185 protein-coding genes (2 of these 185 only partly in view) are annotated in these 230,686 nt (G+C 53.0%); 83 read left to right on the top strand and 102 right to left on the bottom strand.

Features of this window, described 5'->3' with window-relative positions; genetic code table 11:
* The 27 genes from QEH53_RS10255 to QEH53_RS10125 all read right to left on the bottom strand — a co-directional run.
* Positions 1 to 419 carry the 5' portion of a flagellar motor protein MotB gene (locus QEH53_RS10255; RefSeq protein WP_309023092.1) on the bottom strand. The gene continues 361 nt to the left of window position 1, outside the view, so the window shows 419 of its 780 coding nt (coding positions 1-419); its start codon is at positions 417 to 419; the stop codon falls past the left edge of the window.
* Between the two features lie 9 nt (positions 420 to 428).
* Positions 429 to 1,289 (bottom strand): motility-associated protein, encoded by an 861-nt coding sequence (locus tag QEH53_RS10250; protein WP_309023091.1) that lies wholly within the window; start codon positions 1,287 to 1,289, stop codon positions 429 to 431.
* A 62-nt stretch (positions 1,290 to 1,351) separates the two neighbouring features.
* Positions 1,352 to 2,161, bottom strand: a complete 810-nt coding sequence (locus QEH53_RS10245) for a FliA/WhiG family RNA polymerase sigma factor (RefSeq protein ID WP_309023090.1) — start codon at positions 2,159 to 2,161, stop codon at positions 1,352 to 1,354.
* Positions 2,162 to 2,175: 14 nt separating this feature from the next.
* Positions 2,176 to 2,448: a hypothetical protein gene (locus tag QEH53_RS10240; RefSeq protein WP_309023089.1), complete on the bottom strand. Its 273-nt coding sequence runs from the start codon at positions 2,446 to 2,448 to the stop codon at positions 2,176 to 2,178.
* Positions 2,445 to 3,767: a hypothetical protein gene (locus QEH53_RS10235; RefSeq protein ID WP_309023088.1), complete on the bottom strand. Its 1,323-nt coding sequence runs from the start codon at positions 3,765 to 3,767 to the stop codon at positions 2,445 to 2,447. Before QEH53_RS10235 ends, QEH53_RS10240 begins: the two co-directional genes overlap by 4 nt.
* A 30-nt stretch (positions 3,768 to 3,797) precedes the next feature.
* A complete protein-coding gene (gene flhA, locus QEH53_RS10230; protein ID WP_309023087.1) occupies positions 3,798 to 6,035 on the bottom strand; it encodes a flagellar biosynthesis protein FlhA in 2,238 nt (745 codons plus the stop codon).
* On the bottom strand, positions 6,035 to 7,144 hold the full coding sequence (locus QEH53_RS10225) for an EscU/YscU/HrcU family type III secretion system export apparatus switch protein (RefSeq protein ID WP_309023086.1): 1,110 nt from the start codon (positions 7,142 to 7,144) through the stop codon (positions 6,035 to 6,037). Before QEH53_RS10225 ends, flhA begins: the two co-directional genes overlap by 1 nt.
* Before the next feature lie 4 nt (positions 7,145 to 7,148).
* Positions 7,149 to 7,913 carry a flagellar biosynthetic protein FliR gene (locus QEH53_RS10220; RefSeq protein WP_309023085.1) on the bottom strand — a complete coding sequence of 255 codons (765 nt, stop codon included), beginning with the start codon at positions 7,911 to 7,913 and terminating at the stop codon, positions 7,149 to 7,151.
* A 31-nt stretch (positions 7,914 to 7,944) separates the two neighbouring features.
* Complete coding sequence (gene fliQ, locus QEH53_RS10215) at positions 7,945 to 8,214, bottom strand: flagellar biosynthesis protein FliQ (RefSeq protein WP_309023084.1); 270 nt, start codon at positions 8,212 to 8,214, stop codon at positions 7,945 to 7,947.
* Positions 8,211 to 8,987 carry a flagellar type III secretion system pore protein FliP gene (fliP, locus tag QEH53_RS10210; protein ID WP_309023083.1) on the bottom strand — a complete coding sequence of 259 codons (777 nt, stop codon included), beginning with the start codon at positions 8,985 to 8,987 and terminating at the stop codon, positions 8,211 to 8,213. Before fliP ends, fliQ begins: the two co-directional genes overlap by 4 nt.
* Positions 8,984 to 9,472, bottom strand: coding sequence for a flagellar biosynthetic protein FliO (locus QEH53_RS10205; RefSeq protein ID WP_309023082.1), 489 nt, complete (start codon positions 9,470 to 9,472; stop codon positions 8,984 to 8,986). The genes fliP and QEH53_RS10205 overlap by 4 nt, the downstream gene beginning before the upstream one ends.
* A gap of 370 nt (positions 9,473 to 9,842) precedes the next feature.
* Entirely contained in the window at positions 9,843 to 10,091 is a 249-nt protein-coding gene (gene fliN, locus QEH53_RS10200) for a flagellar motor switch protein FliN (RefSeq protein WP_309023081.1), read from the bottom strand.
* Between the two features lie 2 nt (positions 10,092 to 10,093).
* Positions 10,094 to 11,116, bottom strand: coding sequence for a flagellar motor switch protein FliM (locus tag QEH53_RS10195; protein WP_309023080.1), 1,023 nt, complete (start codon positions 11,114 to 11,116; stop codon positions 10,094 to 10,096).
* A 21-nt stretch (positions 11,117 to 11,137) separates the two neighbouring features.
* Positions 11,138 to 11,665 carry a flagellar basal body-associated FliL family protein gene (gene fliL / locus QEH53_RS10190; RefSeq protein WP_309023079.1) on the bottom strand — a complete coding sequence of 176 codons (528 nt, stop codon included), beginning with the start codon at positions 11,663 to 11,665 and terminating at the stop codon, positions 11,138 to 11,140.
* Positions 11,666 to 11,721: 56 nt separating this feature from the next.
* Positions 11,722 to 13,245 (bottom strand): flagellar hook-basal body complex protein, encoded by a 1,524-nt coding sequence (locus QEH53_RS10185; RefSeq protein ID WP_309023078.1) that lies wholly within the window; start codon positions 13,243 to 13,245, stop codon positions 11,722 to 11,724.
* A gap of 79 nt (positions 13,246 to 13,324) precedes the next feature.
* The gene (locus tag QEH53_RS10180; RefSeq protein WP_309023077.1) at positions 13,325 to 13,846 is read right to left on the bottom strand and encodes a flagellar hook capping FlgD N-terminal domain-containing protein; all 522 of its coding nucleotides are present in this window, start codon (positions 13,844 to 13,846) and stop codon (positions 13,325 to 13,327) included.
* A gap of 322 nt (positions 13,847 to 14,168) precedes the next feature.
* Positions 14,169 to 16,541, bottom strand: coding sequence for a hypothetical protein (locus tag QEH53_RS10175; RefSeq protein WP_309023076.1), 2,373 nt, complete (start codon positions 16,539 to 16,541; stop codon positions 14,169 to 14,171).
* Positions 16,542 to 16,543: 2 nt separating this feature from the next.
* Complete coding sequence (locus tag QEH53_RS10170; RefSeq protein ID WP_309023075.1) at positions 16,544 to 17,158, bottom strand: hypothetical protein; 615 nt, start codon at positions 17,156 to 17,158, stop codon at positions 16,544 to 16,546.
* An 11-nt stretch (positions 17,159 to 17,169) separates the two neighbouring features.
* The gene (fliJ, locus tag QEH53_RS10165; protein ID WP_309023074.1) at positions 17,170 to 17,610 is read right to left on the bottom strand and encodes a flagellar export protein FliJ; all 441 of its coding nucleotides are present in this window, start codon (positions 17,608 to 17,610) and stop codon (positions 17,170 to 17,172) included.
* A complete protein-coding gene (locus tag QEH53_RS10160) occupies positions 17,607 to 18,929 on the bottom strand; it encodes a FliI/YscN family ATPase (protein WP_309023073.1) in 1,323 nt (440 codons plus the stop codon). Before QEH53_RS10160 ends, fliJ begins: the two co-directional genes overlap by 4 nt.
* Positions 18,926 to 19,522, bottom strand: a complete 597-nt coding sequence (locus QEH53_RS10155; RefSeq protein ID WP_309023072.1) for a FliH/SctL family protein — start codon at positions 19,520 to 19,522, stop codon at positions 18,926 to 18,928. Before QEH53_RS10155 ends, QEH53_RS10160 begins: the two co-directional genes overlap by 4 nt.
* On the bottom strand, positions 19,500 to 20,507 hold the full coding sequence (gene fliG, locus QEH53_RS10150) for a flagellar motor switch protein FliG (RefSeq protein ID WP_309023071.1): 1,008 nt from the start codon (positions 20,505 to 20,507) through the stop codon (positions 19,500 to 19,502). The genes QEH53_RS10155 and fliG overlap by 23 nt, the downstream gene beginning before the upstream one ends.
* 5 nt (positions 20,508 to 20,512) lie before the next feature.
* Positions 20,513 to 22,090, bottom strand: a complete 1,578-nt coding sequence (gene fliF / locus QEH53_RS10145; protein ID WP_309023070.1) for a flagellar basal-body MS-ring/collar protein FliF — start codon at positions 22,088 to 22,090, stop codon at positions 20,513 to 20,515.
* 32 nt (positions 22,091 to 22,122) lie between these two features.
* Positions 22,123 to 22,470, bottom strand: coding sequence for a flagellar hook-basal body complex protein FliE (fliE, locus tag QEH53_RS10140; RefSeq protein ID WP_309023069.1), 348 nt, complete (start codon positions 22,468 to 22,470; stop codon positions 22,123 to 22,125).
* Positions 22,471 to 22,522: 52 nt separating this feature from the next.
* A complete protein-coding gene (gene flgC, locus QEH53_RS10135; protein WP_309023068.1) occupies positions 22,523 to 22,951 on the bottom strand; it encodes a flagellar basal body rod protein FlgC in 429 nt (142 codons plus the stop codon).
* A 30-nt stretch (positions 22,952 to 22,981) separates the two neighbouring features.
* Entirely contained in the window at positions 22,982 to 23,362 is a 381-nt protein-coding gene (flgB, locus tag QEH53_RS10130; protein ID WP_309023067.1) for a flagellar basal body rod protein FlgB, read from the bottom strand.
* A 125-nt stretch (positions 23,363 to 23,487) separates the two neighbouring features.
* A complete protein-coding gene (locus tag QEH53_RS10125; protein ID WP_309023066.1) occupies positions 23,488 to 24,699 on the bottom strand; it encodes a sulfatase-like hydrolase/transferase in 1,212 nt (403 codons plus the stop codon).
* Between the two features lie 121 nt (positions 24,700 to 24,820).
* On the opposite strand from QEH53_RS10125, the gene QEH53_RS10120 reads away from it, so the two are divergent.
* Positions 24,821 to 25,582: a hypothetical protein gene (locus tag QEH53_RS10120; protein WP_309023065.1), complete on the top strand. Its 762-nt coding sequence runs from the start codon at positions 24,821 to 24,823 to the stop codon at positions 25,580 to 25,582.
* Positions 25,582 to 26,226 carry a class I SAM-dependent methyltransferase gene (locus QEH53_RS10115; RefSeq protein WP_309023064.1) on the top strand — a complete coding sequence of 215 codons (645 nt, stop codon included), beginning with the start codon at positions 25,582 to 25,584 and terminating at the stop codon, positions 26,224 to 26,226. Before QEH53_RS10120 ends, QEH53_RS10115 begins: the two co-directional genes overlap by 1 nt.
* Here QEH53_RS10115 and QEH53_RS10110 read toward each other — a convergent pair.
* The gene (locus tag QEH53_RS10110) at positions 26,198 to 27,679 is read right to left on the bottom strand and encodes a hypothetical protein (RefSeq protein WP_309023063.1); all 1,482 of its coding nucleotides are present in this window, start codon (positions 27,677 to 27,679) and stop codon (positions 26,198 to 26,200) included. The genes QEH53_RS10115 and QEH53_RS10110 overlap by 29 nt on opposite strands.
* Before the next feature lie 21 nt (positions 27,680 to 27,700).
* Positions 27,701 to 29,395: a hypothetical protein gene (locus tag QEH53_RS10105; RefSeq protein ID WP_309023062.1), complete on the bottom strand. Its 1,695-nt coding sequence runs from the start codon at positions 29,393 to 29,395 to the stop codon at positions 27,701 to 27,703.
* A 73-nt stretch (positions 29,396 to 29,468) separates the two neighbouring features.
* Between QEH53_RS10105 and def the strand changes: the two genes are divergently transcribed.
* Positions 29,469 to 30,044: a peptide deformylase gene (gene def / locus QEH53_RS10100; RefSeq protein ID WP_309023061.1), complete on the top strand. Its 576-nt coding sequence runs from the start codon at positions 29,469 to 29,471 to the stop codon at positions 30,042 to 30,044.
* Positions 30,045 to 30,147: 103 nt separating this feature from the next.
* Here def and QEH53_RS10095 read toward each other — a convergent pair whose 3' ends face one another.
* Positions 30,148 to 31,608: a PhoH family protein gene (locus QEH53_RS10095; protein WP_309023060.1), complete on the bottom strand. Its 1,461-nt coding sequence runs from the start codon at positions 31,606 to 31,608 to the stop codon at positions 30,148 to 30,150.
* A gap of 57 nt (positions 31,609 to 31,665) precedes the next feature.
* Between QEH53_RS10095 and QEH53_RS10090 the strand changes: the two genes are divergently transcribed.
* Positions 31,666 to 31,998, top strand: a complete 333-nt coding sequence (locus QEH53_RS10090; RefSeq protein WP_309023059.1) for a hypothetical protein — start codon at positions 31,666 to 31,668, stop codon at positions 31,996 to 31,998.
* Positions 31,999 to 32,531: 533 nt separating this feature from the next.
* On the opposite strand, the gene QEH53_RS10085 is transcribed toward QEH53_RS10090, so the two are convergent.
* Positions 32,532 to 33,017 (bottom strand): hypothetical protein, encoded by a 486-nt coding sequence (locus QEH53_RS10085; protein WP_309023058.1) that lies wholly within the window; start codon positions 33,015 to 33,017, stop codon positions 32,532 to 32,534.
* Positions 33,018 to 33,089: 72 nt separating this feature from the next.
* Positions 33,090 to 36,938 carry a hypothetical protein gene (locus QEH53_RS10080; protein WP_309023057.1) on the bottom strand — a complete coding sequence of 1,283 codons (3,849 nt, stop codon included), beginning with the start codon at positions 36,936 to 36,938 and terminating at the stop codon, positions 33,090 to 33,092.
* Positions 36,939 to 37,070: 132 nt separating this feature from the next.
* On the opposite strand from QEH53_RS10080, the gene QEH53_RS10075 reads away from it, so the two are divergent.
* Together QEH53_RS10075 and QEH53_RS10070 are read left to right on the top strand one after the other, a co-directional pair.
* Positions 37,071 to 37,271, top strand: a complete 201-nt coding sequence (locus tag QEH53_RS10075; protein ID WP_309023056.1) for a SlyX family protein — start codon at positions 37,071 to 37,073, stop codon at positions 37,269 to 37,271.
* A 56-nt stretch (positions 37,272 to 37,327) separates the two neighbouring features.
* A complete protein-coding gene (locus QEH53_RS10070; protein WP_309023055.1) occupies positions 37,328 to 39,946 on the top strand; it encodes a glycosyltransferase in 2,619 nt (872 codons plus the stop codon).
* Positions 39,947 to 39,956: 10 nt separating this feature from the next.
* Here QEH53_RS10070 and QEH53_RS10065 read toward each other — a convergent pair whose 3' ends face one another.
* Positions 39,957 to 40,646 carry a glycosyltransferase family 2 protein gene (locus QEH53_RS10065; RefSeq protein WP_309023054.1) on the bottom strand — a complete coding sequence of 230 codons (690 nt, stop codon included), beginning with the start codon at positions 40,644 to 40,646 and terminating at the stop codon, positions 39,957 to 39,959.
* A gap of 72 nt (positions 40,647 to 40,718) precedes the next feature.
* On the opposite strand from QEH53_RS10065, the gene QEH53_RS10060 reads away from it, so the two are divergent.
* From QEH53_RS10060 to QEH53_RS10040, 5 genes are read left to right on the top strand one after another with little or no spacing between them, the layout of a single operon-like run.
* The gene (locus QEH53_RS10060) at positions 40,719 to 44,099 is read left to right on the top strand and encodes a glycosyltransferase (protein WP_309023053.1); all 3,381 of its coding nucleotides are present in this window, start codon (positions 40,719 to 40,721) and stop codon (positions 44,097 to 44,099) included.
* Positions 44,081 to 46,618 (top strand): right-handed parallel beta-helix repeat-containing protein, encoded by a 2,538-nt coding sequence (locus tag QEH53_RS10055; protein WP_309023052.1) that lies wholly within the window; start codon positions 44,081 to 44,083, stop codon positions 46,616 to 46,618. Before QEH53_RS10060 ends, QEH53_RS10055 begins: the two co-directional genes overlap by 19 nt.
* A 7-nt stretch (positions 46,619 to 46,625) precedes the next feature.
* Positions 46,626 to 47,396, top strand: a complete 771-nt coding sequence (locus QEH53_RS10050) for a class I SAM-dependent methyltransferase (RefSeq protein WP_309023051.1) — start codon at positions 46,626 to 46,628, stop codon at positions 47,394 to 47,396.
* A gap of 12 nt (positions 47,397 to 47,408) precedes the next feature.
* Positions 47,409 to 48,728, top strand: coding sequence for a radical SAM protein (locus QEH53_RS10045; protein WP_309023050.1), 1,320 nt, complete (start codon positions 47,409 to 47,411; stop codon positions 48,726 to 48,728).
* On the top strand, positions 48,725 to 49,528 hold the full coding sequence (locus tag QEH53_RS10040; protein ID WP_309023049.1) for a methyltransferase domain-containing protein: 804 nt from the start codon (positions 48,725 to 48,727) through the stop codon (positions 49,526 to 49,528). The genes QEH53_RS10045 and QEH53_RS10040 overlap by 4 nt, the downstream gene beginning before the upstream one ends.
* 218 nt (positions 49,529 to 49,746) lie before the next feature.
* On the opposite strand, the gene QEH53_RS10035 is transcribed toward QEH53_RS10040, so the two are convergent.
* The 8 genes from QEH53_RS10035 to tgt all read right to left on the bottom strand — a co-directional run bounded on the left by QEH53_RS10035 (position 49,747) and on the right by tgt (position 61,201).
* Complete coding sequence (locus QEH53_RS10035; RefSeq protein WP_309023048.1) at positions 49,747 to 51,576, bottom strand: fibronectin type III domain-containing protein; 1,830 nt, start codon at positions 51,574 to 51,576, stop codon at positions 49,747 to 49,749.
* A gap of 17 nt (positions 51,577 to 51,593) precedes the next feature.
* On the bottom strand, positions 51,594 to 52,700 hold the full coding sequence (locus tag QEH53_RS10030; RefSeq protein WP_309023047.1) for a TIGR02597 family protein: 1,107 nt from the start codon (positions 52,698 to 52,700) through the stop codon (positions 51,594 to 51,596).
* 305 nt (positions 52,701 to 53,005) lie between these two features.
* Positions 53,006 to 53,713, bottom strand: coding sequence for a methyltransferase domain-containing protein (locus tag QEH53_RS10025; protein ID WP_309023046.1), 708 nt, complete (start codon positions 53,711 to 53,713; stop codon positions 53,006 to 53,008).
* 34 nt (positions 53,714 to 53,747) lie between these two features.
* Positions 53,748 to 56,669 (bottom strand): preprotein translocase subunit SecA, encoded by a 2,922-nt coding sequence (gene secA, locus QEH53_RS10020; RefSeq protein WP_309023045.1) that lies wholly within the window; start codon positions 56,667 to 56,669, stop codon positions 53,748 to 53,750.
* 123 nt (positions 56,670 to 56,792) lie between these two features.
* Positions 56,793 to 57,566, bottom strand: a complete 774-nt coding sequence (locus QEH53_RS10015) for a DUF1698 domain-containing protein (RefSeq protein WP_309023044.1) — start codon at positions 57,564 to 57,566, stop codon at positions 56,793 to 56,795.
* 43 nt (positions 57,567 to 57,609) lie between these two features.
* Positions 57,610 to 58,542, bottom strand: a complete 933-nt coding sequence (locus QEH53_RS10010; protein WP_309023043.1) for an SDR family oxidoreductase — start codon at positions 58,540 to 58,542, stop codon at positions 57,610 to 57,612.
* A gap of 75 nt (positions 58,543 to 58,617) precedes the next feature.
* Positions 58,618 to 60,024: an MFS transporter gene (locus QEH53_RS10005; RefSeq protein WP_309023042.1), complete on the bottom strand. Its 1,407-nt coding sequence runs from the start codon at positions 60,022 to 60,024 to the stop codon at positions 58,618 to 58,620.
* 31 nt (positions 60,025 to 60,055) lie between these two features.
* A complete protein-coding gene (gene tgt, locus QEH53_RS10000; protein ID WP_309023041.1) occupies positions 60,056 to 61,201 on the bottom strand; it encodes a tRNA guanosine(34) transglycosylase Tgt in 1,146 nt (381 codons plus the stop codon).
* 176 nt (positions 61,202 to 61,377) lie between these two features.
* Between tgt and QEH53_RS09995 the strand changes: the two genes are divergently transcribed.
* From QEH53_RS09995 to QEH53_RS09960, 8 genes are all read left to right on the top strand, one after another.
* The gene (locus QEH53_RS09995) at positions 61,378 to 61,941 is read left to right on the top strand and encodes an aminodeoxychorismate/anthranilate synthase component II (RefSeq protein WP_309023040.1); all 564 of its coding nucleotides are present in this window, start codon (positions 61,378 to 61,380) and stop codon (positions 61,939 to 61,941) included.
* 6 nt (positions 61,942 to 61,947) lie between these two features.
* A complete protein-coding gene (nrdR, locus tag QEH53_RS09990; protein WP_309023039.1) occupies positions 61,948 to 62,409 on the top strand; it encodes a transcriptional regulator NrdR in 462 nt (153 codons plus the stop codon).
* A 29-nt stretch (positions 62,410 to 62,438) separates the two neighbouring features.
* Positions 62,439 to 62,912: a hypothetical protein gene (locus QEH53_RS09985; RefSeq protein WP_309023038.1), complete on the top strand. Its 474-nt coding sequence runs from the start codon at positions 62,439 to 62,441 to the stop codon at positions 62,910 to 62,912.
* Positions 62,913 to 62,959: 47 nt separating this feature from the next.
* A complete protein-coding gene (locus tag QEH53_RS09980; protein WP_309023037.1) occupies positions 62,960 to 63,307 on the top strand; it encodes a histidine triad nucleotide-binding protein in 348 nt (115 codons plus the stop codon).
* 151 nt (positions 63,308 to 63,458) lie between these two features.
* On the top strand, positions 63,459 to 64,337 hold the full coding sequence (locus tag QEH53_RS09975; protein WP_309023036.1) for a 2-dehydropantoate 2-reductase: 879 nt from the start codon (positions 63,459 to 63,461) through the stop codon (positions 64,335 to 64,337).
* 159 nt (positions 64,338 to 64,496) lie between these two features.
* Positions 64,497 to 65,789, top strand: a complete 1,293-nt coding sequence (locus tag QEH53_RS09970) for a peptidase U32 family protein (protein ID WP_309023035.1) — start codon at positions 64,497 to 64,499, stop codon at positions 65,787 to 65,789.
* Between the two features lie 28 nt (positions 65,790 to 65,817).
* Complete coding sequence (locus tag QEH53_RS09965) at positions 65,818 to 66,042, top strand: ferredoxin (protein ID WP_309023034.1); 225 nt, start codon at positions 65,818 to 65,820, stop codon at positions 66,040 to 66,042.
* Between the two features lie 88 nt (positions 66,043 to 66,130).
* The gene (locus QEH53_RS09960) at positions 66,131 to 66,967 is read left to right on the top strand and encodes a glycerophosphodiester phosphodiesterase family protein (protein WP_309023033.1); all 837 of its coding nucleotides are present in this window, start codon (positions 66,131 to 66,133) and stop codon (positions 66,965 to 66,967) included.
* A 16-nt stretch (positions 66,968 to 66,983) separates the two neighbouring features.
* Here the strand turns inward: QEH53_RS09960 and QEH53_RS09955 are convergent, their stop codons facing one another.
* Complete coding sequence (locus QEH53_RS09955; RefSeq protein WP_309023032.1) at positions 66,984 to 67,586, bottom strand: VPDSG-CTERM sorting domain-containing protein; 603 nt, start codon at positions 67,584 to 67,586, stop codon at positions 66,984 to 66,986.
* 541 nt (positions 67,587 to 68,127) lie between these two features.
* Here QEH53_RS09955 and gpmI point away from each other — a divergent pair.
* On the top strand, positions 68,128 to 69,705 hold the full coding sequence (gene gpmI, locus QEH53_RS09950) for a 2,3-bisphosphoglycerate-independent phosphoglycerate mutase (protein ID WP_309023031.1): 1,578 nt from the start codon (positions 68,128 to 68,130) through the stop codon (positions 69,703 to 69,705).
* A gap of 96 nt (positions 69,706 to 69,801) precedes the next feature.
* On the opposite strand, the gene QEH53_RS09945 is transcribed toward gpmI, so the two are convergent.
* The 10 genes from QEH53_RS09945 to QEH53_RS09900 form a co-directional block, all read right to left on the bottom strand.
* Positions 69,802 to 70,773: a hypothetical protein gene (locus QEH53_RS09945; RefSeq protein ID WP_309023030.1), complete on the bottom strand. Its 972-nt coding sequence runs from the start codon at positions 70,771 to 70,773 to the stop codon at positions 69,802 to 69,804.
* 207 nt (positions 70,774 to 70,980) lie between these two features.
* Entirely contained in the window at positions 70,981 to 71,766 is a 786-nt protein-coding gene (locus tag QEH53_RS09940) for a hypothetical protein (RefSeq protein ID WP_309023029.1), read from the bottom strand.
* Positions 71,767 to 72,095: 329 nt separating this feature from the next.
* Positions 72,096 to 73,235 carry a histidinol-phosphate transaminase gene (locus tag QEH53_RS09935; RefSeq protein ID WP_309023028.1) on the bottom strand — a complete coding sequence of 380 codons (1,140 nt, stop codon included), beginning with the start codon at positions 73,233 to 73,235 and terminating at the stop codon, positions 72,096 to 72,098.
* A gap of 66 nt (positions 73,236 to 73,301) precedes the next feature.
* Positions 73,302 to 74,663 (bottom strand): tetratricopeptide repeat protein, encoded by a 1,362-nt coding sequence (locus QEH53_RS09930; RefSeq protein WP_309023027.1) that lies wholly within the window; start codon positions 74,661 to 74,663, stop codon positions 73,302 to 73,304.
* Between the two features lie 21 nt (positions 74,664 to 74,684).
* On the bottom strand, positions 74,685 to 75,359 hold the full coding sequence (locus QEH53_RS09925; RefSeq protein ID WP_309023026.1) for a hypothetical protein: 675 nt from the start codon (positions 75,357 to 75,359) through the stop codon (positions 74,685 to 74,687).
* A 27-nt stretch (positions 75,360 to 75,386) separates the two neighbouring features.
* Positions 75,387 to 75,791, bottom strand: coding sequence for a biopolymer transporter ExbD (locus QEH53_RS09920; RefSeq protein ID WP_309023025.1), 405 nt, complete (start codon positions 75,789 to 75,791; stop codon positions 75,387 to 75,389).
* Between the two features lie 6 nt (positions 75,792 to 75,797).
* Positions 75,798 to 76,403 (bottom strand): MotA/TolQ/ExbB proton channel family protein, encoded by a 606-nt coding sequence (locus QEH53_RS09915; RefSeq protein WP_309023024.1) that lies wholly within the window; start codon positions 76,401 to 76,403, stop codon positions 75,798 to 75,800.
* Between the two features lies 1 nt (position 76,404).
* A complete protein-coding gene (locus tag QEH53_RS09910; protein WP_309023023.1) occupies positions 76,405 to 77,787 on the bottom strand; it encodes a MotA/TolQ/ExbB proton channel family protein in 1,383 nt (460 codons plus the stop codon).
* Between the two features lie 26 nt (positions 77,788 to 77,813).
* Entirely contained in the window at positions 77,814 to 78,596 is a 783-nt protein-coding gene (locus tag QEH53_RS09905) for a DUF3450 family protein (RefSeq protein ID WP_309023022.1), read from the bottom strand.
* Positions 78,597 to 78,718: 122 nt separating this feature from the next.
* Complete coding sequence (locus tag QEH53_RS09900) at positions 78,719 to 81,343, bottom strand: TonB-dependent receptor (RefSeq protein ID WP_309023021.1); 2,625 nt, start codon at positions 81,341 to 81,343, stop codon at positions 78,719 to 78,721.
* 455 nt (positions 81,344 to 81,798) lie between these two features.
* On the opposite strand from QEH53_RS09900, the gene QEH53_RS09895 reads away from it, so the two are divergent.
* The gene (locus QEH53_RS09895) at positions 81,799 to 84,234 is read left to right on the top strand and encodes a TonB-dependent receptor (RefSeq protein WP_309023020.1); all 2,436 of its coding nucleotides are present in this window, start codon (positions 81,799 to 81,801) and stop codon (positions 84,232 to 84,234) included.
* Between the two features lie 12 nt (positions 84,235 to 84,246).
* Positions 84,247 to 85,551: an MFS transporter gene (locus QEH53_RS09890; RefSeq protein ID WP_309023019.1), complete on the top strand. Its 1,305-nt coding sequence runs from the start codon at positions 84,247 to 84,249 to the stop codon at positions 85,549 to 85,551.
* A gap of 278 nt (positions 85,552 to 85,829) precedes the next feature.
* Here the strand turns inward: QEH53_RS09890 and QEH53_RS09885 are convergent, their stop codons facing one another.
* Positions 85,830 to 86,987 (bottom strand): histidinol-phosphate transaminase, encoded by a 1,158-nt coding sequence (locus QEH53_RS09885; RefSeq protein WP_309023018.1) that lies wholly within the window; start codon positions 86,985 to 86,987, stop codon positions 85,830 to 85,832.
* 148 nt (positions 86,988 to 87,135) lie between these two features.
* Entirely contained in the window at positions 87,136 to 88,287 is a 1,152-nt protein-coding gene (locus tag QEH53_RS09880; RefSeq protein WP_309023017.1) for a histidinol-phosphate transaminase, read from the bottom strand.
* A 254-nt stretch (positions 88,288 to 88,541) separates the two neighbouring features.
* Between QEH53_RS09880 and QEH53_RS09875 the strand changes: the two genes are divergently transcribed.
* The 8 genes from QEH53_RS09875 (at position 88,542) to QEH53_RS09840 (ending at position 99,075) form a co-directional block, all read left to right on the top strand.
* Positions 88,542 to 90,119 (top strand): flavin monoamine oxidase family protein, encoded by a 1,578-nt coding sequence (locus QEH53_RS09875; protein WP_309023016.1) that lies wholly within the window; start codon positions 88,542 to 88,544, stop codon positions 90,117 to 90,119.
* Complete coding sequence (locus tag QEH53_RS09870; protein ID WP_309023015.1) at positions 90,116 to 90,493, top strand: c-type cytochrome; 378 nt, start codon at positions 90,116 to 90,118, stop codon at positions 90,491 to 90,493. The genes QEH53_RS09875 and QEH53_RS09870 overlap by 4 nt, the downstream gene beginning before the upstream one ends.
* Positions 90,486 to 91,841, top strand: a complete 1,356-nt coding sequence (locus QEH53_RS09865; RefSeq protein WP_309023014.1) for an ammonium transporter — start codon at positions 90,486 to 90,488, stop codon at positions 91,839 to 91,841. The genes QEH53_RS09870 and QEH53_RS09865 overlap by 8 nt, the downstream gene beginning before the upstream one ends.
* Before the next feature lie 21 nt (positions 91,842 to 91,862).
* Positions 91,863 to 93,293, top strand: a complete 1,431-nt coding sequence (locus tag QEH53_RS09860) for a Rid family hydrolase (RefSeq protein ID WP_309023013.1) — start codon at positions 91,863 to 91,865, stop codon at positions 93,291 to 93,293.
* A 1-nt stretch (position 93,294) separates the two neighbouring features.
* Positions 93,295 to 94,755 (top strand): aldehyde dehydrogenase family protein, encoded by a 1,461-nt coding sequence (locus QEH53_RS09855; protein ID WP_309023012.1) that lies wholly within the window; start codon positions 93,295 to 93,297, stop codon positions 94,753 to 94,755.
* Positions 94,756 to 94,811: 56 nt separating this feature from the next.
* Complete coding sequence (gene ggt, locus QEH53_RS09850; protein WP_309023011.1) at positions 94,812 to 96,533, top strand: gamma-glutamyltransferase; 1,722 nt, start codon at positions 94,812 to 94,814, stop codon at positions 96,531 to 96,533.
* Between the two features lie 18 nt (positions 96,534 to 96,551).
* Positions 96,552 to 97,832 carry a dipeptidase gene (locus tag QEH53_RS09845; protein ID WP_309023010.1) on the top strand — a complete coding sequence of 427 codons (1,281 nt, stop codon included), beginning with the start codon at positions 96,552 to 96,554 and terminating at the stop codon, positions 97,830 to 97,832.
* A 106-nt stretch (positions 97,833 to 97,938) separates the two neighbouring features.
* Positions 97,939 to 99,075: a glycosyltransferase family 1 protein gene (locus QEH53_RS09840; protein ID WP_309023009.1), complete on the top strand. Its 1,137-nt coding sequence runs from the start codon at positions 97,939 to 97,941 to the stop codon at positions 99,073 to 99,075.
* Here QEH53_RS09840 and QEH53_RS09835 read toward each other — a convergent pair.
* From QEH53_RS09835 to QEH53_RS09825, 3 genes are all read right to left on the bottom strand, one after another.
* Positions 99,072 to 102,527: an ATP-binding protein gene (locus tag QEH53_RS09835; RefSeq protein ID WP_309023008.1), complete on the bottom strand. Its 3,456-nt coding sequence runs from the start codon at positions 102,525 to 102,527 to the stop codon at positions 99,072 to 99,074. The two genes, QEH53_RS09840 and QEH53_RS09835, sit on opposite strands and share 4 nt — an antisense overlap.
* Positions 102,528 to 102,768: 241 nt before the next feature.
* The gene (locus tag QEH53_RS09830) at positions 102,769 to 104,112 is read right to left on the bottom strand and encodes an MATE family efflux transporter (RefSeq protein ID WP_309023007.1); all 1,344 of its coding nucleotides are present in this window, start codon (positions 104,110 to 104,112) and stop codon (positions 102,769 to 102,771) included.
* 119 nt (positions 104,113 to 104,231) lie between these two features.
* Positions 104,232 to 104,546, bottom strand: a complete 315-nt coding sequence (locus QEH53_RS09825; protein WP_309023006.1) for an STAS domain-containing protein — start codon at positions 104,544 to 104,546, stop codon at positions 104,232 to 104,234.
* 123 nt (positions 104,547 to 104,669) lie between these two features.
* Between QEH53_RS09825 and udk the strand changes: the two genes are divergently transcribed.
* Genes udk through QEH53_RS09805 form a run of 4 tightly spaced genes read left to right on the top strand, consistent with a single transcriptional unit; the run spans position 104,670 to position 108,953 of the window.
* Entirely contained in the window at positions 104,670 to 105,308 is a 639-nt protein-coding gene (gene udk, locus QEH53_RS09820; RefSeq protein ID WP_309023005.1) for a uridine kinase, read from the top strand.
* Positions 105,286 to 106,023: a sugar transferase gene (locus tag QEH53_RS09815; protein ID WP_309023004.1), complete on the top strand. Its 738-nt coding sequence runs from the start codon at positions 105,286 to 105,288 to the stop codon at positions 106,021 to 106,023. The genes udk and QEH53_RS09815 overlap by 23 nt, the downstream gene beginning before the upstream one ends.
* Before the next feature lie 18 nt (positions 106,024 to 106,041).
* Positions 106,042 to 107,223 carry a hypothetical protein gene (locus tag QEH53_RS09810; protein WP_309023003.1) on the top strand — a complete coding sequence of 394 codons (1,182 nt, stop codon included), beginning with the start codon at positions 106,042 to 106,044 and terminating at the stop codon, positions 107,221 to 107,223.
* On the top strand, positions 107,220 to 108,953 hold the full coding sequence (locus QEH53_RS09805) for a SpoIIE family protein phosphatase (RefSeq protein WP_309023002.1): 1,734 nt from the start codon (positions 107,220 to 107,222) through the stop codon (positions 108,951 to 108,953). The genes QEH53_RS09810 and QEH53_RS09805 overlap by 4 nt, the downstream gene beginning before the upstream one ends.
* 11 nt (positions 108,954 to 108,964) lie before the next feature.
* Here the strand turns inward: QEH53_RS09805 and QEH53_RS09800 are convergent, their stop codons facing one another.
* The 7 genes from QEH53_RS09800 to QEH53_RS09770 all read right to left on the bottom strand — a co-directional run bounded on the left by QEH53_RS09800 (position 108,965) and on the right by QEH53_RS09770 (position 116,349).
* Positions 108,965 to 109,600 carry a hypothetical protein gene (locus QEH53_RS09800; protein ID WP_309023001.1) on the bottom strand — a complete coding sequence of 212 codons (636 nt, stop codon included), beginning with the start codon at positions 109,598 to 109,600 and terminating at the stop codon, positions 108,965 to 108,967.
* A gap of 81 nt (positions 109,601 to 109,681) precedes the next feature.
* Entirely contained in the window at positions 109,682 to 109,969 is a 288-nt protein-coding gene (locus QEH53_RS09795; protein WP_309023000.1) for a YhbY family RNA-binding protein, read from the bottom strand.
* A 31-nt stretch (positions 109,970 to 110,000) separates the two neighbouring features.
* Positions 110,001 to 111,689 (bottom strand): ATP-binding protein, encoded by a 1,689-nt coding sequence (locus QEH53_RS09790; protein WP_309022999.1) that lies wholly within the window; start codon positions 111,687 to 111,689, stop codon positions 110,001 to 110,003.
* Between the two features lie 139 nt (positions 111,690 to 111,828).
* Positions 111,829 to 112,119: a hypothetical protein gene (locus QEH53_RS09785; RefSeq protein WP_309022998.1), complete on the bottom strand. Its 291-nt coding sequence runs from the start codon at positions 112,117 to 112,119 to the stop codon at positions 111,829 to 111,831.
* Between the two features lie 76 nt (positions 112,120 to 112,195).
* Positions 112,196 to 113,068 (bottom strand): hypothetical protein, encoded by an 873-nt coding sequence (locus tag QEH53_RS09780; RefSeq protein ID WP_309022997.1) that lies wholly within the window; start codon positions 113,066 to 113,068, stop codon positions 112,196 to 112,198.
* Between the two features lie 546 nt (positions 113,069 to 113,614).
* Positions 113,615 to 114,523: a thiamine pyrophosphate-dependent enzyme gene (locus QEH53_RS09775; protein ID WP_309022996.1), complete on the bottom strand. Its 909-nt coding sequence runs from the start codon at positions 114,521 to 114,523 to the stop codon at positions 113,615 to 113,617.
* Between the two features lie 17 nt (positions 114,524 to 114,540).
* Complete coding sequence (locus QEH53_RS09770) at positions 114,541 to 116,349, bottom strand: 2-oxoacid:acceptor oxidoreductase subunit alpha (RefSeq protein ID WP_309022995.1); 1,809 nt, start codon at positions 116,347 to 116,349, stop codon at positions 114,541 to 114,543.
* Between the two features lie 468 nt (positions 116,350 to 116,817).
* Between QEH53_RS09770 and QEH53_RS09765 the strand changes: the two genes are divergently transcribed.
* Complete coding sequence (locus QEH53_RS09765) at positions 116,818 to 118,581, top strand: ATP-binding protein (protein ID WP_309022994.1); 1,764 nt, start codon at positions 116,818 to 116,820, stop codon at positions 118,579 to 118,581.
* A gap of 25 nt (positions 118,582 to 118,606) precedes the next feature.
* Here QEH53_RS09765 and QEH53_RS09760 read toward each other — a convergent pair whose 3' ends face one another.
* Positions 118,607 to 120,007, bottom strand: coding sequence for an MFS transporter (locus QEH53_RS09760; RefSeq protein ID WP_309022993.1), 1,401 nt, complete (start codon positions 120,005 to 120,007; stop codon positions 118,607 to 118,609).
* A 47-nt stretch (positions 120,008 to 120,054) separates the two neighbouring features.
* Between QEH53_RS09760 and QEH53_RS09755 the strand changes: the two genes are divergently transcribed.
* The 4 genes from QEH53_RS09755 to QEH53_RS09740 all read left to right on the top strand — a co-directional run bounded on the left by QEH53_RS09755 (position 120,055) and on the right by QEH53_RS09740 (position 127,120).
* Positions 120,055 to 121,326, top strand: coding sequence for a permease (locus QEH53_RS09755; RefSeq protein WP_309022992.1), 1,272 nt, complete (start codon positions 120,055 to 120,057; stop codon positions 121,324 to 121,326).
* A gap of 25 nt (positions 121,327 to 121,351) precedes the next feature.
* Positions 121,352 to 121,780 carry a hypothetical protein gene (locus QEH53_RS09750; RefSeq protein ID WP_309022991.1) on the top strand — a complete coding sequence of 143 codons (429 nt, stop codon included), beginning with the start codon at positions 121,352 to 121,354 and terminating at the stop codon, positions 121,778 to 121,780.
* Positions 121,781 to 121,834: 54 nt separating this feature from the next.
* Positions 121,835 to 125,863, top strand: a complete 4,029-nt coding sequence (gene hrpA, locus QEH53_RS09745; RefSeq protein WP_309023128.1) for an ATP-dependent RNA helicase HrpA — start codon at positions 121,835 to 121,837, stop codon at positions 125,861 to 125,863.
* 72 nt (positions 125,864 to 125,935) lie between these two features.
* Positions 125,936 to 127,120: an AI-2E family transporter gene (locus tag QEH53_RS09740; RefSeq protein WP_309022990.1), complete on the top strand. Its 1,185-nt coding sequence runs from the start codon at positions 125,936 to 125,938 to the stop codon at positions 127,118 to 127,120.
* Between the two features lie 136 nt (positions 127,121 to 127,256).
* Here QEH53_RS09740 and QEH53_RS09735 read toward each other — a convergent pair whose 3' ends face one another.
* Positions 127,257 to 127,799: a hypothetical protein gene (locus QEH53_RS09735; protein WP_309022989.1), complete on the bottom strand. Its 543-nt coding sequence runs from the start codon at positions 127,797 to 127,799 to the stop codon at positions 127,257 to 127,259.
* A 244-nt stretch (positions 127,800 to 128,043) separates the two neighbouring features.
* On the opposite strand from QEH53_RS09735, the gene QEH53_RS09730 reads away from it, so the two are divergent.
* Complete coding sequence (locus QEH53_RS09730; protein ID WP_309022988.1) at positions 128,044 to 128,973, top strand: paraquat-inducible protein A; 930 nt, start codon at positions 128,044 to 128,046, stop codon at positions 128,971 to 128,973.
* Positions 128,970 to 129,830 (top strand): MlaD family protein, encoded by an 861-nt coding sequence (locus QEH53_RS09725; protein ID WP_309022987.1) that lies wholly within the window; start codon positions 128,970 to 128,972, stop codon positions 129,828 to 129,830. The genes QEH53_RS09730 and QEH53_RS09725 overlap by 4 nt, the downstream gene beginning before the upstream one ends.
* A 68-nt stretch (positions 129,831 to 129,898) precedes the next feature.
* On the opposite strand, the gene QEH53_RS09720 is transcribed toward QEH53_RS09725, so the two are convergent.
* From QEH53_RS09720 to QEH53_RS09695, 6 genes are all read right to left on the bottom strand, one after another.
* Positions 129,899 to 131,314, bottom strand: coding sequence for an NAD(P)(+) transhydrogenase (Re/Si-specific) subunit beta (locus tag QEH53_RS09720; RefSeq protein ID WP_309022986.1), 1,416 nt, complete (start codon positions 131,312 to 131,314; stop codon positions 129,899 to 129,901).
* Between the two features lie 6 nt (positions 131,315 to 131,320).
* On the bottom strand, positions 131,321 to 131,605 hold the full coding sequence (locus QEH53_RS09715) for an NAD(P) transhydrogenase subunit alpha (RefSeq protein ID WP_309022985.1): 285 nt from the start codon (positions 131,603 to 131,605) through the stop codon (positions 131,321 to 131,323).
* Positions 131,606 to 131,640: 35 nt separating this feature from the next.
* Positions 131,641 to 132,768, bottom strand: coding sequence for an NAD(P) transhydrogenase subunit alpha (locus QEH53_RS09710; RefSeq protein WP_309022984.1), 1,128 nt, complete (start codon positions 132,766 to 132,768; stop codon positions 131,641 to 131,643).
* A 506-nt stretch (positions 132,769 to 133,274) separates the two neighbouring features.
* Positions 133,275 to 135,077: a sodium:solute symporter family protein gene (locus QEH53_RS09705; RefSeq protein ID WP_309022983.1), complete on the bottom strand. Its 1,803-nt coding sequence runs from the start codon at positions 135,075 to 135,077 to the stop codon at positions 133,275 to 133,277.
* Between the two features lie 154 nt (positions 135,078 to 135,231).
* The gene (locus QEH53_RS09700) at positions 135,232 to 135,651 is read right to left on the bottom strand and encodes a hypothetical protein (RefSeq protein WP_309022982.1); all 420 of its coding nucleotides are present in this window, start codon (positions 135,649 to 135,651) and stop codon (positions 135,232 to 135,234) included.
* A gap of 17 nt (positions 135,652 to 135,668) precedes the next feature.
* Positions 135,669 to 136,190, bottom strand: a complete 522-nt coding sequence (locus QEH53_RS09695; RefSeq protein WP_309022981.1) for an ACT domain-containing protein — start codon at positions 136,188 to 136,190, stop codon at positions 135,669 to 135,671.
* A 229-nt stretch (positions 136,191 to 136,419) separates the two neighbouring features.
* Between QEH53_RS09695 and QEH53_RS09690 the strand changes: the two genes are divergently transcribed.
* The 11 genes from QEH53_RS09690 (at position 136,420) to QEH53_RS09640 (ending at position 152,075) form a co-directional block, all read left to right on the top strand.
* The gene (locus tag QEH53_RS09690) at positions 136,420 to 137,517 is read left to right on the top strand and encodes an ABC transporter ATP-binding protein (protein ID WP_309022980.1); all 1,098 of its coding nucleotides are present in this window, start codon (positions 136,420 to 136,422) and stop codon (positions 137,515 to 137,517) included.
* Positions 137,517 to 138,278: an ABC transporter permease subunit gene (locus QEH53_RS09685; protein WP_309022979.1), complete on the top strand. Its 762-nt coding sequence runs from the start codon at positions 137,517 to 137,519 to the stop codon at positions 138,276 to 138,278. The genes QEH53_RS09690 and QEH53_RS09685 overlap by 1 nt, the downstream gene beginning before the upstream one ends.
* A 59-nt stretch (positions 138,279 to 138,337) precedes the next feature.
* Positions 138,338 to 139,798 (top strand): GldG family protein, encoded by a 1,461-nt coding sequence (locus QEH53_RS09680; protein WP_309022978.1) that lies wholly within the window; start codon positions 138,338 to 138,340, stop codon positions 139,796 to 139,798.
* 51 nt (positions 139,799 to 139,849) lie between these two features.
* Positions 139,850 to 141,823 (top strand): DUF4340 domain-containing protein, encoded by a 1,974-nt coding sequence (locus QEH53_RS09675; RefSeq protein WP_309022977.1) that lies wholly within the window; start codon positions 139,850 to 139,852, stop codon positions 141,821 to 141,823.
* A gap of 6 nt (positions 141,824 to 141,829) precedes the next feature.
* Entirely contained in the window at positions 141,830 to 144,613 is a 2,784-nt protein-coding gene (locus QEH53_RS09670; RefSeq protein WP_309022976.1) for an AsmA-like C-terminal region-containing protein, read from the top strand.
* Positions 144,614 to 145,136: 523 nt separating this feature from the next.
* A complete protein-coding gene (locus tag QEH53_RS09665; RefSeq protein ID WP_309022975.1) occupies positions 145,137 to 146,222 on the top strand; it encodes a ribonucleotide-diphosphate reductase subunit beta in 1,086 nt (361 codons plus the stop codon).
* 220 nt (positions 146,223 to 146,442) lie between these two features.
* On the top strand, positions 146,443 to 149,631 hold the full coding sequence (locus tag QEH53_RS09660) for a ribonucleoside-diphosphate reductase subunit alpha (RefSeq protein WP_309022974.1): 3,189 nt from the start codon (positions 146,443 to 146,445) through the stop codon (positions 149,629 to 149,631).
* Positions 149,632 to 149,768: 137 nt separating this feature from the next.
* Positions 149,769 to 150,011, top strand: coding sequence for a DUF4160 domain-containing protein (locus QEH53_RS09655; protein ID WP_309022973.1), 243 nt, complete (start codon positions 149,769 to 149,771; stop codon positions 150,009 to 150,011).
* Positions 149,986 to 150,261 carry a DUF2442 domain-containing protein gene (locus QEH53_RS09650; RefSeq protein ID WP_309022972.1) on the top strand — a complete coding sequence of 92 codons (276 nt, stop codon included), beginning with the start codon at positions 149,986 to 149,988 and terminating at the stop codon, positions 150,259 to 150,261. Before QEH53_RS09655 ends, QEH53_RS09650 begins: the two co-directional genes overlap by 26 nt.
* A gap of 383 nt (positions 150,262 to 150,644) precedes the next feature.
* Positions 150,645 to 151,241 carry a TetR/AcrR family transcriptional regulator gene (locus QEH53_RS09645; RefSeq protein ID WP_309022971.1) on the top strand — a complete coding sequence of 199 codons (597 nt, stop codon included), beginning with the start codon at positions 150,645 to 150,647 and terminating at the stop codon, positions 151,239 to 151,241.
* 63 nt (positions 151,242 to 151,304) lie between these two features.
* On the top strand, positions 151,305 to 152,075 hold the full coding sequence (locus QEH53_RS09640) for an MBL fold metallo-hydrolase (protein WP_309022970.1): 771 nt from the start codon (positions 151,305 to 151,307) through the stop codon (positions 152,073 to 152,075).
* Positions 152,076 to 152,445: 370 nt separating this feature from the next.
* Here the strand turns inward: QEH53_RS09640 and QEH53_RS09635 are convergent, their stop codons facing one another.
* Positions 152,446 to 152,637, bottom strand: coding sequence for a hypothetical protein (locus tag QEH53_RS09635; RefSeq protein WP_309022969.1), 192 nt, complete (start codon positions 152,635 to 152,637; stop codon positions 152,446 to 152,448).
* 553 nt (positions 152,638 to 153,190) lie between these two features.
* Here QEH53_RS09635 and QEH53_RS09630 point away from each other — a divergent pair.
* A complete protein-coding gene (locus tag QEH53_RS09630) occupies positions 153,191 to 154,033 on the top strand; it encodes a hypothetical protein (RefSeq protein ID WP_309022968.1) in 843 nt (280 codons plus the stop codon).
* A gap of 361 nt (positions 154,034 to 154,394) precedes the next feature.
* On the opposite strand, the gene QEH53_RS09625 is transcribed toward QEH53_RS09630, so the two are convergent.
* Together QEH53_RS09625 and QEH53_RS09620 are read right to left on the bottom strand one after the other, a co-directional pair.
* Positions 154,395 to 154,949, bottom strand: a complete 555-nt coding sequence (locus QEH53_RS09625) for a hypothetical protein (RefSeq protein WP_309022967.1) — start codon at positions 154,947 to 154,949, stop codon at positions 154,395 to 154,397.
* A gap of 570 nt (positions 154,950 to 155,519) precedes the next feature.
* Positions 155,520 to 156,101, bottom strand: a complete 582-nt coding sequence (locus tag QEH53_RS09620; RefSeq protein ID WP_309022966.1) for a YceI family protein — start codon at positions 156,099 to 156,101, stop codon at positions 155,520 to 155,522.
* Here QEH53_RS09620 and QEH53_RS09615 point away from each other — a divergent pair.
* Positions 156,100 to 156,543, top strand: coding sequence for a hypothetical protein (locus QEH53_RS09615; protein ID WP_309022965.1), 444 nt, complete (start codon positions 156,100 to 156,102; stop codon positions 156,541 to 156,543). The two genes, QEH53_RS09620 and QEH53_RS09615, sit on opposite strands and share 2 nt — an antisense overlap.
* Positions 156,544 to 156,595: 52 nt before the next feature.
* On the opposite strand, the gene QEH53_RS09610 is transcribed toward QEH53_RS09615, so the two are convergent.
* Together QEH53_RS09610 and QEH53_RS09605 are read right to left on the bottom strand one after the other, a co-directional pair.
* The gene (locus tag QEH53_RS09610; RefSeq protein ID WP_309022964.1) at positions 156,596 to 157,849 is read right to left on the bottom strand and encodes a BON domain-containing protein; all 1,254 of its coding nucleotides are present in this window, start codon (positions 157,847 to 157,849) and stop codon (positions 156,596 to 156,598) included.
* Between the two features lie 378 nt (positions 157,850 to 158,227).
* Positions 158,228 to 158,950 (bottom strand): hypothetical protein, encoded by a 723-nt coding sequence (locus QEH53_RS09605; RefSeq protein ID WP_309022963.1) that lies wholly within the window; start codon positions 158,948 to 158,950, stop codon positions 158,228 to 158,230.
* 602 nt (positions 158,951 to 159,552) lie between these two features.
* On the opposite strand from QEH53_RS09605, the gene QEH53_RS09600 reads away from it, so the two are divergent.
* Complete coding sequence (locus QEH53_RS09600) at positions 159,553 to 161,190, top strand: AMP-binding protein (protein WP_309022962.1); 1,638 nt, start codon at positions 159,553 to 159,555, stop codon at positions 161,188 to 161,190.
* A gap of 223 nt (positions 161,191 to 161,413) precedes the next feature.
* Here QEH53_RS09600 and QEH53_RS09595 read toward each other — a convergent pair whose 3' ends face one another.
* Together QEH53_RS09595 and QEH53_RS09590 are read right to left on the bottom strand one after the other, a co-directional pair.
* On the bottom strand, positions 161,414 to 162,241 hold the full coding sequence (locus QEH53_RS09595; RefSeq protein WP_309022961.1) for a histidinol-phosphatase: 828 nt from the start codon (positions 162,239 to 162,241) through the stop codon (positions 161,414 to 161,416).
* Positions 162,242 to 162,428: 187 nt separating this feature from the next.
* Positions 162,429 to 163,175 carry an SDR family oxidoreductase gene (locus QEH53_RS09590; protein ID WP_309022960.1) on the bottom strand — a complete coding sequence of 249 codons (747 nt, stop codon included), beginning with the start codon at positions 163,173 to 163,175 and terminating at the stop codon, positions 162,429 to 162,431.
* A gap of 132 nt (positions 163,176 to 163,307) precedes the next feature.
* On the opposite strand from QEH53_RS09590, the gene QEH53_RS09585 reads away from it, so the two are divergent.
* Both QEH53_RS09585 and QEH53_RS09580 read left to right on the top strand, forming a co-directional pair.
* Positions 163,308 to 163,922 (top strand): TetR/AcrR family transcriptional regulator, encoded by a 615-nt coding sequence (locus QEH53_RS09585; RefSeq protein ID WP_309022959.1) that lies wholly within the window; start codon positions 163,308 to 163,310, stop codon positions 163,920 to 163,922.
* Positions 163,923 to 164,235: 313 nt separating this feature from the next.
* Positions 164,236 to 165,126: an alpha/beta hydrolase gene (locus QEH53_RS09580; protein WP_309022958.1), complete on the top strand. Its 891-nt coding sequence runs from the start codon at positions 164,236 to 164,238 to the stop codon at positions 165,124 to 165,126.
* A gap of 807 nt (positions 165,127 to 165,933) precedes the next feature.
* Here QEH53_RS09580 and QEH53_RS09575 read toward each other — a convergent pair.
* Positions 165,934 to 166,347, bottom strand: coding sequence for a hypothetical protein (locus QEH53_RS09575; protein WP_309022957.1), 414 nt, complete (start codon positions 166,345 to 166,347; stop codon positions 165,934 to 165,936).
* Positions 166,348 to 167,105: 758 nt separating this feature from the next.
* Here QEH53_RS09575 and QEH53_RS09570 point away from each other — a divergent pair.
* Together QEH53_RS09570 and QEH53_RS09565 are read left to right on the top strand one after the other, a co-directional pair.
* A complete protein-coding gene (locus tag QEH53_RS09570; RefSeq protein WP_309022956.1) occupies positions 167,106 to 168,542 on the top strand; it encodes a sodium:solute symporter family protein in 1,437 nt (478 codons plus the stop codon).
* Positions 168,539 to 171,379 carry an AMP-binding protein gene (locus QEH53_RS09565; RefSeq protein WP_309022955.1) on the top strand — a complete coding sequence of 947 codons (2,841 nt, stop codon included), beginning with the start codon at positions 168,539 to 168,541 and terminating at the stop codon, positions 171,377 to 171,379. The genes QEH53_RS09570 and QEH53_RS09565 overlap by 4 nt, the downstream gene beginning before the upstream one ends.
* Positions 171,380 to 171,926: 547 nt before the next feature.
* Here the strand turns inward: QEH53_RS09565 and QEH53_RS09560 are convergent.
* From QEH53_RS09560 to QEH53_RS09535, 7 genes are all read right to left on the bottom strand, one after another.
* On the bottom strand, positions 171,927 to 172,517 hold the full coding sequence (locus tag QEH53_RS09560; RefSeq protein WP_309022954.1) for a phosphatase PAP2 family protein: 591 nt from the start codon (positions 172,515 to 172,517) through the stop codon (positions 171,927 to 171,929).
* Positions 172,518 to 172,692: 175 nt separating this feature from the next.
* Positions 172,693 to 173,013 carry a hypothetical protein gene (locus QEH53_RS09555; RefSeq protein WP_309022953.1) on the bottom strand — a complete coding sequence of 107 codons (321 nt, stop codon included), beginning with the start codon at positions 173,011 to 173,013 and terminating at the stop codon, positions 172,693 to 172,695.
* 64 nt (positions 173,014 to 173,077) lie between these two features.
* Positions 173,078 to 174,577: a hypothetical protein gene (locus QEH53_RS09550; protein ID WP_309022952.1), complete on the bottom strand. Its 1,500-nt coding sequence runs from the start codon at positions 174,575 to 174,577 to the stop codon at positions 173,078 to 173,080.
* A 540-nt stretch (positions 174,578 to 175,117) separates the two neighbouring features.
* Positions 175,118 to 178,555: a right-handed parallel beta-helix repeat-containing protein gene (locus QEH53_RS09545; protein WP_309022951.1), complete on the bottom strand. Its 3,438-nt coding sequence runs from the start codon at positions 178,553 to 178,555 to the stop codon at positions 175,118 to 175,120.
* A 677-nt stretch (positions 178,556 to 179,232) separates the two neighbouring features.
* Positions 179,233 to 179,475 carry a histidine kinase dimerization/phospho-acceptor domain-containing protein gene (locus tag QEH53_RS24440; RefSeq protein WP_369426437.1) on the bottom strand — a complete coding sequence of 81 codons (243 nt, stop codon included), beginning with the start codon at positions 179,473 to 179,475 and terminating at the stop codon, positions 179,233 to 179,235.
* Positions 179,426 to 179,701: a hypothetical protein gene (locus QEH53_RS09540; protein ID WP_309022950.1), complete on the bottom strand. Its 276-nt coding sequence runs from the start codon at positions 179,699 to 179,701 to the stop codon at positions 179,426 to 179,428. Before QEH53_RS09540 ends, QEH53_RS24440 begins: the two co-directional genes overlap by 50 nt.
* Positions 179,702 to 180,121: 420 nt before the next feature.
* Positions 180,122 to 180,529 (bottom strand): Dabb family protein, encoded by a 408-nt coding sequence (locus tag QEH53_RS09535; RefSeq protein ID WP_309022949.1) that lies wholly within the window; start codon positions 180,527 to 180,529, stop codon positions 180,122 to 180,124.
* A 436-nt stretch (positions 180,530 to 180,965) separates the two neighbouring features.
* On the opposite strand from QEH53_RS09535, the gene QEH53_RS09530 reads away from it, so the two are divergent.
* The 8 genes from QEH53_RS09530 to QEH53_RS09495 all read left to right on the top strand — a co-directional run bounded on the left by QEH53_RS09530 (position 180,966) and on the right by QEH53_RS09495 (position 195,239).
* The gene (locus QEH53_RS09530; RefSeq protein WP_309022948.1) at positions 180,966 to 182,909 is read left to right on the top strand and encodes a CocE/NonD family hydrolase; all 1,944 of its coding nucleotides are present in this window, start codon (positions 180,966 to 180,968) and stop codon (positions 182,907 to 182,909) included.
* Between the two features lie 250 nt (positions 182,910 to 183,159).
* Positions 183,160 to 183,732 (top strand): hypothetical protein, encoded by a 573-nt coding sequence (locus QEH53_RS09525; RefSeq protein WP_309022947.1) that lies wholly within the window; start codon positions 183,160 to 183,162, stop codon positions 183,730 to 183,732.
* A gap of 423 nt (positions 183,733 to 184,155) precedes the next feature.
* Positions 184,156 to 185,505 (top strand): hypothetical protein, encoded by a 1,350-nt coding sequence (locus QEH53_RS09520; protein WP_309022946.1) that lies wholly within the window; start codon positions 184,156 to 184,158, stop codon positions 185,503 to 185,505.
* A gap of 378 nt (positions 185,506 to 185,883) precedes the next feature.
* Positions 185,884 to 189,516, top strand: coding sequence for a right-handed parallel beta-helix repeat-containing protein (locus QEH53_RS09515; protein WP_309022945.1), 3,633 nt, complete (start codon positions 185,884 to 185,886; stop codon positions 189,514 to 189,516).
* 332 nt (positions 189,517 to 189,848) lie between these two features.
* On the top strand, positions 189,849 to 191,021 hold the full coding sequence (locus QEH53_RS09510; protein ID WP_309022944.1) for a hypothetical protein: 1,173 nt from the start codon (positions 189,849 to 189,851) through the stop codon (positions 191,019 to 191,021).
* Between the two features lie 260 nt (positions 191,022 to 191,281).
* The gene (locus tag QEH53_RS09505; protein ID WP_309022943.1) at positions 191,282 to 191,677 is read left to right on the top strand and encodes a hypothetical protein; all 396 of its coding nucleotides are present in this window, start codon (positions 191,282 to 191,284) and stop codon (positions 191,675 to 191,677) included.
* A gap of 120 nt (positions 191,678 to 191,797) precedes the next feature.
* On the top strand, positions 191,798 to 192,757 hold the full coding sequence (locus QEH53_RS09500) for an ATP-binding protein (protein ID WP_309022942.1): 960 nt from the start codon (positions 191,798 to 191,800) through the stop codon (positions 192,755 to 192,757).
* Between the two features lie 7 nt (positions 192,758 to 192,764).
* The gene (locus QEH53_RS09495; RefSeq protein WP_309022941.1) at positions 192,765 to 195,239 is read left to right on the top strand and encodes a S8 family peptidase; all 2,475 of its coding nucleotides are present in this window, start codon (positions 192,765 to 192,767) and stop codon (positions 195,237 to 195,239) included.
* Between the two features lie 494 nt (positions 195,240 to 195,733).
* On the opposite strand, the gene QEH53_RS09490 is transcribed toward QEH53_RS09495, so the two are convergent.
* The 5 genes from QEH53_RS09490 to QEH53_RS09470 all read right to left on the bottom strand — a co-directional run bounded on the left by QEH53_RS09490 (position 195,734) and on the right by QEH53_RS09470 (position 201,623).
* Positions 195,734 to 196,477: a carboxypeptidase-like regulatory domain-containing protein gene (locus QEH53_RS09490; RefSeq protein WP_309022940.1), complete on the bottom strand. Its 744-nt coding sequence runs from the start codon at positions 196,475 to 196,477 to the stop codon at positions 195,734 to 195,736.
* Positions 196,478 to 196,481: 4 nt separating this feature from the next.
* A complete protein-coding gene (locus QEH53_RS09485; RefSeq protein ID WP_309022939.1) occupies positions 196,482 to 197,381 on the bottom strand; it encodes a hypothetical protein in 900 nt (299 codons plus the stop codon).
* A 796-nt stretch (positions 197,382 to 198,177) separates the two neighbouring features.
* Positions 198,178 to 199,266, bottom strand: coding sequence for a hypothetical protein (locus QEH53_RS09480; protein ID WP_309022938.1), 1,089 nt, complete (start codon positions 199,264 to 199,266; stop codon positions 198,178 to 198,180).
* A gap of 10 nt (positions 199,267 to 199,276) precedes the next feature.
* Positions 199,277 to 199,654, bottom strand: a complete 378-nt coding sequence (locus tag QEH53_RS09475) for a hypothetical protein (protein WP_309022937.1) — start codon at positions 199,652 to 199,654, stop codon at positions 199,277 to 199,279.
* Positions 199,655 to 200,519: 865 nt separating this feature from the next.
* A complete protein-coding gene (locus QEH53_RS09470; protein ID WP_309022936.1) occupies positions 200,520 to 201,623 on the bottom strand; it encodes an alpha/beta hydrolase in 1,104 nt (367 codons plus the stop codon).
* 280 nt (positions 201,624 to 201,903) lie between these two features.
* Between QEH53_RS09470 and QEH53_RS09465 the strand changes: the two genes are divergently transcribed.
* Positions 201,904 to 202,710 carry a hypothetical protein gene (locus QEH53_RS09465; protein ID WP_309022935.1) on the top strand — a complete coding sequence of 269 codons (807 nt, stop codon included), beginning with the start codon at positions 201,904 to 201,906 and terminating at the stop codon, positions 202,708 to 202,710.
* Between the two features lie 14 nt (positions 202,711 to 202,724).
* Positions 202,725 to 203,234, top strand: a complete 510-nt coding sequence (locus tag QEH53_RS09460) for a helix-turn-helix transcriptional regulator (protein ID WP_309022934.1) — start codon at positions 202,725 to 202,727, stop codon at positions 203,232 to 203,234.
* A gap of 115 nt (positions 203,235 to 203,349) precedes the next feature.
* Here the strand turns inward: QEH53_RS09460 and QEH53_RS09455 are convergent, their stop codons facing one another.
* Positions 203,350 to 203,766 (bottom strand): hypothetical protein, encoded by a 417-nt coding sequence (locus tag QEH53_RS09455; protein WP_309022933.1) that lies wholly within the window; start codon positions 203,764 to 203,766, stop codon positions 203,350 to 203,352.
* A 648-nt stretch (positions 203,767 to 204,414) separates the two neighbouring features.
* Here QEH53_RS09455 and QEH53_RS09450 point away from each other — a divergent pair.
* The 9 genes from QEH53_RS09450 to QEH53_RS09410 all read left to right on the top strand — a co-directional run bounded on the left by QEH53_RS09450 (position 204,415) and on the right by QEH53_RS09410 (position 215,249).
* Positions 204,415 to 205,644, top strand: a complete 1,230-nt coding sequence (locus QEH53_RS09450) for a sensor histidine kinase (RefSeq protein WP_309022932.1) — start codon at positions 204,415 to 204,417, stop codon at positions 205,642 to 205,644.
* 353 nt (positions 205,645 to 205,997) lie between these two features.
* Positions 205,998 to 206,177: a hypothetical protein gene (locus QEH53_RS09445; RefSeq protein WP_309022931.1), complete on the top strand. Its 180-nt coding sequence runs from the start codon at positions 205,998 to 206,000 to the stop codon at positions 206,175 to 206,177.
* 27 nt (positions 206,178 to 206,204) lie between these two features.
* A complete protein-coding gene (locus QEH53_RS09440) occupies positions 206,205 to 206,636 on the top strand; it encodes a hypothetical protein (protein ID WP_309022930.1) in 432 nt (143 codons plus the stop codon).
* 348 nt (positions 206,637 to 206,984) lie between these two features.
* Complete coding sequence (locus QEH53_RS09435) at positions 206,985 to 207,527, top strand: YetF domain-containing protein (protein ID WP_309022929.1); 543 nt, start codon at positions 206,985 to 206,987, stop codon at positions 207,525 to 207,527.
* 135 nt (positions 207,528 to 207,662) lie between these two features.
* Positions 207,663 to 208,784 (top strand): lytic transglycosylase domain-containing protein, encoded by a 1,122-nt coding sequence (locus QEH53_RS09430; RefSeq protein WP_309022928.1) that lies wholly within the window; start codon positions 207,663 to 207,665, stop codon positions 208,782 to 208,784.
* Between the two features lie 222 nt (positions 208,785 to 209,006).
* Positions 209,007 to 211,436 (top strand): WD40 repeat domain-containing protein, encoded by a 2,430-nt coding sequence (locus tag QEH53_RS09425; RefSeq protein ID WP_309022927.1) that lies wholly within the window; start codon positions 209,007 to 209,009, stop codon positions 211,434 to 211,436.
* Between the two features lie 426 nt (positions 211,437 to 211,862).
* Positions 211,863 to 212,831: a DUF892 family protein gene (locus QEH53_RS09420; protein ID WP_309022926.1), complete on the top strand. Its 969-nt coding sequence runs from the start codon at positions 211,863 to 211,865 to the stop codon at positions 212,829 to 212,831.
* Positions 212,832 to 213,057: 226 nt separating this feature from the next.
* A complete protein-coding gene (locus tag QEH53_RS09415) occupies positions 213,058 to 214,461 on the top strand; it encodes a hypothetical protein (protein WP_309022925.1) in 1,404 nt (467 codons plus the stop codon).
* A gap of 218 nt (positions 214,462 to 214,679) precedes the next feature.
* Positions 214,680 to 215,249 carry a gluconate 2-dehydrogenase subunit 3 family protein gene (locus QEH53_RS09410; protein WP_309022924.1) on the top strand — a complete coding sequence of 190 codons (570 nt, stop codon included), beginning with the start codon at positions 214,680 to 214,682 and terminating at the stop codon, positions 215,247 to 215,249.
* Between the two features lie 39 nt (positions 215,250 to 215,288).
* Here the strand turns inward: QEH53_RS09410 and QEH53_RS09405 are convergent, their stop codons facing one another.
* From QEH53_RS09405 to QEH53_RS09390, 4 genes are all read right to left on the bottom strand, one after another.
* Positions 215,289 to 215,483 carry a DUF5989 family protein gene (locus QEH53_RS09405; RefSeq protein WP_309022923.1) on the bottom strand — a complete coding sequence of 65 codons (195 nt, stop codon included), beginning with the start codon at positions 215,481 to 215,483 and terminating at the stop codon, positions 215,289 to 215,291.
* Positions 215,484 to 215,553: 70 nt separating this feature from the next.
* On the bottom strand, positions 215,554 to 215,967 hold the full coding sequence (locus QEH53_RS09400) for an SxtJ family membrane protein (protein ID WP_309022922.1): 414 nt from the start codon (positions 215,965 to 215,967) through the stop codon (positions 215,554 to 215,556).
* A 48-nt stretch (positions 215,968 to 216,015) separates the two neighbouring features.
* Complete coding sequence (locus QEH53_RS09395) at positions 216,016 to 217,851, bottom strand: carbamoyltransferase (protein ID WP_309022921.1); 1,836 nt, start codon at positions 217,849 to 217,851, stop codon at positions 216,016 to 216,018.
* Positions 217,848 to 219,926, bottom strand: a complete 2,079-nt coding sequence (locus QEH53_RS09390; protein WP_309022920.1) for a tetratricopeptide repeat protein — start codon at positions 219,924 to 219,926, stop codon at positions 217,848 to 217,850. The genes QEH53_RS09395 and QEH53_RS09390 overlap by 4 nt, the downstream gene beginning before the upstream one ends.
* A 514-nt stretch (positions 219,927 to 220,440) precedes the next feature.
* On the opposite strand from QEH53_RS09390, the gene QEH53_RS09385 reads away from it, so the two are divergent.
* Complete coding sequence (locus QEH53_RS09385) at positions 220,441 to 221,136, top strand: hypothetical protein (protein ID WP_309022919.1); 696 nt, start codon at positions 220,441 to 220,443, stop codon at positions 221,134 to 221,136.
* Positions 221,137 to 221,316: 180 nt separating this feature from the next.
* Here QEH53_RS09385 and QEH53_RS09380 read toward each other — a convergent pair whose 3' ends face one another.
* Together QEH53_RS09380 and QEH53_RS09375 are read right to left on the bottom strand one after the other, a co-directional pair.
* Complete coding sequence (locus QEH53_RS09380; RefSeq protein ID WP_309022918.1) at positions 221,317 to 222,168, bottom strand: DUF2911 domain-containing protein; 852 nt, start codon at positions 222,166 to 222,168, stop codon at positions 221,317 to 221,319.
* Positions 222,169 to 222,307: 139 nt separating this feature from the next.
* Positions 222,308 to 222,667, bottom strand: a complete 360-nt coding sequence (locus QEH53_RS09375) for a hypothetical protein (RefSeq protein ID WP_309022917.1) — start codon at positions 222,665 to 222,667, stop codon at positions 222,308 to 222,310.
* Positions 222,668 to 223,307: 640 nt separating this feature from the next.
* Here QEH53_RS09375 and QEH53_RS09370 point away from each other — a divergent pair.
* The 3 genes from QEH53_RS09370 to QEH53_RS09360 all read left to right on the top strand — a co-directional run bounded on the left by QEH53_RS09370 (position 223,308) and on the right by QEH53_RS09360 (position 226,555).
* Complete coding sequence (locus tag QEH53_RS09370; RefSeq protein WP_309022916.1) at positions 223,308 to 224,183, top strand: aminotransferase class I/II-fold pyridoxal phosphate-dependent enzyme; 876 nt, start codon at positions 223,308 to 223,310, stop codon at positions 224,181 to 224,183.
* A gap of 122 nt (positions 224,184 to 224,305) precedes the next feature.
* A complete protein-coding gene (locus tag QEH53_RS09365; RefSeq protein WP_309022915.1) occupies positions 224,306 to 224,581 on the top strand; it encodes a TIGR03643 family protein in 276 nt (91 codons plus the stop codon).
* Positions 224,582 to 224,908: 327 nt separating this feature from the next.
* A complete protein-coding gene (locus QEH53_RS09360; RefSeq protein WP_309022914.1) occupies positions 224,909 to 226,555 on the top strand; it encodes a hypothetical protein in 1,647 nt (548 codons plus the stop codon).
* An 8-nt stretch (positions 226,556 to 226,563) separates the two neighbouring features.
* Here QEH53_RS09360 and QEH53_RS24435 read toward each other — a convergent pair whose 3' ends face one another.
* The 3 genes from QEH53_RS24435 to QEH53_RS09350 all read right to left on the bottom strand — a co-directional run bounded on the left by QEH53_RS24435 (position 226,564) and on the right by QEH53_RS09350 (position 228,604).
* A complete protein-coding gene (locus QEH53_RS24435) occupies positions 226,564 to 226,893 on the bottom strand; it encodes a YkgJ family cysteine cluster protein (RefSeq protein ID WP_369426433.1) in 330 nt (109 codons plus the stop codon).
* 178 nt (positions 226,894 to 227,071) lie between these two features.
* A complete protein-coding gene (locus QEH53_RS09355; protein WP_309022913.1) occupies positions 227,072 to 228,130 on the bottom strand; it encodes a PQQ-dependent sugar dehydrogenase in 1,059 nt (352 codons plus the stop codon).
* A gap of 297 nt (positions 228,131 to 228,427) precedes the next feature.
* Entirely contained in the window at positions 228,428 to 228,604 is a 177-nt protein-coding gene (locus tag QEH53_RS09350) for a hypothetical protein (RefSeq protein WP_309022912.1), read from the bottom strand.
* Positions 228,605 to 228,987: 383 nt separating this feature from the next.
* Here QEH53_RS09350 and QEH53_RS09345 point away from each other — a divergent pair, with 383 nt between their 5' ends.
* On the top strand, positions 228,988 to 230,686 hold the 5' portion of the coding sequence (locus QEH53_RS09345; protein WP_309022911.1) for a hypothetical protein. The gene runs 464 nt beyond the window's last position; the window shows 1,699 of its 2,163 coding nt (coding positions 1-1,699); the start codon lies at positions 228,988 to 228,990; its stop codon lies beyond the right edge, outside the window.

The following is a 230,686-nucleotide window of genomic DNA, read 5'->3' as shown; positions in this document are numbered from 1 at the left end:
TCTGCGGAGTTTTCCACGAAGAATGGGTGGGCGTCTCGGTCGTAGAGCGTCACCCGGAGACCATCGCTGGTAACATCTAGGTCGATCGGTTTTTGGTCCGGGTTGGCGCTCTCAATGTTGAGAAGGCGCATGAATTCCTGAGCCATATCGTAGAGCACCTTGAAATCCGAGATCTCCGCCTTGCCCTTGGACTGCCCGTCCAGGTTCGAAACCTGCCCTTTGCTTTTGCTCTCGATCACCCCCATGGAATTGTCCATCGGAGTGTTGTAAGGGTCCTGGAAATACTTGGCCAAGTCGCGCTTTAGCGCCTCGTCCTGCGAAGTCAGCCAAAGAACCATAAAAAGCGCCATCATCGCGGTAACAAAATCCGCATAAGCCACTTTCCAAGCGCCACCGTGGTGTGTTCCCAATTGCTTCATAGACACGTCCTAGCCTCCAGTAGAGGACTTCAGGATGTTCTCCAGATCGTCCGCGCTCGGTACCATGCTGGCTTCCAGACTGCGACGAGCGAGTTCGACTGCCATGATGGGAGCCAACCCGCGAGCGAAGGCGCCAATCGAGCGGGACATGCAAATGTAGTACGTTTCCTCCGCCTCGTTGCCGAACTCGATGACGTTGCAAAGCGGATTGATAAAGCCGTAGGCCACGAAGATACCGAGAAAGGTACCGGAAAGCGCTGCGGAGATTTTACCTCCGATCACCATAACACCTTGGTCCAAGACGCTCATGGTCAAAATGATACCCATTACCGCCGCCACGATGCCGATACCAGGTAGCGAGTCGCCTAGCAAGTGGAGCACGTTGATCGGGCCGTGGGCCGCGTGTTTCTTGGCGTCGATCTCAGCCTTGAGCAATGGTTCGAGCTGGTCGGGCTTGATCTTGCCATCGATGATCGGACGCAAGGCAGAGCAGAGAAACGATACCTTGTCCTTGTCCGCCAGGAAATTGGGGTAGTTGGAGAAGATGGAACTCGATTCCGGGGAACTCACGTGCTCGTCAAGAGCGAGCAAGCCATTGCGGCGGCCTAGCATGAAAAGCTCGTACATAACCTTCATCAAGTCGAGATAGTCATCCTTGTTAGGGCCAGATCCCTTGAGGGCGCCGATGATCGAATGGATTGTATGTATCAATACGTCCTTGGGCGCGCAGATGACCGCCACTCCGGCCGTGATTCCGAAAATCGCGAGAAATTCCGGCGGGTGCCAGAGCAACAGGAGGCTACCGCCAGACCAGAGAAAAGCTCCGACTGTCGCGCCTAGTACTATGATAGCTCCGATTATTACAAACATGACTCGTGTGGTCTCTCCTATCGGCCGCCCGACGGAGAACTTTACTCACGCAGTGAATTACACTACTTATGCATCACAGTTGTGATGTAGCTCCTCAAACTGATGATCGCTTGGGAGTGGATCTGGCAAATGCGCGACTCCGTCAGCCCAAACACTTCCGCGATTTCCGCGAGGCGCATGTCCTGAAAATAGTACATCGCCAATACCTTGCGCGGTGTCTCAGGTAGCTGATTGATTCGCTCAGCAACCAGACGCGTGACCTCGTCCTTCTCCATCTTGGAGGTGACAGGCACGACATTGTCGTCGGGGATGACTTCGTACAGGTCAGCACCTTCTCCGTCGTCTCCGCCAGCAGCGGCGTTGTCGAGCGGCAGGAAGCTAACCGGACGCGTTTCCGCCATCAATTGGTCGTACTCCTTGCGACTGATCCCGAGCTCAGCTCGAATCTCCTCCTCTGTCGCCGGACGACCGAGGCGTTGCTCGACCTCTTCGATCGTAGCTCGGAGCTTCTTGAAATTGGTTCTGGCGTTGCGAGGCATCCAGTCCATGCGACGTAGCTCGTCGAGGATGGAACCACGTATACGCATCGCGGCGTACGAGCCAAACGACTTCTTCTGAGCCGGGTCGTACTTCTTGAGCGCTGCGATCAGGCCGGTGATGCCGACGCTGTGCAGATCTTGCTCATCGATGTGGGGTGGCAGGTTGATTTTGATACGAGCCACGATCGAACGCACGAGAGGCATGTACGTCTCAAAAAGCTCTGGATTCTGGACAGCCGGCTTCGAAGAATCGCTGGCTCCGTAAGCCTTCGCCGCCTGTGCCTTTTTCCCCTTTGAACTGTCTTTGCTCTCCTTCACGTTAATATCATTCATAGTTGGTTGAGTAGTTATACGGGTTTTGAACCGCGCTCTTTAGCGTCTTGCTTCTTTCTTTCTTCAGCTTCCGCCATCGCAGCGACAGCGGCTTGACGCTTCTCCATGAGCATTTGCCTGACATTCTTTATCCAAATTTGTCCGACCCAAAGGAACAACAGGCCGCAAAGGAAGCTTCCCATGCTGGCTTGTCCAAGGGCGCTGAGCGGGTCCTTCCCCACTCCTAATGCGACGAGAAAGATCGACACAAAGCCGAGCATTCCTCCCATAAGCATAGTGTACATCATGACCTAAAGTCGCCCTCCCTTGATTGCGCGGCGCCCACCGGCTTACCTCGCTTCGTTGCGGCAGCGAGCTGTCGTCCGTTCGGGAAAGAACGCTCCAACAAATAGCTGTAGGTTTCCATGGTGTATTCGCCAGCTGGATTCGGGCCCTCGCTAAAGAAGAGCGGTTCCATACGGCGGTTTAACAAAAACTTCCACAGCTTGCCCGCTTTGCGGGTCTCTTCGAGATGGGTGAAAATCACTTTCGTCGCTCCGATCGATTCGCCAGTGCCGAGCATGTCGGCGATGAGTTCCGCTTCGTAGGCAGCGTTCACGACCACGATGCGCTCGTCGATCTGCATCTCGTCCAAGGTGTCACGGCAAGCTTGCACGGAATTCGCGTCTGCCAAGGAATAGCCTGGCATATCCACCAGCAGCGGACGCTCGGCGTCGGTTTCTCCCACTTCGCTCGCAGAGCGGGCAAGACCCACTCCCATGATTTCGCAAAAGACCTCCAAGCCGTCGCTCGGGTTGGGCAACTCAGAATCGATCTTCAAAACCGTGGGCGCCAAGCCGTTCACAAAAACGTCTGCAGAAAGCATTTTGCACAAAGCTGAGGTCTTCCCCACTCCGCTGCAGCCGATAAAAGCACGACGAGAGCCTAGCTCCGGCTTGGAAGTATGAGGAAAACGACTACGCAACCAATCGCAGATTTTCGCGTAGAGATCCATAGTCGGTAGCGAGCCGATATCTTTGAAATCCACCTCGGACCGGATTCGCTCGATCAAGGAGCGATCAAAGCCGACCGACTCCAGCATAGAAATTGCCCGCTGCACGGCCTCAAGAGTGCCGCGCTTAACAGGATTAGCCGCAGATCCCAAGGGAGCTTCTTTTTCCCGCTCACTAGGCGGTGCTTCCTCGTCAGGTTCATCCTCTTCGAACTGCGAGAAATAGCTATCCGAGCCTTCTTCTGATTTGCTTTTTGAATACAGATCTCCGATCGGACTCTTATTAAGAGAGGCCTCTTTCGGCTTTTCCGCTTTAGGCTTCGCTTCCAGCGTATCCTTTTTCTGAATATCAGATTTATGCGAAGAAGGCGCAGGTGAATCTGTAGCGGAAGGCTTCGCATTCGCTGGAGCTTGCGGAATCTGGCCCAAGACCTCGACGATCACTTCCAAGCGAGGCTTGCTCACCAATCGCTTCAAACCACCCGCTTCCACTTGCTTGACCGAAAGGACACGTGCCTGCTCGCCATACTTTTCGCGTATGACGTTCACCGCCTCGCTCGCGGTATTCACGAGAAGCTTTATCTGGGTGCCGGCTGGTGTAGGTTTCTGGCTCATTGAAATAAGTTACCTAAAAGTTCTGGTTTATCAATTAGGTTGAAAGCTAGCTGCCATCGGTCCCTCGGCGGCCGCTGCCGTCGATCCGTTTGCACGCGCTTGGGATTGCATCTCCTGCTGGGCGAAGTCCGGAAATAATATGATAGCATGGTTCATAATCTCGGTGCTCGACGGGAGTTCCTGGTAGCTCAAGATGTTAAGCTTGGGCAGGGAAGGTTCGAAGAATCTCTTGAAGGGCAAGCGTATTTCCGCCGCCGTTACGAGAATAGGTAATAGACCGTTCTCGATCTGGTCGTTAGCCTTTATGGCAAGCTCTCGGAGTAGGTACTGCGCCAGCTGAGGATCTAGGGAAAGTGTATAATCCGTATTTGTGCGTTGCACCTTAGAGGCCAATACTTGCTCGAGCCGCGGATCCATAGTAATCGCTTTCAGAACCCCCTTCTCGGACTCATACTCAGCTACGAAAAACTCACCCGTGCGACGGCGAACATACTCGGACAAGTCGTCAGGATTCTTGGAAATGGGAGCGAAATCCCCTATCCCTTCTAGGATCAAGGTAAGGTTCCTGATCGCCACCCCTTCTTTAAGTAAATTTTGGAAAACGCGATGTATCGTACCGATGGATACGAGATCAGGCATGAGTTCTTGTACTAAGGCTGGATGCGTCTCTTCGACATGGTCCACCAGCTTCTGCGTATCCTGACGACTGAGCAAATGATGGGCGTGAGTCTTCAAGCATTCTGATAGGTGAGTGATCAGGACAGACGCGCAATCGACCACGGAGAAGCCGTTGATCTCGGCGTTCTTCTTTTCGTCGTCGTCCACCCAAACCGCATCGATGCCGAAAACCGGTTCCTTGGTAGGGATGCCTTTCAAGTCCGCCTCGCTGCCGGTGACGTTCATCGCCATCCAACGATTCGGCATGACTTCGCCACGAGCGACTTCCTTATCATGCAACAAGAAACGGTACTCTTGCCCTTCGAGCTCCATGTTGTCACGCACCGCGATCGGTGGCACCACGATACCCAACTCGCGGGCTAAGGTTTTGCGAACTCCGGTCACGCGCTCCAGCAAATCGCCGCCTTGAGCCTTATCCGCGAGAGTGAGTAGGTTAAATCCAATTTCTAGAGCAAACACATCTACTTCGATTAATTTTTCAAACTCAGCCGGCAGGTGCTTCGATCCATTGGGGTCGTCGCCATGGCCTCCCGGCGCCGCTCCGTTTTGGCGCGACTTAGCCTCTTCTTCTACTTCCTTCAGCTTTTCTTCCGCCTTCTTTTTGTCTTGAGTTCGACTAAGAGCGATCGCCCCGATTCCGACACCGGCTGACATAATAAAGAAGGGGATGAAAGGCATTCCCGGTATGATTCCGAAGAGACCCAGCATGCCAGAGAGCACGCCTAGGGCCTTCGGATAAGCGGCAACTTGGCCACCGATTTGCGAGCCGAGATCCTCATCCTCCCCCGAATTACGGGTGACTAGAAGACCGGCTGCGAGAGAGATTACGAGCGCTGGGATCTGGGAAACCAAACCGTCACCGATCGAGAGAAGGGTGAAGCGCTGCAGCGCTTCCTGGAAGCTCATGTCCTGCTGCCACATGCCTATGGCGATTCCACCAAGCACGTTGATCACGGTAATCAAGATACCCGCAGTTGCGTCACCTCGCACGAACTTGCTGGCACCATCCATCGAGCCGTAGAAGTCGGCTTCCTTCTGCACCTTTTCGCGACGCTTAGTCGCCTTAACTTCGTCGATAATCCCAGCGTTGAGCTCGGCGTCGATCGCCATCTGCTTACCTGGCATCGCGTCCAAGGTAAAACGCGCTGCAACTTCCGCGATACGTCCCGCACCCTTGGTGATAACGATAAAGTTGATCGCTACCAAGATGAGGAAAATGACGGTTCCCACCAAGTAGTTGTTTCTCACTACAAAGGAACCGAAAGAGTCGATCACGCTGCCCGCGTATCCATCGAGCAGGATCAAGCGGGTCGACGCCACGTTTAGACCCAGTCGGAATAGCGTCACACCAAGCAAGACCGTTGGAAATCCGGAGAACTCGGATGGCTCCTTTACGTACACGATGATCAGAAGGATCAGCAAGGAAGCGCCCACGCTAGCTGCCAACAGTATGTCCAGCATCAACGGCGGGAGCGGCAATACGAGCAGGAGAACCGTGCCGAACAAACAGGCGACCAATGCGGTATCGCCACGCTTCAGGAACGCGAAGACCTTCGATAGGGAAAATGACTGTGCTGCAGAGTCGTTCATTATTTAGTCTTCTTGAGGGCGGAACGACGAGCCTTGAGCTTGTGGAAGTAGTAGCGGTGCGTCTTGTAGACAAACGCGAGAATTTCGGCCACCGACTGGAACATCTCCATCGGGATGGGTAAGCCAACTTGTGAAACTTTGTAGAGCATGCGAGCGACCATCTTGTTTTCCACGACCGGTACGCCATGTTCGGCGGCGACCGCCTTGATTCGCTGCGCGAAAGCGTTCTCTCCCTTAGCCAATACCATAGGCGCGGAATCAACGCCGCGCTCGTACTTGAGGGCTACCGCGTAGTGTGTTGGGTTTGTCACTACGACGTCAGCGGTGGCCACATCATCCAGCATTTGTCCTTGCATCAAGCGCATCGCCATTTGCATGCGCGCCTTGCGGACCTCAGGACTCATGTCCTGGTCCTTACGCTCTTGCTTGACCTCTTCCTTCGTCATCTTGAGGCCGTCCATGGTCTTTTTGTGCTGCCAAACATAGGAGATAATAGCGATAATGCCGACCGCCACCGTGAGACGGATGAATACATAGACCATCGTATCCGTGATGAAGAGGCCGACGTGCGTGATATCGATTTCAGCATAAAAGATTGGGTCCTTGATGATCTTGCGCATGGCCACCCAAAGGATCAGCCCCATCGCCATCATCTTCAAAAGGTCGAGTCCGAACCGAACGAGAACATCCTTAGACATGACATTCTTCATGCCCTTCATTGGGTTGATCTTGGAGAACTTAACCCCCAAGGCTTTGGGCGTAAGGCGAAACTTTGTCTGAAGGCCGCCCGCTATCACACCCGCTACCATCGCAGTGATTAGAAATGGAGCTGAGAGCCGTCCCAACATCAAGATGATCTCGTTTAAGAAGTAGCTGATATTGTTCACGGACAAATCAACCGATGAGAGATTTCCGAAAAGCGACGCAGATATGCTGAACACTTGGTTCGCAATCGAGCGACCGGCGAACATCACAACTAGCAAACCTGCCAGCAATGTGAAAGTTACTCCAATCTCCTGTGCCTGAGGCATATTACCCTCCTGCCTCGCCTGATCCAACCGTTTCCCAGTTGGCTTTTCAGTCTTCGAATCTTTATCAGTATCAGCCATCTGGTTACGCTTCTGGTCTGAACAAAATGAAGCGAAGCATCATTTCTGGGGTTCCGGATATGTAGTTGACCGCATAGTGCGCGATCAAACCTACTGTGAGGGCTAGCACCGTAGTGCCGAGGAAGATTCGAGCCGAGAAACTCAGGATAAAAACGTTCAGCTTTGGCACGACCTTTCCAAGTACGGCAAACACGAGATTAACCAAGAAGTTCACTGCGATGATAGGTGCTCCCATCAAAATCCCGATCTTGAAAATATCTGCGGTCTTCAATATCACGTAGTCCGCAGCGTAGGAGTTGAGCTCGAAAAAGCCCAAAGGAGCAATCTCGAAGCTCCGCATGAATGCGATCAAGATATCGTACTCGCTTCCCGAAAGCAGAATAGCCAAGCCGAGAAAGTAGATAATGGTGCCCAAAGGATTGCCTTGGCTAGCGGATCCTGGATCGAACGCTTGGCCCGGTTGCAGTCCGATCTCCACGGTGATGACGTGGGACGCGAAATCGAGCACGAAGAAGATCATGCGTATTCCGATGCCCATCATTGCCCCAACAACAAGCTCTTTGGCAAACCACAGCGTTAGACTCCAGACCTCCGTCGGCATCACGATATTCACATCGACCATCGGTAAAGCCATGATCGCAAACGCGGACGCAAGCGTGATTTTGGCTACGACAGGTATCGACCGATGAGAGAAGACGGGCGCCGCCAAGAAGAGCCCGAGCACGCGCGTCAGGATCAACAGGAACAGAGCTATATCGTCTATCGTCATTATTCAGTGAATACGTTTTCGAGGTGAAGTTCTAAAATGCAACCTCAGGGATCTTCTGGTAGATTTCGATGGTAAATCCCATCAGGGTCCTGAGCAGCCAAGACGAACCGATGATCAAAACGCCACCAACCGCGAAGAGCTTCGGGGCAAAGGATAGAGTCTGCTCCTGGATACTGGTGACCGACTGGATCAAGCTGATGACCAAGCCCACGACGATGGTCGTTATGAGGATCGGGCTGACCAACATGAGAGCGTTAGTCACTGCCTGACGGAACAGTTCAATAGCGGTTTCGAGATTCATATGTTAAAGCTTTGTACCAAAGATTTAATTACAAGTGCCCAACCGTCGACTAGGACGAAAAGGAGGAGCTTGAATGGAAGAGAAATTACAACAGGCGGCATCATCATCATACCCATCGCCATCAGCGTGGTGCCCACCAAAAAATCGACCATGATGAAAGGAAGGAAGATCAGGAAACCCATCTTGAACGCGGTGCGAATCTCGCTCATCACAAAGGCGGGTACGACCACACGCATGGGCAGTTCCGAGGCTGGCGTCGGACCGTAATTCGCCAAATCCAAGAAAAACTCGATGTCAGTCACCTGGGTCTGGTCCAACATGAAATCACGCAATGGACCCGACCCCGCTTCGAACGCTTCCATCGTGGTAATCTCTTTCGCCATCAATGGCTGCAGGGCATTGTCGTTCACGTTGTTGAGGACCGGCTGCATGATGAAGAAGGTGATGATCAAAGAAAGGCCCACGATGATTTGGTTCGAAGGAGCCTGGTGAACGCCTATCGCGGTGCGTACGAATCCGAGAACGATAATGATACGCGTAAAGCTCGTCATCAACACGACCATGGACGGACCCAAGGTGAGCAAGGTCATGAGAAGCAGTACCTGAATAGCTGCACCCACGTCCTGGGTTCCACCATCGCCACCCATATTCACGCTCAGCTGGACTCCCGTACCACCCGCCAAGCCCGTATCCTGAGCATCCTGGGCGGACGCAACGCTCGCGAAAGCGAAAGCGACCAAAAGTATCCAGAATATGGATGAACGAATCTTCACGCCTGCCCTCCGAGCTGAGCGTCATCTTCGGGGACTTCCATTTCAGGGAAGTCTCCAGCGCTATTTTGCAAAGTCGTAAGGTAGTCGATCTTGCCGGGACCCACGCCTATAAGGATCTTTTGGCTACCATACTCCACGACGGAGAGAAACTGACGATTACCCAACATCCGAGTCTCCGCGATTTTGAGCTTTCCCTCGGATTTGGAGAATTTCTTGCGGATAATGCCACTTCGGAAGAGAAACCATACGACCACCGCTAAGGCCCCTATGATGACAGCGTAGCCCAGAAGCGTTATCAAGGCGCCGGAGGACGCTGAGTCTCCAGAAAAGAGCCCCTGCATGGCCGAGGAAGACGGTTCAATGCCGTCCTCTCCCGCAACGCGAGGCCCGCCAATGACTTCGTCTCTATCGACGGCAAGGGCAAATTGGCAAAAGCTTAAAGCCGCTGTGGTGGTAAGCGCGGCAAAGGTGGTGCGAAACGACATAGGAAATAGGTGGTTGGTGCGTTACTGACTAAGCAACGCAGGTGCCAACCAACCCAAAACGAACATAAGCCTCTAAAAACCAATGAGATAAAAACCGAAAAAAGATTTAAGTTATCACTCAAGTTGTCGTCTAGGCACATTTTTCCTAGCCCTGCGAGGGACCTCTACGTGGACTCCCTCGGCTGTTTTTTGCCACCCTTCCCAGCCCTACGAATCGCACTCTCGCAGGCACAGCGGCAGCTCTGCAGCGACAGTTCCTCCCGCTCCCAGAGAACGGGGCACAAAGAAGCCGCGCCCTTCTTCACAAGGGCACGGCTTCTTAAACATATCTGTTATCAATCAAATCCTATTCCGCCTTAGCGGGGCTATCCTAGCCATTGGTCATTTCTGTAATCTTGATCCCAAAATTGTCTTCCACGACCACGACCTCACCGTAGGCGATCAATTTGTCGTTAACGTAGAGCCCAACTGGATCCTTGGCCTCCTGGTTGAGTTGGATAACCGATCCTGGCACAAGCTCCATGACCTCTCGCATTGGCATGCGGCACGATCCGAGCTGGACCGTGAGCTTTACGCGCACGTCCATCAATAAGCCCAAGTCCTTCGTTTCTTCTAACATGTTCATAATTCGGGCGATTCCTCTTCTACTTTTCTATTAAGTTTCACGCCGACTCGATTGTTCTCTAAGCCGATCTCTCCGGTAAATTTTATTGAATTCGAAAGTCTAACCCGCGTGTTCTTCAGCACGCTCTTTGGGAAACGGATCACATCGCCCGGCCGTAGGGCGAGCACTTCCTTGGCGGTGAGGCTGTCGCCGTCCCACTCCGCCTGTACAGGTATGTCGATCTGGTTAAAGCTCGACTGCCAGGCGCTTTCCGACTGAGCCGAGTCCAGCCCCAAGTCCTTTTCCTTGGCCTCGTGCATGCGCTTGATAATAGGCTCAAGCGTATAATACGGCAACCCAATCTGGATTGTCTCGGAGCAGTCACCTACTCCCGCTTCCATCGACAATACGAGCATGATAGCATCCGCCGGAGAGGTCTCCAGGAAGCGACCATTGCTTTCGTGACCGATAATAGTGGTATCGAGCTCCTGCTCGGCCTTCCACTGACGGCACCACTCTTCGAGAACGATACTGACGACGTCGTCTACGAGGTTAGTTTCGATCTCGGTGAGGTAGCGTTCGCCCTGAACCGAGTGTCCCTTACCCCCCAGCATCCGGTCCACCATGGTGAGCGCGAGTCGCGGGTTGATATCGATGACCCCCACCCCAAAGAGCTGCTCGATCTTGAAGAGCACCACATGAGCGGGATTGGGAATCGTCTCGGTGAACTTGCTGTAGGTCAGCGTCGAAAGACGCGACATCTTGAGCGAGTACTCAAGACGTAGGAAAATCGAGAGTCGAGCTGCCAGATAGCGGATAAACTCTTCATGGCGGATACGGACGCGGCGCAGCTCGACTTCCGTAAGGAAGATTGGGTTGCGGAAGTCATAGGGCTCGATGCGTGTCCCTTTCGGGGTCTTAACCTTGTTGCCTTCGGGATCGTATATGATCTCCTCTGGCTCCTCCATCGCCTCTTGGATAAGAGCGTCGATGTCAGTTTGGTTTAGCAGCTCGCCTTCTGTCTGATCGTCGTTAGCCATGTTTCTCAATGAGCGGTTCCCCTACTGGGTTACGAACGAGTCGAAATAGATTTCTTCCACAAGCGGCTTGCCGATGTGGTGATTGAAGCCCTCGCGGAGCTGATTGCGTACGATATTCTTGATCTCGCGCTTTTCCAGGTCAGCCAATGTAAGGCTCCCCAAGACACTATCCGCGTGGTCGCGAAGACGCACCTTTTTTGCTTCGATCAACGAAACGAAATCCGGGTGACGTCCGTAAACAGTGAATACAGCCTGCACGAAACGAGTCTGGCTGGTGCCCAACACGTTGGCCACGACTGGCTCGAAAGCGTATGAAATCTGCTCGGTAGAGTCTTCGTAATTGATTTCCAGATCCTCCGCAGTGATCGGAGCGGGCTCCCCTTGGGCGGGAAGTTCTGCCTTAATCATTGGGATGATCATGAACTTAAACATCGCGAAGGAGATAACCGGCATGAGCACGATAACGAGGAGGGCGGGAATCATCCCGCTACCTCCTCCACCTTTCGCGGACTGTTTAGGAGCTTCTGAAGCTGCTTGTTCTTCTGCCATTCTATTCAGCCTTTGAGGTTATTACTACTATTTAGGTTAGGTTACCTAGTTGTTGGTTATCGCTTCAGGTTTACGACTTCCTGAAGAATGTCATCGGATACCGTGATGATACGGGATCCCGCTTGGAACCCACGCTGGGTGGTGATCATGTTGGCGAATTCATTGGTGAGGTCCACGTTGGACAGCTCAAGGGCGCCTTGCTTTACGATGCCAAGGCCATTGGTACCCGCAACCTGAAGTCCTCCGGATGTAGCATCATATGGATTCTCTCTTAGGCCCGCTGCTCCAAATGCTGAGTAAAGGTTTTGCCCCTCTCGAATCAGAGCAGTTTTATCATTAAAGTCTACGAGCTGTATTTGCCCACGGCTAAAACTATCCCCGTTATTGAGGAAGTATACGATACCTCCTTCATCATCGACAGAGAAACGACTCAACTCTGGTGTCTCTTCTCGAGTGACTGACGATACCAATGCTGCCGCTTCCTGAGGAGACTTGGGAAAGGTCGCCATGACCGAATCTATCGTCGCATCCGAATCGACGTTCTCCCACGTCAATTCGCCGCTTCCAAACAAGTCGCGAACCGCATTTCCGTCGATAGTCACAGCAGCCTCTCCGTCAAGAGCGACTCCATACATAGAATGAAAAAAGTCACTACTAACAGCTTGTTCGATTTCAGCGTCAGTCACGACTCCTGACAGCGAGCCCTGATCGCTCACGTTTCTCAGCGTTTTCAAATTCGAAACAGCTTCTTCCATAAAAGCATGCCAACCAGTCACTCCCACAATCTCCGTAGGGCTCTCTAAATCGTTATATATAAGTCCACCAACACGGTGTGGATTATCCGCATCGGCTCCATATATCGTACTATCAACATCAATTACACCTGTGTTTCCATCAACAACAATACTACCCCAACCAGTAGCGCCATTTGCAGTTTCTCCAATCAGATGATTGGTGTACATAACAGTGTTACGCTTTTGCCCACCACTGATAAACTCCGCATCATAAACTTCAGCGTCCCCTACATTATAATCAAGTTGAATATCGCCGTATTCGTATGGAGCAATCGTCCCTGTCTGCGTATCTTCATTGACGACAAACTTCATTTTTCCATCCGCATCAACTTCCACATCGAAGCCGACGGAACCGCCTGTCTTGCCTTGCACACGCATGCCACCGCTCGTCACCAAAAATCCTTGGTCGTCGATTCTGAAGTCACCCCCTCTAGTGGCGAACTGGCTATTCGTTTTAGGATCCTCTACCAAAAAGAATCCTTCACCCTGGATAGCCAAGTCCGTCAACTGGCTGGTTGACGATACTCCGCCTTGCGTAAACTGACCAACGATGCCTTCTACCTGTACGCCAAGACCGACCTGGGACGCTTGCACGTTTGAACGGTCTCCGCTCGATGGCGATGGGGCAGATTGCTTGAGTACTTGGTTAAATGTCTCCGAATACTTGATACGGGAAGACTTGAAAGAGACGGTGTTAACATTCGCGATGTTGTTACCGATGACCTCCATTCCTTTCGAGAAACTATTGAGGGCGCTGATTCCGCTGCTGAGTGCTCCAAATGCCATGATATTTAGTGAGTTTTAAATTGTTACTTGTTGGAAATTGTAGGGATTGAAATCCGTGATGCTGCTTTCTAAGGCTCGCTTAGCCTTCGACTGCCTCATCGCTTCGAGTGGTGTCAGTCGCTGTCGCTGTTGCCTGTCTCGATGAGGTGACTGGAGCGGTTTCGCCGCTTCCCGGGGAGACTCGGAAGATATTCTCGACGCTGCGTCCGTTGGTATTGCTGCCGTCCAAGAAGACGATGGTATCACCATTCTGACGCTCGACCGAAGTCACCATCCCCTCCTCGCCGCTTGAGAGGCTAACCGTTTTGCCAATGTAGCCATGGGCCGACGCGAACTGCTGCACTTGGCTCATCTTGTCGAAGCTCTTGGTCATCTCCGAGGTCATCTCGAGTTGGCTAAAACTGGCCATCTGGGCGATGAAGGCAGTATCCTCCATTGGCTCTAGAGGGTCTTGCGAAGCGAGCTGGGTGGTGAGCAATTTAAAGAATTCGTCTTGGCCTAAGGCCTTCTGCTCGACGCGGTCCTGTCCTGAGCCGCCCGAAGAGGTTGTTGATACTCCCTCGAGGTTCTGGGTTGTACTGCCTACTGCATCTACTGGCATTGCGTTTCTGGTCGGTATGGAGGTTCTTGTTGTTCGCGTACGTTCTTGACTGACCTCTTCTAAGCAACGGCAATGCCAACTCTTAAACAGTCAACATAAGACACTCTGCAACAGGGATTTAAAATATTATATTTATTCCTGATGAGTGCATTAAAACCTTACGGCAAGAACTGCCCATCCCTGTGGAAAAGCGTGCCTCTAAAGCGGGATCGAGAGCTGCCGCAGAGCCATCCGGAAACGAAGAAACGGGGACCCCTGATGGGATCCCCGTTCCAGTCTCGAACAGTGTACGCGTGTTCGAAAAGTTTAATGCGTGAAGCGACTAAGCGTAAGTTTTGAGCTCTTTGTCAGTTACGACCTCTTCACGTCGTTCGACTACAGATTCACGGGTTTCAGCTTGGTCTGAACCGCCACTAGAGAATCCGCGAGTACGGGTTCCCTGGCGGCCACGTCCTTCACCCATTCTCCCGTCTGACTGTCGATCTTGCTTGGAGGCAAATTCGCTAAGATTCTCGAATGAGGAATCTTTACCCGACTCGGAGTTCTGGAATTGAGGCGTCACAAGCTTTACACCCTTCTGGTTCCAATCATTGGCCAACTCTCCCCAGTTCGCTTTGATCGCTCCCTCGAGTCCAACCACATCAGTCTGCATCGAAGTAGCAACCTTTCCGCCTTCCATGGAGATGCTGAGCTTCAAACTGCCGCCTCCTTCGAAGTTAAGCTTAAGATTCATAGCGCCACTTTTATCAGTGACGAGGCGATCGATGCTTTTGGTCAATGCCGCTACGACCTCCTTAACCTCAGCAGCCGTCTTGCTTACGTAGGACGTTTGGCGAGCCTTGCCGGCCGCTTCGGAACGACGATTTTCAGCCGCCTCTACCTTGGCATCGAAAGATTGACCTCCATCGAGAGGCTTCTCGCTGCCTTTAGAAGTAGACGCTTGCTTCATGGTCGCTGCGAAATCCTGCTTCGCCGCTGGATCGCCATCGGAATTCTGAGATTGACCCTGTTGAGCTCCTCGAGCGGTCACTCCATTAGCCATGGTCTGAGCACCGGTCGCCACACCATTCACACCCGTCGCGGAGTTAGATTGCATCGCAGTTCCGGCAACTTTCCCTTGTGGCGCTGACGTTGAGACCCGACTTGCAGCAGCTACCGCGGATTCGCGGGCAAACTGATTTGCGGTGGTTTTAGCAGAGCCGGTCGCTTGCCCCATTTTGGCATCGAAGCCGACGCCCTCTTGACCTGAAGAACGAGCGTTCGCAGCTGCTTCGCTAGAAGCCTTAGCATTGGCCGCACGCTGTTGGTTAGCATTGGCAGATAAATCGCGCTTGGTCGTATCAGCAGCTGCAAGATCTTTACTCTCGCTCGAAACGCTCTCAACCAATCGCGCCGTTCCTATCTCACCATGAGTCGGTTTCGCCGCCGTGTCCGCCGGACCTTGATTCGATTGAGCCGATTGTTGAGCTACCGGAGCTTGAGATTGAGTTGGCTGAGAAGCGGGCTTGCTAGCCGCTCCCTTAGCAAGAACTTCGGAAACAGCCTCTTTTGCTTTGGCTACGTCGAAACCGAGGGTCTCCTTCGTCGCGGTCGCGTCCTTAACCAATCCCGCATTCTCGTTCGCTGAGGCTGCATCCGCAGTAGCCTGGGTCACGGCCTGAGTTTTGGGAGTGGTAATCTCAGGTTTCGCGGAAACTTCGCTGACAGGAGTCTGCGTTTTCACTGCTTCAGTATTGGCAACCTGCGATGGCTTACCCGACTGGGCAGGATTTGCCGGTACCTCCGAGACTTTTTGACTGGAAGGGACATTTGCCACTGAGGCCTGAGCTTGAGCTGGCAATTGATCCTTGCCGGAACTTTGCGTATTCGCGTTTCCAGTACCAGTCTTCGAGTTAGCTGAGGCTTGTGCAGCTGCGTCCTGAGTCGATTGACCGCTACTGAGAGGGGCCTGCGGAGCCACTTGGGACGGCGTGGCAGACGCGACGGCACCTGCCTGACGCGCCATCGGCGTGGTTGATTCTGGGTTAAAGACGTTTGTTGCCACTTGAGCTTGAGCTTGCGAAACAGACGCTTGCGCTACAACTGCAGCGGCAGCCCCTGGCGGTTGAGACACCAAACCTTTCTGAGCAGGCCTGGCGGGGACGAGATCGCCACGCCTATTTTTAGATTCAGCCTCGTCTTCGGAACCGTCTTCCGCTACCACCCTTGGCTTCTGCGTCGATTCTTCAGCTACTAGTCTCGACTTTTCAACAGGTTGCTCTTTCTGGGTAAATTCTACTTCCGACCTCGCCTTCGGAGCCTCAAACTCATTCATCCTAGGTTCCGGCGCCGCTCTCGAAGTAGCCACCGAACCAAAAGTATTTCCACCGAAGGCCGCACCACCAAAGCTGCCGAAACGTCGCCCTACAAAAGCAGGTCTCGCCTCAAAGCCTTGGTCACTATTGGAGCTTCGCGTATCTGTAGAATCACTACGGTCTTCCTTCTCACCCTTTTCTTCAAGGTTTGCAGATTCGTACTGTTCCGAACCAAAAAGCTTTTGGGCACCGTTGATGGCTTTTTCCCAAAGGCTGTTGAGGGGGCGATCCTTGCCTCCGGTAGAGCTTCCTTGCATGGACGTCCATGACCCAAAATTGGTAGACGTCGATTCGATTTCACGTACCGCTGGTTTGGATACGTTGGTTGGCTCTATTGGCATAATTATCTTTGTGCTAAGTTGTCCTTCGTGTTGTCCGTAAAGAGACGGAGCATATCGGAGATCTTGGCGGCTCGGCGAACTTGCTCCGCGATACCACCATTCGCAGTCGCCATCTCTTGGAGAACAGCACCCACGGTGTCGGATTTCATAAAAAACAGGATTTTGACGACCGTCGCATCGTCCAGGTCCGTAAAGATATTGACGGTCGCGTCCGGCGTAAGCGTGGCGTACACTTTCGCAAGGCGCTTCAGGTTCTCAACCTCGTCCGCCTCTAGCTTTACTACCCCTTCGAGCAAGTGCTCGCGCATCTGCTCAACCTCGTCTTTGATTTCTTCAATCTCGGCGCGATCTGCTCCTAGACGAGCTTCATAAGCATTAAGCTCCTCCTCGCGAGCATCCAACATGAGGATACGCTTATGCAGCTCGCGTTCGAGCTGCGATATGTATTCGGAGGCAAAGCCCCACTCGAAAGGTTTTGGCTCCTCGCTCTTTATCACCAACGCAGTCGTTTGCGGGTCGGGGAAGAGTTCAGTCCAATACATTTTCAAGGCGACAAACTGCGTCCCGACCATGAGTACGAGGGCAATGAGCGCGATGACCAGTGGTTTAGATAGCATTTGCATGACGATTAGATGGTTCTCCTCCGTGCATTAAAAATGTCTTCGATTTCGATCGCTTCCTGCTTTTGAACTTCAGCTGTGTATTCCTTGAAACGTTTCTCCTTCAAGTTCGTCACGACCTTGCGGCTCCGGGAGGCATCCTGCAGTGCCTTCATTGCTTTGGTTCTGCGTTCCTGAGCTTTCTGCATTAACTTGCGGGCCTCGTCGGCCTGACGTTGCAGCTCTGCGACTTGGCCAGCGAGGCCAATCCTATCCGTCGGAGCAAAACGGCGCCCGCTCTCGCCGTTCCAAGATGCGAAAGTCCCGGTGACAGAAGCTTCCAATTTGGCGATATGTTGGTTGATGCGTTCTACTTGGGCATTGACTTCCGACAACGCCATACGGGCGTTTTGCTCGTCGCGTTCCCGCAATACAAGCAGCGGATCTAAGTTGAAATTAAATTTCTTCATCGGATCAGAGCGGAGAGTTTCTGGTAGCTTTCATTCCGAGGCACGCTCTCGGTGTACCCTTGCTTCAAGTAATTCATCACTCGCTCGTTGGCGATAATCGCAGCGTCGATTTTCTGGTTCGCTCCACGCACGTACGCACCGAGATTGACGATGTCCTCATTCTTTCGATACAAAGCGAGGTAGTCGCGGGCGAGTCCCGCAGTAGCGAGCTCCTCTTCGTTGGAAATATCGTTCCTCAGTCGGCTAATGCTCTCCAAAACGTCAATGGCTGGAAAATGGTTAGCAGTGGCTAGCTGACGCGAAAGCACGATGTGACCGTCGAGAATACCGCGTACCGCATCCGCGATCGGTTCGTTTAGGTCGTCCCCTTCCACCAGGACGGTGTAGAACGCGGTGATTGACCCCTTGTCAGAATTGCCCGTGCGCTCGAGCAATCTCGGGAGCGTGGAAAAAACAGATGGCGTATAACCGCGACTCGCCGGCGGTTCGCCCACAGCCAAACCAACCTCGCGCTGGGCCATGGCAAAACGTGTTACAGAATCCATCAAAAAGAGAACCTTCTTGCCGGAATCTCTGAAATTCTCGGCGATGCAAGTAGCCATATTGGCCGCACGCAAGCGCATGGGTGCAGACTGGTCAGAAGTCGCGACTACAACCACGGTGCGGGCCATGCCTTCCGGGCCTAGATCTTTCTCAATAAACTCACGTAGTTCACGACCACGTTCACCTACTAGAGCGATTACATTGACGTCAGCTTTAGAACCTCGAGCAAGCATGCCGAGCAAGGTCGACTTACCCACACCGGATCCTGCGAAGACTCCCATGCGCTGCCCCTCTCCAACCGGAGAAAATAGATCGATAGCTTTCACCCCAGTGTTGAACGGCTCGGTGATCCGGCGTCGCAAGAGAGGGTTAGGCACCTTACCCGTTTCCGAGCTTGGCGTTTGAAAGTGCATGCTGCCCAAACCATCAATGGGACGGCCCATGCCATCAACCACTCGGCCGAGCACTTCATTACCAGCAGGGATCTTGTTGAAGCCGGAGCTCAATTTGACGTCACATCCGGGATGCACGCCAGCCACGTCGCCCAAGGGCATCAGTAAGATCCGTTGTTCGCGGAAGCCTACGACCTCTGCGTATACCTTGACGGTCGTTCCCGGGGAAGTGATTTCGCAAACGTCCCCCAGACTCGCCTGCGGTCCTTCTGACTCGACGATCAAGCCAGTTACCTGGGCCACCTTTCCGAGGTGGCTGAGCGTATCCAAAGCGCCAACACGAGCTCCAATGTCTGAAGCCCAATCTGGAAGCATGCGGTTCATGAAGGACGCAAGCTCTCCCCTAGCTTATGAAGCTTGTTCGACAGCGTACCGTCGATCTTGCCAAAGCGGCTTGAGAGAACGCAATCTCCCCTGCGAAGCATATCGTCCGCAACAAATTCTAGTCCTGGATGCTTAGCTCGGAGATCGGTATCGAGCTCGTCGAGCATAGCGATATCCGCAGAGTGTAAGCGAACTTCCATGCGTTCGTCTTCCAAGCCCGCTTCCTTGACCACGGCTTCCACGACGGACTCGATGGCTTCCGCTGTCATTTCGAAACCGCCAAGGGTTTGCTTCACGCATTCGTAAGTGAGCGTCATGAGAGCTTCACGCGCCTCGCTCACAATCGTGGTAAACTTGTTCTCGAGTTGCGAGAAAGTGCCTTCACGCAAGGAGTTGATCTCAGAACGGAAATCGATGATCTGCTGATTATACTGGGAACTAGCGTCTTCGTATCCAGACTTGTATGACGCGTCCACTTCTTGCTTATGCAAGAGGCTATCGACGCGAGGCATACCGTCGTAGGCAACTGCCAACGAAACGAGGTTATCCTCGAGCACGAGGCGATGTTTCTTAGACTGTTTGGCCGCCACCATCTAGTGAAATCTCCTCTTGTTCTTCTAGTCGACGTACCACTTGGATAACGCGTTCCTGAGCTGCTTCGACCTCTGTCAACTTGACTGGTCCCATCATCTCGAGCTCTTCCTTCAGAGTTTCCGCAGCACGTTTCGATACCGCGTCCATGACTGCATCGCGAAGCGATTCGGTAGCGGACTTGAGCGCAATAATGAGATCGCCAGAATCGACTTCGCGCATGATGCGCTGCAAGTCGGGGAGCTCCAAACGAGATAGATCGTCGAAGCTGAACATCTTCTTGCGAATCTCCGCTCCGAGAGCGGGGTTGCGCTCTTCGATGTTGGTGAGGATAGATTTGCTGTCTTCCTTCTCCAGTGTGTTGAGCAAATCCGCAACCATGCGGATGCCGCCACTCTTGTTGAGTGTGGTCTTTTGCTTCGTATCCAAATTCTTAGAGAGAGCGTTCGCGACCTTGTTGATAAGCTCTAGCGAAGTCGGCTCCATGATGCCGAGACGCTCGATCACTTCCTCACGGACCTCGTGGTTAAACATGCCAAGGATAGGTCCAGCCTTGTCGCGTTCGAGATATGAGAGCACGAATGCGATCGTCTGAGCCTGCTCAGTCTTGATCATGTTGAAAATCTGACGCGGCTCCATCTGCTCGATTTCCTTAATGACTTCGGCAGAGTTACTGGTCGGAGCGATACGCTCCAAAATGCTAGTAGCCTTGAAGTCGCCCTTGGCAATTTCAAGGGCGCGGCGCGTGTAAAGGGGTCCACCGAGCAAGGAACCATAGCTCGAAAGAATGAAGCTCGAAAACTCTTCTACCGCGGCCTTCTGCAAGTCCGTCTCGATAGCGGATATGTTCGTCATCTCCTTACAGATGATCTCGATCGATTCGTCGTCGAATTCCTTTAGGACGTGAGCTGCGGCTTCAGGACCGATTACCACCAAGAAAGTGGCAAGGCGTTGTACGCGAGAAAGGCTTTTGTAATCAGCAGGCATGATAACTACTTCTTCTTGACTTCCTCACCTATCCATTCGCGGAGCGAGACCCCGATGTTGGCGGGCTTTTGGCGAATGAGTTCGTTCAGCATTTCTGGCGTCACCACGCTGGTGTCCTCCATCTTGCGAGTTTCCAGCATCTGGTCAGGCTGGAGCACTTCGATCGAAATTTTCTCTGGTTTGTAGCGCTTGAGCATTTGCATGAAGAAGAGGATCACGCCGATTCCGAGGATCGCGCCGACTCCGTTCTTACCCATTTCGAAGTAACGCTGGAAGTTCGCTTCTTCCTCGAGAAGCTCGCCGTGGTTTTCGAACGGATCAGCTGCGAAAGCCATTTCTTTAACCGTTACAAAGTCGGTGGCTTGCTGACCAGGTTCCAACTGGATGCCGAGGGCTGTGAGAACGATATCGGTCAATTCTTCCATTTCCTCAGGCGTGCGCTCTACCAAGTCCATCGTACCACCCACGTCCTTCATCCGCTTCGCTACCACGAGGGAAGCGGACAGGCGTTTGATCGATCCGGGGTTCTGCACGCTGCTTACTACCCGCTCATTGATCTCGAAGTTTTCGGTGCGGGTCTTGTTCTTGTCCTCGCGCTCCTTGATCGTGGAAAAGGTACCGGCTGCGGCACCGTTGCCCGGGTTATTAGCAGTGATTCCTGCTGCGGAGTTAGAACCGTCACCCGAAGTTTCGCGCTCGATTTGCGAGTCTTCGTCCGACTGGGTGGAGCGAGCTACCTGGCTTTCCGGATCGTAAATTTTTTCTGTGGTTTGAACCGATGCGGTATCGATATCTACCGCGACTCGTACCTCCGACTGGTTTGGACCGAGAACGCGATCGAGCATGGACTGTACCTTGGTCGTGAAGTAACTCTCCATTGACTTGCGGTACTTCATGACGTCGCTGCTCATGCCACCGCCGAGTCCATCGCTGCGTAGTTCTTCGCTCAATACAGTACCCATACTGTCAACGACAACTACGTCGTTCACGTTGAGGCGTTGGATAGCGTTGGCTACCAAGTGGCGAATGGAGTTAACAGTGCTAGCGGTAAGTCCTCCCCCGTCGACAAATACAGATGCGGTCGGGCGATCCTGGCCTTCGCTACGCGAAAGCAATCGGTTTTCCGGCATGACCACCATCACGCGAGCGGACTCGATGCCGTCGAACTGGGAGATGGTACGGGAGAGTTCACCCTGCACCGCACGGAGGAAGTTGGTGCGCTGTACAAAGTCGCTGATACCGAAGCTACCTTCGTCGAAGAGCTCGAAACCTGGACCGCTGCCGCCAGCAGGAATTCCTTCGGTCGCGAGCTCCATGCGGAGACGGTGGACCTGCTTCGATTCCACGTAAATTGAGTTTCCGCCGGCACCCGTTTCGAACTTGATACCCTTTTGCTCGAGCTTCGCCACGATCTTGCCCGCTTCCTCCGGAGAGAGCTTCCCGTAGAGCAACTGCATGTCAGGCTGAGCTGCCCAGATCATCATGCCGATCATGGCTAAGACGACGAGGCCCGAGGCGAGGATAAGCGAGATACGCTGGTTTGCTCCCAACGACTGCCAAATTTCCTTAAATTGTTTTCCCATAGTAGCTAGTCTCAATTGTATTTGCAGCTTAACTACACTGGCATTTTCATCAGCTCCTGGTAGGACTGAACGAGCTTGTTACGAACTTCGACCATCATGTTGAAGGCGACTCCTGCCTCCTGGCTAGCGATCATGGCTTGGTGGACGTTGTCCGCTTCTCCTAGCAGTACCTTGTTCGACTCTGCGGCAGCGACCTTATGCTTAGCATCTACTTCGCCGATGAACTTGCCGACGATCCCTTCGAAGGATTTGGCATCAGAGGTTCTGTTGAGAGATTCGGTGGGATTAGGAAACTCGACGCTTTGCAGCTTTTTGGCGTGCTCTAGCTGGTTGGTCTTGAAGAGCTGCTGCGCTGCTAAATTGGATACGGAGTCAATCATGAGAAGTGTGGCGCTATCGGTGTAGGAAATTCAGGGTCAAGAGGTGGCTTTATTACTTGCCTATCTTGAGGGCTTGTTGGGCCATTTGCTTGGAAGTGCGGACCACCTGGAGATTCGCTTCGTAGGAACGTGAAGCGGAGATGAGGTCGACCATCTCATGGGTGAGGCTGACGTTGGGCAGACGAACCATGCCTTTGTCGTCCGCGTCCGGGTGACCGGGGTTGAACACGAGAGAACCTGGAGTATCGTCAGTCTGGATGCTACGGACGTTTACGCCTTGGGCCGTCTGCATCTGCCCGTTTTGATCGCGTCCCAGCTCCAGGAGCTTCGCTTCGAACTGGACCATCTGGCGCTGGTATGGCTTCCCGTCTGGACCGCTTGTCGTATGAGCATTGGCGATGTTCTGCCCAATGATGTCCATGCGAAGCTTCTCTGCCTGCAGAGCAGAAGAAGTTGAGTCGATTCCTGGCATTAAGTTCATAGCGCGTATCTATCTATTAGAGGTGATCGTTTAGATTCGGCCGGAGATGGCGGTCGTCAGACGGTTGAGAGAGTTCGAGGTATAGTTCGCTAGGAATTCGTACTGGATGGCGTTCTTCTGCATCGCTAGCAGCTCCTGGTCGATCTGCACGTTGTTGCCGTCTGCACGTTGATTAGGAGAGTTCAGATCCTGCACCGTGCGGAACTGAAGGTTGCGGATCCCCTGCACGTCATTGGAAGCGGCGGCCCGTTTGAGCTGGGCATCAAAGCTGGTCTCAATGTCGATGCGCTTATAGCCAGGTGTTTCCACGTTCGCCAAGTTCGAGGCGATCGCGTTCTGCTTTGCGTGGGATACATCCAACAGCTTCTTGGCCAGGACGTAATTTTCGCGCTGCATCAGATCATCTATCATGCCTCGCACTAAGCAAAGCCTATGCCTGTAACTCTACAGAACCTCTTTAACCTTTCCTGTTCAGCTACTTAAAAAATTAAAAAAGATCTAAAGCTAGGCTCATTTACGCCGAGGGAAGAATTTGCCTACGGCTCAAAATCCCACTTCTCATCGTGATCGATGGTGAAACTTTCACCCAATTCGGGGAACACCTCCGTGCGTCCCACGACTCGATTTGCGGTCCAAACATAAGGACATTGTTTGGCGAAAGGAGGTACGCTAGGCATCGATATTTCCTGCTGGGTCGGCCCGGGATCGGACCCCCGCAAACAATCCGAAAGGTCTAATCCGTCCCTGCCGAGCTCGCTTTCGACGCATGCCAAGCCAAGCAAAGTCGGCCCCAAATCCGTCAGACTCATCAAGAGATCGGTATTCTCTCCTTGCTCGCCTGCGCCCGAGACGAGCATCGGCACCCGGACCGCCTCCTCATCCGGCCAACCTTTCCTGAATTTTCCGTCGACTCCGTGCATATCACCGTGGACCGAGCTAAATGCAAAAATGCCACCGTTTTCGCCCAAGGCCTCGATCAAAGAACCAATCGCTCGATCCGTCGCTTCAATGTGGGCGTAGTATCCCGAGAGCTCGCGACGGGCGAGTGCTCGATCTTCCTCGCTCTTAGACGTACCTCTATGAAGCCGCACCAGTCCCGGACTCATCGCCGCAAGACCCGATGCATCAGCGGCATACGGTGGATGAGGGGCATCAAAGCTTAGCACTGCGAAAAGCGGGCGTTCAGCCACTCGATTTTCTCGAAAACGCAAAAACCGCTGCACGAGAACATCGCTTTGATACCCCTCGAAGTGCGTCGGCTTCGGCAGCTCACTTCCATGAAGCAAAGGATCGTTTAACAAAAATCCCGACTCGAAGCCTTCCCAATGCCCGAAACCGCCTCGGCGCTCCTCGGGCACTACTACTCGAGCATGCGCCTCGCCAACAACAGGGGCGTTCGGGTCGCGCTCGAAAAGCTGCCATTTACCGAAAAATGCTGTGTCATAACCACCCTCGCTGAAGGCGTGCGCTACCGTTCGGGCATCAGCGGGCAAGGTATCGTAGTAGTCCTTCAAGCCGTTAGTCGGGGAACGTGTTCCTGTCAAAAACGCTGCCCTCGCGAAAACGCCAAAGGGGTGCGGCGTCACAGCCTGCTTAATCCATATCGAGCGATCCGCCAAACGATCCAGATTGGGAGTTCGCGCATTCGGGTCTCCCGCAAACCCGAAAGCGGACGCTCGCCATTGGGTGGTCAAGACCACCACAACATCGGGGCTCTTCGATCTCGAATCCATCTGGTCAGCCGACATGGCCCCATTTCTGATAGCCCATCGAATTTTTCCAAACGCAAAAGACAGACTTCTCAATTTCCCGCACCACAGGAAACTCCCTCGCCTGCGACCCTCAATTCACTTTCATAGGCCCAAATCGATGCTCGCACGACTTAAATGGCTCACTTTCCTATCGCTCGACGCACCGCTGGTCGCGGTGACATGGCAAGTCCTCTTCGCAAAGGAACAAGGCATCCGCCTGGCCTGGTACCATTCGGCAATCGTTTTCCTGTCAGTGTGGCTTGGATACGCCGCCGACCGTTGGTGCGACAACCTTAAAGGGCACCAGCCCCTCAGCCAGCAACACGCGTTTTACGCGAAACACAGCAGTCGCATTCTAGCGGTTTGGATATCAGTCCTCGTTTTGGCGAGTTCATTGGCCTTCTTGAAGCTCAACAGACCGCAGCTCATTCACGGATTCGTCCTCATGGGCATTGCCCTCGCCTACTCGGTTTTCGCCCAAAAAGGGAGACAACTCCCTTTCTACGCTCTTGCTAAGTCCTCTTTGACCGCCCTGCTGGTTCTCGCCAGCTCCCTGCTCTTTCTACCGTTCACAGCTAGTTCCTACCTAACAGCCATCTACGTCTGGATGCTCTTCACTAGCAACTGCCTCTATATCCGATCTTGGACTCACAGCGGCGAACAGAAAGCCGCACGGCGGGCAGGCATCCTCGCTATTCTCGTGGGACTGACAACCGTACTGGCTTTCTGGGCACGTGATTCCCAAGTCGCTGCTGCCACCTTCCTAGCTCAAAGCGGGATAGTGGCCCTGCACCTTTTCCAACATCGATTCGAGATCCCCACCCTTCGTATATCAGCCGACCTCTGCCTGCTTAGCCCTTTGCTTTTTGTTGCGTTCTAATGTCTAGCTTCGATCAACTCGCTGAGCTTTACGAGCCGCTCGAACGTCTCACTTTCGCTAGTCGCTTGCAGGATATTCGACGCTTCTGTCTTCCTTTTGCGAGGGCCCGACAACGCGGGCTTCTCATAGGCGACGGAGATGGTCGTTTCTCAGCGGAGCTTCTGGCGAGCAATCCTGACATTCTTATCGACAGTATCGACCTCAGCCCTCGCATGCAGGAATTTGCCAGACGACGAGCGGGCGATAACTCCGAGCGGCTCGAGTCGTACGTTGCGGAGGCTTTAGAATTCTCGTACCCAACGAACGCCTACGACTTCATTGGACTGCACTTCGTGCTCGACTGCTTCGATCAGGATTCGATCTGTAGACTGCTGCCGCAGCTTGAGGCTAGCCTAAAAGATGGAGGCCTGATTGCTTACAGCGACTTCCAAGCAAACAAAGCTTGGCAACGCTTCTTGGTAAAGTGCCTCTACTTTTGCTTCCGTGTGGGAGCAGGCCTTAAGACGCAAAGTCTACCGACAGTCAATTGGAGCGCTAACATTCAAATAGTTGCTGCAAAAGAGACCCTCGGGGGACTCGTTTTCAGCCAAGTACTAGAGAAAAAACAGCCGGCTACTATTGCAGCGGGTTCGGAAAACCGTTGAGGCGATTATTCAGCAAACGAAGCGTCGTTTGCAGTTCTCCCGTGTCGAGTCGTACGCTCAGATCGAGGGTCGATGCAGGGACGAAATTATTTACGAGAGCACAGTAGCGCCGATTCACCATCACCCCGAGGAGTTCTCCTGTCTTAGACAAAACCAAGTCTCCTGTTGACGGCGAAAACTCGCCGAAAATCGAACTGAATATTCTGTTCTGCATCTTAACAAAGCCCGGCGTATCCGCATCGAGCTTGAACTCGACCTCGCCGTAGTAGTCCCCTTGTCGGTTCACCAAAACAGCTTCGGCGAACTTGAAGGGTTCAATCGCGGTGAGGTACGGCTTGCCTCCCAGAAGCTCGGCCTCTTCCGGCGTCAACGGGATCACTGTAATGCGAGGATCGAGCATGAGAAATTGCATCGTGTCGGACGCAACTGTTTCGCCTCTTCGGCTTAAGTTCAGCTTCATCTGACGAACAGTGTCAGGCACAGTCTTCAAACCAAACGGCAGGCTATCCATGTGGGCTATCGCGTACACATTCGTCCCATCGCTAACGAGCACCGTAGATGTCGTTTCCTCCGTATTCACGAAGCGATTACGCATAAGCTCGATCGCGGAAAAATTCGCCCGTATCTGATTGTTCTTAAAATCGCTGAAGAGCTGATTCGCGTTGATTTCAAAATTCGAGCGTAGCTCTTGCCTCAGGTCCTGCGAACTAGCGGCGAGATCGCTCACCCCTTGTGCGAGTACGGTGGATTGTTCTTGTAGGCGTAGGCGCTCCTCACGTTCGGCAACGACTTCTCCCTTCAATGAACTGACTGAATTTTTCAGAAAAGAATTTTCCTGATCCTTCATCTTAAACTGAACATCGAGCTCCTGCATCTGGCGCTGTGTAGCGGCGAGAGCTTTGTCTCTCTCTTCTAACGCTGCTTCCTTGGCTTCGATATCAGCGAGCTTCTTTTCCAACTCTTGCTGTAGGAGACGCGACTGGGCTTGGTTCTCCAAGGCTTCCTTTTGCGTTTCTGCTAGCTTCTGGCTAACGCTGGTGTAGTCGGTGCGCACTGCCGTGACTTGATTCTCCAGCTCTTCCGCTTCGCGAGCGAGCGCCTCTCTCTCGGCCGCAAGCTCCCGTTCGCGTTGCTCAGCTTCAGTAAGAGTATTCTCCAGATTTTGGATACGCTGTTGACGCTGCGAAAGCTCTTCCTCCCGCTTGGCGATCTCAGCCGCCTTGGCTTCCAGGTCCTCCGTCAGCTCATTGCGCTCGGCCTGCTCTTCCTCCAATGAGAACTTCAAGGTGTCGAGAAGGTCCTGCTCCATCATGGCCATAGTGGATACGTTAACGCTATCTGACTCGGAGCTCGGAGCCTCTGACGGCGGCGGAGGTTCTTCCTCCGTCTTCCACATGGAGATAATGGTGAGCAACAAGAAGTCGCAGAGAATGAGTAGTAAGGTCTTGTTCATCGCGTTCGCCGTGTGGCGCGTTTACGACTCTTCCGAGAGACTGGCGATTTGCGCCTGGCCCTCCATAATGAGCTTGGTTTTGTAAGGTCGCACCAGACGGATCTTCACGATCGCCACACAGAGGATACCGAAGAGATTCGAGGAGTATGCGGCGAGCAGGTTGTGGTCGACGAGGTTGATCACCTGCATCACCAATGCGATACAAGTACCCGCGATACCAACATAAAGTCCGCTGTCGAAAAGGTTCTCTTCGTTCTCCATGAGCTTTAGCTTCACAAGCGAATTGAGTGAGCGCTTTTCAATCTCTCGCACCTTGAGCATGCAGATGAGAAAGACCAATGCCTGGAGCAGGAAGAAGAAGGCGATGGTGATTAAGGTTGCTGGTTGCATAGATGTGGTTGAGGTGGTTTCGACAATTTGGATTTCCCCATCGACCTGAGTGAGGACGGGCATGACAAAGTTAAAATCGTAGCCTTCGAACGAGCCGGCGGCAGAGAGATAAGGTTCGCTCAATACCGCAAATATTAACACGGACGCAGCGGCTCCGAATATGCGCTGAGTGAAAGCAAGAACCGGCGAAATGGTTTCTCGGTAGAAACGACCAAAAAGACTTATACCCCATAAAGCGACGAAAGAGCCGAGGAAGAAAGAACCGTACTTGATCGCCAACGAAAGCTGCGGGTTCTTTAAACTGTAGGGAGACATAGCTGCTTGGACGATCGACGCAAGCGAACCGGATCTCTCGACCGCTTGGATCTCGATCGGGAGCAGCTCGCGCAGCGCCAGCTGGTATCCATCGACCCCAGCTGCGAGGGAGGACTCCAGCCGCTCGAAGCCTAAATCGCCAAATTCTTCCAGGTAGGAAAACAGGTCATCCAGAACCTCGGCGTTGAGGCTCATGGCAAATACCAGGGCTTGCCGATCGCTTTTGCGATGTAGCAGAAAACGCAGCCGCTTCAACTCGTCGCCCGTCTGAACCTTGAAGAAAACTTCTTTGAGTTGCCCCCAATCGAAAACTCGCAACAGAGACAATGTATCGAGGTAAAAGTCCTCCAGCGTGCCGATGTTGCCGGTCGCCTTGGCATCGAGTATCAAACCTCTCAGCTCGGCTCGAAGAGAGTCGCTGAAATGGTCACCTTGAGCCAAAAGCCCAAGCCCAAGTAATGTGACCTCCAGCGGACGGCCTGAGGTGCTCGTGACGGGGAAGAGGCGGCGATAGGTCGTGAACTCCCCGGTTGCGAGCAGATCCTTGACTAGCGGGTTACGAGAGTTCTCCAAGAGCCCCGAAACCGCGGCGAGACAGGGTTTCGCGAGCAGAATCCCTAGGGTTCCCGGCTCGGAGGAATAGTCCTCGAGCGGTACCGACTTGAGAGCCGCCTCCAAAAAGGGGTCCCAAGCCCCCCAACGCGCCAACTGAGGATTCGACTCCAGCTCCATGCTGACTTGGGAAACCAGCAAGGCAGCCTTGGCTTCCTCGAGCTCCATCGCCGCATCCCCTATCAAGCGAGCTGCTCCGTAGTTACCATCCAGCAATAAAGCACGCCCCTGCTCCGAAACGCTCGGGCCTGAGAGCCCGGCTTCGCGAATAACCTGAAAGGGTACAGACTTGAATCGCGATGGAACCATCCACCCGAACGCGATAATCAATACACCCAAGAACAGCAGAAAACTGCCTGCAATGTTGTGCGATCGGTTGGTTTTAGGGTCCGTTGACATGCGCTAAAGGGAGCGAAGAAAGAATTTGATCTAGATTTGGCCTAAGTGTTGGTTAGGTCAAAAACGAAGACCAATGGTACTACAAATAGTTCAATACGGGGATAAAGTGCTGCAAAAAGCCGGCGAGCCAATCACGGAGTTCGACGATGAGCTGCGCACCCTCTTCGACAATATGGTGGACACGATGTACGAAGCAGAGGGCATCGGATTGGCCGCTCAACAGGTAGGATTGACCAAACAATTCTGTGTTGTCGATCTGACTGGCTGCGATCCGGATTTCGAATACACTCTCGACGGGGCAAAACCGCCTCTCGACCTCTTCATGCCAATCGGAATGTGCAACCCACAGGTCGAAGTCATTGGCTCCGAACCCCTGGCCTACGAGGAAGGTTGCCTATCATTCCCTAACATTCGTGGCGACGTGGAACGCGTCGAAAAGATTCGCTGTGAGTACCAAGATATCCATGGAAATCCCCATGTGATCGAGGCTGACGGCCTCTTCGGCCGCTGTATCCAGCATGAGGTCGACCACCTGCACGGCATCCTCTTCACCGATCGAATGCGGAAAAAGGTGCTGAAGAAAATCCAGCTACCCGTCAACGCACTCAAGACCAAGACGCTACAGCGATTAAAGCGACGCGGAGCATAGGCACTCAGCCTGCTCCGAAAGCGTCCTCACGATAAATGGACAAAAGAAAAGGCAGGTCCCCGCAATTCGGACCTGCCCTGTAAAGGTGTGCTGCCTCCTCTAATTAAAGGAGATCCGCTGCCAGTTCCGCGAGCAACGAACGCTCGCCCTTCGTGAGCTGCACGTGCGCGGCGATTCCTTGATCCTTCATTCGGTTCGAACAATAGACCAGTCCGTTGCTTCGCGAGTCGACGTAGGGATTGTCGATTTGAGCGGGATCGCCAATGAGTACAATCTTCGATCCCTCGGAAATACGAGTGATCACCGTTTTGACTTCGTGTGGCGTGAGCTGCTGAGCTTCATCGAGAATAAAGAATCGATTAGAAATAGAGCGGCCGCGAATGAAGCAAAGCGCTTCGATTTCTACGAGGCCGCTATCCAAGAGTTTTTCGTAAGGCTTTTGCGGACCTTTCCCAGGAACCGTAGATTCCTTGTCCTTCATCTTGTTTCTCTGACGCTTGTTTTCGAACTGCGGCTCCTTTGGCTCGTTGCTCGGGATCAAAACCTCCAGAGCGTCGTAGTAAGGTTGCAGCCAAGGGTTCATCTTTTCTTCCAAGGTGCCCGGAAGAAATCCGATCTCCTTGCCAACTCCAATCACCGGACGAGATATTGAAACTCCGTCGTATTTGCAATCCGAGGACGAAACTGCCTGATGGATCGCACACACTGTGGAAAGCAAAGTCTTTCCCGTGCCAGCTTTTCCATAACAGGTGATGAGCGAAATGGTATCGTCCAAAAGCGCATCCATGAAAAAGCGTTGCTCTAAATTCCGTGGGCGGATCGGCACGCCTCCCGGAGCTTTAACGTATTCCGGGATAATGAGCTTTCGCAATACTCCGTCTCCGTAGTGCCTGGCCGGCATCGTTTTACCTTCATCGGAAACAAGCAGTACGTATTCGTTTACGAATAGTTTGTTCTCTTCGTAATCCACGAGCTCGAATGCGCCTTCAGACGCGAAACGCTGTAGTTCGTATTTCGATACCTCTAACTTTCGATACGATCGAAACTCCGGCTCTTCAGGAGCTTTGTCGTTCAGGTAATCCTGCGACTCCAACCCGACTGCCCTTGCCTTGAGCTGAACGTTTATATCCTTGGATACCAGGATGGTCGGAGGGGGAAGATTTTCCTGCACGAACAACGCCGCGGCAATAATTCGGTTATCCTTCTTCTCGAAGTCCAGCAGAGACTTAAACTGCTTGAATCGTTCTGGAACCTGCTGCCCCGAGTCGTGTATGTATTTGTTAATTACAACTGACAAGGTCCCTCCCGTATCAAGAGTGACGCCTTCGGCCATCGACCGCGAATCCGGCAGAAGCTCCCTCAGCATCCGATGGACTCGACGGGCATTCCTACCCCGCTCAGAGCTTTGCTCCATCTTGATAGAATCCAATTCTTCCAATACTTCGATCGGAATAACGAGATTGTTGTCGTCGAATTTGAAGATGCAGTGCGGATCATGAATCAAAACGTTTGTATCCAGAACATACGTTTTTACGCGATTCACGGCAGACTTGCGTGACTTCAATTTGGAAGAACCGGCAGGTGATCCCATGTACCAACAAACCTAATACAGATCATTCGAATGTCCACTAAGAAATTCGTTACATTCGTTTTTCATCTAAAACGAAAGCGTCACGCGGACACACAAAACTCCTTGCAGGAAACAATCCCTCCAAGGAGCTATGGCGTGACTTTCAACCGTCACAAAAGCAGTTCGCGTGCCCAACTTGTGAAACGCCACGACTCTGCTCTAAAAATTCAGAGAGAACAAAATCTAGTGAATCCCACCCGCGACATAGGAGGCATAATCCAAGCCGCCCCCGGCGAATGCATGGCCTTGTATATCAATAAGAACCACCTGCTCGCGAGTCGCACCCTCAACCGTCCTGAGAACAACGAACTCGTGGAAGCCTGAACGTTGCGGTACGCCTTCCAAAGTTCCGTCCGCCGAATTGAATACGAACCCGGCCGGCAAACGGCTTTTCTCCCCGTTGGCGTGTTTCCCCACTGCACAGCGTTCAGCAGATTTCGAGTCAGATGAAGCCAGGTCATAGCTGAAGCGCTCCCCAACCCTAGTGAAAACGATAATGCAACTGCTACTCCCACAATCGCTTTCGCTCAAGGTCACCGCAGGGCAAGGTTCCGCGGTGCCGCTGGCCTGCGCAAAGCTCAAAGGTGAACTTGCAGCAGCAAGGGCAGCGATAGAGAGGGCGGCGCGCGAAAAGGGGTGTTTTTTCATCGTTAGACGGGTCAGAGGCTACTAAGCGAAACGACTTTTCGAGCCCTCGAGCTGACGCTTCGCTTGATTGATACCTTATTTATCGGTGCCTCGCTGCCTGATTCAAAAGCCCTATTTCATTCCAGCACTATTCGCACCGATTTCAGGGAATACGTGGCCTCAACCACCTAGAGAACCATGAGCCCTCACCGAATTGCCCCTATTACTAGCTACGCAACCGGGCCGGTGCCGCACCCTTCCTGCCCTTCGAAACCGTACTTCTCGAGCATATCCCCAATGATTCCAGGCAACGAATCACGGTTTTCAGCACTACCTCCAAACTCCGCGCTACATTGCACGTAACCTACGATCGAGGAAGGACTGGCCGAGCGTCCAGCTGCTGACAAATGGGTTTGCACGCACTCGTAGGCACCGAGCCAAGCAGCAAGGTCGAAATCTGATTCGTCCACGAGAGTCCGCAGTTGCCTCATAAAACCGTCAACTCCATCCGGCTCCCTCACCAATCCCTCCGCTAAGGTGTCGAGGGTGCGGGAGCTCTTGAACCCCTCGGCCAAAAGCAGAAGCGACCGCTCCGACGCACCGGAGGCTAGAGCTTTAACCAGCGAACGCTCCCAAGCCATAGATTGGGAACGTATGGTTCCGCATTTCGCGGTGACAGCATCAAGCAAGGTTTTAGGTAGTGCAGATTGACTCATGGGGGCCTTAGCTTCGAGCGATGAGGCGGTCTTTGGCGAGTCCGAAAAAGAGATGGACTGAGCGTGGGAACCCTAGAGGTTTCTGGTCAAGCGGAACGACAAGTCTCGAGAATCACCCTCGAGCCGAAACCCATCGGCTCTGAGGCGCATGCGCGAAACGCTGCGGGCATCGAAGAACTCCGACTCAGCCGTTTCAGCGGAACCTGGTGAATCTATAGATACGGTCCTCAAGCTCAAGTAACCTTGCTCCCGCCCACTCATGCTTTTCTCGAATTCCAGCGAACCTACGAAGTGCTTGGAGGTTTTCTGCTCCATACCGGATAGTTTAAGGACTCCTTTGACGAAACCGCCTTCATTGCGAACTTCAGTGATCACAAGCTGCACGTCTCGCGAGTCCGCAGCATCTTCGCCCATGATCGCGAGTCCATCGAAGAATGAACCCTCGGCCAAAGCCATCTTGACGCGTTCTCGCTGACGCTCGTTTTCTCGCCTCAAAGCGAACAACTCGTCCTCCTCGCGGGCCCTCATCCGATCAATTCGTGCCACATAGTTTTGCGCCTCTGAAGAGTGGGCGTCGTAGACCTTAGCAAATTCCGGAGAGTGGATGTCATAAGCGTTCTCGCCGAAGGCGTACCTCGGCTCGCCTTCCGGCCATTCAAGGTCGCCCTTGTAGCCACTCACCCGTATACGAGCTAAATCCCACTCTAACTCTTCGTCTTCCCGCTTCAAAGCGTACGTCACGCGCAGAGGAAGCACCTCCTCCTTGCGGGCGGAAATCTCGTAAAGTCGATCCCAAGGGCGATCTGGATAGTTGCCTATCTCCTCCGGAAAGTGGTCACGAGCATACCTTAGCGATTCGAGAAGCGAACCTTCATCGTAGCCCTTGTCCCCCTGCAATCGGGATTCCAATACGGGTCGGTACAAGTTTTCGCGGAGGCGGGCCCCCACCACGGCATGCAGCCGAATCTCATTCTCCGAAACGCGCCTTACCTCGCTGTCTACCCACTGCATTTGATAGAGCCCCTCTTCGTCGAAATCGCGAAGCGCATGGATGCCAATTTTCTCGATCTCTAGCAACAGGGCCGAGCCATCGATATCTCGACCGTCGTAGTACTCAATAATTTGCTGTTTCCATACCGCGAGAACACCGGCAAGACCTACCAAGACTAGCCCCGCAGCGACCGCCATAGAGTGAGTAACCCGCCAGAGTAAACTGGGCTTCGGCATCTCCACTACCTTTTCGACGACCTCCTTCTTGGCCGCTACCTGTTCTCCTTCGCCAGTTTCCTCGCCAATGAGCTCGTCCCCGGCTTCCTCCTCGGAACTTTCACCATCCTCGCCGCCTAGCTCAGAGAGGCTATCATCGAAATCGTCGAGTGAAATTTCGTTCTCAAATGGATCCTGAAGGGCTGTTTCCCCTAACCGATCTTCAGATTCTTCCTCAGTTGCAGCCTGCAAATCCTCATCGGGCGGCTCTTCATCCAAGATTTCGATAGGAGCTGGCGGTGGAGGAGGCAAATCTCCCGCTCGATCTGCTACATTTCCTGGAGCTGGGATGTCCTCCTCTTCGTCTTCGATCACCGCGATGGCCTCCCCATCAGCAGTGATTAGGGAAGACGGATCGGGCAACGAGACAACTTCGTCGTCATCGTCGTCCGTCGCCTCCGCCATCATCGCATCTGGCGATGGCATGGAAACGATTTCATCGTCGTCATCATCGATGACGTCAAGCAAAGCGCTCGCCCCTTCAGCTGGCTTTTGTGAATCTCCGTTTAAGAGACTGCCGGCCTGCATCAGCAATTCTTCCGCGGACGGAACGGCGGGAGCAGCTGACGACTCCGCCACGCTCTCCTGCGCTTCATCCTCTTCCTCATCGACTTCGACAAGCCCAGGAACTTCAGGAACCGGCATCGCCACCACTTCCTCTTCGTCATCTTCGACGACATCCGCGGAGGGCGAGTCCGGCTCCAATGCTACAGAGCCCTCATCCCCTTGAGCTTCAAGGAGGCTCGAAATATCTTCTTCGTCCAAGTCTTCGTCTACTTCGACTAGGCTGGGCACCCCGGCCGCTTGGGATGCGTCTTCGGACTCGGCATCCTCCTCACCGAGATTGTCTGCCATGAGATCCTCCGGAGAAGGAAGTTCGATCAAATCCTCTTCCTCCTCTGCTGACGTTTCCGCTGCTTCTACATCCGTTGCCTCAGGCTCATCGGACACTTCTTCATCGTCAGGGATTTCCTCAAGCCCTTGAATCGCTTCTTCGTCGGAAGCATCTTCTTCTGCTTCCTCGAGGACAGATGCCAAAAGCTCCGAAACATCCTCACCTCCAGCATCTCCGTCGATTGCTGCGGGATCCGAATCAGGCTCTGCTTCCGCAAGGGTTACACTCTCGCCGAAGGATTCCGAATCAGAGACAGTTTCTTCCGAATTCTCCGACACGTCGAGGGATTCCTCCGAAGTCACATCAGATGACGAATCATCCTCTTCTTCAATCGCTTCCAACAAAGCGGAGAGGTCTTCATTCTCCTCCTCGGCTTCTGAGACGGCTACTTCTGGCTGAGGCGCTTCGTCCGCATCCTCGAGCGTAGCGGTTGATTCATCAGAAAGATCATCGATAGCCGATTCCAATGCAGGTTCTGCTTCGTCTTCCTCTTCTAGAACCGAGTCCAGCAATTCAGACAAATCTTCTTCGTCTTCAAGCGATACCTCCTCGACTGCTTCTTCCTGATCCGAGGAGAAGAGCACCTGTTCATGTCCCTCTGCCGATGACGTAGGTTCTTCCGAGCCAAGGTCCGACTCGTCCTCGCTCGGAAGGCTTTCAGTTTCCGCCTCAGCTTCGATTGCCTTCGACGGAGCTTCCGATTCCTTAACTGACGAAACCTCTGGTTCGGAGACCGAAGCCGCCTGAGCAGCAGGCTCCGTGTTTGGTTCCAAAGGCTCCGAATCGGGTTCTTCCGCTTTTGCGGTCGTGGTTGGCTTGACCTCCGAAGGTGAAGGGGCCTTGGCAGGAATCGCCGATTCGGCCTGCGACGGAACCGGGTCTGCCGGAATTTCGAAGTCGGAAGAGCTCAGAGCCGAAGCTGGCTCGTCTGATGGATGACTCGCGGACTGAAGAGGCGCTGCGGGTTCAGCCTTTGGCTCCAATGGTTCAGATCCAGTGGTGTCTTCCACAGCAGGGACTTCGCGAACGGGCTCAGTCTCTTGGCTAGATTCGGACGATTCTGGAGCCCTGGCTCTCGAAGGCTCGGGATCCGCTGGGATTTCGAAATCGGTAGGTGGACTCGGGAAAGCAGCGCTCTCCTGCGCCGAGCCATCGTCATCTGCGTTCGGATCAATCGAATTACGCAGAGAGTCGTCCGGATCCTCCATTTTGAACAACTCGTCGGAGTTGCTTGAACTCTCCGCAGATTCCTCTTCGTCAAGATCTACAAAGCCGCCCGCTTCGTAGTCTTCGACCTCGTCCATCAAGTCATCGATGACGTCATCCAATCCCATGGAGCCCAGTTCCGAGTCGATCTCCGCGAAAACATCCGCTCCGAGGTCATCCTCGCCTAAAACTCTGCTCGGAGCCTGTTCCGGCTTATTCTCGATTCTCTGAACTGGCTGCGGCTCAACGTCATCTTTCACAGGCGGAGTTTCCTCCACACCCTTGGACGGCCTATTTGCCGGAGGCGATTCACTGCCCGCACTTGGCAGGTCATCGATTTCGAAGACATCTAGCTCGCGATCCGACTCGTCAAAATCCGCTCTAGGATCGGGCTTCGGCTCCTTCTTTCCGAAGTCTTGCACTTCGGCACTGGAATCAGTTGCTTCAACCTGTCCAGACGCAGTACTCCCCTCCTTGGAAGCAGCACTTTCTTCGCGCTCAACTTCCAAGTCCGATATGTCGAACTCGAAGTCTGGAGAATCCGATTGAGTCATTTACGTTTTTCCCGGAAAAAGCGGTCAATATTAGAAGTGGGGACCGCACAATCCTCTATCGGCTACTATCCTGCCTAATTTAAGGCGAATCTCAAAAGCCGGAGAATCGGCCCCTACTTCTTTCCCTTCAATATGAGCGACTTACAGATCCAAGATCTTCAGATAAAACAGACTTTTCTCGAACGGCACATCGAGGAGCAAGACCGCGTGATCTACGCCATGCAGTCCGAGCTCGAAAAAATCCGCAAAGAGATTGAAAGCCTCAAGCAGCGTGCCGAATCCACATCAGATGGTAGCGACATGCCAGCCAACGAAAAACCTCCTCACTATTGAGGCGGATTTTTCTAATCGACTGAGCCCGAACAGCCTACCAGTAAGAAGAGCTCCCAATGGAAGTTTCTTTCGTCGTTCCTGTCTACAATCACCTCGCCCTGACTCGGGAGTGCCTCGACTCTATTGAAGCCACTGTCGAAGGAGTCGAATATGAAGTCATCATCGTTAACGACGGCTGTGACGAAGAGACGGCCGAAGGACTGCGAACCCTCGTTCTCGGCTGCAAAAGAGCGAAATTGGTCGAAAACAAGACCAACCAAGGATTCGCCCACGCCAACAACCTCGGCGCTATTCACGCTCGAGGCGAAATATTGGTACTCGCCAACAACGACCTAAAGTTCCGGCCAGGATGGCTCCAGCCCATGCTCGAAGGGCTGAGGTCCGACGCAAAGATAGGAATCGTCGGTAACATACAGTACAGCGTGGCTACGGGTAAAGTTGACCACGCCGGCGTTAACTTCGACCCAAAAGGAAATGCCATTCACCTGCGCAAGCGTCCTCGAACAATCGTTGGAGCTCCTCGCTACACGGAATTTAAAGCGGTCACCGGAGCCTGCTGTGCGATACGGCGCGAGCTTTACGAAGAAGCTGGTGGCTTCGACGAGGCATTCGTCAACGGAGGCGAGGACGTGGATCTCTGCTTCCGAATTACGCAACTCGGACACAAGATCCTCGTGGCCAATCGAAGCGTTGTCGACCATCACGTCAGCGCCACGAGACGGGAGCCCAACCGGGAGGACGAATGGAACTCCCGTCTTTTGCAGAATCGCTGGGGCAAGGAATTGGCAAGCCTCGCCGCGGCCAGCTGGCCAAAGGCATACCTTAGGCAGGTCTTCCATGCTCGACATTGGAAAGCCATCGACTGGAAGCTGCTTAAAGAGGCTCTACCAAGGTACTTAAACCTCAAAAAGAGCCCCGCAGAGCCCGCGCTCTACCACGCCTTCTGCGAGCAGGAGAGAAATGAAAGACACTGGCGCTCAACCCTCGATGGGTTGACCGATGAGGAAATTAAGCGAGAGGAGCGCGAGCGACACTCCTCCCCTTTCAGAGACCAATACAGCTACAAAGGACTCTACGCCGAGGATACGGAATTCCTAGGCGTCTGGATCCGAGAGTTTGCGTCGATCAGCATCCCCCGAGGGGCGTTGGTTTCAAAACTCGGCATATCAGGATTTTCTCACGATAGCTGCAGCGGCCACGATTCCGGAAAGATTGGCCTCGCTATCAAAATAAACGATGCCGCCATCAATGCTTCTTACCCAATCGCTCCAGGCTCGTTCCATCTCGAATTCGAGAATCTGCCGGCACGGGCGAGCGACAAGACAGAACTGGAAATCATCCTGCTCGGCGTCGAACGGACCAACGCTTACGCCTACCTCGGACGCAAGCTAGCTAAAGCCTCTTTCCTGCCCAAATTGCTACGCTCTTCTTTCGCCAAATACCGCGAGCAAAGGTTGAACAAGAGACTCGCTATCCACGGTATCCACATCAACGGCGAGGATGTCTTCGATTTCAAAAAAGACCCAACAAACCCGCTCAATACAGACTATGTGATCAAGCACTCTCGGATGGGAGTCAACCTCGTGGGTTGGTTCAAGGCCGAGCTCGGAATCGGCGAATCCGCCCGTGTCGCGGCCAAGGCTCTACAAGAAAGCCAGCTCCCATTTTCGCTCGTCAACTTGAAGGTCAATTGTCTCGCGTCCCAAGGCGACCAAACGTACGCGAACGAGTTGAGCGACTCCAATCCGAACCCCATAAACATCTTCCACATCGACGCGCCCCAGAGCGCTGATATCGACCATCACCACGGGCTGGATTTCAGAAAGGACAAGTACAACATAGCATACTGGGCATGGGAGCTTCCAGACTTCCCCGACGAGTGGACAAAGTACATGCGCTACTTCAACGAAATTTGGGCACCCTCAAACTTCGTTCGCGACTCCATCGCCATGAAGTCTCCCGTCCCCGTCTTGACTGTACCCCACTGCATCGACTTCTCCATTCCCGACCGCGACTATCGCAAAGAGCTAGAACTCCCCAGCGACAAATTCCTTTTCACCTTCGCCTACGACCTCAACAGCTACCAAGAGCGAAAGAATCCAAAGGCAGCGATCGAAGCCTTTCGCCAAGCCTTTGCTGGGAGCGATCGGGCCAACGACGTCGGCCTAGTACTCAAGGTCCATTCTGCTGCCAACAACCCAAAATCGTATAACGGGCTGCGCGAGCTCCTGGCCGGAATCCCTAATTGCTACCTCATCGACAAAACGTTGTCCCGTGAGATGACCTACGGTCTCATGAAAGCTTGCGACAGCTATATCTCCCTCCACCGTTCCGAAGGATTCGGCCTAACCGTCGCTGAAAGCATGCTGCTCGGGAAACCAGTCGTTTCCACAAACTGGTCCGCCACCAGCGAGTTCGTAAACGCCAGAAACGGCTGTCCCGTCAATTTCAAGCTCATCCCCCTTACCCAAAACCATGGTCCGTACAAGGTCGGCCAAATTTGGGCAGACCCCGATTCCGTACACGCAGCCAGCTACATGTACAAACTGGTCTCCGATTCGGACTACGCAAATGAGCTGGGAATACACGCTCGAGCAAGCATCAAGGAGCTCTACTCGAGGGAACGAATCGCCAGCATATATCGAAAACGACTGCGCGCGATTTCCCTTTGGTGATAAGAGAACGCTATACAAACGCGTACTTGGAAATCACGTACAACGCGCGAAACCCATCTCGAGCCCCAATTTTCTTCCCATCATCGAAGGTGCGACGAGCGTAGGTGATCGGAACTTCCATGAAGGTCAAATCCATCGCCGCCGCCTTCGCGGTGATTTCAGGCTCTACCCCGAAACGATCCTCTGTGAGCTCCATTTCGTCGAGCACAGCCTTAGGAAACATTTTATAGCACGTTTCCATGTCCGTGAGCTTCAACCCTGTGTAAAAATTTGAATACATCGTCAGGCCGGCATTCACGGTCCGATGCCAGAAGGGACTGATCGACTTGATATCAGGGTGCAGGAAGCGAGAGCCGTAAATCACATCGGCTTCGCCTGCTTCTAGTAGTTCAAGCATCGCCCCGAGCTCGCGCGGATCGTACTCGAGGTCCGCATCTTGGAAAACGACATATTTACCTGTGGCCGCTTGAATTCCGCTCCTCAAGGCCGCCCCTTTCCCCCGGTTCACCTCATGCATGACGATCACATCGATATCACCCTTCAACCCCTCGTCCAAAAGCTCTCGAGTTCCGTCCGTCGAATAATCGTCCACCACCACCAGTTGAAGATCACAGAGGCCGCATCCGCGTATGGCCGCGACAACAGAGGCTAGCGTCGAAACCTCATTGAAAACTGGAATGATGATTGAAAGTAACGGCATGTGGGTCGCAGGTTTCCGGCCGAATTCGCCGCAACGTGAGCGTTCACTCCTTCCTTACCCGCTGCCCTCACCTTGTCCATAACTTTCCCGAAACGGATGGACAACGGGGGGCAATTGGCATTGCACATAGACAATCGCAAGGAGACGCTAGCATCCGCTTTCCCATCAATTCCCGCTACTTTGAACGTACTATTCGTCAACTATGGAGACCTCAGGTCAAACAGCCTGAACCACATAGGGCCTTACGCAAATGAGCTGAGCGCCCTCGGTCATTCATGCACCGTCATACTCGATGGAGAGAAGTGCGCTACTGAGCTACAGTCTCATTCCCCGCTATTCGCACACTACACGCACGGAGAGATGGCAGCAGGGATAGAGCTTTTCGGAGACGCAAAACCTGCTGACATAATTCACGCATGGACACCTCGCGAAATCGTGCGGAAGAGCGTCCAAAACTACCTTAGCCACCATCCAGCTGCTCGGCTGGTAGTTCACTTGGAGGACAACGAGGAAGAAATCCTAGAAAGCGCCTATCAAAGTCCCATCGAGATACTTCAGAAGAAGTGCCTCAGCTTTCCAGATTCCGATTGGAATCAATTGTTGTCGCACCCCCTTTTGTATCGCGAATTCCTTTCTCAAGCCGACGGCATCACGCTTCTTCGCCCAAGCCTTAAGAAACTCATTCCAGTCCCAAAGTTCTGCAGAGAGATCAGCCCTATCGTGCAAACCGACCCGCCACTCGCGTCCGAGAAAGCGAAAGCGTTGCGCGAGAAACTCCAGATAAAGGAAAACGAATACGTCATAGCGTTCCCCGGAGGAGTTACGTCGAGCAACCGCTCTGACATCCGTGACCTTTTCCTAGCCGTAAAGATCATCAACGATAGAGGGACTCCTTGTCGCCTCATAAAAACAGGGCCGAGCTGTCCGGACCTCCGCGGCAGTTTCTCCTTTCCGCTTGAAGAGATCTGCATCGACCTCGGCTACGTCGCCAAAAAAGACGTCCGAGCCCTACTCCAGATGGCAGACATCCTAGTTCAGCCTGGAAAAAGGAACGCGTTCAACGAAGACCGATTCCCATGCAAAATACCAGAGTTTCTGGCGTCCGGGACCCCCTGCATCATCCCTTCGATGTACGCCCCTAGTGGATACTCTGGTCCAACATTCTGCTCTTACCTCGAAGAAAGCTCACCATCGGAAATCGCAGAACGAGCGATGGAACTATTTTCTGACCATAAAGCGAGAGAATCACTTTCCGCCGCCGCAAGCCATTACGCCGAAGAAACCTTTTCACCGTCTCCGAACGTCAGAAACCTGATCGAATTCTACCAAGAGATCAAGGACTCCGATGCAAGTTCGAGAAAGCCAGAATTATACGCCCCCTCAAAAGCTGACAATTCAGACCCTCGAACAATGGAGGAGATAGCCACACTAAAACAGCAGCTATCAAACGAGAAGGAAACATCTCACGAACTAACCCGACGTTGTAACGAAATAGAGGACCAGCTCGGCGCAACCCTTGCCCAACTTGCCGAACAAAAAGACCGGGTGCGAAGAATGCAGGCTTCTTTCTCCTGGAAAGCGACGTCTCCCTTGAGAGCACTCAGACGTCGCTTCTTCGACAAACAGGCATTTCTACCCCCTCAACAGCCGGTTTCGAAATCAGATGAGGAAGTGGAGAAGGACCAACTCCTACCTGCAAACCACCCCTCTCTTCACAAAGAATACTATCTTTTCGTACGAGCGGACAAATTGCGTATCCAGAATATCCTAGATTCGCCTTCACCTATCGATCCTAAGGAGCAGCCGAGGATATCTGTCCTTCTGCCTGTTTACAACGTAGCCGAAAAATGGCTAGAGAAGTGTATCAACTCGGTTCTGAGGCAAACCTATACCAACTGGGAATTATGTATTGCCGACGATGCATCTGACCTGCCGCATGTACGAAAATTAATCAAACGCTATCTCGCGAAGGATAACCGAATAAGGGCAATTTTCAGGGAGGTTAACGGACACATCTCACTTGCCACAAACTCGGCTTTTACGCTCGCTAGCGGTGATTTCATAGCCCTGCTCGACCATGACGACGAGCTCGCACCACACGCGCTCATGCGAGTGGCTGAGTGCATATTAGAAAACCCATCCGCAAAGTTAATCTATTCGGATGAAGATAAGATAGATGAAAACGGGCTAAGGCACGGTCCTCACTTTAAGAGCGACTGGAACTACGACTTGTTTCTAGGTTGCAACATGATCAGTCACCTAGGCGTCTATCACAGGGAATGCTTCGAAAAAGTGGGAGGCTTCAGAAAAGGGTTCGAAGGCGCTCAAGATTGGGATCTCGCACTACGAACGATTGAATTGATAAATCCCCAACAAATCTTCCACATCCCGGAGATTCTGTATCATTGGAGGAATATCGAAGGATCCACCGCCCACAGCTTAGACCAGAAAGGCTATGCTAGTGACGCTCAAAAACGTGCAATCGAGTCACACCTAGAACGAATCGGCGTCACTGCAACCTTGGAAAGCGTAGACAATATAGACTGGAAGGTAAACTATGCCATTCCTAACCCGTCGCCGAAAGTCTGTATTGTAATCCCTACTAAAGACAGGTTAGACTTACTCAAACCGTGCATTGACAGCATCATCGAGAAAACAATCTACGACAACTATGAAATCGTTATCGTAGATAACGACTCAAAACAGCCTGATACACTTTCATACTTCTCTAACCTAAAGCGGTTAAGTTCCATTCGCATCATAACTGACAAAGGAGATTTCAACTACTCTAGGATTAACAACCGTGCAATAGAAACCTGCGAATCAGACCTCATCTGCTTACTCAACAATGACACCGAAGTAATCAACTCAGGTTGGTTGAGGGAGTTGGTGCAGCACGCCCATCGCAAAGAAATCGGAGTCGTAGGAGCAAAACTCCTATTTCCTCATGACCATGTACAACACGGAGGAGTTATCATGGGAGTTGGCGGCATTGCCGCACACGCATTTAAATACCTGCACCGTACCGACGATGGTCACATTCATCGTGCCCATTTAGTCAGTGGATACTCCGCCACAACTGGGGCTTGCATGATGTTCAGAAAAGCGACTTGGAAGGCCGTAGGGGGTCTCGACGAAATCAACCTCCCCATATCTTACAACGATGTAGATTTTTGCCTCCGAGTCGGACAAGCGAATCTCCGAACTATCGTTACTCCATTCGCTTTGCTTATACACAAGGAATCCGAAAGCAGGGGTTCTCCAACTAGCGACGCCCACGGGAGCCATAGGTTTCAGCGCGAAGCTCAATTCATGGAGTCGAAATGGGGGAGCCAAATAAAGCGTGACCCGTACTACAACCCAAACTTTACCTGTGAACGCGAAGACTTTAGCTATTCGTACCCAAAATCTACTTACCAAAAACAGGAGTTCACATGCAACTGCTCGTCTTAACCGTCACAATACTGCTAACACTTTGCCTGACTCCTAAAGGGTACGCAACTGCTAGTGTATATGTAAGCCCCAATGGGTCCCCAAAAGCTGAGGGCACAAGAATCAAACCCTACACCATTCTTGAGGCGATACGGAGAGCAGAAATAGGAGAGGTAGACGAAATAATACTGACCGACGGTACTTATGAACTCTTGGAAACCATAACCCTATCAATCCAACGACAATCTTCACCCAAACTCTTGATCAGGGCTGAAACTCCCGGTAAAGCTATCGTCAGCGGTGGTACTAGACTGAAAAATCCAAAAAATGAGAAGAATAACGTATTGACGTACTCGACCGACCTCGACCCGACTCTTAAAAATTCTAGAGACCTATACATCGGTAATTCACGAGCGATACGCGCTCGATCAATCACATACTCCGCTTGGCATAACAAATTCTCAGCAATCCCTGGGTTAGAAAAAAGCGACACGAACGATCCCTCCAGTGTCGTATCAATGGAGCCGAAAATAGCTATCATTGATCACACAGGAGAAACAACACCAATAGCAGATTGGAAGAATCCTGAAGAAGTCGAATTCGTATTTCGATGTGCTTGGTGGGAAAAGAGAATTGGTATTGATTCCATTGCCCAAAGCCAAATCACTTTTGCAGAGCCTGGATGGAGTATCATCAACACTCCCTGGGCCGAAGAATCCACGAGCAGACTCAACGCGCTGATGCCTAAGTTCACCCACATAGAGGGGGCAAGAGAGTTGTTAGATTCCCCTGGCGAATGGTACAATGGAGATAGCGGCATATCAATCATACCTACAACTGACTTTGATTTGGAGGACGATGACGTCGTTGTCGGAAAACTCGAGACTCTACTCCAAATTAAGGGAGCTTCTGGAATTAAGCTAGATGGATTGAAGTTCTCCCACACAACATGGCAACTTCCGGTAAAAACTTTCGGTTTCAACGAGGGCCAAGCGAATTTTGAACAAATCGGAAAAACTGGACACCCCACTGAAGCAGTTGGGATCTTCGAGAGCTCAATGATCGAAATAGTTAATTGCACGTTTACTCAACTAGGTGGTTGGGGGTTAGGCATTTTCGATCGATCAAACAAGATCAGCATAGAACGATGCAATTTTTTAGACATTGCAGGGAGCGCTATCGTAATAGGGTCCATTGAAAACAGCGTCGCAATCACTGCCGAAGAACAAACCCGACAAGTCAAGGTTTCCAATTCCTGGATACATAAACCTGCATCCGTATACCATGGTGGCGTCGGAATATTTGTTGGATTCGCCTCTCAGGTCGAGATTGTAAATAACGAAATTTGCCACGCTCCCTACACTGGAATTTCCCTCGGCTGGGGATGGAACAGTCTAGATTCCCAAGACGTAGCCGTAGAAGGCAATTCAATCATAGGAAACCACGTTCACAATTATCTCTACAGCATGTATGACGGCGGCGGCATATACACGCTCGGCCCTCAGTCAAATCCCACGAAAGGAATAGAAGGCGGGCTACAGATAAGAGATAATATCGTTCATAATCAGGGAGGCATAGGAAACATTCTCTACAGTGACGGAGGTAGTCGATGGATAACAATATCGAGCAATACAACCTATAACAATTTAAGAGAATTAGAAAACTACTATGACCAAAAAGCAATGTACGTGCCAGACTGGGGAGGTTGCAGTCCATACGGCAACCTCACTTTTGAAAATAACATATTAGGTAATCAAGAATCGAGGTCTCCTAATTTCAGATGCGCCCCGAAAGATCCAGAGCCTTGGAATCCTAATTTTGCTCTCCCTCCTGAAACGCGATATGTTGAAAATACCTTTGATGCTTCGGCAAAGAAACATGCCGTAGCACAAGAGTTGTCTGGTAAAAGGCACGCCTTAATCGAAAATCTCCCTCCAAGATGGATTAAGCAGTTTTCAACCAATGCAAATGAACTTACGTTCGAAATTGCATCAGCAGATACAATCACGTTCTCGATCGAAAACAATGACGATGATGCCTTTCTCACTCTCACTTCCGAAACCGAATCATTCAGCACATGGAATTCACGTTCGAACACCTTAGACCTACCAGCAGGGCGCTACTTTTTATTTCGAAAACCTAAACAATCAGACACTCTTGAGCTCTCCCAAAACCCAATAAAGATAGAAAGCCATCAAGCGAGTATAACCAAATTCGGCGCTCAATCTACTGAGGTTAGATTTCAAACGAAAAACTCCTCACCAGCCAATTACCTATTATACAACAGAGAAAACGGCACTGCTGAACTTCATTTAAAGTCAAAAAACGGAGCCTATTTAGGAAAAAGTAAATCTTGGATCGACCATTCGCATCACTGGCGAACACTCAGGGCGCTCCTAGACTCGAAGCAACCGCTTCCCTCTGCCGACACTCGAGCTATCTTAAATGAGTTACCAAGCGGAAGCTTTAGGGTAGAAATCTCTCCTCCATCAGATGGCCATATCATTGTAGTAGCCACGGCAGCGGTTGAGAGCCTTTAGAAATAGAATGAATACACTTTTAGAAAAATTAAATTCAGTTTGCGAGTTACTCTCTCCGGATAAAAGCTTTACGCTAAAGGAAAGCTATATCGATTGTAGCACTGATCTCCTATCTATTCACAAGCATGACATCAGCTCCGAGTCTACATCTTCCCATAACTACCCATCGGAGCTCGAAGAGTTAATAAGAGAGCGACAAGACGGCTGGGTTCTCGATTGCGGTTCAGGATCCCGTGAAAGAAAATTTAAAAATGTAATCAACTTCGAAATCCACCCCTACCCGGGAGTGGATGTTGTCGGCATTGCCGAGGAACTGCCATTCAAGAACCAAAGCTTCGAGCTAGTGATTTCGCTCGCGGTCCTCGAACACGTCAAGAATCCAGAGAAAGCAGCTCGAGAAATGCAACGAGTTCTGAAGCCGGGTGGATTAATTTGGATAGATGTCGCATTCATGCAACCCTATCACGGATACCCTGCCCACTTCTATAACATGACCCAACAAGGGTTAGAGCAACTTCTCACCAAAGAGATGAAAATAATTAGAGACGAGGTCCCGAGATACGGTACTCCGATTTGGTCCCTGTCATGGATCGTTTCGAAATATGCAAACTGCCTTCCCCCTTCAACCAGAGAAACGTTTTTAAGTCTACCTATATCGGAACTCCTGAAGTCTCCCGAAGTACTTTGCGAAGAATCCTTCGCAACGGACCTCGACGAAGTTTCACGAAAAGAAATGGCAGCTACCGTTTCGATATTAGCTAGAAAAGAGCACAATTAGGAGAATTTCAATATGGCGAATAACTTTGAAGGACACATCGACCATAGCGGTAACGGATCAATATTCGGGTGGGCACGCATGGTAGAGGAGCCAAAAACCCGACTACACGTAAAACTATCGCTCTCAAATGGATGGACAAAAACCATTCTGGCAAATGACCTCCGAGAGGACCTCGCCAAAGCGGGCATTGGAGACGGCAGGTATGGGTTTCACACAAAGGTGCCCTACCGCATAGCCAGTAGAGGTGAGATAAAGGTATCGTGCCAAACTATCGAAGGTGATTTCAAACTAGAAAAAAGCGGTAGAAGGCTAGAGCTTGAATATCCTATTTCACTCGTAGCTGGTGACATAACAAACAATTGTAACCTTCGCTGCCCTTTCTGCGTAACCGACTACGCTCTTGTTAAAGGAATGAAATCGATGTCAGACGACGTTTTCTCGAAAGCGGCAAAACTCTTACCCCTAGTGCCAGATGGCATGTTCTGGCTCTCTTGCATGCACGAAGCAAGCGTTCATCCTAATCTCATGGGGCTTATAGAGAGCGTTCCACCGAGTCTTCGAAAGAAAATCAGCTTCACAACAAATCTGTGCAAGAAGATGGATGACGAGATGCTCAAAGCTCTGGCAAGTTCAAACATTCATAGTATTCGCATCTCTATCGATTCAATGGATCCTGAACGTTTCGCCGCTTTGAGAAAGGGAGGGCGCTTGGAAACGTTTCTAGATAACCTTTCTCGCTTATCTTCATTTATGATTCAGAATGAAGAGGCCCCAAAGATTCGTTACATATCGATGGTATTTGAAAATAACGTCCACGAAATGCCCGCGCTTATACAGAAATGTAAAGATATACTCCCTGCAGGCGTCCACGAAATACGATTCATATTTTACCAGCCTCACATCGCAAAGTGGGGGCAGAAAAATCTGCTTTCTTCTAAAAAATGGAACGCCATGAAAGATAGGATCCAAACGTCTTTAGGCATGGATCACGTGGAGTTCTTCGACCCGTTGCCCGACACTCATAAATCATTCGAGCAAGCTAAAGACGCAGATACCTACAGACCCTCGCCTGCCGTTTTCGGCGGCACATGCAGTCCAACAAACTACAGGATAGCAGACCCTATCACAAACCAGGCAGTGATTCCCGACGAACCACTGAGCTTTCGTCTGAGATGGGACGGACTGATAAGCCACGAAAAAATCCCAGAGAACGACTTTCTACATTATGTGCAAAATTTGTCCCCTGAGTATTTTATAAAATTACGGGAAGCGTCCCAAATCGGCAGGCATAGCGATTGGCAAAGGGAACCGCTTGAAATGCCAAGGACATGAACCGGACTCAGAAGATACTTAGCCTGATCCAATCAAAAGGTGAGGGTCTAGAAATTGGCCCCTGCCATGCACCAGTCGCCCCGAAGAGCGAAGGGTTCAATGTTAAAGTCATCGATCATGCGGACAGACCAACGCTAATTGAAAAGTACACCGGACACGGTGTTGATTTAGAAAAGATCGAAGATGTAGATTATGTATGGAACGGAGAATCCTATCGCGAATTGATTGGATCTACAAATCACTTTGATTGGATTATCGCCTCTCACGTTGTGGAACACACGCCTGACTTCATTTCCTTCTTAAAAGACTGCAGCGGACTCTTGAAGCCTAGCGGTGTTCTAGCTCTTGCTATACCCGACAAACGTCTTTGCTTCGATCACTTTCGCCCGATCACTGGCTTGTCTCGGATCATAGACGCACACTACGAGAAGCGTACGAGACACAGCCCGGGATCCAACGCTGAGTTCTATCTGAATGCCATTTCAAAAGGCGGTAAACTTGGATGGGACGAGAGCGAAACGGGAGAAATAGAATTCATCCATTCACCCGCTGAAGCGCAAATCAAGATGAGGGAGTCAATGACCGCATCGGACTATCAAGACCTGCACTCATGGTGCTTCACGTTAGATTCATTCCGCTTATTAGTCCATGACCTGAACTCGCTTGGTCTGTCGGATTTCAAAGAAACCCAATGCTATCCTACAGACGGTTGCGAATTCATTATTGGATTGAGCAAACATGGTTCAGGCATACCGTGCGACCGGACAGAATTTCTTCGATCATTTTCTCACGAGTACTAACCTAATACCGCAGAACAGTTAGTTTACCTGCTTCAACAATTTTTCGCCGTCAAACGGGCGAATCCAACGAATTGTGTCAATCACACCTCAGGACCGGATGATGCCACTCACCTGTTAGATTCCGAAGTGCCCTTAGCTTAAGTCAAACGGGTACTCATTCGATAACACAGAAAAGCCTCGAACCAAAGGTTCGAGGCTTTTGAAAAAAATCTATGCTCTTATAGCGTATCCAATTCGATCTCTTGAATTTCGATAAATCCAAGACCTGACTCTCTCGCTCCGTTTGCCATACCCACCATCTCGACGGTGTAAGTTCCGGGATCAAGCGTTACTAACATAACTGAGTCCTTGGGGTGGGAGTCGAAAAGCGTATTACCACTAGCGACCAAAGCTGCACGGATCTTGTCGACGTTTGTTTCGACCGTTACTTCAGAAGCTGTGGAGGCAGTCGCGGTCGCCCAGTCGTCGTTTTCCGCAATCACATCAAGTGTGCCACCCAAGCGCAACTTTAACACTGGGTTGCTTATAGCGAGGCCAGCCACTTGAGGTTCATCCGTTTCGAGGTGAGGTCCTTTTCCGAGAATCAAAACTTGCTTGCGGACGCCGGGATTACCTTCGATGTCAAGGCCTCCGATCATCCCAAAGAAAGTGGAATCTGAAACATGACCGCGTGCGGCCAATTTAGAAATGCGAATATCGTCTACGGTGCCATCGATATCCTCAGCGTCGTAGATTGAAACGACAGCCTCTCCATCCACAGGTGCACCCGCATAATTGGATTTAGGATTCCCACTGCCAGGAGCAGTGTAAGGGGAGACGATGAACGAGTATCCGACATTACCTGCTTGAGCTCCATCTATCAAAAGGGCTGCGTCTCGGTTGTCAGCATCAGCGTCAAACACGTTACCCCGCCCAGCAGCACTTAAGTCATCCATTTCCGTTACAACAGCGGCGTCGTTGCCCAACCAGTCATCGTTGTAGTCAGTGAAAGCTGCTGCGAACTGATCGTAAAGATTCATCGTGGGATCTAGTAGAAACGCATCATCAAAATCCCCACTTTTATTATTCGTATCATTTCCACTCGCTTGCATGTGCAACTGTTTCGTCGTAGCTGCACTCGAGTTGCCGGCGGCTAAGATAACACCTCCATAGGCATGCCTTGCTGGATCTGCCACTTCGATGTTTGAACGAATTGCAACCCCTCTAAACAGAGACCTTTCAGAGAATAGCTCTTCGTCAGAAACGCTCGCTTGGGCACTCAAACCGTTTTCAGCAACGACGCGGTATTCATAAGTAACACCCGCGCCCAAATTGGTATCTACATAGGAATTCAAATTTCCAGCAACCGCTCCCACGGTCAACCAGTCCGTTGTACCGACCTTGCGACGTTCTATCGAGTACCCCTGGGCAGAGTTAGCCAAATCCCAGGATATCGTATTGCTCGTCGCAGTCGTTTTGGAAGGAGAAGCCATAACATCAACTAAGTCCTCCAAAGTCGCACCCTCTTCCAAAGATGCTGCAGCGACGTACTGGCTCGCGAAGCTTGAAGTGCTCAATAAAGAACCCTCTGCGAAAAACTGAAGACTGTAGAGGTGTTCGTTGTCAGCAGGCATGGTCCATGTATCACCTGTCGACTCGTTTGAAGGGTCGGCGAAAACACCAAATTTTGCTCCTGCGCCAGGCTGAGTTGCCGTCTTGTCTAGACTTGGGTACCAGAATAGAGCCAAGGGATCGCCCTCTTCCCAGTTCACTTCGTCGTAGTCGGCAATGACTTTCGAAGCCAAAAATTCGCCATCCAAGCCACCGCCTTCAGAAAAGTCCCATCGAGCGACCTCCATATCGTCTCCCGTCAGGAAATTTGTGGCGTCAGGAAGCGAAAATCCATCCCGATCCGTGTCGATAGCTAAAATGACAAGACCGCTGTCAATAGCAGTACCACTCTGGTCTCGGAGAGTTCCCGCTGCGATATTGAATGAAATACTTCCGTACCCGACACTCGCCAAAGCTAATGACCCTACGCAGAAACCTAGTTTTGTTATGTTATACATTGTTGTTATCCCTCGATTTAGCTTTGAGTAGGTAGACTCCAAGAGTTTGTCCAATAGACCACCTGATCTTCGGTCGTCGCGACTTTGCGTACAACAACGGCAGACGCCGCCGGCACCAGTGAGCTATCTAGAACGTCACCTGTAGTGACCACCGCCCCATCGACGACGCTTCTCCATCCATCCGAATACAAGCAGTAGATGATGTCAGGAGAGGGATTCTTACCTTGCGGATTGTTCGAATAGATGCGTACCGTATCCTTAACCGCATTCGCCGCTGAGGTGACGCTAACCACGGTTTCCAAGCCAAGATCGCCGATAGCTATCGCTAAAGGACGAGGTACACCAACCAAGTTATCCGTGGAACCCACGCTTTTCGAAGCGATAGGTATTTGAACCTGAGCGAGCATTACTTCGCCAAACAAGAAAAACGAGGCGTCAACTCCACTGTTGTTGCGGACAACAAAACCTTCACCCAGCGGCAGAACGTCATCGTCATGCGACTCGAAGAGTGGAGAGCCCACTTTCCGCCAGCCGGGCTCGCTGATAATGTTACCTCCATTATCTTTCGCAATGTCACCGTAGTAGTAGATGGACTCGGGAGCAAACCCCTCTACCCCCGCTGAATTATCGTTGGAAAACAAAATAAGGTCAGGATTTCCCGGATTCGCTTCGACCTTCCCTCCAAGCCCATTCGGAAACATTTCCCCGATCGTCAAAACTGGTACAACCGAAGCAAGTGGCTGCGCATCCGATATAGCAGCAAGCTCAGAACTTGGATCGCTTACCGTGAGCACTGTCGCTGTGTTTCCGGTAATTTCAAACATCCGCCCTGCGAGAGTCCCTTCCTCGATCAGAAGATGGTGTCCTGAGGCATAGGAGTCTGGTTCAAAAGCCGCGCCAGAAAAGCTCACGCTTCCCGCTGCGGCCGAAGAAACATCGCTCCGAAAAACCGCTGAGTTGTTGAAGCTGGGGGTCACGTAAAGATCGCTTCCAGCTGGGACTTTCATTGAAACAGCACCGATGATGCTTGAGTAGACTTCTTGAGCTGAACTTGACGCTGCCGTCAGGCAAAAAGCCGTGCCTAGCACTAAAGCTGACCGGGTTAAGACTTTGCTAATAATCATGATTGGAGTACTTTGTAAGGGAAAGCTTTGGATTTGATAGGACTTCAGAACTATCAACCTTGAATAGAATGCTACTGAACTTTGTACGATGCAAGTTAGCAAGAGGATTCTAGGTATAATCGCCGATGATGCGAAGAAGGTTGAATGAACATAGTTCCAGTTTAGTTCGGTTCGATTTTCCGCCAATTGAGGCCATTCGCCAAAAACAAGCCCATTGCTCAACTGGAATCGCGAACGATACCTAATGACCACTGGGGATATCAACCCTTTCGATGGAAATCGCACCTCATAAGCAGAGGGACATTTCATTCGTTTCGGGAGGGATACATGGTTTCGACGACATCCGAGATTTCGATATCCCACCTGAGCAAGTCTCGCCTGTACTCACCCGTTTTTTTGGCGATCAAGGCGACCCCTTGATTGGCGGAATGCTCGAAACTTCGCCTCGTCGGCAGATCGTCAACCAGCGAGAAGATCTTGCAAGGCAGCCCCTCATCTAAGGCTATTATTTCAAAACCCGTGTACTCGTTGAACAAACCCATAAAACTTCTCTTTGGGAATCGCCAAAAATCCCAGGGAAGCTCGTGCTCTGGCCAAACTGGATGCGTGGAAAGGTAGAGGTATCCTCCCTGTTTCATGACGGCGTTCAACTCCAGAACCGCCTTCCACGGGAACAATAGATGCTCGAAGACCGACATCGAGTGAACGAAATCAAACCTACCATCGGCAAAGGCTTTCGACAGCTGGTGTACATCCGCAACGACGTCCACTCCCTCCCCTTCGAGAATGTCTACTCCTGTGTAATCGCAGCCACTCGGAAACCAGTTTCGCAAGCGAACGCCTGAGACATTCCTCGAGCCTAGCTCCAAGACCACCGGATCATCGACCGCTTGCACGAATGACAAGAAGTCGCGAAAAACCTGATGGAACGGATCTTCCTGACCCTTCTTCCGAAAGGGTTTCAGGAGGGAGTCAATTCCGCCCAAATAGAGATTTTTCAATCTGTGCCTCATGGCGTAGACTATCCACCGCTATTCGAGGTCACCCTTATCGGCCGCAACATTGCTTGAATTTTTTCCCGCTTCCGCAAGGGCACGGCTCGTTGCGCCCAACCTTAGGCAGGTTCTTCTTGATCGAAACCTTCGGGAGCTGCACTTGATTTCTTTTGGGCGCGCTAGAGGCGGGACCTGTCGAGACTGGACCTGACGTCTCAGCTCCGCCACCCTGAGCGACTGCTTGGCGTGCTAGCATGTTCTTGACGTTCTCGATCGCGACTAGGTTGGTCGCGGTCCGGAACAGGCGCGTGCAAACTTGGGAACGAACGTTGCCCATCAACTCCTCGAAGTAAGTGTAGGCCTCATTTTTGTACTCGTTGAGTGGATCCTTTTGGCCGTAACTGCGGAGCCCCACGTTGCGACGGAGGTCCTCCATTTCAGTTAGGTGCTCCTGCCAGCGACCATCGATCGAGCTGAGCAGCACGTACCGCTCGAGGTGCTCCAACGCCGCTTCGTTCTCGGCGGTTTTCTTAATCCGGTATGCATCTCGAATCGCATCCAGCACGTGAGAGAGCTTCGCCTCGACCGACTTCCCAGCCAAGGCCTCTTCCTTGAGCCCAATCGGGAAATGCGAATTCAACCACGCCATGAACCCAGACAAATCGTTCTCCGTTTCCGCGAGTCGGTCAGCTACCTCTTCCTCGACGAGCTCCATCACGGTCTCTAGAGGTGTGTCGCTCTGCAGAGCTTCGTTTCTGAGAGCATAGATGATTTCGCGCTGCTTGTTCAGAACGTCGTCGTACTGCAGCAGGCGTTTGCGAACGGAGTAATTGCTCCCTTCTACCTTTTTCTGAGCCGTTTCAATCGAACGATTGAGCAGCGAATGCTCCAGCGGCTCCCCTTCCTCCATCGAACCATGGAGAATTTTCGCCATGAAACCGGAGTTCGCGAAAAGTCGCATCAAGTCGTCTTCTAATGAAATGTAGAACTTCGAACGACCGGGGTCCCCCTGACGCGAGCAGCGTCCGCGAAGCTGCCGGTCGATACGACGCGACTCGTGACGCTCCGTGCCGATCACGAGCAAGCCCCCGGCTTCCTTGACTCCCTCGCCTAGTTTGATGTCCGTACCGCGGCCTGCCATATTGGTGGCGATTGTGACGCCCCCCTTCATGCCCGCTCTGGCGACGATCTCTGCTTCCTGCTGGTGGAACTTCGCATTGAGGACCGTGTGTGGGATGTTTTTCCTGCGGAGCATGCGGCCCACCAGTTCGGACGCTTCGACCGAAACCGTACCAACGAGGACGGGCTGTCCTTTCTTGTGAGCCGCTTCGACTTCGTCTACTACTGCGTTGTACTTCTCGCGACGCGACTTGTAGATGACATCGTTGTCGTCGACGCGGATGCACGGGCGGTTGGTTGGAATAACCGCAACTCCGAGATTGTAGATGTCATGGAATTCCGTGGCCTCCGTTTCCGCCGTACCGGTCATACCAGCGAGCTTTTCGTAGAGGCGGAAATAATTCTGGACAGTGACCGTGGCGAAGGTGCGGGTTTCGCGTTCGATGGTCACGTTTTCCTTGGCTTCGACTGCCTGATGGAGGCCATCTCCCCAGCGCCGGCCCGCCATGACACGGCCTGTGTTTTCGTCGACGATCACCACCTTGCCTTCCTGCACGACATACTCCACATCGCGCTCGTAAAGCGCATAAGCTCTTAGCAATTGACTAATCGCGTGGATGTCTTCGCCGACTACTTCGAGGGCTTCCTGCTCCTTGAGTTTGATCGCATCCTTGTCTTCGTCGCTGAGCGAAACATCTTTGTCCAGCTCGCTGAAACGAGTCGCCAGGTCCGGCAGAACAAACGCATCTGGGTTGTCGGGACGAAGCGTCTTGCGGCCCTTTTCGGTCAAATCCGCCTGGCGTTGCTTTTCATCAATGATGAAGAACAGGTCTTCCTTCAGGTCGAAAAGCTTGTCCTTGTTCATGTCGCTGTGCATCTCGAGGTCTGTCTTGTCGAGCAGCTTACGATACTCACCATTCTCGAGCAGGCGGAGCAATTGCTTGTTCTTGGGCATGCCCAGCTTCACCTGCAACATTTTGAGACCGAGAACCCAGGTGTCGCGATCCTCCTTCCCGAGCGCTTCCTTCACCTCGCCGATGAGGCTGTTGCAAAACTTGTTTTGGGCGTTCACCAAACTCTCGATGGCCCCTTTGAGCTTGGTATAGGGCTGCTCGCGTTGGATCGGAGCAGGCCCCGAGATGATCAGTGGCGTACGCGCTTCGTCGACAAGGATAGAGTCCACTTCGTCGATGATCACGAAGAAGTGGTCGCGTTGCACCTGCTCCTCCTTGCTGTGGGCCATCCCATTGTCACGAAGATAGTCAAAGCCGAACTCCGAAGCGGTGCCGTAGGTTACGTCGTAACCGTACATCTCGCGTTTCACATGAGGAGGTTGCTGGTTTTTGATACATCCGACCGTCAAGCCCAAGTACTTGAAAAGGTGGCCCATCCACTCCGAGTCGCGCAGCGCTAGGTATTCGTTGACCGTGACTAGCTGAACGTTGCGGCTAGCAAGCGCATTTAGATAGATAGGAAGCGTTGATACGAGCGTCTTGCCTTCACCAGTGGCCATTTCCGCGATCCGTCCTTGGTGTAGGGCCATACCTCCAACAAGCTGCACATCGTAATGGACCATGTCCCAATGCTGTTCGCGGCCGCACACGAGGGCAGAAGTCCCGACGAGGCGACGGGCTGCGTTTTTAACTGTCGCAAACGCTTCTGGCAGCAGGTCATCCAACGTTTCGCCATTCGCGAAACGCTCACGAAATTTGACCGTGTGAGATTTCAGCTCCTCCTCGGAAAGGGATTGGTACGAGGCTTCCAGCTCGTTGATTCTGGCGACAGCAGGCTCGCAGGATTTGAGCCACTTTTTGTTGGAGCGGCCCGCGAATTTCTTGAAGAATGACGATAGCATTAGAGCTTGGGTAAATTAGAAGAAGGTTCGGCTAGAGAAATCAGGACACGCTTGCAATGAAAACGTTCGAATCCCTCTCTTCGAATTGGATTTCCCGTCGCTAGAATGGGTTCTAGCTCCACACTAAGAACGGTCAAACGCCAACCAGACAGCTGGTCCGTGAGGGTGAGTCGGCTCTACGACCTCTCCCAACTTTCGGTAGCCAAAGTGCTCGAAAGCGTCCAACATATCCGACTTCTCCATCCAGTTGCTCGATTCGCTTCCACCGCCGCAAAACCCTTTCCAATCCAAAGCCTCGCCATACCCGTGAGCATGAAGCCTGTGCTCGAACCCCTGATGGCTAGCGTTCCAGCATCCCGCGAAATACTGCTTCACGCGCGGGTCAGCTGCTATCAGCTCCTCGTCATAAAAATGAGTCCAGACAAAGAGCCGTTCTACGCGTCTCGAAAGCAATTCGATTAGCTCCACAGGATTCTTCATGTGATAGAGAACTCCACAGGCAACCCCCAGATCGAAGACCGCCGTTGTCTCACGGAGATAGGATACGAAGTTTCCCAGCAAGAATTTGCTGCGATTCAAGCCCAGCAACTCCTTCACGATCAAACACCGCTGAAATGCGGAGGCGTTCGCCTCGATACTGGTGATTTCGGATGCTCCTGCTTCTTCCAGCATGGCGGTGTGCCCCGCTTCCAACGGGCCCAGCTCCAAAATCTTTTTACCAGATACTCCTCCCAACAACTCCAATGCCCACCGAACTCGATCGTCATCATGCAGTCCCGCAGAGCCACCTGTCTCCACACCTAGATGGGACGGCATACGAGATGACCACTGCCCGTCGAAGAGGTCGATCAGGTTCTGATTCGAAGGGCTCTTGTCGAAGAAGTTCAATTCGCTCATACTAAACCAGGAGTCGTGCAGATGTCATCCGAACAAACAGTTCCTACCTCGCCAAATCCTTCCGGAAGTATGAGATCGTTTCCCTTAGGCCTTCATCAAGCGAGACCGTCGGCTCCCAACCCAGATTATCCTTGGCGATTTTGATGTCAGGCTGACGCTGTTTCGGATCGTCCGAGGGAAGCTCCAAGTGGATGAGCTTCGATTTGGAATCGACAAGGCGAAGCACTGTTTCTGCGAGTTCGATCATGGTGAACTCCCCCGGATTCCCTAAGTTAACCGGTCCGGTCAGCTCATCCTGATTCATCAACCGAACGAAACCTTCAATCAAATCGCTATAGAAGCAAAAGGACCGCGTCTGCGAACCATCGCCATAGATCGTAATGTCTTCTCCCTTGAGGGCCTGTACGATGAAGTTCGAAACCACGCGACCGTCGCTAGCGAGCATGCGGGGTCCATACGTGTTGAAGATTCGGGCGATGCGGATATCTACCCCGTTCTGCCGATGGTAGTCGAAAAACAGGGTTTCCGCGCAACGCTTGCCCTCATCGTAGCAGGACCGAATACCGATCGGATTAACATTGCCCCAATACGTTTCTTGCTGCGGGTGCTGAACCGGGTCGCCGTACACCTCGGAAGTTGAGGCCTGGAAAACGCGGGCCTTCAGACGCTTGGCCAAACCCAGGCAATTGATGGCGCCCATGACGGAGGTCTTAATCGTCTTGATCGCGTTGTACTGGTAGTGCGGCGGCGATGCGGGGCAGGCCAGGTTATAAATCTGGTCTACTTCGAACTTGAACGGATCGATCACATCATGCCGCACGAACTCGAAGTACGGATTCGAAAGCAGGTGAACGATATTCGCTTTCCGCCCAGTGAAAAGGTTGTCCAAGCAAACCACCTCATTCCCTTCGTTGAGCAATCGCTCGCAAAGGTGACTCCCTAAAAATCCGGCTCCGCCGGTCACTAAAATTCTCATATTCGTATTTTGGTTGCAACAGTCAGGAGTTAGGAAAGCACGACACTAGAACCAGCCTGTCAAACAAGGACAGCCTTAGTTCTCGCCCTCTTCCTCTCCATCACCTGCTCCTTTTTTAAAAAAGCTGTAGTTAGCCAAATACGAAACCCCCATCAAGGCGCCCAACTGCCGCAACGGTCGCATCGCTCCTATCGCTTGGGTCAAGGTAGCCGCCTTGGGCTCGGCAATCCCAAACAGCAACAAGCCAGTCAAAATCACGAACGTATGATGAACCAACGAAATCACGTGAAACGCGCCCACCTGATCCTCAAAACGGGACTGCACCCAGGAGAACAGGAAGCCACCGATGATCGGAGCCACCGCCGCCGCTAGAGAGCTCGCTGCCAAATTGAAGCTGATCGCCGCTGTCTTCGCCTCGGCCGGAATCAATTTCAGAATCATACTAAACGAACTGAACAGAAATCCAGACCCCGACACGCCACCGATACCCCAGATCAAGTATAGGATGCCTACATTATCCGGCGTCGCAAATTGATGCAGGTACCCCGCACCCATCCAAGCAGTCAGGGACCCCATCAAGCTAATCCGGCAACCGTACTTGTCGCACACACGCCCCCAGAACGGCATCATCAAAGCTCCGGTCGTCGTAGCCAACATCGCTAGCCGAGCGACCTCCTCAACCTGCATTCCAAGAACCTTGTAATAGAAAACCGGGAAAAACGGCCCCATGATGTTCGCTGCGAACCCAAAGGTCGCGCCAAACATCACGAAGCGAATCAAAGCCTTGTTCTTCAGAATAATCGAGAACTGCTCTATTAGCTTCGCGCTACGCTCATCAACGATCCGCTTGGTTGGCAGTATCCTCAATTGCAATACAATCGAGAACGCCCTCATGGCGACCGAGACGAAAATGATCATCTGAAACCCGAATACCTGATTCTCTTTCCAGTATCCAAGAAACCAGGACGAACTGACGAGAAAACAAACCGTACTGATCTGGAGCAAGCGATTTCGCCGCCCGAGGTACTTGCCGCGACCTTTGGTCGGCAGCCATTCCTGCACCCAAGAGGTCCAGCTCACGTTCACCAAAGCAAACGCGAGAGCCCCAAGGGCGAACAAACCAACAATCAACACCGGCGAATGCCAAGCCCCTCCCGCTGCGATCTTAGGCATCGAGTAACCCACCGCGATCCAACACGTGAGATGGATCCATGAGAACGCCAGACAGATCGCCTTCTGCGAGAGACGCCGCGTCAGCCAAGGCAGAGCAAAAAGCTGCACCACATTTGCCCAAGCAGGTAACGAGGCGATAATTCCATAAACCGACTCCTTCAGCCCCACTGCTTCGGTCGCCAAACTCGCCAGCAAAAAGTTCCCCGGCATAGCGAAAAACACCAGAGGCATAGCCAACAAGCCCTCCACCACCGATAGACGCATGTTGGCACGCAATTTCGAATCCGCTTTTTCAGATGCTACACTCATGACCCCACCCTACCAATACACCTAAAGCTCGTCAGTTATCCTCGCGTTCTCCCGACTCGTAACGCTCGATCCAATCTTTGCTCCAAGGTGCGTAGTCTCCCGCTTCGATGTGAAAGCGAACTTGCTCCATCAAATCCAAATAGAAATGCAAGTTGTGCAACGTCAACAAGGTGCAGCTTAGCATTTCCTTCGCCATCGTCAGGTGACGCAAGTATGCCCGCGTGAAATTTTGGCAGGTATAGTTCTCCATACCTTCCACCAGTGGATTCAGATCCGTAGTGAAACGGGAATTACGAATATTCTTCATCCCGTCCGGAGTGAAAAACGCGCCATTGCGGGCCACGCGGCTCGGCAACACGCAGTCAAACATATCCACGCCTGCAGCGATCATCTTGAGCATTTGGGGCGGAGTACCCAATCCCATGGTATAGCGCGGCTTGTCCTCTGGCAAAAACGGAGCCGTCGCCCGCACCTGTTTCAGCATTTCCGGCTCCGGTTCTCCCACGCTCACCCCTCCGATCGCGTATCCCGGAAAATCAAGCTCCGCTAATTCCTCTGCTGAGCGACGGCGCAGATCTGCAAACTCAGACCCTTGAGCGATCGCAAAAACATGGTGCCCCGTATCCAGAAAACCATTATCCATCGCAATCTCCTTGCACGCTTTCGCCCAACGCGTCGTGCGTTCGATAGCTCTCACGCAATCGTCCTTCTTGCACGGATACGGCGGACATTCGTCAATAACCATCGCAATGTCCGAGCCTAAATTAGCTTGAATCGTCATCACCTCTTTCGGTCCCAAAAACACCTTCGACCCATCCAAGTGCGACTGGAATGCCACTCCCTCTTCTGTCAGCTTGCTCAGCTTAGCTAAGCTAAAAGCCTGAAACCCTCCGCTATCCGTAAGGATTGGGCCGTCCCAATTCATGAATTTATGAAGTCCGCCCGCATCCCGAATCAACTCTGAGCCCGGACGCAGATTCAGATGGTAGGTGTTGCCTAAGATAATCTGAGCTCCCACATCTTCCTTTATCTGCTTGGGGGTCAACCCTTTCACCGTCGCCTGGGTGCCCACAGGCATGAAAATAGGCGTTTCGATTGTCCCGTGCAGCGTCTTCAAACGTCCGCGACGCGCACCCGTGTCGGCATCCTTTTTAATCAACTGGAAATGGTCGCTCATAAATCGGCTCAAAACCTACCGCTACCACCACCTCGAACAACCCTAATCTTCCACCCCGCGACCGAATACAAGAAACCCGACACCTAACCTCGCGAGTCCTACTTATTCACACTGCCCGCGCCAAGCTTGACCCTCTCCCGAGCTCCCTATTTAAACCAGCCCTAACACCGTTCATCATGCTGCTTGTCATCGACAACTACGACTCCTTCACCTTCAACCTCGTCCAGTACTTCGGTACCCTCGGCGTCGAGCAGCGCGTCTACCGCAACGACCAAATAACTGTCGAAGAAGCCCTAGCCCTCCAGCCTGAACGCGTGCTTATCTCCCCCGGCCCCTGTTCGCCGACCGAAGCCGGCATATCGATCGCTATGATCGAAGCCTTCGCCGGCAAGGTTCCCCTCTTCGGCGTTTGCCTCGGTCACCAGTCCATAGGCCAGCATTTTGGGGGTAAAGTCATCCGCGCCGACCGCCTGATGCACGGCAAGACATCCCCAATCAGCCACCACGGCAAAGACCTTTTCCAAGGCCTCCCACAAGGCCTGCAAGCCACCCGCTACCATTCCCTTGTCGTCGAGCGCGATTCCTTCCCCGATTGCCTCGAGATCACCGCCGAGACAGCTGAAGGCGAAATCATGGGCCTGCGCCATCGCGAGCTCCCCATCTGGGGCGTGCAATTCCACCCCGAATCCATCGCCACGCAAAACGGAATGGATATCCTCAAAAATTTCCTTACTCTCTAATCCACTATGAGATGCCCAAAGTGCGGATCTGAGCTAGACAAGGTCATCGACTCCCGCGCGTCAAAGGACGGATCCACCATCCGCAGACGACGCGAATGCCTCGACTGTTCGCACCGCTTCTCGACGACCGAACAAATCCTCCGCGAGAACCTCTACGTCACCAAGCGAGACGGACGCCGCGAGGACTTCGACAAGGCAAAGATCATATACTCTCTACGCCGCGCCTGCCAAAAGCGCCCCGTCGACGCCGAACAAATCAACATGCTAGTGGAGGACATGATCGACTCCCTCGAGTCCGAATACGGCATGGAGTTCCCCTCCTCCGTCATCGGCGAGAAGGTCCTCGCGAACCTGAAGGCCATCGACCCTATCGCCTACATCCGCTTCGCTTCCGTCTACAAAGACTTCAAAAACCTCGACGAATTCCTCGACGAGATTGGTGATCTAAACGCCCCAAAACTCCTCTAAGACCGAGCTCGCGAATCCCACTTCTACCCTTGAAACACGGCACCCATAAAAACTTTTCCAAGCTCCAGATCATCTGTGCCCTCTTCGCCGACGATATCGGAGACGATCTCTACTTCGCCCGCCAAATCAAGGAATCTATCGAGGCCACCCTCCCAGAAGAAAAACGCGACCACCCTGAGTCGTTTCTCGCCGCAGCCCAGACTCTACTCGATCAGACTGCGCGCGACCCCGACCGCGCCATTATCGACCTCATTTCAGTCCCCGAAGCTCAAGGCTTCTCCGAGCTCGCCCTCCGCGCTCGACTCCTCGAAGGGATCAAGCGTACCTGCCGCTTCGAAAAACCGCTCCTCGTCCTCACTGGCCTGAAAGAAGCCATCTGCCCCACCGGCAAACGCTGGACAGCCAGACGCGCCGCTGCCTACCAAGAGGCCATCGCTTACGCCCGGGACTTCTGCCAATCCCGCACGCGCCCCTCCAGCCACCTAAACCTGATCATCTACTAGCGACCCGAGTTTGGAACGGCTTTTTTGCCGCGACCCTATTTTTGCCCATGTCAGACGAAAAAACCATCTTCCAAAAAATCATCGCCCGCGAGATCCCAGCTACCATCGAGTACGAGGACGACCAATGCATCGTCATCCACGACATCGCCGCCCAAGCCCCCACCCATCTCTTGCTCATTCCCAAAAAACTCATCGTGCGCATCGGAGAAGCCACTCCCGAAGACGCTGCGCTGCTCGGCCATATGATGACAATCATCCCGCAGCTCGCCGCCAAGCTCGGCTGGGAAGACGGATTCCGCACCGTCATCAACAACGGTCCTCACGGCGGTGAAGCCGTCCCTCACCTCCACATCCATCTCCTAGCCGGCCGCCAGATGGCCTGGCCGCCCGGCTGAAACAAGTAGGAGCGACCTTGCTCGCGATCCCAACAAAAATTCAGACGTTCCGCATTCCCCCAAGCTCGGCTACCCGCCGAGCTTTCTCGTATTCAAGATTCCAGTTCATCCTTTAAACTTCCCCCCTCCCAACGCCAACCCAACCTCTCAAATGCCAAAAATCGCAGTCATCGGCCCCGGCGCCATCGGAGGCACCCTCGCGTCATTCCTCCTCGAGAATCCCCAAAATACAGCCTCCATTTGTGCCCGTACCCCCTTCGAGAAACTCGAGATCACCGCCAACAGCCAGACGCTCACCCATCCCGTCACCGTTCACACCCACTCATCCAGCACCACTCTCGTCGACTGGATCGTCCTCGCCACCAAAACCTACCAAGTCCCCCAAGCAGCCAACTGGTTCGAGCGTCTTTCCGGGCACGGCACCCGTATCGCCGTCGTGCAAAACGGAGTCGAACACCTCGCCAATCTCACCCCCTATTTCCCTGTCGAACGCATCGTTCCCGTCATCATCGACTGCCCCGCCGAGCGCAAAAGCCACGGACAAATCATTCGCCACGGAGACGTTCGCATCGACGTCCCAAACACCCCCGAATCAGCAGACTTCGCCACCCTCTTCGACGATCCCGCCGTCACCGTCAACCTCACCGACGACTGGTCCACCGCCGCCTGGCGAAAGCTCTGCATCAACGCCGCCGGCGCCATCTCCGCCCTCGTCAACCAGCCCGCCAATATCGCCGCCGATCCCCGTGCCGCCGATATCATGAAAAACCTCATCCAAGAGTGCATCGCGGTCGGTCGGGCCGAAGGAGCAACCCTCGACGAAACCATCATTCAAACCGTCGTCTCCGGTGCCGCCGCAGCCCCCGACGGCTCCATGAACTCCCTCCACGCCGACCTAGTCGCCCATCGCCCGATGGAATGGGACGCCAGAAACGGTGTCATCGCCCGCCTCGGCAAAAAGCACCGGATCCCCACGCCCTACAACGAACTAACCGCCCACCTCCTCTCCCTGCTAGAATCAAAACCGTAGGGCTGTCGCTCGCGACACGCCGCAATGCAGCATCCACAGCCCCGCCGAGGTAGCGTCCGCTGTCCCAGCGGACACACCCGCCACCGCCGCCCTTGACTCCCACACCCCAAAACACATACCAACCTGTCTTTAATTCATATACCCAGCCAAAAGACAGCCATGAGCGCCACCAGCACCGCACCTGAAACCACCTCGACACAAGCCTCCAGCACCGCCTCCGAACACGTTGAAATCCTCGCTCCCGCCGGTTGCTACGCCTCCCTGCAAGCCGCCATCGACTCCGGAGCCGACTCCGTCTATTTCGGCCTTGCCCAGCTCAACATGCGAGCTCGCTCTCGCCGCTCCTTTCACCTCAAGGACCTCGAAGAGATCATGATCCGCTGCCACGCAGCCGGAATCCGCGGCTACCTCACACTCAACACCCTCCTCTACGACCACGACCTCAAGCTCTGCTTCGCCCTGCTCGAAGAAGCCGCCAAACAAAAAGTCGACGCCGTCATCGCCTCCGATATGGCCTGCATTCTCAAAGGTAGAGAACTCGGCCTCGAAGTCCATCTCTCCACCCAATTCTCCGTCTCCAACTACCAATCCTTCAAATTCTACGCCCAATTCTGCGACCGCATCGTCCTCGCTCGAGAGCTCAACCTTTCCATGATCCGCAAGATCCGCCAACAAGTCATCGCCGATGACCTCCGCGGCCCCTCCGGACGCCCCGTCGAGATCGAAGCCTTCGCCCACGGCGCCCTCTGCATCGCCGTCTCCGGCCGCTGCGGCATGTCCCTCTACACCGACAACGCCTCCGCCAACCGCGGCGCCTGCACCCAAAACTGCCGCAAAGAATACAAAGTCGTCGACCAACAATCCGGCAAAGAACTCCTCATCGACAACAACTTCGTCATGTCTCCCAACGACATCTGCACCATCGACTTCCTCGACAAAGTCCTCGAAGCCGGCGTGCACACCCTCAAGCTCGAAGGCCGCGGCCGCTCGCCCGAATACGTATCGACTGTCACCGAAGTTTACCGCCAAGCCGTGGACGCCATCCAAGAGGAAACCTACAATCCCGAGCTCGTCGCCACACTCAACGACGACCTCAAAAAGGTTTACCATCGCGGGCATTCATCCGGCTACTATCTCGGCCGCGAGCAAGGCTGGTCCATGACCCACGGTACCAAAGCCACCCGCCAAAAAGGGCAAGCCGGGCGCGTCACCCACTATTACAACAAACTCGGCGTCGCAGAAATCACCGCTAGTGGTACCGTTAAGGAAGGCCAGGAGTACCTCATCATCGGCGAAACTACCGGCGTCGTAAAAGGAACTACCGAGGCCCTCCGTCTCGACAATTCAACTACAGTCGAAAGCGTTACCAACGGCCAAGTCTTCAGCATACAAGTCCCTGCCAAAGTCCGCCTTAACGACAAGTTCTTTCTCCATCTGCCAACAACTCAATAATGTAAGGAACCCGCAACGCATCAGCTACATGCTCGCCATCAAACACAAACGTGAGGACTGTATCGGCTGTGCTTTCTGCGCTGAAGTTGCACCCAACTATTGGAAAATGGACGAAGAAGGCCTAGCTCAACTTCACCAAATCTTGGATACGGCAGGCTCTTTCGAGATTGGCCAAGGCTTCGAGGAAGATCGCGAGGCTCTGAAGGAAGCTGAGTTTCACTGCCCTGTTTCCATCATAAAGATCGAGGGGTAGGCACGCCTATCAACGCATCTTCCCATCGTCATCGTTTCTCATGGTCTTCTCCCAGTTTGTCGTCAGGATCCTCCTTATTACGATCGCTATGCACGCCTCCTCCCGGCCCCTCATCGTCGCCCATCGTGGAGCCTCCGCAGACGCCCCAGAGAATACCCTACCCGCATTCCAACTTGCCTGGGAGCAAGGAGCTGACGCCATCGAAGGCGACTTTCACCTCACCAGGGATCGAAAGATCGTCTGCATCCATAATCCGACTACAGGAGAGTACGCCACCCCAAACCTCACTGTCCGCAAATCCAAGTTAGCCGACCTTCAGGCTCTTACCCTTCGCTCGCCACATATCGATCCTACTCCCTCACCTCTCGCTGCTTCGGTCATCCCGACCCTAGCCGAAGTCCTAGCAACCGTGCCTCAGGGCAAGAAGCTCTATATCGAAATCAAGAGTAGCAGCAAGATCGTACGCCACTTGCTCAAAGAGATCGACTCCTCCGACATCTCAGCATCCCAACTCGTCATCATTGCCTTTAGCGGACGCGTCGTCAGAGCGATTAAGCGCCAACGCCCTTCGCTCAAAGCCATCCTACTTGCCACGCCACGCTACCGGACCAAAGGCCGCAACCTCCTACCTTCATCTCAACAACTCCTCATCGAACTACGTCGGACCGGAGCGGACGGCGTCAGCCTTTACGCACATCCAGATATCGACGCTACCTACCTCGCCCCTTTTCACGAAAACAACTACGAACTGCATACTTGGACCATAGACGATCCGCACTTGGCGAAAAAGTGGTTCGACTTGGGCGCCCTTTCAATCACCACCAACAAGCCCGAAACATTGTCGAGTTGGATGAGCAGGCATAAAAAGACGCGCGTCGCCCAACCGGAGAAACCGATGGCAACGCGCGCCGGTAAAATTGAATAGTTCGGCCCTGGGGCAACTACTTGTTGCGCTTCCAGCGGCTCGCGCTAACGGCGCAGAGCAGACCTAGGCCAAGAAGAGCCGCACTTGTTCCAGAGTCAGGAACGGTTTCAGGTGCGGGGTCAGACCCTGCGGTAAACGTAAAAGCACCAAACCCAAGTTCAGTGGCATTTGCGTCACCCGTGGTCGTAATTGAAAATGCGCCCGGAGTCGGATCGTATCCAGAAATCATAGCCGTTCCCGTTCCCGCAACATCGAGTCTCCAGAGACCGGCTCCCAGAGCTTCAGACCCTGTGCTGACCATGTCTTCAAAGGTAAATGAGAAATCCTTGCCTCCGAACGAGAAACTCCAAAGAGGATTCGTTGGCGCGACATAAGGGCTGAATTGCAGCGGCTCGAGCATTACTGCACTTCCCACACTTCCAAGATAGTCCCCGGACTGGGTACCAGTCGAAACCTTAGCGTTGTCGAATGAGAGAAAGCTTGTGGCGCTCGGGATCGGTGCATCCAGAGCAACCGATCCATCGAAAGCAACGGAACCAGTGATGTAGGCCGCGCTGGCGGCGTGAGTGAGGGCGGAAACGGCAATAACCGAAGCACTGAGTTTGAGTAGTTTCTTCATAATATATCTTAGTTGATTTGAGGTTTATGTGTTAGCGGGAACGACGCTCCCAGCGTTGTCCCTACCCCTTTCGCATTTGATAGACCTAATGCGCCGCAATCCTCGAAAAAGTTGATTAAAGAGGAATCTACGGAAGTACACGTATATCTTTAGCTTCTGTATATCAGTGCCTTACAAATCCATTGAGCATTTTTAAGGTTTTCTAAAAAAAACGCATCGGTACGCGGATCGCCATGTTTTCGCTGTTTGCGCTTTGCTACGTTGGCACGCCAAATTGGTGCAAGACGACATGCGATGAGGGGGCTCGGGAGAGCGCCGACCCCACGTCATTCCGCGAGATAAATTACGCTTTCCACCCGGAGATATCAGTCCGACGCTTCTAGGTCCTTTCGACCTCCTGAGACAACCGCAACTCGCTGAAACTGCCTAACATCGCTTCCTACCAGCAAGCCGCGCTTGGCTGTTGGCACTACGATCCAAGTACACCCTTGTCATCTTTGCACTTCGCCGCCATTAGGGACGCCGACAATCTTCAATTATCATGAGCGAAGCGAAAAAACCTGTACTCCTCGTCATCCGTGATGGATGGGGAGCTAACCACAACGCCGACCAAGACGGCTACAATGCGGTCAAACTCGCGGATACCCCCGTCTCCGACAAGCTCTCCGCCGAATGGCCACGCACCGAGCTCGCAGCGTGCGGACTCGACGTCGGCGTGCCGGAGGGCATCATGGGCAACTCCGAAGTCGGTCACCAAAACATCGGGGCGGGACGCATCGTCGACCAGGAAATCGTCCGCATCACCAAGGCCTTCAAAGACGGCACGGTAACCGGCAACAAGGCTCTCGAAGGAGCATTCTCACAAGCCAAGTCAGGCGGCAAGCTCCACTATATGGGCATCGCTTCCGACGCTGGGGTGCACGGTCTGCTCGAGCATCTCTACGGCCTCCTTGAGGAAGCCAAGAAGTCTGGCGTCAAGCAGGTTTACATCCACCTCTTTACCGACGGCCGTGACACTCCACCACATTCCGGCAAGGCTTTCGCCGAACAATGCGAGGCAAAGTGCAAGGAACTCGGCATCGGCCAAATCGCCTCGGTTTGTGGACGCTTCTGGTGCATGGACCGCGACGAGCGTTGGGACCGTGTTGGCAAAGCCTACAACATGCTTACCGGCAAGGACGCGGAACGCACCGCCATCTCCGCTCCGGAAGCCATTCAATACTACTACGACAATCCCACCTCCTCCTCGAACGTGGGCGACGAGTTCGTAGCCCCCACCTGGGTCGTCGACGAAAATGGCAAGCCTCTCGCCACCATCGACAACGGAGATGCCGTCGTGTTCTACAACTACCGCGGTGACCGACCACGCGAGCTTGCCAGCGCCTTCATCCAAGATGATTTCGAAGGGTTCGATCGCGGCGAAAAGCTCGACCTCTTCTTTGTCGCCATGACCGAATGGAAAAAAGGGATGTGCGATAACGTCGTTTTCTTTAAGCCGGAGAAAATGAAGAACGTGCTCGGCTCCTACCTCGCCGACAAAGGCCTTTCCCAGTTTCGCTCCGCCGAAACCGAGAAGTTCCCGCACGTCACTTTCTTCTTCAACGACTATCGCGAAGAGCCTTTCAACGGTGAAGACCGCGGTATGGCCAAGTCCCCGAAGGTACCGACCTACGACCTGCAACCAGAGATGTCCGCCGACGAAGTCACCGCCCTCGTCAAGGACGCCATCCTCTCCGGCAAGTACGACTTCGTCCTCGTCAACTACGCCAACCCCGACATGGTCGGCCACACCGGCAATCTGGAGGCTGTCAAGAAAGCCTGCTCCAAGGTTGACGAAGGTATCGGAATTCTCCTCGAAGCCATCGACCAGATGGGCGGCAAGGCCCTCGTTACTGCCGACCACGGCAACGCCGACCAGCTATGGGACCCCACCGTAGACGGCCCACACACCGCTCACACCTTAAACAAGGTAGAAGCCGTCGTCTATGGAGCTGGACTCGAAGGTAAGGAGTTGGTCAACGACGGCGACCGTCGCCTCGCCGACATCGCGCCCACGCTCCTCGCAATGATGGGCCTTGAAAAGCCCACCGAGATGACCGGCATCAACCTGATCAAGTAGCACGAGCGACCATGGTCGCGATTGCACGATAATCTTTACTAGGCGGCGCGGAACATCAGCTCGCGCCGCTTTTGTTTTGCTGCGACCTACTGCCGGTTACTGAACAGGGGCCACGTTTGATACGAGGAAAACGTAGTCTTGGTAGTCCCCGTTTCGCGCTTCTTCGAAACACACAAGAAACGTATTCAGAATTCGTACACCCCGTTCGTCCTTAGCTGGATAAACGCGAACCGCGTGAGCGACGTGTTCAGGCTCTAATCGTTCGTTTACTTCATCTTGCGTGTAAGCCACGTGCGAGGGGCTGGCCGTAAATATGCCAAACTCCATATCTCCCGGATCGCACTCGATGGTTCCGCTAGCCAGACTTGGCATCAAACAATTTTGCTCAAACCGCGTCTTCGTGGCTTCTGCGAGGGTTCCGACCGTACGCAAGGAAGGTTCCGCTTCACCTGCATCGTAGATTCCGAACGGCAACAAAAAGTCGGGTGAATAGCGAGCCACCGGACGGATCGTCACGAGCCCCGGAGACGCCTTTCGAAACGTCCCTGCCCGCACCTCTTCTCCTACCAACTCAGAACGCGTGTGATTGCCCAGGCTCTCCCAACCCACATCGATACCTAAACCCAAGGCTTCTACTGCCTGAGAAAGCGTAGCCTCTCCATGACCTTCCAAGCCAGGTGCGGAAAGCCCAACGAGCTCCACCGAGCCCAGAGGCACTCCTTTATCGGAGACAAGTTCGCAACGCCCTCGCAACACTCCGAGTGCTCCAGCAGCCGGAGCAAAAACGACCTTAGCAGAAATACTGGAACCTGGGCCTAAACTTAAGCTATGTTCAGTTTTCAGAGCAAAGGCCTCCGTATCATCTTCCGTAATACGAAAGGACAGGTTTTCCATCACTTCATCTGAATGATTGAAAACTATAAAACTCTCAGGTTCGGTTTCGCGCTCTTGCGGACTGGAAAACAACAGGCGATCGCTATCAACCAGCAAACGAGAGGTTTCACCTTCGGCGATCCCACAGAAAAAAAGGGCAAGGGCTGCAAATCTCAAAATAAACATAGCATTCATATTCTACCTCTCGGAAACCAGTTCAGGCTCATGCAAACAAAGTGTACTTGCATCTGGGATACGATCCCAATCCTGAACACGAAATGGCGCTAGCCCCCTCCAAGACAAGCAAAACCGAAAACCCAATTCATGGACCTCCCTTTTCAAGGGCACAAAGCATCAAAGCAGGAAGTCACCCAAGAGTAGAACTCTGTGCCCAGTTTCCCACTACATCGAACTCAATCTGTATTGACCCTTCGAGTCGAACTGAACTTTAAGCAGCAAATCCTTCCGCGCGTAGAAACCGTTTTCGCTACCAGGACTAAATCGGGATTTCTTGACCAGATCGAGAGCGACTCGCGCGGCCGATGGATTCGCCTCTGATAGCAAGGTGTGATCGACGCTGAATCCGCTGTCGTTCACTCCCACGGCTACAAGGACTTCTTCGTCTGAAACCATCCAAGCCATGGAAGCAGGCAAAGGCTTCTGCGGAGCGGTCACCAACTCCGGCTCTCGGCTGCCAGCATTTCTCAGAGGCAACGGCCGGTGATTCCTCCGGCCCAGGGTCATTGAAGTGGGAGCAAAGTAGATCTCATCTCCACCCGAAAAGAAATGATAGTGATAGATGCCGCGGTTCAGGTCAGCAAAAGCCAACTCCGGTGAAATCTTCACTTGCTGGGCCTTACCTGCCTGCAGGTCGTCTATCTCGAATGGGAGCAGAAACTCTCGACCGTCTTGGGCAAACAATTGCAACACAACGAAGCAATCCGTGTAGTCTCGGCTCGGTCGAACCTTGGCTGTGAATTCGAAGTTGACCTTCTTGTCCCCTTCGATGATTCGCCCGATCGGGCGGTTCAATTCGATGTAACCGTCCGCGAACGTCGTGGTTTCGTCGAAAAAATAGGAACCGGCTGAAACGCGATCCAGCCCCATTCCTAAATCAACGACGCAAAGCGCATCGTCCAAGGCGAGCACCTCTAACTTCGACTCCAAGTCGAAGGGATTGGGTATCATTAAACGGTGTTGCGCAGAAACAGAGCAAACAAACGCTGCGAATAGAGCCAGCGAAGCAGACAAACGGGAGAGACGCCATAGCGGCGCCTCATGGGTATACGAGGGCATATAATCAATCTCCTAGTTATTGGGGTTTCGGAGAGAGTTTGGTGAGTTAGTAATTCAATGAAGCGCCCAAACGACATTTCGGCAAGCAGTGATCTGAATCGGGTCGGTTACACTCCTATGACGTCCGAAGCAGAGATTCCCTAGACGCAAAAAAGGCGGAGAGATTCGAAAACCCCTCCGCCTCTACTAGGAGGGCGGGAAAATTGATCTGAAGCGCAAAACTACTTCATGGCTACCAAACCACCGAGCAGGTTCAGAAACTCGTCCATCTGATCTTTCGTGCCAATGCTCACGCGAGCCCAATCAGAATACTTGGACTCAGGAGCGCCGGATACGCGAGAGCCGCTGATGAGGATGCCGTTTTCCGACATGGTATCGCGCAACACCTGCTGGTCGATCCCGGAGTGGAAGTAGACGAAAGCACCGTCAGGCTTGGCGTACTTGATGCCCATCTTGTCGAAGGAATCAGTCACGTGCTTACGTACCGTTTGGTAGTTCTTCACGTTCTTGGCAAGGTGCTCAGTATCCTTGATTGCCTCCACCGCTGCGATAGCGGCGAGATAGCTCGGCGTACCCATACCGAAAACGCTGATCTTCTCCAGAATGTCCGGGTGGGCTACAGCGTAGCCGATACGGAAGCCTGCCATGCCGTGTCCCTTAGAAAAGGTGCGCGTCACTATAACGTTCTTCTTGAGTTTCGCGAGGGGGGCGCAAGTCGCCATGGCGAAGCTCGAATTTGTCAACTCCAGGTAGGCTTCGTCAACGAAGACAAGAATGTCCTCAGGAATGCTCATCACGAACTGCTTGAGTTCCGCGGAATCTGCGAGCACGCCGGTCGGATTATTCGGGTTACAGATGTATACGATCTTCGTTTTCTCATCGATCTCAGCCTTCAACGCCTTGAAATCGTAACCCATATCTTCGCCGAGCGGGGCAAACTTCACGTCGCCGCCGCGTTCCTCGAACTTGCGCACCAACTGCGTATACCCCATCTCAGTGGTCACGACATTCACACCGGGCTCTGCGTATGCAAGAGCTGTCATCATGAGCAAAGGACCGGAACCTGCTGTAGTGAGTATGTAGTCCTCTGGTACGCCTTCCTTTTTAGCACAAGCCTCGATAAGATCGCTAACGTCATTCCGGTTGTAGTAACCGCCGCTATCAAGAGCCTTGATGATGGCAGACTTGGCGTTCGGAGTGTAGCCGAAGGCATTTTCATTACTGCTGAGACGGATTGGGCTATCCTCCAGCGTAGGAGCAGGCTGTGCTACAAGGGAACTTGTGAGCAGCGCTCCGGAAATCGCAACTGGTACGACCAAATTGCGGAAACGTCTTTCGACGAGATTAGACATCTTTTTCATAGTGTGGTGGTAAATTCGGTGCGCACAGATAACGAATCACCTAAGCGTCTTGTATCCACTCGTTAATTACATCCTAAGGGCGGCTTGCTCGATGCGTAGGAGATAGTCAGCGACGTAGTCCTTGGGATCGATTTGCTGGGCTTCGCGAAGGTACTTGGCAGCAGCCTCGTAGTCACGTTTGCCAACATTTAGCTGGGCCAAGGTTATGAAAGCTTGATGAGCGTAGCCATCGATCTTGGTCGCGTTCTCTGCGTAGTACTCGGCTTTAGCGAGATCCCCGCGCTTCTTTTCAAGTTCGCTGAGTGAGAGCAAGGCGCCACCATTAAGGGGATCTTTCTTGACCATATCAGCCAAGAAACCTGCAGCACCATCGGTATCGTCTTCTTGCATCGCGAGTCGAGCCTTCACGTTCAAGACGCTAAGTTGCTGCTTTTCATCGAGATCCGACGACATCGAGGACTCGAGGTTGGAGAGCAAAGTCTTTGCGCTCCCGATTTGGTCCATATAGATAAGCGAGTTGACCACCTCGATGATACGTCCAGGACGGGCTCCGCCCTTCGCCATCGCATCGATGTAGCTCTCGACTGCTGGCTCCACGAGACCTTCATTAACGAGCAAATCTCCGAGGAGGGCCAAAGTTGGTCCATCAGCCTTGCCGAGATCCTTGACGACAGTGAGGTTGGCAGCAGCCTTGGCTCTTTCGTCGACTACAAGAAATTGGTTAGCCTGTAGTTTCCACCAATCTGCCTTGGACGGGTCGTCTTTGATGAATTCGTAGAGAACTCCGATTGCTTCTTGCGATCGTTCGAGAGCGATCAGGCACTGCAACTGACCGAGCTTCCAGTCTTTGCTGTCTGGAGCAAGCATGATAGCTACCTTGTAAGCATCCAGAGCGGTGGATGGTTTATCCATATTGAGATAACAGTATCCAATCAACCCATATATAGTTCCGTCTCCGGTCTCAATGGAGAGAGACTTCTGCAAGCTCTTTAAAGCGCTCGCGTAATCCGCTTCTGCAACATAGGCCCGGCCCATGTTGTAGTAAGCCTGAGAGTAGTTAGGAAACTTCTTCACCGCCTGTTCGTAAGAATCGATCGCCAATTCACCCTGACCTTCCTGGTAGTAGAGGTTGCCAAGGATATAGTCAAAGGCAGCACTACTGTCCGGTCCGAGCGAGGAAGAGAGCCGAGTAATAGCGGCCTTAGGATCGGACCCAATCAGCGGCACTATTTCGTCGAACAAGCCCTTTTCTTCAGCTGTGATGTTCGGATTCGTCGATGACTCGGCGATGTAGCTTTTCGCGAAACGGGCGCGAAACTCCGGGTTGTCGAAAGACTGTTCTTTAAGATCGTAAACCTGCCCCTGCAAAGAGGTCGCGAGCAAACAAGCCGATAAAGTTATAGTTTTTAGGTATGAACGTTTATTCATCGTGATAAAGTTTGTAGAAAGTTACTGCCAAGTGATTTTGATATTTTCGAATATGACGCGGGCCTGCACCGGCTTGCCTGCAACGGTAGGCTTTTGGTAAACCCAACCTTCGAAGTGTTCGCGGAAAAGACGCGTGTAATCCTCGTCGATCGTTTGCTTCACGGAGGATATCGTGACCGTTCCGTCTGCGTTGATAACGCCTTCCATCGTAATATAGCCCTCTTTCTTCTCACGCTTCATACGTGGGCTGAATTGGAATGGCGGCTTGCGGAGAACGGAGACCGGACTATCGAGATCGCTGATCTCGAAAAGGCTTATCTCGTTCATCGTTTCCGAGGCACTAACCCCCACTTCTCCAAGCGAGAACCCGCCAGCGAGAGCGTTACCTACGCCTGGATTCAAGGCCATGTTTAGCTGCGAGAGCGAAAGCTGAGGTGGAGGCGGCTCCATTTCTGGAGGCGGATCCTGCTCCGGCGGCGGCTCCGGCGGTGGTGGCTCTGGAGGCGTGAACGCCGGTGGCGGAACCGTCACGTCGAACTCGCGCACCTGCAGGTCCGGCTTTTTCAAGCCAGCCAAGAACTGGGTGAACGGCAGCATTCCGAACATGGCCAATACCGCGAGGGCAGCTAAGGCTCCTGAGCCCAGAGGCACCTTCTTGAATACAGGGCCTTTGTAAAATTTGTATGGTGATCCCATCAGAAAATATAGAGGTCTCCTCGCCCCCTATCCGTCGGTTGCCAAATTAACTGTATTTGCACCCGCCAATTTACACTCGTCGTGAACACGTGTGTAGAGATCGATCGAAGCGGTCTTGTCCGCTTGAATGATCACCGGCATCTGATCTTTGGATACGAGCTGTCGCACGATGGAGCGGACGCCGGACAAACCGACTTCCTTGCCGCCGTAGACAATCTTTCCCTTATCCGTAATGGCTATCAGGATACTGTTTTTCTCTAGGTCCGTAGCGGAGGCTGCCTGGGGCTTGTTTACCTCGACTCCTGTTTCTTCAACGAAAACCGTAGTTACGATGAAGAAAATCAGGAGGATGAAGACCATGTCGATCAAAGGAGAGATGTTGATCTCATCGCTTTCTGCTTCGCCCTCTAAAATGGAACGTCTTGCTTTCATAATACCCTATCTTGCTAAATTGTTTTTCTCGAATTTGAGGATGGTGAGGATTTCCATTCGGTTGAAGAAGGAGTCGAGCTCGCCGATTTGCTTCTTAACCACGGTCATCATCACGTAGGCTGGGATCGCTAGCACGAGCCCTGTCTGTGTGGTGATCAACGCTTCGGAGATACCACCTGCCACGAGATCGATCGTGTTCCCTCCAGTACTGACCGAAAGGCCGAAGAAGGTTCCAAGCATACCCATGACCGTTCCAAGCAGGCCGGTCAGTGGAGCCGCTCCTACCAGTATATTGCAGAAGTATAGGCGACGCTGTAGAATCGGTAGATGGGCGACGCGGACCTCGTCGAATCGAGCTCGAGCTGTATTCATATCCGATACACCGTCCTGCGTGTATTCTATAATTTCTGCCACGTCTCCCTTCGCGTCCTTGGGCACGTCGATCCAGTGCCCCAGCTCATTCGCATCCATCAAGTAGAATTTCTTCTTCTTCATGTAGAGATAGAGCTCGAAGATGGCGAAGTAGATCACCCCTCCAAGGAGAGCGAGCGGGATCATCAAGGCCCCGCCAGCCATCCATAGCTCTATCGTTTCCTGGATAATCCCGTCCATGTTAGGCGATGGTCTTGATGCCGTTTACGAAGCTAATGGACATTTTCTCCATGCGGGAGAGGTACCCCTTTGCCTTCCGAGATAAGATCGCGTAGAGGAGCAATGCAGGAATCGCAACGATCAGTCCAAATTCCGTGGTGATCAAGGCCTCCGAGATACCGCCTGAAAGTGACTTAGCATCACCCGTTCCGAAGATTTTGATACGGTTGAAAGTATTAATCATACCGGTGACCGTTCCAAGAAGCCCTAAGAGAGGCGCTACGGCCGCGGTTACCGAGATAAAGGGAAGCAAGCGCATAACCTTTGGCTGCGTCTCAACCATCGATTCGTAGAGGATCTCTTCTACAAGCTCAGGGTTGTGGTCGCTGTACTTGACGCCTTGTTGGATCATCTTGCCCATCGGACCGGAAGTACCGTTGGCAACATGAGCAGCGCCTTCCTTATCTTTGCTAGCAAGCTTGGCGAGAACCTCCGCGAGGAAACCTTCCTTGGGCTTGGGCAGTGACATCAATTCGAAGGCCTTGAATGCAGCTACTGCAAGTGATAGGAAAGCGAAACCAAGTATTGGATACACCCAAATACCGCCCTTCCCGATATGTTCACCGATCGTTTCTTTCGTAGCTTCGATCGCCATCGCGTTATCGAGTGTAGCGTCGATTGGGAGGGTTCCCTCTTGGCCCGACGCTAAGGCGATCAATCCGGAGTCGAACTCGCCCTTCATGATTGGCAAAACCAGTGGCTCAGTTGAATTTCCTTGCTCAACAAGTCCGGCTACGCCGCTTTCGCTGGCGAAATACGTTATCGGGCCAAACCGTACAAAAGTACCGTCTTCGAGCAAGCCATCGCTGGTGATCGCCTTGCCTTCGTATGTCGCACCGCCTGAGAGGCTTTCCATACGACTGAGGCCGGCTTCCAGGATTGTCTTTTGCGCTTCGAGCTTTTCGACAGGCGAGATGTGTGGGTCTTCCGCAGCGATCTCGCTCGAGGTTATCTTGTCCCCGTAAAACTCGTACTCGGAGGGGTCGAGCTGTGAACCGAAAGTCCGGCCAAATTCGGCAGAGAGGTTGATCAGATAATCCACCATTTCGTCTTGGGCGTTGATAGAATCCTCAAAGCTCGAAAGGTCTGAGCTTTGGTTGTCGCTGATGCGCTGAGCACGGTTCGCTTCGCGGCGGAGGTCCCTCAGTTCGGCGAAAAGCGAGTCCCGCTCTTTGGTGAGCGGTATCTTTTCAGCTCCGATGGTCTCACGAAGAGCCGAGAGTTTTTCAAGCGAAGCTTCTAGCTTCTTTTGAGCATTTGCGGATGCCGAGTCTAGAGCGCTTTGCCCCATCAACGGCATGGCTGACACGAGTAGCGCGGCGGCTAGCGAAGAAAATTTATTCATGGATATTGTCCTCCTGGGATTGGAAATTAGGGAGTTACGATCTTGGCGGGCATTCCGAGGAAACTTGCGTCAATGGTGCGATCGTAAATTGAGACGAGTTGTGAGACCTTTTCGGCAATGCTTGGATCTGGCGTCCAATCCCATCCATCGCTCATCGAAGGGTATCCATAACCTGCATACTCACCCGTTCCATCTATGAAGTATGCATATGCGAAACCGAAATAGAGCGTAGTCACTTCCCTGGACTCACCGCCAACGTCTTGGATCCCGGTATCCTTGGTCACGACGCTTTGAAATTTATCGAACTGCGACATGATGGCGACCACGTTCTGAAGGCGAATAGTGATCGGTGTCGTTTCTTTTTGTTCTTCGGTCGGGATACGCTTGATGAAGGTATCGACCGACTTGAGGAAGGCTTTGGGCCAAGTGAGAGCGAGTTCCTTAACTTGGATTTCGTAGCTCTCGACAGCCGCAGTCATGATGTCCGTGGCCTCGTCGAGGTCTTGCTTCTTCTCGTCGAGCTCTGCTCGCTTTTTCTCGCCAGCGGAGGCAGTTTCCTCGGCCGTCTTGATAATGTCTTTCAGACTGGCGATCTCGGTCTCCATGAATTCGATCGAATTCTTGACGACTTCCTTTTGCTCGACCCAAGCGACCTTCTCTTCTGAGATCTGCTTTTCGAGGGAGATCCACTCGCTTAGTACGTTTTGAGTATCTTTGACGACGTCAGCAGATACTGAATACGAGAATGAAACTGATAGCGTGGCGGCGACGGCCATGCACTTGAAAGTCTTTCTGTGTAAACCTAGCATGTTGTTTGTTTGCTTAGAACTTTGGGCAGGGGGTTATTTTGGAAAAACCGCGACGGAACTACCCGACTCCGTCGCGGCTGAGTTTCCTATTATTCAGATCAAATAGTTATGGTGCGAAAGGACTAGAAACTAGTATCCATCTTCAGCGTATACTGACGGCCTCGGTCAGCTCTTACCGTACCATCCTCGTCATTGTAACCCGCGGCTACCCAGAAGTAGGAATCGAATACATTGTAGATGCTGAGCGATACCTTCCAACCTTCAAGGGCGGTGTCCGCCTTGCCTGTGTAGCTTAGCCCGGCGTCGAAAACGGTATGAGAATCGACCTTTTGAGTGTTGAGCGTATTGACGTACACATCGTCGTAGTACTTCCCACCGAAGTTATAGCGGAACTGCCCCTTGCGATAGATTGCGTCGAAGTTAGCCGTTACGAAAGGGGTGTTACCCAAGTCGTTTCCTCCAAAGTCGATGTAGCGAGCCCATACGGTCGGATCTGCAGTCGCTTCATACCGATAGCCCTCTGCAGCGGTCGGGATAGTAGCCGAGGTTTCGTAGCCTTCTAGCAAATCTTCCTGGAAGGTTGTTTCCTGGAGGGCGATGGAACCACTGAGGGTCAATCCTTCAATTCCTGTTATGAAGTCACCCGAAGCTTCAATCCCCCAAGAGTCTACACCACCAACGTTTTGATAGCGGCTATTACCAGCTGCTCCCGCATTCGCTGAATCGATCGGGACTGCAGTCGAGAGGATACGATCCGTGTAGCTGATCTTGTAAGCCTGTACCGTGTAGCTTCCGCCAGCGAAATTTCCGCGGACACCAGCGTCAAAGTTCTCCGAATACTCAGGAGCGAGGAGGTTTGGATCGAACACATCTCCTGCAGCAGTGATAGTTCCTGAAGTTGGAGTCGCCATGTTCTCCGAGTAGTTGAAGAAGAGCTCTGTGGTGTCGTTGAGACCGTAAAGCAGTCCGAACTGTGGCAAGAAGTAGTCCTCGTAGGTGGTCGAGCGGAAGGTTTCTTCGTTCCTAAGCCATTCAGCAATACTTAAGAATCCGTTGGCATCGCGGTTGAGCTTGATGCCCTTAACCCCAGCGATGATGTCTAGCTTGCCATCCATTGTAGTAAAGGTATCCTGTATCCAGTACTGCATGACATCTTGGTCGATGTAGCGAGTATAGTTGGTGAAGTTGAACTGATCGTAGCGGTACTCACCAAGAACCGAACCACCGTCTAGGTTGAAGTTAGGACGTTCTGTACCGTGGTGGTCAAATTCGTACCAGCCACCAAAGATCAACTTGTTGTTCTCCGTTTCCCATGTGTATGAAGTTGTGAGACCATAACGGTGTCCACCGAAGTTTTCGTCGCGGGCAGTGCGGCCTGGAACTCCGGGGACAAAATCTACTCCGGTGGCATAAGTTGGAGTGCCTGGAGCTACAATCGCGTGGTCAGCGCCGTATTCCGTGGCTATGCTTCCGTCTTCGCTTATCGGATTGCCGGCCGCATCATACCAGAGCTGTCCCCAGATGTCGGTACGATCAGGATCGTTCATGTATGCAGCACGCACCTGATCTTGAGCGTAGCCGCGATCGCGTCCCCAAAGTCCATAGTTGTTCTTATCTTGGTAGTACGTGACAACCTCCATTGTTTTGCCGTCTTCGAAGTCGAAGTCGAACTTGAAGCGTTGCAGCGTATCCATACGACCATTCTTCCACTTGTCGTAGTAAATCGCATTCGTGCTTTCGCCCGGACCAGCGTCAGGATCAAGGTAAGCGACAGGGCCTAAGTTACGGCCTTGGTCAGTGAGATCGCCATAGTTGTAATCTCCGATTCCGGGATAGTCCCATGGAGTATATTCGATGAAGCCTTGGCCGGTACCATTGTAGTTGCCTGCCATGACATCCTGCCATTCACCATAACTAAGTGTCGCCGTGTCATAGTCGTCACGGTCATTATAGGTTACAGCGTACGTTATATCGAGTTTGTCAGAAGGCATCTCGTACTTTAACTTCGCTTCGTAGCGACGCCCCATGCCTTTCCCTAAACCATCCAGACCTTTGGGAGTGAACTCAAAATGGGAGCCGCTAACATAGCCGGTGAATCCTGGAAGGATTTCCCCAAGCTCATACTTCGCGAATAAGCTTATATGATCGAAGCTACCGTAAGCGGCACTAAAAACTGCGCCTTTTTCCTTAGAAGGGTCTTTGGTGAAGTACTGGATCGATCCACCCAAAGCCTGGTAAGCTGGAGTGGTCACGTCGCCCGCACCTTGGGAGACCTTGATTGTCGTCAGGTTCGCACTGTCAACGAGACGTCCGATCGGAGAGCCATAACGCGGATCGCTGGTTCCGACAGGCACTCCGTCAAGTGTGACACCTAAATTCGCGATGCTGAACGCGCGAACCCGTACATCGTTCGCAAACTCGTAGAAGCCGAACGGGTCAGCTGTTACGACATTTACACCCGGGATCTTGTCTACCATCTTCTCTGGTGACGCGCCGGGCATCGCAATTTCGAGCGCCTCGAGGCTTAGCGAGTTACTCGCGCGGCTCTCGCCTTGGCCAACCGCAGTGAAGGTTTCGAAGACTTCCATGCCGGAGCCGGAACTATCCTGGGCAATGGACTCGAACGTGAGTCCTGCAAGCAAAAGGGCTGCTGCTGCCTTAACGAGGGAGCTCTTCGACCTCTCGCCGGTGGAGGGATGCGAGCACATAGCTGCGCCATCCGCGTTTAACGGTGTTGATTTAGACATCTTTTTGTATGGTTTGAGTTTAGCTTAAAACCAAGTGGGCTTCAGCATCATCAATGCCAAATTTGCTTCGACCCGAAGGAACTGAGTCAATTTCGAAACAATTCCGCATTTTATCGCAATCGCTGGACATTTTACCCCAAAGGCAAAGCACCAATTAGATTAATATCTAGTCGTATTACTTTTATAACTACAGAGAAAGTACCAATACCAAGGGTCGCGCAACAGACAGATTAGCAGCTCGCAAAACCCTTATATAATATAGCTGCGCTTAAGTCCCTAGAATTGGTCACGCGCTAATCTTAGCTCTTCGATCAAAATAGAGCAGATCGGATTCGCGAGACTTCTGCTCAATTGCCAGCGCTAGGAAGATAAGCCAAATCCCGTTTCATTCTGGCACAGAGCCTGCTCGGGGCCCCGGGGAGTCATTTCATGCCTCCCATCAAAAAGATGTCTAGATGAAGCCTTTCAAAAGCAACCCCCTAACGGTTGCGGGAGCGCTGCTTTGCTCATGCCTTTCGGCACCTGCGGCATTCGCGCAAACTGCAACGACTAACTTAAGCCAAAGTCTTACCAATCCCAGCCGCCCAGCCGCAGCGATGGAGGGAAAAGACGAGACAAACCAAAGCCCTCGCGAGCGGGGGCGGATCCTCGTGAAGCTGAATCCAATCGCCTCCGAGTATCAGGTTTTTGGCGACATCGGAACGAGCCCGGGAGCTGACGCAGATGGCGAGGGGGTCGACTTCCGATCTTTCTTCCCTAGCAAGAACCCTATCCAAAATCCCTCCAATGCCCTTAGCCTCGGCTATAGCATCAACTTCAACGATCAATCCGGTATCGGGAAAAGCGGCTACAATGCATCCTTCACACAAATATTGGACGCAGAGGAAAAGTGGGTGCTTTCCGCCCAACTCCGTAGCAGCGCATCCGATCGACTCATCGAGCACTATGAGTCGGTCTGGCTACAAACTCAGGACGAGGAAACCTACTATCTAGATCGCCCGCGCTTTTCCTACGACGAAATATTGACTAAGAACCTCGTCGGAACTGCTCAAATCGGATTCCGACCGAATGACCGCAACGAATTGTATTTCAAGACATCTCACCAAGACTACTACGATTTCTCCTATCGTAATCGCATCGAGCTACAGCTGGGCAGCGCAAGTGTCGTCGAGGGATCGCAAACCATAGCCGAAGACGATACTATCATCGGCGCGTCTTTTGAAGGGGCCCGCACGCGGCGCTACTTTGGCGACACCGAAAATATCAGAAAACGTTTGCACAATACCTTCGGCGGATCCTATACGGGCACCGAATGGACAATCGACTATTCGGTCTATACCCAGAAATGGGACCTCAACCGCCTTTGGTATAATTGGAATTTCCGTGACACAGGAGTCGACCTTTCCTACCAAGTCGACAACCCCTACCTTCCTGAAATCTCAATCGACAACGGGGTAAACCTGCTCGAGACCGGCACTGCGAATTTCGCCAACCTTCGTATCCATAATAACTATACGAAAGACCGTGACCTAGCAGCACGCGTGGACGCAGAACGCTCGCTCATGCTGGGAGATTCCGAATACTGGATACAGACCGGTTTTCTGCACCGAGAAAAAGAGCGAAACGTCTCGGAAGAGCTCTCAGTTTTCCTGCCCGTCAGCGGCAACAGCTTTACCTTAGATCAAGTCGCATTCGACGGAGCGGGCTCCCCTATTCTCGATGGAGCCTACACCGTACCGCCTGGCCTCGATCCCGACAAAAGTCGCTCCTTCGTAGAGAGCAATCCCTCGATATTCGTAAACAACGATTTTCGAGCGAAAACCGAGAGCGAGCCTCAGTCTTACACAGCCGAGGAATCTGTAACAGCCACCTACCTGCTGGCCACCAGACAAAGCGGAGAGTGGACCTACGAATTGGGAGGACGCCTTGAGAGGACTGAAACCGCCACCCGCGGTACGGTTGTCCTCCCAGAGGCAGTCAACGATCCCGACGAAGGCGAGGTACTAGAAATAGTAGAGGACCCCTCGACAAATACAGACCTTATCATCAAAGACCTCTCCTCTGATAATTCATACACAAATTTCATTCCCAGCGCCGAGGTTTCCTACAATACCTCCGAAGAAGTCACGTGGAGAGCGGCATGGTTCCAGTTGCTCATGCGTCCGCAGTATTACAACATCGTGGACTACCGCCGTATCAGCATTCCCACTCGGAGCATTTCAGAGGGAAACCCGACCCTCAGTCCGACAGAAATCGACAAATTTCGACTTTCATGGAGCAAAGAGAATCCGTGGCTCGGCTCTTTGTCAGTCGAAGGCTACCTGATCAATATCGAGAATTTTTTCTATGGCTCTGTATCCGAAGATACGATACTTGAAGAGGGAAATCCCGTTATCTACAAGGTGAGCCGCGTGGAGAATGGCGAGAAGGCTAAGATAAAAGGCGTCGAAATCCAGTGGCAAAAAACGGTCAAGGATGTTGGCATTTTTGATTCTTTCACTACCAGCGTTGCTTACACTTACTCTGACTCGGACGCTAACGTTCAATCTCGCCCTGACGACACCCTTCCCACCCCGGAGCGCTCCGAGCATCTCGCGAAGCTTAGCCTCACGGGAACGAAGGGGAAATTCACAACCGGCATTGAGCTAACCTACCAAAGCGAAGCCCTTGACGACCTCGGAAACTCATACGCTCAGGACGAGTACCGAGAAGCCGTTGTGCGACTGGATGCTAGTAGCAGCTACCGACTCGACGAAAACACGAGCTTAAGCCTCAACCTTTCAAATCTCACCGACCACCCGGAGCGCTCCTACCAAGGCTCCCCCTACCGCGTCACGAGAAATCAATACAGTTCCTGGTTCGGCACTTTCAACATTACGCGTTCTTTCTAGCCGAGCGGCCTGATGACCGCGATCGAAAGAGAAAGAAGCAACGAAGGACGCGCTTGGAAAACGCTCTTCTTCGTTAGTCTCGTAAACTCTGCTCAGGCTGCCATAGCCGTGGTTGGGATCCCTTCCCTCGCTACCAGCGCTCAGTTAAGCAGTGCTCAGACGACAAGCTTGCTTGCGGCCCTACCCATCGGGGCTGGAGTTGCCGCCGCTTTCGCAGGCCCCATTTCTGACAAGTTCGGCAGAAAACAAGTCCTCCTAGCAGGGCTATGCCTGCTCGGACTGTCCCTGATCCCTCATGTGATCGCTAACCACTATATCTCACTGCTGGCACTCCGCTTGATGACCGGCGTCGCAACTGGTATTCTGATGGGACTACCCTCAACCTTGCTAAGCGACAATTTTAGAAAAGACCGGCAAATCTCTCTCTCTGGCAAAACGCTCTGCGGCTACGCAATCGGCCAAACGGTCGGAATTCCGCTCGGCATCTGGCTAATGGAATGGACCAGCTTCCTCTGGGTCTGCTCGCTCTACGGTCTCCTAGCGATAGCGTGCATCCCCTTCGCTCAACACTACCTCCCCACTCCGATCAATCAAAAGTCGAAGCGCTCCGTACCGAAATGGTTTTCTGAATACGCAAAACGTTCAAAGGAAACCCTCAAAGACAAGGACTTCAACCTCATCGCCGTCGCTTCATTTCTCAGCTTTACTGCACTTGCGGCGTTCTACGTGAGTTTCGCCCTTTGGCTTTTCTCCACCGCTGAGCTCCGCCCCTCTGAGATTGCTCCTATGTATCTCGCCGGCGGTCTCCTTCAGATCGCTGTCTTTACGGTCATCCTGAGGATTTTCACGAAAATCCGACCACAGCTGACGATATCCATATCGCTCATCCTCAACACCATCATCTTCTCGTCGGTCTACCCAGGACTTGATAGCCTCAATTCAGCGACGGTCTTTTTCGCTTTAACCCTTGGCGCCGTATCCTTGCGCATTCCAGGGCTGCAGTTCCTTATTAACAACCGGGGAGACCCGCATCAAAAGGGGCTGCGCGTCAGCCTTAACCAGACCAGCAGTCATCTGGGCAAAGCTTTAGGCTCCATTTTGGGAGGAAGCCTCTTCCCAATCGTCGGCATGCATCAAATTGCGCTTTCGTGCGGGGTTTTAACCCTAGCTTGCAGCTTACTTTTTCTAAGGGATTTATTCAGCGAGCTCAATGCAGAGCAAATTATGCCTAAACGAAGGGGTAGAGTTTCGCAGAAAAATTTCAATAATCAGAAATTTGGAAAGTGGGGTAGCTCTGGCACGCACGTTGCTAACTGAAGATGTCTAGTAAACAGGTAACTCACACATACCAGAGCCAAAAACGGACGCTAGGTAAGGTCCGCATAAGATCAATTCTATTTTTGTATTAAATGGGATAATTCTCTTCATGCATCGAGCCTGCAGGCTTTGACTGGCTTTCGTATCAGTTATAACACTACATTTAGCTAGAATCCAACCTATTTAAAAGCACCCGGCATCAACGCTGGGTGCTTTTGTGTTTAATCCTACTAACGACGCTTCGACAGCCGAAGACTGAGAGCGCCCTCGTCGCTCTATTAAGCCTCGAACACTTCCAACATCGCCGCCTTATAGGAAGCCATCTCCTGCTGAGTACCGATACTGATGCGACACCAGTCGTGATAAGGAGGAAATGGCCGTCCTACCAAAAAGCCTCGGTCCTTCATCATCTTTTGGAAAGATCGAATCTCGATGCCGGTGTAGTGGAATACGAAGTTGCCCACGGAGGGAGTGTAGCGAAGGCCCAAACCATCTAGCAGTTCGCAATAACGATTTCGACCGTCTGCGATTAAAGCCTTCGCCTTGAGATGAAACGTCTCGTCATCCAAACTGGCGATTGCAGCGATCACTCCCAGGTAGCTCGGACTCGACATCTTATAGTTACCAAGTTTCTTCACAATCTCAGGAGTCGTGATCCCGTAGCCAATACGGTGCCCCGCCAACCCGTGCATCTTGGAGAATGAACGACCGATAATAACGGGGTAACCTTGCTTGACCAACTCGACTTGCGTCTGTGATTGAAAATCTGGCAATAGCTCGAGGTAAACTTCGTCGAGAAAAACAGCGCCGGTTTCGCAAGCGTTCAAACAATAGCTTTTGATCTCGTCAGGCGTTCGGATAGTGCCCGAAGGCGTATCCGGGTTACACACATAGCTAAGCACCGCATCTCGCTCTTCGACCGCCGAAAGCATCGCATCTAAATCATGCTGCATGGTCTTAGTATGGTCTACCCACTCTACATGTGCTCCCTTTTTCTCGGCATACTCGCCCAGTTGAAGGTAGGTCGGACGCGCCGATACCACTGTCGTACCAGGGGTCGCGTAGGCTGCCGCTGCGAGCGACAAAATTTCGTCGCACCCGTTGCCCAATAGAATATTCTCGGGGCTCACTCCTTCCCGTTCAGCGATGCGATCCTTCAGAATCTCCTCTTCCCGAAACGGATAGCGGCAACTGTTACCCACTTCGCGCATTATCGCCATACTGACCTTCTGGGAAGGACCGAACGGGTTTTCATTTCCCGCCAAATTTATGTATTTCAGCTCTGGATACCGCGTCTCTCTTGTTAGTGTCTCGGTTAGTCCTTGCCCCAAAACGCGACCACCTAAGGCCATACCGAGAGACATTACCCCTGCATTGCGGATCCAATCACGTCGACTGATCCCTCCACTATCCCTTCCGAACTTTCTATCTGTCATGAACCTACTTTATTATGAAAAGAGGCCGGCCTCAGCCGTTGGAAGGATGCTCTCGCACGAATCTTACCAACGGCCCAGACCGGCCCAACTGAATACGATGCCAGCCACGAATGGCCGACTGAATAACTAACGATTTGACTGACTAATCCTAAAGCTTGCCTTGCCCCTTCATCACGTCTTCGAAAACGGTCAAGAAGGTGCTCATTTCGTCTTCTGTACCGATACTTACGCGGCACCAGTCGAGCATTGGCGGGAATGGGCGACCGACCATGATCTGTTGATCTTCCATCAATGCCTGGAATTCCTTGATTGGCACTCCTGTCTTCATGAAGACGAAGCTACCTTGTGGGTAAGCGTATTCGACACCGAGTTCGTCCAAACGGTCAGTAACCATCTTGCGAACGGTTCGGTAGCTGGTGACGCTCTGTTCGAAAAACGCTGCATCCTGAAGAGAAGCAACAGCTGCGACACAGCCAAGCTTGTTCGGACCACCCATGTGAAATTTGCTGAGTAGCTTCTTAGCATCAGGCTTCATGATACCGTAACCGACGCGGAGGCCAGCCATTCCGTAAACCTTCGAAAAAGTACGGGCGAGGATGATATTCTCCCCTTCGCGAACGAGTGAGACCATGCTGTTAGCTTCGAGACCACCGTCCGCCAACTCTAGGTAGGCTTCGTCCACAAACGCGACGATGTCTTCTGGCAACTCACGGATGAAGGTCTTCAACGCGTCCGGATCAACGACTGTCCCTGTCGGGTTGTTCGGGTTACAAAGATAGACCATCACCGTGTTCTCATCGATGGCTGCCTTGATCGCAGCGAGGTCGTACTCGAGTTTGTCATTGAGCGGCACGATCTTGGTTTCGCCCCCGAAAGCGTCGAAAGTGCGAACGAGCTGTGTATAGCCAGGCTCGACAGAAACGACGTTCTTCCCGGGCGCAGCATATGCCATGGCCGCCATCTGCAATACGGGGCCGGAACCAGCGGTCGGAACCACGTATTCGCCCGGGACCATTTCACGCATGGCGATCGCTTCAACGAGAGCCTGCGACTCTTCCCAAGCGTAGCGGTTGATGTCCGGCAGCTCTTGCATGATAGCCATCATCGCCATCTGAGAGTAGCCAAAGGCGTTCTCGTTACCGCTGATCTTGATCGGGCCTTGGCTACCTTCGCTCGAGTCAACTTCGTGCTGACCGAAAGCCGCTTGGGGCGTTAAAGTAAGTGTCGCTGCCGCTAGCAGCGAGGTGATTAGGGACGCGGAGCTACGCCCCGACTTGTTCGGTACCGTTGTAGTAGACATCTTTTTGATTGTTTTAGGTTAAATCGAAACACGAAACGCTAAGCACACACCGCGCCCAAAAGGGCGCCACAAAAGAAAAAATACGTTTTCATTCAGATTTCCTACCCCGTTTATATATTAATGTACGGGTCTTCGCGCAGGGGTAGTTAATACTGCTTAGCCAACTGCCTGTATCGACAATTCTCGGACAAATAGGCACGCGCTTTGCTGATGCCCAACAAAAGGCGCTCAGCGCACGATTTTATACAAAAAAGATGTCTACCAAAGCGAAACTCACTCGCCGGAATTTTATCCGGCAAGTCGGGGCGTACGGCGGTTGTGCCTTCACAACAATGACCGCGCTCGGACTGATGACTCAAGCCACTGGCCACGGTGCAGAACTCACGGGGCTCACGCACATCGGCGGCAAGTCGAAGAAACGCGTGCTTATCCTGGGAGCTGGGATAGCGGGCCTGACCACTGCGTACGAGCTCGGCAAGCTTGGGTTCGATTGCGTCATACTGGAGCCGCGATCCATACCAGGCGGTCGCAGTCTGACCATTCGCCGCGGTGATAGCATAAACGAAACCAACGGTACGTCGCAAACCTGCGAATTCGACGAAGGTCTCTACTTCAATCCTGGCCCTTCTCGCTTTCCTCAATGGCACGTCACCATGGACTACTGCCGCGAGCTCGGGGTCGAAGTTCAACCATTCGTCAATCTCAACGAAAACGCTTTCTATTACGGTGAGGGCAATATCGGACCGCTGTCCGGAAAACGCGCCCGTATTCGAGAAGTCAAGACAGACCTTCGCGGTTACACCGCGGAACTCCTAGCCAAGGTTGCCGACAACGAAGTTCTGGATACGGAACTGACCGACGCGGATAAAGATGCTCTGCTCGACTTCCTACACTATGAAGGCGGCCTCAGCGGCTCGCAGCACGAGTACAACGGACACAACCGCCGTGGCTACAAGGTCTGGCCAGGAGGAGGCTTGCAAGAAGGAGAGCTCGACACACCTTATGGCTTCTCCGAACTGCTGCAGTCAGGCTTCGGAAACCTCTTCCATCGCGCCAATGAGTACCAGTACCAGTCCCAAATGTTCACACCCACCGGCGGTATGGACAAGATCCCCATGGCACTGGCGGATCAAGTGAAGGACACGATCATCTACGGTGCCCAAGTAAAGGAGATTCGCCGTACCAATCCCGGAGCTCGTGTCGTCTACACTGTCGACGGCGAGGATAAAGAACTGAGCGGTGACTACTGCGTTTGCACGATCCCACCCACAATCCTTCGTCGCTTGCAAACGGACTTCTCACCGATGCTCAAAAACACGCTCAACATCGTGCCATTCCAAAATTCCGGAAAGATCGGTATGCAATTCAAGCGTCGTTTCTGGGAAGAAGATGACCGCGTATACGGCGGCATTTCTTGGACCAATCTCCCTGTATCTGAAATCTGGTATCCATCAAATGGATTCATGGGTAAAAAGGGAGTCATGGGAGGCTACTACGTCTTCGGCCCGACATCAGACCAATTAGGCCGCATGAGCGCAGCTGAACGAACTGAATTTGCCCTTTCCAATGGCGAGAAGCTGCACCCTCAGTACCGCGAGGAATTCGAAAACGCGTTTTCGGTCAACTGGTCAACCATCCCTCACATCGAGGGCTGCCTCGCTCACTTTCCACAGGCCATGCTCAAGACATTCTACCCGCTGCTCATCAAGCCAGAGGGAGAACTATACCTCGCCGCAAGCTGGGCCAGCCACCTTGGCGGTTGGCAAGCCGGGGCTTTCGAAGCAGCGAGAATCGCAGTTAAGAGCATTCACGAACGAACCATGGCATCATGAAAAATGCGTCGACCCTTTTCGTCAGCGTAAGTCTTTCCGCCGTACTCGGCCTCTCCTGCGCTTGCGCCAACCCTCAAGCCTCCAGTCAAACCAAGATCGATCCTGCTACCGTAGAAAAGGGAAAACAGACCTACGCGATGTTCTGTCAAGCTTGCCACGGCCCGGAGGACCCAACCGTCGATTCCCCCAGCAACCTGTTCGACAAGAAGTGGTACCACGGCGAAGGCCGATCAGGCGTGGAGAAATCCATTCGCGACGGAATCATGGAGAAAGGCATGCCGGGCTGGGGCCCTATGATCCCATCCGAAGACATCGACGCAATCCTAGACTACCTTTTCAGCTTCCAAACAATAGAAACATCCACAGATGAATAACGTATCCACTTTATCCAGACTGCTCCGACCAGGCCTATTTCTCCTGATCGCCACGTTCGCCCTATCTCTTACGGGCGACCTCTTCGCTCAGCACAGAGTGACTGAGGGCAATTATGGTGAGTACATCGACACCATAACCGCAGAAGAATCCTTCTTCACGATCGGCAACATGTGGCTGATCGTTTGTGCGGTCCTTGTCTTCATGATGCACCTTGGATTCGCAACGCTTGAGTCAGGTCTCACGCGTTCGAAGAATACGATCAACATAATTTTCAAGAACCTCTTCGTTATCAGTTCAGGGCTCTTGCTTTACGCACTCTTTGGTTTCCGAACTATGTATCCGGGATCTGAATTCAATGGAATTATGTCACTCGGTTTCTGGATCGACGTGAATCCTGACGACTACTTGGACCTGATGAGCGCCAAGTACGCTAACTACACTTGGTGGACAGATTTCATTTTCCAAGCGATGTTCGCCGCCACGGCCGCCACCATCGTATCCGGAGCGGTGGCGGAGCGCGTCAAGCTCGGGAGTTTTATGATCTTCACTCTTCTGATCGTCGGCTTTGCCTACCCTGTCGCAGGGTCATGGGAATGGGGCACAGGGTGGCTTGATCGCAACGGATTCCACGACTTCGCAGGTTCATCTGTCGTGCACGCCTTCGGAGGCTTCGCCGCACTCGCTTGCGTTCTGATTCTCGGACCAAGAAGAGGCAAGTACGGCACCGATGGACCTAAGAAGCCCATTATCGGCCACAGCATGCCGCTCGCCTCGGTCGGGGTGTTCCTTCTCTGGTTCGGCTGGTTCGGATTCAATGGCGGCTCCGTGCTAAGCGCTCATCCTGAAATGATTGGACTGGTTGTAACCAATACTGCTCTCGCGGGAGCAGCAGGTTGCTTGGCCAGCATGCTCGTCACACAATTCGTGATCAAAAAGCCCGATGTATCCATGGCTCTCAATGGGGTGCTGGCGGGATTGGTCGGCATTACAGCTGGAGCCGACTCAATGATGCCTGGTCCCGCTATTCTAGTAGGCGCTATTTCCGGAGCCATTGTGGTAATCGCCATTCTCGGATTCGAAAAAATAAAGATCGACGACCCAGTCGGCGCAACTTCCGTGCATGGCGTATGTGGAATCTGGGGTACCCTAGCAGTCGGTATTTTTGGAGAAGCACCGTTTCTCTGGCAGCTTATCGGCGCCATGTCCTACGCGATATTCGCCTTCGTCTTTGCTTTCATTGTCTTCTATCTGATCAAGCTCGTCATGGGTGTCCGCGTCACTGCCGAAGAGGAGGATATCGGCCTAGATATTTCCGAGCACGGCCAAGAGGCCTACTCGCTCGATTAGAGGACCGTAAACGTATCCAATATGTCTTTACTTCCACAGCATAAGTTTCGCTACGTGGCTGGGCTCTTCGTGCTCGCCGCAGGAGCCTACGTCGGACTACGTTTCATTGGATCTAACTCCAATGAACGTATCCACGCCTACAAACAAACCTCTCTGCCCTACGCGGATGCAGTGGAGGTGGAACCGGGTTCCGAGTATTTCTACACGTGGGGGGTAACAGCTAGCCCCCGCATGAAGGAGATCGCCAAAAACAGCGTAGAAAATCGCTATGGCGACACCTACGAACAAACCTTCAGCGTCCTCGCTCAATTGACCAAGGACCTCGCCGAAGTCGGCCTGTCGCTACGTGACGTCGTCAACGTGCGGGCCTACATCGTAGCGGATCCCGAGCCTGACTTCGACGGCTGGAATCGTGCGTTCGAGCAGTTCTTCGGCACTACGACCAATCCGCACAAGCCTGCCCGTACCACTGTCGGCATATCGCGACTCTTCCACTCTGACTACCGCGTCGAAGTGGAATTCATCGCCGTTTTCCCAGACGGACGTGGGCCACACTCAGTCGGCACCCGACACCACGAGCGCTACTCCCGTCTCAGTCGCACAGAGACCAGCGAACGTTGGAAATCCTACGGTCGGCCCATCTGGCCTATGAGCACGGGTAAGGCAACGGTCGCAGACACAAGCATGTTCTTTTCATCTTCCGTGCGCCCTGCGTCCCTCATGCCGAATCCACCTCCAGGATTTTTCATGTACGGAAACATCACTCAGCAATCCGCGTCCCTTTTCAAGCAGATGGGAATTCAGCTTAAGGAGGCAGGACTTGGGTTCGAAGATGTATTTTTCATCCGAGCTTGCGTCTATCCGGGCAAGGACTCAATCAGCAAGAGCTTCGCCGCGTTCAACGACGAATACAGCAAGTTTTTCAACAATTCCAAAAATCCGAACCAGCCCACGCGCACTGTGATGTCGACTCCAGGTTTCAACTACCGAAACCAAAGTATCTCGATAGAGTACTACGCTGCGTATCCAGAGGATAGCGACAAGGCTTTCGAAACAGCGCGCACCTCAATCGGCTCGACCTCGGCAGTGGTAGATTCGAAACCTATCGCTCCAGCAGGCGTATCCGTCGCTGCTGACGCGAAGATGGTCTTCCTCGCAGGCAGTATTTCCTCCATCGAAGGTGACATGAAAGCTCAAGCGACTTCGGCCCTTGAGGCTTTGAAAAGTCGGGTGGAACTAGCAGGCGGGACCCTTGAAGATCTTGTTCACCTGCGAGCGTACATTGCTGAGGGTGACCAGAAGACTTTGGACAATCGGATCGCCGCATGGGAAGCGTTTTATCGAGAGAACTTTAACGGGACGAACGCCCCGGCTATCACTACGCTACCCGTAGACTCGATCGTCGGGAACGGAATGATTGAACTCGAGGGAGCGGCAGCCATACGTCCTTGATGTGCCGACGCTCGAAGCCCGACAGTCAGGAGAGGATTTAAACTCAGAGATGCCAAAATCGCTACTCAGCATGGCCACCATAGGTGGTCGTACTCAAGATACAGAAGAGCGATTCGAAGTCATCAATCCTGCCACCGGCTGTCCTTTTTCCACCGCTCCACTCTGTGGAGCTCCTGAACTAGCGGCCGCAGTAACGTTCTCCAAGCGAGCCCAGCTGCAATGGGTCCAGTCGGAGAGAAACCGCCGCGGTGCCTTGCTAGCCTGTTCACACGCGATCACGCGTCGGCAGGAGGACATCGCCAAACTAATAACCCTCGAACAGGGAAAGCCAATCGCTGAAGCGCGTAGCGAAGTCTCCTACGCCGCGGAGGTTTTCGAATCCTACTCCGAAATGGAGGTCCCTAGCCAAGACCTCACGAACGGGGACAGCAACCGGACGCTGCTTCTCAATCGACCGTTCGGAATTGTCGGACTGATAACGCCGTGGAACTTCCCCATCGGTACAGCCGCCGTGAAGCTTGCCCCAGCTCTGCTCGCAGGAAACGCGGTCATCCTCAAGCCATCCCCAATCGCTCCTCTATCCGCCCTTCTGTTGGGCCGTATTCTCAAGGACCTACTACCGGCGGGCATTCTGAATACGCTGTCAGGGGACAAAAGTCTCGGTGAGCAAATCGCCCGCCACCCCGAGATCAGAAAGATCTCTGTTACAGGCTCAATCCCCACCGGACAAGCGATCCTCGCAGATGCTGCAGCCGAACTGAAGTCTGTGACATTGGAACTCGGTGGGAACGATCCCGCGATCCTACTCCCTGACTGCGATCCAAGGAAAATCGCAAGCAGCCTGCTTGAATCTGCCTGGAGAAATGCAGGGCAGGTCTGTAGCGCGATAAAGCGAATCTATGTCCACGAGTCGCTTTATCAAGAACTCATATCCGCACTTACCACACGGATGAGCGATTACCTGATCGGCCCAGGACATGAACCCGGAGTTCGAATAGGCCCCTTGACCACTGAGTACTCCCGCGACCGACTCGTAGAAATGCTTCAGGGAGCAATCGACGAGGGCGCTACTGTTTCCCGTAGCCCTCATCCGCTTCCAGAGCACGGCTATTTCTTTTCTCCCGCTATCGTATCCAACATCCGAACGGACCATCCTCTGGTGCTCGAGGAGCAATTTGGCCCCGTCTTGCCAGTAGTGCCCTACCGTACAATAGACGATGCCATCGATTGGTCCAATGCCACAAACTACGGACTATCCGCATCCGTCTGGACTTCGAATCCAAGCATCGGATACGAAATTGCATCCAAGCTCGAATGCGGTCGCGTCGGAGTAAATGGCCATCGACGAGCCAAAGCGTCCGCTCCTTTTGGGGGATTCAAGCACTCCGGCCTTGGCCGCGAGCTGGGCCAATGGGGACTTGCAGAAATGTGCGAGTCACAAGTCGTAAACATTTTCGAATAACTTCATCGTTCTCGTCCCAACGCCTAACCTCGCCAACGCCAACTCAACCTAAAAAGATGTCTACTCATTCATGTGTCGCCATAATCGGTGCCATCGGACTCGCCGCATCACTTTTTGCTGCACCTGAGCCGCCGATCTACAACAGCGTTTCGACTTCCCATCCCGAATCCGCCCTAAATGGGATGGTTTCAAGTCGCGAAAAACTCGCCAGCGAAGCCGCCCTCCTAGTCCTTAAAAACGGAGGAAACGCCATCGACGCTGCTGTGACGTTAGGCTTTGCGATGGCGGTCACCACTCCGCAAGCCGGCAACATTGGTGGAGGTGGGTTCATGATGATCCACTCTGCGGATACGAATACATCGGTAGCCATTGACTATCGTGAAAAAGCTCCGCTCGCCGCTACACGCGATATGTTTCTCGACGAATCCGGCGAGGTGGACAAGGAGGTTTCCCGCTACAGCCACCTCTCTGCCGGCGTACCAGGCACGGTTGCTGGATTCGCCCTCGCCCTTGAAAAGTACGGTACGATTTCCCTCGCCGACGCAATCGCGCCCGCAATCGATCTGGCAGAAAATGGATTTCCCGTGAATGAAGATTTGTATCAATCTTTGAAGACCGGAAAAGCCCGAGTGGAAAAACATGCTCCGCACGCGATGAAGGACTTCTATGACGAAGATGGAGTTCCCCACCCGCCCGGACACGTCATTACCCTACCCTTGCTCGCGGAGTCTTTGAAACTCATTTCCGAGCAAGGGCCAGACGCGTTCTACAAAGGCCCGATCGCAGACTTGATCGTCAAAGACATGGAGGCAAACGGAGGACTCATTACTATGGACGATTTGGAAGGCTACGAAGCTGTAGTGAGAATGCCAGTACGGGGCAGCTATAAAGGCTACGAAATCGTATCCATGCCTCCACCCAGTTCCGGCGGCGTGCATATCGTACAGATATTGAACATTCTCGAACCCTTCGACCTGAAAGAAAGCGGCCACAACAGCGCCAAGACGATCCATCTCATGGCTGAAGCCATGAAGTTCGCTTACGCAGATCGTTCCAAGCATCTCGGCGATAGCGACTTCAATCCCATTCCGGTAGATTGGCTGACCTCAAAGGAATATGCCGCTGACATTCGCTCCCGCATGAACACCGAGAAGGCGACCCCCAGCGTCGAGATCCTACCGGGCGAAGCGATTCACGAAGGTCTAGACACTACGAACTTCACGGTGATCGACAACAAGGGCAATGCGGTCGCCAACACTTACACGATAAACTTCACCTTCGGTTCCAAGATCATGCCTCCCGGCACCGGTTTCTTTCTCAATAACGAAATGGACGACTTTTCCTCCAAGCCCGGTGTTCCCAATGCCTACGGACTCATCGGAGGAGAGTTCAATTCGATCGAATCGGAAAAACGTATGCTTAGCTCCATGTCGCCGACAATCGTGCTAAAAGACGGAAAGCCATTCCTTCTCACAGGAAGTCGCGGAGGCAGTCAAATAATCACCGTGAGCCTACAAGTTATCCTCAACGTTCTCGAGCATGGAATGAACCTCTCCGAGGCCGTATCCGCTTCTCGCATACACCATCAATGGCTGCCGGACATTCTTGGAATGGAGCGAGGAATCAGCGTGGACACCCAGGCCCTGCTCGAGGAGATGGGCTACGACGTCAAGGTAGGCGGCGCGATGGGCACCGCGAATTCCGTTTCCCTGCAAGATGATATATTCTACGGTGCGGCTGACCCTCGTCGCCCTGACACTTTCGCTACTGGCTTTTAGCCTCACAGAGACAAGACGATGAAAAATACAATATTCGCCCTTTTCCTCGTTGGCCTAGCTGCCACGAGCCTTTTCGCCGACAAGCCAGAGAGAACGCCGCGTACCGACTGGAGCGAGGCCAAACTGGAAGAGCTAGCACGGAAAATACACGAGAATTGCCTCACTTTAGATACGCACATGGACGTGCCCATCGTGTTGAAGCGACCGGGCTTCAACATCTCTGAGGAACACCGCTGGCACGAGCACGCTAGCCAAGTAGATTTTCCGCGGATGGAGAAAGGTGGGATAGACGGCGGTTTTTTCGTGGTCTATGTTGGCCAAGGACCGCTCACGCATGAAGCTCGCAAGGACGCTATCGCGTCGGGTTTCGAAATTGCGGATCTGATCCATAAGGTTGTCGAGGATCACCCCACCCTTGCCGCCATCGCCACCACCCCTGAAGAGGCATACGCAATCAGGAACGAGGGTAAACGCGTCGTCTTTCTCGGTATCGAGAATGGCTATACAATAGGTCGAAACCTCGACCTGCTAAAAGACTACTACGACAAAGGTGTACGCTATTTCGGAGTCACCCACAGCAAGAACAACGATCTGGCTGACTCCTCTACGGATCCAGAAGGGAACCTGCATATGGGACTCTCCGACCTCGGCCGCGCCGCGATCGAAGAATGTAACCGTCTCGGCATCATGGTCGACATCTCGCACTCGTCGGACAAAACAACCTGGGACATTCTAGAGTTTTCCAAGACTCCGGTGCTCGCCTCGCACAGCGGTTGCTACGCCTGCTATCCCCATCCGCGCAACCTCAACGACGCGCTCCTCAAGGAAATCGCTGCTCGCGACGGAGTGGTGCAGATGAACATGTTCAGCGCCTACATGATGGATGTCGAACCTGACGAGGAGCGTTCCAAAGCCATGAGGGCTTGGTTCGAACAGTACCGCAGCGGCCGAGAGCTCAGCGAAGCTGAGCAAATCGTAGCCACCGAAAAGTATATCGATTTGCAAAAGAAATTCCCAAAGCAACTTTCGACAGTTTCCGCAGTTGTAGACCATATCGACCATATGGTGGAGGTCATGGGAATCGAGCACCTTGGACTCAGCGGCGACTTTGACGGAGGTGGAGGAGTCGAAAACTCCATGGATATCGGGCAGATGATGCCAGTAACCATCGAGATGCTTCGCAGAGGCTACACGGAAGAGGACCTCGAAATGTTTTGGGGAGCCAACGCGATGCGCGTCCTGCAAGCCTCCATCGACTACTCAGCCAGTTTACAAGAGGAGGAGGATTCCGAAGGCTAAGGGAGAGGAGACCATGTCACCAGATCGTTACAACTTTCAGATTTCAATCGCCAAAGACCTGCTCTAGCTCAAGCGTATCCGTGCCCTATCGGGCACGAAACGCATCGTGAAACTAGCGCTTGTCACCGAAACGTACCCTCCCGAAATCAATGGAGTCGCAATGACTCTAAGCCAGCTCGTCAGCGGGTTGCGCGAAAAAGGGCATCGCGTTCAAGTCGTACGACCGTTGCAAGCCCAAGAATCAGGCGAACCCAAGGCCAGCTCCGAAACGATCAGCGTATTTGGACTTCCGATCCCTCGCTATCCGGATCTCCGCTTCGGACTTCCGTCACGCAACCGCCTAATTCACGCGTGGCAAGCTTCGCCACCCGACATTGTCCACGTAGCGACCGAGGGGCCACTCGGCCTCTCCGCTATTCGAGCCGCCAAGGTTTTGGGAATTCCCACAACCTCCACCTTCCACACCAATTTCCATAGTTACAGCGAGCACTACAATGCGCGATTCGCGACCCGCATTGTTCTCGCATTCCTACGCTGGATACACAATCAAACGCGCTGTACCATGGCCCCCACTCGCGAATTGGCAGATGAACTGGCTGGGGAGGGTTTCAAGAACATGAACGTCTTCGGACGCGGAGTAAACCTGAAGGTCTTCAATCAGCAAGCGCGCGACGAAAACCTCCGAAAAAGGTGGGGCGCGGAAACAAATGCTCCGGTGGTCATCCATGTCAGCCGATTGGCAGCGGAGAAAAACTATGAGCTTCTCAACAAAGCGTATTCACTTATTCGCTACAGTCGTCCCGATGCTCGCTTCGTCATTGTAGGCAGCGGTCCACTCGACAAAAAGCTGAAACGCGACTTTCCCTATGCGATTTTCCCGGGCTCAATCCCCCTCGAAAATCGAGAGGAGCTAGCAAGACACTACGCATCCGCCGATGCCTTTCTCTATCCTAGCAAAACGGAGACCTACGGCAACGTCGCTACCGAGGCGATGGCTTGCGGAAATGCGCTGGTGGGATTCGACTACGCCTCTCCGGGGCAACACGTCCAACACGGCCAAAACGGGTTAGTCGCTGATCTTCAAGACGACGACAGCTTCCTGAAACACTCGCTGGAAATCGCAACCAACGACACCCTACGCAGGCAGTTAGGCAATGCAGCAGCTGCATACTCGCCGACTTTTGACTGGCAGCCCATCGTAAATCGTTTCGAGGGAATCCTCGAGCAAACGATTAACGGTTAAAGCAAAGGTCTCACACTCGACGCGTCACCACTCTCTTCCTTGAGATGACGATACGTTTTCGAAATTATTTCCTTTAGGTCGTCTGGCTTAAAAGGCTTGGTCAAGTAACCATCCATGCCGGCGCCAAAGCAATTCTCACGGTCTTCACGCATCGCATTCGCAGTGAGAGCGATAATTCTCGGACGCTTCTCGCCCCAGCGCTTGATGATCTCTCGCGTCGCTTCGAGACCGTCCATTTCCGGCATCTGGATATCCATGAAAACGAGATCGTATTCGTTTTCGCCAATCATATTCACCGCTTCCACACCATTTTGGGCGACTCCGATGTCGTATCCCATCTTTTTGAAAAGCCGGATAGCCACCTTCTGATTGATCGCGTTATCCTCTGCTAGCAAAATGCTGAGTGGCATCTGCTCGCCAAACTTTGTTCCATCGTTGGAAACCTTCTTGACGCGGGGAGCTGCTCTACCCCCTGCTTCCAACATTCGAGACTTAACGTTCTCTAGTTTGTAAGGCTTTAGCAATGACAAGGTGTTAGCGTCAGCGTTCTCTCCCAGGTGCATCCCCCCCAGGCGTCCTGTGAAAACTACAGTCAGTTTATCATTACCCAAACCACCGCGAATCCTATCCTTCAGTTCCTGATACTCAAAACCACCGAGGCCTGACTCTACAAAAACAACCTCCGCCGCGGGAGCCCTCACAGCGAGCGCCTCAAAATCGTCGATCTTCGCACCCGAGAAAACCTCCACTCCGAAAACTTCGAGCTGACTGGTCAGTGCTTCGCAACTGAAGCCATGATGATCGAGCACGATCGCCTTACGACCCGCCAATAAGCTGGGGACACGAGCGCTCCCAATGTCGAAGCTAAAAGACGCGCGGTTGAAAGAGACCGTAAAATGGAAAGTCGAGCCCACCCCCTCGTCACTTTCGACCCACATAGAACCACCCATCAATTCGGCAAGATTCTTACTGATTGCGAGACCAAGCCCAGTGCCCCCGTACTTACGAGTCGTCGAAGCATCTACCTGGCTAAAAGATCCAAAAAGTCGATCGATCCGATCTGCGGGAATACCAATTCCAGTATCCGTGACTTGGAAGTGAAGGATGACATCGTCGTCCTTCACGTGAAACGGTTCTACACGTACCACAACACCACCCTTGGCAGTAAATTTAACGGCGTTGCCAATAAGGTTTACGATCACTTGTCGCAAACGGGTTGGATCGCCCAACAATGATCCTGGTATGTCCTTCCCGAATACGTAGGATATATCGAGCCCCTTCTCCGTCGCCTGGATCGCCAAAGTATCAATCGCTTCCTCGATCGTGTCGCGCAAATCGAACATGATGTTCTCTAGCTCAAGCTTACCCGACTCGATTTTAGAGAAGTCGAGGATATCGTTAATCACCACGAGCAAAGCTTCGCTACTAGCACGAATCGTATCCACATAGTCCTGCTGCTCATTTTCAAGGGCAGTCTCCGCCAAAAGGCCGGTCATACCGATAATACCATTCATCGGCGTGCGGATTTCGTGCGACATATTCGCCAAAAAGAAACTCTTCGCCCGATTCGCCTCTTCAGCTTCACGCATCGTGGCGCGGAGTCTCTCCTCGGAGCGCTTTTGCTCGGTCACTTCGTGGAAGAACCAAACCCGTCCGTAGGATTCGCCAAGTGGAGAAGAAATAGGGATCGAAGTTCGCTCGAAGGTGCGTCCGTCGGCGAATTCCAGGATATCTTTGAAGGTTTCGCTCTCGTTGCCCGAAATCATCATCGCACGCTCGAAAAAGGATTCCGAATCATCGACTTGCTTCGAGGCGACGCTCCAGATCTTTTCCGGGCGGCCAACATCCATCAAGTTCGTGGACAAGCCCCAGATCTTGCAGAAACGTCGGTTAAAGTTGGATACGATACCGCGTTCGTTGACTACGAGGATACCGTCAGTCGCAGCTTCACTCTGCGCCTTGAGGACAGAATTGTAGCGCTTGAGAAGATTCTGTCGACGCTTGTTGTGCGTGACGTCGGTACCTGTCACCACCAAAGCGGAAACGCGACCTTTCTCATCCTTCACCGAAACGGAGCGGAAATAAATATCAAGCTGGCGGCCCGACTCTGTCATGACCTGGACGTCGCCCTGCCAGTGACCGTACTCTAGAGTCTCCTGCAGAATCTTGTCGTAGACATGCTTTTCGCCGAAGAGGGACTTTACGCCTCCCTTACCATTGAGAACGTCTATGGTTTGGTAACCGACTATGTTTACGAACGAGTTGTTTCGGTAGAGAGCCTCTCCGTTTCGATCGACCATGAGGACGAAGTCACTCGATGCCTCAACCGCGGCCGATACCATACGAAGCCTCTCCTCCGACTCCTTGCGCATCGTGATGTCCTCAAAAATCCCATACCAAACCACATTTTTGCCAAAGCGCTTTTCAGGTACCGCTTTAGTGGCAACCCACTTTTGGCGACCTGATGGGGTATTGACACGATACTCGATGTGGAGCGGAGCCAAGTGCTGGCTCGAAACCGCGAGCGACTCATAAACACGTTCAAGATCTTCTATGCAGACTGCGCCCATCGCAACAGAAGCATCCTCCATCACAGCCGCTGCTTCCACGCCGAGAAGCTCCTGAACCTTCTCGCTGATGTAAGGGAAACTTGGCGTGCCTGATTCATCCATCGAAAGATGGAAATAAACTCCAGGGACTTGGTTCGAAAGACGGTCTAGCTCGTGAGTGCTCTTCTCGAGCTTGCTCTGTACGCGAACTTCCTCCGTCACGTCACGCATGCAAATCACGAAATCGCCATCCTGTGACGAAAATATCGATACAGAAAGCTCGGTGCTTACTCCCTCAGCGCTGAAGACCGACTTCTGAAAAACCGAGGGGGCACCCTCCAAAGCCTCCTCGAAATGGGCGTCGAGATCGAGATCGCTAAAAAATGGAAATACGCTTTGAAGCTGACGTCCGGCGGCTTGTCCTTCCCCAGCTCCGAGAAACAGTTCAGCAGCCCGATTCGCGAAACGGACAACGAAGTCCCGATCGGTTCCTTCGTCGTTTCGACCGCTCACGCAGATCACTGCATCCGCAGTAGCGTGCAAGGCCCTCTCCAGACTTAAGGCGGAACCATTCGATTCGATCTGATCCCTCCAGATCGGCTCGAGATTCCAAAGACGGCTCACTTCGCCGAGCTTGGTGACGACTACATTACAGGCAATCGGCCCCTCTTCGATAGGAGAACGTAGGGCCAGCAATGCAGAACCTCTCTCTAGATCAAGGCACTTTTCAGCGTTTTCGAAAACCGCATCCAAAGGAGCGTCTTCCAATGCCGAGATATCTGGAGTGCCCGCCAACAGATGCCCAGCCGCTCGATTGGCTACAGAAATCTTGTATCCCGAAACAATAATTTGAGCTTGGGGAGACTTGGCAAAAACTTCTTTGAATATGTGGGAAAGGCTCATCGGATCGTGGAGGGACAGAAGCTAGCCCAGCGTAAGCGTCTGTCGTTCTGGACCTTCGACAGAGTTACACATTGTGGGTTACAAACGATACTGAGCATGGAGGTGGGCATGAAGTATTCTAGAGCGTCGCTTCGATCCTTCCCCATCGACAATTTCCTCAGCAACTTTACTCAAGCCCGTAATTCTTCCCAGAGCATCCACACTACTTAGAGAATGAGGTGTTCCCTCCAGACAATCTCTGTCAGTAATTTCTAAAACGCGAGTACAGACGCCCCCAAAGCAATACCGCAGACAAAAGCAGTCCGAAAGCTAGCCCAGACCAAACTCCCACCGCTCCGAAATCCCAGGAGAATCCTAAGAAGTAACCCAAAGGCAGAGCCACGACCCAGTAACTTCCAAACGTTATCCACATGGGAACTGTCACGTCAGACATCCCTCGCAACGCACCCATGCAAGCGACCTGCGCCCCATCGAAAATTTGAAACATGCCCACCACCACAAAGATGGCAGCAGCGGACCGGATAACCTCATCGTTTTCCACGAACTGCCGGGCCAGCCACTCCCCTCCGATCAAGAAAACCAGGGCCGAACCAATCGTTTGCAAAAGCGTAAACCAAAAGGTCGACAAATAAATTAGCTTCATACCCGCCCAATCGCCCGCGCCCAAAGCCGCGCCGACTCGAATTCCGCAAGCGATCGACACGCCTAAGGGAATCATAAAAGACATAGCTGCGCAGGACATGGCGATCTGGTGTGCCGCGAGCGCTTCTTTCCCTATCCAGCCCACCATGATTCCAGCGCCTGCAAAGGCTCCAACTTCGAACAAATGCTGGGCTCCCATCGGAATGCCCAGCTGGAGCATGCGACGAAACTCCGGCCATTCGTAGCCACTAAGCCAGCGGCGCGGCAGTAGGCCAGCGAAACGTTTCGCCCTTAAAGTCAGGGCAAACATCAGCGCCGCGACCGCGAAGCGAGAAATCAAAGTCGCCCAACCCGCCCCCATCAGCCCCAGCTTCGGAAATCCGAAGACTCCAAAAATGAGCAGCCAGTTGAGTAAGACGTTCATGCCGATCCCACAGAGCAGCACCAGCATCGGTATCTGAGACCAGCCTAACCCTTCCCACACGCTCTTCAGGCAGTGATAAAACAGAGCAGGCAAAAGAGAAATCACGACCAGCCAGTAATAGCCGCGAGCCGCCTCGACCACGACCGCGTCCTGACCGTAATGGTCCAAAAAAAGCGAATTGGCACCTAGTAACCCAATGGCGACCAACGAGACCACCACTGTGAGGGCCAAACCATGACGCACATGACGTCCGACTTGCCGCTTGTCACCGGCTCCTTTGGACTGCGCAACCATCACCGTCACCGCAGCAAGCAAACCCATCAGCGCGACCAGCGGTACCACGAAGACGTTGTTCACGAAGGCGGCCGCCCCCAGCGGAGCGACGCCGACTTGGCCAATCATCAAGGTGTCGACCACCCCGATCAAAATTTGCCCGAGGTTGCCGAGCACGATCGGCCCAGCGAGCCAAAGAGTAGTCTTTAGCTCCGACGTCCATTTACCTGTCGATTCGCCCCCCATATCGTTAAGGGCGTAGAGCTAGTTCGGCGCTTGAAGGCGAGCAATGTAAAACGGCACGGGGAGCGAAACCCGCCTCGATTACGTATCCAAAAAACGTATCCAAAAAGCGAATCTTCCGCCTAGCTCGCGATATCGAAAATGCGATGCAGACGAAGCAGCTCTATAACGGATTGGACCGGTGCCTTTACGTTCTTCAGCCGAACACTGGCTGTTGCTCGAGGCAAACGCTTATAAACACCGAGCAAGGCTCCCACACCAGAGCTGTCGATAAAGTCGACTTTGGAAAAGTTCAGCTCGACAGCGGTCACGCTGTCGCTCCAGAGGGATTCGATCTCCTTCTTGAAATCGCGGGAAGACGCGGCATCCAAACGGGCCACCCCAACTTCGGCGCAAAGCGTTCCTTCTACTGTTTGTCCTTCAATTACGATACTCATGTTTGTGGGAAATTTGAAAATAGGAATGTTTCAAACGCAGGAGTGCGGAGACTCCACCTATAGAACGACGCAACGCCCCAACGCTTGAGCTCCCGTACAAAATTCCCCTATGCTCGCGCCAACATGCAGAAACCTACTCTCCTAGGCATCGTCGGTGGCAGTGGCTCCGGAAAAAGCTGGTTGGCCCGACACCTGAAGGAGAGCCTTGGCCCTCAGAAGGTCGCCGCCCTTCAACAAGACTGGTACTATCGCGACCTCAGCCACCTCCCCGAGGAGAAAGCAGCTAAGACTGATTTCGACACCCCGGCCTCCCTGGAGCTCGATTTGCTGGAGTCCCACCTCCGCGAGCTCTCAAAGGGCCATCCTGTCGAAGCTCCTCAGTACGACTTTTCCCGGTTTTCGCGAAAAAATGAAACGCTCACCATCGAACCTCGCTCCTTGATCATAGTGGATGGACTCTTCATCCTGCACGAGAAGCCGATCGCTAACCTGTTGGATATCAGCGTCTACGTGGACACTCCCAGCGATGTCCGGCTCCTGCGACGCATCCGCCGAGATCTTAGCGAACGCGGCTACGAGCTGGACCGTATCCTCCAATTTTGGGAGCACGATCAAATCCCCAGTTTTACCAAATTCGTACACCCCCAAAGCAAACGCGCATCATTAATATGGGACTCCATGCAAGATACTGCTTTGGTGCCTGCCCTTCTGGCCGATTTACAGAATCGAACAACCAGATATGCAGACCAACCCACAATCTAAAGACGAGGAAATCGTCGACTACTGGTCGAAAGCAGGGACTCCAGTCGGCAAAGCCCGTCTCAACTTTCGCGTAAAATCCAAGCGGTTCGTTTGGGCCTTGGTACTAGGATTCTCCCTCGGTCTCAAGCGAGTCATCGACATCGTCGCCTCGGCTTGCGCCCTGCTCGCCCTCTCTCCTATCTACGCAGCGACCGCCTTGTTGATCAAACTCGAGGACCGCGGACCCATCTTTTTCAAGCAAGAACGTGTCGGATACCGCGGCACTCGCTTCTATATGTGGAAGTTTCGCTCCATGTGCATCAATGCCGACCAGATCAAGGATCAGCTTCTCGCCCAAAACGAGCACGGCAGCGCAACCGTAACCTTCAAGATGAAGCACGACCCACGCATCACCCGGGTGGGGCGTTTCATCCGTAAGTACTCGGTAGACGAGCTTCCCCAATTCTGGAATGTCTTTTGCGGCGAAATGTCCATCGTTGGCCCTCGCCCCTGCGTTCCACGTGAGGTCGTTATGTACACCGTGGAAGATCGCGCCCGCCTCCTCGCGAAGCCGGGGCTTACTTGCTTTTGGCAGGTAGCCGGTCGCGCCGACATCGATTTCGCAGGTCAAGTCCGCCTCGATGTGGAATACATCCGCTCCGAAAGCGTCTGGCTGGATATCAAGCTTCTCTTCAAAACCGTTCCCGCCGTTCTTCTAGGCAAGGGAGCCTACTAATCCCACCACAGGCCCCACATGAAAAAGACCTGGCACCTCCTCCTCCCTGATTGGAGTTCCTACGATACCCTCTGGCAATCGGAACGACCCTTCACCCTTTGGCCCATCGGTAACCAACCGCTCATCTCTTATTGGATGGACGAAGCCGTAAACCAAGAGATCGAAGAGATCACAATTTATACTGCCGACCGGCCCAACGAGCTCCGCAACTATCTAGATAGCGGCAATTTCTGGTCGCGTACGGTACACGTCATCCCGATCCGCTCTGACGAAGAGGCGCCCGAGGATGCCACGCCGGTCGTCGGCCTCCCGCGGGTCAACCGTCTGCCACAGCCGATCGAAGGCGAAGCCGGACTCTTGCAACAATGGCTGCGCCTCAACCGCGAGTGGCTTGACAACCTTCAAGACCACACACTCAAAATCGAGGTCAAACACCCAGCCGGTGGATGGATCGGTCCCCACGTACGCATTCATCCCAGCTCCAAACTCGTACCACCTTTCTGGATACAAGGAAAATGCGAAATCGGACCCGGATCCCAAGTTGGGCCCTACGCCTGCATTGGCGAAAACACCATAATTGACGAGAACGCTATCGTACAACGGTCCATCGTACTCCCTGGGACCATGGTAGGCTGCAACACTTCGCTTGAGGAAGTCGCAGTGGAGGGAGGACTGCTCCTCGACAGCAAGCGGGGTTGCCGCGTCGCTATTACCGATTCCTTTATCCTTTCCAACATAAGTGAAAAGCTTTCCAGCCCTAGCATACTAGAACGACTCGTCGCTCTCATGCTATTTTGCCTGGTATCTCCCGTGGCCGCCCTCTCTCGTATCGATTGGAGCGAGCTAGAAGCCCACGACGGACGCGGCGGAGCCCTTCGTCTCAAAACCGGCAGTCGCGGGCGACTCATCGTTCGCCGCTGGCACTGGCTCAAAGAGGTGATGAAAGGTCGCATGCGTCTCGTCGGCATATTGCCTCGACCTATCGACTGGACTTCCGAAGCGGCCGATCTCGACGTAGCCCGACGCCTAGCTAAGACGACGCCCGGCGTCATCGCGCTATCCGACGTGCACGACAGCCATAGCCCTCAAGACCCCACAGAGTGGATACACGCTTCCTATCAGGCTCTTTGCGATGATAAGAGCATCGGAAAGCTCATCCGCTCTAAAATTTGGAAGCTCGCCTTTAAACCAATTCAATGAGTTCAGGCTCGATAGCGTATCACGAAACGGGATACTGCGAATTTCCCGCTGATCTCGAACGCGTTGCGGAAGTGTCCGCATTGCTGAAAAGCTTTTGCCAAAGAAACTGTTTGGACGAAACCCTCTGGCCACAACTTGACCTCGCCATCTGCGAGTCCTTGAACAACGCTGTCGAGCACGGATGCGAGGAAGACTCCTCTCTAACGGTCAGGGTCAAATGGTCATGGATTGACGAGCGACTCATCGTCGAAGTGGAAGACCCAGGTCCCTTTTTCGAACCTACGGGCGACGCGAGCCTTCCCGACGATCCCACCTCCGAATCTGGACGCGGTTATTTCATCATCCAGTCTATCGCCGAATCATTCACAGCGGAAAAGACCGACTATGGACACAAGGTCACGCTGCGATTCGCTACTCATCCTGCCTCCGATATCCTCGTCAAGACTGAGGAAATGTACTCCATGTTGCAAAACCTCACCCACGACCTAAATCTCGCATATGCCGAGCGCGATATAATTGCCGGTCTCGCGCACGACCTGACGAACTGCCCCGCTATCGAAACCTTTATCGAAAAGAGCGTGCAGCGCCTGCGCGGAATCGTTGAAATCACGCAAGCTAACGTCTGGACCTTAGAGACAGACGGAAGCCTGGAAAATGCATACCACGAAGGCAGCGAGCAGATGGAAATCCGCGAAGCGGTGATCTCGCACGACCAAGCCTGCGCCTGCACCACCGTAATCGCTTCCGAAAAAGAGCTTTGCGTCGAGTACTGTAGCCACCTAGACGAAACCGACCCTCTGTATGAAAGGTCAGGTTGCGCCATCGTCATTCCCATCCTCTACCAGAGAGACTGCCTAGGCACCATCGCTCTGCACGCGGACGAGCAAAGCAAAAACACCCTTTTCGAAACAGCCCTACCGCTCACGCGCACCTTCGCTCAGTTTCTTGGCTTGGCCTACACAAGCACAAAGACCTTCCGTCACCGCGAGGAACACGAGCGCTCGCAAACACAACTTCAAGTAGCCGCTGAAATCCAGCAGTCTTTGCTCCCTTCATCGTATCCGAGTAATCAATACTGCCGTTCTACCGGCCGCTGCGTCGCGGCCATGGCCGTCGGTGGAGACTACGTGGACGCCATCGAAATTAGGGATGCCGGCTTGCTCATAGTGATAGCCGACGTCATGGGTAAAGGCGTTCCGGCTGCGCTGCTCGCCACTATCTTTCGAACCGCCATCCGATCTCGGCTCAACCTCGCTGAAACTCCCGGTTGGTTGCTCGCCAAGATCAATAAACAAATTTACGACGAACTCGGTCATTTGAACATGTTCATCACCGCTCAAGCCGCTTTTCTATCCTACGACAAGAAGGTCCTAAAATTAGCGAGCGCTGGGCATTGTCCCGCCATCCTTCTCGATTCCGTTACGAAAAAGACCGAACTTCTAGAAGCTGAAGGCATGCCGCTCGGTATCGCTCCAGAAGACTTATACGAGGAGAATCTAATCCAACTTTCGGATACATCGAAGCTCCTTTTCATAACCGACGGCTTCTACGAAGCTGAAAACCCAAAAGGGGACATGCTCGGAATGGAGCGCTTGATCAAAGCCATCCCCGGAATTTGGGAAGACGGACTCGAAGCGGTCCCCCAAAAAGTCTTTGGCATGGTTACGAAATTTGCCAATGGACGTTCAGCTACCGATGACCAGACCATGATGGCCCTGGAAATCCTCTAGCGAAACGGATGTTACGAACGCATACGGCTCGAAAGACGCTGCAAATCGATTTCCAAACTGTCGTCAGACAACTGGCGAGGATCCAAAGTTTCCAAGAGGATTGAGATGAATCGCTTCAGGTCTTCCTCGGTAAACGCGGACCTATTGCGAGGAAGCTGCAGCAAGCCCGCAGGTATTCCGCGCTTTTGTGAAACGAGTTCGTGCATCATGCGATAGCACGTGTAATTGGCGAGAGCCATGCCCGCAGAATGTGAAGGCACGGCCATAAACGTGTGGGCAGTCAACTTACTCGCAAGCTCGCGATAAGGCAGCGTCGTCCAATAGCCAGCATCGCCAGCAGGTTCGATGAGCTTGCCACGCGGGCGGCGGCCAATCGCATCCTTTTGGGAGACATCCGTTTCGTTGATAGCGATACGCTCGATAGAGATGGAATCGCCCGCCTTTTCGGAGATAATCACGACCGCATCCCAAGGGCGATCAAGCAAAGCAGCCAGCGGCGAGAAGCAGTCGTCCCACCGTGCCGGCAAGACGAGAGACTCGACTCTATGATCACCGCAATCGACTGCAGCACAACCGGTAACGCATTGACAAGCAACCGACTGTGAAGATGAGTCGATTATTTCTAGACCGGCCAGCAATAAATTCATAGCGACAAAACTAGCGGAAAAGCGCTCAAGGTCAAAAAGCTCGATTGAATTAAAATCGAATTTTACGAATCTGCGCGATGCTCAGTCGACTTCCGGGGTTTCCGGCATCTTCCGGTAAAAGCTCCGCTTCTTACCGACGCCACCGACGCATTGGCTTCCCGTCAAACGTTCGACCATGGCGCTCATGGTCTCGATCTCAGTGCGATCTGCTTTGAAGGCGATTTTGATTAACTCGTCTTTGTCGAAAGCCTTGCGAAGTTCCACTACGACCGGCTCAGCCAAGCCGTTTTTGCCCACATGCAATGCGGGCTTTAAACGCTGAGCGTAACCACGGAGCTCTGACTTTTCCTTGCTGCTAAGCAAATTCATCCAGCTCTCTTGGGAAGGTAGGACTCGAATGTCAATCGAGAGATAGCTCCGAGCGAGCTCTGTTTAGACTCTCCTCTAAGCGCTCCAAAGTAAGCGGCTTGGAGAGGTAGTCGTTCATTCCCGACTGGATGCAGCGTTCCTTGTCCCCTTGCAGGGCATGAGCAGTGACCGCTATTATATACGCGCCCGAGCTCTCGTCGCCAGCCTCGCCTTCGCGAATCATACGCGTCGTTTCCATTCCGTTAATCGGGGCCATACGAACATCCATCAAGACGATATGGAAGTCGCCGCTCTTCATTTTCTTGAGAGCATCCACCCCATTCGTCACCGTCTCAGCATTGTATCCAAGGTGCTGCGACAGTTTAGAGGTGATGAGCAAATTATTAGGGTTGTCATCTACTACTAGCAGCCGAAGAGGACTATTCTCTTTTGATCCTTCCACAGAAGCCTTTTCAGAAGGTTTCATCATATATTTTTCCTCAACATTCACCTTGGAGTTCAACGGTGCCCTAGAGTACAGTTTTCTGGGCAAGTGTATTTCTAAAGCAAATACGCTTCCTTTATCAAGCTCTGTTCTTTCGATCCAGATATCCCCTCGCATCGCCTCGCACAGGCGCTTGCAAATCGCAAGGCCGAGCCCCGTACCGTCGTAGTTATTGGCATCGCGCGAGTGAGCTTGAGCAAAGGGACAAAACAAGGAGCGAATCCTTTCTGGAGCAATCCCGACCCCAGTATCCTCTACCCTCACCCGTAGGCAGAGATGGCCTGCGTAATCGCTCGTAGTCGTGGTGGCGGTAAGCGATATTTCCCCTTCGCGGGTGAACTTGTAGGCGTTGCTCAGCAGATTGATGAAGATCTGTTTCACACGGGTCTCATCACCCAGCAAGACCTCGGAACTCACGCGAGCATAATCCACATTGAAGGTGATCACCGAGTTTCGCACCTTGGTCCCGAGGATGGATTGGACCTCGATAAAAATCGATTCCAGATCCATTTCCTCGCACTCTAGCTGCAAGTGACCCGAGTCGATTTTCGAGTAGTCAAGTACCTGCCCAATCAGCTCGATCAACAACTTACCGCTGTGATTGATAGCTTCAACGTATTCCTCTTGTTCTTTGGTCAGGGCGGTGCTGGAAAGCAGATCGCAGAATCCAATCACCGCATTCATCGGCGTTCGGATCTCGTGGGACATATTTGCCAAAAAGTCTGACTTCGCTCGGCTCTCGGACTTTCCAAACTCGACCTCCGCTTTCGCGGACTGCAGAGCTGATTTTAATGAGCGATTGGCTTGGGTGACATCGCGGAAAAGCTCTCGCATCTCAGTCAGCTTCAATACCGCATTCTCGGAATCGCCTATCGGCTCGCCGCCGCTTTCGCAAATCCGGAGCGACCCTACCAGCACTGAGGAAACCGATCCATCTTCCCAAAATTCGGGCATGAAAATAACCGATCGCTCGGTGAGCTCGAAACCATGAAGCTGAACGTTCAGGAAACTTGCGGATCCCCTCAAGGCATGAACCCAAGAATTGAAGAAGGATTCGCTGTCATCCGGGGACAACCTAAAAAAGTCGCTCGCCTGCCGAGCGGTCGAGAGTAAACCAATTTCACCCCAACGCTCCTGCAATACCACGGAGCAGGCTAGCAGACGCCCGCTGGGATTGAAACGAATCCAATCCTCATAGAGTAGATTGAGGTTTTGCTCTGGAATGGCGGAGCGCATTTTCGAACGATTAAGAGGGAATGAGGAGGGTGACACGAGAACTATGCGCACAAAGACAGAGCCAAACAAATCCTAGCTCGGCTCAGGGTCAAATTTACCACGACGTTTATCGGAGTACGTCGGAAAATCGCTGCTTGAGCTAGGTTTTCTTCGTTTTGAAGACTGGAGACCACATTCTTAGCAAGTGCTCCGACAGATTCAGCATACTCAGCTTACCCAATCCCCCACCCACGACATCGGCGAAACCTGCCTCATGACGAGAGCGCTCCTCGAAATACTCCCAGAGCTCGGAGTTGAGAATCAAGGCAGCCGTCTCTCGCCGACGACTGGTCTCCGCAACTTGTACCACCCGATCGAACCAAAATCGACGTTCTTCTGGCAAGGATTCGATATAGTCGAAAAGCAGCTGCTCGTATCGGTTTAAGCTCATCTCCAATAGCGGTGCCAAGGCCTATCGCCGCTGGCAACATTTTTATAAGCTCCTGTATTCACCTGAACAATACAGCCTACCTAATCTTGCGCTCGCTCAGCCCATTGACAGCTCGCATGTCAGCTACGAACTGGCGCGTGAAGCTGATAAGCTGCGCCGCATCTTCGTCGGAGAGGTGAAGCTTTTTGAAGTCGAAACGCAGTAGCTTTCCCCTCACCAAGGCGTAGGTCATGGTCTGGACCATGGGCTGTCGGATCTCCTCCCGGTTCGTCTGGAAAACGAATTCTGAGACTGCGAAGTAGGTCACAACAGTAGGCTCGTCAATCGCGCGAAACCAATAACCATTCTGAAACTCGTCTACGTGTTCATCGTTGCCTCGCTTGAAAGCGATGTAGTCATCGTACTCCCAAAAGTCGTCGCGGTTGAGACGCCGGCGGCGCTCCTCGACGATGCGCTCCTTGACCTCCTCTTTAAAAGGGGCGAAGCCATCCTCGGTCATCGAGACGAACGCGTGCTCTTGAGGCACCCATATCAGCCCATAGTTGTTCACGTACTTCGAGCGCGTCGAGCGCACGAACTCCTGATTTGTAATCGGCAACACCAGAAGTTCTCCGGGCCTGCCCATCTGAGCTTGGCTGCGGTAAAAGTCCGACGTTGGTTTCACGCCCTCCCAGCCATGATAGGCAGGCACTCGGAGCTTCAAAGCGCCAGCCCGGATCGTCCACTCGTCAAAATAAGCGACTCCATGTCGATAGATCGGGTCGATCGCGCCCATCCGCGAGCGGCGCCGCAACTTCGTGCCCGGAATGAGCACCCTTTCGTTCACGCCACGCTTTTCCACATCTTGGGCTACGCGAGCGAGGGCAGCCTCCGAAGCCGCTCGCAATGCATCGTCGTCCGTCTCCTGACTCCAGGATACCGGCAGAGTCAGAAACGCTAACAACCCCACGCCCAGAGCACGCCTTCGTTTCGAACATCCCCTGCAAGTTTTTAAGATCACTTGGAGCACATCAGACGTTGCTGAGCACCGTTTTGTCAACGCGGGGATTCTATGGCTTCGGGCGATCATCCTAAGGGCTTCCCGTAGTAACGTACGAGGGCCAAAAAAGCTTGTGCAAAAGGCCCCAAATCAGAATGCTCCGTTCCATGTAAAAAAGCTGTTAGCGAGTGATTCCACAGCTCCCAGCGACCCGCTATCGAATCGGTGGGTTCCTATTTTCCTTTAGTTGATGTTAGTGGCCGGTCCGGGAGGGCCGGCCTTCTTCGTTTGGAGAAGAGCAAGTGTAAAAAGCCGGGTAATTCCGTAAAAACCTGCGTTTTAGTGGTTAGGCTAAACGCTCTTTGCGCCGAATAAATAGGCATAGGCAAAACGCCACCGAACGCACCGCGATCGGAAAACAGAATTTAGACTCTTAGTTGGTTGGTTAACTACAAAAGGCGCTCGAACGAAAGTTCGGGCGCCCTTTTTGTCTTGAGTTAAAAAGCGACGCCGTGGCTAGCGCATGCTGGCAAAGATTTGAGCGAGCAATTCCTTGTCGGACTTGTGGCCCACTTTCGCGCGGGTCGCCTCCACCAAGTCCTTCTCGAGCCGGTTTTTTGTCGGCTGCTGGGTCTCGTAGTACACGCCGAACTTACCAGGCCACGCCTCCTCCGCTAACGCGAGCGCTGCCGCCATGTCCGAGACGTCATGAGCGGTTTCGTCGATAAGCTCGAAGGCGCCGCCTTTGCGAGGGTTGCCCGCGTCGAACGCACCTTTGTTGAATTCTACGCACTCGCTGAGTATCTCGATCACCGAAAAACCATCGTGCTTGGCGGCCCTCTCGTACATTTCCATCATGTGCCTGATCTGGGTCGCATGAGTTCGGGCCACAAAGGTCGCCCCGCTCGAAAGCAATTTACGCATGGGGTTTGTCGGTCGGTCGAAGACACCCCAAGGATCCGTCTTCGACTTGAAGCCTTGAGGCGAGGTCGGGGAGGTTTGCTTTTTCGTCAGGCCATAAACGAAGTTGTCCATGATTACGTAGGTCAGGCGAAAGTTTTTCCGGCCCGCATGGTCCAAGTGATTGCCTCCTATCGAGAAACCATCTCCATCACCGCCAAATACAAAGACATGCAAATCGTCGCGACCTAAGCTCACGCCGGAAGCAAATGGGAGCGATCGCCCATGGATGAAATGTCCACCGTGCGTATTCACAAAATAAGGAAAACGCGACGAACAGCCGATCCCAGCGAGAGTCACGATGTTTTGCTGCGGAAGGTCGAGTTTCTCCAATGTCTTATAATAGGCGGCCAAAACCGCGAAGTCTCCGCAACCGGGACACCAGGTAGGATGGTCCGCTTGCAGGCTTTTTTTGGTGAGAACGCCGCGCTCGGCTTTGGCGGGAGAAGGTGATGCTGTGCTCATATCTTTCGGCTCCTAGCTTATCGGGTTGTGGCTTGAATTGGACTCACGGCATCAATGCCTAGCATGATCTCCTTTATCTTGAAGGTGAGTCCATCGGTCTTGGTGAGGCTACGAATTGCTGGGTTGCAATAACGTGCTCGCAGGAGCGTCGCCAGTTGTCCATATCCATAAAGTCCCTCATCGTTCATCTCCACGACTAGGATGCTCTCGTAGCGGTTAAAAATTTCTCCGAGGTCATTCGGAAGCGGATTGATAAATCGGATCTGCAGATGGCCGATTTTACGACCCCGATCGCGTTCGCGAATCACCGTTTCGCGAATCGGCCCCCAAGTGGAACCCCACCCAACGACGAGAACCTCTCCTTCGCTGTCACCAAAAATCTGAGACGGGGGAAGGTCTTCCGCTATCTGCTGGATCTTAGCCCGACGCTTCTTCATCATCTTCTCGTGCATCTGCGGATTCGCGGAGGGATGACCTGATTCGTCATGCTCAAGCCCAGTGACTTGCGGAAAAACTCCACCCTCGATCCAAGTTCCGGGCGGAGCATGTCGCGTGACTCGGCTCAAGTCGTATGGCTTGAACTCCTCCGGACGATCCTCTGTATCTAAAGTCGGCTCGATCATCAAGGCCTCAAGATCGGGCTCGTCAAAGGCTTCGATACGTGAGGCTAAAGACATGTCAGACAAAACGAATACAGGTACACTGTATTTGCGGGCAATTTGGCAAGCTTCGCGAGCGATATAGAAGCAGTCTTCCACATTCTCAGCTGCCAGCACCACGCGCGGGCAGTCGCCATGGCTGCCGTAGATCGCCTGCAACAAGTCGCTTTGCTCTACATTTGTTGGCAACCCAGTGCTTGGACCACCGCGTTGTATATTAATGACCACGAGTGGGATCTCCGCCATCGTCGCCCACCCGAGAGCTTCCATCTTGAGCGAAATCCCCGGGCCGGAGCTTCCCGTGACCGCGAGACGACCCGCATAGGAAAAGCCGATAGCCATAGATACAGCCGCAAGCTCATCCTCCGACTGCACGAACACGCCGCCATACTTCGGTAGTTGTTGGCGGAGCATTTCCATGATCGTCGACCAAGGTGTGATGGGGTACCCTGCCCCATGGCGCACTCCACCCGCGATCAGCCCTAGAGTCAGGGCGGTGTTGCCGTCCATGGTCACCTGTGCCGCTCCCTCCTGCCCCTCCTCGCTGTGGAAGGCGAAATAACGATCCAAGACGTTATCTATCGGATAGGAAAAGCCCGCATCGAAAGCGAGGTTCACGTTTCTAAGCACATCTTCCGCCTTGCCGCCAAAACGCTCCTCGAAGATCGCTCGTAGCTTGACCACATCGAGCTTGAAAATCCGAGAAAGGAGACCGAGAGCGAAGAGATTTTTTCCCTTCTCTCGACTCGAACCACCCAAAGCCTCAACCGTGAGAGCGGAAATCGGCACCCCGACTTTAACGAAACGCGTGTCTTGAGCATCCGGTTCCACATGATCCGAGTCGTACAACAAAACGCCGCCTTCCTTGAGAAAGCCAATGTGGTCCTCGTAGCTGTGTTGATAGAAGGCTAAAAGAAAATCCGCCTCATCACCAGCAGAGAGGACTTCTCCCGTGCCCATGCGGACCTGAAAAATCGACGGCCCTCCCGAAATCGTCGCCGGTATCGTCATGTACGTCATGACTTCCTGGGCATTCCTTCCGGCGAGCCGGGCGAGGAATCCTCCGATTGATTGAATACCGTCTTGCGAATTACCCGCCAGGCGAATGACTGCATCGCGAATCAATTCCTCGCGAGCAGGGATGGGGTTAGCTGAATTGTGGGGCATTTACGAGTACCGGAAGTAATTCTGCTGCGGCTCATTAGTCAATTCGATGACACTCAAATTCGTCGCAAAACATTAGGCCTTTCTGCACCATAAATACCTATCCAAACAATTGCACAAAATGGCAACTCTGTGGTCGACTGCAACAATTGGATACACTCAGGGTATAAAAGTATCGAAAAGTAGGTTAATTATGCAGAAGGATGTTGACCTAATCGCTGTAAACAACTTGTGAATAACTTTACCGTTTCCCTCTGAAAAATAGGAAACAGTCACCACTCATCCATCGCGACTACCCCACCGCGCCCACACAAATCAAATATCAAGACAAGATCGGGACACCTCGATCGGAAAAACGACTATTAATCGATTCCTTTACCCGTCCGCCCAGAACAACAAAATCCCCCCACAAGGCACTCCCATCCGACGCTCCGATACCCTGCGAAATAGCAGTGGCAGCAGCGTAAATTAATGCCTCTAAACCTAAGCCAGCATCTTGATCAGTCGAAAAGTCCCGAGGTCGATTCCTCCTCGGAGACGCTTTTCCTTCTCTCCGTCTGCCGCGACGAAGATGATGCTGCCGCGCTTCGTTCAGACTTGAAGCGATCAGGTCTCGCCTCCTACAAGATCCAGCGCTGCGTCGATCTGGACGACGCAATCCACTTGTTGCAAGTCTGCGGCTTCGACCTGGCATTCCTCCGTCTCGACGATTTCCAAGACCCGCAAGCCGCGGTCTCGTTGGTACGACAAAACGATCCCGAACTTGCCATCGTTTCTTTAACCTCGAGTCGGCTGCTCAATTCCGAAAGCTTCCGCTTACCAAACGGTATCGACGGCAACTGCCGTCTGGAGGACCTTTCCCCGTCTCTTGTTTCCAGTCTCGTATCCAATATCCTCAAGCAAAAACGAGAACAACACGAACACCATCACCTCGCCCAAGAGTTGGAACTGGCTCTCGACATAGGCGAGCTCGGAACCTGGACTCTTGATGTTGAAACGGGGCGCATCGTGCTGAGCGAACAAGCCGCTGCCGCCATCGGAGCCCAATCCCGCGATCAAATCCCGTTCCTGGACGACTTCGTCGAGCGAATGTATTCAGGCGACCATGACAGATTGAAACGCCTTTTCGATCTCTCGATTGAAACTCAAGGCGATCTCGATGCGAATTTCCGACTCGCTCACGGGAGCGAAGCGGGAGCCTCCGTACACATTTCCGCCATTTATCGGCCCGGCGGACCTCGCAGCAATCCCACCCTAAGCGGTATGCTTAAACGCGAGTCGAAGTCTAGCGAGGAAATACAAGCTCGCATCGAAGCTGCTAACCAAGCAATCCAAAAGGCTCTCAGCTTGAGAGACGACGCAATCGCGGCTGCCAGCAAGGAACTCGCGCTGCTCGCGCAAAAAATTGACGTTCTGGAGCCACGCTTCGAGCCAACGGAGCATTGCTACAACCCTAACGCCGAAACGCCCGCTGCCGATCAGCTCACCGAACCTGAACCCCGACCTCAACGGGGCCCAGCGATAGCTACCGAGGTGGTTGAAACGACAAAAGCACCGCTTCAACCTGCCATCGAATTCCAGAAAAATCCGGCGACTCAGCTTCCAGCCCCGCAACAGTCAGAGCTGTCTTCTTCTGCATCCGACGACAAGGCTGATGAAAATCAAACGCTTGGCATCGATAAGTCACACGCTCTCCAACAGGTGCTGAAGTCGATCACCCGCCAGAAAAAGGAACAATCCGATAGCAGCTTCCCTTTCGACTTTTCAACCGAATCCGTCTCGAACTACACGGAACCGAGTCCACAAATCGACGGATTCATCGGAGCTGCCAAACGCCTGATCGATATTACCCAAAACGGACAAGAGCTCGCCGTTACCCTCAGCGTGGAAAACGATGGTGTCATCGAGACCGAACGCGAGCGCGACCTGCTGTTTGAAATACTGAAGGAGCTCCTCACCAACGTGGTGAAGCATGCACGCGCCACCGAATGCATCATAGCCCTATTCCGCGACGAAGACGAATGGGTCCTGCAGGTCGAGGACGATGGCGTCGGACTCGAAAACAACCTTGTTTCGATTTCTACCCCTCTGAACAAGATCGGCCTCTTCCGCATTCGTACAAAGCTCGCCCTCAAGGGTGGGCAGCTCGATCTCACTCCGACCTTCCCGAGAGGACTGATCGCCAGAGCCCGCATCCCCGTCAGTCTCCTCAGCCGCGGCGAAGAGAGAGCCTAAACGAGCGTCAGCCTGCTGAAACGTCTCAACCGAGCTTACGTTGCGGATTGTCCGCAAAGAACGAGCTCACCACCAAAGCCACCGCGAATACCGTCGCTACGACATGGGCCATGGCGTAGCTGCCAGCCAACCCTCGTGCCGCGCTAAAAGCGAGCGGACCAACCGCGCTTCCCACCACGATAATAGATGCAAAGAAGCCGCTGATCGCACCCAAGTGTTTCAGCCCATAAAAGCGAGGCATGAACACGCCGCTGATCGCCCCAAAACACCCGCCGCTCACCCCGAACCCAATCACCAGCGCCACTCGCATTCCAGAGCCTTCCAGCCCTACCAATCCAAAGGCTGCCAAGGCGTTCCCTAAGGCCATAAACGCCAGCAAGTACTTTAAGCGGCACCGATCGCTCATCCATCCGACCACCAAACTTACCCCGGCGTTCAAGACGGCCGTGGGCACAAACAAGTTCAACATAGCGCCAGCATCTTGCCCCAAGTCCGCCGCCACATCGATCACGTGAAAGGCGTATCCAGTAAAGTAGCACGCCTGTAAGGCAAAGACCAAGCTGAACGCCCAAAACGAAAAGTTTCGCACGGCCTCGTCACGAGTGAATTCTTTGACCAAACGAAACTCGGGATCTGCAGCCCGCTTCTCGTCGACCTGCTTCCCCGCATCAGCTTCCAGTCCGCATTCGCTAGGATTGTCACGGTACAGGAGCCAAGCCAAAAAGCAGAACCCAGGCGCCAGCACCAATGCCATCAGACGCCAAGACTCCCTCCAACCGATAGCCTCGATCATTTCGTTAAATATTTTCGGAGCTAAGGAAAAACACACCGTCACCGCGATTCCTCCAACGGAGAAAACCTTACCTCGATGCGCGACCCACCACTTTCCAACCATGTTTCGCGAAGTCATCATCACCAAGCCCTGACCGAAGAAACGCATCAAAAAGAACCCGAAGATCAAGCATCCCATTCGTATCCACATCTTCGATGCGTCGCCTCTGAAAGCGGATCCAAGTCCTCCTGCGACTCCGTCAACCACACTCATGTAGCCCAAGGACAACGCTAAGGCCAAACTCGCTACAACGATCATCTTTCGCGCGCCCCATTGATCAAACAACCGCCCTGCATAGGGAAGCAGAAACCCGCTTCCGGCGGTGCCCACGAAATAGGCCGTGCTTACGCTTAGACGACTCAGTCCGAGGGCCTCGATCAGCTTTTCGTTGAAGACGTTCACCCCGATTGTTTGCCCCGGTACGCTCGCCACCATACCTAAGGTTCCCACGATCGCGACAACCCAACCGTAGTGCAGCGGCTGCCGACCTGGACGAAATGGCGTCCCCGCCGCAAATGCTCTTTGCCCGAAACTCACTCCCCACCAACTAGCTTCTCCTACCGCAAAGACCACCCCAATTCCTGCAAAAAACATTTCGCCAAAAGCCCCTCCCATTCGTAGAGCCCTTTTACCGCCGCGCTATGGAAATAATCATCAAAGTCGCCGCTCACACCTGGGCCATGATAGCAGAGATGGGAATCTACCTCATCCTCGGTCTTGCCATATCCGTGGTCCTGCACCGCTTTCTGAAGCAAGCCTGGGTGGAAAAGCTTATGGGCAAACGTAACCTTAGCTCCGTCATTTGGGGCAGCCTCGTCGGCGTACCCATGCCCCTCTGCTCCTGTGGAGTCATTCCCGTCACCATGAGCCTGCATTCGAAAGGGGCCAGTCGCGGGGCCACTGTTTCATTCCTGACTTCTACTCCGCAAACTGGAGTCGATTCCTTCCTCGCGACCTACGCTATGCTCGGGCCCATATTCGCTGTCTACAAGATCGTGGTCGCATTCATCTCCGGAATCCTCGTCGGACTCACCACCGACCTCTTCGACAGAGACCGCCAAACCCCAGCCACTGCACTCCCTGCTCAAAGCACTGTACCCAGCTCTAATAATCTAAAAGATTCTCTCAGATACGGATTCTACACAATGCCAGGCGACCTCGCTTCGGCCCTCATCATCGGGTTCATACTCGCAGGCATCATCAGCGCCCTCGCCCCCGCCGACCTCCTCTCGAACATGCCGGGAGGTGCCCTCTCTGCCATCCTCCTGGCCACGCTTATCTCCGTACCCTTCTACATCTGCTCGACCGGTTCCATACCGCTCGCCCTCGCCCTCGTGCATAGCGGACTTCCCATAAGCGCAGCCCTCGTCCTCCTCATCGCAGGGCCCGCCACGAATATTGCGACCATCACCGCCATGCGCAAAGTCCTCGGCGGACGCAGCACGGTCATCTACGTCGTCGGCGTCATCCTCACCACATGGATCGCAGCCGCCGTCTACCACTTTTTCCTAGATACCGGGACCCTCGGCACTCACGCCATGTCGCACGAGATGAATCTTCCGCTCTGGCAGCATATCGGGGGAGCCGTCCTTCTACTACTACTCGTATTTCCCCACATCCACCAAAAGCTCGTCTCTAAGGCACCCGTCGAAAGCTGCTGCGGGGACGGCTGCGACAGCTCTTCAAAACCAAGCGAAAACGCTATGCAAACCCACACGCTCTCTATCAAAGGCATGAACTGCAGCCACTGCGAAGGCTCCGTCCGAGACGGCCTATCCAGCCTGCCGGGAATCGTAGTACGATCAGTAGACAAAAATAGCGCCACTGCGACGATCCAATCAGACTCCTTCGACGAAACCGCCATCCGCGAAAAGATCAGCTCGCTCGGCTTCGACTACCAAGGCGCCAAGTAGCATCAAGCCTTCGACCTCTCAGCCCATGCACCACCTCATCATCCTCATTTCGCTTTTCGCTATCCAATTCTCGTTACTCTCTGCCACTCCCATACGGTCGATGGACGAGCAGACCAGCAAGCTTGCCGAGCAAATCCAGTCACCCAAAACGTTGCTTCTCACAGTCCATAGCGAATCCGACCTGCCCGACGCCCAGCGACTCCTCACACTCGCCGCATCGCAGGATATTCCAGCCATCGTACTCATCTCCCTTCCCGACAACGCAATCGAGTCCATCGCCATACGCCGCAGCGCGAGTCGCTTCTTCCGATCTGATTTCAGCCGACCTCTCACTTACTTCATCGAAGCTGCAGACCACCCGTATCCAGAATTTAAAACGCTCCTCCTTTCACCCATCGAGCCCGCGCCCCTCTTCGCTTCGGAAACCTATCCTCAAGCGCTACCGCTCCTGTAGGAGCGACCTTGGTCGCGATCCCTTTCCATCTCCTCTTAGAGCACCCCTTTCACCATTCACTCTTCATCTTCTACCATCCCCACCCCGATCCATTACCCCCCGGATCTTCCCATCGCCCAGCGGCGCGATGAAATAGTATCCGCAATCCAGGCGTACCAGACCATCGTCCTCACCGGTGAAACAGGATCGGGAAAGACCACTCAAATCCCAAAGATGTGCCTCGACGCGGGCCTCGGAAAATCAGGCCGTATCGCCTGTACCCAGCCGCGCCGCGTCGCCGCCCTCTCCGTCGCTAAACGCGTCGCCGAAGAACTGAAGGTAAGCTTCGGCAAAGAGGTCGGCGCCAAAATCCGATTCACCGACCAGACCTCCAAGCAAACCCGCGTCAAATTCATGACCGACGGGATGCTGTTGACCGAGATTCACGGCGACCCCCTCATGCGCGACTACGAGGCAGTCATCATCGACGAGGCCCATGAACGATCACTCAATATCGACTTCCTGCTCGGATACCTCAACCAGCTCCGTGCTCGCCGTCCCGACCTCAAGATCATCATCACATCGGCTACTATCGACACCGAGAAATTCTCCGCTGCCTTCGACGACGCCCCCATCATAGAGGTCTCCGGCCGCGTTTACCCAGTCGACATCGTCTACGCGCCCCTCGACGAACTCCTCGAGGATTCTGGCGATTTTACCTACATCGAAGGCATCGCCGAATCCGCAAAACGGATACAAGACGAATTCGGGACCGGCGATATCCTCGCCTTCCTTCCCACCGAGAAAGACATCCGCGAGGCAATGGACCTGCTCGATTCCCGCTTCGGTCGCCGCATGGAAATCATACCCTGCTTCGGGCGCCTCTCCAATGCCGACCAACAACGCATCTTTCAAAGTTCCCCGAGGAGAAAGCTCATTCTCGCCACTAATATCGCCGAGACCTCCCTCACAATCCCCGGCATTCGATTCGTCATCGACACTGGCTTAGCGCGAATTTCCCGCTACAATCCGCGCGGCCGTACCAAACGACTCCCCATCGCCAAGATCTCCCAATCCTCCGCCAACCAACGCTCCGGGCGCTGCGGGCGCGTGGCGGACGGCATATGCATCCGCCTTTATTCGGAAAAAGATTACCTGTCCCGCGAAATCTACTCCGTCCCCGAAATCCAACGCTCCAATCTCGCCGACGTCATACTGCGCATGACCGCGTCCAAGCTCGGCGACGTCGAAACCTTCCCCTTCATCGATCCCCCCAGCCCTGCCGCGATCTCCGCCGGCTACCAACTCTTGCAAGAGCTCGGCGCTCTCACGGTCTCCGACGCCACCCGAGGGCCCCGACTCACCGAACTCGGACGCAAGCTTTCACGACTGCCCGCCGATCCCACCGTCGGCCGTATGCTACTCGAAGCCAACCGCCACGGCGTCACTCACGAAGTTCTCGTCATCGCGGCCGCCCTGTCCATCCAGGACCCGCGCGAGCGACCGATGGACAAGGAAAGCGCCGCCCGCCAGGCCCATGACCAGTTTAACCACGAGTATTCCGACTTTCTCGCCCTCCTCAACATCTGGGAAGCCCTGCACGAAAACTTCGAAAGGCTCTCCCAAGCCCGCCTTCGGAAGTTCTGTAAGAAGAACTTCCTTAACTACCTCCGCATCCGCGAATGGCGCGATATCTACCAACAGCTCGAACGCTCCCTTCCGAAACCAGGAGGGCTCGGCTCCACCCAGTCCGCATCACCTCAACCAACCCAAAACCCAGAACCCAAGACCCAGAACCTAGACCGCGATAGCGCCCCCTACCATGCCATTCACGCCTGCCTTCTCACCGGCCTACTCGCCAACGTGGGCCAACGTGAAGAGACCAACCTCTACCGCTGCTCAGCAAACCGCAAGCCGCTCGTCTTCCCCGGATCCTCCCTTTTCATCCGTCAACCGCGTGACAAGAAAACGGGCAAACGTAAAGACTCCGGCACCGAAACCGGCAAAAAAAAACGCAAAAGCCCCGAGTGGATCCTCTCCGCCGAAATCGTCGAAACCAATCGGCTCTACGCCCGTACCGTCGCCTCCATCGACCCGAGCTGGATCCTCGACGTCGGGCGCCACATCATCAGCTACAGCTACAGCGATCCTGAGTTTCTCCCCGACCAAGGACGCGTCGTCACCCGCGAGTCTATCCGTATCCACGGATTGGAGATCCAAAACAAGCAGGTCAGCTACCTCAAAGTCGATCCCGCTAAGGCCACCGAAATTTTCATCCGCGAAGCCCTTCTTAACGAGGAGTACGCCGCCCCCGCCAACTGGACTTTCCTCAAGCCAAACCGGCGCCTCATATCGCGTATCCAAAACGCCCAGACGGTCATTTCCGTAGCGCACTGGATGGGCGTCGAAGAGGCCGCTTACACCTTCTACCAAAAACGCCTAGAACACATCGCCTCCATCGCCGACCTCAACCGCTTCTTGAAATCAAGTCGGAGCGCCCTCGGAAGCGAAAATGAGCCCGACCCGCACGGCCTCCTCATGTCCGAGGCCGACCTCACCGCGTCCGAAGAAGCCTCCTTCGACCTCTCGCTCTTTCCTGAAAGTGTCGAGCTCGGAAACTCTGCCCTTCCGATCGAATACCAGTACAAGCATGGACACGAGAAAGACGGCGTCACACTCAAGCTTCCCTACAGCAAGGCCAAGTCCATCAATAACGCCCTACTCGACTGGCTCATACCCGGCCACCTTGAGCCTAAAATACACTCGCTGCTCAAAGCCCTCCCCAAGCACGTACGCCAGCGCCTTATCCCGCTCGCCGACTCTGCCAAGAAAATCGCTTCCGAGCTTCGCCCAACCGGAACCAGCTTAGTAGCCTCCCTTCAAACCTATCTACAAGCCTCGTATTCAATCGAAACCTACGCGAGCGATTGGGATGAATCCGCCATCCCCGATCACTTGCGGGCCCGCGTCGAGGTCCACGACAAAAACGGCAAGACCATCGCGGAAGCGCGTGACGCTCAAACGCTACATAGCCGCCTCGAGGCCAAGCAAGCCGAACTCAGCGCCACCAAAGCCAACGACACCAGCTCCCTCTGGAAAAAGGCCCGCGAAAACTACGAACGCGAAATCAACTCCATCTCCGACCTTCGAGACGCACCGTCTCCGACAACGTCAAACAATCGAATCAGAATCGGCAACCCAAACGGCCTCCCACTCTACGCCTATCCCGCCCTCCGATCAAATACAGGCGGGACGTCTTCCGCCTCGCCTGGATCGAGCATCCATCTTTCCCTCTTTCGCTCAGAAGCCGAAGCGACAGCAGCCAATGCCAGCGGTATCGCAGCACTGCTCGAGCACGAACTCCGCCGCGAGCTGGCTTGGATACGCACCGACCTCAAAGACGTGCAACGCGTCGGTCCTGCTGCCGTCCCTTTCCGTCCCATCGCCGCACTCAAGGAAGACGTTTACGAGCACATTCGCCAAACCCTTCGTACCCACAATCTCAGGACGCTCGACGCCGATGCCATTCTCGCCGTCCGAGAAAAAGCCTACGAATTGTCAAAAGGCCTGCTCTACAGAGTAGTCGACCAACTGAAGCTCATCCTCGAAAAACGCCAGGCGCTCATCGTCCAGCCAACGGTAGCCAAGCATTTCTCAGCAGATATTGACCGAATTCTCCCGCCCGATTTCCTTCGCCACACCCCAAATCACATCCTGCCTCGCATCCCTGTCTATCTCGAAGGCATTCAACGTCGTGCCGACACTCTCGGACAAAATCCCAGCCGCGACGCTCAACGACAAAGACAGCTAGACCACTACCGCAATCGCCTCGCCCAAGCAGGAACAACGTTGCGAGCAACCCCACAAGCAACTCAGATCAGCTGGATGATCGAAGAATTTGCAATCTCCCTCTTCGCCCAGCACCTTGGTACCGCCCACCCCATTTCCCCTAAGAAACTGGACCAAGCCTTATCGGAGATTGGAGCAACACCGGTCGAACTCCCTCAGAACTCGAAACCCAATATCCAGAAGCCAAGCACCAAAGGCACTTCCGACCGTCCCACTCAAGCCGACCTCAACTCGCTGAAGAACCTTTTCCGATGAGGTGCGAATCTCGCCGAACAAACTCCCAATCGCCACACAATAGAGACCCAACCACCAGCCAAGAAATAGCGAATGTCAGACAGCGACTCACCACGAAAACGATTTACCACGAACCAGTGGCGCCTCATTGGCGTGGCCGCAGCATTGATCAGCATCACTGTCATCGCCTACTTCCTCCTCGGAGTCTTCAATCTCCTAAGAACCTTCGTACAAACCTTTTACGGTGTACTGTGGCCACTCGCTACCGCTGGAATCCTTGCACTTATTTTCCGGCCTGCGGTTGTTTTCCTGCAAAAACGGGCTCGCTTCAATCGCACTTGGTCAATCATCACACTCTTCATCGCCGCAGCTCTCGCTCTCTCAGGCTTGCTCCTGCTCGTGATCCCCGTCCTGGTCGACCAGGTTCTTCTCTTTATCGAATACCTTCCGGAATTCATAGGACGTATCAGAACGAGCTTAGCTGAAACCTATCCAAAGGTTGTCGAATTCATTTCCACTCGGCTCGGCGAGGAAAATCTTGCCCGTATCCAAGAATCTTTGTCAAACGGTGTCACAACCCTCCTCCAGCAGTCTGAACCTGCTCTCAACAATATCGTCGGTTTCGCCAGCCGCACCATCGCCATCGGAACCGGACTCGCGATTATTCCCGTCTACCTCTTCTTCATGCTCGTGAGCCAACGCAACCTTGGCAACGACTTGCGGAGCCAGCTATCCTTTATCCGCGACGACTGGAGAGACGACATCATTTTTCTAATCAATGAATTCATCGGAAGCGTCGTATCCTTTTTCCGAGGACAAATCGTCATTGCATTCATTATGGGAATTTTGCTGGCAATCGGATTTCTCGTAGTTGGCCTGAAGTTCGCAATTATCCTCGGGCTAGCGATCGGATTCCTCAATGTCATCCCTTACCTTGGTAGCATCATCGGACTCAGCATCGCCCTGCCACTCGCCTACTTCCAAAAAGATGGCGGAGGCATAAATCTATTGCTCCTCGCCATAGCGGTGTTCGCAGTTGTGCAAGTCATCGAAGGCTATCTATTGACTCCACGTATAATGGGAAAGACCACTGGCTTGCATCCGATGGTCATCATCATTGCGATTTTCTTCTGGGGTACCGCTCTTGATGGCATCCTTGGCATGATCCTCGCCATACCGCTTACCGCCTTCTTCGTCGTGGCATGGCGCCTCGCCAAACGTAAGTACCTGGATCGTATCAGCAGAGATGATACGGTACAAGAACCCACCCAAGCCTAGAGCCCTCATAGGTTCGAAACGCGGCGAGGATCTTAGGCCCGCCGCCGAAGAGACAAAACTACACCCCCAAAAAAAAGCGGAACGCTTTCGCGTTCCGCCTTGTTAAACGATCCAAGACTCCTCCCATCCGGATCGCTTAGGATTCGATTGTCTTCTTCTTCAGTTTTCGCAGCGCATCGCGAAACGCGTCCTCCGCGCTACCGGCAAACTGCTCGCCGACATCTCGTCCATTGAAAACGGCGATACTGCTCCTTAGGCCATGAAACGTTCCGAGCGAAGTCTTATCGCCATCCGCATTCCAAAAGTCTGCAACGACCCTGAAATTATACATTCCGGCCGCGCTTCGACTCCAGTCGACCACTCTCAATTCGATGCCAGTCTCGCCTTCCTCGCGATTTATTCCGTTGTATTCAAAATCATAGTCGCCAAGCCACTTTTCGCGGCGAGCCGCATCATAGAAAGCTTCACGTAGGAGGTCTTCGCGGACGTCCTCAGCTCTGAAGCTCCCCATCCCCTGGATATCGTTGACCCATATGGTGATCCCTTGTTCAGGCGTCGAATCTTCGGTTATCGGATCGGCAAAATTGGTTCCAACCATAGCGAGCAACAAACCTGACAAGGCCGTCCACTTGAACGATTTCAATAAACGATTACTGTTCTTAAGGTTATGGTTTTTCATGTCTGTCTACTTTCTTTCTGTTCTGTTCTTTTTGAGTGGAGATTCCGTCAATTGAGAAGCTCCCACACCCATTTATACGCGTCGTACCAAACATCGGTTTCAAACGTCCGTTTTATTTTTCCAATTTTCCGAATGCCCGGAAATGGCGTTGCCTCGCCTCAAAAAACGCAAAGGCTTGCCCTAACGAATCTCACGCAATTCCCAGCAACCTAGGGAAGTAGACGTGTGTAAAACCGGAATAGCCGTGCGAAAATCGATAGCCTCCAGGCAGCTCCCCATAGCCCTATCCGCCCTTATTTGCTGGAGCTTCGCCCTTACCTTCCCCTTGGCGGAGGTGCAAAAGCTTGGTCTCGTCAACCAGAGCCACCTCCTCTCTATAGGAAGCGCGTTTAGAGATCGCGACCAAGAACTTCTCGGGCTCTGCGTTGATCTGCTGGCGATCGTTTTTCCTTCCCTTATTTTCCTCATCCTTCCGGTCGCCGCCTGCACCCCAGGAACTTTATTCCGAACCCAAAGCCTCAAGCTCCTTGCGGTCTCGAAGGCCTGGGCCATGCCGGATGTTTTCTGCCTATCGACGCTGATCGCATTCATAAAACTAGGGGACTTGGCGACGGCTTCTATTTCAGCCGGCTTCTACTTCCTCCTTGCTAGCACGTTCTTGCTAACCTACCTCACGCAGAAGCTTAGCATTCCCGAATTGCCCCACCGCAAAAGCCGAGCTGCCTCCGTCGCCTATATGGCAGCGGCCATCGCTTTGCTCATTCCCGCAAACCTCCTGCCGATCATGGTGATTTCCACCGCTCAGGGGACGAAGAGTAGCAATATTCTATCCGGCGTCTCCGAACTCGCGAACCACGGACTCTGGGGCATCGCGGCAATCGTATTCGCTGCATCGATACTTGTACCCTTTGGAAAAATCGGCGGACTCGGATGGCTATCACTGAACTCCCCAAAGACTGAAATCGGCCCCTTACACCACAAACTACATCGAACCATCGATTTTATCGGGCGCTGGTCTATGCTGGACATCTTCCTGATCGGCGTGCTGGCCAGCCTCATCGAGTTCGGAACGCTCGCATCCATCTCACCCGGTCCAGCTGCACCTGCTTTCGCCGCTGCCGTCATTCTAACTGTTGTCGCCGTAGAACGCTTTCCCTTCCCCAAACCCTCATGAAACAAGAAGCCAACCAAGAGAGACATCCTGCACCCAACGCCCTCCTCGTCTGGATGGTGCCACTCATCGCCCTCTTAGTAGGCGGATATATGATAATGAAAGAGGTCGGCGGACAAGGTCCTCAAATTACCATCCTCTTCGGAGACGGAGCTGGCATCGAGGCCGGCAAGACCGTATTGCAGCACAAGGGTGTCAATGTCGGAATCGTCGAATCCGTGCGACTGAGCCCTGACCTCAATAGAGTCGAAGCGGTCGTCAGCCTACAGAAATCGGCTAAAGGACTCGCGAGAGATGGTTCCAAATTCTGGATACTGCGTCCCGAAATCGGAATAGAGGGAATCCGTGGATTAGGCACACTCATCAGTGGACCTACCATTCAAGTTACCCCGGGAGTCGGCCCCACCCAAAAAGAATTCACTGCTGAGAAGCGCGCTCCACTTAAAGGCAGCGAGCTGGGTTACCACTACACCCTCCGCGTCTCCCAGCTGGGATCCTTAAAGCCGGGCTCGCCAGTCCTCTATCGCCAGTACAAGGTCGGTGAGGTTGTGGATACATTGCTGGCTCCCGACGCCACAGCAGTCTTGGTAAAGATTTTAGTCAACTCGCCCTACGACAAGCTGGTACGTACCGACAGCGTCTTTTGGAACGCTAGCGGAATCGCCATGAAAGTCGGGCTTCTTGGTGCCAAGATCCATACAGACTCGCTCCAGTCAGTGCTCGCTGGCGGAATTATGTTCGCAACTCCGGACGACGGCGACGAACTGGCAGACCTCGCCCCCGCAAACACCGAATTTCCTTTGTATCCAGAACTCGACGATGACTGGCTCGAATGGAGCCCGCAGATCTCACTTGAATAGCTTTGCACCACGAAAAAAGGACAGGCCTCCCGACCTGTCCTGACTAAATTGTTTACACTTGCTTGCGCTTACGAACCTTTCAGCTCGTTGACCAGCGAGGAAATGGTAGCCTTCGCGTCGCCGTAAATCATGCGAGAATTCTCCATTACGAAGAGCTTGTTCACCAAGCCGGAGAAGCCTTTGCCTTGGCCGCGTTTGAGGATGAAAACCGTCTTCGCATGATGAGCCTCGATGATCGGCATCCCGTAGATCGGACTCTGAGGATCGTCCGCTGCAGCTGGGTTGACTACGTCATTCGCTCCGATAACGATCGCCACGTCGACGGTCGGCATCATCGGATTGACTGTATCCATTTCTAGCAGCTTCTCGTACTCTACGTCCGCTTCTGCGAGGAGCACGTTCATATGACCTGGCATACGGCCCGCTACGGGATGGATGGCAAAATTCGCTTCGCAGCCATTTTCCTCAAGCAACTCTGCAAGTTCCTTAACTACGTGCTGAGCTTGGGCAACCGCCATCCCGTATCCCGGAATGAACATCACAGAGCTGGCCGCTTCGAGAACGTAGAACGCATCTTCCACGCTTATCGCTTTGGGCTCTCGGTCATCACCGTCGTCAGCACCGCCGCTGGCCGCGCCGAAGCCGCTGAAGAGTACGTTTCCAAGCGTGCGATTCATGGCCTTGCACATGATGACCGTCAGGATCAACCCACTGGCCCCGACCAAACAGCCGGCCACGATCAAGACGTTATTGTAGATGACAAAGCCAGCCGCCGAAGCCGCAACACCGGACAAACTGTTGAGCAGCGATATCACCACTGGCATGTCGCCCCCACCGATCGGCATCACACCCATGACACCAAAGAGAAGTGCAAGCCCAACACCCGTGAGAAACAACTTGTGCGCGAGTTCGAGATCGGAGCTCCACGCGAATACCGCGCCAACTCCAAGAATCGAGATGAGCAGCAAAATGTTCAGAGCCTTTTGACCGCCAAAGACGATCGCGCTACCGCTGAGCTTTCCAGAAAGCTTCCCGTATGCGAAAAGCGAACCAGTGAACGTAACACCGCCGATCAACATGGCCGCGTAGATAACGAAGCCGCTAAAAGTCGGATTGGACTGCATCTCAAGCTCGTAGACGTCCCAACCAATACCGCGGATTTTCTCAAACTCCGCCCACGCAACCAGCAGACTAGCGAGTCCGCCAAAACCGTTGAAGAGAGCCACCAGCTCAGGCATGGCGGTCATCTTGACCATGCGCGCCGCCACCAAACCGATGGCGCTGCCCACGATCAAGCCGCCCAAAATCCAAGTGTAGTCCAAGCCATCCGCGAGCAGCGTTACCACCACCGCGAGAAGCATACCCATGCCGGAAACAAGATTGCCGCGTCGCGCCGTATCGGCGGATCCTAGCATCTTGATGCCGAATACAAAGAGCGTGGCCGCAACCACGTACGCTAAATTGATAAGATCGTTCGCTTCCATGGCTGCTTACTTTCCCTTTTTCTTGAACATCTGCAGCATGCGATCGGTCACCACATAACCACCCACCACGTTGACCGTGGCGAAAATCAAAGCGGCGACTCCCAGTACCGTACCCATCGTACCTTGCTCCTCGGCGCGAATAGCGAGCAAAGCCCCCACCACCGTAATTCCAGAGATCGCATTCGATCCGGACATGAGGGGCGTGTGCAACTGCGAGGGCACCTTGCTGATCAGCTCCAGACCGAGAAAAGCCGCGAGCACGAATATGAAAAATAATAGTATTAGATCCATGATGTATCCAGTTTTTGCTTAATGCCGTGGTGAGGTTACTTAGCGAATCGCTCGTGTACGATGGAGCCGCCTTGGGTTATTACACAGCCTTTGAGAATTTCGTCGGCAAGATCGCTCTTGATCGACTTCGATTCCTGATCCCAAAAGTGCTCGATGAAGCTGTATACGTTTGACGAATACATTTGACTCGCATGAGCAGCGACGCCGCATTCGAACTTTCCGATTCCGAGGATTCGTACGCCATTGGTCGTCACCACTTCCTCATCCAGCTTCGAGCCTTCGACATTTCCGCCGGACTCGACTGCGAGGTCCACCACGATGCTACCATGCTTCATGCCATCGAGCATCCGCTGGTCGACGATCAGCGGCGCCTTGCGACCAAATAGCTTCGCCGTCGTGATCACGATGTCCGACTGCGCGCAGGCCTTGGCCATGCCCGCCTTCTGCATCTCCTTTTGTTCGTCGGTAAGCTCCTTGGCGTAGCCTTGTTCAGTTTGGCCAACCTCGCCGAGGTCGATCTTCACGAACTTCGCTCCCAATGACTTTACCTGCTCTTCGACCACGGGTCGCGTGTCGAAGGCATCCACCCGAGCGCCGAGGCGCTTGGCAGTCGCGATGGCCTGCAAGCCAGCCACACCTACGCCAATTACGAAAACGCGAGCTGGGGAAATGGTGCCCGCCGGCGTCATCATCATCGGCAAAATACGGTTGAGACGCTCTGCCGCTTTCACCACCGCGAAGTAACCAGCGAGATTCGCCTGCGAACTGAGACCGTCCATCTTCTGGGCGAGCGTAGTCCGAGGTATCATCTCCATGCTCACCGCAGTAACGCCTCTTTGGGCAAAGGCATCGAGCAGCTGGCCTTCATTGAACGGATCCAGAAATCCGATCGACCACGAACCGCTTTTCTGACCCGTCGCTTCATCCATGCTCGGCTTGCTCAGGCGCAGCACCATGTCAGCTGCGGCGATCTCCGCCGCCCGATCGCTCGAGATGCTGGCGCCCGCCGCAGAGTAGTCTTCGTCAAGGTAATAGCTCGCCGCGCCGGCTCCCGATTCTACCACGACCTCGAGGCCGAGACCGACGAGACGCTTTACGGATTCTGGAATAAGTGCGACGCGTTTTTCCGTTTCAGAGATTTCAGAGGGAACGAATACACGCATGCTGAAAAGGTGGTCATAAGATTCATGAAATCAATTCAATCCAGCTATCAGTAAATGTGATAGTTAAAGATCTTAGCGCGAGCGATATGGCATATTACCTATCCTAATTCTCTTGAACGATAAATTTGGAGGCCGCTGCCGCCCTTCACCGACTTGATCCCAAGAAAAATGAGCAACGAAACGGCCAAGCTCACGCAAAATGCGTTCGCTTGGCCGCAGGTCATCCACCCCTGTAAAAAAACTGCCCGGCTCGTGGTGATACTCAGCTTTGCGGAGGAATTTGAACAAACTACTACTTTTGGGGAAACCCGTCTCCCGTAGCTAGCGAGCTACTAGGCGGACTACCGCATAAACGGTGTACCACTCCGAACCTGCCACTCGGACGGGATGCGTCACAGGGCACATGGGGCGGTGAGCGAAACCCCAGACTTCCACACGCCCCTTCACCCTTCTCGGGACAGGTTGCTTCCGGCCCTAGCGAGGGGCTCTAAGGCCTAAAAGCTCCCTCAGCTTGGCTCTTTCTCGCGATTCAGCGGATCCAGCCAAGTTCGCTTGAGCACATAACTCGTCACGAAGAAGATCCCCGTGCAAATCCACATGGGCTTGTATTCGCGAATCACGAGGAAGAGCGGGATGATCACGAGCATGAAATGCCAAACAATGCCCACCACGATGTTGAAGATGTGTCGCGGCCAATCCTTGTTTGCTTCGATACTCGGCTTGTCCTTGCGAACCACTTCGATGACCGGCCCCCAGACTCCCCATGGGTGCACCTTCCGATAGAAGGAGCAAAGCGTATCCATGTCCTCCGGACGCGAACTCAAGCTTCCTACGACTGCCGATACGAGCGAGACGACGAAGATGACCGGAAAGAGTTGGATAAACGAAAACTGCGGAAAGAGCTCCGGAAAGACGACGGAGCTGAGGATGCCCCCGAGCATTCCGCAAAAATAGCCCACTCCATTGAAACGCCACCAGTGCCACTTCAGGATGTTCGGGGCCGCATACCCGCCCCAAAGACCGCCCACGATCCAACCCATGATATCGTTGATGCTGTCCATGAAAATGCTGATCCCCACTCCTAGAGCGACCACCAGGAAGGAAGCGAGGTAGCAAAGCTTCACGTAGCTCCCTTGAGACTCGTTCGGGCGGAAATAGTGCTTGTAGACGTCATTCACGAGGTAGGCCGCACCCGCGTTGATAGTAGAATCGAAGGTCGACATGAAGGCGGCCAAAAAGCCCACGATGATAAGTCCCTTCAAACCGATCGGTACGAATTCGCTGATCACATGCGGCAATACCAACTCATAGTCGAATGCGGGATCCTGCAACCGCAAGTCCGTCGAGTAATAGACCAGTCCTAGCACCACGATCCCAGTCACCAAGATCCAGCGCGGAAACAGGGCCAAGGAAACGACGCTACTCATCAATGCCGCTTCCCGCGGATTACGCGTCGCCAACAAACGCTGCATATCGAAATTCGGGGCCGGCCCGGCCACGCTCACGAGCACACCCTTGAGCATCATCATCATGAAGAAGGGAAAAAACAGCTCGTAGCCCTGCAGCTGGATGATGTCGTTGAGCTGCGGCAGCAATCCGCTCCAGTCCAGATCCAGCTCTCGCCCAAACCATACACTCTTCCATCCCTCCGGTGTGACCGCCGCTATCGACTCCGCTGAGGTGAAGGTCATCGCGTAGTAGCCAATCACCACCGATATCGCGACCAGCAGCGAAAACTGGACGATGTCCGTGAAGATCACGCTTCGGATCCCTCCCAAGGTCGCGTACAGTAGCGATACCGCGATCAAGAAAAAAGCGTACGTCGTCGGCTCGAAGGTATCGGGCAAGAAAATCGAAGCAAACCCAGCTAGTCCCTTGAACGCGTAGGCCGAGAAACTCACCACGCTCAGCAGGGCGAAAACCACTAGAACCATGCGAGCCATCTCCAGCCCCACGGGATTTTTGAAACGCGTCGTCATCCAATCCGCGCCGGTCAAAGCGCCGGACCGCCTCACCCACTGGGAGAGGTAGACCATCAAGAAAACTTGGTTGTAGGTCGGCCAAAGCCACGGCAACCACGCCCCTTTTGCCCCGTAGATAAACACCACCGAAACCAGCCACATCGTGCCAGCGATATCGAACATTGAGGACGCATTGGAAACGCCGAGCAGGTACCAAGGCACCTTGCGGCTACCCAGAAAATACGATTCCAAGCTCGCCCCTGCCCTGCGCCGCATCACCACTCCAAACGCCAAAACCAAAACCAAATACAGGACAATCAAAGACAAGTCTATGGCGTGGAGATCCATCGATTAAAACAAGGGGGCAGTCGGGAGGAAAAAAACGGGACGACGCTCTCAATAAACGAGAGCAGCCTTGCGGAACACAAGGCTACAAAGGTGCAAACACCGGTAAATAGCTAAGTCCTACAAGTTTATACCAATAAACCTCAAAAATACTCGGCTACTCTGAATGCTCTTCAAGCCCGTAACGCAATTCCACGGTCACGACCTCGGCAGGTACACCATTCAAAAAGACGCGCAGGAACTGGTTGCGGCCGCCCCCATAAGCCGCATCGAAATCCTTCCGGCGCACCGTATGGCTTTTTTCCCAAACCTCTTCCTCCTCGACGTTTAGGCCCACAAAATCTATTTCCGAAATCGGCTCGATGAAATTGAGCGACTTCACGCGCATGCGACACGTTAGCAACCACCCCTTTTCCTTAGGGTGGAGCTGCACCGCCTCGAAAGTCGCGAGCTCGTTCTCACTCACCGTGATGTCCCAAGCGGGCTTTTCCTCCGCCCGGACAAAGCTTACTGCCAATAGGGCCGCCACTGCTACGACGCCTCTGAAAACACTACGAATTCCCAATCCCCTCATCATTTCTTATTCTTTAAAGATTAATCAGAACCGAAGCTTACATCGACCATCAGGTCCGCCGCTATAAGCTCTAAATCGCTCCGCAAGTCTGCCACATCGCAATCCGCTGGGAGGCAAACCCGAGCCCGCGCCTCGAAAAGCGGCTCTCCAGACATCGGAGCGCTGCGACACTCCGTCGTGAGTTCCTCCACATTCACCGAACGCTTCGCGAACGCATTCGAAATCTGGCTGACGATCCCTGGACGGTCGTTGCCCACTATTTCGATGATCGCGACCTCGTGGCAATCGCCGCTCGCCTCCCCATTCGCGTCCTTCACCACCACGCTCAGACCCTTCGCCTCCAAGGCCGCTACCGCTGCCAGCAGCTCATCGCGCCGCCCCTCAGCCGCACGCACCCGCAAGATGCCCGCAAATTGCCCGCCCAGATTGCACATGCGACTCTCGAGCCAATTCCCGCCTGCCGCTTTCACGGTCGATGCGATAAGTTCCACCAAGCCCGGACGATCCGGACCGATAACAGACATGACGATGGGGCTTTCCATAAGCCAAAAACAAACGCCCTCCCACCCACTTATTCAAATCTTAAAGCAAGCCACTCAAGCAATGGAGCCGCGTCCTCTCCTTTTTCGTTAAGCCCGTCACGGCATTCACCAATCCAACTCCTTCGTCCTGAAGCCTTAAGAACGTAAAAAGCGCATCATTGATATTGCGACTGGAGAAAACCCCGTCTTTCAATGTCCCCTTCGTATCACCACGAACCAGCCCATCGAATTGACCACCCCAAAGCACACCATCGAAGTCGAGCAGCTCCACAAGCGCTTTGGCAAGATCGACGCCGTCAACGGCATCAGCTTCAAAGTTGAAAAAGGGCAAATCGTCGGCTTCCTCGGCCCCAACGGCGCCGGCAAGTCGACCACCATGCGCATTCTCACCGGCTACAACCGCGCCACCTCAGGAATAGCAAAGATCTGCGGCGTGCCCGTCGCAGCCGATCCTCACTACATCAAACGGCGCATCGGCTACATGCCGGAAAACAACCCGCTACCCCTCGACCTGCGCGTACGAGAGTACCTCAAGTACCGGGCAAAGATGAAGGAGATCCCCTTCTCCAAACGACGCCGCGCCATCAACCAAGCGCTCGAAAGCTGCGACCTCCTCCGCGCTCAGGACCGTATCATCGGAAAGCTCTCCAAAGGCTTTCGCCAACGCGTGGGCATCGCCGACGCCATCCTGGCAAATCCCGAGGTCATCATCATGGACGAGCCGACTATCGGACTCGATCCCCACCAAGTCATCCTCATCCGTGACCTCATCGCCTCCCTCCGCGGACGAATGACCGTCATCATATCTTCTCACATCCTGCCCGAGATCGAGATGACCTGCGACCAGATCATCATCATCAACCACGGCAAGATCGTAGGCCAAGGCTCGCCAGCCGAACTCCGCGATACCTTCATCGACCACACGACCTACGAGGTGGAAATCCACGGCACCAACAAAGAACTGGAAGCCGCGCTCGCCACCATCGCTCCCGAGCTTCTCATCGAACGCATCTCCGACCACGACGCCGACGGCTTTGCCACCGCCGAAATTCGGATCAAAGACAAATGCGACTACGGCGAGAAACTCTTCAAGACACTCAGCGTCCATCCCCACCTACGCACCCGCTCCCTTCGCCGTAAGATGGCCCCCCTCGAGGACGTCTTCCTAGCCGCCACCCGCCGCTCTTGGGAAGAAGTCGACCAACACCTTCTAGAGGGACCGGTTCCACCCGGTCCGCAACAGCCCCTTCAGACCAAGCCGGAGCCCACTCCAAGCGAGACCGCCCCTACTCCGCAGCCCGAAGCCCAAAAACCGGACCCAAAATAATGCGGCACTTTTTGACATTATTGCGCAACGAGATCTGGCGGCTGCTCATTAGCCCGAGCACTTACATCGCCGGCTTCCTCTTCCTTCTCGTCATGGGCTTCCTATTCCAGTGGATGCTGCGCGTCTACACCTCCGACCCCCAAGACGAGACCCCTAGCGTGCTTTTCTTCCGCATGTTCTTCATCCCCGTCTTCTTCATGGTGCCCTTGCTCACCATGCGGTCCGTCGCCGAAGAACGTCGGGCGGGCACCATCGAGACGCTGCTCACGACCCCAGTCACTATCGCGGAAATCGTGCTCGCCAAGTTCGGAGCCAGCTACCTCTACTACTGTTCCCTCTGGCTCATCACTGCCTCCTTCCACATCATCTTCTTCACTTACGCCCAGAGCGATACCATCATAGATCCCTACCCCCTCATTGGCGGGTACGGCTACATTTTCCTTAGCGGCACCCTATTTCTTTCGCTCGGCATCTTCGCCAGCTCGCTGACCAAGAGCCAACTCGTTGCCGGCATCCTCGGTTTCTCTCTCGTGTTCGGCTTTATCGTCATCGGCAGCAACGTCGAAGATCTTTCCGTGCTCACCGGCGAGCAAAGCCTTTGGATACGGCAATTTTCAGACCACACGGACGCCCTTCAGCACATGGGTGACTTTTCCTCCGGTATCATAGACACGCGGGCGATCGTGCTCTACTTGAGCACCGCCTTTACCTTCCTGTTCCTGAGCGTGCTCGCCATCGAGTACCGCGACGGCACCACCTAAAACGAGTCGCTCAGCCATCCCTTTTTTCCGGAACTCAAGACCTGGAACCAAAAAAACCAGTGCCCGAATCCTACCAGACCAACCGCTTTACAGATCGCTTCCAAGCGCTCCTGCAAATCGTACTCGTTTTCCTGATACTCATCGCGGTCAACTATATCGGTATGCGCACCTACCAGCGCTATGACATGACCGAGGGAAATATCTACTCCCTCTCGCCCGAGACCAAAGCCTACCTCGCCCAGCTCCAACAGCCTATCGAAGCCATCGTAACAATCTCGGAAAACACCGACGAACCTGGCCTCACGGACATATTGAAAGACGTCAAGCTCCTCCTTCGAGAGTATGAGTACGCCACCCGCGACCAGGGCAAAAACCGCGTCACCGTCGAATACCTAAACGTCTATTCCCAAACTAGCAGAGCCCGCTCCCTCGGCATCGAATCCCCCAACGTCATCGTATTCAAATCCGGCACCCGCCAACGCCAAGTCCGCATCGACGAACTCTATAAGATCCAAGATTCCGAGCTCCGCGAGTTCCTCGGGGAAAACGTATTCACTCGATCGATACTTGAAATCGTCGAAACGTCTGAACCCGTCCTCTACTTCACCACTGGTCACGGCGAGTTTTCGGCAAGCGACGTAACGGCATCCACTGGAGCATCCGCCCTCTTTAACGAGCTCAAATCACGCAGCTTCACCACACGCTCCATCGACCTCAGCACCGCCGAGCAAATCCCCGAGGACGCCTCCCTCATCGTCATCGCCGCTCCGAAGACCCGCCTTCTCCCCCAGGAACGGCTCCTTCTAGAGACGTATCTCAATAAGCGAGCAGGGCGCGTGATCGTCCTCCTGGAGCCTCGACGCGAACACGGATTGGACGACCTCTTCTACGAATGGGGCATACTCGCCGAAGACACTCTCGTCATCGAACGCGACCCCAACTTCGTCATCAACGGGGGCGACCTGATGATCCGTCGCTTCTCCGAGCACCCCCTAACCCTTTCCCTCTTCCAGCAGGGAATCTCGATCATCACCGACCGAGCCTCCTCTGTTCGCGAAGATCCTGGCCGGCCAATAGATGACTCACTCGTCGTCACCGAACTGCTCTTCACCTCCGACCAAAGTTGGGCAGATCGACAATATCGAAAAGAGACCCGCCCCACCTATACGCCCAACCTAGACATCCCAGGCCCCATCCGAGTCGGCACCATCTCCGAGCGCCAAGTCGACTCTACTTTGGGCATTTCCCTTCCGGGAGGTAAGCTAACGGTCATCGGCACATCCAACTTCATATCCAACCAACGGATACAAGCCTCAGGCAATCTTTACCTGATCCTCAATGCTATCAACTATTCTGTCGACCGCTACTCGCGACTTAACATACCGCCACGCCCGATCAAAAAAGTGAAGCTGGACCTCAGCATCGAGCAGCTCCACCTCGCCCGCTACCTCATCTGGTTCGCTCCTCCAGCCGTACTCGGCCTGCTCGGCCTGCTCGTCTACATCTCACGCAGAAACTAGCTCAACGACTTTTCCGGCACCCGGAGACCGGTACCCAGAACCCACTTTAGCATGCGCCTAAAAATCACGCTTACATTGCTCGCCGTTCTACTCGGCTTGCTAACCTACATTTTCTACATCGATAATCGCACAGAGATTGGCGACTACCCTACCATACGCTCAAGCGTACTCGGCGACCTCGCCGTCGGCATCGATTACCTGAGTATCCAAAACAACGTTACCGGCCAGGATATCACTCTTACTCAAACGAACAATCGCTGGATGATTCAAGAGCCTTACCTCTGGCCTGCTAACGAATTCGCGGTTCAACGTATCCTCACTGAGCTACGCTTCCTCGAGCGCATCTCCAGCTTCGAAACAAACATCGTATCCAATTCCGGCGTATCCCTTCCTGACTACGGACTAAAACCCTCCCAGTTCGCCATCAGGATCGGACGCGGAGAAAAACGCTCCACCCTCCACGTTGGCAAACCCACTGAAATCGGAAACAACCTCTACATCCTTTCGACCGACCAAAGTTACGTGCACGTGGTCAACCGCAGCTTGCTAGACGCAATCTCCGTCAACCTCGATAGCCTTCGTTCCTCCCGCCTCTTCGATATCGCCGTATTCGAGGCAACCTCTTGGAACATCCAAGTACGCGAAGACGGACGAAACCTAAGAGCATGGTTTGCGCGCAACGGCGATAACTGGGTATTCGAAACTCCCATACGGGCGCGAGCGGACTCCGAAGCAGTCAACGTCCTTCTCAACCGATGCCTCAGCCTTGAGGCCGACTCCATTATCGCATCCAACCCCACTGACCTATCACCCTACGGCCTGCAAAACCCTCTATACCGCATCGCGATCGAATCCGACCAAGATCGCGAGGTCCTCGAAATCGGTGAGAAGATTTCCGCTGACTCCGAATTCCGATACGCCAAACGCGAAAGTCGCCCCACCGTGTTTCAGCTGCATATCGAGTTTCTCGACCTCCTCGCCAAGTCACAGACCATGCTTCGCGAGCGGCGTATTTTCGAAGTCGACGTGACTGCCGCCACCACCGTAACCATCGAACGACGCGACGAGCAGCCACTCACCCTGCAAAAGCTTGAGGACGGTAACTGGGAGCTCGTGGTTCGCGACCAAAGCCAAGGTATCCAAACAATGGATGGCGATCCCGAAGCAATTTCCGAAATCCTCAAGTGGCTCGACGAACTCAAAGCGGTGCCCGACGACGGATTCGTTAACGACGCCCCTTCCGCCCCTGACCTCGAATCCTATGGACTCGAAGTCCCTGAGTACTCGATCACGATCACATCCAATCGTATCCACGGAGAGGAACTAGCCCTCCCCGAGCTGCGCACCGAGACCCTCCTCATCGGAGACCGGAAACCGAGCGACCGAAACGAGAGCTTCATCAAGATCGCAAACCGAGACTTCGTGTATTCGAGCTACAACGACATCTTTTCCCAGATCGACAACGAACCGCTGCGCTACAAAAATCGCAATATAATCTCTCTCCCCAGAACCTCCAGCATACGAAAGATCTCCATCGAACGCCTTTCCGATAGAAGCATCATTGCCGAGGAAACGATCTCTCTCGCCGCCGAGAACAAATCCCCCGCGGCCCAGCTCGCGAAAGTCGTATCCAACCTCGCGGTACAAAGCTTCAACCCAGAAGGCTTCACCCGCACCGTAGACATCGCAGGACGCGACAAACCTTGGGCTTACAAGCTCATCGCTACTGTCGGATCCGCCGACACCCAAAACGCCATCACCCAACAGATTGAAATCTTCGTTTCCGAAATCACCGGCGGTCCTCTTCTATGGGGAGGAATTTCCCAAACAAACCAAGGTTTCCGCTTCGGAATCGATTTCATAGACAGCTTCACCGAAATCGTTTTCGACCGCGTCGCCCGAGAAGCCCCAGAAGAACCTTTCAGCAGCACCCCCTTACCGGAGGAAGAATCGACTCGCCCTAACTCTGGCGAAAACCAATTTGAAGCGGCCAATCCTCCTCAGCCAGACGAAACCATTCAATAGGGCTACATGAGCAAACCGCGCAAAGGCCCGTTCCGCTTCGCTTGGAGAAGTGCCTGCCAATCGTGCAAGGCTCTCTTCCAGTGGTGCTACTCGGTTCTCGTGCTCTTGCTCGTCACCGCCACTGTCTTCGCCGCCTATGTCGCCACCCTTGACGACATTCCCGTACCCAATTTCATAATACGCGAATTACAAAGCCAGATCCGCAAAAAAGGGGTCGATCTGCGAATGGAGGGAGTCCGATTCCAACCAAACGGACGCATCATTTTCGAAAAGCCCGAACTCTACTCCCCTGAGCTGGGCTCAACCGTCGTTGCCGCGAGCTCAGCCGTCGCCAAAATCAAGCTCAGCCACCTCGCCTTCGGAAGCATTTCCGTGGACGAACTGCGACTCTCGTCCGGACGTTTCGTCATCCCGGCCATGCTCACACCATCGGGCGAGCCGACCACCGCCATCCGTTCCATAAACTTCGAAGCCACTCGCCGGGGCCAACGCTGGAACATCGACTACGCTAACTGCGTTATCGGCGACCTCAAGCTCGCCCTCTCCGGACAATTAGACGACTCCCTTATCCAGCTCCCAAAAACCAAGCCGGACGCCCCAAAACCTGCCATAAGCCAAGCTATCCTAAAGATAGCTCCTAAGGTGGCTCAGGTTCAAAAAGAGCTCAAACGACTCGACTCCCCTTTCTGCACAATCGAGCTCAGCGTCCTAGACAAACAGCAATCCGCTGAGATCCACATCGGAACCAAACAACTGAGAGTCTCTCCCGACATAAACATCCACAATATCGTGGTCCGCGCCCAATATACCGTCGACTCCCAACTCTCCGCAAAAGTCTACGCCCATCGGGCCGAGCTCCCTCGAAACTCCAAAGCTCAAAACGTACACCTCCACGCAAACTGGCCTACGAACACGCCGCCCAAACAGCTCCAACCGAGCAGTATCCACTTTTCCGCCACAAAGTTAACTCACCGCGGCATCACCCTCCCTTCCCTGTACGCCGAGGTCGAACCGGGAACCGAAACCCATAGAGCTAACCTTCAATTCTCTTTCCCGGATCGCCCCATCGTCGCCCAAGTCGCCTACGACATCGCTACGAAAACCAGCTCGGTCGACCTCACCGCCCAACTCGATTCCGCGACCCTCGCCATGCTCAACCCCATCGCGCAAGAGCTCGCCCAGCAGGACGTTACCGAACTCGCTAACCTCGAGAGAGCGATCGACCTGCACGCCGTCGCTGAGCTCGACGAAGCCTACAAGCCAAGCCATGTCGAAGCCCATGCGTTCGCCGGCCCCACTTCCGTCCTCGGAGCAAGCATCGACTACGCCTCCGCCCACGCCACGGTCGAAGGTCCACAAATTGACATCCACAGCATCCGCCTTCGCTCGGGAGAACAACAAGGCGTCATAAAGATTGGATACAACCTCGATACCCTTCTGCGCCGCATCCTCGTCGAAGGATCATTCGACCCCACCATGATCAATGGATGGTTCAAGCCCTGGTGGACCGCCATGTGGGATGGCATGACCTTTCCCGAAGAAGGCATGCTCACCTACCTCGACTCCCAAGCCATCTTCAAGCGCCCGGACACCGTCTTCGTCACCGGCATCGCCCACGTACGCGACCTCGACTTGCGTGGCATACCAGTCGAGGAATTGAGGACACGCATTTTCTCACTCTTCCACTATGTCGACCTCTATGAACTCGAGCTAGACGCAGCTGACGGACAGCTGGCGATCGGAGAAATCCAGTTCCACATGGACCGCGACATCCGAGACGAAAAGGACAAGCTCACCGGTATTTGGATAGAAGCGCTCTCCACTCTCGATGTGAAAAACGCTCCGAACATCCTTTGGGAAATCGCCGAGGAGTCGGCCAAGATTCTGGAACCCTACTGTTACGAACTGCCGCCCTTCATCTCGGCCCGCTCCTCCTCCGTCCGCCACCAGGACAAATACCTCAATGACATCGACCTCCAGCTCGAAACCGAAACCGGCTTCACTTTCTACGGATTCCCCTTCGACTCCCTCGACGCCTTCGTACACATCGACGACGACGTCATCGACATCCCCCGGGCCGAAGCCTACCTAGGCGGCGGAAAAGTCAACGCTACGGCCTTCATCATCGGCGACGGGCTCGAAGTCGAAGCCCAGCTCGATCAAGTCGGGTTTGGCCAAGCCCTCAACGCCACCAATACCTATTTTGCTCAAGACGGCAGCGAGACCGCGGAAGGCATGGACCCAGAGCGACTGCTCAGCTTTGGCGGCCAAATCGACGCCCAATTCGTCGGCGAAGGCCTTCTCGGCGATCCCGTTTCCTTCTTGGGCGGGGGAGACTTTTCCATCGCGGAAGCCGACTTCGGTTCCTTCCGCCTCTTCGGTCTTCTCTCCAGTGCCATAAACGCCCTCAACCTTCCCATCCTCAAGCACCTCACCACACTTGAGTTCTCCCGAGCGAAATCTCCCTACCAAGTCGAACGCGACATCGTAAGATTCACCGACGGCGAGATCGACGGCCCCGGCGCCAGCATCAAAACCAAGGGCACCTATAATATAGAGACAGACGTCCTCGACTTCACCGCCCGCCTCTTCCCCCTTCGCAACAACAAGGTCCCCGTCATCACTCCCCTCCTAAACCTTCCCCTAGACCTCTTTTCCAACATCTTCGAAATTTCCGTCGGTGGCACCTTCGGCGACCCCAAGCTCAGCCTCTTCAACTCCAACACCAAGGAGAGGATCGAAGCTGATCCCACCACCCCCAGCCGCGACCACCGCCCCGCAAGACGGTAGCATCCCCGGAGGAACGGGTTCCACCCCGTCCGCTCCAACCCGATCCCAACCGCCCAAATCCACGGCAGAGGTGAAAATCGGCCCTTCAGAATCGTCCGCATCCCGCCGAGCCCCTTCGGGTTGATTCAAAGCATCATAAATCCCTAAATCCGTGGGGTGAAGCTTGTAAAAAACACCCTTAAAAAACCAGTAAACTGCGGGTTACAAAACGGCGCCGGACCTAAGTTACTGATCTTTAAATTCTTATTCGCAAATTGACCCCGACGCGACGATTCCAGACCGTAAATCAAGTCCAAAAAAAAATTATTCACACGTTGACGATGACGAAAAGCTCCCAATATCTTGTGGTTCTTTCATGAGGGACCACAGTATATTGTGGTTAATACGAAGTGGATAACTCAGAATAACTCCCGCTCGTCAGAGCGTCGGGGCTATGTTCTCTTTCCCACCCTCCCCATTTCGAAGACTCCCAAAACTCATCTAAACATAGCCAAAACTGTCTCTACACAGCTCGATTCAAACCATGCAAAAAACCTACACCGTCGGCAACCGCTCCTTCGTCCTCGACCAGACCAAGGCGGAAGAAGCCTTCAAGGCCAAGAAGATCATCAATGGCCGCGAGACCATGACCTTCAACCTGCTCCCGCTCAAATACAATTGGGCCTACGAGTTGTACAAGACCATGAAGGCAAACCACTGGGAACCGGAAGATATCATCATGAACAAGGATATCGAACAGTGGAAGGACGACGGGCAAGTTTCTGAGGTCGAGCGCTGGATCATCATGATGGGCGTCGGTTACTTCTCCGCCGCCGAAGGCATCGTAGGTGACAACATCTTGCACGTCATCCGCCACCTCGTCACCGCTCCCGAGCTCAAGCTCGTGCTCGGCCGCCACGCCCACGAGGAAAATGTGCACGCCGACTCCCTTCTCTACATGATCTCTTCCCTCGGCATCAACCCGCACGAGTGCGAGGCCATGTTCGAAGACATCGAGACCATCGTCGCCAAGAACGAGTTCGTCACTCGCCACTCCCACGCCCTGCGCCGCGACATCGACCTCACCGTCACCGAAAACAAGCAGAAGTTCGCCAAAAACGTCTTCCTCTTCGGCCAGTGCATGGAAGGCACCCAGTTCTACGGCATGTTCGGCATGATCCTCTCCCTCTACCGCCAGAACAAGTTCCGCGGCATCGGCGAGATGTTCCGCTACACCCTGCGCGACGAGTCCAACCACATCGAGCTCCTCCGCAACCTCTTCATGGACCTCGTCGAGGAAAACTCCGACATCTGGACCGAAGACTTCCGCGAAGACCTCCGCCAGACCATGTCGGAAGGCGTCACCCTCGAGAAGAACTTCATCGAAGACTGCCTCCCCGTCGACTCCATCGGCTTGGTCAAAAAAGACTTCCTCCAATACATCGATTTCATCGCCGACCGTCGCCTCGAAGGCTGCGGCCTCAAGCCTCTCAATCCCGGTATCACCAACCCGCTCCCCTGGCTGGCCGAGATGATGGACATCAAGAAGGAGCAAAACTTCTTCGAGGGCCGCGTCACCGAGTACCAAAAGGCCTCCTCCCTCGAAAACGACTCCGACGACGATCTGTAGAAATCAACAGGAGGGACCGGCACACTCGGTCCACCCTTTCCATAATCCAAGGGCCCGATCAGGGCCCTTTTCCCACTTTTTCGACTCAGCTCATTCGAGCCAATTCGTGAAATTCGTGGGCAAAAACACATAGCCACACCCCACCCCTCTTCTTTCAACCCTTTCGTGCCCTTCGTGGGCAATTAACTCTTCGTTCATTCACCACTCGCGCTGCCACAACATGATAAATCCAAATCTCCAAGAAGACCTAGCACTCAAACGCCTCGTAACCGCCTCCCGTGAGAAATCACACGGCTTCGACTGGCGCGCCGGCCTCGCCGACCAAGACACCCAACGCGCCGCCATCAACGTCGTCACCCACGAAGGCGAAGCCACCTTCGACCTCTCCGAGATCGCCGACACCATTGGCAACGCCCTTGCCAACGTCCTTCTCTCCAAGAACGAGACCAACGTCTTCAACGACGAAAACCGCGATTGGGTCTGCTCCGTCGCCCGCCAAGTCTGCGACAAGCTCGAATCAAAGTCCCCTGAAACACTCGAGTCTCGCGTCGGTCTGAGCGAACTTTACGACCTCATCGAGAACACGCTCGTAGACAACAACGCCTACGACGTCGCCAAATCGATGCTCATCAACCGTCAGCGCAAACTCGTCGCCGACAAAACCGTAGGACTCAAACACGTGCGCCTCATCCGCCGCGACCGCAAAGTCGTCCCCTGGAAGCAAGAGAAGATCGAAATCGCCGTTCGCCGCGCCTTCCTCTCCCTCGAGCTCAACTCCGACCCCGCCGTACTCGTCGCCGAGGCCGTCACCGAGCGCGTGCAAGCCTCCGCCCACGCCTTCGTCGAGATCGAAGAAGTTCAGGACGTCGTCCAGGAAGAGCTCATGCGCCAAGGCCACTTCAAGGTAGCCGCCCACTACGTGCTCTACCGCGAAGAGCGCCGCCAAATGCGCGAGCAAGAAGCCCTCCAGCTCGCCAACGCCACCGAGCAAGACTCCATGGTCGTGGTCAAGAAAGCCGACGGCTCCACCTATTTCTGGGACGGCATCGACCTCAAAAAGCGCATCGAGTTCGCATCCATCGGCCTCGACCTCTGCCTCGAGCCCGAAGAAATCGAGTCAGAGCTCCGCCGTGCCGTCTTCGACGAGATCTCCGAAGCCGACCTCGAGAAGACCATCACGCTCAACGCCCGTACCCTCATCGAGCAAGACGCCGACTTCGCCAAGTTCGCCGCTCGCATCAAGCTCTCCTACATGTACGAGGAGACCCTCGGATGGGACATCGTCCGCGACGGCATCGAGAAGATCAAAGCCTTCCACCAAAAGAAGTTTAAGGAATACGTCCGCCACGGCATCCTCATCGGTCGACTCAACCCCAAGCTCAAAGAGTACGACATCGCCAAGCTCGCCCGCACCCTCGACCCCTCCGCCGACCTCGAGTTCGACTACCTCGGCATCCAGACCCTCTACGATCGCTACCTCATCGTAGACAAGACCCAGAAGCAGCAGCGCCGCATCGAGACCCCGCAGTTCTTCTGGATGCGCGTCGCCATGGGCCTCTTCCACGCCGAGGAAAACGCGGACGACAAGGCCAAGGCCCTCTACCGTCTCTACAAGAGCCGCCGCTTCTGCAGCTCCACTCCCACCCTCTTCAACTCCGGCACCTGCCATAGCCAGCTCTCCAGCTGCTACCTCTACTACGTCGAAGACTCCATCGAAGGCATCATGCAGCGCGGCATCGCCGACAACGCCTACCTCTCCAAGTGGGCAGGCGGCCTCGGCGGCTCCTGGACCGCCGTGCGCGGCACCGGCTCCTACATCGGCGGCACCAACGGCGAGTCCCAAGGCATCATCCCCTTCCTCAAGCTACACAACGACCAGCTCATCGCCGTCAACCAAGGCGGCAAGCGCCGCGGCTCCGGCTGCGCGTATCTCGAAACTTGGCACAACGACCTCTACGACTTCCTTGAGCTGCGCAAGAACACCGGTGACGACCGCCGCCGTTGCCACGACATGAACACAGCCAACTGGATCCCCGACCTCTTCATGAAGCGCATGGAGTCCCGCCAGTCCTGGTCCTTCTTCCGCTCCTCCGAAGCCCCCGAGCTGCACGACCTCTACGGCACCGCCTTCGAAAAGAAGTATCTCGAGTACGAAGCCAAAGCTGCCAAGGGCGAGATCTGGACCAAGGAAGTCCCCGCCATCGAAGTCTGGAAGCGCATGCTCTCTATGATCTTCGAAACCGGCCACCCCTGGATCACCTTCAAGGACCCCTGCAACGTGCGCTCCCCGCAAGACCATTGCGGAGTCATCCACTCCTCGAACCTCTGCACCGAGATCACCCTCAACACCTCCCAGGAAGAAACCGCAGTCTGCAACCTCGGATCCATCGTGCTCGACCAGCACCTAGACAAGGACGGCAAGATCGACCACAAGAAGCTTCGCGAGACCGTCCAGACCGCCATCCGCGCTCTCGACAACGTCATCGACATCAACTTCTACCCCACCGAAGCAGCCCGCATCTCCAACTCCCGCCACCGCCCCATCGGCCTCGGCATCATGGGACTGCAGAACTGCCTCTACCAACGCGACACCCCCTTCGCCTCCCAAGAAGCCGTCGAGTTCAACGACGAGATCATGGAAGCCGTGGCCTACTACGCCATCGAAGCCTCTAGCGACCTCGCAGCCGAACGCGGCACCTACCAGAGCTACAAAGGCTCCAAGTGGGATCGCGGCCTCCTCCCGCAAGACACCCTCGACCTGCTCGAAGAAGAACGCGGCACCGAAGTCGAAGTCCCCCGCGGCGGCAAGATGGACTGGACCCCTGTTCGCGAAAAGGTCGCCAAGCACGGCATGCGCAACTCCAACGTCATGGCCATCGCTCCCACCGCCACCATCTCGAACATCACCGGCACCAGCCCCTGTATCGAGCCCGGCTACAAGAACCTCTTCGTCAAGAGCAACCTCTCCGGCGAGTTCATCATCCTCAACCAGCACCTCGTCCGCGACCTTAAGGAACGCGGCCTCTGGAATCGCCAGATGCTCGACGACCTCAAGTACTTCGACGGCGAGGTCGACGAGATCGAAGCCATCCCCGACGACCTCAAAGCCAAGTACAAGACCGCCTTCGCCATCGACTACAGCTGGTTAGTGCTGGCCGCAGCCCGCCGTCAAAAGTGGATCGACCAAAGCCAAAGCGTGAACCTCTTCATCGCCAGCCCCGACATGAAGACCCTGTCCCACATGTACCGCGCCGCCTGGCGCCACGGCCTCAAGACAACTTATTACCTCCGCAGCCTCGGCGCCTCGACCATCGAGAAAGCCACCGTCGGAGCCAAAAAGGAAGTCCGCGGCATCGTCGGCGGCAAAGCCGGCCCCGCCGAACCTGAAATCTGCGAGTCGTGCCAATAAGGTAGCGGCCGCTGTCCCAGCGGCCACCAACTGACCCATTCCCAAGCCCCGCTTCCAACGAAGCGGGGCTTTTTTATTGTGGGAGCGTGCTTGTCACGCGATTCTTTCCAACTCCCAACTCTTCCCTCCCCCTCAAAATGCCCACCGTCATCCGCATCGGCCCCTATCGCTTCCACTTCTACTCGAACGAAGGCGACGAACCACCTCACATTCATATCCGCAGTAGCGACGGCGAATGCAAATTTTGGCTCTCACCCATCGGCCTTGCCAGCAATCGTGGTATCCCCGCCAACAAACTCAACGAGATCGAGCGGCTTGTCTTCGAACACCAAATACTACTAACTGAAAAGTACCATGAGCACCGCGACCAACAAAATTGAGTTAGAGCCCACAGCCATCCGAGCCTGGACGGAGGCCCGTACAGTCTTCCTTGAACTCACAGATGGCCGCATATTCGGATTTCCAGCCGACCGCTTCCGACGTCTAAAATCCGCGTCAGAAGAAGCGCTCAAAGCAGTCGAAATCCAAGTTAACGGCTACGCCCTCCGCTGGGAAAACCTAGACGAAGACATCACCGTTCCCGGAGTCGTCGCCGGCCACTTCGAGCTGCCACCGCAAAGTACCGAATAAAGGCGGCAAAACGGATAAACAGAATAACTAAGACCAAACACAAACCAACACTCACGGTAGGGCTAGTCTGTTACCAAGCCGCCCTACGGGGACTGGTTTGATCCGAGGACATAGGTTACAAGTATTCTAAGGACATGGGCTACACTCCAACATGGCATTTAGGCTATGGAAAGAGACCGACCCTATGACCGAGAGAGAACGACTTGCCGCACTGGCCCTCTACCCTATCATGAACGGAGGGTACCGAGCGCCGGGTGGGAAAAAGAGGTCAGATTGTGCTTATTTCTCTCTGTCGTTTTCTGGACCTAACGGTCTGTTTTCCTTGCGTTCCTCTCTTATCCCGCTTTTACGCTACTCCCACCAAGCGGGAACGAGACGATTTCATGGCAAGAAAACAGGAATTCAACACCGACGAGGCTCTGCATCACGCCCTCGGAGCCTTCTGGAACAAGGGCTACGAAGCAACCTCTCTGGCCGATCTCCTACAGGCAACGGGGCTGAGCAAAAGCAGCCTCTACAACGTCTTCGGATGCAAGCGTGAACTCTTTCTGTCAGCTTTCGACGCCTACCGAAAAGAGCGCGGCAGCGATATGATCGAGATGCTTTCGAGCGGAACGGCACGCGAGGGTATCGAACGTTTCTTTCGAAAGATCGTCATGGATGCTGCTTCCCCTGATTTCCACCGCGGCTGCATGAGCATCAACCAAGCTGTGGAAATGGCTCCGCGCGATCCGGAAGTCCGCGACCGCGTGACGCAAGACTTTCAAGCTATCGAGGACCTGTTAACTGGCGCCATCGACCGAGCCCAAACCGATGGATCCATCAGCAGTCGGCGCACGGCACGAGATCTCGCGAAGCTTCTCGTCCTCTCCTTTCCGGGCCTGCAGGTCATGACCCGCGCCGGCGTCAGCAAGAATCGACTCGATTCGTTTCTCGATACGCTCCTCTCCATCCTCGACCAGGATGCACCCGCCCGTTAAGCAGTGCTTTTTTTCGCCTTTTCTGGACCTTTCGGTCCCCTAAATCCAACAACCCGATCCATTATGAAAATACAACAAATCCGAAACGCGACGTTGCTTGTCGAATACGCAGGCAAACGCTTCTTGATCGATCCCTTATTCGCTGAAAAAGGCGCCTATCCGGGCTTCGAGGGAACGGCCAACAACCACCTTTCCAATCCGTTGGTTGAACTTCCCGTGACCATCGAGGATTTGAATGACGTGGAGGCTGTCATCGTGACCCACCTCCACCCCGACCACTGGGACGAGGCCGCCAAACGTCGCCTAGCTAAGGACCTTCCCATATACGCCCAGAACGAAGAGGACGCGAACAGCATCCAATCCGACGGTTTTACCAACGTCAAAGCGCTCGACGATAAAACAAGCATCGGAGAAATAGAGCTTCACAAAACGCCCGGGCAGCACGGAAGCGACATTGCGTATCAACATATTGGAAACCTGCTAGGCAAGGTCTGCGGCGTCGTATTCACACATTCGAGCGAGAAAACGCTCTACCTCACGGGCGACACCATTTGGAACGAATACGTTGCCGACAACCTAAAACGATTCGATCCAGACGTGGTCGTGCTCGCGGCTGGCGATGCCCAAATACCAGACCTAGGATCGATCATCATGAACAAAAATGATATTCAGACAGTTCACAAAGCGGCACCAAGAGCGACCCTCGTCGCCAGCCACATGGAAGCCGTCAACCATTGCCTGCTGTCACGCAGCGAGCTGCGTGACTTTGCCGACGCCTCAGGCTTCGGTTCTCAAATCAAAATCCCCCAGGACGGCGAATCCGTCCATTTCTAGATTAAGATTATATAGTGCGTTTTCCGTTATAAAAGAGGGGGGTAAAACGGGGCCAGTCCGTGCTTACTGACATCTGGCGGCACTCCACCGTGGTGCCGCGACCTGCCCCGCCCCCAAGATTCGAGTACCCAGGAGCGATGTACCACATCATCAATCGCGGGTACCGAGCGCAGCGACATCCGCCACTACCGCAGCTTGGCATGCAAGGACGCAGGAGCGAAGAAGTCATTCGAGAAGGCCCTGTGTTATCCTTGTTCCACCGCGTAGTTGTGTCGCGGTAAACCGCTCGGTACGATGCGTGCGAGGAACATTGCTGGTTCCTGCACGCCTACTGCAAGCGGATGGACTCCACGTTCCCCGGCGATCGAGACTAACGCGTTTGAGACACGTCCGGAAGCAGTTTCTCGATCGAGTCGGTTTCGATCCCTAGATACGCCACCGCCGCCTCAAGCGTGCTAAAAACACGAAATGTACCGCCGCGTTCGACATACCCTTTTAATATAAGCGAGAAGGCAGTCAGCATAGGATCTTTGGTAACGACAGCCCAGCGAGTTTTGCTCATTTCTTCCGACTCTTCGATCCTCTTTGCGAAAGCTTTGAATCGCGTGCTGTCTATATCAGAATCCGCCTCTCGCATATCACACAAAACACGCTCGCAAGAACTGTAGTCCGGATGGGAAAAGAGTTTCCATAGTTTTGCCTCGAGGGCTCGGGTCGAAATAGTACCCGACACTTTCTCTACGACCAGCCTATACTCTTTATAAAAATTCGCCGCCTGTTCCACCCGTCCAGTCGATAACAAGAGCCCTCAGTCAAGTAAAGGACGAAAGGCAGGGCAGCTTAGTACAAACCGAAGGCAGAGGTTACAAGTATTCTAAGGGGCATTTACGCCATGAAAAGAGACCGACCCTATCGCCTGCACACTATCCTTCGTCTCGCGTAAAATCTAAGTCTGCCACTGGCCCGAATATAACGAGAGCAGCAAAAGACGACATCGGGTAGTTGTCACCTTTACTTCCCCTTGCTTGTTACGGCGTCCACCTGCCTTGAGCCCGTTTAGGAGTACAGTCTAAGTACCGACTTGCCACAACCGACATTCCACCACATCAAACGTCATGCGTTTACTACTCCAAAATCCCTACCTACTTATCCTGTTTGCCCTACTGCTAACAACCCCGTCTGGCTTTTCCCAACCTACGAACCCGCGATTCGACGCGGAGGCTGACCTGCTGCTCTCCCACTTCGACAGCAAAACCGATGTGGACGACATTCACTCGGTCGCAGCCTTCGCCACCATCATGTCCAGCGAACCGTTTTCTCAAATAAACCATCACGCGGTAGCCGGCGCCTACGGAATTCAGGAAGGCCTCTACGTTCCGGCGAACGAGCTTTTCGAAGCTGCCTTTGGCGAGCGGTGGTCGGATGCCCACACCAATTTTAATCAAGCCCTCTCGGAAGTAGCCGAGCTCGTGTCAGAAACGCTCGAAACAGGCGGAGACGTATGGGTCGCCGAATGCGGTCAATCGGATTTCACTGCCGCCTTAGTCCAGGAGATCCAATCCGTACATCCAGATCTGGATACAAGTTCACGCATTCACGTCGTCCAGCACAGCAACTGGAACGAAAGCAGCGCCACCCCTGAAAAGCTTAAGTTCGTCCAAGGAAACACCGACTACCACAAAATTCCCGACGGCAACGCAGTCGGCAACGGCACACCCGGATTCAACACCGCCGACTCAATCGACTGGAAAGATTCCATTTCAGACCCTAAACTGATTTCACTCTGGGAAACAGCCATCGCCATCGCGAACCGGTACAACGGCCAGGAAGGCCGCTACCTCAACCACAATATATCTGTCGGAGGCTTTGATTTTTCCGACATGGCTGAAGTCGCTTGGATTCTAAACCAAGAGCAAATGCACAATGCCGAGGTGTTTTTCATCACTTTCGGCAAATAGGCTTCACAGGGCCCATCAACGCCGAGCTTCGACAAAAGCGGGTGTTTTTCGATCTAGCTTCGCTCCAGCTATCCCAGCGAACTCAACTACTTGGTAAGAATCGAGGACATAGGTTACATCCTATCCTGGCACTTATGCCATGGAAAGAGACCGACCCTTGCCTTCGCCTGCACCCTGTCCTTCGTCTCGCGAAAAGTCTAAGTCAGCAACTAGTCCGAATTGAGAGTCTGCAATGTCCTTTCTCGTCGCTAACATGTTCCACCGTAGGGAACGTCGCCAAAAAAGAAGGCAACGGCTTTTTTAGCCGTTGCCTCTTAAGAGTCGATTTCTGGATACGGCCCCGCTTCTGCGGTGGTGCAGCCTAGAAGTAGAATCGGGTACCGATGTTCAAGCGCTTGTTGAAATCATCGCCACCCGGAAAGATTTCGTCGAAAGCATAGTCACCTCCGACCGAGAAGGATAGAGCCACGTTAGACTGTAGGAAGTACTTCACGCCTCCCTCTACACCTACTGTGATTGCGTCACCGTCGAGTACGTCTGACTCGAGGGTCGCCCAACCTAATGAGCCGCCAACGAAGGGCACCCACTTGCTATCGCCGCTGACCCAGTTGTACTCCGAAAAGAGCTCGAGTCCGAGATTCAGATCCGATTCTATGCCAGAAATGCCCGTAGACACACCAACTTCCAAATTGTCCTTGGTAAACCAAGCGTAGGTCAGGTTAAGATCGTAGCTAATGTCGTCGCCCCAGTCGATATTGCCAAAGACACCGAGCTCGCGGGTGCCGGCGGACAGGTCAGGCAGCTCATTGCTTGCTGGGCTCCGGGGACCGGTAGCTTGGTCTTGGGCGCGCATTGACGCAGCTCCCGCGATTAGAGATGCCCCTATTAGGACAGTGAGTTGTTTTTTGTAATGCATGGTCGTTATTGTAGTTGATTGTTAACGACAGGGCTTTGCAGATGTCGTGCCGAATGCGTCAGGCTGTTCAGCACGTACGGACTCATCCCCAACAAATCGCGAATTGATTCAGGCAGAATGAATCAATACTAAAAGCCTGTAAGCAGCTGTTAATCAAACACAAGCAAGATACTAAAACTTCTCTTAAGGAACTTTACGAGGAAGCTCGTAACTACACGTACGCCGAATTTTACCGCGGTAGAGTTCAAGCATTTTGCAGCCTTCGCGTTGCCTCTTGCTACTACGAACGTTCTAAACGACGGAATGAAAGATAGCATGGAGAGGTGCGGACCGAAGACATCGGTTACACTCCAACATGGCAACTACGCCAGGGGAAGAGACCAACCCGATGACTGCACCGAGCAGGTACGACGACACTCGAGAAAAGCGAAGACAAGAGATCAATTTGCAGCGTAGGCCCAGGCGGGGCGACTCACGATCGGCGAGCTGTTGCGCTATCTTGCGGCATCGGTCGCAAGACTGGCCACAAGTACCTCAAACACTACTGCTGCTTGATTGTCATGATCTGCTTCATTCCCCTGCTATTACGAATTCTCCGTCAGCTTTAATATGAACTTCATTGCTGATCATGGGTGGCGGAAATCCATCGCCAAGATCAAACGCCGAGCGATCAATGGTTCCGGTAATCTGAATTCCCGTTTTAAGAGCGCCATCTGTCATATCATTTTGAACATTCCCTCTATATCGCATGGTAACTGTCACTTCTTCGGTCACGCCGTGCAACGTTAAGTCCCCTGCAAGCTCATATGTATTATCAGAGATCTCTCTAATGTCCGTACTTTTGAAGGTCATCGTCGGATATTTTTCCACATCGAAGAAATCGGCACTCTTCAGGTGCTTATTGCGTCGTTCCACGCGCGTTTCGATTGAAGCAGTTTGCACTGTTAATTCAACCTTCGCGTCGCTAAAATCTTCTTCGGACGCTTTGATCGTGACTTCATAATCACCGAAATAACCAGGAACGTCAGCAATCCCCAGATGAGTTACCGTAAATCCAAGCTTTGAGTGGGCAGGGTCTTCAACCCAAGTGTCCTGACCAAAGATGCTGACCGGTGATATTAATAGGCTAAATAGAAGGATTAGTTTTTTCATGACAGTATCGTTATTGGGTTTTTATTGTTGTGAAATGAGTTCTGAGTTGTTGGTCAAATATTTGCTCGAAAAAGCTGCTTGGATCATTTGGTTTTTCTCCCAAGATGCTCCAAAAGGTCCTACAGGCACACCGAGGGTAATAGCATGCCTGCAAATCGGATGCCAAACGCTAAAAAGCAGCTTATTAAGCTTGGACGGACTTTTAGCAAAGGAAGGGCATAAACAGATGATCTCTGTAAGCAGTTTTCATCTATTTTCTCGTCTACCGCCGTCAGATAACCCCGGCACAGCAATTCGATTAGGAGTCGTCGGCGCCCACGCCAAAAAGAGCGCAATAATCCATTTCGTTGCTGTGCTTTACCGCATGGACAGTCCAAACAATATACGCGGCGCGCTGACGTATGTAACTCATAACTACATAAAAAATCCGCGACCGGCATAGCCCAGTCGCAGATTGCGTAAAAAAGTGTCGAAGAGTGAGCCGCTCGGCTACGCTAGTCGCTTTTGACCTTGATATTGTTGGTGACGTCTAGCGTCGTTTCTCGCTTCGCCAGTTCTTCGGCACGTTGCTTTAGCGATTCGCTTCGCACAGTACCCTTCAGGACGATCTCGTCGTTTTTCTCGTTGATCTGAATAGAAGTAGAGGCGGACGAAAGGGTGCTGTCATTTTGAAACGCATCGCGGATCGTCTCCTCATCAGAGCCGAAGTCACGCATCCCGCGGACCGTTTCAGATCCATATGGATAACCGTAGGTACCGTACATGTTATACTCGTACCAGTTATCGGCATAATAGTCGTTCTCATCGAAGTTCGATTGACCCTTCTGAGCGATGCTCGTCACCTCATCCACAGAGTGCCCTTGTAGCACGAAGCGTTCTTCGGACGAGTCGTAAGTGATCTGTTTGGCGGGGACCTGAACGAGGTCGTCTCCGATACCGAACACTCCGCCTACTGATATAAACACAACCGCTTCGGGGCGATTGGACATCATCTGGCTCGACTCGTTGCTCACCGTGTCGCTGTTTCTGTTCTCCCAGTTCTGGCTGTTTCTGTTCTCTCGGTTTTGGCTGGAAGAATTCTGATTTTGGCTTGCATAAGACTCTGAGCGGCTGGCCTGTCTGTTATTCATTTCAACGTCTCCCGAGCTGCTGTCGCTCGAATCGGTAGAGTTCCAGGAGCTGCTATCCGAGTTTCTGTCTTGGTTCGCATACGATTCGGGAATGCTCGCTTGCTTGCTTGCCGTAGCCATTTCATCCCGACGGTCGCTGTTGTCAGAATCCCATGAGGAACTGTCGGACTGCTTGTCCTTGTCGCCCCTGCTCTTTTCCTGACTCGCGTAGGATTCAGAACTGCTCGCTTGTCTGCTCTGGGTATCCATATGACCAGTACTGTCGCGGTCCATGTGGGATGATGTTTGAGAATCACTTTTGTTCATGGAATTCGAGTCCGAGTTCCAAGAATGGCGATCGTTCGACATCGAGGCCATAACATTACGGCCAAAGCTAACGTCTTTTATGTCACCGATTTTGTCGCCATTTTTGTCATAGACTGAAGAGCCAATCAGGTCGCTCGCAGTCGTCAGCTCGTCAACACGATCTTCAGCGATGCGCGTTACTTCCTTCGTCGAGGACATGGTAGTGTCCTTATCGTGATTCATATCCTTGCTGTCTTTCGCGGCGAACGCGATCTGCGATACGCTTCCCGTCAAAATTGCCAATGCTATACTTGTTATTTTTTTGTTCTTCATAATTTATTTCTCTCAGGTTTCACCTGTTAGTTAGGGTTGTTATAGTTGGTTAACCACCCTTTCGGTAGTATGAACGCTATATCGCTAACACCATGCCAACTATGGCTCACATTCCGTAGCTAACTCATTATGAGCATCTTACATTTCTGCTTTAAAATGTTCCGCTGTAGAGAAAACCCAAACCCATGCGGTGCGCACAGCCTTAGTTAGCGTTTTGCATCAACCGGAACCTCGCTCAAGCTGACGGAGGAAGCGTAGATTACCGCGAGCTATGCAAAATACGGTCAGCCGAGCACCAAACAACCGACGAATGTAGCCGCACCTTCGCCCTTCCCTGCGCCGAAATCCTCCTGTACCGGCATGAGCGAATGCGCTCCGCTACAAGTGCCCTGGCGCTTCGAACAAAATCTTAGCCAAAAGACGGGGCCAAGCCGACGCCTCAATCTTCAACGCGAGTCGCCGCAGAACCACCAAGTCCCGAGCATCCGGGAATGCCTCAAGCTCCTCGGTAACCTGCGATACGGACGTACTTGTAAACACGTCAAAGGTCCTTTCTCTAAAATCTCGCCCGACCGAGTCGAAAGCCTTGCGAACCTCTTCGCGCTCGAGGGGTACTCCAATAACAGCCAATGCTCGCAAGGTATCCAGCTCGTCTAGGATGGGGCCCCTTCCCAATAGGCTGGCAAAGGCACGATTCAAATCTTGCAACCGAACCTCGAATTCATCCTGCGACGATAGGTAGCGGTATTGTTCGATCAGCCGTGTGGACGTGCCTCCGAGCCCCTCGCTGGGGATTTTGGAAACAATCCACTCACGCGGCCGCGAGCCCCGAGCATCCCCACATATCGCTTTGCGCTGCAAAGAGTGCCCCGCCTCGTGAAGCAGCGTGGTTCCCAGCGCCGCCGGTGAAAGACGGATCCGGTTGCTCAACGCCTCGTACTCGGCCAACAGCTCGCCGTGGCCACGGCTCCCTGGAGCCATTTCAACGCTCTCCAACGAAACCCGGTTTTCCCAAGTCCCATAATCGGACCGGAAAACAAATCCGAGTCCTGACATTTCCTCACGCCAGGCCTGCTTCGCTGCCCACAGTTCTTCGCTCAAGACTTCTCTCCCGTAGCTAGCCACCACCGCATCCCGATAACAAACACTACCAGTCCTCAAGGCAGATACGAAAAATCGATCTCTTTGCGACTCGTAACAAGGCCCAGATATCGAAATCCCACTTGAGCCGATCTCAGCATCAGCAGCCGACAGCTGCGCCTGCGAGGACAGCGCGACGCTGATTAACGAAATGCACAGCAGTGCGGTTTGCCTGATCGCATCGCGTGAAGGAAGAAGGCCCATTCCTCTATCATCGAAAAGCAAACTAACAATCCAAGGAAACATCCTTTAACAAAATGTAAAAGAACGCCCTACATGAGGCGGGAAGAGCAAAACGGAGCAGCTCTTAACTATTGCAGTACCCCCACAAAGGAAGAGACCCCAGCCTCATGCCGGGAGCCCCACGTACCGTGCCGAGCGTTGCGACATCGTACACAACCCCGAATTAAAAGATTAGGGTCTGACTCGACTTCTCTGACCGAGTCTTTTGAAAAGCCATCAGGTGGTGATCAGATCTTAAATTAATTGTAAAGTTTTTGGTATCCATTTCTTGGTTTCTAGTTTAAGGTTCGTGCAAAATTGTGTAGTTAAATTACGAATATATGCCTCTAGCCCAGATCTCCGACCGTTCGAAGTCAGCGCAGCTTAGTTGGCAATTCGACGCCGACATCCCGCAAAACCTCTCGCTCATGCTTGAGGAGAAAGCCCGTCTCCTCCGGTCGGACGCAGCCCTCATCCTACCTCATCCAGAGATTGAGGAGATTGGGGACAATTTTCGCTCCCTCGCTTTTCACGATCTCGTGTTGGAGCAAAACGCTTGGGTTAACTACCTCTCCAATCGCGGCGTCAAAAAAGGCAACATCGTGGTCGTCTGGCTTCCCTACAGCTTAAGCTTTGTAGCGGTAAGCTACGCTCTCTTCAAAATCGGAGCCCAAGCCGTCATCCTCGACCCAGAGTTTAATTGGAAAGTCGGATACAAAGAAGTCCAGAAACGAGAACCCGCACACATGATAGGGACGAGCAGCAAGCTCACCTATTCAAAGTTCATTGGCGGTCGATCAAGCGGCAGCCTCAACCGGATCGAGGTAGAAGACCCGCACGCTCGGGTCGGATCCGTGATACGCTCTCTCAAAGCTCGCTCCACCTTTTGGCAACAGGAAGTCCACTTAACCTTGTTGAAGACTGACGGCCACCGCTGCGATGCAGCCAGTTTCGGACAGGAGCAACTCGGGCGCCTCGCCTCCCTTTACAAAGATTGGTTTGGCCTGAAAGGCGGAGACCGCGGTCTAGCGGGCAACCTGCTGGAAGCGATTTTGTTTCCCGCCGCCGGACTGACCAGCTTGATCGTGGTCGAACAGATCTCGAACAGTTCCCTCCAATCCGCCAAGTCTGTCATGAAAGCAGTCGAGCGCTTTAATTTGGAACTCGTTTCAGGCGATGCTCTTTTCTGGAGGAAGGTTTCAAGGCTGGCCATAAGCAAAGACTTTTCCCGATCCGTTTCGTTCCAAGCCTTGATCCGAGGCTCGCATCTCTGTGACTGTAGTTTGGATACAATCAAGGCTGCCTTGCCAAACGTTTCCATGAATCTGATTTTCGGCTCCTTCAGAAACCCGTTCATCGCCTCGCGGATATGGGAGCGAAGAAACGAGCGAAAACAGTCCCTAAAAGACTTCAGAGGAGTCTATATCGGGGAGCCCCTACCTGGCCTGCAAATTTCCATAGTGTCGAGCAAAGCGATTCGCTGGAAGGAGGAGCCAGAAGCAGCCACCGATGTTGGCGAGATCTCGGTTGCCAACCAAGACTACGCTCCTTTGAGCGATCGAAATTGCTGGAACCGATCCGGCGAACTTGGGTTTTTCGACAGACAAGGCCGCCTCTGGTACTGCGGTAGCAAACGCGACATCATCTCCTCGAGCTTCGGTGGGTTCTGTCCCACGCGGTGCGAAATCGTATTCAATCGCCATCCACGCGTTAAGCGAGCAATCGTTATAGGTCTCACCAAAAACGGTAAAACCCGGGCCGGCGTAGTCATCGAGACGGAATTCGGCGACACCCCCAAACGGGGCATAGAAGAGTCTCGATTCAAGGCGCAGCTACTACAGACAGCGGCCCATTGCGAAGAGACAAGTATCATACTGGATATCTTCTTCTCCGACCGTCTCCCCTTGGAGGAAGGAAGTCTAGACTCCGTAGACAGATCTCGTCTCGCCACTGAATACTCGCGGCGTATTAGCCACTAGCGAACGAAGCTAATCGATGATATTGGGAGCAGAGTTATTTCGCTTCGCTCCTTGAGGTGTCGTCACTTCGACCCTCGGTAGCCAGTCGCGAGCGATCACGCTGACAGCGTCTCGCGCACGAAGCAGTACCGAGCACTCGCAAAGATCCAAGCATCCATCCGACTTCCTTCAATCTTCTCCTGCCCTCGATACCTCATGGAGCCCCTCGTTTGGGGTTCCTGTTTTATTCCAAGCTTTTCAGTGACGCGAGCGCATCGCTGATGGCGACGGTCTGGCGTTTGCGATCCAAGAAAAAACTGATGTCGCTGTAACCGGCGACTTGGAGGGTTTCCATAGCGTCTTCATAACCTTCGGCCACGCGCTCTGGTTGATGCGCATCGGCGCCGAGCACCACGGGGATGCCACGCTCTCGCATGAGGCCGAGCATCGTCGGATTGGGGTTAAACTCAGGGATGCGCTTGTACCGGCCGCTAGTATTGAGCTCCATGGCCACGCCCGTCGCCGCGATACGATCGAGAGATCGCTGGATGTAGGGCAGAATGCGGGTCAAGTCCCAGTCTTCGGGCGATTCGTTTTTAATCAGATCGGGATGTGCCAAGGTGTCGTAGAGCCCAGATTCAGCAGCCAGCGCCAGGTGATCGAAATAGGTCTGTTGGTAGTCAAAAGGGTCACCGTTAAAATAGATAGCCACGTAATCGGGCACCTGAGGATGCACCGAACCGAGCACATGATTGAGGGGGTACCGGGCGTGGAGCTTTTCCAACCAAGGCTCCACGCCGGGGTAGTAATCGCTTTCGAGGCCAAGCCGCACATCGACGCGACCCGCGTATTCGTCGCGAGCCTCGTAAACCATCGCCACGTATTCTTCGTACTGCTCGGGGCTCATCCGCACACCCGCCGAAAAGCCATCAGGCAACGGGCAATGGCAGGTCAAAGTGATGCCCCGCAATCCCCTCGCCTCGGCCACCGCCGCGTAATCGGTAGGCATACCCACCGCGTGCTTGCACAAGGGAGTGTGAGAGTGCGATTCGTAGAGCAAAGGTGCAGACATGGTTCGACTACAGCAAAAGAGGGCCAAAGACGCAACCCACCCTTGCGACGGAGGCGTTAAATTAAATGAGGTGGACAAAAGGGATCGATGCTCGAAAGCAATCTTACCTAACGTCAACCGCTATACGGAGAAGAAAAAAGACGAGCAGTATATCGCTCGTCTTGTATTCGTAACTTTCTTACAATATTCAGGCCTCTTGCGCGGCCGATGCGGCGACTTGCAGTTCCAAGGCCTTGTGACCGGCGAAATATGCGGCGGCGAAAGTTTTGGCAAACGGATCAGGAAATACCTCGTCGGCCCCCGACTCGATTCCATCGAGGATCTCGGCAGCAACGTCCTGTGGAGATGATTTCTCCATTGGCACATCCTTGGCCATATCCGTGTCAACAGGTCCAGGGTACACGCCCATGACCGTCACGCCTTTATCGGCGAGCTGTAAGCGCGTTCCGGATACGAGTGAATGAACGGCGGCCTTCGAATCGCTGTAGGAGCTTACGAACGGGAAGTTCGTCAAAGCGACTACACTGGCGATGTTTACGATGATTCCGCCGCCGTTTTCTACGATGGCAGGGGCGAAGGCACGGGTAAGATTGAATGGTCCCCAATAATTGATCTCAAACAGGGCTCGGGCATCCTCATCTGAAACCGCAAAGGTGTCCTTCATCACAGCGTAACCGGCATTGTTAACTAAGAGATTAACGTCTGGCGCGATTTTTTGCACGTCGGTGATTTGATCAGCGTTGGTCACGTCTAACGCGACGGGCACGACGCGACCGGGATGTGAGGATGCAAGGCTGTCTAGAGAAGATATATTGCGGGCGGCAGCGTAGACCTTTTTCGCGCCGCGTTCCAGCAGGGCTTCGACGATAGCGCGCCCGATGCCGCGGTTACTGCCAGTGACGAATGCGACTGAGTTTTTGATAGGTAGGCTCATGGTGTTTCCAGCTCTGTAATGTTTAGGTGTTAAACGACTTATTATTGAACGTTCACTCATAAACGAATTGCCGGGCAATTTGATTGAACGATCGCTCAAAAACCCTAAGGTTTCCATTCAATGGCCAGACCAATGAAACATTGCCGCGAGGAGACCCTCGAACGAGCGACTGAGCTCTTTTGGGAGCGCGGCTATCGCGGCGTATCCATAAAGGATCTGACAGAAGCGACGGGAGTATTGGCGGGAAGCCTGTACGCCTCTTATGGCAACAAGGATGGCCTGTTCATGGAATGCGTGCACCGCTACGGCCAATCGATGGCGAGCCTCCACACCAAAGCGGAAGAAGCAGACACCTACCTCGGCCAAATCTCGAGCTACTTCGAAATACTAGCTGAAGGGCTTTCAAACGACGAATCGCGGCGCGGCTGTTTTCTCATGAATGCTCAAATGGAAATTGCCCCCGATCGCCCTGAGATCGCAAAAGCGCTCTCCCATTACACAGCTTACATCGAAGGCTGGTTTGAATCGCGGCTGGACGAAGCAAAGAGTACTGGCGAGCTGAACACCAAAGCAGACGTCACTAGCCTTGCGGAGCATTTGATGGGAGTGGTCTATGCGTTATGGACGAAGGCTCGAGCTGAAGACCGGCTCGAGAGACTTGCCGGTTTTTCACGCGGAATGGTCAATGCCATCCTTAGTGCTGCTCGAGTGCAGACCGACAAATCGGACACTGGTCTAGACCCTTAACAAGATATTCTACGGTCGAGGCGATACTACGGGACGCGGTAAAAGCCAGGGAGCGTGCGCACATTCTAATGCAGTTGTCGGAAAGCAGCCCAAGCGAGTGTAGCAAAGCCGACACACCACCGATATAAAACAAGGCTCCTCCACTTTAAGGATGCAAGAGAGCCAAGAACAATTTCTTACTCTCACTCATGTTTTCATTTTTGGATACATCCACACGAAACCCGAAATTTGACACCTCCCTGAAATCAATTCAAACGCTTCTCATTGACTGAACCTTACCCCCCCCAGAAATCAAACCTCTTATATACGAACCATGAAACACATATACACTTTCATCACTTTACTGTGCCTAGCTACGTTTACGGTCAGAGCTCAAGAAGTCATTCCGCTTTATCCCGGCGAAATTCCCAACTCCAAAGTGTCTGACATTCAAGAACCCGAGGACAATATGTCCGAAGAACTGATCCGCGTTTCGGTTACTCCTACGCTGCAGCTGTTTCTTCCCGAGAAAGAATCAGCGACCGGGCAAGCGGTGGTCATATGCCCAGGTGGCGGCTATTCGGTAATTGTATATCAGGGTGAGGGCGTGAGCACGGCAAAACAACTCGCCGCAAACGGAATCGCAGCATTCGTCCTAAAATACCGACTTCCGAGGGACGAGACAATGGTCGACAAGAAAATTGGCCCGCTTCAGGACGCACAACAAGCGATCAAGCTCGTCCGCGAGAATGCCGAGAAATGGAATATTGATCCAAGCAAAGTGGGCATTATGGGCTTCTCTGCCGGCGGTCATCTCGCTTCTACCGAGGCCACTCATTTTGATACGTCCCATATAGAAAATATAGAAGGCACCAGTCTCCGGCCTGACTTTCAAATTTTGGTGTATCCAGTAATTAGCATGCAGGACGAACTGACGCACGCGGACTCCAGAAGAAAGCTATTGGGCGACAATCCCTCGCAGGAAGACATCGACCTCTATTCCAATGAACTTCAAATAAAGGAAAACGCCCCTCCCGCCTACATCATTCATGCCGGTGATGACGCCCTTGTAGATGTAGACAACAGTATCGAGTATTTCCAGAAGCTTAGAAAGCTAGGCATTCCCACTGAACTCCACGTCTACCCTAAAGGTGGCCATGGCTTTATCTTCCAACAAGAAGGCTGGGTGGAGCCTTTACTAAACTGGATGAGGTCGCTAGATTAAGGCCGCCCGAAAAACGACATGGAAGCAAGAAGAGACAATCGACGACTCAGAGAAAGCAAGGAGACGGAAGACGGACCGTCCAATTATATGCTACCTGGCTCAATAGCGGTGTTTACCCGGTTCACACTTCACCGCCGACCCAATTGTTGCATTTCCCTATATGTTGGGAAGGAATGACACCGCAAAGTCGGGAATACAGTAGAACGAGTATCAGTCTTACAAATTCCGCAGGAGGATATCCTTTGGTTTACGACCTTGAGCGAGAACCATTGGAGCGCACTCCCTAAGGGGCAAGGATCCTCTTCAAGGACGCTGAGAGGGTTTCGAACGTTTCGGATTCCGTGTCCTCCTCGAGCTTAGTATTCATGTCGCTTGGAGCCATTTTGACTTTTAGATTTCGATGGAGATTTACCGAGGCTTGAGTCTCAAATCGGGCCAAAAAACGGGGCAAGCATCAAAGGTAAAATAGACTTCTGGTTCTAGTTCGATACCCCCAACATCGACAACGAGAGACGAGCAGAGGCAGACGATAGTTCTCCCAGCCCTCACTAAAGAATCCAGTGATCATCCAGAAGGCTCTCTGATTCGATGCGTCTACACTCGCTACGCCTCGGGAATCAACGCAACAAGCAGAAGGGGAGCTCTCAAGGTCTCTGACCGATGGCACCGCCAGTTCATGTTCGTAAGCACTTACACGTCAACGACACCGGCGGAAGCCCTGAAGGCATTGCTGGCAATGCCAATCGCTACAATCGCCGATATGCGATTTGTAGTTTGCCCCGCTTAGGCTCCCCGCGATCAAGGCGGTTACATCCGCATGAAAACATACTTAAAAAGCTCGGCAGACTTAGCCTCGCTTCCGGCCATGCCCACGCGCAGGCGTACGTTGGTTCCCTCGGGGATTTCCTTGAGCTTGACGATGACGCGCTGGTCGCCATCACCCCGAAACGTCAGCACCGTGCGGGCGCTGTTCTTCTTAACCACCGTTTCCTCATCGACGAGGTGGTAGTCCAAGTTCGGCATTTGCATCCTGAAATCCTCGGCGAGGGAACGCGCGTCGTCGTCCAGCTCCACGTCCCAGTTGCCGGTGAATACGTTGTACTTCGAGCTCTGCACGACTTTCACCGCCTCGTCCTCGGAGTGGGCGGCCTGGGCTAAGCTCGTGAGGCTCGCCGCTGCGGCCAGCGAAAAGGTTAACAATGCAATTCGTATTTTGTTCATGGTAGAAAACGGATCTTGCGTTTTCCTATGCCAAATCGGCGACGAATCCAGCTGATTTAATCAAAATGGGATAGGACTCTAGCGGACGCGTGTTTGTTCCTCCAAGGGGTGCGTCGCTGCTGGACTTAGTTGTCACTTGTCACATCTGCCGCGTCTTCGGTTCTCTCTTTCACAGAGAAGGCATTCAATCTACCTTAAGACCTTGGTATAGTAGGAAGAGATCAAAGGGGCCGACGCTCAAATGTAAATTTTGCACGATAAGAACCTAGGAGCGTTGAAGGAACCCCCAGATCGCCAAGGACCTAGCGGGCTGGCTTAAATGATCGTTCACCGTTTGTATTTTCTAACAAATACAAATAAATACCTGAACTCTAGCATAGAGCCTCTAGACCGAGCGCGACACGACAGAGGTTCATTTCGAAACGAAGTAAATGCCCTAGAAGCATACAGCCCGAAAAGACGCCTAGCACAAGCTTTGACGTGCACAGCGACCTTCGTGGTTAGAAAAAGCCCCGCCGTGCCACTCGCTTTTAATTCGCTTTTCAAACCCAGAGGTTTGGACGGTTGCCCCGATTCGAACTGACCTTCGACAGAACCGAACGTATTGACTCGGACGCTTGAAGAGATGACTAAGAAGAAAATGCCAGTCACTCAGACGAAGCGCCTATGATAAAAAACGAAAACCGCACTCACTCATATCGTATCGCCTATTCCCTCCACGCGGAAATGATCCGCTTGGTTGAGCATCCGTTGAGAGCGTGAGCGAGGTGAGCTTTGATCCCAAACTCGAGGTCACGACGTCAATCGTACCGTTAGACTGGCTGGTCTTTGCCTGCATCATTGGTCTAACAATTGGAGCGGTTGTCCTTGGCGAATATCGCAAACGCAAAGCCCTGCACAACGCAGACGAACAGGCACGCTTACTCGACATTCTCCTGATGGGACGCCGCTTAACGCTGCCCATGTTTATCGCGACCTTGGTGGCCACCTGGTACGGGGGGATTTTTGGAGTCACCGAGATAGCGTTTAACTACGGTATCTATAATTTCGTGACACAGGGCGTCTTCTGGTACGCCGCGTACATCATCTTTGCCTTGTTCATTGTACATCGGGTCGCGCCCTACAAAGCCGTCACCCTGCCCGACTTGGTGAGCCGCATGTTCGGGCCAAAATCGGGTCGACTGAGCGCCGTCTTCAACCTATTCAATGTGCTCCCCATCGCCTACGTCATTAGCGTTGGCTTGCTGCTGCAGATCCTATTTGGCGGGCCGCTCTGGCTAATGATGTCCATCGGCGTTGCCTTTGTTCTCCTTTATTCCATGTGGGGTGGCCTACGAGCCGTGGTGTTTTCCGATCTGGTTCAATTCTTCGTCATGTGCTTTGCCGTTTTGCTGGTAGTCATCCTGTCGGCGACTCAATTTGGCGGCCTTTCGTTTCTTCGTGAGCGACTTCCGGATACGCATTTTTCCATCACCGGCGGACAATCCTGGGGCACGTTGCTGGTCTGGGGAATCGTGGCGCTGTCGACGCTGGTGAATCCAAACTTTTATCAACGCTGTTTTGCGGCCAATTCCACACGCACTGCCCGCCGCGGCATTCTTCTTTCAACAGTGGTATGGTTCTTCTTCGATATCTGCACCACCTTGGGCGGCATGTATGCGTTCGCCGTTATCCCAGAAGCTGAGTCCGGACATGCCTATCTTGTTTACGCCGTGCAATTGCTTCCCGACGGATGGCGCGGATTCATGCTGGCCGGCGTCACGGCGACCATTCTCTCGACCCTAGACTCCTACCTCTTTCTGGCAGGCACCACCGTGTCTTACGATTTGGTTCCCAAGCGATTGCGCGGTCGAGTCAGGCTACATCATCTCGGCATGATCGTATCAGGCATCGCCGCCGTGGCGCTGGGCGTCGCTTTCGAAGGCAATATCATGGCGGTCTGGAAAACACTGGGCAGCTACATGGCCGCCTGCCTTCTGCTGCCCATGATGATTGGCTATTTTTGGCCGGGGCGTATCTCGGATTACCAGTTTGTATTCGCATCACTGCTCGGCGCCGCAGGAACAACGATATGGCGGGTTTCGGAGCACACCGGCTTCTGGGCCAATGTTGACTCGCTCTACGCCGGAGCCCTGTGCACGGGTATCGGCTTGATCGTCTTTTCGCGCCTCAAGCCATCCCCCGTTTCATCATGACGGATTCTTATCAGAAACCGCAGTTTTCCTGTATCCATTCCACGCTCCTTGAGCGTGCGTCAATCGACGCCAACAGGGACATACTAATCGACGAAGAGCGGTGTCTCAACGCGGGCGGACTGGTTCAACGCATCGAAGTGATCGCTTCGAACCTTGTAGCGCAGAAGGCAAGCGGCCGCGTCGTCGGTATCCTAACGGACAATACAATCGATGCGGTGGCCGCTTATTATGCCTGCCTGTACGCCGGAGCTGTGGTCGCCACTTTGCCGCGAGGCGTTCCCGCCGTGACCTCTCAAATCATCGCCAACGGGAACGTTTCGATCCTACTGACCGACCGCAAGAATAGCTCAGCCCTACAAACTCAGCTGCCCGTAATCGCGTTGGACGACCTAAAGCGGATCGAAAAGACTGCCATCGCCCCTGTATCCGATCCTCGCCTACAAGCACATCTCCTGTTCACGTCGGGCACCACCACCGGAAAGCCGCGCACCGTGTTTACCGACCACATTGGATCGATGCTCTCGCACGCATGGCGGACAAAGCTATGGCCGTACGAACCGCACGATGTCGTGGGTTGCAATATTTTCGGAATGTGGGACGTGGTGCCTGCACTGCATGCCGGTGCGCCGGCCGTGCTTTTGACTGACAGCACGATCCGCGACCCCTTGCGCTTGGCCGCGGCCGTCACGCGTTACGGCATCACGCGAATGATGCTTACACCCACCCTTCTGGATACCTGCTTGCGGTGTCCTGAAGCAGTCACTGCCCTATCGCGGTTGCGGTTGCTCGTTCTATGCGGTGAAGGGATCTCCCAGTCCTTACACATCCGCATTGGAGAACAGCTGCCCTGCGTGCGCATCGTCAACCTTTACTCACTTTCAGAGTGTCACGACGTGGCAGCGGGCGACCTCCCACCACCGGGACAGCCCATGCACCTGACCCTTGCCCCCTTCGCCCAGGTGAACATCTCAAAGGAACAGGACCGCGAGCAACTCGTCCCAGAGGGCACCGCGGGACGTATCATCGTCAGTGGCCCAGGGCTCGCAAAGCCCGCATCAACCGAGCGAGCAGAGAACGCCGGATTTTTCACGCTGCTCACTCAAGAGTCGCATCGGGTCGATGCGTACGACACAGGCGACCGCGGCATTCTTCTGCCGGACGGGACGCTCGAAGTCCTAGGACGCTGCGAGTCCAACGTAAAGATCCGAGGAATGTGGGTGGCTCCCACTGATGTCGAGGCGACGCTGCTGCGTTATCCCGGCGTCGCCCAAGCATGCGTCACCACAAGCAACAACGCCATGGGGCACCTCAGTTTGCAGGCTCATATAGTGCCGCCCGAGGAGGATGCTGTTTTCGATGTGGACGCACTGCACCAATGGTTGCGTGACCAACTGCATCCTGCAGCCGTCCCTAGCAGGATCGTCGTCAGAAAAACACTACCGCTGCTCGCCTCGGGCAAGGTCGACCGCACGCGACTCGCCCAACCGCAAAGCGAGGCCGCTGACATGGACAAGAAGCTTCCATCAAAGACCCGTTCAATAGTCGAGCAGGTCAAAGACGCTTTTCAAAAAGTGCTCGATCGAAGGGACATCAAAGACGACGATTCATTCAGCAAGCTAGGAGGCGATTCGCTCGCCGCCGTCGCGCTCTGCGTTGAAGTGGAACGTTGCACTGGGCGTCGCCTCACCCCGCCGGACCTGCAAGCGGCAGACACACCTGCCGCTTTAGCGGATCGATTGAAATCACAAGAGCCTACCAAACGCAGCGATACCCCATTACAGCCACCTCTCTTGTCACCACTGCCCGCAGCTCTTAAAAAACGGACAGGATCACCGACCACCATATTGGTAACGGGTGCCACAGGCAGTCTTGGAAAACAACTCGTTCACCTGCTCACATCGACCGCAGGCGTGAAGGTTCTGGCCATGGTTCGGTCGAACAATTATGATTTTCCAGAAAACGTCCGCACCGTCGTTGGCGACCTGACGCTTCCGCAACTCGGGTGGTCAGACGCAACCTTCGACGCCATCGCCTTGGAGGTCGACACGATCATCCACGTCGGCGCCGATACGAACATAGTCGCTCCGTATTCGGATTTGCATGACGCCAATGTGCGGGGCACTGATACGGTCATCGGCCTAGCGGCACGAGCCGGAGCCAAGCTGCTCATGGTATCTAGCAGTGCAGTGTTTCCCCTTCACTGCGGCACGCGGTGGTCGGAATCCTTTCACGGATTCGAGCGATTAAGCGCACACCGAGCGCAACTGATCGCCTCCGGCGCCGACGGGTATTCATTAACCAAACACGACGCAGAGCTGCTCGCATGGCAGGCCTGCGAACAGGGCCTGCCTCTGCACGTGATCAGGATCCCGCATATTCTAACACCGAATCAACCGTCACGACTGTCCCACGTGGCAAAAGCATGGGCAGCTTCAGGTATCATGCCCGAGGGCCCTTGGCACTGGCAGTTTGTCGATCCTCACACAATCGCAGTAGCGCTCCTCTCGATCGCTCTGAGCAGCACTGACGACACAAGCCCACTGGTGCATGTGACTCTGGCACCTGTATCAGCAGATGAGATACAAACGGTGCTGACCTCCCTTGGCCACGCCACGGGCATGGCCACCCTCCCCGCCTGCACCGAAGCACTTTGCAAGGAAGGAACACTTGCTCCCCTGATAACGCGCTATGGCCCGGCGGCAACGATGTGCGTGAACGAACCTATGCTTGAAGCTAAAACCCATTCTCGGACGGATGCCACCGATACCCTCTGTCGCTACCTCAAAGAGGTCATGCCAGCCAGCATGTTGGCTAAGGAGGTCAAACCTCAAAGGTAAAATAGGCTTCTGGTCGATTCCTCCGCTCTGATGATTTGGTAGGAGCAAAAATGGTATGCGCTCTTAAACGTCCACCTGAAGACAACGACCATGAACAAAAAGCGACATCCGAAACCGTAAACGCATCCAGATAATAAATACACAGGACATGTTTACGAATATCTCCATCCTTGGAAACGGGGAAGTTGACGCCGGAAAGGATCAGCTCGCATCCAAGACTACAAATGCGAGATTTTGCCATCATGAGTTTCCGAGGTCCAGTGGTCGCCCTAGTATCTGCAGAAACCATTTTCGGTCTTTTTCTTGGCACCCAGACATATGAAGAAACCGGCTCCCAATGTGGAAAAGGTCCACGGCGGAGCCCACGGGCGCCAGCAGCGAGAGAAACCTCCTGTAGATCCAGAGCGAGCGGCTTTCGTGAAGATCTTTTAAACGAAAAGGAGTCGAGCCAAAGCCCACCCCGAACTCCACACAAAGAAACGAAGCATTCCTAGAACCTCATAGCAAAGAGCTTCACCGCTCGCCGCCGGCCTCTTCTTCTACAACCTTAAGCGGTGACCACGACTATCACCCATGGCAAGGCCACCGCCAAGCCTGCGGGAATATCGCTGGGCCAGTGCCCTCCCAAGCGTACCCGAGCCAATCCCACCAGCAAAACCCAGACGGTCGCCAACACTAGGGCAAAGATCCGCTCTCCCCAAGCCGAAGCGGCACGAACCCAGAGATAGACGAGCAAGCCGTACGCGGCGGTCGACATCGCGGTATGGCCCGATGGGAATGAATGGAATCCGGAGGCCGCAACGCCTTCAGCAATTACATCAGGGCGAGCCCTTGACCACGCAGCCCATCCCACTCCCACCAAAAAACGATCGCCCCAACAGGAAAAAAGGATTGCTAAACCAGCGAAAGCTCTGCCCCGCAAAGCCAGACAAACCGCGACAGCGGCAGTCAAGGGAACGAGGTAAACTGGCTTTGTCAGGCGATTCAAAAAGCGCCGCCCTGTAAAAGCCAAGACGTCCTCCTCAGCGATCCAGCCAAGAACACGCTCATCCCAGTCTCCCATGCCTAACGTTCCTTCCGATTCAGTTTTCTTTGAACTCCCGGCGGAGACCTCATCCTGCTGCAGGTGCGATACCAAATCAATTTGGAAGTACTACTCGCAGGGACCGAGGGTGCGGACTAGGCAAGACAAGGGAAAGAGGAGGAAAAGGAACAAACCGCAAAATCGACGAGCCCTCCTCGATCAAATTCCATCCTCCGATCCGTAACACCTCCCGGATCGAGCGAGGTCGTTTATGCACCCCTTCTTGCAGCTAATCCGAATCACGCACGAAGCGGAGACGGTAAAATTCCGGCCCGCTGCTGACCAGCGGCGGCGCGGCGTAGGTGAGAGCCGGAGCCGCTCCGTCGGTGGCAACGGTGACGCCGTCCTCTTCGCGTAGTTGTAGGTCGTAGCTTCCTACGATCCTCCAAGTTGAGAGGTCTGCACTGCGCTGGATTTCGAGCCTACCTTCGCCGACGTCCGCGGAGAGGGTGAGCTGCAGTCTAACGAGGCCATCGGGCCAGGACCACGGTTGCTCCGCGTCGTACGTGGTCGGGTCTAGACCGAGGAGGTACTCGAGTCCAGTCGGCAAGCCGCAATCGTATTTGCTACCCAACTACGGTATCGACTCTATCGCTGCAAAACAACCTCAGCTTTCACGACATCCCACGATACAGGTCAACGACACGTTGGCTTTGCTCGCGGCGAACCGTGTCTAGCGTCACCCTTGAAATACGATACTGCTGGGAGCTCCCTGGCGTATTGCGACAATGCTCCAGCATGACGGCGTAGAGCAGCTTAAAAGCGTCGCGCGGCTGATGCATTTGATCTAGGGCATCTATCAGATCTTCAGAATCCACATCCTCGTCAAAGAGCTCCTCTAGCGGTAGGGCAGATTCGATCCCCGTCGTCTGGCAATTGCGAAAACGCCAGTCGCACAAATCGTACAACGACGTGCCTGTCCACTTCAGTGGATTGACTAGATTTTGCTTATCGAGTCGCGCTTGGCGCTTAAACTCCGAATCCTCCGCCATTAACATCTGGCTCATCTCGATCGGCAGAAGCATTTTAACGCCGATATTTTCCTGCTGCAGGAATTTGTTGTTCAGCATCGGCCAAACCAGCTTCTTAATCCGCTTGGCATTCCCATTGACGAGTACTGGCTCATCAACGCGGTCCACCAATACGACTAAGCTCGAGTAGCCCAGTTCCGAAATGACACCCATGAAGCGTTGGGCAAAATCGTAACGGCTGTCCTGATCCGCCTTTTTCGTCGACGTCGCCAAAGCCACGCTCTCCTCGTCCAAATCCCAAAGCTGATGCCCGACCGTGCCCGCCTCCCGAGAGACAACCCTAATTTCGCGTTCCAGTTGCTTTCCGTTTCGGCCGTTTCGCCAGGAACGCTTAAGCCAACCATACCCCAGCAAGGCGCCAAACACGCCCCCGGCGATCGCTGCGACAATCCATTTCCAATCTGGCGACTCAAAAAAATACCAGCCAGCTCCCCCGACCAATCCAGTGGCCAAGGCGAGTAACGTCAGGAAACCATGCGAGCCGCGGTCCCAACCGGATCCGTTTCGGAGCAGTCGCAGCAAGCGATTCCAGCGTTCGGGCGGACGCCCATGGCGGGGTTGATCATAGAGCAGAGCCAACACACCCAAATCGACCCGACGCTGGCGACTCATCTTCTTCATCGCTTTGGCCTGCCGTTTGGCTTTCGCCTTGTCATCCGAGGACAACAACCCGTCGATCAACTCCGTAACCGCTAGCGAGAGCATAGCGTCCTGATGGTCCGACAAGCGAATCGCATCGAGCGTCTTTTCGTCGCTTTCCGACTTCAGGCTACTAGCGAGGCGATCGAGCACCGGATTCAGGTCATCGTAGCAGACCAGCCACGACTTACCAGACTCACGACCTTCGTTGTACTCCGACAGGCGCTGCTGGATCATCAGCCGCATGGCCGTTTTGCCAGTACCCTTCTCCCCGAAGACGATGGTTGTGCTCGGGTTGGCGGGATCCCCGTAGATTTTGAGGAAGTCTGGATGAGTAATTGCTCCCTCCATCTTCCGCTTGTAGACCGCGTCGTTGCGCGCCTCTTCCGCCTGGAAGGGGTGTTCGTCCAATTTCCAATGATCGAATAATTGCTGCAAATCCATATGTGAATTCCCGATGCCGGCTCCGCGTTTGCGCGACGTCGGCTGATGTCACACTCTGGGCCTTGGTATTCGGATTGCAATCGATCTCTGACGCTACAAGCCACCGCCCCTCCCCCATATGACGGATCGGAGCTCGTCAAAGAATGCAATTCTGACGTCGCAACTGACTTGCGGGCGTAGGTCGACGCCCCGCTCTCGCTGGTCCATGCTAGCGACTGTGTAAACGGAATCCGTGGCACCCCTTACCGGAACAAATATTTCATCCACTCCCCTATGGAAAAGCGGCTCGCCGCGTTGATCGCTTTAGCCATCGCCTCCCTCTCCCAAGCTCAAACCGAGAAAATCGAAGGCGATCTCAACGAAAAGCCCTAAGCCGTCGCGGTCCCAGAGGAATGGAATGGAGACAAGGCCATTTTCATGCTCACGGCTCGCGCCCAGCACAGACTGCCCCCTTTCCCTCCTCTTCTATGATAGAATAGCCCTAATAGCTTTAAAGTAGCGCCAGCCTCTTCAGCAGATGGAATAAATGTATGGAAGCACTTAATCGACAAGCACGAGGGGGTCCAGAACAAGCCGGAAATATTGATCGTCATTATTGAGGGTGAGCGTGACGAACTGAAGGGGTCCTTGAACTTGAGGGACTGCCGTACTGTCGAACCACGGCCCTCGCGGATCGAGGGCTTCTTGAAGCTTGAAGAGGTCTGTATTCACCCATCCTATACGGAGCTGGTCTCGGCCCGAGAGAAAGAAGTCGAGCTGTGGGATCTCGAAAGACTCAACCGTGCTCTTGAGTGAAAATGCGGTGGTTTCTTTGTTAGCTAGCGTGAGCGAAGCGGTGATCGACGTAGCGGTGACGAGTGGGTGGCTTGCCGTCACCACTAGATTCTCAAGATAATCGATACCTCCGTTAGCTGTTCGCGAGAAAAGAAACGTTCGCCCTTGGGGATTTTCAAGCACCCCATCCGTGAAGAACTCGTATGTAACTTGCTCCTGGCGATTGGGTGCCTTCGCGACGAGCCAAACTGAGATATTGCCCGCATCGTCTGGAGGTCCTCGCAGGGCGACCACCGTGGCTAAAGGTGGATGCGGAGGTGTGGCGTAGACAATCCCAGCGATGCCAGAGCCACCGCCGTTGTCGTAAATCTTGTTTTCTGTAATGGTAGCGGTTCCCGTACCCGACAAGTTGATACCCTTTTCAGTATTCTTAGCGATAGTGTTTTCTTGAATCAGAACGGGGGTGCTTCCCACGTCTATGCCAATACCATTGGGCAAAGCTACCAGCTGCTCAGTTAGACCGATGTGATTCTTCAACAAGGTAACTTGATGCGCAGCGTTAATCTGCAGCCCAGCGGTTTTATTGTTCGCTATGGTATTTTCTTCAATCAGCACTGCCGCCTTGCCGCCTGCGGGCTCGCCCGTTTTATCAATCAGAAATCCGATGGTATTCCCGAAAGTGTTAGCACCGTTAGCATCAGTGCCTATGGTATTTCCTTTCACTTTTACGTCGGTGCCTCCACCTGACATCAGGATGCCGATTCGGTTATGTCCGATGACGTTACCAGCTCCACCGTCGTACTCTCCTACTTTGATATTCGATCCACCCAAAATCGATATCCCGACCGCAGTAGTGATTTCTGACCCCGCAGTCGTACCAACGATATTGCCCGAAATTCGATGGTTTTTTCCGTTGACGATCAGAATACTGGACTTGGGGGATTCGCTATCGTGCTTGGCGATTGTATTTCCCTCGATAACGACGTCTTCGATTTTGCCATAGAGGGAGATACCAGCGAGGTAAGTCGAGTTATCTGGGATCTCACCACTGTCGTTGATGCCGATCCTATTGTTTCGCACGATCACATTTTTGGAAAGCGCAGTTCCCTCGGGGGGATTCAGCTGAGTAAAGGGATCGCGGAAGCTTGCTGTTCCATCGTCATTAGTAGTGAATTGCTGAATACCCGACAGCAGGACATTCCACTTGTGACCGGCAATGGTATTGTCCTCTAAAGTTATGTCGCTAGCACCACTGATCCGCACGCCGAACCCTTGAGCGTCCGACTGGAGGTTTGTGGGCCGCTGCTGGGTGTCGCCGAATTGCAAGCCAATACGGTTCTCACTTATGGTGCCGTCCTGAGTCGAGGGGTCGAAGACGAGGAGGTTGACAGCGTACCCAGCGATCTTGTTTGCCTTGATAGTAAAGTTCTTCACGTAGCTGCCTACGATGTTTCCAACCAATATGCCGACTGATTGCTTCGCTACACTTTGGCCGCCAGCGAATAGGCCGATCTCATTGCCTTCGATCTTAAGGTTTTCGATCGGATTATTAGGCTGAACCGAAATACCCTGGATTTCACCCAAGACCTTGTTGCCAGCGTTGGCTGAACCTACTGTGATATTTTTACCAGCGGCCACACCGATCCCGATTTCCGTCGTGAGATAAGCATCCGCAGGGCTGAGTCCGATACGATTGTTTAGGATCGAATTGCCGTCCGGATTTTCGCCCAAGACCAAAATACCTGTCTTTGCAGCGACTAGGTTTTGGTCAGTGGACTCGGCGGAACCGATACGGTTGTTCGGAGATCCGTCGATCAGAATGCCGATCTGGGTGGCCACAACCCCAGTGGCGGTTTGATCGACCCCGATATAGTTGCCATATACTTCATTTCCTCCTGCCCCTGATAATCTGATGGCAGCATTTCCTTCGCCAGTGAATCCAGAGATAATGAGGCCTCGGACCTTGCTTGAGACGCCTTGGATATCGAGACCATGGCTGCTCAAACCATTGCCGCGAACTTCAACCAAGCCGGCCGCCTGCGTGGACCCGTCTATGTCGACAGACCGGACCAAGGCCGGCAGGGCACTATCGATCTCGATGGCTGGAATACCTTCTCCGGGAATGTCGAAATGGACTTCATCCACGATCCCTGCATTCACGCCTTCGATCACCGAGCGCAGCGTACACTCTTGCTCCCCATTGTCCAAGGTCCGCCCCGTGCCGCAGTCGGAACGCGTCGTGTCGCGTCCACGGTCCGCAGTCGAGTTCACCACCTTGCCTTTCTCGAGCAAGATTCGACGAACGGTGGGCAGCTCGCCCACTATGACGGGCACTCGCCGTTCGTGATAATCGCCCCCGATGCTATTGTTATTCTGTTGAAACGGAGTTTTGACTTCCAGGATTATACTCGGGTTGGTGATCGCAAACCCCGCTAGCTCGGGCTCGTAGTAATCGATTTCCCAATCCTCCCACACCTTCACCTCAAAGGTGAAGTCAAAGCCGGTGGGAGCGCCCGTGGTGTATGCTAGCGATATGTACGAATCGGTTATAGTTGCATTTTCAAAGCCTACCGAGCTCGGGACGATATCTGTATACGAAGGCGCATTTACGCGTAAAGATACCCGAGTTAATTCAAAATGTGGATACGGCGTCACCTTGACGCGATAGCGGATCGTCTCCCCACCCTTCACCCCTGAAGCCGCTTTGTTATCTACCGAGATACTTGCTCGCGTATAGAGGTAAGCACTTTGGAACGTCTCGCTCTCGACGAACTCGCCTGCTGCCGTTTGCAGCGTGGCATCCGAGCGGATCTCAAAACTCGGTGTCTCCGCCGGCAGATCCTCGTATTTCGGGACATCGCAATAGAGAATTACCTCAAATTGACTATAGGATATCCCTCCCGCTGGAGGGATAATAATTGTCACCTCACGATCCTCCGCCGTAACACTTTCAACCCTGAAGCCGCGATTATCCCAATCGACGTAGGTCCAACCCTCCGGAAGCGTCACCCGCGTCACCCCCTGGTCTATCGGTGTCGGAGCCGCCACCCTCAAGAACAGTTTTGCCCGCGTCGATCCCTCAATCGCATCGCTTAAGCCCACGTTCGTCACGTTGAAACGCATGGTAGTCTCCGCACGTCCGATCATCGAGCAAAGCAGAGTCCCTAAAATAGCGATCCAAAATCGAAAAAGCCAACTACCCATGCGGGTGAAATTGTATATTATTGCTGTTTCACACAACTCTCAATAACACGAATTCTCCTTTCACCTGCTGCTAATGTGACACTCCTCTTACGATTACTGAAAATAAAGTAGTGCGGGGGCAGACCGCTGCGCTTCAAAATTCCGTATCCAACTTCTACTCCCGTACTAGGGCAGCGAGCCCCTCAAGCACGCCAAGCTAAAATGCTCAAACGTAAGACCCGTCAGCGAACTCTGCACTCTGGGATGGTCGACTTTGCGAATTGAGATGAGCTTAAAGCGTCACCCATGACCGTAACTGCATCCAATTCTCGAATACGCGAACCACACCTCTAGGACGGGATTCCTTGCAGCCATGGTGCGGCTTGAACGGAGCAATGTTCGAAAGTCAAATCGCACAACAGACAAACGATGCAGCTAGCCTTCCATCAACATCTCGAAGCCATCAACCTGACCGGTAGCAAAAAAAACGCACGCCCCTACCCGGAAGCCCTGGAGCGATGCCAATCCCTTCGTCCTATACGAAAAGCGTAACCGAATCCTTTTCAATTCGAAGCCGAATCCTATGGTGCCTTTATCTGAAAATTTTATGGCGTTGTTCATCAGGCTTGTAAGTATCTGTTGAATACGGAATCAATCGGAATTCACCCTAAGGCCTTTGGCTCCTATCGGCATACGCGTCAGCAACTTAACCCAGTGCCTTTGTCCGCTTTGTACTTTTCCATAGTGGTAGCCGTATCGCGGACGAGCTGCACCAAGCTGATTGGACTCTTTTTGATTTTGATCTCTCCAGCTTCGATCTTTGCAACGTCGATGATATCATCGATCAGATGCAAAAGCTGGTTGGAGCACCTTTCTATGGTGCCAATGTATTCATCTCTGGTCTTCGAATCGAGCCCCCTCCTCCTGCAATAGGTTAGCAAACCCAATCATCCCGTTCATAGGGGATCGGATCTTATGGCTCGGGCAGGAAGGGTTCTGGCCGGAAATCTTGTGGAGTCCCGCAGTCCATGTGACTTCGCCGGTATCAACATCCAAAACCCAGCTGCCCATAGTGGGCATTTCCTGGGCTTTCTCTGAATCGTAAGCCAGACGCTCCAGATCGGTTTCCTTTTCGCTGTTTTGGTTGCTGTTCAGCTTCTCGCCCAAGTCAGATAAGGACTGCTCTTTCTCGAAGAGCTCCTTTCAACGAGTCATGCGATCTTGACGTGGAAGAATCCTTCATAGGGAAGCTGGGAGATTTGGCTTATCTCAGGAGAATTGAAACCGCTTCCTAACTTATGCAGCCCAGAAGGCCGAATAGCGACTAGAAATGGAACCTCATTCATGGCTCGCAGGCAAATTATGGGGAACCGGAATGCGGGGTACGGGGACACCCTTCAAGGGCATGTTGCCCCAAACCGCTGAAATGTTGATCTCCAATAACTCCTATAGAGCTAGGGGCGGGAGAAATCGCCTAGGAGCTAAAGAAGACACCCAAGCCTTCACCGCATCCAGATCTCGAATACGCGATTCACGCCTACGGTTGGATGTTCCTTGCTACCACGGACATCCTGAAGGAGATCTTTCCTAGGCGGAGATAGCGTCGTAGACGACTACCCTGTCCCAAAGATGCGAATACTTTTCCACGAACTCGTCGTGCAAGGGGTGGACTTGGTACTCGTCTTGTCCTTCTACGCTGTCGAAGAAGAGGATTTCCGAAGCGCTGAAGCTGTTATCCACCACCTCGCGTTTCTCCGTACTCGCTGGGACGCCGACATGGAGGCCCTTGACCGAGGGAATACGGGCTAGGCTGCGGATGCCCTCCAGTAGCATTTGCAAGTCCTCCTCGGAGTCGGGATTCTTCAGCCAGAAAAAGACATGGTGCACAAGCTTGTGGCTGGCATCCAGCTCCTTGCCGGTGAGAGCAGGAAGTGCGGAGACGGCACCAAGGGCGGCTGTCCCCACGAGGAATTTTCTTCGGGTCGGTTGATCCATAGAACTGTCAGTATTCAAGCAGCAGGAGAGTTCAATTCGATAGTTCGTGTCCGGAGTTTTTCAGAAAAGGTGAGATGGGCTAACAAAACAGGTAAGGAGTCAAACCGGACTAATCGGAGACTCTCTCCCGGCTGGTCTATTTAATAGACCTGTTAGCTTCCTTGAGCGTGGGTTTGTGCTTTGGCTCCAAGGCCATCAGCGAAACTAGCTACGGCGAGTCTTAACGGATTTACATGCGGACACCTTGGAAACAAGAGACTTTCGCTCCCTAGATTAACCTTAGGAGAGGGACGAAGCCGTCGTACTCGCCCAGCCCAAACGGTGCGTCTGCGTCGCGTTTTTTTGCAATAGCTTCTAGGTCGCTACCCTCCCCCGCTGGTTCGTTTCGCCCTTTCCGACTGACCGTCCATCTCACCCCTTAATGTTACCCAAAGCTATGTCTAACCACCGAATTGTACCAACGATCAAGCCCGCCTTGGCTATCGGTTTAATGGCCCTCGTCTCCTCCAGCACGTTAGTTGGCCAAGTTATGTTTCCACGCGACCAAATAGCCGTGGTTCACGGAGTGACCGAAGGCGCCCCCGTTACCGAGGATATAAGCGGACAGCAAACCTACCAAAGTGCTGACTGGCGTGCTCGCATGAGCGAGCAGTTTCCAGCGGCGGACGCCGACGGAGACGGAACGGTTTCTGAGGCGGAAGCTATCCAATTCCATCTTTCCCAAGTACGGCAGTTCACGCCGCAGGGCCGAGAACTGGAACTGCTGCCAGAGGGAACCAGTCGTTGGACCGAACGGGTGGAAATGAGGGATGGCGAAACCCTACCAACCGAGATTTACCTCCCTGCCGGAGATGGCCCCTGGCCGGTGGTGCTCGTCCGGACCAGCCGGGGCCGCATCGATAGCGCCTTGGATTATGGCAATGAACTTTTGCGACACGGATACGCCTTTGTCGGCCAGGATCTCACGCCGGAAGGAGACTTCGTCAACGCCGATGTCCTTGGACGGGAAGTTGAAGGCAGCGAGATGTCCCGAGAAGCGCGAGCCGCCTTCAATGCTCGAAGGAGCGCGCGAAACGCTGGAGAGGACGGCGCGGATGCGATAGCGTGGATCGCCAAGCAATCGTGGTGCGACGGCAATATAGCCGTAAATGGATATTCCGAAGGAGCAGCCCAGTCCAAAGGCGCCATGTCGGAAAACCCGCCCGAACTCGATTTGGTGGTGACGGCTATCGGCTCGCTCTCGCGCGGTTCCCGCTCTGCCATCGGAGCGCCCTCCGGGGGTCGCGTGAGTTGGAACGGCGATATCTCCGAGCCGGAAGATTCGTGGGAACCCACCCCCGATTCCAGCCGTTGGGGTAGACCTGGAGACGAGCTCGTACGCAACGCCAGCGATTTGGATATTCAATACAACGATCGGACCGGGTGGTTCGATGGGGGCAACACGCAAGGAGCGATCAACGAATGGGTGGCCTTGAAAGACCATGGCAAAGCGACGCTTATTATGGGCATTGGCGGCCACGGGGCGCTTTCTACAGAAGGACGCGTTCCACCGGCCTATGGCGATTGCGACCTACTGTTTCCGGAAATAGATGTGTTCCAGATGCTTCGAGGCGAAAGCGAACCGAAGCAGTCGCACCTATTTTATTTTCTCATGGGAGACGCTACTAATCCGAACGCTCCGGGAAACCTTTGGAAAGCGACGGAAACCTGGCCTGTCCCGCATGCAGAACAATCCTGGTATTTTCGGTCGGATGGAACGCTATCGACCGGCAGTCCGACGAAAGAAAAGGGATCCAACGCCTATACTTACGATCCGGCTGATCCGATCCATGTCCTGAGCGGAGCTCGCAGCGCCCGACATTCCGGTCCGCGCGACCACAGCGTTTTAAGCGAGCGGGAAGACATTCTCCGCTATGACAGCGAGCCACTCAGCGAAGCGCTCGAGATAACCGGCGAAGCCCATGTCGATCTCTATTTTTCTTCTGACGCTCCAGATACCATGTACGTGGTCACGGTGGTCGACATCTATCCGGACGGTTACGAATGGCCGATCCGCGACACCGCGTTGACGGCCCGTTATCGGGACGGACTCGACAAGCCCACAAAGCTAAAGAAAGGCGAAGTGTATCACGCCAAGATCCCGCTGGTCAGCACCGCGATCGTACTGGACAGAGGCCATCGGCTCGGTGTGCGAATATCGAGCAGTAGCTATCCAGCCTACGTCATCCACCCCAATACCTGGGAAGCTATCGACAGCTACGAAAAGGCCCGCGTCGCGCAGCAACGAATACACACTGGCGGCAAACACGCGTCGCGGCTCGTTCTCCCCGTCGTCAAGCCCGGCGCCGTGGCGGACTACGATCCGCAAGTCGAATACTAATTTACGGTCGATAACGGGGTCGATGTTCAAACAAAAATCTCACACGGCAGGCAAGCCAAGTTCCCGTTATGCTGAAACCAACCAGGTAAACCGGCAGGAAAAGCGAGCAGCATAAGTGTTTTGGCAAATGCCCCTTGAGGTCGTGCCGCGGCTAGTGAATCGAGGGGCACTCTTCAATACCAAGACAGGACAACGATCCTAGCGGACACCCTACGTTGACCTCTGGCCGGAGCGCCGTAGGCTTACTCTCATGAAAGACCTTCGCTCGTTCCTGCTGTGCATTCCTATCCTCGCAAACTCGGCGTTCGGAAAAATGCCGGATTCCGAATGGCAAATCTCCACCGCGCTCCTTGCGGCTCCAGAGGAGGAACGCGACACAGCTACGGTCCTCGGCTACGACGAAACCGGCGAAGTCATCACCCTCCGTGAAGGCTCGGGTTCGCTCGTTTGTCTCGCGGACGACCCAAAGCAAGATGGCTTCAGCGTTGCATCCTACCATAAGGAACTCGAGCCCTACATGGTCTTCGGCCGCCAGCGCCGAGCGGAGGGCCTAGAATTCCAAGAGATCTTCGACGCCCGCGAGCAGGCTGTGAAATCCGGCAGGCTCAAGATGCCTGACCGGGCCACGCTGTCCGTATTAACTGGGGACCTAAACGACGAAACGGGTGAAATCGAAAACACCTACCAACGCTATGTCATCTATATCCCCTATGCTACTGTGGAGAGCACCGGACTTCCCCTCAAGCCCGCAACCCCAGGAGCGCCTTGGATCATGAATCCAGGCACGCACCGGGCACACATCATGGTCAATCCGCCCAAGTGAGGCTTTGGTAAGTGTCTGGATTCAGCCATAATACGGCGGTCATTGCTCCAAAGCTAGACAGGTAAGGAACCATCCAACAGAGCAAAGCTCAAGCGCCCCACCCATCGAGCGATTTGCACCCAAAACGGTCCGCATAGCGACTCGAGATGAAGTAGAGACAAGCACCCAAGGCCATCACCGTATTCAATCCTCCTACACACAGGCCAGACCCGTTCCATGGGTGCTTTTTTTTGCAGCAATGGTAACCAAGCGTGACCGAACCGACTAGAAGATCGCCACACTTGGAGGTGCGATCAATCGCCAACCTTCCGGTGGGATCGCTTCCACGTTATCACTTACCCGGAAGCCACACTATCATTTCCCTGAGAATCTGAGACCAAACGAAGCTCTTTTGCGTAGTAACTTCACGAACCGAGCGAAGATATGGAAAAGAAAGTGAAACAGTTCACTGTCGGGATAGTAGCTGCCTGCCTCTTCGGCAGCTTGACCTTTGCAGTTGGTTACCGAATTGGAGCTTCCAAGACCGGAGCCTCGTCCATGGAGCCAGCTCCCGCGCCTCCGAACGCTGCCTTGGTCCAAGCTCCCACCGGAGTAAGCAAGGCAGAGGTCGAGATGCCTACGACCGAGCCTTCATTGGAAAGCATTCAAGCCCCCACTCCGATGTCACCTCGCGAAGAGGGGTATCAAGCAGCATCCTCGAATATCGAAAACGCCCTCGAGCAAATCGAAATACTTCAAGGTCGCGAGAGGCTTCGATTCGCACGCGGAGTTTTCGAATACCTCGCTAGCGTCCAGGAACCAGACTTGAGTTTGGAGCTCGCCAACCTTCAGGATCCGATGACCCGGGATATCGCGCTGAAGACCCTCGTGTCGGAATGGAATAAGCAATCAGGGACGAACTCCCCTCAAGACGCAGAAGCGCTTTCAAATCGCATCTTCGACATGCGTGGTTCCTCCGTCGGGATCGAAGCCGCCCTATCGTCATTTCTTGCCAGTAGTAGCGTTAGCCCGAGTGTACGAGAGGCTTGGATACAGACGTTTGCGCAACACCCAGGACGTTCTGAAATCCAAGCTCGTATCGCAGCTAACGGGACTCCTGAGCAAATCCAAGCCGCACTCGCCAACTCACAAACCTGGACGGAATGGGAACGCCGGAATTTTTCAGAAAGCCTACTCTACCAATGGACCCAGCAATCACCCGCCGAAGCGTGGGATTGGTATCAGAAAAGCGGAGACAAACTCGAAGAGTCCCAGACAGACCTGATTATCGAAACGTGGGCCAGCCGCAATCCCGATAATCTTTTGCAGCAACTCGATAAACTCGACCTGGGAACACAGCGAGAAACGGCTATCCTCAGCCTTTCTCGCAGCCTCGCCCGACGCGGCACGCTCGATGCCATGAATTGGGCAGACTCGCTCTCCGACTCCACCGAGCGCGACCTAGCCTACCAGGCTATCTACGATGCCACGCCCAAGGGCATCGGTGCTCAAGTAGGCATCGAATCCGGTTTCCTAAGAATTGATCAGATCATGCCCGAAGGTGCCCTTCGGGATACGGAGGTACAAGCTGGCGATCTCATTGTCGAAGCGCGAGAGTTCGACGGTCGCCCCGTAAGCCTCTACGGCAAATCGCTCCGCGAATCCATCGGAGCCCTACGCGGAGCACCTGGTTCGCAAGTAGAAATTCGCTACCTCCGCCGCGATCCCGCAACCGGCGAATTCGAAGAGCGAACCACCACTGTCACACGCGACCTGCTCGTAAACGAAGGCTGACCATGCTGAAAAGCATAAGTTTAAACATTCCGATCTGACTTTTTTGGGGGCTCCATGTCTCCGGTCCGTGCTCCCTCATGCTATTGGGGTCGAGTCAATGAGGCGAACATGCCCAGAGGATTCTCTCAGCTATTCGAAAGCAGTCATGTAACCCTTGATCAGCCAATTGCTGATGCTAGGGTCCCCCCTGCTCTCATTTGAAGTCGCATTCTTCGGCTCCCGAACTCATAGGAGGTACCAGTCACGCAACACAACCTCATCAAAATGTGATTCGATTCAAATATCCGCTTCAAGTCCGCTAGCCGAATTAGCGGTATCGAAATAGTTTAGCTCTCTTAAAGCTCTCTTAATAAGGCTTCAACCCTCACAAGGTATCCCATGAAAACCATCCTGACGCTGATCATCAGCATAGCGGCAATAGCATGCCAAGGCGTATCCGCCCAATCTTTCAAGTGGCTCGGGCATCCTCATGGGGCTGCTCCTTTCAATGGGACATTTTGGGAGTCCCAAGCCTTAGGCGTCAGCGGAGAAGGTACTGTAGTCGGGGATTTTCGCGAATTCAATGGGCCGTTCGACGAACCACAGCCTGATACCGCTTGGAGCTGGAAGGACGGCACGTTCACCACCCTACCTTTCACTCGAGCCAACTATATTACACCCAATGGCCGCGTAATCCTAGGAGAGAATGACCTTAGGGATGAAGAGGGGGGCTTTATTTCGACCGAATCAGTCAAGTGGGAATTGATTGAAGAAGACGATGCCGAGGTCACTCCTTCGGTCGACGGATCCGTTGTGAAACTCAATGAAGAGATATCCGCCATTCAACGGGCAAACGGAAAATGGGAGGAGGAAGGCACGTTTACCAACTTTCGTGTCAACGCTGTATCAGCAGACAGCAATACATTTGTGGGAGTCAAGTATCCAGGATTACCAGAGGACTCAACCGCCAAGGCGGCTGTTTGGACCAATACAACAGAAACCATCCTCCCTTTGATCCCTGGCACAGAAGACTTTTTCAAGGTGGATATGTTCGCCTTAGCCGTATCGGGAGACGGATCGGTCGTGGTTGGATATATAAATATATTTTATAGCGAAAATTCAGCAAACAATGCTTACTTCGCGTTTATCTGGACTCGGGCAGGCGGGACCAAAACGATTATAGAAGCGGCCGTAAACTCGGGCATAGAATGGGATTTCGACAGTTGGGACCCGGAACAGGCGACTGCTATTTCCACAGACGGCAGGTTCATTGCCGGTTGGGGTGACCTTGATGGGGAAAACATCGAACCTTGGGTACTGGAACTCGGACCGAGAGTTGATATCGTGGTAAATTCCGTAGCAGATCGGCCACGGGCAGAGAACGCGGCGGGAAGCGAAACAGGCGAATTTTTAGAGAATGGCGACCCGGAATGTACTTTGCGCTCTGCCATAGAAACAATAAATGCAGGATTAGGAGATACGATTACATTCAATATTGAAGGCGAAATCGGAACTCCTATTATAGTCCTCGAAAGCGAACTCCCGCCGATTACGAGTTCCGTTGTCATCGACGGCAGTAGCCAAAATCGTTTATCTCTAACACCACCGGTTTCGATTCGATTCACCGGCTCGACCGGGCTAAATATAGAGGGAGGCAACAGCAGAATAAACGGACTTAATATTGGCAGTGCCGACCCCCCAATAGTTAGCGACTTTAATAGTAGAAGTCTCTCCCACGGCATCACTCTTCAAAGCTCAGGTGGCAATGAAGTTGATTTTTGCTATATCGGGACCTCAGTCGACGGCATGAAAGGGCAGACGATTCAAGGCGCTGGTATTTACATCAACAATACGTCAGACAATACCATCTCCAATTGCTTACTTTCAGGGAACTGGTGGGCAGGCGTTGCTATTAGCGGAACCCTCGCATCTGAGAATCTGATCGTAAATAACAAGATCGGAACAAACGTGCATGGAAATGCATCCCTTTTTACGAGTATTGATGTAAACTCGACTGGGACAGACTCCGCGCCTCAGGCGAGTCTCGAAAACAATCTCGGTAACGGGCTACCCTCTGTAGATTTTGTTGAAGTGCTTTCCTATTTAGACTATTGGTGGATAGACCTAATGGGAGGCATCGTGATAGAAAACGCCTCCTTCAATACCATAACCGGAAATAAGATCGGCGGCAATAATTGGAGCGGTATCACTTTGTCCGGGACCAGTGCCTTGAACAATGTTATTCAAGGCAACGACATCGGGTATGATCCTGATTCAGAATCTCCAAGTTTGCGTAATATTCCCGGAGGCAACATACGAATCGTCAATGCTCCGAACAATCTCATCGGAGGCGAACTAGCCGGAGAGGGTAATGCCATACAGGGACTCGGAACAACCAATACCGAATTTTCGGGCCAAGTGCAAGCATCCGGTGTGGTCATCACCGGATCAAGTTCGGTGGACAACAAGGTACAGGGAAATCGATTCCGGGATTTGATCGACGGTGTGAGTATTGGCAGCGAATCCTCAAACAACATCGTTTTTGGAAACAACCTATTCCTAGACTGTGTGGCGGCCGGTGTAACAATCCAAGGATTCGAAAATACAGTGGCAGGGAATTCTTTCGGAGGGGCCGAAGATGTAAGACAGGCGCGTTGGGGGGTGATCGTTGACGGCGATAACAACCTAATCGGCGGAGATTCCGCCGAATTCGGCAACCGATTTACCAATACTCAGTTCGGTTCCATTCTCTGCGGTTTGGGTACTGGAAACACCTTTCGCTACAATGTTCACAAAGGTTCTCGATCCGGTATCGAACTTTGGGGCACGTCATCAAAGAACCTTTACGGCGACATTAAACTACGAGGGCTTCGAGATCCTGACAGAAACGACAAAAGAGACTCTGACACCGGCGGTAACAATCAACAAAACTATCCGCTGCTCAACGTGGCTCAATCAACGAATGCAGGAACCATATTGTCAGGTTTTCTCGATACCTCCCAGCATTTTCTAAACACGCCCTACACCTTGGATTTCTACCAATCCGGAATTCAAATCGGCTCGGGAACCGTAGTTCTCGGACCTGCCGGCTTATCCAAGTTCGACTTTCAAATCACCACTTCCGCGACGCCTGGGGAATACTTGTACGCCACCGCCACCTCAGAAGACGGAAGCACCTCGGAATTCAGTAGATCTATCCTAGTTGACGGCTCGCTGTCCACCGATGCGGATGGTCTCAGCGATGAAGTCGAAGACTTGGTTCCGAATAATGAGGCTTCCGCGAATTCGACCACCTCCGCCATTTCCACGCTCTCAACCAACGTGCCGGTGCTCGCCGAAGAAGGATTCGGCGACGGCAACGGCGATGCCATATTGGATTCCGAGCAAGATTGGGTCACTTCCTTCCCAACTTACTCGGGCGACTTTCTAACAATCATCACAGACGGCTCAGGCACAAACCTTGTGGACGTTTCTCCCTACGGACCTGATTGGATCGCCTTTTCGAATATCATAGTTCCTCTCGGAATGGTCGATTTCGGGATAGCCAATTTCTCAGGAGACGCGACTGTCATTGATATTCTACTACCGGCCAATTCCACTATTACAGACATTTGGTATTTTGGAAAGACTCCGGGAGACTCCGACGCCCATTGGTTTGAATTCTCATACGATGGCACTACAGGTGCCGAGATATTTGAAGATCGCATACGCCTCCACTTCGTAGACGGACAACGTGGAGATACCGACCTCCAAGCGAACGGGGCTATCCAAGCCAGCGTCTTCCCCGTACAAATAGAAACGGTAGGAACCGATATTGGTTTTGTTATAAGTCCATCACCGGACCCGGCGAAGGCAAAGATCACCTGGGCAAGCGGATTACCAAATTTGAGGTTGGAAAAAAGTTTCAATCTCTCCGACTGGACCGAAGTTATATATGAATCTCAAACGATTGACGGTAAGGAGACCCTATTGGAGCCTGTTGAACCTTATTCCACATTCTACCGTATTATCACTAACACGACAGGTCCCTAAAAATAATAATTAAGAGACCGTTTAATAAGTCCAAATTCGCAAACCTCCTTATCAAAGCCAAGTGTCATTGCCTCCGAGGAGCAGGCCTTGGCCTCCTTGTCGGCTACTAGCATCAGGCTCAAAAAGCACTTCGACAAGTACCCTAACAATCTCGCTCCGCAACTGGCCACCCAAAAGTGCCATACGAGGCACCGAGGTACAACCTGGCGATCTCAATGTAGAAGCCCGAGAGTCCAATGCCCGACCCACAGCAAAGACCTTGGGGAACTCGCGGATTTACCGGCGGTCAGCTGAGAGTGAGACTTTCGGCTGTGCACAGCCAAATCACTTTGATGAATACACTTTTACCTGTTATCGCTCTGTCCTTGGCGGTCGTCGCCGGCGGACACGCTGCCAATCCCAACCCCCTAGGCCTTCCGCCAGAAGTAAATGCCCAGATTCACGCGGCACTCGAAGCCAATTACCAGATGGATTATGAGACGGGATTAGCTGAACTCGAGGCGGTGCAACAGTGGGCGGATTCGCATCCGGTGATCGTTTTTGGCGATCTGCTAATCGAGTGGTGGAAAGTGACCGCCGCAGCCTGGGAAGAAGATGAGGACCTCTGCGCCCCAATGCTGGCAGCAGTGGATCGGAGTCTGGCAGCGGCAGAACGCCTCATCGAGCAAGGCGACCCCACCGGCGAAGGCCATTTCGTAAAAGGGGCCACTCTGGGATTGCAGGGGCGATGGCACATCAAGAATCGCCATTGGAGAAAGTCCTACTCCATTGGCAAGCAAGCGAAAGAAAATCTGGAAAAGGCGCTGGAAATCAATCCGGAGCTTTATGACGCTTATTCGGGAATCGGCATTTATGATTACTTCGTGGCTAAACTTCCCGGCGTGGTGCGGTTTTTCGCGTTTTCCGGCCAACCCGCGGATCCAGCAGACGGGATGAAGATGGCGGAATTGTCCTTGGAAAAAGGAACCTACACCGTGGTAGGAACCCGGGCAGCACTGGCCTTGATTTATCTTCGAACCGAGCTGAACCCAGCCAAAGCGAATGAGATGATCGACACTTTGATAGCGGAGTATCCTCATAGCCCCTTTTTTGGCAGCCTACGCTTAATAGCGCTTTACGATCTGAATAAACCCGAGGCGTTGGCGGCGGAGGCCGCCCGCCAGGCAGGGCTATTGGCAGAAGGACATTTCCCCGCCGAGCGTACCGCCCAAGTGCTTTTTGCAGAAGGGTTGGCTCACTTTCGCCAGCAGGATTGGGCAGCGGCTGATCAGGCTTACGCGAAAGCGGTCGCGGCTGGAAATCCATCGGATCCCTTTACGACATGGGCGAAGTTGCATCGGGGAAATATTCTCGACGTACAGGGGAACCGCAAGGCAGCGAGGGCGATTTACCGGGACGTACGCACGTCACTAAATCGCTGGGGCACGGAGCGATTGGCGAAAGACTATCTGCGCGACGCGTTTGATCCGGCGCTAAACCAAGTCCGACTGTTGCCGGACGATTAACGCTACTGTTGAGGTTTTTAGATAGACTCGTCGCAGCCGAATAACTCTAGGATGGTACGACGCTGATCTCTAAATCAATTCTTCAGACGACCCTCTTTTCAGCCAACGTAGGCACCTAGCTCGACACGAAGATGGATGACGCATTGGGCTCGTAAAGGCAGATGCTCTAGACGCCTTGCCGGGGAGACTACAGACTCAGCAGACGGTCTCTCGCAGACCACCCAATACTGTATTCGTTCTACACTTACATAGTATACAGAATGAGCCGAAAGTCTGCCAAAGGGCACTGGCTGCTTCAGGAAAAGAAAGGACGACCAGACTTCTCGGAGTTCTCTACTATGCTCGACGCGTGCGGCGGCTTGCGGGACGGCCCAGTCGGGCGCAGAAAGTACTTGGAATACCTCGCTTGGATCACCGAAGACGAACCGAGGCAGAAGGAGCTTCTCTTCGACCGAATGATCAAGGGATGGGCTCACGGGAGCAAGGAAATCAAGAACTCGCTGGTAGAAGACAAGAAGCTGGAGACGTCACAAAGGATTCTCGACGGAGATGCCGGCCGCGAGGCCAAGGAGCATCTCTGGGAGAGCGCCCTGGCGAATTGCCTCAAAAGCCTGAAGAAGGGAAAAAACGAAACCGCAGGCACGAAACTCGAATAACTTCAAGGGCTCCAAGATCCAGATCATAGGCATCTAGCCTGAAGACCTCATCGAGATAGAAGTTAGCCAAAGGATACTGGAGGGTTGCAGTTACCTTGCAACCCTCCACGCTCACTTCACATGGCAACCGCAGAGCAGATCAAATCATTGATCCGATCCCATCTTGAGGAAGATGGAGAGCGATTTTTCACGGTCGCACTCCAGCTCGCCGCCCACGAAGCGAGACAAGGACACTCTTCGCTTGCCCACGAAATTAAGAGTCTCGTCGACAAGTCACGACAGACACGTAAGCAAGCGCTCGTTCGCTTTCCAAACGAGCTAGAGGGCCTTATACTCACCGAGGAGCCTAAGGAACGTCTAGCATCCCTCGTTCTTGAATCAGGCCAACGCGAGCGCATTGAACGCATCCTGAGCGAATACCGTCAACGCGAGGCCTTGAAAAATCACGGTCTACAACATCGTCGCAAAGTGTTGCTCTCCGGCCCACCAGGCACAGGCAAAACGCTTACCGCCCGCATTCTCGCATCAGAGCTGAAGCTGCCGCTCCGCACCATTCAAGTGGATCGACTTGTGACGAAGTTCATGGGGGAAACCTCCGCAAAGCTTCGCCAAATCTTCGATGTAATCGAAAGCTCGAAGGGCGTGTTTCTCTTTGATGAATTCGACGCAATCGGCGGAGACCGAGGGCGCGAAAACGATGTGGGCGAGATGCGGCGAGTACTGAACGCCTTTCTCCAATTCATCGATGCGGATCGTTCCGACAATATAATCGTCGCGGCCACCAACAACCCGAACCTCCTCGACCGGGCACTCTTTCGGAGATTCGACGATATCCTTCGCTACGGTCTTCCTGATAAGGCTGAGCGCCAGAAACTCCTGAAGAACTTGTTAGCGACCTTCAAGACTGCTCGGTTCCCCTACGCCAAAGCCGCGATCGCAGCAGAAGGCCTCAGCCAAGCTGAGATCACGAGCGCGGCTCGAGATGCAATCAAGAATGCAATTTTAGCTGGAAACGAAACCGTGGAAAGCAAATCCCTCCTCAACTCCTTGCATGAAAGGCAACACGCCTACCTGAAATAAACCTCCAATGGCCGGAGAACGTTACCCACACATCAAACTCAACGAGAATTTCCGAACTCCACTAGCTTACACGAGACGCCCTCCGAATATTCAAACACCGCCTCAGGAGAGGAGCGTAGAGCACGGGCAGCAGATTCGCAGGAAATTTGATGAAGCTTGGACGAATGCCGGGAATCAAACAGCAGTAGGCCAGGCAACACGCGATGGAGTCTACCTTGAGTTTGTCAGCGAGCCCGCAATCGAACTCATGTATCAAAGTCTTGAAGACATGGCGTCGAAAAAGGTTCGCGTCGTAAACGTCCGAAAGAAACTAGACAGCGACAATAACGAGAGAACCTACGCCACCATTTATGTATCCAACGATAAACGAAGTCTTCTTTCAAACAAACTAGAAGCTTACCTCGTAAGCGACACTCCAGGTGGTGCGCCTAAAAACGGTCCACTGGTTAATAGCATAGGTGACATAAAAGCTGCGTTACTCGAGTCGTTTTGGACGGACTCTGCTCCTATGCCGGATGAAGAACCGGAGTTTGTCGAAATTTGGATTAATCAAGATTCCGACGAAGCACAGGAAAGCTTTGAGTCGAGCTGTGGCGAAGTTGGTATTGAGCTTTTACAAGGACAGGTTTCTTTTCCTGAAAGACGCGTTTTCGTGGGCAAAGCCAACAGTAGCCAGCTAGAGGCCCTCTATCAATGCTCTGGTCTAATAGCTGAGTTCCGTCTCGCCAAAGAAACTGCAGCTTTTTGGTTGCAGCTTCAACCCGCAGAGCAAGCCGAATGGGCTCAAGACCTGCGACAGCGAATGAAAATCGACGAAGACTCGAAGGTTTCGATTTGCATTTTGGATACAGGAGTGAACAAAGGGCATCCTTTAATTTCACCGCTTCTATCTAGTGACGATCAGCAAGCCTTCGATTCAGCATGGGGCTCAGACGACCACAATGGACATGGAACACTAATGGCTGGCGTCGCTGCTTTCGGGGACCTCAAGGCAGCTTTGGAATCAGGTCTCGAGGTTAAGATTTCGCATCGTCTTGAGTCAGTGAAGATCTTGCCTCCCCGTGGTTCGAATCCGAAACGCCTATACGGTCATGTAACGAGCCAAGCAATTAGCTTGGCAACGATTCAGGCGAACGACCGCAAACGAATCTACTGCCTAGCTGTTACAGCAACCGATGATAGAGACCGAGGAAGACCCAGTTCCTGGTCCGGCTTTGTCGACCAATCAGCTTTTGGAAGTGACGACGGAGTCGAGAAGCTTTTCGTTATTAGTGCCGGGAACACTCCACTAGGTCACTCGCCAGACAACTACCCTAACGAGCAAGTCTTGGAGTCGATACAAGACCCCGCGCAAGCATGGAATGCGCTCACGGTAGGAGCGTATACAGATTTGGTTGAGATTAGAGACGACGACTATAGGGACCATACGCCTCTCGCTCCGCAAGGAGGCCTTTCGCCGTATTCTTCGTGCTCAACGGAATGGGAGAAAATTTGGCCGATCAAACCAGATGTTGTATTTGAGGGCGGCAATTTAGCAGTGGGGAATGGCGAAGTCGTAGATTATTGCGATGAGCTTTGCTTGCTATCCACTCATCACCGAACTACCGAGCGTCTTTTTGAAGGATTTGCTATGACGAGTGCTGCCTGTGCGAAAGCGGCGTGGTTCGCCGCACAGATACAATCACGATATCCCGAGCTATGGCCCGAAACGATCAGAGCGATACTCGTCCATTCCGCAGAATGGACGCTTGCTCTAAAACAACAATTTCTACGCGACCCCGACAACCCATCGAAAGGCGACATTGCCTATCTCGCGAGAATAAGCGGCTGGGGTGTACCGGACCTTAATAAGGCTCTCCACAGCACTGCCAATTCACTCACGCTCATCTCTGAAGCAACGCTACAACCTTATCAACAGGGCAGCTCTGGATACAAAACGAAGGACTGGCATCTCTATTCGTTACCATGGCCGAAGGATGTACTCCTCGAACTGCCTCCCGAAACCGAGGTTTCCATGAGGGTTACACTGTCATACTTCATTGAGCCCGGCCCAGGAGAAGTAGGCTGGAAAGACAGATACAAATATCCTTCCCATGGATTGAGGTTTGGGATCAAAAAGCCTGGAGAATCAGAACTGAATTTCAAACGGCGCATCAGCGAAGCGACGGAGTCCGATTCTGAAATTGATGTAGATCGCGGAGGAGCCGGGGACTATTGGACTCTTGGGAGTACAAATCGACACAAGGGCTCCATCCATTCCGATATTTGGAAAGGCTCGCCTCAGGACCTAGCGAACTCAAACATTCTTGCCGTGTACCCAATCAAAGGATGGTGGGCACAAAGACAATGGCTCAATCGGGGAGAGAGTAAATGTCGATATTCATTTCTTGTTTCGATATCTACCCCTAATGAGGAAATAGACTTTTACATCCCTATCTCCACCCAGATCGGAGTTCCGACTCCGGTTGAGATAACAATTTAACTTCCTCAAGTCGGGCAGGATAACGGGAGCAGCTCTTAAATTTTGCCATTCCACACCGGTTCATTCACCTCCCGTGGCGAGGCCCTTGCGATACGAGTACGAGTATCCAAGAGCGACCTACAATGCGATCAATCACGGGTCCAGCCGCGACTTGGGTGCGTTATGATAGTGTCAATACACTCGGTACTCTCATAGATCGTTGAGCTGTCGTCTTAAATTAATCCTTGGCACAAGGACGACAAAGCAAAGAAAGAGTGCGAAAGGCTTTGTGCTATTCTTGTTTCACTGCGTAGATGCGACGCGGTAATCCGCTCGGTACGAGTTGCGTACCGAGCATCAATGGATGCTGCCCGACCGCTGAATAATTGGAAATCACTCCGACCCGGCGCTTTAGACGCGGGGTATACCCGAGCAAGTGAGTCGGATGGCAGCCGCAAAGGTCCTAACAAAGCTAAAGTCAAAATTTAAGAGCTGACTCTCTTGTCCCGCTGCCCTCACCAGCCCCCGACCGAACTACCAATACTGTTTTGCAGCACCGCCATTTCACTCACGCTTAGTGTTTTTTCAAAATCCTCGTAGACTTTTAAACGCGTTCCGTCTGAAAGTAGGTCACTTATCCTTGACTTTTCAGCTGAAACGATTCCGTCCTTCATTTCCGCCAGAACGGACTCAAAGTCAGAGGCATTTTCGACTTCAACTGCAAGATAGGGTAAAAGCATTTTAACTGCATCGTCGTCATCGAAAGATTTTACACCCACCAACGTAGCGTATTGAGCCTTTGCACTATACAAAATCGGCAATTTTGTAATAAATTCGGTATCCTTCTTGATTGCATTCCGATCACGCCGAATACGCTTAGCAATAGCCTCTCTATTCGCTACGAAAAATTCAGCAGAAGCTCCTTTGGGTATCAATTCTACCAACTTCATTTCATTAACAGAATCAGCTAGATCAGCGCTTTTCTCAGTTGGATACTGATCGAACCCAGAGTGTTTAAAACGAATTCCCACCGACCCAGGATCTAGATTTTCTATAAAATATTTTCCAAAATCATCGGTCGTTGTATCCGCAACAACCCCTGCCGCATTATAAACCTCGACAACGACACCCCCTATACCAGCTTCTTCATTCGGCCACTCAGTAACCCTCCCCTCAACAGAGGCAGCGTGCATAGGTTTATTAAAACCCGAATTACAAAATAAGTAAACAGAAAACACAATGTTCAATATATTTTTCATACCTCTAGCCGTTCTTTCTTAGGATCATATTTTTATATACATGATCAATTATTTCATTCCAATCTGATTCATTCTTACGCTCTCCCCTCATATATATCGTCAATCTATAATCTCTGAAAGGTCCGAGCGACGAAGTCTCAGCCTGAATTACTTTGGTGCTATTCGGAGTATTGAAGATACTTTTTGACGGTCCTAATCTGAATTCTGTGGGAATTATCCGCTCAAAAGTTACGCCATATTTATTCTCCAAACTAGTTCGTATAACTAAACCCTCAGGAAAATAGGCACCAGACGAAATCACGACCTCGAACCTGCACTTATCGCTTTCGATTATTTTGGACCCAAGAGCTCTACTAACCGGCTGCCAAACACGAAGTGGTACGCTAACTATATTTTTCCACTTAACCCTAGCCAAGCCTGACTTTCCTTCCAAATTGAGATGAATTTCGTACGTCCCTTCACCAAGACCGTCTACTTTAAACCCTAGAGTTCCACCTGCTCCCGAAGCCATTCGTTCCGAAGAGCTAAGCCGATCGGATAGGTCGGGCGGCCATTCTACCAGCCTCTCGCCCCCTGCACATGCATATAAATCAATTGCAAATACAGAGCCCACTCCGATTACTGCTGAATTTTTAACATCTATAATCCAGCTGGATTGCCCTCCCGTGATATAGTTTAATTGATCAGATTTACTAGCCGCCTGAAATTTAGCCTCTGCAAAAAGCCATGAATGATGATGCCTTAATCCCTCCATGGCACCAAGAATCGCCAATACTACCGTTACCACCATCCAAGGTTTTCTGACCAGAATTCGTAGGGGATTTATAGACTTTTTCGTCGTCTCGAAGGAATCTCCGCACCAAACCATTTCACATCCTACATCGCGTGAAAATTCGGCCGCCAAAACAGATACTACTTCTTTCCCCGACCAATAAGCAACTATCTTACTACTATTGTTATTACGTGTAATTATAACTTCGATTAAACGTGGATAGCTTTCAATCCGAAAGCTCCTCGGTAGAACGAAACCTAATCGAGACTCAAATACAGCAACTTTTCGCACAGACAAATCCATACAAATTAACACTTCATGCAATATGTGAATGTTTTCAGGCCAACGTCCTTTCGCGTAACTTTAACATATGATATTCATGACATATAAAGTCGGATTAATTTTATTTCCTGCTACGATCGTGAGGACTCAAAAGGGTCGTTCGAATACTCTTGTAGTATTAAAGGCTTTTAACGGTGAACCATCGGGTTGCAGGGGCAATGTTTTAATTCGTAATCGTGATAATTTGAATATTAAAGGTACGGAATTGACCCTTTAGATATTTCTCAAAGGTTAAAGCCAACCGTAGGAAAAGTTAAAAAAGGGCAAAGTTTGGTTCTTCGAAAAAGAGAGGAGCCAAACGCTCCTCGTGAAATAGTGAATACTAAAAAAGAGATTAGAATGAGAAAAGAGATAAGGAGTGAAAAGAGACAAGGAGTCAGACCGTAATGTTTGACATTCACCTCAACGCTTTGAATAGCTTCACTAGTTAAAACATTACAAGCTGATTTTTTTCTGATTTTCTGCACTCACCCTAATTCGTACAAACTGCCCCGATTATATTGTATCGCATAATCTAAATAGAGAGACGCAAAGATAACAGATATGCTTTTTACCCAACTTCACAAGCAACACCTCCGCGGAAAGACTACTTAAGGAATGGAATCTTCCCGAATGGAGAATTAAAAGAAACCGTCAACAACCGTTCGCCATCCGGCTGACCGCTATCATCTAGCACATCCCCATAGGATAATACCAAGCTATAATTTTCATCAAATTCATAATCGATCAAGACTGCAAGCCTCTCGTCTCGAAAGCCAGAACCCTCCCTTTCCAAGTATTCTAATGAGAGATCAATTTTCTTATCAAATTTCCACAATATCCGAAGACCGTAATCCGTACTATCGTCAATTTCATCTATCTGCGAAAAATTCTCTCTTCCCAAAAACAAAAAAGTGAAGTCATTCGCAGCACCAGACGGGGTGTACTCTAACTTAGCCCAGGCTGAATACTTGGTAACATCATCATCAATTTCAGTCTCACTATAGTCATCGTATCTCAACGCTGCTGCGAATTCAAAACCAAATCCACTTTTTTTGTCCAATAACCTTCGAATAGATTTCATCGCCTCAGAACTCGGCCGGTAGTCCAAAATCGAATCTATTTTTTCTCCCGTTTCAGGGATATCCATTTCCCCCGCAGCTACTTTATTCGCCATCTTATTCAGAAACTCATCGCCTTCTTCAACCAACGAATCCCTCAACGTAACGATCTCCTCTAGATCAGGAGACTTTTTGAGAAGATCTGTTTTTAAACCGACAGCATAAGCACGACCCGAAAAACTCATGTCCTCAATTTTTCTTTTAAAGTCCTGTACTGCGAAAGAAGCAGAGAAACTCCTTTTTATATTCCCACTTATCGAACGATTTCCGTAATATTCATCCAAACTGTAGCCTGTACCTTCTCGCGAAAGCAAACTAGGCGTTATCTGAAACGCAAAATTATATCCACCAGCAGATGCGTCATCTAACGCTGCTTGAACATTAACCTGATACTCCTTCAGCGAAGTAGCTTCTGGCAAAAGAGTTGGAGCACTCTCAAACATGACTTGAGCAGGTACAGCCGGAGACTTTAGATCATCAATTGGTATCTTAAATTTCTCCAAGTCAGAGGATACGACACTAGTAGCTGAACCACCGAGCACCCAAGCACAAAAGAACAATTTTTTAAAAAGCATAACTGTAGTACTAAAAAATAACTTTAACGCAATATATTATCGCATCTCCATCCTGATCGACCACCTCTTCAGCGTAATCCGGATTTAACAAAGACTCATCCACCCCAACGCGTCTAATTATTGATCGTGCATTTGTATCGTTGCTATCTTCATTCACGTCCCAAACCAAAAGCAACATCACAAGTACCTTCCCAACCAAGCCTCCCCCTTCCCCTAAAGAAAAGAGAAAATTCGAAGCACCGGTATCGATAGGTAAAAGCTTATTTCCCGCGAGTCGCACTTCAACGCTCTTAAGCAATTGCTCATTACCAGCTACGACCTCAAAAATGTAATCCGATTGCAAATCCGGCAATCCCAATGGCCCCTTATATATCGTTTTCAGCTTCATACAAAAAAGTCACATCGTCAATGTGCATACATTAATTTTTTTCACCCCCCAAAGGGTCATAACTATACATAGCCTCGACACCAAGACAATCCTAGTACTAGGACACGTTCCGCACGATAATTTTAGTGCCAAGTTAACCACCCCGAAAACTGAAGAATAACTATCTAACCCAAAGTCTAGCACCCCACGAACTACGTATTTCCTAAATTAGTTCATCGAATCAGAGCGACTGATTAGTTTAATCGGACGCGAATCCTTCTCCTCATTATTCAATGTCCTACGAAATTCGGGAATTCGACTTTAGGGTACTGCGGGACTTCACTCACCACCTCTCTCTGCTGTCTCATTGGGATGAATTGTCCGAATAGCACCCTCCTCTACTCGAATCACGCTATAACCAGCGATTGCGTCAGCTGGAACGAGTGGACCCCAGCGTTGATTATTCTCAAAGGAGACCACCGAGATTTTATTCGCTCGCTGATCGAATGGGGTAAAGTCGGTGTTTAGAGTTCATCTTTTGATCTTTTGTCCGGAACACAAAACTAGTCGTCTTCTTCGTTCCCATTCAAAAAAATCACGCCCATTTTTGATGCCAGGACCTTGAGAAACAGCACCCACGTAAAGAGGCGGCCTCTTACTTTTATAAAGGTTTATTTTCAATCAAGACCGAAGCGTGGCCGGTCACGATGACAGACAATTAATGCGAATCATTCGCCATCTCTTGTGTTAAAAAAATCGTCCTTCAAGAGTTGGTCGAGACCTGAAACCAGTGCTTTCAAAAGCCGTTAATCAATACCGATAGCAACTCAAGGGGCGCCGGAGATTGAGACAGGAGAATATCGACATCGATACATTAAAAATCCTGCTAAGGTATCCTATAAGCGTTAATCTCGGTGCGGTATTGCAATTCGCTCTCGATTGACCCACCCCGAAATATTTTGTTAAAGAGGTCGCGAAGAGTTTTGTTCTCTTCAACAGCTCTACCGCAAAAGTATCCATGCGAACTACCGACTCCTTTAGCACCCGTTACATCGACGTAAATGGTCCTTTTAGCTGTCAAATTGAACAAGTAGTGACCCAACCGGGCAAGCTGTTCTTCACCGGGCTTCCTTCGCGACCAGCCTAGCGCAAAATCTTTCTCATTGATTACGGCATACTGCCGATTTCTCACCTGCAAGGCATTAGCCCAATCTTCGTGCTTTTCGTTGTTTGTGTCCGCTGCGAGCAATAAGACATTATCAAAGACTAGCTGACGGACCGCAGACTCGGTAGAAGCAAGCGAGTGCTTAAGCACGTAATTTCCCATACTATGACAAGCAAGAGTGATAGGGACCGTGCATTGCCCCTCCAGCAACTCTCCGTAAAGTGATCGATATCGTTGCTCATTACCACCCGCCTTCGCCAAAGCTTTCTTTTTCATTTCAGCTCTCATGGAGTCGGTAAGCAACTGATGATAGTCATGAAGCTTTCCTATGAATCGCTCGAGAGCTCCAGCCGAGGCACGAGCGTCTCGCTTATCACTGAGATATGCAGCAGCTCCAGACAATTTGCCTCCACCATTAGCAGGCCACGTAAAAATGATGACGATTACTTTATATGTTTTTTCGATATTGGCTGCGGTATCCAAGACATCACTGACATCATTATTATAACCGTGAACATAACACACAATAGGTGTCTCGTTCTCTGTCGCCTTCTCAAAAATCTCACACGCCACCTGCAAGCTCGCGTAATAGTTCAGTTCTTCATCTATTTTCAGATTATGCCTGTTCTTGAGCCCAACCACCTCTTGCTTGGTCAGCTTCTCATCCAATACTGAAACCTGAAACCCTTTTCCCTTTTTATCCGCTTTGAGCAAGCGAAGCTCATTGTGGCCGTTTGAATTTGGCTTTTTTTCAGCTGGTTTCTTCCCGAAAATATCCAAACCCTTACGCTTTTCGTAGAGCTTTCTGTTTGTAACTATATACATGCTGTTAAGAGGGCATTAGTTTTAAGATGTTATCTAGCACGTGCACGTCACTTTCAGTACTGTCGTCCCGCTATAGGATCACAGGGCTTTGCAAACGGAACCGTACCCCTCTCGGAATTGGAACAAGTTGATAGGGGATAAGGAAGCCAAGACGATATACAGATTACACTTGGCCAGACTTCCGCCCCACCCCACAAACTACGTATTTCCTGAATTAATTGTTTGAATTAGGGCAGCTAATTCGTATACTCGCAGACAAATCCTCCTCTTGCCTAATCCAATGTCCTACGAAATCCGGGAAACCGATTTTAGGGTACTGCGGGACTTCGCTCACCATCTCTTTCTGCTGTCTCACTGGGATGAATTGTCCGAATGCGCCCTCCTCTACCTGAATCGACTCTTACCCAGCGACTGCATCTGCTGGAACGAGTGGACCCCTGCGTTCGCTTTTCTTAAGCATAGCCAAGTATCCGCATCACACGACTCGACAATTCGCTCCCTCTTACCGGCACTCGTCGAGAACCTCAAATATCATCCGGTCATTGCAGAGCACGGCTGGCAAAATCTACGTGATATACCGTATCAGCTATCCGACTACATCGATCAAGGAGCTTTAAGTGAGAATCCGCTTTATACAGAGGTGTACCGGCACCTTGAAGCTAGGTATCAGTTAGCCTTTCCCTTTTGCTCGACTTCCACTACCGAGCTTTTCCTCATCTTGAATCGAGGTTCGCACGACTTCACAGCGAACGAGCGCCATCTGCTAAAGACGTCGGGACCGCTTCTGGCTTCACACGTTCACCGCCTTCACCGCAAGGAAATGGCGATTCGCAAAGCCGGAATCGTGGCCACCATCATGGAGCAAAACTACGGTTTGCTAAACGTAGACAAACTTAGTCTTGGAGAATTATTCCTCCTCAAGGAATTGGCGGCCGGCCAAAACGTGAGCGATGTGGCACGCCACAAGAAGGTTCGCCGCGACACCCTGAGCCGTCAGCTTTCGACCGCTCGAGAGAAGCTCCAGCTAGATACCAACAAGGAGCTCTTGAGCACCCTGAGAGCCCCCTATTTCGAAACAACTGTCTAGACGTCTAGAGCCCGATGGATCCACCGAAGCAAAACGCGAAGCCGGAGATCCTCGGGATCCCAGACGCAAGCGAGTCGCTCTCAATAGAGACCCATCGCCTGAATTCGCTATTCGCTTTTTTGGGACAACTCGGCTGGTCGATCGCCTCCCTAGATTCGAGCGAGAGTTCGCTCTATAATTTGCACGGCTTGGCTAAGCAGGACTTCAAGCAGAGCACTGTAGGCATTCCAGAGCTACACAGTCATTTGAAGCAATTGCCGAACAAGGTTTTCCTACACGACTCTAAGCAGCTTATAATCTGGCGGGAAAAAGCAGTAGCCACTTCCGATGCAAGCGAACCGAAACTTACTAAACGCGAGATACAGGTATTTGATCTCCTGCTGGCGGGACAGAGCGTTCCCGCGATAGCCGCTGAACTCGGTATCAGCCAACGAACAGCGGAGAAGCACGTACAAAACCTGTATCGAAAAAAAGGAGTCAAATCCTACAGTGAGCTGTTGTTTAAAAAAGCGTGGGGCCTCTAACAACTCTAAGAGTTAGCAATAGATCGTTTTGAGGTATCGTAAGGGTGGATCTCGCATCCCGCGTAGGGTTGAGTGCTCTTGCATTGCGGGATCGCGCTGGCGCGATCCTGCTGGATTACTCGGTTCTGGTCTCCAGACCGGCTAAGGGAAACTGGTGTTGTCCAAAGTGGACAAAAATGCTGCCGCGGGCCCCGATTTGAGTTTCACCTTCCAACCTGATCGGGTGTAGCCGCTGCCCGTTAGCGAGTACTCCAACGATATCCTTTTCGTCTATTATCCTTAATCCGGATTTTCGTTTGAAAAGGGTGACGAGTGCGAATCGCTCTCCAAGATCGTTACTCAGGAATCTCTGGTACTCGATTTCGAATTCGCTCAGGTCCGGCTTCAGAGTTTTCCAATCCGTCACAAACGCAAGCTCGTCCTGCGGGATTATCACTTCGTCAAAAGAGACGACAATATCTTCGGGAGCCGGAGGTTCAGCGATTATCCAGAAAGGAAGAAACGAGAGTAAAACGAGCATCAGCTTTTTCATATCTATAATGGTTTGGATTCAGTTAGAAATTTGGACGCATCGAATCGTTAATTATTCAATCTAGTAACAATGTCCCCGAGAAGGACTCTAATTTCGCAGCTTGCCCCAATTTCTAGTTCCATCAGCAAAAAGTTGCCTGCAATAGCTGGCGCGTACGGTGAGTTGCGAAACCTGCACATAAATCCTAGCTATTTCTTTCCTCCGCATCACCCAACGCGTCGAGGTCGCTTAGATCGACCGCCGGTTGGCCCTAGGGACATAAAAGATCCCCACGCGGCCCATCCTATTAAGGGTCGAAGCAAAAGGGGTGCAAAAACGGCCAAGCCAGAGGTCACCGTTTCACCTTTCGCTATAATTCATAAAATATCCAAATTTTAACTACAAATCCTGCACCTGCCAAACGTGGCGTTACATCGAAGAATCTAACATTCACCTAGCGTTCAGGTTTTAATGCGGCCTTGTTGCGCGGGGGCGAGTCGGAGCAGGCCGTTTCGGACGAAAAAGAGTGATGACACATTGCACTCTGCCTGGTAAGCGGGCATTTGTCGATTGACGTGGTCCTCAAGTCTCAAAAAATCCTATGGTTGTTACGTGACCTTACCAAGCCTTATCCAATTCTCTAAGAGCCCCCAATAAACTCATCGTAAAGTGAAGCCCACTCACAATCGACCCAACGGAGACCCAGGCCTCGCCGCTTACTTACGATCAAACAAGCGGGCGATTATCGACGGTTGGCAGGAGAGAGCCAACGGTGAAGAAACCCTCAGTGTGACGCGAAGCCTGAGTCGTGCGGAGTTCATAGACGGGATCCCTCAGGTGATCGATCAACTGACGCGCGTGTTCGAAGCAGGAGAGCTTTTGGAGAACGATAGCGAATTGCAGGACTCGATCTCTCATCACGGTCACGAACGGTGGAAACAAGGCTTCGAACTCAAAGAGCTGGTGGTCGACTGGGGCCTGCTTCAAGAGGTGGCGACGGAATTTGTAAGCGACTACCTCGACCAATGTCCCAGCACCTCCGCCCACTTCGCATTGGGTATTGTCGTAAAATTTTTCACGCGATCGCTATGCGTCAGCGTGTCGCGCTACGACCAGTTGAGGCAAGTCGAGGCGTCTAGCGTATCACGCGACATCGAGAGAGCGAAAGAAAAGCTGGAGAAGGTCCGCACTGAACAAGCTACCCTTATCCGGCAGATCTCTCACGATATGCGAGGCGAGTTGGCGACGATCAAAGGAGCATCAAATATTCTGGAGCTAGAGAGAGGCGACCAATCAGCCGATGACCTAGGCAGCGTCATCTCGAATAGCGTTTCCTCGGTAACCGAATTTTTGGACTCCCTCCTCGATCTCTCCCGTCTCGATTCGGGTGCCGAAGAGCGCCACATCCGCAAAATCGACGCAGCCGCGTTTCTCGAGAGTTTGGCTGCGGGATACGGTCCTGTCGCCAAAGAAAAAGGGCTCGAGTTTAAAGCCAGCGGTGAAGGGCCACTGGAAATAGAGACCGATCCTAAGAAACTCAAACGCATCGTCCAAAACCTTACGATCAACGCCCTAAAGTATACAACCGACGGTTCCGTGGAGATCGCTTGGAAGTCCCGCAGTGACGGCTGGGCTCTGAGTATCACGGACACCGGTCCGGGTCTACGCTCCGAAGAGGGCACGCCCATTTTGCGGCAAATGAATTTGCCAGAGGAGGATTTGGACCATAGCCAGAACGCGATGAAAAGAGGATCCATGGACTACGAGGGAGAAGGAATCGGCTTAGCGATCGTCAAGCGGCTGTGCGAGCTGCTAGATATTTCGATTAGCATGTCGTCACAACCGGACAATGGCACGACCTTCGAATTGGTTCTCCCCAAAACCTACCCTACCAAGTAAGAAGCGCACAAACGTCGCAATTGTGTGGCGGATGTCTCGAAGTCCCTGAAAAATCCAGCCTCGTCATCCAGCCAACCCCCAAGCCGTCCAAACAGAAGGTCGCTGTTGCGACTCGCCTTTGACAAAGGGGCGCTGTGCTGAAACCGACAGATTAGCCAGGCCATAAATATGGTCGGAACGTCAATAGGCAGATATTGAACCGAACCAAAAAAAAGGAATTCGCCCAAGAGCCACCGATCTCCTCATTTGCTCGCATAAATTATCACAATCTGCCCCTTTCCTTTTCTCTCGATAGGCAAAGGGGATCCCAAACCTTATCAGCTGGCACGAGCCCTGCAGACTTGGGAAGGACTATGAAAGCAAAAATCGCAATTCCCCTACTCGCTATCACCGCCGTCGTCACTGGGATAATCGGCGTCGCTTCCGGACTCTTCTTCTTAGTGGCCTTTTCAGTGGTCGGCTTGCTTGCCGCAGTGGTCGGCGGCATCTGGTCAGCTCGAAAGCTGAACCAACATTCGGGATCCCAATCCTGAACCAAAGCGGATTTCTCCTGACCGACAATGGAGGAGTCATCGCAACTACAAAGTTCGATAACACAGCACTTCTTTCGCATCGCGTTGGGAGCCGCTATGATTTATGCTGGGATAGGACACCTCGGTCCTTTCCGGCTAGAGTTCCAAGCCCAGGTTCCGGACTGGGTTCCCTTCCACCCCGACTTAGTAGTGGTCGTCTCCGGCTGGATAGAGATAGTGCTAGGCAGCTCTCTAATCCTACTCTATCGGGCCAGGACAATAATTGGGACAGCCTTAGCGATCTTCTTCGTCATCGTTTTTCCCGGTAACCTTGCTCAATACCTAAACGGAGAGGACGCCTTCAATCTTGATTCCGATCGCGCTCGCGGGATCCGGCTGCTCTTTCAACCCGTATTGATTGTGTGGGCGCTCTGGTCGACTGGAGTCTTGGATAAGCTCTTCCACCGAAAGGTATCTTGATGATGCGCGGATCGGGGCAAATGGCCTCATCTGGGAATTCAACGGGAGGGAGCTGAAACTGCTTCTGCGGACTACCGACCACCGTTGCGTCGCCGACAGTCAAGGCACACAACGAACACTCCATCCGCCAAACGGCACGACACGACATGGACTTCAACTGGGACATACTGGTCCAGCTGATTGAGGAAGACGCAGAGACTGCGACCAGGACAAAGCGACTGCCCCATGAGCACGACAATAGAGGTCTCGATCAGTCCGCCGTCCGCATCGCGACGTCTTCGGCGCGATTCCAGCAGCGGAGTTCCACACACATCAGAGTGCGTTCTCGCGCAGAATCCCATTTGAGCCATGGACAAACTATTTTTCGACGGAACCGAACCCCTCTTGCGTACGCTGATCATTGGCGTCGCAGCCTACGCCTGCCTGATGTTGGTCCTTCGAATCTCCGGCAAGCGAACCCTTTCGAAGATGAACGCCTTCGATTTCATCATCACAGTCGCCCTGGGATCCACGCTCGCTACTATCTTACTAAGCAAGGATGTTTCCCTCGCCCAAGGGGTGCTAGCCCTCGCATTGCTCGTCTGCCTCCAGTACGTCATCACTTGGTCCAGCGTACGAGCGCCTTGGATCCGTCGGCTCGTCACGGGAGAGCCAAGGCTGCTTCTCTACCAAGGAAAATGCCTCCCCAAAGCGATGCGGAGTTCTCGTGTGGCAGAAGAGGAAATCCGAGCCGCCGTCCGCTCTTCAGGAAACGTCGACCTGAATCGCGTCTTCGCCGTTGTGCTCGAAACCGACGGCTCCTTCAGCGTAACTCCCTCCGCCCCCGAAGGCTCCTCCGCAAACGCCCTCGCCGGTCTTCAACATCCAGAGGGAACCTTTGCTGATAAATAGTCACCCAAATCAATAAAGCAGGGTTCACTCATTTCGCAATCACCGTCAACATGCTCTCGAGCACGCTTCCGAGGCCTTTTGCAACCAGGCGACATGCATCTGATCCACGAGATCCAAAAAATTATTTCTACACTTATGCCACATCCCCGCACCGCTAAGATTCGAGTTTCCGAACACATCCTTCCGATCCCTTTTTTCGCTTACCTAATCCTCCTTGTCGCCTCTCCAACAAGCACCCACGCCCAGTCGGACGAAACCATCGACGACCTCCTCCGCATCGGGCAGGAACTCTGGGAAGAGCACGCACCACCTGAACTCCAGGATCAGTACCGGCTTCCCACCATGGACGAGATCGAGACTTTCCTCGCCGACTTCGAATCCGACCTAGTCGACGGAAATGTCCAGCGCCTCGCCGCATACGCACCCCAAGCCCGCATCGCCCTGTCCGCCTTGCGACAGTTCCAGGGTGGGGACTCGCTGGCGGACTGGCTTGAGCCACGTATCGACTACCTGGAAGCAGCCGAAGCCATCGTATCACAGCCCCCCGCTCCCGCCGCTCCCGAGCGGCCAGCCCCGCCTCCCCTCGAGCCTCAGTACACTCAAGCCTACTGGATGAACACGCTCGCCACGCGGCCGATGCCGGAGAAGGCCAAGCGCTACATGCCCGTATTCAAAAAAGCATTTCAAAACAAGGGTTTGCCTCCGGAGCTGGCTTGGCTTTCGGAAGTCGAATCCTCGCTCAACCTGCAAGCCCGCAGCCCCGTCGGGGCGTACGGCCCCTTCCAGTTCATGCCCGCGACCGCCAAACGCTTCGGCCTGAAGATAGGTTCGCCCGACGAACGAGCCGACCCAAGAAAGAGTGCCGAAGCCGCCGCGTCGTACCTTTCGATCCTCTACAAGCAGTTCAACTCTTGGCCTCTCGCCCTCGCAGCATACAACGCTGGCGAAGGACGAGTCGGACGCGCCCTCGAAGCAGCCAACGTTGAGACTTTCGACGAAGTTGCCGCCCACCTGCCCACCGAGACACGCATGTACGTCCCTAAAGTCCTCGCAACCATCAGCGCCCGCGAGTCTATCGATGCCACCACCCTCCCGGGCATCGCCACGACACACCTTAACACACTATCTGGGGAGCGAGTGAACGAGTCACTCGCAAGCTCATCTGCCGGAAACCCGAGCGTTTCTTTGAAGAAATTAAGAAACGGATACAACTTTAAGCGAGCGTCTGCACTCGCTAAGGGAAATAGGTTTCGATGAAACGGTACGGCGAAGGATAGATTACTACGTAAAGTCGAATCGGCCGGCGGACACATAGGCTATAAGATAGTGGCAACGTCACGCATCTCGGCCTCTTCTATCGAAGTCTCTTCCTAGGCATCGCGACATTGGGCGACGAGTGAAAATAGGGATATCACCTAAATCTCAATTTCACTAATCGACAGCCTTTACAATGGAACCCACGTTTTACAGAGGTACCTAATGCCCCGGCGCCAAACATTCCTCGCGTTCCAACTCTCCTTCGCGTTCCTTGTCGCCTCCATTTGTGGACGTCCAGTGCAACCATTGGAGGATACAATCTTAGCGCGAACCCATACAGTCATAGGGGAAGGCTTTGACTCCACATCGTATCGGCTACTCGAAGGCTCAATTCTCGAAATTCCAGCCAAAGCCTCCTCCCCTAGATTTTTCACGTATATCGATCTTCAGGACGGAAGACGCGTCATGCGAGACATTCAGGAACGATCCGCACTCCGAATATTCAATTTCGATCCGGCCGAGGACATCGCCATCGTATCCGATTCCGTGGCCGAATGGCGAACCATCGAAGCGAGCTCCGGTATGGCCTTGGCGGATCTCAGCCTCGGTGGCTCGCCCTATCAGCTCGTAATAGCCAGCCAAGGCCACCGCGTCGTCGCATTTATCTCCAATGGGACCGGTCTTTCATTGCAGGCCCTCGATCCGAGAAGCGGCCAGATTAGCTGGAATAAACTCCTACCCACCGGCAGTCGTGCCGAACTTTCAGGAGACCGCACTCGCCTCAATGTCCTCCGAGCAGACCCAACCTATCCCAACGGCCGCTACCTCGAGCTCTATGATCCGATGGATGGAGCTCTCTCAGCCAGCGTCGATCTCGCGGCCGAACTATCGGATAGTCAAATCCTTATACAGGCATATTCGAACGACGGGCTCTACGCTGTCCTGCAGCGAAGCACGCCGAGCAGACGTACTCTCATCGATATTAGGAGGAACTCAATCCATGACTTCCACACCAACCTACTCACGGAAATGAGTGCTGATTCCCGTTTCGCGATTATCAAGGACAGCAACGAATGGCATGTCATAGAACTAGAGAACGCATCCACGGTCCACTCAATCAGCGGAGGTTCGCTGGCAAGCCCGATGTTCACGGGCAAACCGGATCAAATCGTCTACTACGACGCTAACAGCCACGCGCTGCGTCACGTCGATTTGAAAAATTCCGAGACCTCGCTCGCCTTGCAATTACCAGCCGAACTTTCGAACTTTTCACTTTCGGCAACCTCAGCCGATGGCCGCTTCTTTGCCTTAAACGATTTGGCAGGGAGTATTCACATATTTGATACTTCCACCAACTCTACCACAACTATAGAGACCGAACTAGATGGCTTTTCGAGCTTTCGTATCGACACTGATAGCAAGCGACTCATCGCTGCTGGCGTATCAGGCAATATCAGTTCGATGTCACTCACGTCACCCAATGAATTTGAAGTAATCACCCAAGAAAGGGTGCAACGCATGGTAGTTTCCGAGGCAAAGAACCAACTCTCCGTGCTCTTCGCCCGAGGGCGCGTCCGGCGCTACGACGCGAGCTCCCTAGAGCTTATCGACGAAAATGTTTTGCGACTGCCTGCGAGCGATAGTATCCACGCATTAGCATCCGACACTCCACTAATTGCTTACCAAGCGAGCAATGCGTTTAAAATCGCCAACTACGAAACGCAGGAGGTTGTATGGACCCGTCCGAGCACGGGCGCCTCTGAAGGGACCATTGACGCCGTTCTTTCCGCCTCAGGACGCTACATAGCAATCCGATCATTCGACCCATTTAGCTCAGTCTTCCATTACGATTTCGAAGTTTTCGACACGTCCAATTCAGAACTAGTATTCGAGATCGATATCGACGCGCAAAATCTTTGGCAGACCACATTCTCAGCCAACGAGGCCGTTGTCTCCTTTGGCATTAGAGACCCTAATGAGAGTTCAAAACTTATAACCTACCAGCTTTCCGATGGAACCCTAAAGTCAATGAGCCCCAGCTTCCAATCCTTTAACGGTTTCGCCCTTTCCGCGGATGGAAGCCAAGCGATCCTGACGAGCGGCTCTAGCGTAATAAGTCTGGATCTTACCACAGGTGAAACAACCGTTATCGCGGAAGCAACCGATGAAGGTGTACAGGCCCTTGCAGTCAATCCGAGCCAATCTCACGCGATAGTGATCGAACCCGATAGCCAAGTTCACCTCATCGATTTGCAGTCAGGTGAAAGAGCCGCTTCCACCTCGTTTGCCTCGATCAGAAAAAGTGGGCACTTCAACCACGGGGCCGAGTTTCTCGCCTTTCTACCCGATTCGAGAGGTTTCCTATTCTCCCAAAACGACGGAGCGCTTAAGAGTTGGAAAATCCTCAAGGCTTCTCGCAGTGTGGCACTTGCTGCGATCACGTCGGAGGGCTATCCAGCTGCCCAATTTGAGGTCTTCAAAGACCGGGGGTACCGGTTGCTGAAAAGCGCCGATCTCTTTAACTGGACGAGCGACGATCCATTCGACGGCGGAACCGCTCCGACCGACTCCTTGACCCAAGAGCCCTTACTTCCATCGACCCAAATTTTCCTCGAAGCCTGGGAGTACGAACAACCAACTACAAATGAGTAGTTGCGGCCGAAAAGTGTGAGGACGCCATAGTCCGACTCAGAGACGTAAATCATACCCCACATTTAACAACGCTGATTCCGTTCGACACTTTGTTGCGCACTACGACCATTGGCGGTCCTTGATGATAGCTATTAAACGACGGAGTCTTTGGTCGCGTCTATTAGCCGACACCCATCAGGCGGAAATTACTCGACGGATCGAAAAACGAGATCGTTGAAAAACGCATCGTTCGAGGTGAACACCGCAACGTGAGGGTCTCGGATATCATGCGAATGGATTGATTCAATCGGTCAATTCGAGCAGTAAAACAGAAGTTTACACATCATTGTCCAGGGCGTCGGAGATCTGGCGCAGCCAGTGCGAATGGAGCTGCAAAGAAACGAACCAGATAGAGGTTCATCGAGAAAACTCATCGAGAAAATAATTATGGCAGACACAACGCATGACGAATTGAAAGACTACTTGAGCGATCTTTACACTCTCGAACTCCAAGGCCTTTCTCAACTAAACGGATCTCCAGATATAGCGGAAGACGCGGGGTTCAAGGCAGACCTCCTTGCGCACAAGAGCGAGTCGGAACGCCAAGCCGAGCTTGTGGAGAATCGCTTGGAGGAGTTGGATGGTTCAGTATCCACCCTAAAGAAAGGGGTTATGAAACTCGGGGGCAAAGGCTTCCTACTCTTCGCCCAATCGTTGCCAGAAACGCCGGGTCGAATCCTTGCACATAGCTTCGCCTTCGAAGCACTAGAGTACGGCGGCTACGCTGTACTAGGGCAACTAGCAACCCGTGACGGCGATTCAAAAACGGCAGCACTCGCGAAGAAAATCCAAGAGGAAGAAAGCGCTATGATGAAGCGGCTGGAGAGTCGCTTCGATGGTGCTACCGAAGCGTCACACCGCGATACAGACGATGAAAAACTGCAGGATGAAGTTGTTAAACACTTAACAGAGGCCCACGCTCTGGAGCAGGAATGCGAAAAGCTTCTCGAAAAGGGTATGGATATATCGGACGACCCTTCCATCTGCGGACTGTTCGAAAGCTTACGAAGCGATGTACGTAACACTAAGACCGCTCTGCAAGAACGGCTCCAGGCACTAGGAACTGAACCGTCGTCCTTAAAGGACGCGGCGATGAACCTGGGAGCTTTGAATTGGGGGTTGTTCTTCCAAATCCAAAAAGATTCGCCAGCTAAATACCTGCCATTCGTTTACGCGATGTATCATCTAAAGATCGCAGGATACGAGCTACTGCTTCGCACCGCTCGGAAAGCCAACGACGGTTCGACTCGAGGCATGTGCGTGGATATATTAAAAAGCCAGAGAGACGCTGCGGAGCGTGTTGAATCCGTATTCGACAATGCAGTACAGGAAACAATTTTAGAAATTAGCAAGTAACTGATTACTAGAACAATCCAGATCGAGCGAATCGCGATAACGCGGTTCGCTCTTTTTCGTCGGTCGCCTCGTCGGGCGCCAAATAGAACGCGTCGCTCTTTACTAATCCTGAAGGGTAAAGGGAGCGAGAGGGTTAGGTCTAGATTGAGTGCTCTCAAAAATCGTTGTTTCTCTTCCATTGAAATGGATCATCACCCTGGTCCTCTTGCTTACTGCTGGGTCTCTAATGGCTAGGAATATCGATCCGCCAGGGTGCGGTCCACTTCCCGTGGGGATGACCAATATGGAAATCGCGGCGCCCTACGCGACGATGTCGAAGGAAGAAATGCGGTCATACCTGAATCGCTCTCATCCCAGCGGTCTATTCCTCCCTGACATTCTAGAACACCCCGAATCGGCTTGGAATCTAAAAGTCGACGTCCCGAATATCCCTAGCTTGTACGGCGACTCCAGCGGAACGCAGATCGTATTTTCAGCCTACATAGCGTATCCAACCCGTCCTGACAACGAGCGACTGAATTATCGTTTTCCTTACGAGGATGCGTCCGACGGGCTATTTGAGCGAATGCAGGGACCTGGTGAGGAGCCGATTTTCCACAGACTCCACGTTCGCTATCCCCTTATAGTCGTTTCCCACGGTTTAGCCGCCCATGCTCTCTACAACGTGACGATCGCAAAGACATTCGCCAGCCACGGGTACATTGCCATAGCCATCAACCATGGAGATGGAGATACCGATCGCAGCCGCAAGGACCTGTATTCACTTCGCCCCCTCGCGGTACAGAAGTTTATCGATTCCTTGATCGAAAGTGATACGTTCGGTCCGCATATCGACACGCACCGTATCGGGATATACGGACACAGCTTCGGGGGCATGACGGTGCTCTCCTCCTTGGGAGGCCGCCTGTTCAATCATCCTAAGTCCATTACCGATTCAAGAATCAAAGCGGGCGTCGGCGGTGAGCCATCTTTCTGGAGGCAGATCGACGAGATCTGGCATCCCTTGTTTGGGACGAATAACGCAAGCCTTTCGCAAATCGACGCACCCTACATGAGCATCAATGGAAGCGAGTACGTCGTGGCCTACGACGAAATCGAGCAAATGAGGGGCACAACCTATGGCATCCTTCCGGGGCATCCTCATGTTTCCGAAGGTCCATCGTGGGATGACGCCCTCAATTGGAGTATTGTCTTCTTCAATGCGTATTTGAAAGATGATGACAGTATGCTGGCGCTATTAAATTCTGCCAATTCCGTGACTGGATTTAATCCTGACTTTCAGTTGTTCGAGAAGCAAAAGCTCCGTGCTCCGTCGCCCGTATTAAATCGAGACGCCTTCGGAGCAACACCTTTCGTTATAGTCCGGGTCGATGGCAGCAATGGGATAAAGCACTCTCAGGTTATCTACCCAAAAAAAGTCGACGAATCCAATTTATATTATGATCTCCAATACTCCGAGAACGGCGTCGACTGGGTTACCCTGAATGCTCACGAAGATGAGGTCCTTCTACCTTTGAATTCCCTCCCCAAGCTGCAGGATGACTTCGAATGGAGTTCACTTACGGATCCCCTGCCCTTTGAGTCAGCGGCCAGCCCTCGACTCTATCGCATTCGTTGCGATCGAAACTAAGGAGATTAGCTTCCTTTTGTATCCTCGAATAAGATACGCCTGGCGCATCTTGTCGTGCCGGCTTCGATTCGAACGAGAGGAAACGGGCACTGCCTCGCGTAACCATCATCAACGAGACCCTTCTAGTCACAGCAGAGCCAGTCGCGTACTCGAAAATTACCTTTAACTCCCGGGTGGACTTCTACGATCTCTAGTCTCACAACAAACAGCAGACACCTATGAGCAACCAAGACACACCGACAAGAGCCAGCCGACGCTCTGCCATCACCTGGATGCTCGATGCATCACGCACAATGCCATTTCTCTACGGCGGAACGCTTCCCGAGAAGCCCATAGCCTTCAACCCAAAGGCCGATCTCTGGAGCCGCACCTTCAGCAAGACTCAACTCCCGCTCGTTGCCGCCCTTACAGACATTATTATCCCCGGAGACGACGACAGCCCTAGCGCCAGCGACCTGAAGATCCCAGACTTCATCGACGAATGGATCAGCGCTCCCTACCCCCTTCAGCAAAAAGACCGAGGCGTCATGCTCGAAGGACTAGGCTGGATCAACAAAGAATCCCGAAAACGCTTTAAGAAAGGCTTCACCAAATTGAGCAGGAAGCACCAGCTCGCCATCTGCAACGACATCAGCGATCCTAGCACTGCAAAACCCATTTACGAATCAGCGGTCGCCTTCTTTCTCCGTTTCCAAAAGCTAACCTTTGCAGCCTACTACACCACTGAGATCGGGAAAGAGCACCTCGGCGACAGCCCGCTCCCCACATTCGAGCTCCCCGCAAAGTAAAGCGAAGTTCTGCCTTGCGGCGGCAAAGCCTCGAATCCGCTAGAACAGGGAATAGATGAACGGTGCTGCCCCGGATCCGCCGAGAACGATTAGAGCGCTGACTAATAGCAATGCGACTATGATCGGCGTCAGCCACCACTTCTTGTTGTTTCGCAAGAAATCCCAGTATTCAGCAAACATACTTTTCTGTTTCTCTCGCGATGCCTCAACGAACTTAGAGTCTGGTTTACTCATTATCCGGATATAGTTGGAGCATGGCCGTCAAAAGACAATTCACAACAGAACCTCAGCACTAAGGAGTTCGCTAGTACTGCTTAAAGTACTTAGAAGAGGAGGCTTCCTCTCCTTTCGCATCCCAATAACTGCAACGCTCGGCCTCGAAGCTGCGATTCAAGGGATCTCGACCGAACGCGCGCATGAGCAGTCCGATGGGAGAAAGCATAAGAAAGTAAAGGATCGCTAGCACGATATGAGAGATCACAAACCCAATAGGAAAGGTGAGATAGACCGACCCCAAATACACGTATCGAACCAATGAAGGCTTAGCTAAGCCAATGCCGCCGACGAGGACTGCAAAACCGATTAAGTATACACTGATCACTTCCCTTTCGTTGAGATAAGAAAAGAATGCTACCCCGGTAAAGAACAGCAGCCATAACAAGGAGAACACGCGGAGATCTTTTGATTTCGGGTTTCGTTCGACTCGGATGAGGCTCATAACAACGGTATGGTTTAAACTAGTTTATTAAGTGGAAACGCTGGCTGCCTAATCTGCGCCATAGCGGGCTAAGTGAGAGGCACGCTCGTCGTGGGCACTCTGGGGCTGTTCTGGCTTAAGCAATATGTAATCGCCGATTACTAACACATCCATTTCGGTTGCCATGAAACAACGAAACGCATCTTCAGCTGTACACACTATGGGCTCACCTCTTACGTTGAAGCTCGTATTGATGAGCGCTGGACAACCTGTCTCGGACTCAAACGCTTCCAACAAAGCATGTAGCCGTGGCGAACGCTCAGTATCCACCGTCTGTATACGTGCAGAATAATCTACGTGAGTGACAGCCGGGATCGTTGAGCGTACCTCCTTTACCCGTTCAAGCCCTTCCATTTTACGGTCGCTGAGACCGACCCGCTTCTCTTTATTAACTGGAGCGACAATCAGCATGTAGGGACTTTCATCCTCGGGGCTCATATCGAAGTATTCGGCCGCGCGCTCTCGTTTCACGATGGGAGCAAAAGGGCGGAAGGACTCTCGATACTTAATCTTCAAGTTCATCACGCGTTGCATATCCGGCGACCGTGGGTCCCCCAAGATGCTCCGCGAGCCTAAGGCCCGGGGGCCAAATTCCATCCGTCCCTGAACCCACCCAACCACTCTGCCACCGGCTAAGTATCCAGCCACTCGGGAGCAGAGCTGTTCTTCCTCTTCTACAAAATGATAAACGGCGCTCCTACTTTTCAGAACGTTTTCCGTAATTACCTTATCAATACGCGGTCCCAACAAAGAGGCGTACTGCCTGTCTGGCCTGCTCGGCGTACGAACCTTCTCCCTGAGCTGGTACCAAGTGAACAATGCAGCCCCGAGCGCTCCACCAGCATCCCCTGCCGCCGGCTGTATCCACAGCTTTTCGAACGGGGATTCTCTGAGCAGGCGACCGTTGGCGACGCAATTCAAGGCGACTCCACCCGCGAGACATAGGTTTTTTGAACCAGAAATCCGGTGCAAGTGCCGAGCCATTTTAAGCACGATTTCTTCTACCACGACTTGAACGGAAGCAGCTAGATCCAGCTCGCGTTTGGTAATCGCAGATTCGGGCGAACGAGGAGGACCCTCAAACAAAGCAGCGAACTTCTTCGAAGTCATCGTCAAACCCTGACAGTAGTTGAAGTAGCTTTGATCTAGCCGAAACGAACCATCTTCTCGAAGGTCGAGCAGCTTCTCGCGAATATCACTTGCGTAGACAGGTTCGCCATAAGGTGCGAGGCCCATGAGCTTGTACTCGCCAGAGTTGACCTTGAAGCCGCAGAAGTAGGTGAACGCTGAATACAGCAGGCCGAGCGAGTGAGGAAAGCGCAATTCGTGATTGAGCTTGATCTTATTGCCCTTTCCGTAGCCCAGGCTCGCCGTCGCCCACTCGCCTACCCCATCGACAGTCAGGATCGCTGCCTCATCAAAGGGGGAAGGAAAGAATGCGCTAGCGGCGTGAGACTCGTGGTGCTCCGTGAAAACATAAGGCTTTCTGTAGAGACCGTCCAATCCTCGATTCAGTTCCTTGGGTAACTGCAGCTTCTGATGTATCCACTGGGGCATAGCTTTCAGGAAGGATGGAAAGCCTGCGGGAGCGACTGCGAGATACGTTTCGAGCAATCGTTCAAAGCGCAAAAACGGCTTCTCATAAAACGCAACATGGTCCAATTCGCCTGCAGTGATTCCTCCTTCACGCAAACAATAGTCGACCGCATGCTGCGGGAAACCCGCATCGTGCTTCTTGCGCGTGAAGCGTTCCTCCTGCGCTGCAGCTACGATTTTTCCATCGACCAACAATGAGGCCGCAGAATCATGGTAGTAGGCCGATATCCCCAATATGCGCACGGTCATTTCGCAGCCCTTGCTTGCTGATCAACGAGCTCCTCGTATTCGCGTCTCAGCTCCGCCGAGACCGGTCCACTCGCCAACAGGTCACGCATGAACTTCAAAGTTGTTTCAACGTCTCCACGTTGCTGATACACTTGAACTAATCGATCATTGTTCGAGAAGTTCATAGGATTGTAGGAATGAGCCGCTAGCATTCGATCTAGAGCTTCCTCAAACCGGTTACCACGAAAAAGGTGCTCTAGCAGGGGAAGTAAGGCCCGTTCGTCGTCGGGTGCGATCTCCAGCACTGCCTCCCATTGAGCAGCCGCCCCGAGCTCATTTTCACTAGCCAGCAATACCTGCGCGTAGGGAAGCCTTACATTTCGGTTGTCTGGCATTTGAGCGACCCAATTAGAAAACATAGATTGCGCTTTCTCCAAACGGCCAAGAGCGATCCACAATGAGGCCAGCACTTGATAACTCTGCGAGTAAAAGGGTTCAGATTCGACAGTCGAAACCAGCACTTCCTCGGCTTTGTTCGGTTGGTTGGTCTGGGCATATAGATAGGCCTGGAAGACTCTAACTTCCGCAACCCGAGGTGCTAGCCTCTCATACTCGCTTACCAGTTCCTGAGCCTTCTCGTAATCTGAAAGCTGCATCGCTATTTTCGCCTCGTGAAAAGCGAGAAAGGCGGACTTTGGATTTAAATCGCGACCGGCGGATACGATTGCACTCACCTCGGCCAACGCAGTTGGCGAGATCCCTGCACTTAGCGCTTGGATTTTTTTTAATGCGAAGGCTCGATCCTCAGTGTAAGTCGATTGACCGGTAAAGGGTGGCCGGTTCACCAGTGCGTTCATCGCCTGCCATTGGGCTAAGCGGCCCACTTCGGTAAAACCGATTTTATCGGCGACTTCTTCGGATGCGAGGAATGGCCCTGCTGCGGATCCCGGATACAGCACAGGACCGGCGGAGACTGCTAACTCCCGAGCGATCGCATAGTTCCCCTCGAAGGTCAGGTGAACGTGCTCAAAAAATAATTCGCGCCCACCGGGGAATAAGGATTCGGCGGCATCTACGAGAGTCGCGCTTTCGAAGTCATTCGTAGCTCGACGTACGATATCGTTGATCTCTGCATCGGCCCTGAAACGCAAAGCATCAAATTCTAGAGCATTACGCAGCGCCTTCTCAGCTGCCTCCCATTCTCCGGCCTGCCAAAGTGAGCGACCACGTTGAAAATGCGCGTCTGCGTCAACTTCGCCCACGGAGGCAAAGGGAGCACAGTCGAGATGGTTAACAGCGACCGTGGATACGACGCTCGGAATGCCAGCCACATCAGCGACTTCCAGCATGTCACGCAAATTTGCCGCGAAATCTTGGTAGACCCGATCAAGCCTTGGGTCCTCGGAGGGAACTGTTTCTTCCGTAAACATCTCCATACCGCCCCAGTCACGGTTCGCTTCCGATCTGCTGGCAACCACTCGGATTAGACGTTCTATAAGCTGGCCCGTGCGGGTGCCTTTAAGCCACAAGCTCGCTCGCATGAAGGCCAAGGGTGGCGACTCTTCCGTGATAGCGGACCCAGGACCAAAAGGTCCCACAACCTCATTGTTGCCGATGTAGAAAACGAATAGATCCGGATCAAACCCGGCAGCTTGCTCGACAATGGGAAGAATCGCATGGGAATTGATGGCTGTAATTCCAAGATTGTACACCTCGACTGCCTTATCTGGATATGCGTTTCGGAGGATCGCCTCCAGCTGTGGTGCCATCCCAAACCCAGGTTCAGGCACTCCCATGGCAGCTGATTCACCGACAAGAAACACCCGTTTCACGCCGGCGGATTTCTTGCGATCGATGCGAAAATTAAACGGTTTTAGTCCGAAGGAAGCGGGAAAGAAGAGCTCGGTGTAACGAGGGTTCGTTCGATAAATACTTCCTCCTAATTCTTCGTCCGGGACGAAGAATCGCGTGTCGCGCCCGAATCCAAACAACCGCAAAGACAGCTCCAACCCGACGAAGAAAACGAGAGGTGCTAGGACGACCAAGGTAAGCTTAAAAAACCAAACACGGCGGGAGCGGAACTTAGGTTTGGACATGGGTGAATTTCGAAAGGGTGGTGTTGTCCCAAATCGCCAGTGAGATTGGCAAGGGCAAGGACTCGTTTTAACTCAGTGGCGGGAAGCGAGGTCAACGAAAAGAGACACAGCGACCTGCCAAGGGGCAGTCGCTAAGGTCAAAGATATTGATGGCAGAGGCTAAGGGGAAACGATTCAGCTCCGGCGAGCTTTCCGATGCACGGGACCCGAACTAACTATACAAAAGACTTCTAAAAATCGGACACTCAAATGCAGAAAATGAGGAATATTCCTCACGCGTCGAAATCTTTCTTCAATCCTCTAAAAAGCGGGGTATACGCCTCAGTCGCTAGCACCGCAATTCAGTTACAAGGCAACAAGTGATAGCGCAAAAAGCCGTTCAAGGTAGTGGAAGTTCTTTCTTGAACCTCAGATAGCTCTGGCATGATGTGAACTCTTAAATTCACTCTAACGGGATCCAAACCTCTACTGGTTTGTCTGTAAGGCAATCATCCAACTGAGACAAACTTCACATATGAAATCACTCTTGAAGCTCTTGCTTCCATTATCGCTCGTCAGTGGCCTGATGGCAGAGGTCGAAACATTTTACGCTGACGCGAAGGTTGGCGCTTCCCAGGGAAGCACCGTTCTAGAGGCTGGGAAAGGCTATCGAATCGTTATTAGTGGGACATGGAGCAAATGGGCGGACCAGAACGTATGCGGCGGCACTCCAGAGGATACAGTACGGTTCCCGAGTGAAGATACAGAAAACGGCAAAGCGTATATGGACCCAGCTTTCATTTTCGCTTATCCAGTCAAATCTTCGTTTTGCTCCGACGTTGAGCATGATCTTCCAGTCCCCAGTTCCCTGCTCTACTGGAACGGGACAGACTGGGTCGCTTTCAACCCTAGCTTGAACGAGTACCGCAACGACCATACCTACGAATACATCGTCGAAGGGATTGGCGAAGCCCTTCAGCTAAGATTCCCTGACAACCTCCTGGAGGATAACTACGGGCAGCTGAAGATAGAAATCTTCGAATCTCCAAGCATCGGCGTATCATATTACACCCATAACAAGGTGAAGCTCGATTTCCTCGGAGTGTTGCAAGCGAGCGAAGATGGAGAAGAGTGGACGGACCTGTCCCCACAACCGGAAAGTCCGATCGTGATCTCCGCAGAGGAAAAGGAAAGCAATACCGGCTCTCTCTACAGAGTTCGACGCCCTTAATTGGACCAAGAATCACTGCATCGGATCCGCGAATGATTCGGAGGCCGTTGGGTATCCGGCCAGTCGCGCTTGGCGGAGAACTGAACTGGCAAGGTAGAGGCACGGGAGCGTGCTGCTCACGATGGTGTGGTTGGCGCTCAACCTCCTCCTTCAATACGACTCTAAAAGATCTCTCTTCAATCAGAGCTGAGAAATCTGACCTTCCACCCAAGCAATCCCTTGAGAGTCTCCAAGCTGTTTCGTCGTGACTAAAGCAGCTTCCAGAGTCGCCTTTGCCTCCTCGACCCTGCCAAGCGTTTTGAGGACATTCGCCAATTCGACTGACAGCCAATAAGCGTCAGCGTTCTGATCCAAACTCTTCCGGTACCAAACCGCTGCTTGCTCTAGATCCTTGTCTTCACGCACATAGTAGCGTGCCGCTTCACCCATGTTGGCCCAGTGAGGATCACCGGCCTCAATCACATCCTTCCGAATGTCCTTCATCATCTGCCGATGGTTATTCTCTTCAGTAACCGAGACAGGAAAGCCTACCACGGTATTGCCCCACCTCAATTCAAGGACGGCGGCATTGTTAGCTACGTCAACAAATGAAAATTCGAGAGTTTCAACGTATTCTTCGCTACTTTTGGCATCCGCTGAAAACCGTAGCACATCCTTTTCCGAATCGTAGCTAAAGGCACCGAACTGCTCCGCATCGGAATTTACGATGATCGTCCATTCACTCTCTTGAGGAATGGCAAAAAAGCCGTATCGCCCTGCCGGCAGATTTACACCGCCGATTTGAACCTCCGTATCCGCCTCCAACTTGGTGCACTGATTTGCGCCCGACCGCCAGACCTCACCGTACGGGACAAGTCCTCCAAATAGCTCGCGTCCATTCGCGTTGGGACGCGAGTAGTCAATTACGATAGTCGTCTTTCCTACCTCCTGGGAAACAGTTGAACGCAGGCTTACCGGAACCGGCATAACATCCGCGAACAAGCTCGAGTGGACTAAGAAAACGACAGAGAAGAGGAAGGCGAAACGGATCATGATGGTAGAGCGGGGATTAGGGTTATCGATCAACTTTTGTTGCAATAAATGTCGTACCCCAAACCAACTTTCCACCCTTCAAAATAAAGGAAGGTCACCACTCTTACTCCTTGCAGAGCCGTCACTCTCTAACGCTGACTTAGTAATCGATGGGCGCGGTCACAGGTATCGGGTCACCTGACGATGACTGGCCTTGTGCGACGTCTTGAGACATCTTAATCACCAACACTAGGCCCAGGCAAACGGAGACTAGCAACGGCAGCGTCCCGAAGACTTTTGCAGGAATCGTCGTTTTATCCCGCGTCACTATGGTAATTACTAAAACAGTAAGGGCTAGTATCGCAGAAACGAAAAGAATCCCTAAGACCGCGACTCCCGCGATTCCACCTCCCGCGAGACCCGTTTCATCTCCCACGATCCACTTCGGAATGAAAAACAACGAAGCTAAACTCGCAGAAAAAGCAAAAAACAGGGCATAGATGCGGGTATTAGGGCTCATGTTGGCATATTTTATAACGCAAGCTTTGCGTAGATTTTAGACCTCAGTTCGAATGACCAATCGAATAGATTCATCGCTCTTTGTCGATATCCTTAAATCTGAGATGAGTTTATAGCAATTCACTAACTTATTTAGAATCCGGCGCGCGGATCTGCTATCCGACATAGGTTTGGCGGCAAGAGGGAACATGGACGTTTTTGAGCGCAGGCACCCCTGTATTCTCAAGGAAACAAATTCCAGAAACGTCAACGATCGGTTCGTTTTCGGTGATGTTTTCCTTTATTGCGGAAGCACGCAGTCGGGCCACGCCTAACGACATCTTTTACGGATACCCGACGAAAGCATGTTTAAAATTATATTAAGGTTTTATAGTATTATTGCGACCTGCAGAGGGGCAGCGTTTTACCCCACACGGAATCTGGACTGGATTTACAATTTCAGCCCCTCATATTCACTTCGAGTGGAACCGACACACACATCAGACTTCCCTGGAAGGACCATAGAAACAAAGAGCCAACCATGGCTCTATTTTGGGGGCACTGCTTATCTAGGAGTGCAAACGGAGAGCTCGTTCCAAGAAATACTAATCTCCAACATCCGACGTTACGGAACCTCTTATGGAGCATCGAGAAACTCTAACGTGCGCATTTCTATTTATGAGGATGCCGAAAAGTATCTTGCCGATTGGTTCGGAGCCGAGGACTCTCTAACCCTGTCTTCCGGTTATCTCGCGGGACAACTGGTTTGCCAAAGCCTCCTAGAGGAAGGGTGCAAGCTCTTCCATCTACCTAATACGCACCCCGCTCTACACGTCGAGAGCAGGGAAAGCAAGATCTCGAATATCCAAGATTTAACTACAATTCTCAATTCTCGGATGCAAAAATCCGAGAGTTCGGTCCTCCTGCTCGACAGCATAGACTTTCACGGGAATCACTATCCTGACTACGATATCCTTCACTCATTTCCCCTAGAAAAGCTAATTCTCGTGGTAGACGACTCCCACGGCTTCGGCGTTGTTGGCAAAGACGGCAAGGGCTCATTTGAAGCCTTGAGTAACCTCGGAGCAAAAGAACTCATCGTCTGCGGCTCCCTTAACAAAGCGTTTGGCCTACAAGTCGGGGCAATACTAGCGACAAAGAAACGTATCACCCAAATCAGACACACTCCCCAGTTCACCGGAGCTTCCCCAGCTTCGCCCGCTAACATCGCTACCTTTCTGGAAGCGAAAAATCTTTACCGAGAACGCCTTGACTCCCTTCGGCAAAATATCGAGCTCTTCAAATCATTGATCGAAGTAGATCCGTTTTTTGAATACAACTCAGGCCATCCAGCCTTTTCCCTGAAAAACCCAAAGCTCGCTGATCATCTAGAAACTGAAAACATTCTCATCACTCGCTTTCAATACCCAACTCAGGCAACAAGCCCCCTCACCCGCCTCATCATCAACGCCACACACCGCCAAGAGGACATCGAGAAGCTATCGGAAGCTATCCACTCGTTCCCGCAAACAGGTTGAGCGAAGAAGGAAAACATGCCTCCAGGCAAGCGGACGGTACACCCGCCCACGCAATACAGTTCTATCCAAATGCGTTTCCCTAAGGTCACGCCTGCCTAGCCATCGCAACAAGCCAAACTTGAATGAGTTCAGCACCAGATACCGTTAAGCATATCGAGCGGAGACCTGAAACGGTCGACAAGGTTATCCGGATGGCCTGGCACGACCGGACGACCTTCGAAACCATCAATGACAAGACAGGCCTCACCGAGGCCGAAGTCATTTGCTTGATGCGTAGAAACCTGAAGCGTCGCAGCTTCAATCTATGGCGAGCCCGCGTCTCCTCCCGCGTGACCAAGCACCGAACTCTCTTCAAACGCCACCGAAAAGGCCCGAAAGGGATAGCGGTCCAAACCTGACAGGGCCACTTGTCAGCCGCTGCTGTAAAACGGGCGATCCGACTGCCCACGAGCAGCTAAATCCGAATCATTTATCCAGGCTGGCTTGTGATTTTCGAATGCAGGCTCGGACCGAGCGCGCCGTAGGCTCTGAAAAGGAGCTCCATCGTCGAACCCGCAATTGGAGGCACCAGCCACGACCTATCGCGATCCAATATCCAAAAAGCGCTTACACCTACGCTTCTCAGAAGCGATCGCGGCCGGCGAAACCTTGCGCTCAATCAAATCCTCGAGAGAGTAAACTCAGAAGCTCCCCCATCAGACTGACCATTCCGCTATTTGCTCACCATGAAACGGACCATTATCCTCATTCTCTCACTTTTCTTCCTTGTGACAATGAACTCGCATAGCGCACCCAGCGTATCAATTTCTGTTTCGAGCGTCGACACGCACGTCCAGGAGCAAGAGAACGGAGACCTGAGCCTAAATGTATCCGACTCAGACGCAGCTGCGTTCCAAAGTGCGGGTCACGTCCGCTACAGCGATTTCGGGGCCATCGGCGACGGACAGACCGATGACTCAAACGCAATCGCTGCCACTCATGCGTACGCGAACCAAAGCAACCTCAAGGTGCAAGCGGACGCTGGGGCCACTTACTACATCGGAGGCCGAGAACGAAAAGCAATCGTCCAAACCGACACCAACTTCGGAGACGCTTCCTTCATTATCGACGACACTGAGGTTGAGAATAAAGACGCTCCCATCTTCGAAGTCCGCTCGAAACTAAAAGCATTCGAACTCAAAGGCCTCACTTCTCTCAGGCGAAATCAGAAGCGCATAAGGGTTGACCTTCCCGGACCCTGCCTGATCACCGTCACCGACTCTGACACCAAGCGCTACATAAGATACGGCCTGAACCAAAACAATGGGTCGGCCCAAACAGACATCTTTGTGGTCGATAAGAATGGAAAACTCGATCGTAACGCTCCCATCATCTGGGACTTCGAGCAGATCACCGATTGTACCGCCATCCCTATCGACGAAGAGAATCTCTCAATCATAGGTGGAAAATTCACGACAATCGCGAATCAGGACGAGTCGAAGTACAACTACTACGACCGAAACCTGACCATTCGACGTTCAAACGTCATAGTCGACGGCCTAGAGCATCGCGTCATCGGCGAAGGCGAGCAAGGAGCCCCTTACGGTGGATTTATCAACATCCGGGATAGCTCATACGTTACCGTAAAGAACACGATCCTGACCGGCCGGAAAACCTACGCCACGATCGGCTCCGCCGGGAAGCCCGTCAAAATGGGGAGCTACGACATCATCGTGAACCGCTCCCTCAATGTATCCTTCATCAATTGTAGCCAGACCAACGATATCCACGATCGCACCTACTGGGGTGTGATGAGCTCAAATTTCTCCAAAAACCTACTATACGACAACTGTACCCTTTCCCGCTTCGATGCTCACATGGGAGTCGCCAACGCAACCATTCGCAACTCTACACTCGGACACATGGGAATAAACGCCATCGGTACGGGAACCCTGACCCTCGAGAATTCCAGCGTTCACGGATATCACCTCATAAACCTTCGCCCTGACTACGGCAGTACCTGGGAAGGCACTATTGTGGTTAGTGACTGCCGTTTCGTGCCCGCAAACGGATGGCCTATACGAGCTAGCCTAATTGGCGGACGCAACTCCACCCAGCACGACTTCGGCTACACCTGCTACCTACCTGAGAAAATAGTCATCAAAAACCTAGAGATCGACGACTCAAACCACCCCGATTCCTACGACGGCCCAGCGATCTTTAGCGATTTCACTCCAGAGATGGCTGCTGAAAATTTCCACGAAACCCATCCTTACGTCCGTCCGAAAAAAGTGCTGCTGCGCACTGTCACCACCGCCAGCGGAAAAAGCCTTCGCCTTAGCGACAATCCACAGGCGTTCGAAGGCGTAAAAGTCATCACCCGAAAACGGTGAGGACTGGATCAGCCTCCCAGCTTCCCCGCTAAAGCGGCGATCGAACTCCGCCAAGTGGCTTCGCAAACCCTGTCTTGGCTGGGTGTGAAAGGATAAGTCCGGCAAATTTCTGGGCGAGCTTCGTATACGTTGCAAGTGGCAACTCCAGAATCCTTTTCGAGGAAAACACAACTGCCGTCCTCCTGAAATCTAAGGAACCTACGCGAAACAGAGCCTTGGTCGGAATCAGAGAAAATTTCCGCCTTCCAACCCGTAAATGCTTTCAGACGCTCTATATCGCCCTCGGACAACTCCACGAACGGAAAGTTGCTGCAGCACCCGCCGCACTTAGTACACATCTCACTCGTTACCGCTCTTCCCATCAACAGACAGTCACGGGAGCTGAGTAATATGCAAGAACCGTAGTCAACTAGTTCCTCGCAGTACGCTCACGTGAATGAAGTGTCTGGAAGCTGCCCATCCTACATCAGAAACGTTCCATAAAATCGAAACGAAGGGAGGCTACCTCGATAGCCGTCACATAGGGAGGATACGAAAAATACCTCTTCCCTCTATCGACACATAGATATACCCGTCGGGCCCTTGCATAACATCCCTCATCCGTCCCGCTCCATCCAGCAGCTTCTCACGCTCGACCACTTCACCATCGAGCAGAACGAGACGCTCCAGATACGCGAACTTTAGGGAGCCCACCAACAAGCTGCCCTCCCAATCTGGATACCTGTCTGAAGTAACGAACGCCATACCGCTCGGAGCGATGGAGGGAGTCCAATGAAAGAGAGGATCCTCCATATGCGGAGACGCGGTCTTATTCGTGATCGGAGTACCACTGTAATTAACTCCAAATGTTACGAGTGGCCAACCGTAGTTCTTTCCCGCTTCGATGACGTTAATTTCGTCTCCGCCCTTTGGTCCATGTTCATGTATCCAGATTTTACCGGTGTCCGGATGCAAAGCCATACCTTGAGGGTTGCGGTGTCCATAACTATAAATCGCTTCCTTCGATCCAGCTTGACCTACGAACGGGTTGTTCTCCGGCACGCGTCCGTCGTCGTGAAGCCGATACACCTTACCTCCGTCTTTGGTGATATCCTGGGGATTTTCATCGCGAGCACCTCTGTCTCCGATGCTAAAGAACAAGTAACCTCCTCTATCAAACGCCAAGCGAGAACCAAAGTGACGGCCGACTTCTGTGTTCGGCCCCGCCTTGTAAAGGACTTCAACGTCAACTAGACTTTCCTCTTCTAGCCGCCCTCGCAACACAGCTGTGTTACCGCCCGGTTGGTCTCCCGTAGGCGATACATAACTTATATAGATCCAACCGTTTTCTTCGTATCCAGGATGCAATACCACATCCATCAATCCCCCTTGCCCTATCGAAACAATATCAGGGAGACCCCCGATCACTCTCCGATTCCCACCCTCGATGAGAAGCAGCTCCCCCGACTTCTCGGTGACCAATAAGCCACCCTCCGGAAGAAAGGCCATCGACCACGGCTGAGTAAGGCCCTCCGCCACGGGTTCGAGCATGCTCGCTTCCAACTCGCTGGCACGTATCGGTACCTGCGTGTCCATTCGCTGCGAGCATCCCAAGAGGTAAAAAGAAAAAATTCCCACGAACACAGTCAAAGCTCTCATTACAGTCGTAATCTTGTAGAATAATTTCTCCGCGACAATAGGCACCAAGCTAGCGGAGTTTCGGATGTACGACACACTTTCGCTCCTCTGGAAGCAACCCTCTAGTCTTTCTTTCCATCTGAATCATCTTCAGCGTCGTCAACATCCGCTACTTTTTCCTCGACCACTCCATGGATAAGTATCCCCCCAACGCACAAAAAGCATACTAAGATTCCGATAATTAATAGATAGTTGTCACTCATTACGCCCCCTTGCTAGTAGTAGAGCGCCTGCCGAGCAAATCGACGGCACCCAAATGCCCACGAAGATTCCCTGTTCACGATTCCCAGTGAACCAGAGGTAGTTGGCGAGCAGGAATGAAAGAAACGCCGCTGCGAAAAAAAGCAGCTTAACGCGTGATGACCGTTTCATTTTCTTCTTCATAGAAAGTACTTTGCTAACGTCCTTAACAGCCCACGCCAACCTACGGGGATACAACAAGGCTTACGAATCTACGCTTAATGTTATTGATACTTTTTGAAGTTTTCTCAGCTGGATTGGATCAATCCAGAGCATGATAATCGTACCTTACTAATCCAAAACCTTGCTCGTATTCTAAACTTGATTACAAATCCGCTTCGGCCGTCAGTGCCACATCGAACACCCGTCAATCACAGAGCGAAAACGCATCCAATCAAATCCCCTCCTCGAACGGACCAGGAGCCTCAAAGTTTTTAATGACAGAAATTCGCTCGCCTGCCCTCTTCTATTGAACGAGTGTCGGAGATTCGACAGCTCCGCCGCACTCACACACAATGAAACGCCCCTTTCACCTTAAAATGCGATATCGTCACCTATTGTTGATCCTCAGCCTTTGTTTCGCCGCCCACGCGGCAGCCGAAAGGGTCTACATCCTTCACGATTCCGAAAGCCCACAGGCTGCTTACGCCGCCGGTAAACTCGCCACTGCCCTCACTGAGTTAGATCACGAAATTCTCGCCGAGCGCCAAGGTTACGAGCGCCTCATCAGTCTCGGGCTCAACACCAGTCGCCTTGGTCCGGAGCAATTCCAGGTCATACCGGAAAACAAAGTCGTCACCGTTCTCGCTGGCGACGACCGCGGTCTCATTTACGGCACTTACTCACTCATCGAAAAGCTTCGCAACGGCACGCCGCTGACCGATATCCCTGAGGCGAATGAGAAGCCTGCACTCAAGTTTCGCGGCATCAAGTTCAACCTGCCCTGGGAAACATATCGCCCGAGCTCCGCGCTCGACCAGCATTACGACACTGTTCGCGACCTGAAGTATTGGGAGGCCTTTCTCGATATGATGGCCGAAAACCGTTTCAACGTTATCAGCCTCTGGAATATGAATCCCTTCACCTACATGGTGAAACCGAAGAATTTCCCAGAGGCCAGCCCTTGGACCGAGGAGCAACAAGCCGAATGGGAAACCCTTTACCGCGAAATCTTTCGCATGGCCAAAGAACGCGCCCTCGACACCTACATCGTCCAATGGAGCATCTTCACCAGCGAGGAGTTTTCCAAGGCCCACGGAATCGCGGAGCAAAGTTTCTACCCACACTACTACGTTCCAGGCGACACCTCTGAACTGCTTCGCCGGTACCTGCGAGAGAGCGTTACCCAAATTTTGGATACTTATCCAGAACTTGATGGAATTGGAATTTCCCACGGAGAAGGTATGGCCGACATGACTCCTCTCGAGCGTCAGCGATGGATGGACGACGTCATGATCGCTGGTATGCTCGACGCGGACCGCGAGGTGAAGCTGATCCATCGCGTACCCTTTTCATCAGGCACGTCCTCCGACCCCGGCGTCAGTAAAAACGTCGAGCAAGTTACCCGCGAAGCCATGGAGCGATTGGATGACCGTTTCGATGGTCCCATCTGGGTAGAGATGAAGTTCAACTGGTCGCACGCACACTCAACGCCCAAGCTTGTGAAGGTGCATGGCGGCAAGCTGGGTGACACCTATTTCGACCCGCTACCAAAAAACTACAAGATCACCTGGCAGGCTCGCAACGAGGACTTTTTTTGCCTCCGGTGGGGAGTACCCAGCTTCGTCCGTGAGCACATCGCCCTGAACGGGCAAGCAAGCTACGTCGGAGGCTACTTCATCGGTTCCGAAACCTACATACCAGCCCTCGACTACTTCACAGACACGGACCAACCCGTAGATTGGACCTATGCTTTCCAACGCCAATGGCTTTTCTACAAACTCTGGGGAAGACTCCTCTACGAGCCAGAAACACCCGACTCACTCTTCCAAGCTGAATTCGATAGACGCTACGGCGACTCTGGAAACAACCTTCTCAACGCCTACTCCCTCGCATCATCCACCCAGCTTCGGCTCGCTTCGCTTTATGACTCCCGCTGGGACTTTACTCTCTATAGCGAGGGATTCCTCGCCCTACAGGGTGAGATTACGAAGTACATCGGTATCGAGGAATTGATCGAACATCCTACGATGGATCCAGCCTATGTATCCATTT

Source organism: Pelagicoccus sp. SDUM812002 (assembly GCF_031127835.1).
Taxonomy (GTDB): domain Bacteria; phylum Verrucomicrobiota; class Verrucomicrobiia; order Opitutales; family Opitutaceae; genus Pelagicoccus.
The sequence above is the reverse complement of the archived record's forward strand: the minus strand, read 5'-3'. Positions and strand labels throughout refer to the sequence as shown.

What these genes read in the sequence shown, in the direction of transcription:
- QEH53_RS10250 (WP_309023091.1), bottom strand. Translation starts at nt 1,289, where the DNA reads ATGTTTGTAATAATCGGAGCTATCATAGTACTAGGCGCGACAGTCGGA.
- QEH53_RS10245 (WP_309023090.1), bottom strand. Translation starts at nt 2,161, where the DNA reads ATGAATGATATTAACGTGAAGGAGAGCAAAGACAGTTCAAAGGGGAAA.
- QEH53_RS10240 (WP_309023089.1), bottom strand. Translation starts at nt 2,448, where the DNA reads ATGATGTACACTATGCTTATGGGAGGAATGCTCGGCTTTGTGTCGATC.
- QEH53_RS10235 (WP_309023088.1), bottom strand. Translation starts at nt 3,767, where the DNA reads ATGAGCCAGAAACCTACACCAGCCGGCACCCAGATAAAGCTTCTCGTG.
- flhA (WP_309023087.1), bottom strand. Translation starts at nt 6,035, where the DNA reads ATGAACGACTCTGCAGCACAGTCATTTTCCCTATCGAAGGTCTTCGCG.
- QEH53_RS10225 (WP_309023086.1), bottom strand. Translation starts at nt 7,144, where the DNA reads ATGGCTGATACTGATAAAGATTCGAAGACTGAAAAGCCAACTGGGAAA.
- QEH53_RS10220 (WP_309023085.1), bottom strand. Translation starts at nt 7,913, where the DNA reads ATGACGATAGACGATATAGCTCTGTTCCTGTTGATCCTGACGCGCGTG.
- fliQ (WP_309023084.1), bottom strand. Translation starts at nt 8,214, where the DNA reads ATGAATCTCGAAACCGCTATTGAACTGTTCCGTCAGGCAGTGACTAAC.
- QEH53_RS10205 (WP_309023082.1), bottom strand. Translation starts at nt 9,472, where the DNA reads ATGTCGTTTCGCACCACCTTTGCCGCGCTTACCACCACAGCGGCTTTA.
- fliN (WP_309023081.1), bottom strand. Translation starts at nt 10,091, where the DNA reads ATGTTAGAAGAAACGAAGGACTTGGGCTTATTGATGGACGTGCGCGTA.
- QEH53_RS10195 (WP_309023080.1), bottom strand. Translation starts at nt 11,116, where the DNA reads ATGGCTAACGACGATCAGACAGAAGGCGAGCTGCTAAACCAAACTGAC.
- fliL (WP_309023079.1), bottom strand. Translation starts at nt 11,665, where the DNA reads ATGGCAGAAGAACAAGCAGCTTCAGAAGCTCCTAAACAGTCCGCGAAA.
- QEH53_RS10185 (WP_309023078.1), bottom strand. Translation starts at nt 13,245, where the DNA reads ATGGCATTTGGAGCACTCAGCAGCGGAATCAGCGCCCTCAATAGTTTC.
- QEH53_RS10180 (WP_309023077.1), bottom strand. Translation starts at nt 13,846, where the DNA reads ATGCCAGTAGATGCAGTAGGCAGTACAACCCAGAACCTCGAGGGAGTA.
- QEH53_RS10175 (WP_309023076.1), bottom strand. Translation starts at nt 16,541, where the DNA reads ATGCCAATAGAGCCAACCAACGTATCCAAACCAGCGGTACGTGAAATC.
- QEH53_RS10170 (WP_309023075.1), bottom strand. Translation starts at nt 17,158, where the DNA reads ATGCTATCTAAACCACTGGTCATCGCGCTCATTGCCCTCGTACTCATG.
- fliJ (WP_309023074.1), bottom strand. Translation starts at nt 17,610, where the DNA reads ATGAAGAAATTTAATTTCAACTTAGATCCGCTGCTTGTATTGCGGGAA.
- QEH53_RS10160 (WP_309023073.1), bottom strand. Translation starts at nt 18,929, where the DNA reads ATGAACCGCATGCTTCCAGATTGGGCTTCAGACATTGGAGCTCGTGTT.
- QEH53_RS10155 (WP_309023072.1), bottom strand. Translation starts at nt 19,522, where the DNA reads ATGGTGGCGGCCAAACAGTCTAAGAAACATCGCCTCGTGCTCGAGGAT.
- fliG (WP_309023071.1), bottom strand. Translation starts at nt 20,507, where the DNA reads ATGCCTGCTGATTACAAAAGCCTTTCTCGCGTACAACGCCTTGCCACT.
- fliF (WP_309023070.1), bottom strand. Translation starts at nt 22,090, where the DNA reads ATGGGAAAACAATTTAAGGAAATTTGGCAGTCGTTGGGAGCAAACCAG.
- fliE (WP_309023069.1), bottom strand. Translation starts at nt 22,470, where the DNA reads ATGATTGACTCCGTATCCAATTTAGCAGCGCAGCAGCTCTTCAAGACC.
- flgC (WP_309023068.1), bottom strand. Translation starts at nt 22,951, where the DNA reads ATGAACTTAATGCCAGGAATCGACTCAACTTCTTCTGCTCTGCAGGCA.
- flgB (WP_309023067.1), bottom strand. Translation starts at nt 23,362, where the DNA reads ATGATAGATGATCTGATGCAGCGCGAAAATTACGTCCTGGCCAAGAAG.
- QEH53_RS10125 (WP_309023066.1), bottom strand. Translation starts at nt 24,699, where the DNA reads ATGTCGGCTGACCAGATGGATTCGAGATCGAAGAGCCCCGATGTTGTG.
- QEH53_RS10120 (WP_309023065.1), top strand. Translation starts at nt 24,821, where the DNA reads ATGCTCGCACGACTTAAATGGCTCACTTTCCTATCGCTCGACGCACCG.
- QEH53_RS10115 (WP_309023064.1), top strand. Translation starts at nt 25,582, where the DNA reads ATGTCTAGCTTCGATCAACTCGCTGAGCTTTACGAGCCGCTCGAACGT.
- QEH53_RS10110 (WP_309023063.1), bottom strand. Translation starts at nt 27,679, where the DNA reads ATGAACAAGACCTTACTACTCATTCTCTGCGACTTCTTGTTGCTCACC.
- QEH53_RS10105 (WP_309023062.1), bottom strand. Translation starts at nt 29,395, where the DNA reads ATGTCAACGGACCCTAAAACCAACCGATCGCACAACATTGCAGGCAGT.
- def (WP_309023061.1), top strand. Translation starts at nt 29,469, where the DNA reads ATGGTACTACAAATAGTTCAATACGGGGATAAAGTGCTGCAAAAAGCC.
- QEH53_RS10090 (WP_309023059.1), top strand. Translation starts at nt 31,666, where the DNA reads ATGTCCACTAAGAAATTCGTTACATTCGTTTTTCATCTAAAACGAAAG.
- QEH53_RS10085 (WP_309023058.1), bottom strand. Translation starts at nt 33,017, where the DNA reads ATGAGTCAATCTGCACTACCTAAAACCTTGCTTGATGCTGTCACCGCG.
- QEH53_RS10080 (WP_309023057.1), bottom strand. Translation starts at nt 36,938, where the DNA reads ATGACTCAATCGGATTCTCCAGACTTCGAGTTCGACATATCGGACTTG.
- QEH53_RS10075 (WP_309023056.1), top strand. Translation starts at nt 37,071, where the DNA reads ATGAGCGACTTACAGATCCAAGATCTTCAGATAAAACAGACTTTTCTC.
- QEH53_RS10070 (WP_309023055.1), top strand. Translation starts at nt 37,328, where the DNA reads ATGGAAGTTTCTTTCGTCGTTCCTGTCTACAATCACCTCGCCCTGACT.
- QEH53_RS10065 (WP_309023054.1), bottom strand. Translation starts at nt 40,646, where the DNA reads ATGCCGTTACTTTCAATCATCATTCCAGTTTTCAATGAGGTTTCGACG.
- QEH53_RS10055 (WP_309023052.1), top strand. Translation starts at nt 44,081, where the DNA reads ATGCAACTGCTCGTCTTAACCGTCACAATACTGCTAACACTTTGCCTG.
- QEH53_RS10050 (WP_309023051.1), top strand. Translation starts at nt 46,626, where the DNA reads ATGAATACACTTTTAGAAAAATTAAATTCAGTTTGCGAGTTACTCTCT.
- QEH53_RS10045 (WP_309023050.1), top strand. Translation starts at nt 47,409, where the DNA reads ATGGCGAATAACTTTGAAGGACACATCGACCATAGCGGTAACGGATCA.
- QEH53_RS10040 (WP_309023049.1), top strand. Translation starts at nt 48,725, where the DNA reads ATGAACCGGACTCAGAAGATACTTAGCCTGATCCAATCAAAAGGTGAG.
- QEH53_RS10035 (WP_309023048.1), bottom strand. Translation starts at nt 51,576, where the DNA reads ATGTATAACATAACAAAACTAGGTTTCTGCGTAGGGTCATTAGCTTTG.
- QEH53_RS10030 (WP_309023047.1), bottom strand. Translation starts at nt 52,700, where the DNA reads ATGATTATTAGCAAAGTCTTAACCCGGTCAGCTTTAGTGCTAGGCACG.
- QEH53_RS10025 (WP_309023046.1), bottom strand. Translation starts at nt 53,713, where the DNA reads ATGAGGCACAGATTGAAAAATCTCTATTTGGGCGGAATTGACTCCCTC.
- secA (WP_309023045.1), bottom strand. Translation starts at nt 56,669, where the DNA reads ATGCTATCGTCATTCTTCAAGAAATTCGCGGGCCGCTCCAACAAAAAG.
- QEH53_RS10015 (WP_309023044.1), bottom strand. Translation starts at nt 57,566, where the DNA reads ATGAGCGAATTGAACTTCTTCGACAAGAGCCCTTCGAATCAGAACCTG.
- QEH53_RS10010 (WP_309023043.1), bottom strand. Translation starts at nt 58,542, where the DNA reads ATGAGAATTTTAGTGACCGGCGGAGCCGGATTTTTAGGGAGTCACCTT.
- QEH53_RS10005 (WP_309023042.1), bottom strand. Translation starts at nt 60,024, where the DNA reads ATGAGTGTAGCATCTGAAAAAGCGGATTCGAAATTGCGTGCCAACATG.
- tgt (WP_309023041.1), bottom strand. Translation starts at nt 61,201, where the DNA reads ATGAGCGACCATTTCCAGTTGATTAAAAAGGATGCCGACACGGGTGCG.
- QEH53_RS09995 (WP_309023040.1), top strand. Translation starts at nt 61,378, where the DNA reads ATGCTGCTTGTCATCGACAACTACGACTCCTTCACCTTCAACCTCGTC.
- nrdR (WP_309023039.1), top strand. Translation starts at nt 61,948, where the DNA reads ATGAGATGCCCAAAGTGCGGATCTGAGCTAGACAAGGTCATCGACTCC.
- QEH53_RS09980 (WP_309023037.1), top strand. Translation starts at nt 62,960, where the DNA reads ATGTCAGACGAAAAAACCATCTTCCAAAAAATCATCGCCCGCGAGATC.
- QEH53_RS09975 (WP_309023036.1), top strand. Translation starts at nt 63,459, where the DNA reads ATGCCAAAAATCGCAGTCATCGGCCCCGGCGCCATCGGAGGCACCCTC.
- QEH53_RS09970 (WP_309023035.1), top strand. Translation starts at nt 64,497, where the DNA reads ATGAGCGCCACCAGCACCGCACCTGAAACCACCTCGACACAAGCCTCC.
- QEH53_RS09965 (WP_309023034.1), top strand. Translation starts at nt 65,818, where the DNA reads ATGCTCGCCATCAAACACAAACGTGAGGACTGTATCGGCTGTGCTTTC.
- QEH53_RS09960 (WP_309023033.1), top strand. Translation starts at nt 66,131, where the DNA reads ATGCACGCCTCCTCCCGGCCCCTCATCGTCGCCCATCGTGGAGCCTCC.
- QEH53_RS09955 (WP_309023032.1), bottom strand. Translation starts at nt 67,586, where the DNA reads ATGAAGAAACTACTCAAACTCAGTGCTTCGGTTATTGCCGTTTCCGCC.
- gpmI (WP_309023031.1), top strand. Translation starts at nt 68,128, where the DNA reads ATGAGCGAAGCGAAAAAACCTGTACTCCTCGTCATCCGTGATGGATGG.
- QEH53_RS09945 (WP_309023030.1), bottom strand. Translation starts at nt 70,773, where the DNA reads ATGAATGCTATGTTTATTTTGAGATTTGCAGCCCTTGCCCTTTTTTTC.
- QEH53_RS09940 (WP_309023029.1), bottom strand. Translation starts at nt 71,766, where the DNA reads ATGATACCCAATCCCTTCGACTTGGAGTCGAAGTTAGAGGTGCTCGCC.
- QEH53_RS09935 (WP_309023028.1), bottom strand. Translation starts at nt 73,235, where the DNA reads ATGAAAAAGATGTCTAATCTCGTCGAAAGACGTTTCCGCAATTTGGTC.
- QEH53_RS09930 (WP_309023027.1), bottom strand. Translation starts at nt 74,663, where the DNA reads ATGAATAAACGTTCATACCTAAAAACTATAACTTTATCGGCTTGTTTG.
- QEH53_RS09925 (WP_309023026.1), bottom strand. Translation starts at nt 75,359, where the DNA reads ATGGGATCACCATACAAATTTTACAAAGGCCCTGTATTCAAGAAGGTG.
- QEH53_RS09920 (WP_309023025.1), bottom strand. Translation starts at nt 75,791, where the DNA reads ATGAAAGCAAGACGTTCCATTTTAGAGGGCGAAGCAGAAAGCGATGAG.
- QEH53_RS09915 (WP_309023024.1), bottom strand. Translation starts at nt 76,403, where the DNA reads ATGGACGGGATTATCCAGGAAACGATAGAGCTATGGATGGCTGGCGGG.
- QEH53_RS09910 (WP_309023023.1), bottom strand. Translation starts at nt 77,787, where the DNA reads ATGAATAAATTTTCTTCGCTAGCCGCCGCGCTACTCGTGTCAGCCATG.
- QEH53_RS09905 (WP_309023022.1), bottom strand. Translation starts at nt 78,596, where the DNA reads ATGCTAGGTTTACACAGAAAGACTTTCAAGTGCATGGCCGTCGCCGCC.
- QEH53_RS09900 (WP_309023021.1), bottom strand. Translation starts at nt 81,343, where the DNA reads ATGTCTAAATCAACACCGTTAAACGCGGATGGCGCAGCTATGTGCTCG.
- QEH53_RS09895 (WP_309023020.1), top strand. Translation starts at nt 81,799, where the DNA reads ATGAAGCCTTTCAAAAGCAACCCCCTAACGGTTGCGGGAGCGCTGCTT.
- QEH53_RS09890 (WP_309023019.1), top strand. Translation starts at nt 84,247, where the DNA reads ATGACCGCGATCGAAAGAGAAAGAAGCAACGAAGGACGCGCTTGGAAA.
- QEH53_RS09885 (WP_309023018.1), bottom strand. Translation starts at nt 86,987, where the DNA reads ATGACAGATAGAAAGTTCGGAAGGGATAGTGGAGGGATCAGTCGACGT.
- QEH53_RS09880 (WP_309023017.1), bottom strand. Translation starts at nt 88,287, where the DNA reads ATGTCTACTACAACGGTACCGAACAAGTCGGGGCGTAGCTCCGCGTCC.
- QEH53_RS09875 (WP_309023016.1), top strand. Translation starts at nt 88,542, where the DNA reads ATGTCTACCAAAGCGAAACTCACTCGCCGGAATTTTATCCGGCAAGTC.
- QEH53_RS09870 (WP_309023015.1), top strand. Translation starts at nt 90,116, where the DNA reads ATGAAAAATGCGTCGACCCTTTTCGTCAGCGTAAGTCTTTCCGCCGTA.
- QEH53_RS09865 (WP_309023014.1), top strand. Translation starts at nt 90,486, where the DNA reads ATGAATAACGTATCCACTTTATCCAGACTGCTCCGACCAGGCCTATTT.
- QEH53_RS09860 (WP_309023013.1), top strand. Translation starts at nt 91,863, where the DNA reads ATGTCTTTACTTCCACAGCATAAGTTTCGCTACGTGGCTGGGCTCTTC.
- ggt (WP_309023011.1), top strand. Translation starts at nt 94,812, where the DNA reads ATGTCTACTCATTCATGTGTCGCCATAATCGGTGCCATCGGACTCGCC.
- QEH53_RS09845 (WP_309023010.1), top strand. Translation starts at nt 96,552, where the DNA reads ATGAAAAATACAATATTCGCCCTTTTCCTCGTTGGCCTAGCTGCCACG.
- QEH53_RS09835 (WP_309023008.1), bottom strand. Translation starts at nt 102,527, where the DNA reads ATGAGCCTTTCCCACATATTCAAAGAAGTTTTTGCCAAGTCTCCCCAA.
- QEH53_RS09830 (WP_309023007.1), bottom strand. Translation starts at nt 104,112, where the DNA reads ATGGGGGGCGAATCGACAGGTAAATGGACGTCGGAGCTAAAGACTACT.
- QEH53_RS09825 (WP_309023006.1), bottom strand. Translation starts at nt 104,546, where the DNA reads ATGAGTATCGTAATTGAAGGACAAACAGTAGAAGGAACGCTTTGCGCC.
- udk (WP_309023005.1), top strand. Translation starts at nt 104,670, where the DNA reads ATGCAGAAACCTACTCTCCTAGGCATCGTCGGTGGCAGTGGCTCCGGA.
- QEH53_RS09815 (WP_309023004.1), top strand. Translation starts at nt 105,286, where the DNA reads ATGCAGACCAACCCACAATCTAAAGACGAGGAAATCGTCGACTACTGG.
- QEH53_RS09810 (WP_309023003.1), top strand. Translation starts at nt 106,042, where the DNA reads ATGAAAAAGACCTGGCACCTCCTCCTCCCTGATTGGAGTTCCTACGAT.
- QEH53_RS09805 (WP_309023002.1), top strand. Translation starts at nt 107,220, where the DNA reads ATGAGTTCAGGCTCGATAGCGTATCACGAAACGGGATACTGCGAATTT.
- QEH53_RS09800 (WP_309023001.1), bottom strand. Translation starts at nt 109,600, where the DNA reads ATGAATTTATTGCTGGCCGGTCTAGAAATAATCGACTCATCTTCACAG.
- QEH53_RS09795 (WP_309023000.1), bottom strand. Translation starts at nt 109,969, where the DNA reads ATGAATTTGCTTAGCAGCAAGGAAAAGTCAGAGCTCCGTGGTTACGCT.
- QEH53_RS09790 (WP_309022999.1), bottom strand. Translation starts at nt 111,689, where the DNA reads ATGCGCTCCGCCATTCCAGAGCAAAACCTCAATCTACTCTATGAGGAT.
- QEH53_RS09785 (WP_309022998.1), bottom strand. Translation starts at nt 112,119, where the DNA reads ATGAGCTTAAACCGATACGAGCAGCTGCTTTTCGACTATATCGAATCC.
- QEH53_RS09775 (WP_309022996.1), bottom strand. Translation starts at nt 114,523, where the DNA reads ATGAGCACAGCATCACCTTCTCCCGCCAAAGCCGAGCGCGGCGTTCTC.
- QEH53_RS09770 (WP_309022995.1), bottom strand. Translation starts at nt 116,349, where the DNA reads ATGCCCCACAATTCAGCTAACCCCATCCCTGCTCGCGAGGAATTGATT.
- QEH53_RS09765 (WP_309022994.1), top strand. Translation starts at nt 116,818, where the DNA reads ATGCCTCTAAACCTAAGCCAGCATCTTGATCAGTCGAAAAGTCCCGAG.
- QEH53_RS09760 (WP_309022993.1), bottom strand. Translation starts at nt 120,007, where the DNA reads ATGTTTTTTGCAGGAATTGGGGTGGTCTTTGCGGTAGGAGAAGCTAGT.
- QEH53_RS09755 (WP_309022992.1), top strand. Translation starts at nt 120,055, where the DNA reads ATGGAAATAATCATCAAAGTCGCCGCTCACACCTGGGCCATGATAGCA.
- QEH53_RS09750 (WP_309022991.1), top strand. Translation starts at nt 121,352, where the DNA reads ATGCACCACCTCATCATCCTCATTTCGCTTTTCGCTATCCAATTCTCG.
- QEH53_RS09740 (WP_309022990.1), top strand. Translation starts at nt 125,936, where the DNA reads ATGTCAGACAGCGACTCACCACGAAAACGATTTACCACGAACCAGTGG.
- QEH53_RS09735 (WP_309022989.1), bottom strand. Translation starts at nt 127,799, where the DNA reads ATGAAAAACCATAACCTTAAGAACAGTAATCGTTTATTGAAATCGTTC.
- QEH53_RS09725 (WP_309022987.1), top strand. Translation starts at nt 128,970, where the DNA reads ATGAAACAAGAAGCCAACCAAGAGAGACATCCTGCACCCAACGCCCTC.
- QEH53_RS09720 (WP_309022986.1), bottom strand. Translation starts at nt 131,314, where the DNA reads ATGGAAGCGAACGATCTTATCAATTTAGCGTACGTGGTTGCGGCCACG.
- QEH53_RS09715 (WP_309022985.1), bottom strand. Translation starts at nt 131,605, where the DNA reads ATGGATCTAATACTATTATTTTTCATATTCGTGCTCGCGGCTTTTCTC.
- QEH53_RS09710 (WP_309022984.1), bottom strand. Translation starts at nt 132,768, where the DNA reads ATGCGTGTATTCGTTCCCTCTGAAATCTCTGAAACGGAAAAACGCGTC.
- QEH53_RS09705 (WP_309022983.1), bottom strand. Translation starts at nt 135,077, where the DNA reads ATGGATCTCCACGCCATAGACTTGTCTTTGATTGTCCTGTATTTGGTT.
- QEH53_RS09700 (WP_309022982.1), bottom strand. Translation starts at nt 135,651, where the DNA reads ATGATGAGGGGATTGGGAATTCGTAGTGTTTTCAGAGGCGTCGTAGCA.
- QEH53_RS09695 (WP_309022981.1), bottom strand. Translation starts at nt 136,190, where the DNA reads ATGGAAAGCCCCATCGTCATGTCTGTTATCGGTCCGGATCGTCCGGGC.
- QEH53_RS09685 (WP_309022979.1), top strand. Translation starts at nt 137,517, where the DNA reads ATGCGGCACTTTTTGACATTATTGCGCAACGAGATCTGGCGGCTGCTC.
- QEH53_RS09675 (WP_309022977.1), top strand. Translation starts at nt 139,850, where the DNA reads ATGCGCCTAAAAATCACGCTTACATTGCTCGCCGTTCTACTCGGCTTG.
- QEH53_RS09670 (WP_309022976.1), top strand. Translation starts at nt 141,830, where the DNA reads ATGAGCAAACCGCGCAAAGGCCCGTTCCGCTTCGCTTGGAGAAGTGCC.
- QEH53_RS09665 (WP_309022975.1), top strand. Translation starts at nt 145,137, where the DNA reads ATGCAAAAAACCTACACCGTCGGCAACCGCTCCTTCGTCCTCGACCAG.
- QEH53_RS09660 (WP_309022974.1), top strand. Translation starts at nt 146,443, where the DNA reads ATGATAAATCCAAATCTCCAAGAAGACCTAGCACTCAAACGCCTCGTA.
- QEH53_RS09655 (WP_309022973.1), top strand. Translation starts at nt 149,769, where the DNA reads ATGCCCACCGTCATCCGCATCGGCCCCTATCGCTTCCACTTCTACTCG.
- QEH53_RS09650 (WP_309022972.1), top strand. Translation starts at nt 149,986, where the DNA reads ATGAGCACCGCGACCAACAAAATTGAGTTAGAGCCCACAGCCATCCGA.
- QEH53_RS09645 (WP_309022971.1), top strand. Translation starts at nt 150,645, where the DNA reads ATGGCAAGAAAACAGGAATTCAACACCGACGAGGCTCTGCATCACGCC.
- QEH53_RS09640 (WP_309022970.1), top strand. Translation starts at nt 151,305, where the DNA reads ATGAAAATACAACAAATCCGAAACGCGACGTTGCTTGTCGAATACGCA.
- QEH53_RS09635 (WP_309022969.1), bottom strand. Translation starts at nt 152,637, where the DNA reads ATGAGCAAAACTCGCTGGGCTGTCGTTACCAAAGATCCTATGCTGACT.
- QEH53_RS09630 (WP_309022968.1), top strand. Translation starts at nt 153,191, where the DNA reads ATGCGTTTACTACTCCAAAATCCCTACCTACTTATCCTGTTTGCCCTA.
- QEH53_RS09625 (WP_309022967.1), bottom strand. Translation starts at nt 154,949, where the DNA reads ATGCATTACAAAAAACAACTCACTGTCCTAATAGGGGCATCTCTAATC.
- QEH53_RS09615 (WP_309022965.1), top strand. Translation starts at nt 156,100, where the DNA reads ATGACAGTATCGTTATTGGGTTTTTATTGTTGTGAAATGAGTTCTGAG.
- QEH53_RS09620 (WP_309022966.1), bottom strand. Translation starts at nt 156,101, where the DNA reads ATGAAAAAACTAATCCTTCTATTTAGCCTATTAATATCACCGGTCAGC.
- QEH53_RS09610 (WP_309022964.1), bottom strand. Translation starts at nt 157,849, where the DNA reads ATGAAGAACAAAAAAATAACAAGTATAGCATTGGCAATTTTGACGGGA.
- QEH53_RS09600 (WP_309022962.1), top strand. Translation starts at nt 159,553, where the DNA reads ATGCCTCTAGCCCAGATCTCCGACCGTTCGAAGTCAGCGCAGCTTAGT.
- QEH53_RS09595 (WP_309022961.1), bottom strand. Translation starts at nt 162,241, where the DNA reads ATGTCTGCACCTTTGCTCTACGAATCGCACTCTCACACTCCCTTGTGC.
- QEH53_RS09590 (WP_309022960.1), bottom strand. Translation starts at nt 163,175, where the DNA reads ATGAGCCTACCTATCAAAAACTCAGTCGCATTCGTCACTGGCAGTAAC.
- QEH53_RS09585 (WP_309022959.1), top strand. Translation starts at nt 163,308, where the DNA reads ATGAAACATTGCCGCGAGGAGACCCTCGAACGAGCGACTGAGCTCTTT.
- QEH53_RS09580 (WP_309022958.1), top strand. Translation starts at nt 164,236, where the DNA reads ATGAAACACATATACACTTTCATCACTTTACTGTGCCTAGCTACGTTT.
- QEH53_RS09575 (WP_309022957.1), bottom strand. Translation starts at nt 166,347, where the DNA reads ATGAACAAAATACGAATTGCATTGTTAACCTTTTCGCTGGCCGCAGCG.
- QEH53_RS09565 (WP_309022955.1), top strand. Translation starts at nt 168,539, where the DNA reads ATGACGGATTCTTATCAGAAACCGCAGTTTTCCTGTATCCATTCCACG.
- QEH53_RS09550 (WP_309022952.1), bottom strand. Translation starts at nt 174,577, where the DNA reads ATGGATTTGCAGCAATTATTCGATCATTGGAAATTGGACGAACACCCC.
- QEH53_RS09545 (WP_309022951.1), bottom strand. Translation starts at nt 178,555, where the DNA reads ATGGGTAGTTGGCTTTTTCGATTTTGGATCGCTATTTTAGGGACTCTG.
- QEH53_RS09535 (WP_309022949.1), bottom strand. Translation starts at nt 180,529, where the DNA reads ATGGATCAACCGACCCGAAGAAAATTCCTCGTGGGGACAGCCGCCCTT.
- QEH53_RS09530 (WP_309022948.1), top strand. Translation starts at nt 180,966, where the DNA reads ATGTCTAACCACCGAATTGTACCAACGATCAAGCCCGCCTTGGCTATC.
- QEH53_RS09525 (WP_309022947.1), top strand. Translation starts at nt 183,160, where the DNA reads ATGAAAGACCTTCGCTCGTTCCTGCTGTGCATTCCTATCCTCGCAAAC.
- QEH53_RS09520 (WP_309022946.1), top strand. Translation starts at nt 184,156, where the DNA reads ATGGAAAAGAAAGTGAAACAGTTCACTGTCGGGATAGTAGCTGCCTGC.
- QEH53_RS09515 (WP_309022945.1), top strand. Translation starts at nt 185,884, where the DNA reads ATGAAAACCATCCTGACGCTGATCATCAGCATAGCGGCAATAGCATGC.
- QEH53_RS09510 (WP_309022944.1), top strand. Translation starts at nt 189,849, where the DNA reads ATGAATACACTTTTACCTGTTATCGCTCTGTCCTTGGCGGTCGTCGCC.
- QEH53_RS09505 (WP_309022943.1), top strand. Translation starts at nt 191,282, where the DNA reads ATGAGCCGAAAGTCTGCCAAAGGGCACTGGCTGCTTCAGGAAAAGAAA.
- QEH53_RS09500 (WP_309022942.1), top strand. Translation starts at nt 191,798, where the DNA reads ATGGCAACCGCAGAGCAGATCAAATCATTGATCCGATCCCATCTTGAG.
- QEH53_RS09495 (WP_309022941.1), top strand. Translation starts at nt 192,765, where the DNA reads ATGGCCGGAGAACGTTACCCACACATCAAACTCAACGAGAATTTCCGA.
- QEH53_RS09490 (WP_309022940.1), bottom strand. Translation starts at nt 196,477, where the DNA reads ATGAAAAATATATTGAACATTGTGTTTTCTGTTTACTTATTTTGTAAT.
- QEH53_RS09480 (WP_309022938.1), bottom strand. Translation starts at nt 199,266, where the DNA reads ATGCTTTTTAAAAAATTGTTCTTTTGTGCTTGGGTGCTCGGTGGTTCA.
- QEH53_RS09475 (WP_309022937.1), bottom strand. Translation starts at nt 199,654, where the DNA reads ATGAAGCTGAAAACGATATATAAGGGGCCATTGGGATTGCCGGATTTG.
- QEH53_RS09470 (WP_309022936.1), bottom strand. Translation starts at nt 201,623, where the DNA reads ATGTATATAGTTACAAACAGAAAGCTCTACGAAAAGCGTAAGGGTTTG.
- QEH53_RS09465 (WP_309022935.1), top strand. Translation starts at nt 201,904, where the DNA reads ATGTCCTACGAAATCCGGGAAACCGATTTTAGGGTACTGCGGGACTTC.
- QEH53_RS09460 (WP_309022934.1), top strand. Translation starts at nt 202,725, where the DNA reads ATGGATCCACCGAAGCAAAACGCGAAGCCGGAGATCCTCGGGATCCCA.
- QEH53_RS09455 (WP_309022933.1), bottom strand. Translation starts at nt 203,766, where the DNA reads ATGAAAAAGCTGATGCTCGTTTTACTCTCGTTTCTTCCTTTCTGGATA.
- QEH53_RS09445 (WP_309022931.1), top strand. Translation starts at nt 205,998, where the DNA reads ATGAAAGCAAAAATCGCAATTCCCCTACTCGCTATCACCGCCGTCGTC.
- QEH53_RS09440 (WP_309022930.1), top strand. Translation starts at nt 206,205, where the DNA reads ATGGAGGAGTCATCGCAACTACAAAGTTCGATAACACAGCACTTCTTT.
- QEH53_RS09435 (WP_309022929.1), top strand. Translation starts at nt 206,985, where the DNA reads ATGGACAAACTATTTTTCGACGGAACCGAACCCCTCTTGCGTACGCTG.
- QEH53_RS09430 (WP_309022928.1), top strand. Translation starts at nt 207,663, where the DNA reads ATGCCACATCCCCGCACCGCTAAGATTCGAGTTTCCGAACACATCCTT.
- QEH53_RS09425 (WP_309022927.1), top strand. Translation starts at nt 209,007, where the DNA reads ATGCCCCGGCGCCAAACATTCCTCGCGTTCCAACTCTCCTTCGCGTTC.
- QEH53_RS09420 (WP_309022926.1), top strand. Translation starts at nt 211,863, where the DNA reads ATGGCAGACACAACGCATGACGAATTGAAAGACTACTTGAGCGATCTT.
- QEH53_RS09415 (WP_309022925.1), top strand. Translation starts at nt 213,058, where the DNA reads ATGGCTAGGAATATCGATCCGCCAGGGTGCGGTCCACTTCCCGTGGGG.
- QEH53_RS09410 (WP_309022924.1), top strand. Translation starts at nt 214,680, where the DNA reads ATGAGCAACCAAGACACACCGACAAGAGCCAGCCGACGCTCTGCCATC.
- QEH53_RS09405 (WP_309022923.1), bottom strand. Translation starts at nt 215,483, where the DNA reads ATGAGTAAACCAGACTCTAAGTTCGTTGAGGCATCGCGAGAGAAACAG.
- QEH53_RS09400 (WP_309022922.1), bottom strand. Translation starts at nt 215,967, where the DNA reads ATGAGCCTCATCCGAGTCGAACGAAACCCGAAATCAAAAGATCTCCGC.
- QEH53_RS09395 (WP_309022921.1), bottom strand. Translation starts at nt 217,851, where the DNA reads ATGACCGTGCGCATATTGGGGATATCGGCCTACTACCATGATTCTGCG.
- QEH53_RS09390 (WP_309022920.1), bottom strand. Translation starts at nt 219,926, where the DNA reads ATGTCCAAACCTAAGTTCCGCTCCCGCCGTGTTTGGTTTTTTAAGCTT.
- QEH53_RS09385 (WP_309022919.1), top strand. Translation starts at nt 220,441, where the DNA reads ATGAAATCACTCTTGAAGCTCTTGCTTCCATTATCGCTCGTCAGTGGC.
- QEH53_RS09380 (WP_309022918.1), bottom strand. Translation starts at nt 222,168, where the DNA reads ATGATCCGTTTCGCCTTCCTCTTCTCTGTCGTTTTCTTAGTCCACTCG.
- QEH53_RS09375 (WP_309022917.1), bottom strand. Translation starts at nt 222,667, where the DNA reads ATGAGCCCTAATACCCGCATCTATGCCCTGTTTTTTGCTTTTTCTGCG.
- QEH53_RS09365 (WP_309022915.1), top strand. Translation starts at nt 224,306, where the DNA reads ATGAGTTCAGCACCAGATACCGTTAAGCATATCGAGCGGAGACCTGAA.
- QEH53_RS09360 (WP_309022914.1), top strand. Translation starts at nt 224,909, where the DNA reads ATGAAACGGACCATTATCCTCATTCTCTCACTTTTCTTCCTTGTGACA.
- QEH53_RS24435 (WP_369426433.1), bottom strand. Translation starts at nt 226,893, where the DNA reads ATGTGTACTAAGTGCGGCGGGTGCTGCAGCAACTTTCCGTTCGTGGAG.
- QEH53_RS09355 (WP_309022913.1), bottom strand. Translation starts at nt 228,130, where the DNA reads ATGGACACGCAGGTACCGATACGTGCCAGCGAGTTGGAAGCGAGCATG.
- QEH53_RS09350 (WP_309022912.1), bottom strand. Translation starts at nt 228,604, where the DNA reads ATGAAACGGTCATCACGCGTTAAGCTGCTTTTTTTCGCAGCGGCGTTT.